Below are 219,016 nucleotides of genomic sequence, written 5' to 3' on the forward strand. Positions count from 1 at the left end.
TGCTGTTCGGCCTCGGTGGCGATCAGATCATTGCGCAGCTCTATCAAGGTGTTATGCCGCCCGGGTTGCAGCGCGTGCATGTCAATCGCATCGCCGGGAAGATGGCCTGCGTAGGGCTCGTTGTCACCGATGCAGAGGTCGGCCTCGGCCAGCAAACGGGCAACCAGTGGCTTGGAAAACCGCTCGTCCAGATGGCTATACAGAACACCCACATGCCAAGGCCGTGCGGGGCGACCTTTCAGGCAAGGCGTGAAGGAATGAATTGCGAGGATAACCGTATCAGGCTGGCGGGCCGCCAACCGCGCATAGGCTGCGTGGTAGGGACGGTAAAGCGTATTCAGCCGCCGCTCGGTTTCCACAGCATCGACGTGACGGTTGGCGGGGATGATGGTGCCGTCATAGAGCTTCATCACCAAGGTCGGGTCATCTTCGCCGCGGTTGGGATCAATCACCAGACGCGAGAAGTCGGAACAGATCACCGGGCTGTCCAGTGCCACGCCCAACGCTCGCGCCAAACCTGCCGCCCCCACATCATAAGCAATGTGGCGCGCCATATCCGCATCGCTAATCCCCAAACTGCCGCCCAAATCGTCAGGCACCCGGTTGGTTGCGTGATCGCACGTCACCAACCAGCGTCCCGGCCTGTTTTCGCCCGAAATCGAAAAAGCCATGCTGTTCCCGTCACAATTCCTCGACTTCTGCTGTTTATGCTACCGCTACCAAAACCGCCAGTTGCTCCGCGCGTCAGTTTGTTCCATAAGACGCGCGGCCCACCACGAAAAATAGATGCGACGAAAAGGAAAAAGGCATGAGACGCCTTCGGAACGTAAAGATCGTGGCCACTCTGGGCCCAGCCTCCAGCGACTATAAAATGATCCGTGCGCTGTTTGAGGCCGGGGCCGATGTGTTTCGCCTGAACATGAGCCACGGCACCCATGCCGAGCAGGCCGCGCGCCATGCCATCATCCGTCAGGTCGAAGCCGACACCGGGCGCCCGATCGCGATTTTGGCAGACCTTCAGGGACCAAAGCTGCGGGTTGGCGTGTTCGCCAATCCAGCGGGCGAAACCTTGGTTGAGGGCGTTGCCTTCCGCATGGATCTCAGCAGCACGCCGGGCGACGCAGCCCGGGTGCAACTGCCGCACCCCGAGATTTTTGCAGCTTTGGAGCCGGGTGCTTCGCTGCTGGTCAATGACGGTAAGATCCGTGTGCGGGTCAAGGACTGCGGCAAGGATTACGCGAATTGCGTGGTTGAAGTCGGTGGCGTGATTTCCAACCGCAAGGGCGTCAACGTGCCCGACGTGGTGCTGCCACTGGCAGCTTTGTCCGCCAAAGACCGCGAAGATCTGGAATTTGCCTGCGAGTTGGGCGTCGATTGGCTGGCGCTTTCCTTCGTGCAACGCCCCGAAGACGTGATTGAAGCGCGGGTTTTGGCGCGCGGTCGCGCCGCGATCCTGTCGAAGATCGAAAAGCCTGCTGCGGTGAAGGCCTATGACGCGATTCTGGCTGTCTCAGATGGCATCATGGTAGCGCGTGGCGATCTGGGCGTTGAATTGCCCGTCACTTCGGTGCCGCCAATCCAGAAACGCCTTGTGCGGGGTGCGCGAGCTGCGGCCAAGCCCGTGATCGTGGCGACGCAAATGCTCGAATCAATGATCGAAGCGCCTGTGCCGACCCGCGCTGAAGTCTCGGATGTGGCGACTGCGATCTATGAAGGTGCCGATGCGGTCATGCTGTCGGCCGAATCGGCTGCGGGTAAATATCCGATCGAAGCCGTCACCACGATGAACAACGTCGCGATGTCTGTCGAAAAAGACCCGACCTATCGTCAGGTGATTGAGGCCTCACGGCAAGTGCGGCGCGAGACCATCGCCGATGGCATTGTGGCGGCGGCGCGTGAAATCGCCGAAGCCACCAATATCAAGGCGATTGCCTGTTTCTCGCAGACCGGCACCACCGCTTCGTTGGTGGCGCGCGAACGCCCACAAGTGCCGATTCTGGCGCTGACGCCGCTGATGTCGACCGCACGTCGGATGTCACTGACCTGGGGTCTGCACTGCGCCATCACCCCGCCGCAAGATCGCTTCAAAGGCGCTGTGCTAGCGGCCGTGAAGGTCGCGCGTGAGGATGATTTCGCCTCGGTCGAGGATATGATCGTCGTCACCGCCGGCGTTCCGTTCAACGTCAAAGGCACAACCAACATTCTGCGCGTGGCACCCTGCGACGAAAGGTTGATTTCTTTCAGCGAGCCGGAGTAACCTTTGACGCAGCCACGCTTGGCCAGTTTGTCAAAGGTGTATCGGCATGAGCCACGATCAGATCCTTGTCATCGGCATTATCATCTGCGCTCTGGCTATCCCCTCGCTGCTGGCGGCTTTTTCTGAAAGCCGCCCGCCGCGCGCCGGGGCCATTATGGTTTTGATCGGCGGCGTGCTGCTGACCTATGCGCTGACGCAGAAAGCCGGCGGCTATCGGTTTGAGCAGATCCCACATATTTTCGTGCAGGTCATCGCGGATCTGATCAAGTAATCCACCGCGATTGCCCCTTGCACCTAACCCCGCGCCCGCCTATAGCACCCACTCGAATACCCCGCGAGACCGGCCTACGTGGCATGCCGAGTCCCGCCTGAAACCACGGAGATGGAAATGCCCAAGATGAAGACCAAGTCGGCGGCGAAGAAGCGTTTCAGCTTCACGGCCTCCGGTCGGGTGAAAGCTGGCGTCGCCGGCAAACGCCACGGCATGATCAAACGCACGACGAAATTCATTCGTGACGCGTCCGGCACTATGTTGCTGAGCCCGTCCGACGCGAAAATCGTCAAGAAATACATGCCCTACGACCGGTAAGGAGAGCACCCGATGTCCCGCGTTAAATCCGGCGTAGTTACGCACGCCCGCCACCGCAAGGTGATCAAGAAAGCGGCTGGCTATTACGCCGCCCGTTCCACGAACTTCCGCACCGCTACGCAGGCTGTTGACAAGGCTCAACAGTATGCGACGCGCGACCGTAAGACCCGCAAGCGCAACTTCCGCGCTTTGTGGATCCAGCGGATCAACGCCGCTGTGCGTTTGTTCGATATCGAGTTCACCTACTCGCGCTTCATCAACGGTCTGGCGAAAGCTGGCATCGAGGTGGACCGTAAGGTTCTGGCCGATCTCGCCGTGCACGAGCCCGAGGCGTTCAACGCCATTGCGGCACAAGCCAAGGCAGCTTTGGCGTAAGCCTTCGCTTTGATTTCTGGAAAAGCCCTGCCCCTTGTGGCGGGGCTTTTTCTCTTGGGGTTGGGCGCTGGATGAGAGTTGAAGCCTCCGGCGGGAGTATTTCTGCCAAGATGAAACCCCAAGCGCCGCTTGCAAATCCGGGGCTTGGCCGCTAGCACAAGGCCGCAGGAATACCGGAGATTGCTATGGACGGGTTAGACACGCTTAAGGCCAAATACCTGACCGCCGTTGCCAATGTGGGCGACGAGGCGGGCTTGGAAGATTTGCGCGTGGCCGCCCTTGGCAAGAAGGGCGAGATTTCGGCGCTGATGTCCGGTCTCGGTAAGATGGAACCCGATCAGCGCAAGGCCGCTGGTGCCATGCTGAACGTGCTGAAGGATGAGATTGACGCCGCCCTGCGCGCCAAAAAGGCCGCGTTGGGCGATGCGGCGCTGACTGAACGCCTGCGCTCGGAATGGCTGGATGTCACCCTGCCGGGTCGCCCGCGCCGTCAGGGCACCATTCATCCGGTGTCTCAGGTGATGGAAGAACTGACCGCGATCTTCGCCGATATGGGCTTTGCCGTCGCCGAAGGCCCGCAGGTCGAATCCGATTGGTATAACTTCGACGCGCTGAACATCCCGCCGGAACACCCGGCGCGGCAAGAGCATGACACGTTCTTTATGAACCGGGCAGCGGGTGACGACCGCCCGCCACATGTGCTGCGCACCCACACCAGCCCGGTGCAAATCCGCGCCATGGCCGCCCAAGGCGCGCCGATCCGGGTGATCGCGCCCGGTCGCGTCTACCGTATGGATATGGACCAGACCCACACCCCGATGTTCCATCAGGTTGAGGGTCTGGCCATCGACCGCAATATCTCCATGGCCAATTTGAAATGGGTGCTGGAAGAATTCTGCCGCGCCTTCTTCGAGGTGCCTTCGGTGGAACTGCGCTTCCGCGCCAGCCATTTCCCTTTCACCGAACCCTCAGCCGAGGTTGATATTCGTTGCTCGTGGGAGGGCGGTCAGTTGAAGATCGGCCAAGGCGACAAATGGATGGAAATCCTCGGCTCGGGCATGGTGCATCCCAACGTGCTGTCCGCCGCAGGGGTGAACCCCGACGAATGGCAGGGCTTCGCCTTTGGCATGGGCATCGATCGGATTGCGATGCTGAAATACGGCGTCCCGGACCTGCGCGCGTTCTTTGAGAGCGATCTGCGCTGGCTGCGCCACTACGGCTTTGCGGCTTTGGACATGCCCGATCTGGCGGGCGGGCTGAGCGCTTAAATCCTACTGCGCGGGCGCGATCAGAGCCCGCGTCAGTGCCGTGAATTCGTGCGCGATCGTCATATACAAAAGCGCAGTCAGCCCGAGCAGTAAGCAGAGCTTCCCAACGTTCAGCCGTTTGCGGTCCTTTGGGATTTCAAACATCGGGTCCATCATCAGGGCGGTATAGCTGATCATTGCCCACAGAATAAGGCAATCGCCCCATTGATCTGGCGACAAGCCGTTTCCACGGGGGAAACCTGCCCTGCCCGCTTCCCCTTTCCGCCTCAATGCGTTAATCCCGCAAGCGACAATTCCCGAAGGGCCGCGCCATGAAATTCACCCTGTCTTGGTTGAAAGATCACCTCGAAACCTCGTCCAGCTTGGACGATATCCTCTACGCCCTCACCGATCTGGGGCTTGAGGTTGAGGAGGTGGTCAACCCGCTGGCCAAACTCGCGCCCTTCACCATCGCAAAAGTGCTGCACGCCGAAAAGCATCCCGATGCCGACAAGCTGCAAGTCTGCCGTGTTATGACGGATGAGGGCGAAAAGCAGATTGTCTGCGGCGCGCCCAACGCCCGCGCCGGCATCACTGTGGTTTTGTGCAAACCCGGCGACTATGTGCCCGGCATCGACGTGACGCTGGGTATCGGCAAAATCCGTGGCGTCGAATCGCATGGCATGATGGCATCCGAGCGTGAGTTGGAGCTTTCTGATGAGCATAACGGCATTATTGAGCTGCCCTCGGGCGAGGTTGGCGAGAAATTCACCGATTGGCTGGCGATAAACCGCCCCAGTCTGGCAGATCCGATGATCCACGTCAAAGTCACCCCCAACCGCCCCGATGCTCTGGGCGTGCGCGGCATTGCCCGCGATCTCGCGGCGCGGGGTTTGGGCACGTTGAAGGCTCTGACAATTCCGGTGATCAAAGGAGGCTTTGCTTCCCCAGTGCAGGTGGAAATCTCCGCCGATCTCAAAGCCAAAGGCTGCCCACATTTCGCAGGTCGCACCATTCGCGGCGTCACCAACGGCCCTTCCCCGGATTGGCTGGCCAACCGCCTGAAAGCCATCGGCCTGCGCCCGATCTCGGCTTTGGTCGATATCACCAACTACTTCACCTTCGGGCTGAACCGCCCGCTGCATGTGTTTGACGCGGCCAAAGTCCACGGCAAGCTGCGCGTGCATGCCGCCCAAGGTGGTGAGCAATTCGCAGCGCTCGACGGTAAAACCTACACCTTGCGCGCAGGCCAGATGTCAATTTCCGACGATCAGGGCGTAGAGAGCCTCGCCGGGATCATGGGCGGTGAAGTCTCAGGCTGCACTCCGGAAACCCGTGATGTGTTCCTCGAATCCGCATGGTGGGATCCGATCACCGTCGCCGCCACCGGCCGCGCACTGAAGATCAACTCGGATGCCCGGTATCGGTTTGAGCGTGGCGTGGACCCGGCTTTCACCCTGCCGGGGCTGGATTTGGCCACCCAAATGATCCTCGATCTCTGCGGTGGCGAAGCCAGCGACATCGCCCTAGACGGTGCTCCGATCGACGCAGCCCGCGCCTATAAACTGAACCCCGCGCGGGTTATCAGCCTTGTCGGCATGGATATCCCTGAGGCTGAGCAGCGCAAGACCTTGGAATCGCTTGGCTTCACCCTGAAAGGTGATATGGCTACTCCGCCGTCTTGGCGCCCGGATGTGCTGGGGGAGGCTGATCTGATCGAGGAGGTCGCCCGCATCGCATCGCTGTCGAAACTGCAAGGCAAGCCGCTGCCCCGCGCGATTCCCGGCGTGCCGCGCCCGATCCTGACGCCGCTACAGGTCCGCGAGCGCACCGCGCGCCGCACCATCGCGGCCTTGGGCTACAACGAATGCGTCACCTACAGCTTCATCGACCAAGCCTCTGCTGCGCTGTTCGGTGGCGGCGCGGATGCCGTCCGCGTCGATAACCCGATCTCGTCGGAAATGTCGCATCTGCGCCCCGATCTGCTGCCGGGCCTGCTGCGCGCAGCCAGCCGCAACCAAGCCCGCGGCTTTGCCGATATGGCGCTGTTTGAGGTCGGCCCCGCCTTTCAAGGCGGCGAACCCGGCGAGCAGCATCTGCAAGCCACGGGTCTGCTGATCGGCCAATCCGGCCCGCGTGATCCCTACGGCAGCCGCCGTGCCGTTGATGTGTTCGACGCGAAAGCCGATGCCGAGGCGGCGCTGGCCGCCATCGGCGCCCCGGCGCGTGTGCAGATCAGCCGGAAGGTCGCGGCGTGGTGGCATCCCGGCCGCTCTGGCGTGATCGGTCTGGGGCCGAATGTGATGGCAAGTTTTGGCGAGGTTCACCCGAAGGTGCTGGCCGAGATGGGTGTCAAAGGCCCCGCCGTGGCCTTCACCATTCTGCTCGCCAATGTGCCAATGCCCAAGGTGAAAACGCCGACGAAACCGGCGCTGGCTCTGTCTGATCTACAAGCGGTAGATCGTGATTTCGCCTTCGTCGTCGATAAGAGGATTGAGGCCTTGACGGCCGTAAACGCCGCTATTGGGGCCGACAAAACTCTGATCGAGTCCGTGCGGGTGTTCGACCAGTTCACCGGCGAAAAAGCCGAGGCGCAAATGGGCGTTGGCAAAAAGTCCATCGCTTTTACGGTGCGCTTGCAGCCCAACGACAAAACCTTGACCGAAGTCGATATCGAAGCGGTTTCCGCCAAGATCATCGAAAAAGTCAGCAAGGCCACAGGCGGCAGCCTGCGCGGCTAAAGCGATGAGCGCGGGGCGTTATCCGCCACGCCTCAGCACCTAGGACTCATAGATAAAGCACCGATTCAATACGATGTTTTTCGTGTAATCGGTGCATTAACCTTGCACCTAGGGCTTCCTGCGCCAAGTACCAAACCAAGCGCCAATCCGGCCAAAGAACCCGCCTGCCCTTGCCTTGGCAGCCCCAGCTTGCGCCTCAACACCGTCCCAAGTCTCGCCGACTTCAGCCACCGCAGGCTCCACCATCCGCTCCCAAAACTGCAACCACATCCGGCGCAACATGAACACCCCGAACGCCAAAGCCAGCAGCACGATGATGTTCACATAGGGGATAATCCGCACGTCGGGCTCGGCGACTTCCTTCACCGCAACCGCATTCGGATAGATCGACAGCCACGCCAGCCGCCAGCCATAATGCGTCACCGATACCCATTTCGGCGCGGCCTCTGCCGATTTCAGGTTGCCTGCCTCGGCTTGGAGGTTGGAACTATCGTATTTGAAATAGGGCGGCCAGATCCAGCCGGTATCCTCGTTGCGGTAAACAATTACATGTCCATCTGGGAAAGCAGCCTCAACAAAGCGGATATCTCGCGTCACCGTGTTTTCGCCGGTGCCCACATCAGGCGAGGCATAGGCCCAAGAATTTTCCGAACCTACCGTGGTCAGACGATTGTAAGTATTTGTAATTCTGACAATATCATGCTGCGGCAGCGTGTAATGCAGAAAGCCGCCCACCACGAGCACAACCAGAATTCGGAAGCTCCACTTCACATAGGTCCACATTCTGGTCTCTCCTTACTGATAGTTAACGAAATACACGGTCGCGCTGACCACCACCGCAGGGATGATGTAAACCAACCACAACAGCCGATGCCGCAGACCCTTTTGATACGCCTGCATCCCTGCCTCGATATAGGCATCGCGGTCGCCCTCTATACCCCCGGCGTCGAATTTCTTTTCCAGTTTTTCGCGCCGAACCGAGCGGGAATAGATCGAAACCAGTATGTAAACCACGGATAACAGGACGAATCCCAGAATCGCCGCCCGCAAGATGCCGATCATGTCCGCCCCCCCAAACCTGCGCCCCTCGTAACAGCACCCCAAGGTCCAACCGCCGCGCCGAGATCGCGCGCAGGCTTCGGCTCGGGCCGATGCCGATTGTCCATCGACGGCTCGGGCCCAAACAACGCCTCGCGCGCACCCTGCGCATCGACCTTATACTCGCGTTCCAGAAAATCCGCGACATATTGGCGCTTGCGATCCGACCATGTGGCATATTGCGCGTAGAACAATTCCTTATGCACAATGAACATTTGGCGCACATCCATTGGCGCCAGTTCCGACAGCAGCATATTAACCAAGTCTCGCTCCACCCCAGCCGAAGCCCGCAGGGTGTAGAAGTAGGCTTTGTGTTCCGAAGTGATTCGCGGCCAATCCCCCGCGCCTTCCACCCAGCGCAGAAGCTGCGCCAAACCCAAGAATTCCTCGGGCAAAGCATCGCCCAAACGGTAGGCAATCTTGCGCAAATCCGTTCGCCGCGCGTCGCCAATTTCAAGATCCAACGCCTCGGCGGCATCGACCAAAACGAAGTCCATCTTCTGTCGCAGCACCGCCGCGGCATCCATGCCGCGCGCCTGCACGATGGGCTCCACCAGTCCGTTGCGCTCCAGCCACTCGGCAATCGCATTGCGCTGGGTCAGATCCATCAGTGGAGAAATCTGCATATTTCCAATGGTTTGGCGCGGCTCTGTACTGACCACTCCGGGGAATTTCACGTCGCGAAACACATAGAGCCCGCCGAAATGGCTGGTCCAGAAACTGGGCTGCTGGAAGGTCATCGCAGGCAGATTGATCGGCACCCGCGTCACATCACCGGTCTTTTTCGCCAGTTCAATCATCTCGGCCATCAGCAGATCATCGCGCCACCCGTCGGGTTCTTGGCGGAAACGGTCGATCAGTTTGGCGAGTTTGCTGGCATCGGCGACATGGCCGCCGATGGTGTCGGCCTCTACGGTGATCTGTCGAATTTCCAGCAGCTTCGCGGGGTTCGCGATTTCATAGACTGAGTTTTGCAACTCCCCAGCCACCGCATCCCGCGCGGTGAGGGCGAAAAGCTGTGACTCATTGGCGTCGATGAACTGCTGCAAAATCCCGCGCGCGGTCGAGAATTTCATGTTTAGCAGGGGTGCGGATTTTTGACTGGTGGTCAGCAGGATGAATTGGCGATTACAGCCGTTGGGATTCAGATAGAGATCATCCCCCAATTCATCACCGATTTCCGGCGAATAGCCCGAGATGTCGATATGGAAATCCTTTAGCATTGATTGTTTGCCGATCAGATGCTTGAGCGCGCGATTATAGCGCTCGACCAGTTGCGGCGAGGAAACCTCAATCAGATTGCCGAACATCAGGCCTTTTTCGATGAGGCGTCTCATTTACGCCTTCCCCTCCAGATATCGTCGCTTTGCTTCTTCCTGCCGTTTGAAATCGCGCACCATGCCCTCAATCGCAACTTCATCCGATTTATCAGCATAGCGGAATTCGCTATCAGCGTAGCGGTTGATTTCTTGGATCACCATCTCGACAGTAATCGGCGTAGTCAGCCCCTTAATCATCATCAGTTTTTCGTCATAGGATTTTAACAGGAACAGATCGGGGGTCTCCATCCATTCATTCGGCAATTCAAAATCCATCGCGCGCACTTTGACGGCATCGGTGATGTTCTTAATCGCGCGACCGGTAAAGCGGTCATCTGCTTGCTGAATTGCTTTTAGGTAGGTCCCGAGTTTTGTCAAAGTATCCAAAGAGCCTATATCACGCTGAACCTTATCCCAAACCTTTAGCAGACCGTCTTCATGCGGCTTGGAATAACCCTCAAAACTGGCAGTCACAGCGCGTTTAATCTCTTGGGCAGCGAACAGATCGTGGCTACCGACTGGAATCGCGTGGTTTTCACCCAATAGCAGCGAAAGGATGTCGATATAATCCTCACGACTTTGCGGGCCATCGACCAGAAAACGCGCGCCTGCGCGTTGCCGCAAGGCATCATCGACGTTCTCTGGGTAATTTGAAAACATCCCGAAAGTACAATTTCCGCGCACCACAGTATTGGCCCCAGCAAAAGCGCCCATGAATACTGCCGTTACTTCCTGCTGACCTGCCGAAGATTGGCGGTCGCCGCGCTTCCCAGCGACCTGATCAATGTCGTCGATGGTGCCAAAGGCTATCACGCCGGGGTCCAAGACGTTATCAATAAACGCTTTGGCGTTTTGGCCGGATTTCCCCTGATACGAGTCGATCTGGTCGATTGAGAAATTTTGATAGCGGAATGGATAGCCTGCGGTCTTGCAATAGTCATTCAGCAAACCAGCCATCATTTGGATCAGCGTGGTTTTCCCCGTGCCGGGTTTACCATCGCCCATGAAGGTAAAGATAAATCCGCCCAACTCGGCAAAGGGATTGAGTTTTCGTTCAAAGTCATAGGCCATCAACATTTTAGCCAACCGAAGGCTTTGATATTTAGCGATGTGATTGCCGACCACTTCCGAGGGCTTCTTGAATTGCATCGTCAAAGCGCTGCCTTTGGCCGCGCGCGCGGGCTTGAACCCCGCAATCGACAACGCATCCGCCTCAACGCGCCAAGCGCCGCTGGTAAACGCCTGCAAACGGGGTGCCGCTTCGGCGCGCAGGGCGACGCGTTGCATCAGTGCCTCACAAAACGCGCCAATCACTGCGATCAGACGGAGTTCATCACTGGCGAGAAGGGCTACGTCCTGATCCAACTCCCACAACGCGCCTTGCAGGGCCAAGAGGGCGTTGTCGGTCAAGATTTCCTCGACTGCGCCAACCTCCACTGTCGTCGAACCCATTGATGAAGCGAGCAAAAATGCCGTGGCGTTGGCAAAGGTGTACAGTGTCGCCAGCGCCTCAGCAGCCAGCAATTCGGTGAACTCGACGCGCTTGCCTTCAGGCAGACGGCCCTCAAGATTGGCCTTTTTCAACTCGGCCAGCCCGGATTGCGCCGAAAAAGTTTCCGCCATCGCCAGCGCAACACCAAGACCCCGCCGCAAGCCATGCAGGGCTGCAGCTTGCACCGGGGAGACCAGACCATCGCCCAAGCTTTCGACGCGTTCCAGCAGACGGACGCCACCGGGGCGGGCAGTGCTGCGCGTCACCATACCGGGGGTGGTGGAGCGGAACATGGGGCGCGTGCCGATGCCGGGCGAGCGTTCGGTTTTCGCCTCAGCCATCGCCTTGGCCAAACGCGGAGCATGATCGAATCCAGTCAACAGGGCCAGCGCCGCATCATATTGTGCACGGATGGTTTCTTCCCGCAGTTCCATCGTATCGCGCGCGCCGGTCATCCTATCTCCAATCTCTATTTATTCAAACACTTAAGCATGGCTTCATCGCGCAGGCATGATGCGGTCGCCCGCGCCCACCACAAATTTCCGCACCTCGCGAAAGCCCGGTGGGTTCAGATCGGCGAGAACCTGATACGGTCGCTCGGGCAAGATCACCATGCGTTCGATCCGCGTCGCCCCGCTGTCGCTGGCGATCCGGTCCAGCTTGTAAACCTGCCGCTCGGCGCTGGAGAACCAGCCGTCCTTGACCTCTTCCTCTCGGTCGGAAATCAGATCTTCCACCGTCCAGACCAGCGCCCAATCGTCACCATCCGGTGCGTTGGCGTCGGCCAGCACCTGCGCAATCGGGCCGGATTGCAGGGTGAAATCATGGCTGTGCATCGGGCCAAGCGTGATGCGGCGCAGGCGTTTGGGGTGCAAGCCCGCGAAATCCTTATCGAAGCCTTGCGCGATGGTAAGCAGCTTCAACCCCAGCGCCGATTGCGCCATCAAATGCGCCTGCGCCATCGGCCAGCGGCGATCATCATTCGGCAGGGGCTTTTTGCCGCTGTCTTCGACATCCATCAGGTAAACCACGGGCAGATTGGCTTGCGTGTCATAGACCGCCCAGTGCAGCAGGAAATGCTTACGCTCGGCGCCGTCGCGGTGAACGTCTTCGATCCATTGGCAATCGGGGTCGTTGCGCGGCCAGAAGATGCCGCCAGTGGCGAGGGATTCGTAGTAAAGCCGCTGGCTTAGCGCGAATTGCAACTGGATCGGCACGGTCAGGTCGCGCACAATCTGGCGCACCATGCGGTCTTTCAGCTCGGTTTCCGAGGCCATGCCGCCGAGGTGTTTTTGCACCTGAGCCGCGTCCAGCGCCATCATCATCAGTTCTTGCGCCACCGGAAAGCCGGATTCGTGGCGATCAAACGTCAGGCGAGCCGCACCTTCCGCCCGGCCCGTCATCAGGTATTTGTAGTTCAGCGCCTTGAACGTGCCGGTCAACGCCGCAAGGTAGCGGCCCAGAATGCGAGCTTCGGTGCGGGTCAGACGGCCTTCGGCCTCGACCTCTCCCGCGACGCGGACGAGGTGGCGGGTGATCCGCTCAAACTTGGCAAAATAGCGCCGCGCTGTGCGCGTGTCGTAGAGTTCTTGGTGGTCGTCAGTGAGTTGCTGTTTGACAGTCGGTTCAGCCATTTGCATCCCCTGCCGTTTGCACAGGGTAGGCTGCTAGCGCCTTTCTGTGCAGCCACCCGTAAGGCCCGTGGCGCCGCGCATTCATTAGGAATCGATCACTGGCAAGCGACCTTCCCATGCGACGACCCACAGATAATCCCGTCAGCAACTGAATCAACTCCAAATATTTCCAAAACAAGAATCCGGCCAATGCTCCAAAATACCAAATCGCCGCAAGGGCGACAGGCACTTGAAGCGGCCAAACAAAGGTGATCCCAGCGAGGTAAGAGACTTCGCCAAATGACATTTCTGGGTGCCGATGCAACGCAATGGCAGCGATCACGATTGCAATCGGCCCCATAAGCACAGCGTAGGCGAAACTCGTCCACGCAAGGTATCGACCGTTAATGGGTTTCACTCCCCATACGCGTTCTTGTCGTGCTTCTCGACGATCTTGGCAAACCGCCGCGCGAAACGTTCATCGGCCTTGGCTTTCTGCTCCAGCACCTCGCGCGCAAAGATCATGTGGCCTTCGTGAGCTTCCAGCATATTGGCCATTTTCTGATTGGTCGCGGCCCCAATCGCGGCCATCGCCACCTGCGCCTCTTGGTCGGTTTTCACGCCGATTTCGTTGATGCGGTGGGCCACATCCTGCTGCTGGGCGGTCTTCAAACTGGCGCTCAAAGCGTCATACAAAACCACCCGCTGCTTGGTGTCCGTTTGCAACTTGTTGATCAAAACCAACTGCGTGGCGGCCTGATTGGTCAAACTATCGACCCAAGTTTTACCTTTTTCGATATACCGCTCCAGCGTCTGGCTTTTCGCCAGTTGCACCTGTTCGTCCTGCACCAAGGCATTATAACGCCCGTTCAGGCCGGCGAGTTCGGTTTCCAGCTTTGTGCGCGCACCTGCGTCCTGCTCAACGGAGATCTTATTCTCAAGCTCGATGATCTTCGGATCCATCCCGCCGACCTCGACGCGCACGGCCTCCAAGGCCATCACCGTCGCTTCACGCTCGGTCAGGGTGGCGCCAAGGTTCGCCTCGACTGTCGCCTTCTGGCCATTCAGCATATCGAGCTGGCCCTGCAACAGCCGCACGATGATGTCGGATTTGCCAATCAAATCCTGCAATTTGCTATCAATCGAGGCCGTGCGCATCCGCTCTTGCCGCATCGATTCCGATTTGGCGTTGGAAAACACGCCGATAAAACTCTCCATCCCGGTCTTCGAGCGCATCTCGTCGAAGTCCTTGGAAAACCCCGCCGTCACATCATCAAGGCCCATGATCAACTCGGCGATATTGGCGTTCATCAGGTCGGTATGCTTGTGGACATCCTCCAGCGAGGCGTTTTCGATATCGACCGAGGTGCCTGCATCCAGCTTTGCCCGCGCCGCTTCGATCCGCCCGGTGATCGCGGAAATCTTCGCTTGTGCGGCGGCAACCTGAGTTTGGCTTTCCTTGATCTGCGTGTCGAAATCGGCCATCGAACCCTCCGTTATGAACGTCGTGCCATGATATAGGCATGTTAAGTCTAGTTACATCACTTCGGCCGGGAAAATTCGCATTGCTCCGTGCGCAGTGGCGCGGCACTCTGGCCCGATGACCGATCATGCCATCCTTGCCGCAGTCGCCGCCCGTCGCCAAGAGCTTATTGGCCTGACGCAGGATCTGATCCGTATTCCAACGCTTAATCCGCCGGGGCAGCATTATCGCTGGATCTGCGACTATCTCGCGGCGCGGTTAGAGGCCGCGGGGTTTACACTGCACTTCATCCGCGCTGTGGGCGCGCCGGGGGATAACGGCACCTTTCCGCGCTGGAACCTGATCGCGCGGATCGACTCTGGGCTGCCGGGTGATTGTGTGCATTTCAACAGCCATCACGATGTGGTCGAGGTCGGCCACGGCTGGACCCGCGATCCGTTTGGTGGGGAACTCGACGGCGATCGGATTTATGGCCGGGGCGCTTGCGATGTGAAGGGCGGCCTCGCGGCATCGGTGATCGCGATCGAGGCGTTTCTCGCCGGTGGCGCGGATTGGCGCGGCAGTATTGAGATTTCAGCGACGGCGGATGAGGAATCCGGTGGCTATGGCGGAGTAGTCTACCTCGCCCAACATGGCCATTTTGCGCATGTGGATCATGTGATCATCCCTGAGCCCTTGCACAAAGACCGTATCTGTCTGGGCCATCGTGGCGTGTGGTGGGCCGAGATTGAAACCCACGGCCGCATCGCGCATGGCTCGATGCCGTTTCTGGGTGACAGCGCCATTCGGCATATGAGCGCGGTGTTAGAGGAGATTGAGCAACGGCTTTACCCGCTACTGGCACGCAAAACAACCGCGATGCCGGTGGTGCCAGAGGGTGCGAAACAGTCCACACTGAACATCAATTCGATCCACGGGGGGGTGGCTGATCTGGCGCCCGGAGACAGCTCTTTGCCCACACCTTGCGTGGCCGATCACTGCCGGATCATCATCGACCGGCGTTATCTGATCGAGGAATATCTGGCCGATGTGAAGCAGGAAATCACCGATGTGCTGGCGCGCGTAAAAGCCCAGCGTCCGACGTTTTCCTATGAGATCAAGGATTTGTTCGAGGTGCAGTCCACGATGACAGACCTAGATGCGCCGATTGTCACCTCGACTGCCGCTGCGATTGAACGGGTGTTGGCGCAGGCGGCGGATTATGTCGTCTCCCCCGGCACCTATGACCAAAAGCACATCGACCGCATTGGGCGGCTGAAGAACTGCATCGCCTATGGGCCGGGGCTGCTGCATCTGGCGCATCAACCCGATGAATGGATCGGCGTGCAGGATATGGAGGACAGCGCAAAGGTGATGTCGTTGGTTCTGCTCGACTTGCTGGCGACTTAACTCGACATTACCCCGACCACCCCGGCGCTTGCCGCTAAACCGGAATGTTGTCGATCAGCCGCACCCCGTCCAGCCAAGCGGCAGCCAACATCCGGCGGGGCCGCTGCATGTCATCCGAGGGCATCAACGTCTCGGCATCGCGCAATTCGATATATTCCACCCGCTCAAACCCCGCATGCCGCAGCGTTTCTGCCGCCTCGCGGATCGCCATCCGGTCAGACTGCCCGGCGCGAATATCCTCTGCTGCCGCAGAGATTGCGGCATAAAGCACCCCCGCAATCGCGCGGCCCTCGGGCGTCAGGCGGCTGTTGCGGGAAGACATGGCAAGCCCGTCCGCCTCACGAATGGTCTCGCAGCCGACAATGGTGATCGGCACATTCAAATCGCGCACCAACTGCAGCACGACCTGCAATTGTTGCCAATCTTTTTGGCCAAAATAACCTCTGTCGGCCATGGTCATGCCGAAAAGTTTTGTGACCACGGTCGCCACGCCGTCAAAATGCCCCGGACGCATCCGGCCCTCCAAAGGTTCGGACACGCCGCCGACCGAAACGGTCGAGGTGAAGCCGTCAGGGTAAACCTCTGCCGGTTCCGGCGCAAAGATCACATCAACACCCACCGTTTGCAGCAAAGCCGCATCGGCTGCCTCTGTCCGAGGATATTTCTTCAGATCATCCGGGTTGTTGAATTGCTTGGGGTTGACGAAAATCGTCACGATCACCCGCTGACATTCCGCCTTCGCCGCGCGGGCCAAAGACAAATGCCCGTCATGCAAGGCCCCCATCGTCGGCACAACGCCCACGACCTCGCCCGCAGCTTTCCACCCGCGCACCAAGATGCGCATATCTGCGACAGTCCGAATGATCTGCATCAAGACTGCTTGCCTTTCGCTACATCGGCAAAGGAATGTTCCTCGGCCGGAAATGTCCGCGCCCGCACCTCTGCCGCATACTCTGCAATCGCGTCGGAGGCCAAACCGCCTAGATCCGCATAGCGCTTGACGAATTTTGGACGAAATTCGGTGAAAAAGCCAAGCATATCATCAACCACCAGTACCTGCCCATCGCAGGCTACCCCCGCCCCAATGCCAATCGTCGGGATGCTCAACCGCTGCGTGATCCGTGCCGCCAGCCCCACTGGGATCTTTTCTAACACCACCGAAAACGCGCCCGCAGCCTCAATCGCCAGCGCATCTTCCATCACACCGTCAGCTTCACCCTCACGGCCGACCACCTTGTAGCCGCCCAGAGTGTTCACCGATTGTGGCGTCAGGCCAATATGCGCCTGCACCGGAATCCCGCGCTTGGTCAGAAACGCGATGGTTTCCGCCATATGCACGCCGCCCTCCAGCTTGACACAAGGGGCACCCGTCTCGGCCATCAGACGCGCGGCATTGCGGTAAGCCTGTTGCGGGCTTTCCTCGTAACTGCCGAATGGCATATCGATCACGGCCATGGCTTTTTGCAGACCGCGCACGACGGAGCGGCCATGCAGGATCATCATTTCCATCGTCACGCCAATCGTGCTGGGCATCCCATGCAGCACCATGCCGACAGAATCGCCAACCAGCGCCATATCGCAATGCGCATCGACCAATCGCGCCACCGGAGTGGTATAGGCGGTCAGCACCACCAAGGGAGCCTGCCCCTTACGGGCACGAATATCGGGCGGCAGCACCGGACGAACGGGGGAGGTTGCACTCATCTGATCGGCTCCGCGATAACTTTGTGCCAATCATATGGGCACAAGCCAAAGCGGACAGCAAGATTATTACGCTGCATTGCAGCGGCAATCTGGCTTGACGCCGCCATGATCTGCGGGCGCTATGCGGGTTAAGCAAACCCAGAGGCGCTAATGTCGAACATTGAACGCGTGACCCGTGACAGTATCCAACCCGAAATCACCCGCCCGGACCCGTCGCGGATCGTGACGGGCGATCCTGTCCACACCACTTGGAACATCGAAGATCGCGATGGGCTTTATTGTGGGCTCTGGCAATCCACTCCCGGCACATGGCGGATCAGCTATGTTGAATGGGAATATGTCTATATTCATTCCGGCCATTCGGTGCTGACCGACGCGGGCGGCCCCACGACCGTGTTGAAAGCCGGGGACAGCTATATCATCCGCCCCGGATTTTCCGGCACTTGGGAAGTGATAGAGACCACCCTGAAAGACTATGTGATCAAAGCCTAAAGCAAAACGGCCCCGCAGTTTTGCGGGGCCGTTTGATACGCATGCTTGGCGATCAACCGTTGCTCGTCGTCCCGTCAGCCGACGCCAGTTCCGGCAACGGTGGGCAATCTGCCTCGTCAATGCCTTTGCGCTTACAAACAGACAGCCGCTTTTTCTCTGCCTTAGCCGCGTTCTTCGCATCAAGCTCGGCTTGCTTTGTGGCAGCGGCAGCCTTGGCGGCCTCTTGCTCAACCAACATCTGCTCATCTTGCGGCTTGCGCGCGATGTTCTCGGGCGTTTCCGGCACAGCACGGCCCCAAGCGTCATCCATATAAGGGCCCTCGATGGCGAGGCTTTCTTCCAGCGAGCGCACCTTCACCCGCGTGCCCAAGTCGATGCGGTCGTACAGATCCATCGCGTCTTGGTTGAACAGGCGAATACAGCCCGCCGAAGTGGCATGACCGATGGTCTCATTCTGGATGGTGCCGTGAATGCGGAACATCGAGTCGCGACCGCCGCGATAGAGATACATCGCCCGCGCGCCCAACGGGTTTTCGAGCCCGCCTGCGCGACCGCCGGCATATTCGGCGTAAAGGTCAGGCCGGGTGCGGATCATATTCGCGGTCGGCTGCCAAGACGGCCATTTCGCCTTGCGCCCGATCACGCCCGAACCACGGAACGACAGACCTTCACGCCCCACCGCAATAGCATAACGCAACGCCCGACCGTTTTCTTGCACAAGAAACAGCTTGCGCGCGAAAGTGTCGATCACAATCGTGCCCGGCGCATCATCGGCGGTATACTCCACCTCGGCACGGGCGCGATCTGCCGACAACAGCTCGGCATCGACGGGCTGAATATAGAAACCTTCGTCCTCAACCCCTTCATACCCGGGCACCACCATAGGCGTCACGGACTTCGGTGTCGGAGTGCCGCAAGCGGCAAGCAGGCTAAGCGACAATACGCCAATAAGGCGAAAAATGGGGCTGTTCACGGGGCAGAGACTCGGCTGTGAGGAAAATTATCTTTGCACCTAGAGCCTGCGGTTTGGCTTCCGTCAAGCCCCGTGAATTGATTGAAAATGCAAAAGGCGCGAAATCTGCCGATGCAGGGTGATTCTTTCTACCCCACGGCTGATACTTGGCCTTGGGTAGGTTATTTGGCCAGTGGAAATGCCGTAAATATTCGGGAACGCTTTTTCCTCCAATGCGTTACCTTGAAAGGATCGCTGCGCGTTGCGGCGCAAAATTGAGGGAAAGAAACCATGGGAATTGAAAGTCTTCTGATTGCTCTGCTGATCGGTGCGATTGCGGGTTGGCTTGCGGGGCAGATCGTCTCTGGCTTTGGTTATGGTCTGCTGGGCAACATCGTGATCGGCATCGTTGGTGCCTTCATCGCCGGTGCAATCCTGCCGCGCATAGGCTTTGGTCTGGGGGGCGGGATTCTGGCCGCGATCGTCCACGCGACCATCGGTGCGGTGATTTTGCTCTTCGTGATCAAACTGGTGAAACGCGCCTGAGCTAGGGCAGTTGAGCCAGCATTGAACAAAAAGGGCCGGGGAAATCCCGGCCCTTTTTGCTTTATCCCACCACGTTGAACGCAGGGCCATAAGGATATTTGGTAATATCCTCATTGCCATCTTCGGTGATGAATAAAATATCATGCTCGCGGTAGCCGCCAGCGCCGGGTTGGCCATCCGGGACCGTCAACATTGGCTCCATGCTGATCACCATACCCGGCTCCAGCACCGTGTCGATATCCTCACGCAGTTCCAGCCCAGCCTCACGGCCATAGTAATGGCTGAGCACGCCGAAGGAATGGCCGTAACCGAAGGTGCGGTATTGCAGCACCTGATGTTCCTCAAAGAAGGTGTTCAGCTTCGCCGTCACTTCCGCGCAGGACGCACCAGGTTTCAGCAGGCTGATGCCATATTCATGGGCAGCCACGTTGATCTCCCACATCCGCAGACTGGCGGGGCCGACCTCTTGCACGAACATCGTCCGTTCCAGCGCCGTGTAATATCCCGAGATCATCGGAAAGGTGTTCAGGCTGAGAATATCGCCGCGCTTCAACTTGCGGCTGGTCACCGGATTGTGTGCGCCATCGGTATTGATGCCAGACTGGAGCCACACCCAAGTGTCGCGATACTCTGCATCAGGAAAGCGCTTGGCGATCTCCAACTCCATGGCGTCTCGCCCCGCCATGGCGATGTCGAGTTCCCGCGCCCCCTCGCGCACAGCCTCGCGAATGGCAAACCCGCCAACATCGGCCACACCCGCGCCATGCCGGATCAAATCCAGCTCGGCCTGCGATTTCATCATCCGCTGTTCCATCGTGCCACGCGCAATATCAACACCGCGCTTGGGCTTGAGGAAATGGTTCAGCTTTTCCGATTGCAGCAGTGTCAGATGATCGGCCTCGCAGCCAATCACCCGGCCCTCGCCCGTCACCGACAGAATCGCGCGCCAGTAATTGTCGCGCTGCCAATCGGTATAGGTGATGTTATCGCCATGGCCGCGCCGCCACGGTTGGCCCGCATCAATGCCAGCAGAGATGGTGACGCTTTGACTCGCCGTCACCACCAAGGCGTAGGGCCGCCCAAACGAGCAATACAAAAACCCCGAATAATAGGCGATATTGTGCATCGAGGTGAACACGCAAGCCTCCACCCCATGCACCTCCATCAGATCGCGCAAGCCAGCCAGCCGCGCGTCATATTCTTCGGCGGCAAAGGGCAAAATCCGGTCGCCTTGGTGGAAACGATATTGTTCTGGACGTGTCGTCATTATCAGACCTTATGCTTGGGGTCTGGGCATGCGCCCCGAAACCCCGAAGGGTCCCGGCGTGCAGGACGAAAGCAGGTTGCTCTGCAAGCTTTTGGGAAGACCCCTGTGGCAACGCCATCGCCACGGCTCGATAGCAGGATAAGTCCCGCAAGTCCGCTTGGCAAGCCTGCGGAATTCACGCGAATTCCGGCACGATTTCCGATTCGGAAATCGCCTTCGCGTCAGACCGCCTTACCTGCGAAATCTTCCGGCCCATGCCGCTCTGGCACCTGCTCTGCCTCATCGCCCCAGTTTTTGTTGACGATCCGCCCCCGCTTCACCGCAGGCCGCGCTTCAATCACATCCGCCCAGCGCTTGAGGTTTTTGTAAATCCCAACATCCAGAAACTCCGCCGAATTGGCATAACTGCGCCCCAAAACCATGCTGCCATACCACGGCCAAATTGCCATATCGGCAATCGAGTAATCTTCACCCGCGATAAAGTTCACTTCGGCCAAGCGCCGATCCAACACATCCAACTGCCGCTTTGTTTCCATCGCGTATCGGTTGATCGGATATTCAAGCTTCTCCGGCGCATACGCGAAGAAATGGCCAAAACCGCCGCCGACAAAAGGTGCCGATCCCATCTGCCAGAACAGCCAGTTCATCACCTCGGTCCGCGCAGCGCCACTGGCAGGCAGGAAAGCGCCAAACTTATCGGCCAGATGCACCAGCATCGAGCCCGATTCAAACAACCGCAGCGGTTCGGGCCCGGTCAGATCCAGCAGCGCCGGGATTTTCGAATTCGGGTTCACCCCAACAAAGCCCGAGCCAAACTGATCGCCTCTGCCGATATTGATCAGCCAAGCGTCATATTCAGCGGCATGGCCAGCCGCCAAAAGCTCCTCGAACATGATCGAGACCTTTTGACCGTTCGGTGTTGCCAGCGAATAAAGCTGAAAGCCGTGCTTGCCGCGCGGCAGCTCTTTATCATGCGTCGCCCCGGCGATGGGGCGGTTGATATTGGCGAACTGGCCACCATTGGCGGCATCCCAAGTCCAAACTTTCGGCGGAACATATGGCGTGGTCGACATCGACAAATCCTTTTGGGGCGGCCTGCCCCGGACGCCAAGAGGTAAGCACAAATCCGCCCTGCGACAAGCGCGCGCGCTTGCACAAAAAACCACAGCCCCCATCTCAAAGACGCACAACACAGGAGAATGGCATGCAGTGCCCTGTCGACAATGAGACTTTGGTGATGGCCGATCGCAACGGTGTCGAGATTGATTATTGCCCGAAATGCCGGGGCGTCTGGCTGGATCGGGGCGAATTGGACAAGATCATCGAGCGTGCCGCCACCGCCCCTGCCGCCGCCCCGCGTGAGGCGGCCCCGGTCTATCAACCCGAGCCGGGCTATCGGACCGAAACCAGTCGCCAAGCGCCCCTGCGTGATGAACCGCGCCGCAGGCATGATGACGACGAAGATCGCTATCACGGCAAGAAAAAGCGCCGTGAAAGCTTCTTGGGCGATCTGTTTGATTTCTAACCGCAGGCCACCCGGCCGTACGTCGTCATTCTGCTGCCCTCTGGCTTGACCGGGGCAGCAGTTTACCTGTCGTCGATGCATCGCTAGCCCACCCGTTCTAGGGTGGCAGAGGCGCGGAATGACGAATAGGGCCAAGCTTCCGGCACATCGACCAAACCGTGCCGCACCGGGTCCATCTGGCAACTGCGCATATGCAGCGCCATATCGGCGGCATCGCCAATGCGGTGCTGCCAGAAACCGCGCTGCCAGACGCTTTGGTCGGTGCGGCTGGTGCGGGATTTGCGTGCCTCGTGCGGCAGGCTGGTCGAAAAGCGCGCTTTTATCAGACGCCAGCGACCCACCACATCATCCTCTCCAGCGGGCAAAGTCCAGATCGTGTGCAGGTGATCTGGCATCACCACCCAAGCCGCAATCCGAAACGGCCGCTTCGCCCGTGTCAGCCGCACCGCTTGGCGCAGGCGTTCAATTTCCAGCACCAAGAGATCATCGCCGGGTCGGTTCAAGGCGACAGTGAAGTAGTGGCTATGTGGGGCGGGTGGGCCGATGTGATATGTCATCCCAGCAGCCTGCCACGCCGCCGGTTAACATAGCGTTACCGCCAAACCGTCCAACCCGAGATTAAACCGCCCCCGCTAAACCGAGCGTGTGATCCCACCATCCACGCGCAAATTCTGCCCGGTGATATAGCCCGCCGCATCCGAAGCCAGAAAGCTGACGGTCCCGGCAATTTCCTCCACTCGACCATAGCGCCCCATCGGAATCCGCGCGCGGAATTCCTCTTTCTCGGGCAAGCTGTTGATGAACCCCGGCAAAACGTTGTTGATGCGAATGGCCTGCGGCGCATATTTATCGGCGTAAAGCTTTGTAAACGTCGCCAAACCCGCCCGCGCCACGCCGCTTGTCGGGAACGCCGGATCCGGCTCGAACGTCGCAAAAGTGGTGATGTTGATGATCGCCCCCCCTCTGCCTTGCGCCTCAAAGATCGGCGTCACCGCGCGAATCGGGCGCACCGCGGACAGGAAGTAGATATCAATACCCTGATGCCAACCCTCATCGGTGATATCCAACAAAGCCGCGCGCGGCCCGTGGCCTGCCGAGTTCACCAGCACGTCGATCCGGCCAAACTTCGCCATCGCCGCGTCCACTACGCGCTGCACATCGTCATTGCTCTGGTTCGACCCGGTGACCCCAACGCCGCCCAATTCCGCGCCCAAAGCCTCGCCCTTGCCGGACGAAGACAGGATCGCCACGGCAAAGCCATCCGCTGCCAACCGCCGTGCCGCAGCCGCCCCCATGCCCGAACCGCCCGCCGTGATCACCGCAACTTTTTGCATTTCTGCCTCCATCTGTGCTTTGCTGGAAGCTGACACGCACAACCGCCAAACACCACCCGGATTTCACATGCACGTTGGCCCAAAGAACCTGATCACTGATATTGCGGGCCTGCGGGTCGGGACGGCCCATGATGCCAAGCTGCGCTCTGGCTGCACGGTGCTGACGGCGGATCGCCCTTTCACCGCCGCTGTTCACATCATGGGCGGCGCGCCCGGCACGCGGGAGACTGATCTTCTGGCACCCGACAAACTGGTGCAACAGGTGGATGCGCTTGTGCTTTCCGGTGGTTCGGCCTTTGGCTTGGATGCCTGTTCAGGTGTCGCGGATGCGTTGCGCGCGCAGGGGTGTGGCTTCGCGGTGGGCGATCAGCGCGTGCCAATTGTGCCGGGGGCGATCCTATTTGATCTGCTGAATGGCGGTGACAAGACATGGGCGCGCAATCCCTACTACGATCTGGGTCAACAGGCCTATCTGACCGCAACCGAGGATTTCACTGTTGGCACGGCAGGCGCAGGGTTTGGTGCCGCGACCGGATACTGGAAGGGCGGGCTCGGCTCTGCCTCGCTAGTCTTGCCCTCAGGTCTGACCGTGGGCGCGCTGGTGGCGGTGAACGCTTTGGGCTCGGTGACGGTGAATGATGGCCCACATTTCTGGGCCGCTGCATGGGAGCGCAGCCGCGAGTTCGGCGGGCTTGGCCCCTACCCGCAGCTCGCGACCCCCGATGCCCCACTTCCGCGCAAACGGATGGGAGAGGCCACAACCATCGCCATCGTCGCGACCGACGCCAGCCTGACCCAAGCGCAGGCGCAACGCATGGCCACCGCCGCCCATGACGGCATGGCCCGCGCCATTGTGCCCTCACACACACCACTCGATGGCGATCTGATCTTTGCCGCCGCGACCGGAGAAAGACCGCTGGCAGACCCGCCGACCGACACTTTCCAACTCGGCCATGCGGCGGCAATCTGCCTTGCCCGTGCCATCGCCCGCGCGATTTATGAAGCGTCGCCGATGTCGGGGGATTTGCAACCCTGCTACCGCCCGCGCCACGGCGGCTAGACTACCACCGCTTCAGCGCCGCCTCATCCTCGTCCCGCGCGGCGACCCATTCGGCACCATCCGCAGACAGCTCTTTCTTCCAGAATGGCGCGCGGGATTTCAGGTAATCCATCAGAAACTCCGCCGCAGCAAAGGCATTCGCCCGATGCCGCGCGGCGGTGGCGACCATCATAATCGGCTCACCTCCCGCCAGTCGCCCATAGCGATGCACCACCAAAGCATCGACCAAAGACCAGCGCGCTTTGGCTTCATGCATCATGCCCGCAATCGCCTTTTCGGTCATGCCGGGATAATGCTCAATCTCCATCGCGGCCAACGCGCCGCCATTGTCGCGCACCAAACCGGTGAAGGTGACAACCGCCCCGGCCCCGGCCACCTTTGCTGCAAAGGCGTTGGACAACGCGCCCAGATCAAACGGTTCGGCCTGCACAGACACCTGCATCTCAGCCACCCGTCATGGGGGGGAAGAACGCGAGTTCGCGCACGCCGGATAGCGACGCTTCAAAGCCGGACAATTCCTGATCTACCGCCACCCGCAGGCTCGCCAGATCGCCAAACGCCCATTCATAGCGTTCTTCACGGGCTTTCAACTCGGTGATCAACTCCATCACCGTCGCCGCCTGCGTCTCGATCCGCTCACGCGGAACGCCGATCCGCTCCCGCACCCAAGCGAAATACAGCACGTCGATCATTTATCTTCTCGCAGAAATGGCAGCGCTTTGCGGAAGTAATCCAACCCCGTCATCGCCGTCAGCAGCGCCGCAATCCACATCAACACCAGCCCGGCATCGCCCGCCACGCTTGCGCAATCACGCTTGCCGCAAGCCCGGATCGGATCGGCCAGCCCCTGCATCACGGCATCGGTATATTGCTCGGGCGTCATGCCATGCATCGCGACACCGTTGAGATATTCCAACCCCGTGCCCAGAAATAGCACCGCAATCGCCACCATCTGCGCCGTGGTCTTCCACTTTGCCAACTTTGTCACTTTCAGCAGCCCCGCCTTGGCCCCCAGAAACTCGCGCAGACCCGAGACAAAAACTTCGCGGAACAAAATCGCCGTCGCAGGCAGGATCAGCCAAGGGTTCATCCCGGAATACCCGGTCAGCACCAGTATCGCGATGACCACCATCGCCTTGTCGGCAATCGGGTCCAACATGGTGCCGAACTTGCTTTCCTGCTTCCACAACCGCGCCAGATAGCCGTCAAACCAATCGGTGATCGCAGCGCCCACAAACAAAGTCAGCGCGAACCAATCCGCCCAAGGCCGTTGGAAATACAGAAACATCAGCGGCACGCCGGGGGCGGCCAACAGACGCAGCACAGTCAGAGTGTTTGGGATCGACCATTTCATGCGCCAAGTCGTAGCCAAATCGAGGGCCGGGGGGAAGCGGCATTTCCGGCAGGATATAGGCACAAAAGCGCCTATCCGCCGAAAAATATGACAAATATGTCAGTTGGGCATAGGTCAGGCGGGCACCGGAGCCCAGATCACATCATCAATCCGCGCTGCCCCCGTCGCCAACATTACCACCCGGTCAAACCCCATCGCGATACCGCTTGCGGCGGGCATGATCGCCAAAGCCGCCAGAAAATCCTCGTCCAGCGGATAACGCTCGCCATACACCCGCGCCTTCTCGTCCATCTCAAGACCAAAACGGCGGCGCTGCTCCTCGGGGTTGGTCAATTCGCCAAACCCATTGGCCAATTCCACCCCGCAAGCGTAAACCTCAAACCGCTCCGCCACCCGCGCATCGCTTGGATGCTTGCGCGCCAAAGCCGCCTCGGCACTTGGGTACTCGTCCAGAATGGTGATCCGCCCCATCCCCAGATGCGGCTCGACCAACTCCCCCAACACGCGACTTAGCATATCCGACCAAGTGTCATCCGCAGCCACCCGCAACCCGACGCGCGCCAATTCTGCCGCCAACACCGACGCCACAGGCTCGCCATCCGCCCCAATCGAGGCCAGCAAATCCACCCCGGCATAGCGCATAAACGCCTCGGACACCGACAGCCGCTCGGGTTCTACAAAAGGATCACAAACCCGGTCCCGAAACCGCAACACCCCGCCGCCGATATCTGCCGCCAGCCGACAAAAGGCCACAACATCCGCCATCAGCACCTCATACCCTTCATCCACCCGATACCATTCCAGCATGGTGAACTCGGGGGAATGCAAAGCCCCCCGCTCGCGGTTGCGATACACATGCGCGAAAGCCGCGATGCGCTGCTCACCCGCCGCCAACAATTTCTTCATCGCAAACTCAGGCGAGGTGTGCAGATACATCGCCTGCCCCACCCCATCATTGCCGATCGCTTGCGTCATAAACCCATGCAGATGCGCCTCATTTCCTGGCGAAAGGGCCAACGCCGAGGGATCCACCTCGACAAACTCCCGCTCCGCCAACCACAGTCGCAGCGCCGCCTGTATCCGGTTCCTCGCCAGCAAAATCCCGCGCCTGTCCGCATGCCTCATCGGATGCCACCACGCCATTTCGCTATTTTCGCCTGCCATCTGGAGATTTCCGATCAAACGCGCTAAAGCCACCGCAACGCTTTCGCCCTTTACCCGTTGGGCCACTTAACAACAAGGAACCACCCCGTGAAAGTCATCGCCTCCTCTTTGCGCAAAGGCAATGTCGTCGAGATGGACGGCAAACTTTACGCCGTGCTCAAAGCCGAAAACTTCCATCCCGGCAAAGGCACCCCCACCACCTCCGTCGACATGCGTCGCATCTCGGATGGCGTGAAAGTGGCTGAACGCTGGCGCACCACCGAGATGGTGGAAAAAGCCAACGTCGATGACCGCGAATATGACTTCCTGTATGAAGACAGCGAAGGCTTCCATTTCATGGAGCCGACCACCTACGAGCAATTCGCAGTCCACCCCGATGTGGTGGGCGACGACAAAGCCTTCCTGACAGACGGCCTGAAAGTGTATCTGAAAACCTACGACGGCGTTGCCATTGCACTGGAATTGCCGCAGCGCGTCAACGTTGAGATCGCCGAGACAGAGCCGGTGGTCAAAGGCCAAACCGCCTCGTCGTCGTATAAACCCGCCACCTGCACCAATGGCGTGCGCGTGATGGTGCCGCCACATATCGGACCGGGGGCGCGCATCGTGATCAACACCGAAGATTACTCCTACTACGGCCGCGTGCAGGACTAAGCCTCAAACCGCAGTAAAAGCCCGCCCGCACCCCGCGTGGCGGGCTTTCTCATGCCCAAACCCCCAACAATTAGACTAAAATTATCATCCTCTGTGCTCAAATATCCTGGGGGTCCGGGGGCTAGTCCCCGGCGCTAGTCCCCCAAAACCACCCCGTCAAACCCGGCGCAAATCATCCTCCATATACGCCTGCAATATCTGATCAAAACTGTCCTCCGCCCGAAATCCCAAGGCCTTCGCCCGCGTCGCAGCAAACCGTCTCGGCCACGTCTGCACAATCGCCCAAACTGCAGGGTCCGGCACATCGCGGATCATCCCCGCCACATCCGCCCCCGCCGCTCGTGTCAAAGCCTCAATCTGCTCCCCCACCGTCACAGCCACCCCCGGCAGCGTCAGATTCAGCCAGGGCCCCACCGCGCTCAAATCCAATTCCGCCGCATGCAGGAAAAACCCCACCGCCGCGCGCGGACTGGCCATGGTGTGCAGCCAATCCCGCGCCACCGGCAGATCGGCGGGTAAGCCGTTCAACGGCTCGCGGATAATACCCGAGAAGAAACTCGACGCCGCACGATTGGCCTTACCGGGCCGCACGCAGATCGTCGGCAGCCGCAGCCCGATGCCCTCAAAGAAACCCCGCCGCGAGTAATCCGACAGCAAAGCCTCGCCGATCAGCTTTTGCACGCCATAAGAAGAATGCGGCGTCGGTGCGAAATCATCCGGTATTTCCTCGGGGAACGGCCCGCCAAAAACCGCCGTTGTCGAGGCATAAACCAGCCGAGGCGCATAGTCCGCCGCTCGGATCGCCTCAAACAACGCTCGCGTGCCATCGACATTCACCCGATAGCCCAGATCGAAATTCGCCTCTGCCTCGCCAGACACCACCCCGGCCAGATGGAAAATCACCTCTGGCCTGTGCGAAATCAGCGCCTCAGCCACCCCAGCCGCCGACAAATCCCCCACCAGCGCGATATGCGGAGCCTCAGCCGCAGCCGCCACAATGTCATGCAAGATCAACTGGCTGATCGCCTTGCCCTGCACGGTCCCGCGCGCATGCAAAGCCGCCGTCAGCTTGCGGCCAATCATCCCCGCCGCCCCCGTGATCAAAACCCGCATCCAACCCTCCCGTTTGCGCACACCAAAGCATGACCTGCCCCGGCCTCAAAGCCCGATCGTAAAATGCCCCCCGTCAGCCCCGCAAGATCGCTTGCCCGATGCCGCAACCCGGCTATTCTGCCCCTATGTTGCAGATATTTCGATCAACCCTTTGCAAGATTGTGCAAGCTGGCCTGCTGGCCGCCCTGCCGCTCCCGGCCCACGCTGAATTGCGCGCGGTTTTGGTTGGGGTCAGCGATTATCTGACCTTAGATGCAGACCTGAAAGGCCCAGTTAACGATGTCCGCCTGATGGCCGAGGTGCTGATCGCGCGTGGCATCCCGGCACCCGAAATCGCGGTGCTCACCTCTGACCCCACCGACCTGCCCGCAGGCGTCACCACCGCGCCGACCACCAAAGCCGCCATCCTGACCGCCCTCGCCAATGTCTCAACCCGCGCCCAACCCGGCGATACCGTGGTGTTCTATTTCTCTGGCCACGGCGCACAGGCCCCCGACCAAAGCGGCGATGAGGGCGGCGGCTATGATGAGATTTTCCTGCCCGCCGATGCCGCCGGCTGGAAGGGCGATGTCGGCACAGTTGAAAACGCCCTAACAGATGACGAATTGCAGGCTTGGGCGCAGCCTTTGCTGTCGCGCGGCATCAAACTGATCGGCCTGATCGACGCCTGCCATTCCGACACCGGATTTCGCGGCCTGCCGAACAATGCAGCCGTGGCCCGTGGTCTTAGCCCCGCTGATCTCAATATCCCCGACAACGTCGCCTCCGCCCGCAGCGTCCCCGCGCCGCCCCTCAGTGGCGATTTCGCCTTCCTCTACTCCTCGCAATCCGACCAACGCTCGTTTGAATACCCCGTCGGAGACAGCGACCTCTGGCAAGGTGCCTTCACCCGCCAACTCGCCGAAGTCCTGCGCAGCAGCCCAAAAGCCCCGTGGGCGCAGATTCTGGCCGCGACAGCCGCCACAATGCAGCAAGGCACCACCGCGCAAATGCCCGATGGCGAAGGCCCGATGCTGACTGAAAACTTGTTCGGCACTCCAGCCCCACAGCGCTTTCTCGTCCGAAATGGCATCCTCAAAGCAGGCCTGCTGCAAGGCCTGAACCCCGGCGATGAACTCTCGCTCTATGCCACCCCCGAAGGCGGCACGGCACTGATGCAAGTGACCCTGACCAAAGTAGAGGCCCGCAGCAGCAGCCTGCCCCCAGACGCACCCGCCACAGCTTGGGCCGAACTGGACCAACCAGCAAGCCCGCCCGCCTTGCGCCTCGCCGCCGCCCAGCTTGCCAACCCGAACGATGCCTTTGACTACACCCCATGGATCGTCGCCCTAGCCCCCTACGCAACCCAAACCACCCCCGACCTGACCCCAATCCTGACCGATGGCCACATCGCCGTCGCAGGCCCCGACGGTCAGCTTGACCCCAAAGGCCCCGGCTCCACCCCCCACATCACCCTGCAAGATGGTGACACCCCCGCCCTCGCCGTTGCGCGCACCTTGGCGCAGGCCGCGCATAATGTCCGCCTGCGTCGCTTGCTCGCCTCAGTAGCAGGGCGCGGCCTCACAGCAGTGGCCCCGCTCAAACTGGACTGGCAGCGCAAGCCTGCGCCCGGTTGCGCCACGCCAGGCCCTGCCGAGCCCTTCGATCCGGCCAAAGCCGTGCAGCCCTGCGATCAGCTTTGGCTGGGCTTCCAGAACCAATTCGGTCGTGATCTCGATATCTCGATCCTCTATTTCAACACCGATTTCAGCATCACGCCGCTTTGGCCCGCCGAAGGCCTCTCCAACCGCCTTGCCGCCGGAGAAAGCGGCAAAGCGGGGTTCCAGATCGACGCAAACTCACCCCCTGTCGATGAAGACATCCTCGTGCTCGCAGTTCCCGTTGAACCGGGTGCTGCGCGGGTTGATCTGACCACCCTCGCCGACCCTGCAATGACGCGCGGCGGCGGGGATTGGCTCTCCAACCGCCTTAACCCCGACCCCACCGCCACCCGCAGCTTTTCCGCCAAACCCGCGCCATTGCTGATGATTCGCCAAGCGATGCGGATCCGCCCCGCGCCACAGGGAGATAAATGATGAAAACATCCATGCTGGCTTTGCTAGCCCTCACGACCCCCGCGCTGGCCGAGGTAAAACCGGATTTCAAACAATCGCCGCCCTCAGCGTTTGCTTGGGCGAAAAGCGGCGCCAAGGCGGCACATGAAGCAAAAGCCGCGACAGGGGGCAAGGTTCTGGGCGGCAAGGTCTCGGCAGACGGGGCGTGGCCGTGGCAGGTGGCGCTGCTGGTCGGTGGTGCGCCCGTCGGGCCGGACGCGCAGTTTTGCGGTGGCAGTTTGATCATGGAGGACTGGGTGCTGACCGCCGCGCATTGCGTCCATATGCAGGACGCGCAGGGCAACTGGGGGGATTTGGACCCCAAGGATATCTCGGTGATGCTGGGCAGCAATATCATCGCGGCGGGCAAGGGTGAGGTGATCGCGGTGAAAGGGGTGTTTCGGCATCCCGATTATGTCGGCACCGGGTTTGATTTTGACATCGCGCTCTTGAAGCTGGCCCGCGCGCCGCGGTTGCCGCATCAGGTCATTCAGGTGCCCGACGCCGCGTTTGGTGATGACTTGGATCAGCCGGGTGTGGTGACGGTCGTGACGGGCTGGGGGCTGGTAGAGGGTGGCGGGCATCCAGAGGCTTTGCATGAGACGGAGATACAGATACTCGACCGGGGGCTGTGCAATCAATCTTTGATGGCGGCGCGGACGGAGGCGGCGGCGGAGGGGTTTGGCTTTGCGGCGGGGATTCTCAGTTTGCGCGATGAGGATGCTTATCAGATCTGGGATGAACTGGTTGGAAAAGCCCCGCCGCCGATGAGTGAGAATATGCTGTGCTCGGGCACGTTCGAGGGCGGCAAGACGGCCTGTTCGGGCGACAGTGGCGGGCCTTTGGTGGTGCCGCTGGAGGATGGAACGTATATTCAGGCCGGGATTGTAAGTTGGGGGCTGACCGCGAAAACGGGCGAGGGCTGCGAGGAGAAGGCGCTGTTTTCGGCCTATACGAAGACTGCGAAATTTGTGCGTTGGCTGGATCAGGTGATCAGCGAAAATCCGTGAAAATGGGGCGGTCCCGAGTTGGGACCGTAAGAAAATCCATTTATTTTCCGATTGTTACGATGATCAGATAAGGAATTGTTAACGCTTTGCGCTGTCTAAAAACGGCGTTGCAGATCACACCGAAAGGTCATCCAGCGTGACGCCCAAGGCCTCTGCCAGTTTGCGCAGGGTGGCGATGGAGCCTTGTTTGCGCCCGGTTTCAATCTCGGCCACCGTCACGCGGTTGACGCCCGCACGCAGGGCAAGCCCGGCTTGGGTCAGGCCGCGCAGGTCGCGGTAGACCCGCAGAGGGCTGTCACCATTCAGCAGGCGGTTGGCGTAGGCGGCGGAGATCAATTCTTCTTCGCCAGATGCCAGAGCGGCCTTGGCGCGGTCATAGGCTTGCAGATCGGCCAAATCCTCGGCTGCCGCGCGCAGGCGGTCATATTCGGCGCGGGGGATGGATACCATTTCCGTGGTGCCGTCTGTTGACTTTGGCAACGTCACGGGCCGCGACGATTTCCAAAACTGCCAAGACATGGCTTAAACCTCTGTAATCACATCGAGTATGTCACCGTGGCTTTGAATTATCAGCCATTTGCGGCTTGTCGAGCCAGATGCAGCTAAAAGCTACATTAAATTTCTACCCCAATAGCTTCGGCCACAACAGTTCCACCGTCAGGCCTCTCTCTACCTCCGGCAGTGTCAGCTTCGCGCCGTGTCTTGCGGCAATCGCACGGACCAGTGCCAAACCGAGGCCATGGCCTTGGATGCCGCGATCTTTGTCGCGGGGCGCGCGGGTGAAGCGCTCGAAAGCAGCGTTGCGCAGATCGGGGGGCAGGCCGGGGCCAGAGTCGGATAGGGTCAGGCGATGGTGGTCAGGGTCTTGGGAGAGGGTGAGGGTGAGGCTGTCGCCGGGGGCGCAATATTTGATGGCGTTGTCGATCAGGTTGGCGAGCATCTGGGCGATGAGGTTGCGGTCGCCAAGGACGTGCAGATCGGCCTCGGTTTGCAGGGTGCAGCGCAGGCCTTTGTCTTCGGCGAGAGGTTCGTACAGATCCCAAACCTCGGCGGCAACGGCGGAGAGATCAACCCGCAGCAGGCCGCCGCCGCTGCCTTGGTCGGCCTCGGCGCGGGAGATGTCGAGCAGGGAATCGAAGATGCGGATGGCGTTGCGCATCTCGGCTTTGAGATCGGCGGCAAGAGCGGGTTGGCCTTCGATCTGGGCGAGTTTCTGCATCATGCGATTGAGCGGGGTGCGCAGTTCGTGGGCGATGGTATCAGACAGGCGGTGTGTGGCGCGGTTGAGGTTTTCGATGCGGTCGAGCATGGCATGGACATGGGTTTCCAGCAGGCCAAATTCATCCGGGCTTCGCGGGCCCGGAAGGCGGGCGGTGAGATCGCCGCTTGCCACCTGATCGGCAAGGGTGTTGAGGCGGGTGATGCGGGTCATCACCGATTTGGCCGCTAAGGTGCCGATCAGCGCGCCCGCGGCGATCAGGACCAGACTGAGGACGGCCATGCCTTTGCGCAGGCTGGCGTGGGTGGATTCGACAGGGGCAAGAGAGCGGGCGACCAGTAGGGGGAAGCCTCCGGGTAAAATACGCGCCACGCCGAGCCATTCAGTGCCTTGGTGGGCGAAGCGTTGTGCTTGCATGCTGGAAAAGTCGACATCAGCTGAGGGTGGGCCTTGCGGTTGGATTTCAGCGGGCCAGTCGGCCTCGGAGCCTGCGAGGCGGGTGTGATTGCGGTCTTGCAGCAGCAGCAGTTCACTGCCGGTGTTGGCGCGGTCGGTGATGGCTTGGCGCAGCGCGATGATGCGGCGTTGTTGGTAAAGTGCAGAATATCCGGCGAGATCGGCGCTCAAAGCCGCCTTTGTGGCCTCGGTCAGTCGGGTTTCTACAAGGCGATACTGCAGGACCATCGCCAGCAGTGACAGCAGGCTGATGGCGACGGCCATGGTTGCCGCGAGTTTCAGGGTGGAGCGGGCGATCATGGGGCGGGAAGTGGCGCGAAGATATAGCCTTCGCCGCGGACGGTTTGGATGGCTTGCGATCCGGCTTCCTCAAGCTTGCGGCGCAGGCGGCCGACATGGACATCGACGACATTGGTGCCGGGGTCGAAATGCAGGTGCCAGACGTTCTCCAGCAGTTGCATCCGGGTGACGATCTGGCCAGCATTCTGGGCGAAATAGGTGATCAGTTCAAATTCTTTAGGTGAAACAGCGACATGAGCGCGGTTGATGTGGACGGTGCGGGCTTTCATGCGGATTTCCAGCGCGCCGAACACCAGCAGATCATTGTCCTGTCCCTGCATGGTGGCGCGGCGTAGCAGGGCGCGCAGGCGGGCGCGGAGTTCTTCGGGCTCGAAGGGTTTAGGGAGATAATCGTCGGCACCCTTCTCTAGCCCCTCAACCCGGTTGGCGGCGCGCCCCAAAGCGGAAAGCACGAGGATCATGGCTCGCGCGCCGTGGCTGCGCATTTTGGCGATGGCTTCGACGCCGTCGCCACCGGGCAGCATCCGGTCCAGCACGATGACGCGGAAGTCTTGGGCGGAGAGAGCGATGCCTTCGGGCAGAGTGGGGACGATGGTGGCGGTGCAGCCGAGGGCGCGCACTTCGCAGGCGATGGCTGCGGCAGTCTCAGGGTCATCCTCGATGATCAGGATACTGTCAGTTTGAGCGGGCATTGCGGTTCCTTCGCTTTGGCAGATGTCAGAACACCACAACGTCGCGGTCAAGCACATTCGCTCCGCCGACCGGGTGAAGTGTCTTGCCCGTGGCCCAAGGGTCGATGAAGACGTGGCGGGTGCCGGTGGGGCTTTGGATGAGCAGGAGGACGGGATGGGTGAAGCTTTGGGCGCGTTGGGTGGCGGCGGGCTTGCCGTCGATTTGCAGAATGATTTCGGTGGGGGTTAGCCCTGCATTGAGGGCGGGGGAGTTCGGTGTGATGGCGGTGATTTGGGTGTCGCTGAGGGTGAGCCCAAGGTCTTGCAAGGTATATGCGGCGCGACGTTTGGGGGCTTTGAGCTCGCGCAGGGTGAGGGGCGAGGCTTCTGCGGTCAACTCGGCCATCAGGATCAGCACGGTTCCGGCGCGCAAGACGGTGAGGTCGAGGCGGTTTTGGCTTTGGGCGGATTCAACGGCGAAGGCGAGGTCGCCGGGGGTGGTGAGGGCGGCGGAGTTGACGGCGAGGATGACATCGCCGGGGACGAGGCCTGCTTGTTCGGCAAGGCTGGCGGGGGCTACGGCATCGACCAGCAAGCCCGTGGCAGCGATGTTCAGCGCCTCGGCCAGTTGGCGGCTGACCGGGCGGGCGGTGAGGCCGAGTTTTGGGATCGGCGGTAGGGACTCTGTGATCAGGCCTTGCACGATGCGGGTTAGGTCGGCGCTTGGGATGGCGTAGGCGATGCCGATGAACATCCGGCTGCCATCGGCGATCTGGGCGTTCATGCCGATCAGCGCGCCAGTGCTGTCGATCAGCGGGCCGCCGGAGGAGCCGGGGTTGAGGGCGGCGTCGTGCTGGATCATGCGGATCGGGGTGGCGGGATCGGTTTGACGATTGAGGGCCGAGATACGGCCTGCGGTAACGGTGAATTCCACGTCAAGCGGGGCGCCGAGGGCCCAGACTTCGGCACCAAGTTGCGGTGGGGTGGCTGAGGGGATCAGGCCGGCCTGCCGGGGTTTTACCGCAATCACCGCCACGTCGCGGCTGCGGTCAGTGGCGATGACATGGCCGATTTGTTCGTGACCTGCGACATCGGTGAGGCGGACTTCGCTGGCATTACCCACGACATGGGCGTTGCTGACGGCGACTGCGCCATCGCCCCATAGGAAGGCCGAGCCGAGGAAGCGGTCTTCGGCATCAGCGCTGTGGACGGTGAACACTTTGGCCATCGCGGTTACCAGCATGGGGGCGTCGGCGGCTTGGGTGGGGGTGGTCAGCACGACGACGGCGAAGATAATGCTGCGCAGGGTGGGGAGCGAAACGGGCATGGATATCCTCGGGTTAAGTCTTGGCGGTGAGCGTAGCGCTGGTGAGTTTGCGTTGCCCGTGACAAAGGCTGTCATTGGGCGACGGGCGATGTAAGGGGGCCAGCCCCCTCGCCTTTGCGGGCTCACCTCCGGGATACTTGAGCGCAGAAGGATGACCTTTGGTGCAGGAGCGAGGTGGCTGGGGACGCGCTGTCACACTTGCGGCGCAGCAAAGAAGCGATTGGCAGGGCCTTTTGGGCAGCCTGAAATGTCTCAAGACGGCTAGGTGCAAGAGGCTGTCAGCAATGCTGAGGGTGCGCGCCCGGAACCGGGTGAGGGCATCCCGCGAAGATGTGACGAAGGATGCGACATTTTCCGCAAAGCGCGTTGCTTGGTTCCGGGCTATGCTGTCGCAAATCAAGGAGTCTTGCCATGCTGATCCGTCCCACCCGCCGCCAATTTTTAGCCTCTGCCGCAGCCCTGCCCTTGGCGGGTCTGGCGCGGCCTGCACGGGCTGAGGTGGCGGAAATGAGCATCAGCACGCGGCAGATTGAGGTTTTGGAGCGAGCCGCGACGGTTTACGGCATCAACGGCTATGACGGCCAGTTGGGGTTTTATGGCCGCGCCGGGGATCGGTTTCAACTGGGCATCCAGAACGACACCGATAGTGGCATCGTCACCCATTGGCACGGGCAGGTGATGGCGGCGGAGGGGCAGGATCGCTCCTATACCGGCGGTGGAGAGCTCGCCCCCGGTGCGGTCGATCAGATGGATTTTGCGCTGACCCCCGGCACGCATTGGATGCATTCGCACCAGTTGAGTGAACAGCTGCTGATGGCCGCACCGATGATCTGCCGCGAGGCGGATGCTGAGGATATTCAAGAGCATGTCATCATGCTGCATGATTTCAGCTTTAAGACTCCCGAAGAGATTTTGGCGGCTTTGGGTGGCTCGGACATGCACGCGGGTGGGGCTTCGGGTGGCATGGATATGGCGGGGATGGATCATTCTGGCGGCGATATGGCGGGGATGGCGATGAGCGGCGGCATGATGGTCCATGCCAATGACGTGGCCTATGATGCTTATCTGGCGAATGATCGCACCTTGGCTGACCCCGAAGTGGTGCAGGTCGAGGCGGGCACGAAGCTGCGGTTGCGGATTATCAATGGCGGTACGGCGACGGCGTTTTGGATTGATCCAGGCGTGCTGGCCTCAACGGCGATTGCGGTGGATGGCAGTGCTTGTCAGCCGTTGCAGGCTGCGGCCTATCCGATGGCACAGGGGCAGCGGCTGGATCTTCTGGTGGAAATTCCGCCGCAGGGTGGGGCGTTTCCGATCTTTGCCCAGGTTGAAGCCGCGCGGATGCGCACCGGGATTGTGTTGGTGACGGCGGGAGCGAAGCTGGCGCGACAGAGCGATATGGCTGCGGCAGACAGCCCGCATCTGGACACCAGCTTTGATGCCGGTTTGCGGGCGGTGGATGCGCTGCCGGAACACGCGGGGCAGATGGCGCATCTGATATTGGGCGAGGAGCCGGGTTATCGCTTTACCATCAACGGCAAAGTTCACGGCGAGGATGTGCCGATTGCAGCCAAGGTCGGCGAACGGCTGGAGTTGATGTTCATGAACACCGGCATGATGATGCATCCGATGCATTTGCACGGGCATCATTTTCAGGTGGTCGATGTCGGGGCGGGGCGGTTTAGTGGGCCACGGCGCGATGTGGTGACGGTGCCGCCGGGCGGTATGGTGACGGTGGCCGTTGATCTAGATAAGCGGGGCAGTTGGTTCCTGCATTGCCATCACCTGTACCATATGGCGACCGGGATGATGACGGAAGTGCGGGTCAGCTAGGCCCTATCTTTAAGCGTGAGACTTTGAGCGCGTGACAAATGTCGTCACCGCGATTTGGCAACTTTACAGGACCAGCGCCGCGCCGCATCTTTGGCGCAAGATTTTAACCCGAGGCTTTAACATGCTGCGCCTGTCGCTTTTGCTCGCCCTGATGGCTTGGCCTGCAATGGCGGCTCCGTTATCGGGGGTGAAAACCGCTGAACTGTCGGCGCAACTTTATGCGGCGGGGGTGGCGGAAGGCGATCCTGTGTTGCTGATCGCAGCAGCAAAGCTGCGCAAATCGGTGGCGTTTCGCGGCCCAGGCGGCGAGGCTCCGTTGCGATGGGAGACGATGCTGGCTGCAGCCGAGGCTTTGGTGGCGGGCGATGCGGCGCTGCTGGGACTGATCGGCGATGTGCGGGCGGAGGGGATGAAGGGCGTCGTCTCGGGGCCGATGTATAGCATTGGCACGTTGGCCAGCGGTGGGGTGGATCGGTTCCCCAGCGTCGGCTTTGCAGCGGGCGATTATGCCGAGATTTATGTCGAGGCGCAGGGCGAGGCCGATCTGAACCTGCGGGTGTTTGATAGCACGGGCCAGTTGGTTTGCGCCGATACCGACCCCAGCCCGATCGCCTATTGCGGCTGGACGGCGGCGAGTGGCGGGGAATTTGTGATGCAGGTCGAAAATGTTGGACCTCTGGACACGGGCTATGCCCTGATGACGAATTAACACCATGACATTGCAAGAGAAACTGCGCGCGGGGATTATGGGGATCGGCTTGGCGCTGATGGCTGCGCCCAGCTTCGCGCGCGAGAATTACGCACTGCTAATCGGGGCGGCGGAGTATAAGAACCTTGATCCTAAATACTGGCTGAAGGGGCCCGCCAATGATGTGCGGCTGGTGCAGACCTATCTCACCATGCAAAGCCCGGTGAAATTCACGCCGCAGGATGTGATTGTGCTGGCCGATGGGGTGGAGGGCGCGCAGGCCCCGACACTGGCCGCGATCCGGGTGGCGGTGGCGGATCTGACGGCGCGGGTGCGGCCGGGGGATTTCGTCTATCTGCATTTCTCGGGCCATGGCTCGCAATCGCCGGCGCTGAACCCGGAAACCGAGTTGGATGGGCTGGATGAGACCTTCATGCCCTCGGACATCGGGCCTTGGGATGATGCGGTTGGGCGTGTGCAGAACGCGCTTGTTGATGATGAGATCGGCGCAATGATCGACGGGTTGCGCGCCAAGGGGGCGGATGTTTGGGCGGTGTTTGACAGCTGTCATTCCGGCACGGTGACGCGGGGGGTGGAGGAAGATGATGTTCGGTTGCGGGAATTGCCGCCTGAAGCGTTGGGGATTCCGGCGGAGTTGATGGAGGTTTCAACGCGGGCTTTGCCTGCGGCTGAAGCGCCGTTTGATGAGACATCAAAACCCGGTATGGGCAGCTTCGTGGCGTTTTTTGCGGCGCAAACCAACGAGGTGACGCCCGAGAAGAACCTGCCAAAAGGCAAACCGGGGCGGGTGCCACAAGGGGTGTTCACTTATACTCTGTTCGAGGTGTTGGCGCAGAATCCCGGTGCCAGCTATGGTCAGATTGGGCAAGAGGTGCTGCGATCTTATGCCACCAAGCGGTTGGCCACGACCACGCCGCTGTTTGAGGGCGATCTGGACCGGGTGGCGTTTTCGGGGGTGGCGCAGGCGCGGGTTTCGCAATGGACGGGGGCGGTTGAAGGGGCGGAGTTTTCCATTCCGGCGGGGTCTTTGCATGGGCTGGCCGTGGGCGCGGTTCTGGCGGTGATGGGATCGGCGACCGATGAAGATGTGGCGGCTTTGGGGTTTGTAACGCTGACTTCGGTCGAGACGTTTTCGGCCAAGGGCAAGGCTTTGGCGGGGAATAAGCCCTTGCCTGCGGAGCTGCCTAAAGGCTTTCTGCTGCGAAAAATCGGCAGCGATGTGGACTTTACCCTGACGGTGTCTTTACCACAAATCGAGCAATCTCCAGTGGTTACCGCGCTTGATGCGGCGATGGAAGCGTTGAAGGCGGCGTCGGGCCCTCGGTTGGTTTATGTCGCTGCCGGAGAGGAAGCCGATCTGCGGCTCGCGGTGATCAAGAACAGCCCGCGCCCGGATGCGATCTGGGTGCTGCCTGCCACCGGGTTGGTGGCGGATTTTGCGACCACGCCCTCGGTGTCGACCGCAAATAAGGATGCGGCAGAGTTGGGAGAGGTCTTGGCCGATACGCTGACCACAATGGCCCGCGCGATCAATCTGCAAAAGCTGGGCGCTGCGGTGGGGTCAGGCAGTCTGAATGTTGATGTCGAACTGCTGACCGGCAAGGATAAAAACAGCCTGAAGCCGGCAAAGGCAGCAGAGGTACCGCGCTTGGTGCCAAACGATCAGGTGCATATTCTGGCGCGCAACAATATGGATCAGCCTATTGATATTAATGTTCTTTATATCGCTGCGGACTACGCGATCAGCCATTGGTTTTCGGGTCGCTTACAGCCGGGCGATGTGCTGAAGAAAGGGCTGTTCAAGATCGGCGCGGATGTTTTGGGCGATGAGCGGATGATCGTGGTGATGACCCCTGCCCTGCCACAATCGCCCGTGGAGGACCTGAGTTTCCTCGCGCAAGACGCGCTGGATACCACCCGCAGTCTTGGCGGCTCGACTTTGTCGGCGGCATTGTCCGAGGCTGGGTTCGGGCAGACCACCCGGAGTGCGACGGCGTTGGAGGATGACACGGCAGGCCCCGCACCGGGGATGATCGAGTTGGAACTGCGCACCGGGTTGGCGGAGTAGGGTCTGCGCCTTGCTCTTTTTGAAATACTCCCGCCAGAGGCTCCTTGCTTGAGTGTCGGAAGCCTCCGGCGGGGATATTTAGGCCAAGATGAAATGCTAGGCGCGGCAGAGTTTCCCTGCCGCGCATATTCATAACATACTGATTTTACATAATTTCAGACATTTTCACCAAGCGGCCTTCGGCCACGGATTTCAGCGCGGCATCGGCCAAGGCTAAGGCGATCAGGCCATCTTCGCCCGAAGGCTCGGCTTTGCCCTTGCCACCCAAAGCCGCGATGAACTGGGCGATTTCGGCCGCATAGGCTTCTGTGTAGCGGGTCATGAAGAAATCGTGCAGCGGCGGGCGAGTGTAGCCTGCGGCGGTGGCAACCTCAATCGACACCGGGCGCTGGTTTTCCGCCGATACGGCACCCAAGGAGCCGTGGACTTCGATGCGCTGATCGTAGCCATAGGTGGCGCGGCGCGAGTTGGAGATCATTGCTTGGCGACCGGATTTGGTTTTCAGCATCACCTGAACGCTATCAAAATCGCCCGCTTTGCCGATGGCCGGATCGACCAGAATGGCGGCGGTGGCGACAACTTCGGTGATTTCCTCGCCCAACAAGAAGCGGGCCATGTCGAAATCGTGGATCGTCATATCGCGGAAGATGCCACCCGAGCGTTTGATGTAATCGACCGGGGGCGCACCCGGATCGCGCGAGGTGATCACCACCATCTCGGGCGTGCCGATGGTGCCCTTGTCTATCTCGGCGCGGACGGCTTTGAAATGCGGGTCAAAGCGGCGGTTGAAGCCGACCATCAGCGTGCCTTTGTTGGCGCGCACCACTTCAAGGCAGGCTTTGACGCGGGCGAGTGACAAATCAATCGGCTTTTCGCAAAACACCGCTTTGCCGGCTTTGACGAATTGCTCGATCAGGTCGGCGTGGGTGTCGGTCGGGGTACAGATGACGACGGCGTCGATGTCTTTCGCGGCCAGAATCGCATCAATCGAGCGGACTTCGCAGCCATATTGATCGGCAATCGCCTGCGCGGCGGCCGGGAAGGCATCGGCCACGGCAACAAGCTGCGCATTGGCGTCGCCTGTGACGGCTTTGGCATGGACTTTGCCGATGCGGCCCGCGCCCAAAAGCCCGAATTTTACTGTCATGTCGTCCTCCTAAAGCAGCAGCCCCGGCTGGGTTTGCGTTTGCGGAACTGATATTCTATTTGCAGCCAAGATCAATCTGATTTTGCCGAGAATACGGCATTTCACCGGGATTCTCGGCAAAAATCGGCAGGAATTGGCGCGTCAGAGGCGCGCAGTTTTGGAATATATATTCCACAACGCTACTCCTGCGACCGCAACACCTGCGCGGGGCGGCTGGCGAGCGGGCGCAGCACGAAGATCAGGCTGGCGAGCAACGTGGCCGCGATTCCCCCAATAACGATGGTCAGCGCCGAGGCGGGTTCGAACGCATAAGGGCTGTCCATCACAAAGCGCATCACCGCCCAGCCTGCGATGCCACCCGCGATGATGGCGACCATGCCAGCCGCGGCCCCCATCAGGGCGGCGCGCAAGGCGAAGCTAAGGAGGATGTGGGCGCGCGATGCGCCGAGCACTTTCAGCACGGCGGCCTCGTAGACCCGCGCCCGTTCGCCCGAGGCGGCAGCCCCGATCAGAACGACGAAGCCGGTCAGCAGGGTTGCCATGGCGGCGATGGTGGTGGCTTGAGCGATGGCAGTAAGGGCTTCGGTGACGCGCCCGATGGCGGCTTTCACAGAGATCGCGGTGATGTTGGGATAGGCGGTGGCAATCTCGCGCAGAATTTTCGCTTCGGCCCCCGGATCGGCGTAGACGGTGGCGATTTCGGTGTGTGGCGCGCCTGCGACAGCGGCGGGGTCGAGGGTCAGCACAAAGCCCATTCCGGCGTTGGAGAAATCGACGACGCGCAGGCTGGTGATGCTGGCCGTGATGTCGCGGCCAAGGATGTTGATGGTCAGTTTGTCGCCGAGTTTCAAGCCGAGTTCCTCGGCTTCTTCGGAGGCGAAAGAAATTTGCGGTGGGCCTTGGTAGTCTTGGGGCCACCAAGTGCCTGCGGTTAGCTTGGTGTTCGCGGGTTGCGCTGCAGCATAGGTCACACCCCGGTCGCCCGACAGCACCCAGTGTTCGCCTGCTACTTTGCGCGCGTCTTGGCCGTTGATCTGCGTGATGATGCCGCGCAGCATCGGGGCGGACTCCACTTTGGTCACGGCAGGATTGGCGGCGAGTTTGGCACGGAATCCGTCAACTTGGTCGGGCTGGATGTCGACGAAGAAGAACGAGGGCGCGCGGGTGGGCAGGTCGCGGGAAATCGCAGCGCGCAGGTTGGAGTCGATTTGGCCAACGGCGGCGAGGACCGTAAGGCCTAGGCCTAGGGCGAGGACGACTTGCGTGGTTTCGGCCCTTGGGGCGCCGATCGAGGCGAGGGCGAGGCGCATCGTGACCGATCTACTTCGGCGCGCGAGGCGGCGGGCAAGGCGGGTCAGGCCCCAAGCGGCGCAGGCGAGCACGATCAGCGCCCCGATCACGCCGCCCGCCGTGCCGAGGGCGAGGTTTGCGGTGCCAGACAGCCAAACCGCGCCGACGACGAGGAGCGCGGCGAGTGCCAGCATTGCAAGCGCATAGCGCGCCCGCGGCCAGCCGCCTGCGAGGCCGCCGCGATAGAGCGCTGCCGCACGGACCTGTTCGCTGCGGGCCAGTGGCCAGAGCGCGAATAGGAGGGCCGAGGTGATGCCGTAGAAGGCGGCCTCGATGATCGGGCGGGGGTAGAGGGCGATTTGGGCGGGGAATGGCAGGGCGGACTGGATCGGTTTGGCGAGGGCGAGAGGGGCGGCTACGCCAAGGATCAGGCCGAGCGTGACGCCGAAGGCGACGAGGACGGCGATCTGGATCAGATAGGTTTGGAAGATCAGGCCGCCGGTTGCGCCCAAGGTGCGCAGGGTGGCGATGGTGGCGATTTTCGCCTCTAGGTAGGATCGCACGGCGGCTGCGACACCGACTCCGCCGACGGCGAGGCCCGCGAGGCCGACGAGGATCAGGAAGGCACCGATACGGTCGACAAAGCGGGCGACACCGGGGGCGGCTTTGCGGCTATCGCTCCAGCGCAGGCCGGAATCGCGGAAATTGGCTTCGGCTTTGGTCTGTAGTGCGGTGAGGTCTGCGTTGGGGGGGAGCAGCAGGCGGTAGGAGGAATCGAACAATGTGCCGGGTTCCAGCAGGCCCGAAGCTGCCAAATCTTTGGTTTTTACGATAGTGCGGGGGGCGAGGGCGAAACCGCCTGTGGCAGAGTCAGGCTCACGCAGGATGCGGCCTTGCAGGGTGAAGTCTTGCGTTCCGAGTTTGAAATGGTCGCCTAAGCGCAGGCCGATCTGGTCGGCGAGAACACCGTCCATCACGGCACCGGACGTGCCGGTGGTTGACAGGGCGGTGGCCAGATCGCCGGATTCAAGCTGCACCGAGCCGAGCAGCGGATAGTTGTCATCCACCGCCTTCACTTGGGTTAGCACATGGGCGTCGCCCGCCACCACCATCGAGCGGAAGTCGACAATCTCCGAGGTTTTCGTCGCAATTTGGTCCAGAAACGCTCGTTCCTCGGCGGTGGCAAAGCGATAGGTGAATTCGACCTGCGCATCGCCGCCGAGCAGGACTGCGCCCTGATCCTGCAAACCCGCCCCGATGGCAGAGCGGACCATGCCAACGCCCGCGATTGCGGCCACGCCCAAGGCAAGGCAGGCGAGGAACACCCAAAAGCCGCGCAGACCGCCGCGCAGTTCAGCCCGTGCGATGCGCCACGCCAAACTCACGCGATCTCTCCCGCAGTGAGACTGCAGGATGCGTGTTGACACGCACCGCTGCTCACGCTGCTGCCCCATCTATGCGGCCATCAACCAAGCGCACGACGCGACTGCAGCGGGCGGCGAGTTCCGGGGCATGGGTGACGAGCACCAAGGTCGCGCCATGACGGTCGCGCAGGCCGAAGATCAACTCCATGATCGCGGCACCATTGACTGAGTCGAGATTGCCCGTCGGCTCATCCGCCAGCAAGATCGCCGGGCGTGGGGCGGCGGCGCGCGCCAAAGCCACGCGTTGCTGTTCGCCGCCGGAAAGCTGGGCGGGGTAGTGCTGCATCCGCGCGCCAAGTCCTACGGCGTCAAGTTCGTCTTTCGCGCGGGGGAAGGCGCCTTTGACGCCTGCAATCTCCATCGGCAAAGCGACGTTTTCCAAGGCGGTCATGGTGGGAATCAAATGGAAGGATTGAAACACTACGCCCATCCGGCCCCGGCGAAACTTGGCCAAACCGTCTTCATCAAGGCCGGTGATGTCCCGACCCAATGCTGCCACCCGGCCCTTGGACACACGCTCCAGTCCGCCCATCAGCATCAGTAACGAAGATTTGCCCGAACCGGACGGCCCAACCAATCCTAAGCTCTCGCCACGCGCTACACTCAGGGTTATGCCCTTGAGGATATCGACGCGGCCCGCATTGCCGGCCAAGGTCAGCCACGCATCTTGCAACGCCAGAACGGTTTCAGTCATGCTTCACTTCCTGCTGCCCCGTTTGACATATGCGCCGCTGCGGGCGTTTCGCAATGTCACAGCGGCGATTTTTCTGCTGATTTCACCTGCTTATGCGGAAACCACCGTGCTGGCGCTGGGGGATAGCCTGACGGCGGGCTTCGGTCTGCCCAGCGATCAGGGCTTTGTGCCACAATTGCAGGCATGGCTGGCGGCCAAAGGTTTTGATGTGAAGATCATCAACGCCGGGGTGTCGGGGGACACCACGGCGGGCGGGCTGTCGCGCACCGATTGGTCGCTGACGCCGGACATTGATGCGGTGATCGTCAATCTGGGTGGCAATGACATGCTGCGCGGGATTGATCCTGCGGAAAGTCGCGCCAATCTGGATGCGATTTTAGCCAAGGTAAAGGCGCGGGGGCTGCCGGTTTTGCTGGTGAGTTTACGCGCGCCGGGGAATTATGGGGCGGATTTCAAGGCCAGTTTTGACGCGATGTATCCCGAACTGGCGGCAAAATTTGGTGCGCTTCTGGCGGATAACTATTTCTTCCCGGTGATCAACCAGCAAACCCGACTGCTCGACCCGGAGTATATGCAGGCGGATGGCATTCATCCCAATGCCAAGGGGGTGGCGAAGATTTTGGATGCGTTGGGGCCGAAGGTGCAAGAGTTGCTGGCGCGGGTGGCAGGTTAACCGCTCCGCAAGCCTTACGGCTTTCTCCGCTGTGATTGGCGGAGATGCAAGCGCAGAAAGCGGGCACGCGTGATGAGCGCCCTTGCGCCCGCCTTCGCTTCGGGCACACTGCGCCGAAATTGTCGGAGCTTTGCATGACCCTTCTGACCGATCTTTCCACAGCGCTTGGGGCGGCCCATGTCATCACGGGTGTGGATCTGGAGCGCTATCGTTCCGATTGGACGACGCATTATACCTCTGATCCGGTGGCGGCGGTGCGCCCCGGATCGACCGCCGAAGTGGTGCAGGTGATGCAGATCGCGGCGCGTCATGGCGTGGCGGTGGTGCCGGTATCCGGGCGCACCGGGCTGGTCGGTGGGGCGATGACAGATGGCGGGCTGATGCTGTCGGTGGAAAGATTGAACCGTATCCGTGAAATCAAAGCCGGCGCACGGATTGCGGTGGTCGAGGCCGGGGTGGTGCTGGACCGTCTGCATGATGCCGCCGAGGCTGAGGGTTTGTATTTTCCGCTGTGGTTTGGCGCGCGCGGATCGGCGATGATCGGCGGCGTGCTTTCGACCAATGCGGGCGGCTCGAACGTGCTGCGCTATGGTTCGACGCGGGCGCTGTGCTTGGGGTTGGAGGTGGTGTTGCCGGATGGCCGGGTGCTGAACCTGATGAGCCAGTTGCACAAGGATAACTCCGGCTATGATCTGAAACACCTGTTCATCGGGGCGGAGGGCACGTTGGGCGTGATCACCGCTGCCGTGATGAAATTGGTGCCACGTCCGCGTGCCTATGCCACGGCGACGCTGTCGGCGCGGTCTTTGCCGGATGCTTTGGCGCTGCTGAACCGCTTGCAAGTGGTCTCGGGCGGCTTGGTGGAAGCCTTTGAATATATGCCGGAAACCTATATGTGCAGGCTGGCTGAGGCACGGCCAGATATTCGCCAGCCGTTCTCACCCCGGCAAGAGGTGAACATTCTGGTGGAACTCGGCAGCACCCGTCCCGCCGATGCTTTGGTCGGGCCGGATGGGGTTTTGCCGCTGGCGGCGATGCTGGAAACCACGCTTGCAGAAATGCTGGGTGAGGGGATGATTTTGGATGCCGAGATTGCAGCCTCTGAGGCGCAGCGACGCGCGATGTGGCAAAGGCGGGAGTTGGCGGCTGAGATCACTGTGGCAAGGCAGCCTGCGATTGACACCGATATCTGCCTGCCAGTCGATGCGGTGGCCGTGTTTTTTGAACGTATTCATGCGCGGTTACCCGCGCTTGATTCGGGGGCAGAGACGCTTTCGGTGGCGCATCTGGGCGATGGTAATATCCATTTCACGGTGTTCGGCAGCAACGACAGTGCGGCGCTGTATAATGCGGTGGTCGAGGCGGTGGAGGACGAGGTGCAGGCTTTGGGCGGCAGTTTCTCAGCCGAGCATGGGGTGGGGCTGTCGAAACTGGCCTCGATGCGGCGGCGGAAAGACCCTGTGGCGCTGGAGGTTATGCGCAGCGTGAAGGCGGCGTTGGACCCGGAGGGACGGATGAATCCGGGCAAGGTTATTCCTGCGGTTTGACCTGAAACAGAGGGCCACCTCGGGCCCCATCGAAGGGCCGCTCGGAGGCGCCGCCGGGGGATAGGTCTGAGGTGGGGCGCTGCGGAAAGGGTGGAGCCTTCGGCGAGAGTATTTCGGAAAGAGCAACGTGGTAGAGGTTGCGCATTTCGTGAGGTGGATGGTTTGGATTTCCCGCTGAGCAATCCGTGGCAACGCCGTCGCGTGGCCCCTCGATGGGGCCCAAGACGGCACCCGGGTTTGGTTTCGTGCCGCGTGATCTGGACTTCCCCGCTCTTCCCCATTAGCGGTAGCACGATGTGTTCGGAAAGCCTTCCTTGTCCGCCCCTGCCCTGATCTTTCGCCAACCCGCGCTGCGCCTGATATTTCTGGCGCTGCTGTTGTTGGGGGCGCATAACGCCTCGGTTTACCCCTACCAATCGCTGATCGCAATTGAACGGATTGGCCTGAGCAAGCCCGCGTTTGCGCTGGTTCTGGTGTTGGCCTCGATCACTGCCGTCACCGCTTCGGTGCTGTTTGGTATTCTGGGGGATCAGCGCGGCCATCGGCGGCGGATTGCTTTGGTCGCGACCGTGGCGAGTTTGCTCGGCCTTCTGCTGATGCTTTGCTTTCCGGGGAAGCTCAGCTTGATCCTGTGTCATGGCATTTTGCTGCCCATTGCCTCCAGCCTTTATGGCCAGCTATTTGCGCTCGCCCGCCTTGCCACCCCCGGCAGTCACAGCCGCGATACGGTGCAAGCGGCGTTGCGTTCGGCAATGTCGATCAGTTTTCTGGCGATGTTGGTGTTCTGGACCTTTGGCTTTGCCGCCCAGATCGATGTGATGGCAATTTACCTTAGCGCGGGCTTAGCGAGTTTTGGGCTGGTGGTGCTGGTCTATTTCAACTGGCCAAAGGATGGCACGACGGAATGGGCGGATCAGCGTTCGGGCCTGAACTTTGCACAGGCGTTTAAGGAAATCGCGCATCCGACAATACTTTTGCGCCTATTGCTGTTGGGGGCGATCAGTGCCACGGGCATCCTGTATATGGTGCTGATTTCGCTAGTGTTTGAGGCCTCACCCATCCGCGATGCTTCGGATGTGGCGCTGTATGTTGGACTTGTCGCTGGCTGGGAGGTGCCCTGCCTGTTGCTGTTGTCACGAGTCGCCGGGAGGCTCCGCCGCGCGACCTTGCTGGCGGTGGGAGGTGCGGTTTACACGCTGCATTTGCTGGCCTTGCCGATGCTGTGCGACTCTGCTTGGATCTGGGTTATGCCGCTGGTGGCTGGTATTGGCGGCACGGCGATCATCAGCCTGCCTATCAGCTATTATCAGGATTTGATGCGTAGCCGACCCGGCACGGCAGGCGCGATGCTGGCGCTGCAAAAGCTGGTGTCGGATGTGCTGGGGGCTGCGGCTTTTGCCATTGGCACCAGCCTTGGCGGCTATGAGACCGTCGCCGTCATTGGCAGTGCGATGGCACTGATCGGCGGCGCGGGGCTGCTTTGGGTCGATCGTCATCACAACCTGCCCGCGCGGCAGAGCTCACTGCCCCGCTCGACCCGTCTCTAACCATCATAGCGTGTCGCCCCCCGGCGATGCGCGTCAATCGGCTGGGTCAGGATCGCTGCATGATGCGCGCGTTGATCACAATGCGCGCGCGGGCAGATCCGGCAGTTGATGCCGATCTGGGTGATCGTTGCATGCGCCATGTTGAAGGTTTCGGCATAGGCAATCTCGGGCGCGTATTGCACCGCACAGCCCATTGCCACGGCGAGGCGGTTGTCTTGGCTGTGACGCTCCCATGTTGGGCGGTCTACCGTGCGCGAGAACACGAAGAACTGGCTGCGATCCGGCATTTCAACAAACTGCGGCATGATCCGCCCCGGCGTGCGAAAGCTGGTATGCACATCCAGTCGCGGGCAAGCGCCGCCATATTCAGCCAAATGAAAATCAGTGGCGTTAAAGCGTTTTGAGACGTTGCCGCCCTTGTCAATGCGCAGGAAAAAGAACGGCACCCCCATCGCGCCTTCGCGTTGCAGGGTGGTGGCGCGGTGGCAGGCTTGCTCAAAGCTGACACCGAAGCGGGTAGCGATATGGTCGAAATCGTATTTCGCCGCGCGGGCTTCTTGCAGGAAACTGGTGTAGGGCATCAGCACAGCGGCGGCGAAGTAATTCGCCAGCTCCACCCGCAGCCGGGCGGTGCCGCGCGGGTCGGTGATGCCGGATTTATGCACCAAAGTGTCGATCAACGGGCGCTGCTCCAGCAGGCCCAGCATATGCACCAGTTGGAAGATGCGGTTGGGGTGATCAAGGGCTTCGGAGAGCAGGATCTCTCGCCGCGTCTCGTCATATTGCCGGAGTGCGCCGGGCAGGTCTTCGACACGGACCAGCCGCACCGTCACCCGCAGCTTTTGGGCAAGGCGCTGTTTCAGGGCTGCGTAGACCTCGTCGCGCGGCACTGCGGCACTGCCCCAGAACGCTTCCGCCGCCGTTTCCAATGCAGCAAAGTGGTTGCGGTTGCGGCGAAACACGTCATGCACCGCCGCCTCGGGGGAGGCTGTGGTCTGCGCCGTGTCATTTTGTGACAGCGTCATCAACTGATCGCCGACCGATTGATAGGCGCGATAGAGTGTCAGGAACGCCTGAACCACTGCGGGGGCATGGACAATTGCCGCGCGGATTTGAGCGATTTCTGGTCGGATTTCTGTAAACAATGGATCGCCCGTCACCGCGCGCAGATCAGCCAACTGGCTGGTGCTGTCTTCTTCCGCGATATCGCGCCAGTCAACGCCATAGACATCGAACAGCCGAAGCAAGATCGCAACAGACACCGATCTTTCGTTATTTTCCAGCAGGTTGACATAGGACGCCGAGATGCCCAAAGCCCGCGCCATCGCGGCTTGGGTTTCCGACCGTTCCAGCCGTAAACGCCTTAAATGGGGGCCAATGAAGGTTTTCTGCATACAGTCGCACACAATCTATGATTTGTCAGCTTTACAATATTACAGAATTGTAAGTTTGTAAACTTTCGCATTCACAGCACAACCAATTTTCACTTTGCACAATTTTGCAGCGGTGCAATCACTGCTGTAACAACCGTGGAGGACACATGCGTACTGGCATCAATCACCTATTCATTCCCGGCCCGACCAACGTGCCGGAAGTCGTGCGGCAAGCCATGAACGTGGCGATGCAGGATCAGCGGGCACATGATTTTGGCGCCGGCAATCTGGGGCTGTTCCGCGATCTGAAAAAGGTCTTCCGCACCACCTCGGGTGAGGTGATGATGTTTTCGGGCTCTGGCACCGGGGCTTGGGAAGCGGCGATCACCAACACGCTTTCGCCGGGCGATAAGGTGCTGATGGCGCGGCACGGCCAGTTCTCGACCCTATGGGTGGACATGGCGCAGCGGTTGGGGCTGGATGTCGAGGTGATCGACCTGCCTTGGGGGGCTGGTGCGCCGATCAGCGAATTTGCCCGGCGTTTGGGGGCGGATAAGCGCGGTGAGATCAAGGCGGTTTTCCTGACCCACAATGAAACCGCCACGGGCGTCACATCTTCTGTCGCTGCCCTGCGGCGGGCTTTGGATGAGGCGATGCATGATGCGTTGCTGTTCGTTGATGGCGTGTCGTCGATTGGCTGTCTGGAGTTTCGGATGGACGATTGGGGCGTCGATCTGGCGGTCACCGGCAGCCAGAAGGGCTTTATGATGCCTGCCGGTTTGGGGATTTTGGGGGTCAGCCAGAAGGCTTTGATGGCTTCAAAAACCGCGACAGGACGGCGCTGCTATTTCGATTTTGCCGATCAGTTGAAGCACAATTCCGGGGGATATTTCCCCTACACCCCGCCGACGCAACTGCTGCATGGCTTGCGCAAATCCTTGGATCGTATGCTGGAGGAAGGCCTTGAAAACATCCATGCCCGCCATCACCGACTTGGCGCAGGTGTGCGCGCCGCAGTCAGCGCTTGGGGTCTGCAAACCTGCGCAGAGCATCCCTCGCTGGCCTCTGATACCGTCACCGCGATCCGCACCCCCGAGGGTGTCGATGCCCGCGAAGTGATCCGCATTGGCTACGACCGCTACAACGCCTCGTTCGGATCGGGCCTTGGGCCGCTGGCAGGCAAAGCGTTCCGCATTGGTCATATCGGCGATCTGAATGAGGGGTCGTGTCTGACCGCCATCGCGATTGCTGAGCTCGCTTTGGTCGAGGCGGGGGTCAGTTTGACCTTTGGCTCGGGCGTGGCAGCGGCGCAGGCGGTTTATGCCAAAGCCGCACAATCCCTTCATCTTGCAGCAGAATAACCCGGAGAAAACCCATGAGCCACACCCTTCACCCGCTTCGCAAACCCCGGCTGCAACGTTCGGAACTGGCGGTTCCGGCCTCGAACCCGACGATGATCGACAAGGCCGCCGAAGGCCCCGCTGATTACGTTTTCCTGGATCTGGAGGATGCGATTGCGCCTTCGGAAAAGGATCAGGCGCGCAAAAACGCCATTCAGGCGCTGAATGACATCGACTGGGCCGCCAAGGGCAAGACGGTTTCGGTGCGGATCAACGGTCTGGATACGCATTACATGTACCGCGATGTGGTGGATGTGATGGAGCAGGCCGGGAGCCGGGTGCATACCCTGCTGGTGCCGAAAGTTGGCGTCACCGGCGATCTCTATATGGTCGAGGCGATGGTCAATCAGATCGAGCAGGCCAAGGGGTTGACCAACCGTGTGGGGCTGGAGGCGCTGATTGAAACCGCCCTCGGGATGGCGAATGTCGAGGCCATCGCACAGTTTGGTGGGCGGCTGGAGGCGTTGCACTTTGGCGTTGCGGATTTCGCGGCCTCGATGCGGGCGCGCACCACCAATATCGGCGGGCTGAACCCGCATTATCCGGGCGATCAGTGGCACGCCTCGATCAGTCGGATGGTGGTGGCTTGCCGGGCTTACGGGTTGCGCGCGATTGACGGGCCGTTTGGCGATTTCAGCGATCCTGAAGGCTACAAGGATGGCGCACGCCGGGCGGCGGCTTTGGGCTGCGAGGGCAAATGGGCGATCCATCCGACGCAGGTGGCTTTGGCGAACGAGGTGTTCTCGCCCCCGGATACTGAAGTTACCCGCGCGCGCCGGATCATTGAGGAGCTGAAAAAGGCGGCCTCGATGGGCAAGGGGGCTGCGCAACTGGATGGCCGGATGATCGACGCAGCTTCGGAAAAAATGGCGATGAACGTGCTGGTGCTCGCCGACGCCATTGCTGCACGCTGAAAGGGGGAACAGATGGACATTCACGAATATCAGGCCAAGGAAATCCTTGCCCGCTTCGGCGTGCCAGTGCCGCGCGGCGGGCTGGCCTATAGCCCGGAACAGGCGGGCTATAGGGCGCGGGAACTCGGCGGCTCGGCTTGGGTGGTCAAGGCGCAGATCCATTCCGGTGGGCGCGGGGCTGCGGGCGGCGTCAAGCTGTGCCGCTCGGCGGATGAGGTGCAGGCTTTCGCCGGGACTTTGTTCGGCAAGCAGTTGGTGACGAAGCAAACCGATGCAAAGGGCAAGGGGGTTTACCGCGTCTGGGTCGAGGCGGCGTCAGAGATTGCGCAGGAGCTTTACCTCGGCTTCGTGCTGGATCGGCAATCCGAGCGCATCATGATCGTGGCCTCAGCGCATGGCGGCATTGAGATTGAGGATCTGGCGGAAAGCGATCCGAACAGCCTGCGGCGGATGACAATCGATCCGGCGGTGGGGCTTTCAGAGTTTCAGGCGCGGGAACTGGCGTTTCAACTTGGCCTAAAGGGCGGACAGATTGCGCAGATGGTTGCGACCCTGCGCGCCTGCTACCGCGCTTACCGCGATTTGGATGCGGTGATGGTAGAAATCAACCCGCTGGTGATCACCGGCACCGGCGATCTGGTGGCGCTGGATGCGAAAATGTCGTTTGACACCAATGCCTTGTTCCGCCGCCCCGAGATTGCCGAGTTGCGCGATCGTTCCCAAGAAGACCCGCGCGAAAGCACGGCGGGCGATCATGGGCTGTCTTATGTCGGCCTCGATGGCGATATCGGCTGCATCATCAACGGTGCAGGCCTCGCGATGGCGACGATGGATATGATCAAGCTGGCGGGCGGCGAGCCTGCCAACTTCCTCGACATCGGCGGCGGCGCCAGCCCCGAACGTGTGGTGCGGGCGTTCCGCACCGTGCTGGCGGACGGCAATGTCTCGGTGATCTTGGTGAACATTTTCGCGGGCATCAACCGCTGCGATTGGGTGGCCGAAGGCGTGGTGCAAGCCTACCGCGAGGTTGGACTGACTATCCCAGTCGTGGTGCGTCTTGCGGGCACCAATGTTGATGAAGGCCGCGCGATCATTGCAGCCTCGGGCCTGCCGCTGATCTCTGCCGACACGCTGGCCGAGGCTGCGGCCGCCGCCGTCGCTGCCTCGACTTCCCGCCCCCGTCAAGCTGCATAGGAGGACCCCATGGCCATTCTCATTACGGAAAAAACCCGCGTCATCGTGCAAGGCATGTCGGGCCGCATCGGCAGCTTTCACGCCGCCGACATGATCAAATACGGCACCAATGTTGTGGGTGGCGTTACCCCCGGCAGGGGTGGTGAAACTCACCTTGGTTTGCCGTTGTTCAACACCGTGCGTGAGGCGGTCGAGGCCACCGGGGCCGAAGCCTCGCTGGTGTTCGTACCGCCACCCTTCGCCGCCGATGCGATTATGGAGGCCGCCGACGCTGGTATCCGCACTGCGGTTTGCGTGACCGACGGCATCCCCAGCCAAGACATGATGAAGCTGAAGCGGTTTTTGCGCCGCTATCCGGCGGAGCGCAAACTGCGGCTGATCGGGCCGAATTGCGCGGGCGTGATCTCTCCCGGTCGTGGCTTTATGGGCATCATGCCACCGCATATCTATCTGCCGGGGCGTATTGGCATCATCGGGCGGTCTGGCACTTTGGGCTATGAGGCGGCAAGCCAGTTGAAAGACCTTGGGCTTGGCGTATCCACCAGCGTTGGCATTGGCGGCGATCCGATCAACGGATCGAGCTTCCGTGATATTCTGGCGCTGTTTGAAGCGGACCCAGAGACGGATGCGGTGATGATGATCGGGGAAATCGGGGGGCCGCAAGAGGCGGAAGCCGCGATCTATGCGCGCGATCATATGAAAAAGCCCGTGGTCGCCTATATCGCCGGGCTGTCAGCCCCCAAAGGCCGCAAGATGGGCCATGCGGGGGCCATCGTCAGCGCCTTTGGCGAAAGCGCACAGGAAAAGGTGGTCTTGCTGGAGGCCGCAGGCATCACGGTTGCGCCAAACCCGTCGAGCATGGGCGAAACCATGGCCCGATTGCTGGCCTCGCGCGCGATGGGGGCGGTGGCCTAAATCCACACGGCTAAATCCGCGCCGTCCACAGCCGATAACGGCCCTGCCCAGTGACTTCGCGGATCAGGTTGCGCTGGGTGAGACTCTGCAAGTTGCGCTGTACGGCGGCGCGACTTGCTGCGGTTTCCGCCTCGGCCATCGGGGCGGAGACCATCGGCCAGCGCGCCAGCAAAGCCACCAGTAAACTGGGCGTGCGGCCCGACAAATCGGCCACAGCCTGCGTGGCATGGCTTTGCCACGCCTGCACCCGTTCCAAATGCAAAAGCGCCGCCAGCACCGCTTGGTGCGCGCCGCTGATCCATCCGGTCAAGCGCCGTTCCGTCGACCCCGAGACACTCAGCGCGGTAAGGCCCACCAAGGCCAGCGGTAAAAACCCCGTCGTCGCCGAAAGCCGCGCACCCAGCACCGCCGCCTCAACATCGCGGGCGGGCCCGTCCGAGGCCGCGCGCCAGAGATGGAACAGCAAGGCACCTTGGGTGACACGGTGCAGGGTCTCCGCACCGTCCAGGCTTGCGGCCACCTCAAAAACCCGGTCTGGCGGAGCTTGCGTCAGCCCCAAATGTGCGGCGATGCGCCCGGCCCAATCGCCGCCTGCAACCGTTGAGGCCTCCAACCGCCGCACTGCCCAAGCTGCACGGGCCAGTGCCTGCGACTCATCTCCGATAGCACCTTGGCGCAGGCTGAGCCACAAGGCGAGCCGATCCGCACTGATCCGCGCGCCCAACCACCAGCCCAAACCCGCGACCTCTTGCAGCACCAGCCGATGCAAAGCACCCTTGCCCAAGCTGTGCAGTCTCTCCTGCAAGCGGCCAAAATCAAAGCATAAAGCCGCAAGGTCGCCGGAAAGATTGGCCTCGGCCTGCCGCCAATCTCGCACGTTGAACAGCGGGGCGCGATCTGCACGCGGGCCGGGTTGCGTGGCTTCATCCGTGGTGTCTTCGGGCAAAAACCACAGATCATCCTCGGTCGGCGGATCGGCATCGTAGGGGCCCGACCTGTCCGGCAACGGTGCGGGGTTCGCAGGGCGGGCCGGTGTCATTGCAAGATTTCCTCAAATGGGGGCATGGCACAAGTTTGCCCGCAGCCCCCCGCAAAGGCCATAGCGATTTCGAGCGTTCAGACCGGTGCCAGCGCGAGCCCGGTTTGATCGAACACATGCGCCTTGTCGCGGTCGATGTTTAGACCCACGGCGGCCCGGTTTCGACGCTTTCCAAACCGTCCGCCTCGACAATGACCAGCCCGAAGGCGGTCTCGATATAGGCGTAGGAGGTGTTGCCGAGGTATTCCACCAGCAAGGCTTTACCCGCAATGTCGCCCGCCCCAGCGGCCACCAGATGCAGATGTTCGGGGCGGATGCCAAGTTCAACCGGCTGTGCCGCTGCGACATGGGCGAGCAGGTCCAAGCGCGCCGCATCCCCCAGCGCCACCGTCGCCCCCAGTGCCGAGGGTTCGGCTTGTCCGCTCAGAAAGTTCATCCCCGGTGAGCCGATGAAGCTGGCGACAAAGCGGTTGGCGGGCTGGTTGTACAACTGCCACGGCGAGCCGTCCTGCTGGATTTTACCCTTTTCCAACACGACGATCTGATCGGCTAGCAACTGTATCTGTCAGGACGTCGGGGCTGCCCATTTCTGACGGCTCTTGCACAACGCATTAGCGATGGTGACTAGCTTTCTGGCGACGGCGGTGATGATGACCTTGTGCGGTTTTCCGGCCTTGCGGAGGCGATCTGCGAAGGATCTCAGGCTTGGGTTATGATGTGCCGCGACCAAGGCTGCTTGGAACATCACATGCCGCAGGGCGCGGCGACCACCGGCGATGGCCCGTTTCCCGCGAAGTGTTCCGCTGTCATGCGCGACCGGAGCCAATCCGGTGAGTGCGGCAGCTTCTTCGCCGGTGATGGTGCCGATCTCAGGCATTTCGGCGATCAGCATTGAGCTGGCAACCGGGCCTATCCCCGGGATGGAGCGGAGAACGGTGGCCATTTCCGACAGGTGATCATCGCTTACGATGGCCCGGGTGATCCTGTCTTCCAGTTCCTTGATCAGGATATCGAAACGTTGCTTCAACTCAGTGTCGATGTCCTCGAACATTGCGGCGGTGCCGAGTTTCTGAAGCGCGCGGAATTGGGCCAGCAGCCGTTTGCGCATCTCGACCAGCTGGGCTCGTTTTGACGTCAAAGCTCTAAGAAGGCGCAGCTTTTCGGCGGGACGACGGCGGCCTGCGCGTGCCCGAGGATGTCTCGGTGATCGGCTTTGACAATGACGATATCGCCGCCACCCTGCACCCGCCGCTGACCACGATGATCCTGCCACACGAGGAAATGGCCCGTTGGGCGGTGGCCGAACTGCTGGACCGCGCCGCTTTGGGCCGTCCGCCGTCGCCTGCCCGCATCAAAATTGACTGCGATCTGATCCTGCGCGGCTCGGTGGCTCAGCCAAAAGTTTGATCAAACCAAAAAAGCCGATACACATGGTCAATCCCGCGAAAGGCCACCTGTATGAGCCGCAATTTTCTGATCGTCGACCCGGTTGAGGGTATCGAAACCCTGAAGGCGCTGGCCTCTGCGGTGCGCGTCAGCATCCTGAAACTACTGCATGATGAGGGGCCGCAGAACGTCAATGCCATCGCCGCAGCGCTGTCGATGCCGCAATCCTCGGTCTCGGCCAATGTGCAGGTGCTGGAAGATGCGGGCCTGATCCGCACCGAAACCCTGCGTGCCAAGAAGGGCAATCAGAAGCTGTGTCACACGCTGTTTGACGAAGTTCTGGTGATGTTCAAGAAATATCCTGCCAGCGCTGGTGCCGATACGATTGAAGTCGCAATGCCACTGGGTCTGTACACCAGTTGCGAAGTGTCAGCGCCCTGTGGGTTGTGTTCCGGCGATGGTATCATCGGCCTCTTGGATGTGCCCAATACATTCCTTGATCCGGGCCGGATGAGTGCGGGGTTGATTTGGTTCACCCGTGGCTATGTCGAATATCAATTTCCAAACAATATCAAGCTGATGAACGGGCAGTTGGATGCGGTGGAATTCTCGATGGAGCTGTCCTCCGAGGTGCCCGGCACCGCCGCCGACTGGCCTAGCGATATCACCTTTTCGATCAATCAGACCGACATTGGCACTTGGACCTCGCCCGGCGATTTCGGCGATCAGCGCGGGGTTTACACGCCAAATTGGTGGAAGCTGAAAGGCAGCCAATACGGCAGGTTGAAATCGGTACGTGTCACGGCGGATGGCAGCTATATCGACGGGCGGAAGATGTCGCCGCTGTCACTGAAAGACCTCGATCTTGGCGCGCACCGCTCAATCCGGTTGCGCATCGCAGTGAAAGACGATGCGCGCCATCCCGGTGGGTTGAACATCTTCGGGCGCGGTTTTGGTAATTACGACCAAGACATCGTGATGCGGTTGATCATACATCGCTAGGCTTAAGGGTGCTTGAAGATAGACCTGACCTCCTGATGTATATCCATTACTTCGATATTAACGCCTCCCCTGCGAGGGCCCGTCGGGGAGGACGATTCTATGAAAGCCAGCGTTACCGCGCATAAAGACTTCACCTTCGCCCAGATCGACAATCGGATTTAGTCGGCCTTCCTCGAACATCTTGGCCGCACGATCTACACGGGTATCTACGAGCCCGTCCGCCGATGCCAATAGCATGCGCGGCGATGTGGCGGAGCCGATGCGCGATCTGAACATTCCCTTCGTGCGCAATCCCGGCGGCAATTTCGTTTCGGCCTATAACTGGGAAGATGGCATCGGCCCGAAGGATCTGCGCCCGGTGCGGCTGAATCTGGCTTGGCACACCTCGGACGCCAATCAGGTGGGCGTGCACGAAGTTCAGGATTGGTACGACACCGTCGGCACCCCGATGATGCTGGCGATCAACCTCGGCTCACGGGACCTCGATGATGCGCGCAACTTTGTCGAATATGTCAACGGTCCGACCGGCAGCCATTGGGGCGATCTGCGCGCCAAGAATGGCCGGGAGGAACCGTTCAACTGCCGTCTATGGTGCCTTGGCAATGAGATGGACGGCCCTTGGCAGATCGGCCACGAGACTGCCGATGAATATGGCCGTCTGGCCAATGAGGTCGCCAAAACCCTGCGTGCTTTCGACAAAGGGCTGGAGTTGATCGTTTGTGGGTCCTCCAACGCCGACATGAAGACTTATCCCGAATGGGAACGCATCGTGTGAGATGCACACCTACGAGTCGATTGATTACATCAGCCTGCATATGTATTTCGCCAATCGCGCCAAGAATGCCGGCAACTATCTGGCGTCGAACGAAAAAATCGACAGCTACATCAGCACGATTGAATCGACGATCAAGATGGTGAAGGCCAACAAGCGCTCCAACTATAATGTCTATATCAGCTTTGACGAATGGAACGTCTGGTATCATTCCAACGCGCAAAACAAGGCGACTTTGTAGGGTAATGCGGGTTGGCCGCACGCGCCGCGCTTGCTGGAGGACATCTATAATTTTGAGGATGTGCTGCAAGTCGGCTGCATCCTGAACACCTTCATCCGCAAAGCCAACGTGGTGAAGATCGCCTGCATTGCACAACTGGTGAACGTGATTGCGCCGATCATGACCGATCCGACGGGCAAGGCGTGGATGGGCAAGGCGTGGCGGCAAACCATCTACTATCCCTATTATTTCGCCTCAATCTTCGGGCGCGGCACGGCGCTGAACTTGGCGGTCAGCAGCCCAGGCTATGATGCTGACCGCCAAGAACGTGCCCTATCTCGACGTCTCGGGTGTGCATGATACTGAGACAGGCGTGCTGACCTTCTTCGCCGTCAACCGCCATCCGACCGAGGCGCTGGACATGGCGGTTTCACTGCACGGTTTCGCGGGTGTGGCGCAGGTGATCGACCATCAGGTGATGACCCATGCTGACATGGGCGCGGTCAACACCTCTGCCAATCCGATGGCGGTTGTGCCGCAAAAGGCCAGCGGTGCCAGAATTGACGGAGACACCCTGAGCGCCACACCGCCGCCGCTGTCCTATCAGATGCTGCGGGTCAAATTGCGCTGAAACTGCAAAAATCCTGCCCTTATGGCGGTCTCTTTGTCTGAATCTTATCTGAAAATGTCATCCTCCGCGCGAAAACATCCCACGAGGTTTGCCATTGGTTCAAGAGACCAATGGCATGGGGGGTGTGAAACCCCCACGCGCCGCCTCAGCCAAAGAACCCCTTGCCCGCCTGCGCCAGCAGGTCAGCCGCCAAACCTGTGCCCAAAGCCGCCGCATCGGCCTGTGGCCCACGCACCTCGCCCTTGATCACCCGACTGCCATCCGGGCGTAAAATCTCGCCGCGCAGCCAAAGCTGATCGCCGTCCAGCACCGCAAGTCCAGCAATCGGCGTCTCACAAGAACCATCCAGCCGCGCCAGAAACGCCCGTTCGGCGGCCAGTTGCACCCCTGTCGGGGCATGGTGGATCGCGGCCAGCATCGCCTCGGCGCGCGCATCATCGACCCGACGCTCCACCCCAATCGCGCCTTGCGCCACGGCCGGCAGCATATCCGCCACCTCAATCGGTCGCGCCACCTGCGCCATGCCCAACCGCACCAGCCCGGCCATCGCCAAAAACGTCGCCTGCGCCACGCCGTCCTCCAGCTTGCGCATCCGCGTCTGCACATTGCCGCGAAACTCGACCAGTTGCAGATCGGGCCGCCGATGCGCCAGTTGTGCCCGCCTGCGCAATGATGACGAGCCGACCACCGCCCCTTGGGCCAAATCCGCCACGCCCTGCGCCACATGCGATACAAAGCCATCCCGCACATCCGCGCGCGGCAGATAGCAATCCAGCAGCAAGCCTTCCGGCTGCAACACCGGCATGTCCTTCATCGAATGCACGGCAATGTCGATTTCACCCACATCCAGTGCTTCCTCGATCTCGCGGGTGAACAGCCCCTTGCCGCCGATCTCTTTCAGCGCGCGGTCCTGCACCAAGTCGCCGGTGACCTTGATCACCACCACCTCAAACGCCTCGATGGGCAGATCAAACGCCGCCATCAGCGATCGGCGCACCTCATGCGCCTGCCACAGGGCCAGTGGAGAGCCGCGGGTACCGATTTTGAAAGTGCGTGCGGGGGTGGGCATTGCATATGTCATGCGCCAGACTTACCCGCGACACTTGCGCCTTTCAACCGATTGCCGCATGGGCGCGCTTGACACGCCGTCGCAGGTAAGGGACGCAAGCGCGCAACTGGAGGCAACCCATGTCAAAACTGATCCTGCGCGCCCTGAGCGGCGAAACCCTGTCCACCCCGCCAATCTGGATGATGCGGCAAGCGGGCCGCTATCTGCCGGAATACCGCGCGACGCGGGCGCAGGCCGGGGATTTCCTGTCTTTGTGCTATAATTCGGACTTGGCCGCCGAAGTGACGCTGCAACCAATCCGCCGCTATGGCTTTGATGCCGCGATCCTGTTTGCCGACATTCTGCTGTTGCCGCAGGCCTTGGGGGCCGATCTGTGGTTCGAGACCGGCGAGGGCCCGCGCCTGTCAACCATCACCACGATGGCCGAGGTGCAGGCGCTGCGCTCAAAAGACAGCATCCACGAAACCCTTGCACCGATCTACGAAACCCTCCGTATTCTCGCGCATGAATTGCCGCAGCAGACCACCCTGATCGGCTTTGCAGGTGCGCCTTGGACGGTTGCGACCTATATGATCGCAGGTCGTGGCACCAAGGATCAAGGCCCAGCCCATGCCCTGAAAGCCACCGACCGCGCCGCCTTCGCCGCCCTGATCGACGTGATCACCGAAGCCACCATCGACTATCTCTCGATGCAGGTTCAGGCCGGTGCCGAAGTGGTCAAGTTGTTCGACAGCTGGGCCGGATCGCTGAAAGGCCAAGATTTCACCGATTTCGCCGTCAAACCCACCGCCCGCATCATCTCGGCATTGAAGGCCAAGCACCCCGGTCTGCCGATCATCGCCTTCCCGCGCGAAGCGAGCGCGGGCTATATCGGTTTCGCCAAAGCCACCGGAGCCGACTGTGTCGCCATCGACAATTCGGTCAGCCCGGAATGGGCGGCGGAGAACGTGCAATCGACGGGCTGCGTGCAAGGCAACCTCTCACCCACCCATATGGTGACCGGCGGGCAAGACTTGATCGACGCCACCCGGCGCGTCAAAGCCGCCTTCCAAGGCGGCCCGCATATCTTCAACCTCGGCCACGGCATCACGCCGGATGCCGATCCAGAGAATGTCGCGCTGATGGTGGAAACCGTGCGGCAGCGGTGAAAATTCGCCGCGTTTCCACCCGGCCCGCTTTTTGAGGGGCGCTTGTCGGCAAGTTGGGCTAAACAGCGCGACTTGAATCTTGGAGTCCCATATTACCCCTTCTGCCCGTCCTGCGCCTCGCCGCGCTCTGCGCATTTCTGCCCGCCGCCGCTTTTAGTGAGCTACCCCCCGAAAATCGGACAGTGACGGAAGCTACGATCTGAAGTCTGCTGGTCTCCAAGCACGAGGAGAACAGAGATGTCGAAACGCAGGAACCATGGCGCAGCCTTCAAGGCGCGTGTGGCGTTGGAGGCGTTGAAGGGTGAGCGCACGGTGTCGGAATTGGCGACCGCCTATGAGCTCCATCCGACGATGATCCATCAATGGAAAAAGGCACTTCTGGAAGGTGCCACGGGCATCTTTGAGCGCGGCAGCAAGGCGGTCGCCACCGCTGAGGTCGCCGAGGATACGGTCCGCGAGCTGCATGCCAAGATCGGAGAACTGGCGGTCGCCAACGATTTTTTGGCAAGAAAGCTCAAGCCCTGGACCGGGAAGTGAGGCGTGGCATGATCGAACGGACCCACCCCACGCTGTCGGTCGGGGCGCAGTGTCGACTGCTATCGATCTCGCGGTCGTCGTTCTACTACGCGCCGCAAGGAGAGACTGCGATGAACCTCGACTTGATGCTGCTGGCCGACAAGCAGTTTCTGGAGACGCCCTTCTATGGCGTCCGGCAAATGACATGGCACCTGCAGAATGAAGGTCATGCCGTGAACGAAAAGCGCATCCGGCGTCTGATGCGCCTTATGCGCTTGATGCCGATCTACCAAAAACCCAACACCAGCAGGCCTGCGAAGGGGCACAAGACTTACCCCTATCTGCTGGGTGGGCTGCGGATCGACCGGCCCAACCAAGTCTGGTGCGCCGACATCACTTACCTGCCCATGCGCAAAGGCTTCCTCTATCTGGTGGCCATCATGGACTGGTTCACCCGCAAGGTGCTGGCCTGGCGCATCTCCAACACGCTGGAGGCCGACTTCTGCCTGGAGGCTTTGAACGACGCCATCCACAAGTTCGGCCCGCCCGAAATCATGAATACTGACCAGGGCAGCCAGTTCACCTCCTTCGACTGGACCGACCGCTTGAAGCGGGCAAAGACCAAAATCTCGATGGACGGCAAAGCCCGCTACCTCGACAACATCTTCATTGAACGTCTCTGGCGTTCCCTGAAGTATGAATGCGTCTACCTGCACGCCTGGGAAACCGGGTCACAGGCCAAAGCCGGCGTCGGGCGCTGGATCACCTTCTACAACCACCTGCGGCCCCACGCCGCCCATGGCGGACAACCGCCCGCCGTGGTCTACTTCAACGCAATCGAAACCGATCAGCAGAGGCAGGCAGTAGCTTAACTCACCCGGAAATCTGTCCAAGAGTTGGAGAGTAGCTCACTACGCGTTCCACATGTATGAACCCTACGCCGCCACCAGCGCGCCCAACATGAAGCGCGATGTGCCGCTGCGCTATCCGGGTGTGACAACCGATTATGCCGGGGGCGAACAGGTCTGGAATCGGGCTGCCGTCGTCGCCCATATCGACTACGCCTTCGATTGGGCCGCAGCGCAAGGCCTGTCCCCACCCGCATCGTCGCCGCCGAACTCGGCTGTATGCGGCTGTGGCCGGATTGCGCGACCTATCTGACCGACGTGATAGATGCTGTCGAGGCGCGCGGCGGCCACTGGGCGTTCTATTCCTTCCGCGAGGATGAATGGGAGGGCATGGACTATGAATTGCCCAACTCCGTGACTCCTGGCCGCTTCTATTACCTGTCGGAAGAAGGCAAGGCCGACAAGCTGCCAAGGGACGGCGCGCTGATTGGGATATTGCGGCAGCGGATGGGCGGTTCAGAGTAGCAGTCAAATACCCGCCCCGCTGCCATGCGGCCCAACCGATCACATTTTAGGTCATAGATATTGACTTACCCTCCGCCCAGCGCAAATGTCGCCACCAAACCGTTTGGGAGGACTGTCGTGGAGTGGAATAGTGTTCTGGCGACGCGCAATGCGCGGATGAAAGCCTCGGAAATTCGTGAGCTTTTGAAGCTGCTGGATCAGCCCGACATCATTTCCTTCGCGGGCGGCATTCCCGACCCTGCCTTGTTCCCCACCGAAGCTTTTCGCGATGCCTTCTCGGCGGCTTTGACCGGCCCCAAGGCGGGGGCTGCCCTGCAATATTCGGTATCAGAGGGCTATAAGCCGCTGCGCGATTGGATCGTGGCCGAGATGGGCAAGATCGGTGTGCCCTGCACGGCGGATAACATTCTGATCACCTCAGGCTCACAGCAAGCGCTTGATTATCTGGCGAAACTGATGATCTCACCGAATGACACCGTGCTGGTCGGCTGGCCGACCTATCTGGGTGCTCTGGGCGCGTTCAACGCCTACGAGCCGACCTACGACCGCCTTGACCCCAACACCAACCGCCCCGCCGCCGATTTCACGGCAAAGGCCGAAGCCGCGGGGGGCCGGGTGAAATTCGCTTATCTTTCGGTCGATTTTGCCAATCCCACAGGTGAAACCATTGCCCGCTCTGCCCGTGAGGCGGTGATTGATCTGGCTGATGAAATGAACATCGCCGTGGTCGAGGACGCCGCCTATCAAACGCTGCGCTATGACGGCGAGGCGATTCCGCCGATTCTGGCGCTGGAAATCGCCCGCAAGGGTAGCATTGAAAACTGCCGCACGTTGTACTGCGGCAGCTTTTCCAAATCGCTCGCCCCCGGCCTGCGGGTGGGCTGGGTTTGCGGCGCATCCGAGGTGATCAGTCGCCTTGTGCTGATGAAACAAGCCGCCGATCTACATTCAGCCACAACAAACCAGATCGTCACCCACCATGTCGCCAGCACCCAATTCGACACCCATGTCGCCAAGCTGCGGCAAACCTACAAAGCCCGCCGCGATCGCCTGCTCAAGGCGCTGACCCGTGAGATGCCCGACGGCGTCAGCTGGACCAAACCCGAGGGCGGCATGTTCATCTGGCTGACCTTACCGGAAGGGATGGACGGCGCAGATCTGCTGGCGCAATCGTTGCAAACTGAGCGGGTGGCTTTCGTCCCCGGTCGCGCCTTCTTCGCCGATGGCAGCAATGGCAACACCCTGCGCCTGTCGTTTTCCTGCGCCGATGAGGCCGCGATTGACGAGGGCATGAAGCGTTTGGGCCGCCTGATCGCCAGCCAGCCATGAACGGTTTCGGGGCATGAGCAGCCTTTGGGTGCTGGCAGCGCTGCTTGGCTCCATCGGCCAAGTTGCGCGCAACGCCATGCAGTCGAGCCTCACCCGGCAGATCGGCACTGTTGGGGCGACGCAAGTGCGCTTCCTGTTCGGCCTGCCGTTTGCGGTGCTGTTTCTTGCGCTGGTCACGCTTGCGACAGGCGAAGCCATTCCGATCCCTAACCTGCCCAGCCTCGGCTTCACCGTCGCGGGCGCTTTGGCGCAGATCGCCGCCACTGGCCTGATGCTGGTGGTGATGAAGTCGCAAAGCTTCGCCGTCACCACCGCTTGGCTGAAAACCGAGCCTGTCATCGTGGCGCTTGCCGCAGCGCTGATCCTGCGCGATCCGATCAGCCTGCCGGTTCTGGCCGCCATCGTGATCGCCAGCGCCGGGGTAATGCTGATGTCGATCAAACCCGGCACCCATGTCTGGCAGTTGGGTCGGCCCGCCCTTACCGGTCTTCTGGCGGGCGGGTTGTTTGGCGCATCAGCCATCGGCTTTCGGGGTGGCATCACTCATCTCGACCAAGGCGGCTTTCTGATCCGCGCCACCTCGACCCTCGCGCTGAGCCTGCTGATCCAAACTGCCACCCTGCTGATCTGGATGGCGCTGTTCAACCGCGCCGCGTTGCGGGCCTCTTTCGCGGTCTGGAGGTCATCGCTGTTTGCAGGCTTCCTTGGCGCTTTCGCCTCGCAGTTCTGGTTCATTGGCTTCGCACTGACCTCCGCCGCCAATGTCCGCACCTTGGCGCTGGTCGAGGTGATCTTCGCTACCGCCGTCTCGCGCTATGCGTTCAATCAGCCCGTCACCCGCCGCCAGATCATCGGCATGACGGTGATTGTGCTGGGCGTCGGCCTGTTGCTGCGGCTGCAAGCCTAGGTCCACTTGGCAATCGGCGGCAGGCTCATCAGCACCGCATTGGCATCATGGCCGGATTCCAGACCGAATTTCGTGCCGCGATCATAGACCAGATTATACTCAGCATAGAGCCCGCGATGGATCAGTTGCGCCTCACGGTCAGCGTCCGACCAAGGGGTGGAAAGACGGCGTTCGGTGAGCGGGACAAAGGCAGGCAGGAAGGCACGGCCCACATCCTGCGTCAAAGCGAAATCCTCTGCCCAATCGCCGGTGTTCAGATCATCGTAGAAAATCCCGCCGACGCCGCGCGCGCGGCCCCGGTGCGGGATGAAGAAATACTCATCCGCCCAAGCCTTGAATTTCGCATAGTAATCAGGGTGATGCACATCACAAGCTGCCCGCATTGCGCTATGGAAATGCGCGGTATCCTCGGGGTATTCCAGACAGGGGTTCAAATCCGCGCCGCCGCCAAACCACCAAGCATGCGGCGTCCAGAACATCCGCGTGTTCATATGCACCGCCGGACAATGCGGGTTGACCATATGCGCCACCAGAGAAATCCCACTGGCCCAAAACCGGGGGTCTTTGTCCATGCCCGGCACCCCACGCGCCGCCATCGCCTTTTGCGCCCGCTCACCCAAAGCGCCATGCACTTCCGAGACGTTGACTCCCACCTTCTCAAACACCGCACCGCCGCGCAGCACCGACATGAGGCCGCCGCCGCCATCCGCGCGGGTGGTCGGTGTCACTTCAAAGCGGGCAGCCTTGCCGTAGCTCGCCTCAAGCCCTTCAAAAGCCAAAACAATCTGATTGCGCAAGGTGCGAAACCAAGCCGAGGCTTGCGCCTTTTCTATGCTGAAATCCTCGGCCATGCCTCGCCCTTTTCGCTTATAATCCGGGGCCAGCGCCCGTGTTATGGCATATCAAGCGCGTGGCCCTATAGTAAAGCCAGCATCCCATTTTGTGAGTCGCCCATGAAACGCATCGTCCTGCCTGCCCTGCTGATCCTCGCCGCCTGTGGCACTCCACAAGAAAACTGCATCAGCGGGGCCACCCGCGACATGCGTGTGGTGGATCGCCTGATTGCCGAGACCGAAGGCAATATTCAGCGCGGCTATGCCTATGAAACCGTTACCCTTTCGCGCACGGTTTGGCGGCAATGCGGATATCGCGGCAAACCCGGGAAACCGGATATGGGTCCGCAAATGTGCCTTGACGATGTAGATTACACCGAGCAACGCCCCAAAGCCATCGACCTGAACGCCGAATCCGCCAAACTCGCCAGCCTGAAAGCCAAACGCGCGGTGCAAGCCAAGGCCGCTAGCCCGTCGATCAAGGCATGTAAGGCGCAATACCCGGAGTAAATTGCTACAATTTGACTAGGGTTTGTTGACGTTTGAGGATTCCCAAATCAGTTTCTGAGTGATTCAAGGTTGCCAAATGGGAGGCAACCTTGATCCGCACCGCTTTGACCGACGCCCAATGGGAAACCATCGCCCCGCACTGTCTTGGCCGGGAATGTGATCCCGGTCGCACGGGGCCTGATCCGCGCCTTTTTGTCGAGGCCGTTCTCTGGATCGCGCGCACCGGCTGCCCTTGGCGCGACCTGCCCGAGGATTTCGGGAAGTGGAACTCAGTCTTCAAACGGTTCCGCAGATGGGTGAAGGCCGACGCATTCTATCGTATGTTCAGGATGTTGGCCGAAGATGCCGACTTCGAATACGCCATGATCGACGGCAGTATCGTCAAGGTCCACCGCCACGGTCAGGGCGCAAAAGGGGGACTCAGAGCCAGGCCATCGGACGTTCTCGCGGCGGCATAACCACCAAGATCATGGCCCTGACCGACGCACTCGGCAACATGATCAACTTCCGCTTGCTGCCCGGACAGGCGCACGACCTGCGTGGCACCGCAGCCCTGATCGAAGGGCTGTCCTGCGGCCAGTTCCTCGCGGATCGCGCCTTCGACGCCAACTGGCTGCGCGATGCGCTGACCGGCGCAGGGATCGAAGCAGTCATACCCCCTAAATGCAACCGCCGCTTCCCGGCGGAGTTCGACCGCCACACCGACACATGGCGGCACCTGATCGAGAATTTCTTCGGAAAACTAAAGGAATACAGAGGCATCGCCATACGCTGCTGCAAAACAGACGAAAGCTTCAGCGCGTTCATCTCCCTCGCGGCAACAGTGATGCGCACAAGATTAACATCAACAGACCCTAAAATTGTCATCCTCTGTGCTCAAATATCCCACGGGGTCTGGGGTGTGAAACCCCAGCGCGTAGCCCAAGAGCCTAACCAAGAAACTTACCGCGTGCGGATCGGATACGACGCCCGCGTTACCCGAAACGCCTTGTCGCCGCCGATTTCCTCGACCTGCTTGAACAAGGTGACCAGCAACTTGTCGTAAGGCAGATACCGATTGGCGACCATCCACAGGCTGCCTGAGGGGCTCAGGCCGCGCTGCGCGGCTTTGATAAACGCCATGCCCAGCCCCGCATCCGCCTCGCGCGCTGTGTGGAAGGGCGGGTTCATCACCACGCTGTCCCACAGCCGCACAGGCTTGAAGGTGGTCGCATCGGCCCAGTGAAACTTTGCGCGGGGGTCGGGGATGTTGACCCGAGCGCAGGCCAAGGCCTCGGCCTCGGCCTCGACCAGATCGAGTTCCTTGACACCTTCCCGCGCCAAGATCGCCCGTGACAGATAGCCCCAGCCCGCACCCAGATCGGCGACACGCGCGCCGACTTTGGCAGGCAGCGCGGCTGCCAACAGGGCTGAACCGCGATCCGGCCCATCAGACGAGAACACCGCAGGCAGGGTTTGGAAGCCGCCTTCAACCTGCATGGGGTTCGCCGCCCATTCAGCCAATGCCGGGCCGGGTTTCACCACCGCCAGCTTACCATGAGCTTTCGACAACGCCTCGCCGACCTCAAGGCCCAAGGCCTTGCAATCTTTCAGCAACGTTTCAACCCCGTCGGTCTTTTGGCCATCGACGACGATAATATCCGCACCCAAAGCCTCGGCCATCAAAGCCCGTGCTTCGGCTTTCGCGCGTGGCACGCAGACGATGGCAATGCTGCCCGAACCCTCGGTCCGGTAGCCTTGCGCTGCAAAATAATCGTGGTCGGGCTTAAACCCGCTTTTCACCACCACGCGGTCCTGCGGCAAAGCCGACAGATCATCCCCCGCGCGAGGCCGCAACACCACAATATCGCCCACAGCAGGCAACACCAAAGCGCCGCTTTGCAGCGCCAATTCCAACCGGGCCGAGCGCATGAAAGCCGCCTGTTCTTTGCTAAAAGTTTATTCTTTTTCCATCGTGCATTGCAACGGATGCTGGTGCCGGCGGGCGAAATCCATCACCTGCGCCACTTTGGTCTCCGCGATCTCATAGGAAAACACGCCGACCACCGCCAGACCCTTTTTGTGAACCGCCAGCATGATCTCAAAACTTTGCGCGTGGTTCAGGCCGAAAAACCGTTCCAGAATATGCACAACAAATTCCATCGGCGTGTAATCATCGTTCAAAAGCATAACCTTATACAGCGGAGGTCGCTGCGTCTTGGTCTTGGTTTTGGTCAGAATCGAGGTATCATTGCCGGGGCCATGCGGCGCGTCGGACATCGTGGGTTCAGTCAGGCCTGCAATGGGGTTCACGCGGATAGGCTCCGTTTGGCAGATTCGGAATTTCGGTTGCACTGTCGTAATATAGCGCATTTCTGCCTTGCGAAAAGACCCTCAGCTTGGATGATGGCGCGACAGGGGGACAATATGCTGACAACGATAGGTTTTGATGCCGATGACACGCTGTGGCAGAACGAAAGTTTCTTCCGCCTGACGCAAGATCGCTTCACGCAACTGCTGGCGGATTACTGCGACGCGGATCATTTGCACATGCAGCTTTTGGCAGCCGAGCGGCGCAATCTCGGGCATTATGGCTTTGGCGTCAAAGGCTTCACTCTGTCGATGATTGAAACTGCGATTGAAGTCACCGAAGGCCGGGTGCCATCCTTGGTGATTGCCGAGATCATGGCGGCGGGACGCGAGATGTTGGCGCATCCGATCGAACTTTTGCCCCATGCGCGGGCGGCGGTTAAAACCTTGGCGGCCAGCCACCGAGTCGTTTTGATCACCAAGGGCGATCTGCTGGATCAAGAGCGCAAGCTGGCGCAATCGGGCTTGGGCGATCTGTTTCACGGCGTCGAAATCGTCTCGGACAAGACCGCCAAATCCTATTCGGCGATTTTCGCCCGTCATGGCACCGGGGCGGATCAGGCAATGATGATCGGCAACTCGTTGAAATCAGACGTGCTTCCGGCATTGGCTGCGGGAGCCTACGGCGTGCATATCCCACATGGGCTGACCTGGGCGCTGGAACACGCCGATGCGCCGCAGGGGATGGACAGATTCTTCAGCCTGCCAAGCCTTGCCGAACTGCCCGATCTTGTGGCCAGCCTGCCAAATCACCACCATCCCTAGGGTGCAAGCGGCAATTTCGGCACATAAACCACAGTTTATATTCCCCAGAACCCCTTTTAGAATAAGGGGTTTTCCTGAATCACCTGCTGTGCTAGCTTTTTAGCAAGCAGAACAAAGCCCCCGTTTAATGAGGGGTAAATGAGGCAGACCAAATGGGCAAATCGGCACTATGCCAGCTTGGGCAGTATCTCCGTCGTTTTATGGTTTTGGCAACGCTCAGCGTTGTCGCGGCCTGCTCCGGCCCGCAAGAGTCCAAAGCCGCGCCCTATGCCGCTTATGTGATGGACGCGCGCACGGGTGAGACGCTGTATTCCGAAAATGCCGACACCCGACTGCATCCGGCCTCGCTGACCAAAATGATGACGCTCTACATCACGTTTTCCGAGATTGAGGCGGGCAATGTCTCGCTGGATACCATGATCACCGTGTCCAAAAACGCCGCCGCACAGCCGCCCTCGCGTTTGGGACTGAAGGCCGGGCAGAAGATCCAACTGCGCTACCTGATCCGCGCCGCAGCCGTGAAATCGGCCAATGACGCGGCTGCCGCAATTGGCGATTATTTTGAGGGCACGCCGGAAAAATGGGGTGCGCGGATGACCCGCACCGCGAAACAGCTGGGGATGAAGAACTCCACCTTCAAGAATGCCAATGGCTTGACGGCGAAGGGGCATCTGTCCACCGCGCATGACATGTCGATCATGGGGCGGCATCTGTTCTACGATTATCCACAATATTACAACATCTTCTCGCGCCGCAGCACCGATGCGGGCATGGCAACAGTGGCCAACACCAACCGCAAATTCCTTGATCAATACAAGGGCGCGGATGGCATCAAGACGGGTTACACCGGGCCCGCGGGCTTCAACCTGACCGCCTCGGCTGAACGGGATGGCGTGCGGATCATTGCCACCGTGTTCGGCGGCACCTCGACCCCAATGCGCAACGCCAAGATGACAGAATTGCTTGATCTGGGCTTCCGCAAGGCCCAAAAAGGCGGCGGTTCGCAACAGCCGATTGCGCCGACCTACAGCGCCGATCAGGAATTGGTGGCGCAGGCGGATACGGGTGCCGAGTCTGGAACCGAAATGGAAGAAGAAGGCGGCGGTGGTCCGGCCAAGACGATCAGGCTGGTGATGGCAGTGTCCAGCTCACCCCGCCCCAATGCGCGTCCGGTGCATGACCCTGTTGCTGTCGCCGCTGCCGAACAAGCAGGCAACGCGATGGCCGATGACATCGCGGGTGCCTTGGCCGAAGCCACCGCAGAACCTGCACCAGACTCGCTTGAAGCCCAAGCTGTCGAACTCGCCGCTGTTGAGGCCCCAGCAGAGCTGTCGATCAAAGCCACAGCCGCCAATCCACAATCGGTGCAACTGGTTTCGGCCCCGGCCAAACCGAAGCACAAAGCCCCGATTTATGATGAGGCCCTTGTGGTGGCCCAAGCCGAAGAACCTGCCGCAGAGGAGGTGGTGACCAATGTCTCCACCTCGGGCGGCAAGGGTTACGGCATCAATATTGGCCGTTTCAACAGCTATGGCGAGGCGGATCGCATTTTGATGAAAACCCTGCTGTCGGAAAACGCCACGCTGGGCGATGCCTTGCGCAAAGTGGTGCAGAAAAGCGGTGGCTTTGACGCCAACTTCCTCGGCCTCAGTCAGAAAGAGGCCGATCTGGCCTGTCGCCGTCTGCAAGCGCGTGGCGTGACCTGCTTCACGATGGGGTCCTAATTGGATTTCGTGCTGCCGCCCGCCGCCGTGCCTTCGGTGGCGGTGGCAGGCAGTTCCGCACGCTTTGCGGTGCGGCGGATATTCTGCGTCGGCCGCAACTATGCCGAACATGCCCGCGAGATGGGCCATGACCCCAGTGCCGAGCCGCCGTTTTTCTTCACCAAACCCGGTGATGCGGTGGTTGATTCGGGTGCCGCACTCCCCTACCCCACCGCCACCGCCGATCTGCATCATGAAGCGGAGCTGGTGGTCGCCTTGGGCGCAACTGGCAGCTTTGTGACCGAGGATCAGGCTTTGGCACTGATCTGGGGTTACGCTGCGGGCAACGATCTGACCCGCCGCGATCTGCAAGCCGAAGCGAAAGCTGCGCGCAGGCCATGGGATATGGCGAAGGGGTTTGACAACTCGGCGGTGGTCGGGGCTTTGCGGCCCGCGGATCAAGGCGCACCTGCGGGCCGCATCCGTTGTCTGGTCGATGGCCGTATCACCCAAGACGCCGATCTGGCCGAGATGATCTGGCCCGTGGCGGGTATCATCGCGCATCTGTCGCGGCTGGTGGCCCTACAACCCGGCGATCTGATCTTCACCGGCACCCCTGCCGGAGTAGGCCCCATCGTGCCCGGACAGACCTGCGATGTGCAGATTGACGGACTGGAGCCTGCAAGCGTCACCCTGCTATAACCCGCTAAAACTTATCTAAAATTGTCATCCTCTGTGCCTAAATATCCCACGGGGGTTCGGGGGTGTGAAACCCCCGGCGCGGCTGATGCAAGCAGACAACGCTCTATCACCCACGCGGGGCCGCAGCCCTGCGCAAACGATCATTGATCGCGCGACCAAGGCCATGTTCGGGAATCGGCGCAATCGCGATGGTTTGACCGGGTAGCGCCAGCCGATCTGCCTCGCGCAGCAGATGAAACAGGTTCGCCGCAGCCTCGATCAGATCACCGCTGACCGACAAGTTCAGATCCGCCTGCCCCGCGCCAAACCCCAACCGCACCTCGCCCGGCAAAGCGCTTTCCGCATTCAACCGCACCGCAGCCCCCGGCGCGTAATGCGAGGCCAACTGACCGGGCGCATTGGGTTTTTCGGCATTGCCGCCGCTGACCAGCGGCCCCAGCATCGCCTCCAAAGCCTCGGTCGCAATGCCACCGGGACGCAAAAGTGCTGGTTCTCCGACCAACCCGAGAATGGTCGATTCCACACCCACAGCACAGGTTCCGCCATCTAGCACTGCGTCAATCCGGCCCGAAAGACCGTCCATCACATGCACAGCACGGGTGGGGGAAACCCGGCCCGAAGGGTTCGCCGAGGGCGCCGCCAACGGCCCGCCAAACGCCCGCAGCAAGGCTTGCGCCACCGGATGCGCGGGCACCCGGATGGCGACGCTATCAAGCTCTGCCGTCACCAGCGGCGACAGGCCTGCGTCAGCCCGCAGCGGCAAAACCAGCGTCAAAGGCCCCGGCCAGAACGCGGCGGCCACCGCTTCAGCCCGTGCATCAAACACGGCGAACGCCCGCGCCGCCGCCAAATCCGGCACATGCACGATCAACGGATTGAACCTTGGCCGTCCCTTGGCGTCAAATATCCGCGCCACCGCCAGATCCGAGCGCGCATCACCGCCAAGCCCGTAGACCGTCTCGGTCGGGAAAGCGACAAGGCCCTCCCGGCTCAGGATCTGAGCGGCGCGGGTAAGGCTTTCGGGCGTGGCCGTAAGGGTTTCTGTTTCGTTCATCTTTTGTGACGTAGCGTAGGGCTTGATGCCCAGAGTGGCAGGAATAACCATAGCAAGAGGGCCACTTTACGCCCGATCCTTGCCTTTGCCAAGCCGCCTGCCCCAATACCGCCTGCCCCATACTACCTACTTCGGAGTTCGCCATGCCCTACCGCGCCCCGCTGTCTGAATTTGCCTTTCTGCTGGATGTGGTCGGATTTGCCGAGGTTTCCGCGACGGAGCGCTTTGCGGAGGCCAGCCCCGACACCGTCGCCGCGATCTTGGCCGAGGCGGGCAAGCTGTGCGAAACCACCCTCGCCCCTCTGAACCGTGCAGGCGACAAAACCCCGGCACGGCTGGAAAATGGCGTCGTGCGCACCTCGCCGGGCTTTGCCGAAGGGTATCGTGCGATTGCCACGGGCGGTTGGATCGGCATGGGGGCCAGCCCGGAATATGGTGGCATGGGGCTGCCGATCTCGGTTGCCACCTGCGTCAATGATATGATGGGCTCGGCTTGTCTTGCGTTGCAGTTGAACCCGCTGATGACCCAAGGCCAGATCGAAGCGCTGGAACATCACGCCTCGGATGCGTTGAAAACCCTCTATATCCCCAAGCTCGTGTCCGGGGAATGGTGCGGCACGATGAACCTGACCGAACCGCAGGCGGGTTCCGATGTGGGCGCGGTGCGGACGAAAGCGGAAGGCCGTGGCGATGGCACTTATGCGATCACCGGCCAGAAGGTTTACATCACTTGGGGCGACAATGATTTCTCCGGCAACGTCTGCCATCTGGTGCTGGCGCGGTTGCCGGATGGCCCGGAAGGCACCAAGGGCATCAGCCTGTTCATGGTGCCAAAGTTGATCCCGGATGCCGATGGCAACCCCGGCAAGCGTAACGATCTGAAGGTGGTCAGCCTAGAGCATAAGCTGGGCCTACACGGCTCGCCCACCGCTTTGATGCAGTATGATGCTGCGCAGGGCTGGCTGGTGGGAGAACCCCACAAAGGCATGGCCGCAATGTTCACCATGATGAACAACGCGCGGTTGGGCGTGGGAATGCAGGGGGTCGCCGTGGCCGAAGCGGCGTTTCAGCAGGCGTTGGCTTATGCAATGGAACGCAAGCAGGGCAAGACGCCGCTGGGGACCGGTGCGATCATCGACCATGCCGATGTGCGTCGGATGCTGGCGCAGATGAAGGCCGAGGTGTTCAGCGCCCGTGCGATTGGCCTCGCCTGTGCGGTGGCGATTGATATGGCACGCGCCACGGGCTCGGTTGAATGGCAGGCGCGGGCGGCTTTACTCACCCCCATCGCCAAAGCTTACGGCACCGACATTGGCTGCGAGGTGGCGCATCTCGGCGTGCAAGTGCATGGCGGCATGGGGTTCATTGAGGAAACCGGCGCGGCACAGTTCTCCCGCGATGTCCGGGTGACGGCGATTTACGAAGGCACCAACGGGATACAGGCGATGGATCTGGTGGGGCGCAAGATGATGGACAATGGCGAGGCCGCCTATCGGCTGTTTGACGAGGTGCAGGTGGTGGCGGAAAGCGCGCGTGTGGCGCATCCCGATCTGGCAGGCGCGGTTTGGACGGCCACCGAAGCCCTGCGTGAAGCAACCGAAGCGCTTAATCTGATGTCACCGAATGATCGCTTTGCGGGCGCGGTGCCCTATCTGCGCGCCTTTGCACGGGTGTTGGGCAGCCATTTCCACTTGAAAGGCGCGCTGGCCGATCCGGCACGGCTGAGCTTGGCGCAGTTTGCCATCAAACGGCTGCTGCCGGACTATGCACCGTTGTTGGCGCAGGTGCGGGAAGGTGCGGCGGGGCTATATGCGCTGACGCCAGAGGCTTTGAGCGCGTGAGCAACGCTATTCATCACCCGTGGGATGCTCCGCCAGCCGAGGGCGAAGCGGTTGAAATTGCTCCAGATATCCTATGGATGCGCCTGCCGCTACCGATGGCACTGGATCACGTCAATGTCTACGCTTTGGATGATGGTGACGGCTGGACCTTGGTGGATACCGGCATGTCCAGCCGCAAGACCAAGACGATTTGGGACAGGCTGATCACGGGGCCGCTGGCGGGCAAGCCGGTGCGGCGGCTGATTGTGACTCATCACCACCCCGACCATATCGGGCTTGCAGGGTGGTTTCAGGCGCAGGGGGTGGAATTGATCGCCACGCGCACGGCTTGGCTATATGCGCGGATGTTGGTGTTGGACGAACAACCAAAAGCCACACCCGAGGCGCTGCTGTTCTACCAGCGCGCCGGGCTCAATGCCGCTATGCGTGCGCAAAAGGCCGAGGAGCGCCCGTTCAACTTCGCCGATGTGGTCGAGGCGATGCCGCAAGGCTTCACCCGCATTGCCGAGGGCGACATTCTGACCGCAGGCGGGCGGCGCTGGCTGGTGCGTCTGGGTCAGGGCCATGCGCCCGACCACGCGACTTTGTGGAGCCTAGATGACCATCTGATCTTGGCCGGCGATCAGCTCCTGCCCGGTATCTCGGCCAATATCGGCGTCTACCCGACAGAACCCGACGCGGACCCGCTAGGCGAATGGCTCGACAGCACGCGCGGCTTTGCGCCCCATGCGCGGTTGGATCATCTTGTGCTGCCGGGGCACAAACTGCCCTTCACCGGCCTGCCGTTCCGGCTGATCCAGATGGCCGAAAACCACGAAAGCGCGCTCACCCGGTTGCTTTCCCACTTGGCCACCCCGCACACCGCCGCCCAGTGTTTCGTGCCACTGTTCAAGCGCGAGATCACCGGAAGCCAACACGGCCTCGCCCTTGTCGAGACGGTGGCGCATCTGAACTACCTCTTGAAGCGCGGCCATGTTTCGCGTTCTCTGGATGCTGAAGGGGCTTGGCATTGGCAGGCCCACTAAGGAGCCGGAATGCCGAAAGAACTTGATCCAGCCGCCGAAGCCGCTCTGAACGCCGCTGTAGCCAAAGCCGCAGGCCTGCCGCGCTGTCATGCAATCCACGCCGATCCCGCGGCGCCTTTGACCGCCGAGCAACTGCCCCTGCCCGCTGCCTTGCAACGCCGCCCCTTGGCCGAGAAAAGCCCCGCTGAATGGGCCTATGAGCGGATCATCCTGTATATCCGCAACTTTGAAAGCCATCTTGACGCTCAGCAAGAGATCGCCATGGGCTTCACCGGATCACAAGCCGGCGTGCTGAAGATCGAGGGGCTTGGATTCTTTGAGCCCGATCTGCTGACCTTCTATGGCCGCGATGAAGAGGGCATGAAAACCCAACTGATCCAGCATGTCAGCCAGCTTTCCGTCATGCTGCGCGCCGTGCCGAAATCGGCACCAGAATCCCCGCCGACCCGTATCGGCTTTCGCCTTGCCACGGGCTGGATGGGCGGCGAGTCTGGCGATGCCTCGGCCTAAAGCGCGACATTTTCTGTGCACCGCAAACCTCTACGCCCCGTGACAGCCGGAACTGAATCAGCTATTGGCAAGGCAACAACTCTGAAAGGACGCTCAAATGGCCGAACACAAACCGGGCAGCATGGATATTCGCGTGCAGGAAAAGACCTTTGACGGCTTTGTCCGCATGGCGACGTGGGGCGCGATCATCTCGGTCGGCATCCTGATCTTCATGGCACTCGCCAACGCCTGATCCTTTAACGCCGGAACTGTAATATGAATTTCAAGGCCTTTGCCGTTCTGGCGCTTTTTGCGCTGTCTGCCTGTGCGGGCGACAACAAATGGGCGACAGATGCCCAGATGTCAGCCCCCTCGGCGCATTATGTGGCAGAGCCACCGCGCACCATCACCCTGTTCACGGTGCAAAGCACCCGCAACGGCTCGGGCGCGCATTCTGGCCTGTTGATCAACGCCTCGGAGCAGGTGATGTTTGACCCCGCAGGCACCTGGTATCACCCCTACCTGCCCGAGCGTGGCGACGTGCATTACGGCGTCACGCCAAAGATGATCAGCTTCTACATTGATTATCACGCGCGTGAGACCTTCAACGTCATCGAGCAAACCGTGGTCGTCACCCCTGAAATCGCCGAACTGGTCAAGCAGCGCGCGGAGGCCTATGGCTCGGTGCCCAGCGCGCAATGTGCCCATTCGGTCTCGTCGATCCTGCACGGTGTTCCGGGATTTGAGGCGATCAGCGGCACTTGGTATCCGAACAAGCTGATGAAAGAATTCGGCCAACTGCCGGGGGCAACGCGCAAGGTGATCACCGATGATGATGCCGATAACAACCATGGTGTGCTGATGGTGCAGGCCGAACACGCCGTCACGCAGTAAGCTGCAAACCCACGAAGACTCAAAGCCGCGCTGACCTCAGCGCGGCTTTTGTCATTGCTGTTATAGCAGAAACGGCAGCCCCAGCAGGGTGACCACCCCGGCCAAGGCGGCGATGATCATCTGCCGCGTCGCCAGCCCCACCACCATCGTCACTACAGCGGCCAGCAGACGCGCCGCATCCGGCGCGCCCCCCGTAGCAGGCGGCCACAGCACAGCAGGGGCCACCAGCGCAGGCAGCACCGCCACCGCCGTATAGCGTAAACTGCGTTGCAACCAGCCCGGCAAGACGCGATTGCCGAGCAGTCCGAGGAATGAGAATCGGATGGCATAGGTCGCAAGCCCCAGCACCACCACGACAATCCAGAATTGGTCTCTGTCAATATTCGGATCAATCATGTTGCGGCCTTCTCGCGCCAGTATTCAAATCCCGCCCCCGCCGCCATGCCGATGGTGGACCCCACCAGCAACCCGGTGCCATAGGGCAAAAATGTCAAAACCAGCGTCAACACCACCGAAAGCCCCGCCGCCAGCGCATGCGGCCAAGAGCGGATCATCGGTGCTGTCATCGCCAGAAACGCAATCGGCACCGCGAAATCCAGCGCATATTCCGGCGGAATCGCTCGCCCCGCCAAAGCCCCGGCCACGGTTGATCCCATCCACAGCGGCAGAACCGGCGTCACCGCACCAAAAAAATACGCAGTCTTTTCCGGCAGTGTCATGCTGGGCCGCTTGTCATATTCCGCGACCGACAAAGCAAAACTCTGATCGACCAGCAGATAGGCCATCACCGCCCGCACCCCCAACGGGGCCGCCCCCACATGCGGCGCAAGCGTCACCGAATACATCAGCATCCGCAGATTGACCGCCAAGGATGTCGCCAAAATCACCAGCAGTGGCGCTTGATCCTGCAACAGATGCAGCGCTGCAAATTGCGACGCCCCGGCGAACACACTCACCGAAAATGCCACGATTTCATAGAGTTGCAACCCGGCCTCAGAGGCCAGCAGGCCAAACAGCATCGCAAACGGCACGATCACCACGGCAAAGGGCAGCGCTGCGCGCACACCGCGCAGATAGCTTTCACGAGAGGCAGACATAGAACCTCGGCAGCTTGGGGCGGCTTTACGCCGGATGCAGAACGGCTTAGGCCTTTGCACAAGCAATTTGAAGGGGCCAAGGTGCGGATTTTTGGATGCGTTCTGGCGGGCGGGATCGGCCGTCGCATGGGAGCCGACAAGGCATTGCTGCGCTTGGCGGGCCAAACCCTGCTGTCGCACGCCATCGCGCGGCTGGAACCGCAGGTGGAACGCTTGGCGATCTCTGCCAATGGCGATCCCGCCCGGCTGGCAGCTTATGGCCTGCCGATTCTGCCCGATGAAACCCCGCTGGGGCCTTTGTCTGGCGTGCTGGCCGCCCTGCGATGGGCCGCACCGTTGGGAGCAACAGCGGTGGTGACACTGGCCGTAGACACTCCCTTCGCCCCCGGCGATCTGGTGCCGCAGCTCTGCTTGGCCGCCGAAACCGCGCCCGAAGCCCTAGCCATAGCGTCCTGCGCCAAAGATCACCCCACCTGTGGGTTATGGCCTGTCAGCCTTGCCGACCCCCTCGCCGCCTTCCTCGCCTCAGGCGCAAAACCCCGTGTACTGGCCTTCACCGATGCCCACCACGCCGCCCGCGCACATTTCCCCGATGAAGCCGCCTTCCAAAACCTCAACACCCCCGAAGACCTCGCGGCAGCCGAGGCCCTGATCAAGGCTGCATCATGAGGGTCTATGGCGTCATAGGCTGGAAAAACTCCGGCAAAACCAGCCTGATGGAGCGCTTGGTGGCCGAAATCACCCGGCGCGGCTTCACGGTGTCCACCGTCAAGCACGTCCATCACGATGTCGATCTCGACCAACCCGGCAAAGACAGCCACCGCCACCGCGCAGCAGGTGCTTCTGAGGTGGTATTGGCCTCCGCCCACCGTTTCGCCCTGATGCGTGAACATCGTGGGCCGGAACCCGATCTGGCGGAAGTGCTGTCACGGATGGCCCCGGTCGATCTGATTTTGGTCGAAGGCTACAAGCGCGACGCCCATGCCAAGATCGAGGTGTTCCGGCAGGAAACAGGCCATGATCTGATCCAACCCAGCGATCCCTTGGTGCGGGCCGTTGCGACCGATATGGCGCTTGCCGCCCTGCCCGTACCGGTACTCGACCTGAACAACACCCTGCAAATCGCCGATTTCATTCTCGCCGAGGTCGGCCTTGCAACGCTTTGACCGGGTGATCGTGGCGGACTGGTCGGCATCCTCGACACTGTCCCCCGCCCGTCCTTCTGCCGACGCGATCTGGCTTGGCAGCATCGACGCCACAGGCGCGCAAAGCACCTACCACCGCAGCCGTGGCAGCGCCGAGGCAGCACTGTCGCAGGCTATCGAAAACGCACTCGTTAACGGCCAATCCCTGCTGATCGGCTGCGATTTCCCGATGGGCTACCCCAAAGGCTTCGCCGCCCGCCTGACCGGAACCGCCAGTGCCCGCGCCGTCTGGGCATGGCTGGCCGAGCATATCGAAGACGCGCCCGACAACGGCAACAACCGCTTCCAGATCGCTGCCCAGATCAACCGCCAGTTTGCAACTGCCACCTCAAAAGGCCCGTTCTGGGGCCGCCCCGCCAGCCTGAACCTCCCCGATCTCCCCCCCACAAAATCCATCAATTACAACGTCCTGACTCTCCCCGAGCGCCGCGAAGTCGAAACCCTGGTCCCCCGCGCCCAACCCGTCTGGAAACTCTACACCACCGGCGCCGCAGGCAGCCAAGGCCTGATCGGCCAACCGATGATCCACCGCCTCTCGCAGCGCCACGGCATCGCTGTCTGGCCCTTCGACAACCCCGCCCAGATCACCCTGGCCGAGGTTTACCCCTCACTCATCGCCGCCGCCGTCACCGCCGATCCTGCCTCAGTGAAAGATGAGGCCCAAGTCCGCCTGCTCGCCCAAGCCCTGTTCAGCCTCTCCCAGCAAAACCTCCTCGCTCCCCTGCTCGACACCCCGCCCTGCGCAGAAGAAGGCTGGATCCTCGGCGCGGGCCACACCGCTGCCCTGCTTGGTGCGCTGTCATGAAAATCACCTACCAACTCGGCCTGTCCGAAGCCCTGCGCGCCGAAGCTGTGGAGCTGTACTGGCAGGCCTTCGGCGGCAAACTCGGTCGTGTGATGGGCCCCACCCCGAAAGCCCACCGCTTCCTCACCCGCGTGCTGCGCGCCCATCATGCCATTGTGGCTTTGGATGACACCGGCCACCTGCTGGGCATGGCTGGCTTCAAGACCCCAGCCGGCAGCTTCGCGGGCGGCGAGGTCGCCGATATCCGCGCGATCTATGGCATCCTTGGCGCGGCTTGGCGGCTGCCGCTGCTGTGGATGCTCAGCGATGCGGCCGAGCAGGATCACTTTCTCCTCGACGGAATTTGTGTCGCCGCATCGGCTCGCAGTTTGGGCATCGGAAGCGCGCTGATGGCCGCGATCGAAGATCAGGCGCGGGCGCGCGGCTATGGATCTGTGCGACTGGAGGTGATCGACAGCAATGGGCGGGCGAGGGAGCTCTATCAGCGGCTGGGGTATCGCGTCGAGAAGACCCAGCAGCTGGGTTTGCTGCGCTATGCGTTCGGATTTCGCGCAGCGATCACGATGGTAAAATCGGTCTAAAGCCTTGATGTCCACGCGTGGACACGAGGTGGCCCTATATAAAATCAATGGCTTACAGATCCGCGTTCAGAATTTGTTAATCTTTCATCCGCACCGCACCGTTCTGCACCAGACCAACCAGGCCATTGCTCTTTTGGAAATACTCCCGCCGGAGGCATCCGAAATCTCAGCCAAACCCACACGTCCAATCATCCCCGGCAGCGCCGCCGAGCGGGGCCTCGATGGCCCCCGAGGCGGCCATGGGTTCTAGGTCAGTCAAACGTCCCCGTCACCCGACCAAACAGCATGAAGGCCCGCGCGGTGCGGGTGTCGGCGAGGTCGGACAGATCCTGATCGCTCGCCACTTTCTCGAATTCTGAAAACACCCGGTCAAAGGTGCGCAAAAAGTGGTGGGCGGCGTCGCGGAACACCGGGTCTTCGCGCATCCGGCCTGCGGTCAGCGCTAGGGACGAGCGGTCACGGATGCCACCAAGGGCTGCGATGCCACGGCCGCGCTCGCCATTGGCAAATTTGCGCCACAACTCGGGCCGCGCGCGTTCGGGTTTCAGGTCATCCATGAAGATGCCCTCCTGACTAAGCAGGGTCAGCACGTCTTGCGCGGCGCGGATCAGTTTGGCGACGTTGCGGTCTTCCAGCGCCAGACGCAAAGCCCGAAAGCCTTCTTTGTCGTCCGGGCTTTCGGGAAATTGCACGGCGCGGGTGAAATCTTGCACCGACAAAGGCGCACGCAGCGACTCTGACGGGGTTCCCAAAGCCAACCCCGGCTGTTCCGCCTCGGGCTGCGGTTGCGGGGCCACCAGTGCGGCTTTACGATCTGCCGAAGGCACGGTCAGCCCGCTGTCGCGGCGCGAGTTGAAGCTGGCGAGGGCGGTTTCGGTATGTTTGGCGGTGGCGGCAATCTCGTCCAGTTTGCGTTCAACAGAAGGCCGCATCCCGCCCTGCTGGCCCGACAGATAGGCCGCGCGCATCGCCTCAACCGTCGCCTGCAACCGCGCCGATTCAGCGCGCAAGGACCGCACCGAGCGCAAGGTCGTGACCGCAGCCCAGATCAGCGCCAGCGGCAAGAACACCGCCAGCAGGGTCAACACATAGCCGAGCACGCCGGATTCCACCGGGCCGGTCAGGAAATAGCCGCCGACCGCCAGCACCCACAGCAGGCTCATCACGGCGGCCACCCATTCGGTCGGGCTCACCGACGGATCGGCGATGCCGCGCGCGCGCGACCCCAAGCTGCGGGGCGTTTCTTCTGGTTCGGCCATGTGCTTTCCCCTGTGGCAGGGTCAGATATAACGGATGGAGAGGATTTCGTAGCCGCGCGTGCCGCCGGGGGTTTTCACCTCGACCGAGTCGCCTTCGTCCTTACCGATCAACGCGCGGGCCAAGGGCGAGCGGATGTTCAAGAGGTTGCGCTCGATGTCCGCCTCGGATTCGCCGACGATCTGATAGGTTTTTTCCTCGTTGGACTCTTCATCCACCAAGATCACCGTTGCGCCAAATTTGATTGCACCGGTCAGCTTGGCGACCTCAATCACCTCTGCCAATGAGATCAGCGCTTCGAGTTCCTTCACCCGGCCTTCGATGAAGCTCTGCTTCTCACGCGCGGCGTGATATTCGGCGTTCTCGGACAGATCGCCATGCTCGCGCGCCTCGGCAATGGCACGGATCACGGCGGGGCGTTCTACCGATTTCAACTGCTTCAATTCTTCGTCCAGAGCGGTGAATCCGCGCCGGGTCATTGGGATTTTTTCCATTGGTCTCTTCACGTAAATAACAAGGTCACAGCCCATATGAGCCATGACCTTGCGCCACTCTTGGCCATACCTGAACCGACAGAGGCTCTGATTGCAAGGGGGAAAGCCTGCAATCGGCGGGGGGCCGTCGCCGGGGGTGAAAAATCTGTCGCAGCGGGGAAAGAATGTTGCGCGGGTTCTGCGATTTAGGCTTGGGATGTTGCGTGATGGTTGACCCTGACCGTGGGTTCGGGCAATGACGCAGCAGCATTTTGCCAAGTCGGAGAAAGAGATGTCGCAAGGTATCGCGCGCGAGCAGATGGATTATGATGTGGTCATCGTGGGCGCGGGGCCTGCGGGGCTGTCAGCGGCGATCCGGCTGAAGCAGTTGGACAGCAATCTGACGGTTGTGGTGCTGGAAAAGGGCTCGGAAGTCGGCGCGCATATTCTTTCGGGCGCGGTGCTGGACCCGGTGGGTCTGAACAAGCTGATCCCGGATTGGAAGGCCAAGGGCGCGCCTTTGAACACGGCTGTGATCGAGGATAATTTCTATATTCTGGGGCCAGCCGGGCAGGTGCGGATTCCGAACTGGCCGATGCCGCCATTGATGAACAACCACGGCAATTACATCGTCTCGATGGCGAATGTTTGCCGTTGGATGGCTGAGCAGGCCGAGGGGCTGGGGGTCGAGATTTTCCCCGGCATGGCGTGTTCGGAGTTGGTTTACGGCGACAACGGCGAAGTGCGCGGCGTGGTGGCGGGCGAGTTCGGCAAGAATGCCGATGGCACGCCCGGCCCGTCGTATGAGCCGGGGATGGTGCTGGCTGGGAAATATGTGTTCCTGTCCGAAGGCGTGCGCGGGTCTTTGGCGAAGGAAGTCATTGCTAAGTATGATCTTTCGAAGGGTCATGAGCCGCAGAAGTTCGGCCTTGGCATGAAGGAAATCTGGCAGATTGATCCGGCCAAGCACAAGCTGGGCACGGTCACGCATACGATGGGTTGGCCGCTGGGCAGCAATGCGGGCGGCGGGTCGTTCATCTATCACCTTGAGAACAATCAGGTTTATGTCGGCTTTGTGGTGCATCTGAACTACAAGAACCCGCATCTCTATCCCTATATGGAATTCCAGCGCTTCAAGCATCATCCGATGGTCGCAGAGTTGCTCAAAGGCGGCAAACGTGTCGCTTACGGCGCGCGGGCGATTTCCGAGGGTGGCTGGCAGTCGATCCCGAAGATGGTGGCACCGGGTGTGGCGCTGCTGGGCTGCTCGGCGGGTCTGGTCAACGTGCCGCGGATCAAAGGCAACCACAATGCGATGCTGTCGGGGATTGACGCGGCAGAGGCGGCGTTTGTGGCGATCCATGCGGGCCGTTCGGGCGATGAGTTGACCGAATACGAGACGCTGGTGCGCGGGGGCCCGATTGCCGCCGATCTGAAAAAGGTGCGCAACGTCAAGCCGTTGTGGTCGAAATATGGCCTCGTCGCCTCGCTGTTCTTGGGCGGTGCGGATATGTGGGCGAATACCTTTGGGCTGACCATTCTGGGCACGCTGAAGCATGGTAAGAACGATGCGGAATCGACGGGGTTGGCGAAGGATTACGCGCCGATTGACTACCCCAAGCCCGATGGCGTGCTGTCGTTTGATCGTTTGACCAACGTGGCATTCTCGGCCACCAACCACGACGAAAACCAGCCCGCGCATTTGAAGCTGAAGGATGCCTCGATCCCGATTCTGGTCAACCTGCCGCTGTATAACGAACCCGCGCAGCGCTATTGCCCGGCGGGGGTGTATGAGGTGATCGCTGAGGCGGGCAAAGAGCCACGCTTTCAGATCAACTTCCAGAACTGTGTGCATTGCAAAACCTGCGACATCAAAGACCCGTCGCAGAACATCGTCTGGACCACGCCGATGGGTGGCGGCGGGCCGAACTATCCGAATATGTAACGGGCCGAATATGTAGTCCCTCAAACATGTGATCTGACATTCCCAATCAGATCAGCGAAGATGCGCGGGCTGGGGGTGATAAGCCTCCGGCCCGCATTGCTTCTCGGCCCGCGCGGCTCTAGCTTTGTGGCAACGCTTACAGGAGCCGCCCCGGATGCCTTTCCACAAGCCCAAACGCACGCAACTGCTGCTGGCCTCTGCTCTGACATTTCTGCCGTTTGCCGCACTGGCCGAAACCGCGAAGGTGAAGCCCGATGCGACGCAAACCACGGTCAGTGAAGGCCCGGTCAGCGAGGCTGGGGCTTACCTCGCCGCTGGGGTTGCGGCGTCGGAAGCCGATTATACGGCGGCGGTGGAGTGGTATGGCCGAGCTTTAACGGGCGATGCCAGCAATCCGGCGCTGCTGGAAGGCGCTGTGATGGCGCATGTCGGTGTGGGCGATATGGAGGGGGCCGCCAAACTCGCACGCGCTTTGCAGAAGGCCGGGGCGAAAAGCCAGACATCCACGGTGGTTTTGATCGCTGACGATGCCAAGCGGCAGGATTATGAAGCCATTCTGCAAGAGCAGGCTGCGGGTGGATCTGCGGGTGCTGTGCTGGATGATCTGGTGAAGGCTTGGGCCAAGCTCGGCTTGGGGCGGATGTCGGAAGCCAGCGAAGGCTTTGACAAGCTAGCGAAAACCAAAGGGCTTGAGGCATTTGGGCTTTACCATAAAGCGCTCGCGCTGGCTTCGGCGGGCGACTATGAGGGCGCGGAAAACATCCTGTCCGGCAAGGCTGCGGGAAGCTTTCCGCTGACCCGTCGTGGGCTGATTGCAACGGTGGAAATCCTCAGCCAACTGGAGCGGAACCCCGAAGCGGTGGCAATGATTGACCGCAATTTCCAACCCGGCAATGATCTTGAAATTGACGATCTGCGGCGGCGTCTGGCTGCGGGCGAGCCGTTGCCCTTCACCATCGCGCGCAATGCCAGCGAGGGCATCGGCGAAGTGTTCTACAGTATGGCCAATGCGGTGAAGGGCGAGGCGGATGCAAGCTTCACCCTGCTGCACGCCCGCGCCGCCGCCTATCTGCGCCCCGACAACACCGAGGCCGAACTGCTGGTGGCAGGCTTGTTGGACCAACAGGGTCAGCACACGCTGGCGACGGCAGCTTATGCTTTGGTGCCGCCCACCGATCTGAACTTTCATGCAGCCGAAATTGGCCGCGCCAATGCGACCTTTGCTGCGGGTCATCCCGAAGCGGCACTGGAAATCCTGCAAGGTTTGGCGCGGGCGCATGGTGATATTCTGGCGGTGCAGGTGGCTTTGGCCGATGGGATGCGGCGCGAGAAACGCTATGATGAGGCCTTTAAGGCCTATGATGCCGCGATCAAAATGGTGCCGAACCCGACGCCGGGTCATTGGGTATTGTTCTACAGCCGGGGCGTGGTTTCGGATGCCTTGCGCAACTATGACGCCGCCGAGGCCGATTTTCGCCGCGCAATGGCGCTCAGCCCCGATGAGCCCGAACTGCTGAACTACCTCGGCTATAGTCTTGTCGATCAGGGCCGCAAGCTGGATGAGGCTTTAGGCATGATCAAGAAGGCCGTGCTGATGCGGCCCGACAATGGCGCGATTCTCGACAGCCTCGGCTGGGCCTATTACCGCTTGGGGCGCTATCAGGATGCGCTGCTGCCGATGGAGCAGGCCTCGTTGCGGATGGCAGTGGATGCGACGGTGACAGACCATTTGGGCGATGTGTATTGGGCAGTGGGGCGCAAGCGCGAGGCGGAATATCAGTGGCATCGCGCGCTGTCGTATGGCCCGGATGACAAGCTGGCGGCGCGGTTGCGCTTGAAGCTGGAGAAAGGACTGGATGCGGTGCTGGCCGCCGAAGGGGCTGCGCCGTTGAAATCCGTCGAGGCCGCCGCTGCAACCCCGTGAGCTGGAATTGCGGGAATTTGCCGCCGCCAAGATCAATCTGGCGCTGCATGTCACCGGGCAGCGCGCGGATGGCTATCATCTGCTGGACAGCGTCGTGGTGTTTGCCGGGGTTGGCGATTGGGTCACGGTTGCGCCAGCGGATCGGTTAAGCCTGACGGTGACCGGGCCGCAGGGCGCGGGGCTGTCTGGCGACGATAATCTTGTGCTGCGGGCAGCGCGGTGTTTGGGCGTTGATGCGACATTGGTGTTAGAGAAACATCTGCCCGTGGCTTCGGGGATCGGTGGGGGCTCGGCAGATGCGGCGGCGACGTTGCGGGCTTTGTGTGCGGTGTCCGGCGTGGCCCTGCCGGATGCGGCGGCTGTGCTGGCTTTGGGAGCGGATGTGCCGGTGTGTCTGGCTGGCGTTCCAGTGCGGATGCAGGGGGTGGGTGAGGTGTTAACGCCCCTGCCCCCGCTTCCAAAATGTTATATCGTGCTCGTCAATCCCGGGGTGGCAGTGGCCACGCCTGAGGTATTCAAGGCTTTGTCGCGCAAGGATAATCCGGCGATGTCTGCGATGCCCGACTGCGACTCTGCCATGAAACTGGCCGCGTGGCTGCACGATCAACGCAATGATCTGGAGGCCCCAGCGATGGCTTTGGCACCGGCGATTGGAACCGTGAAAGCGGCGCTAGAGGCGCGACCCGGCTGTTTGCTGGCGCGGATGTCGGGATCTGGGGCGACGTGTTTCGGGCTGTTCACCAGCGAAGACTTGGCGAAGGCCGCCGCCGGGGCCTTGCGTGTTGACGCCCCGGCGTGGTGGGTGACGGCGGCGCCAATCTTATCTTAGCCAGAGCTTAGTTAATCCGCTCGACCACATAAGCAGCTAGGTCTGACAGCATGTCCCGCAGCGGGTGGTCTGGCAGAGCGGTGAGTGCTGTTTGAGCTTTCGCGGCCCATGCCAAAGCATCGTTGCGGGCGGCATCCATCGCGCCATGTTTCGCCATCAGGGACAGCGCGTGTTCCAGATCGCCGTCGCTCTGCTGGCCCTTCTCAATCACCCGCACCCAGAAGGCGCGTTCTTCGGCATTGGCGCGGGCGACCGCTTTGATTACTGGCAGGGTCAGCTTACGTTCGCGGAAATCATCGCCGGTGTTCTTGCCAATCGCCGCCGCCGAGCCGCCGTAATCCAAGAGATCATCGACGATCTGAAACGCGATGCCTAAAGCGTCGCCGTAGTCAAACAGAGCCTTGACCTGCGCCGGGGTGCCGCCAGCGATTTCTGCGCCGGATTCGGTGGCGGCAGAGAACAAAGCGGCGGTTTTGCCGCGCACGACTTGAAGGTAGATGTCTTCGGTGGTGGCAAGGTCTTGGGCGGCGGTCAGTTGCAGCACTTCGCCTTCGGCAATGGTGGCAGAGGCGTTGGCAAGAATATCCAGCACCCGCAGATTGCCGGGTTCCACCATCAACTGGAACGCGCGGGCGAACAGGTAATCGCCGACCAACACCGAAGATTTGTTATCCCACAGCAGGTTCGCGGTGGGCCGACCGCGACGGCGCGCGCTTTCATCGACCACATCATCATGTAGCAGGGTGGCGGTATGGATGAACTCCACCGTTGCCGCCAGATGCACATGAAACGGCCCCGCGTAACCCAGCAGCCGGGCTGCGGCCAAGACCAGCATCGGGCGCAGGCGTTTGCCACCCGCCTCGATCAGATGCGCCGTCACTTCCGGGATGCGCGGCGCGTGTTCGGACGCCATCCGCGCCCGGATCATCAGGTTCACCGCCGCCATATCCTCGGCCAAAGCATCGGCCAGCCGATCATGCGGTTTTTGTGCAGCCTCAGTCACGCTCATTCTTACCCCTTCAGGTATCGACACGAGGGTATCGACACGGGGGTATCTCCCCGCGTAAACCCAATCCCATGAAGCTTTTACTGCGCACAACCGACCCCACCGTGATCGCCTTTGCTCAAGTGCTCCTTGAGGGCGAGGGTATAGACAGCTTTGTGATGGACGTCCACATGAGCACGCTGGAAGGCGGCATCGGATTGTTTCCGCGCCGGATGATGGTGGCGGACCGGGATTTGTTTATCGCGCGGGCGATTTTGGCGGATAATGCCGTCCTGGACGGGCTGTAGATGGATGATCTGACGCAAGACGCCTTTCTCTGCGGCAAATTGCAGCTTTGGCAGCCAAGGCAGGGCTATCGCGCGGCGACCGATCCGGTATTGCTGGCGGCGGCCTGCCCTGCCCTGCCCGGTCAATCGGTGCTGGATCTGGGCTGCGGGGTGGGCGCTGCGACGCTGTGCCTCGCGCGGCGGGTGCCGGAGTTGCGGCTGGCGGGGCTGGAATTGCAGCCCGATTACGCCGCTTTGGCACGGCGCAATGCCGAGGAGAATGGTATCGCGTTGCAGGTCGAGGTCGGCGATCTGGCAGATATGCCGAAAGCCCTGCGGGTGGATTTTGACCATGTGATTGCCAACCCACCCTACTATCCGAAGGGCGGCACCCCTAGCCCGAACGCGGGACGTGCGACGGCGTTGCAGATCGACACGCCCTTGGGCGATTGGGTGCAGGCGGCCAGCCGCCGTTTGACTCCGGGCGGCTGGCTGACGCTGATTTGTGGGGCCGATGGCCTGCCAGAGGTTTTGGCGGCGATGGCGAGCAAACTGGGCTCAGCCTCGGTGCTGCCACTGACCCCGCGGGAGGGCAAGCCCGCGATGCGCATCCTGCTGCGGGCGCGCAAGACCGGACGGGCGGCGTTTCGGTTGTTGGCCCCCTTCGTCATTCATCAAGGGCACTCACATGATGGCGACCGCGAGAGCTACACGCCCCGCGCCAGCGCAATCTTGCGCGGCGGCGAATCTCTTTCGGATGAATTCCGCTAGTGCGACAATATTACCGCTTAGGTTGTGTGAAGATTTGGTGACACGACTCATATTCTGTGATGCAATCGAGAGGTTGAACCAGCATCAGGAGGACTTGCATGACCGTCGCTTCCCATATCGCTGAACTGAAAAAGAAGCACGAAACCCTTTCATCCAAAGTCGAACAGGCGCAGCGCGCGCCCGCCGTGGATGACCTGCACATCGCCGATCTGAAAAAGCAAAAGCTGAAACTGAAAGAGGAAATTGGTCGGCTGAGCGCTTAACCCTTTTTGGCGCTGGCCGCAGGGCCTTTTGTAGAACTCGCTTTTGCCGCCAGCGCCGCCCCTGCTGTGATCAAAACCGCCGCTAACAGAATAGCACTTGACGGTTGAGTGATCCCCGCAGCCACCAAAGCCAGCGTAGACAGCAATGGTGCTGCATAAGAGGCGACCCCCAGCAGTTGGATGTCGCCTTTTTTCATGCCGATGTCCCAAGTGAAGAATGCCGCCCCGACCGGGCCTATGCCAAGGGCTGCGACACTGGCCCAGCCCAGCGCGCCTTGCGGCCAAACTGTTGTTTCTAATGCCATATGCGCGAAGGTAGACAGCAAAGCGGTAGCGAGGCAGAACACGGTGACGGATTCGGTTGGCACGGTGCCCAAACGCCGCGACAGCACGGAATAAACCGCCCAAGTCACTGCACAGAGGAAGGCCAGTGTGAGTCCGAGCGCCGAGCCTTGCGCCTCGTCGCCGCGCGCCAGCACGATCAGTGCCGCCCCGGCGAAAGCGACCAACGCGCCAAGGATGTGCAGTGGCCCCAACTGCTCACCGGGCAGCAGACCGGACAGCAGCACGATGAACAGCGGCCAAAGGTAGGCGATCAGCCCAGTTTCGGCGGTGGGGGAAATGCGGAAGGCGGTAAAATACAGCAAGTGGTAGCCGAACAGCCCCAGCGTGCCAAAGGCATAGACCTTCCACGACACGGTTTTCAGCACGCCAAGCCCAGCGCCCGTTATGGTCCAGATCAAGCCAATCGCCCCACCAATGCCAAAGCACAACGCATTGAGCAGCAACGGCGGCACCGGAGCCGAGCCGATGGTGAACAGCGCCAGCAGCGCCCACATGGCGATGGCGGTGAGGCCGATCAGCGTGGCTTTGGTTTTGGTCATGCCTGCCCCTTTTGCTTGGGCATTACCTGCCGAATAAGCCAACTTCGAGCAAGCAAAAAGGCCCAACCATACGGCTGGGCCTTTCCGGTAGGGTGCGCTTCAGCACACCATTGATTAAACCACGAATTGCCCGCCGTTTGCCGAAATCGTCGAGCCGGTGATGAAACCTGCATCATCCGAGGCCAAAAACACCACGATCCGCGCGATTTCCTCGGGTTCACCCAAGCGGCCCACTGGAATTTGCGGAATGATCCGCTCTTTCAGCACCTTTTCATCAATCGCCTTCACCATATCGGTGCCGATATAGCCGGGGCAGATCGCGTTCACGGTAATGCCCGCGCGTGCGCCTTCCGCCGCCAAGGCCTTGGTAAAGCCGAGATCGCCGGATTTCGCCGCCGAGTAGTTCACCTGCCCCGCCTGCCCCTTTTGCCCGTTGATCGACGAAATGCTGATCACCCGGCCAAACTTACGATCCCGCATCCCGGTCCACAGCGGATGCGTCATGTTGAACAGCCCCGTCAGGTTGGTGTCGATGACTTCTTTCCACTGGCCGGGGGTCATCTTGTGGAACATCGCATCGCGGGTGATGCCCGCGTTGTTGACCAAGACGGAGACCGGACCCAGATCAGCCTCAACCTTCGCAATGCCTGCCACGCACGCATCATAATCGGCGACCGACCATTTATAGGTGGGGATCCCGGTTTCCTTGGTGAAAGTCGCTGCAGCTTCATCATTGCCCGCGTAGTTTGCCGCAACCGTATAGCCCGCCGCCTTCAGTGCTACCGAAATTGCGGCGCCTATGCCGCGAGAGCCACCTGTAACCAATGCTACCTTCGTCATCTGTTCCTCCTCCAAAGCCATGCCGTTGAAATCATGTTACTGATATGAAGAAGTGGACGCAACAATGTTGCGTCCACTTCTGAGATTTTATTTCAATATATCGCAGACTTAGGCACGCTCAATACACATCGCCACGCCCATGCCACCGCCGATGCACAGGGTTGCAAGGCCCTTTTTCGCGCCCGAGCGGCCCATCTCATGGATCAGCGTGTTCAAAATCCGCGCGCCCGAGGCCCCGATCGGGTGGCCAATCGCAATCGCGCCGCCGTTGACGTTGACCTTGCTGGTGTCCCAGCCCATGTCTTTGTTCACAGCACAAGCTTGGGCGGCGAACGCCTCATTCGCCTCAATCAGATCCAGATCGGCGGCCTTCCAACCAGCTTTCTCCAGCGCTTTGCGGCTGGCGAAAATCGGGCCGACGCCCATGATCGACGGGTCCAAACCAGCGGTCGCATAGGACGCAATCCGCGCGAGGGGTTTCAGCCCGCGCTTGTTGGCATCGGCTTCCGACATCAGCAGCACGGCTGCCGCACCATCATTCAGACCCGAGGCATTCGCCGCCGTCACCGAACCGTCCTTGGTGAAAGCCGGGCGCAGTTTTTGCATTGATTCGAGGGTCGCGCCGTGGCGGATATATTCGTCCTGATCGACCACCACATCGCCCTTGCGGGTCTTGATGGTGAAGGCGATGATCTCATCTTTGAACTTGCCAGCTTTCTGCGCGGCTTCGGCCTTGTTCTGCGACGCCAAAGCAAATTCGTCCTGCATTTCGCGGCTGATCTGCCACTGGTTGGCGACGTTTTCCGCAGTCATGCCCATGTGATAGCCGTTGAACGCATCCCACAGCCCGTCACGGATCATGCTGTCGATGAAATTCATATCGCCCATTTTTTGCCCGGCGCGCAGATGCGCCACATGCGGGCTCAGCGACATGCTTTCCTGACCACCGGCGACGATGATATTCGCATCGCCGAGTTGCACATGCATCGCACCCAAAGCCACCGCGCGCAGGCCCGAGCCGCAAACTTGGTTCAGCGACCAAGCCGAGGCTTCCTTCGCCAGACCGGCACGGATATGCGCTTGGCGTGCCGGGTTCTGGCCTTGGCCTGCGGTCAGCACCTGACCCAGAATGGTTTCGGCCACTTCGGCCTTGTCGATACCGGCGCGGGCCACAACGGCCTCAATCACCGCAGCGCCCAGCTCGTGTGCCGGGGTGGCCGCGAAGGCTCCGTTAAAGCTGCCAACGGCGGTGCGTGCCGCCGAAACGATTACCACATTGGTCATAACTTGCGCCCTCTCCCAGAAACTATCCGGCAAAGCCCTGCTTCGCCGACCTGAACAATGCCCTAGGTTGACAGGCGCTGAAAAGCAAGTTTTCTGCATAGCCAGATTGACGCAGGGTCAATCCAGCCGGTTTCAGGCCGTTTTCCGCGCGGCATTGCGATCAAATGCGGGTTTCAGCGTAGCGGCACCGAACAAATAGCCCTGCATACAATCCACCCCCATGCTTTGCAGCATCTGCGCCTCGGCCGTGGTTTCCACCGATTGCGCGACGGTAAACATCTGAAAATGCTTGCCAATCGACAAAAGCGCCGCCGTCAGCACTTGGTTGTCGGCGTCCTGATGGATGTTGCGGATGAACTGGCCATCCAGTTTCAAGATATCAAAGTAGAAATCCTTGAAATAGCGGATCGCCATATTGCCCGAACCGAAATTGTCCAACGCAAAGGCCACGCCAGCGCCTTTCAGATCATCCATGAACGCCACCACCAGTTCGGGCACCTGCATCGCCGAGCTTTCGGTGATTTCGAGAATCAGCCGCTCGCCAATCGTGGGGGCAACCGAAAGCCCCCGCCGCAGCAGCTGCATCCAGCGCGCATAGCCGATGGAGCGCGCCGACATGTTGATCGACAACCGCAGATCTGGCACCCGCGCCAGTGCCGCCAGACCGATTTCCAGCGCGGCGCAGTCGATTTCACGGCCGATTTCATGGCTTTCGACCGCGTCCATAAAGTCTTTCGCCGGAATCACCCGTCCGGTGGGGTCAAGTACCCGGATCAGGCCTTCCTGAAACGCCACGCGGGCCGCGTCGCGGGCCAGCACCACTGGTTGATAGGCCAAGCGCAAACGTTTGCTATCAATGGCTTGCCGCACCATCGACAGCGTTTCACTATCACCTGCCGAGATCGCCACGCCCAAGGGGCTTGCCACGCCCGCCTGTGCATCCAGCCGGAGCTTTGGTTTTGGCATGATCATCGCAATGCTCCCTCACAGCAGACCGTTGGCACAGCGGGCAGCAGGCCCCACCAATGGACAGAATGGCGACACAACGGTAAAAGCCGCCTTAAGTATTCGGATTTTAGGCCAATTTTAATGATTATGAGGGCGAGATGAGTGATGAGACCCAGCGCTGCGGCTGGTGTGGCAGCGATCCCCTATATGTCGCCTACCATGATGACGAATGGGGCCGCCCCGAGCGTGATCCGCGCGCGCTGTTTGAATGTCTGATCCTTGAGGGCTTTCAGGCGGGCCTGTCTTGGATCACCATTCTGCGGCGGCGTGAGACGTTTCGCGCGGCGTTTGCTGGGTTTGATCCTGCGGTGCTGGCGACTTGGGGTGAGGCGGACACCCTGCGTTTGTTGGCTGATCCGGGCATCATCCGGCATCGCGGCAAGATCGAGGCCACCTTTGCGGGTGCGCGCGCATATCTCGCGATTGAGGCGCGCGAGGGGTTTGCGAACTTCATATGGAAGCATGTCGGCGGCCATCCGGTGGATCGGCAACTTGGCAGTCTGACCCAAGCCGTCGCGCAAACGGCGGCTTCGGTGGCGCTGTCAAAAGCCCTGAAGACCGAGGGCTTCAAGTTTGTCGGCCCGACCATCAGCTATGCCTTCATGCAGGCGGTTGGCATGGTGAACGACCATCTGGTGACCTGCCCTTGGCACGGCAAAATGACGGCTTGAGGCCGATACACTGCCGTCACAGAATCGATTCAACCCTCAACCATAGTCAGCCTTGGGGCTATTTTCCCCGTCTGTCCCACCCTTAGGCTGGCATTTTGCAGCCAAGCCCTCGGACCAGTCCCCCGGTCCGAGGGCTTTTTTCATGGCGGAAACGGCGAAAGCCTGCGCATCGGCGCAATAACGCGGGCAGGCTTCCGCTTGGACAGACGCGCGCCCTTCCCGCAGGCTGTGCCACATGATTAAGCTTGCGGCAAAACAGCAGGAGATCAGCATGGCCTTTGGCAAATCCATCCGCACCTTTTGGGACGGGCGCTGGCATGACGGCGATATGGCGGTGATGAAGGCGGCGGATCATGGCATCTGGCAGGGCACCTCGGTGTTCGACGGCGCGCGCTATTTCGACGGCATGTGCCCGGATCTGGATCTACACTGCGCGCGGGTGAACAGGTCAGCCGAGGCCCTGATGATCACGCCGACCTGCGCGCCCGAGGATATGGCGGCGATCATCCGCGAAGGCTTGCAAAGCTTTGGGCCGGGGCAAGCGGTGTATATCCGGCCAATGTATTGGGCGCTGCATGGCTCGGAACTCGGGATCGTGCCGCTGGCGGGGGCGACGGGGTTTGCGATTTCCTTGGAAGAAGTGGCGATGCCGGACCGGGATTTTGCCACCACGCTGACACGAACAAGGTTCCGCCGTCCGGTGTTGGAGGATGCAGTCTGCAATGCCAAGGCGGGGTGTCTTTATCCGAATAACGCGCGGATGTTGGTCGAGGCGCAAACCAAGGGGTTCGGCAATGCTTTGGTCGCGGATGCTTTAGGCAATCTGGCCGAAAGTGCGACGGCGAATGTGTTTTTGGTGAAGGATGGCGTGGTGTTTACGCCTATTCCAAACGGCACGTTTCTGGCCGGGATCACCCGGGCGCGGCATATTTCTAATTTGCGGGCGGATGGGGTGGAGGTACGCGAAAGCGTGCTGACATTTGAGGATGCCCACGGCGCGGATGAGATTTTTCTGTCGGGCAATTTCGCCAAGGTCACGGCGGTGAAGGCGTTTGATGACACTGAATATAAAGACCGCCCGATGACGGCGCGGGCCCGCAAGCTGTATTGGGATTGGGCGGCAACCCAGCGCTAGGCCCCGCTTGCCTTCCCTTTGGCCCGGTTGCATGATCGCGGCGTTAGGGGAGACAAATATGCGGAAGTTTCTTGTCGTGCTGGATGACAGCCGGGAATGTCTGAACGCGATGCGATTTGCGGCGCTGCGGGCGGCGCATACGGGCGGGGGGGTGCAGGTTTTGTCGATCATCCCGCCCGAGGAGTTCCAGCATTGGATGGGGGTCGCTGACCTGATGCGGGCCGAGGCGCGCGAGCGGATCGAGGCGCATTTCGAGGTGTTCGCGCAATGGATGCGCGACAAGCAGGGGGTGAACCCTGAACTGATCATCCGCGAGGGCGATCCGGTGGCCGAGATTCTGGCGCAGGTCAAGGAAGACCCGGCGGTGGGGATTCTGGTGCTGGGGGCGGGGACGGAGAAGTCGGGGCCGGGGCCGCTGGTGACGGCGATGACTCGGTCTTCGGGGAGCTTGCCGATCCCGATCACGATCGTTCCGGGGGATATGAGCAAGGAACGGTTGGAAAGCATTACCTGAGGGTCCCAACTCGGGACCATTGATTTTATTGCGGTATTTTGAACGGTGTGGGGTATGGTTAACGGGATTTAACCTTGTTGGTCGTATCCGCGCCCAAGTTTGACCGTATATTCTGGCTATGTCTTATGCAGCGAGATCGCTTTTCCGAGGGCCAAGCCGTAGCGCTGCCGATGTAATTTGTTGACGATATGGGCTTTGGAACGGTCGTTGCGGCTGGCAAACTGGGTGCGCAGTTGGCTGCCAGGATTACTCACTTCGAGCCAGACTAGGGGCAAGTGCGGAACTAAAACTCTCCCGGAGCGCTTACAACACGGGAAAGGTTGGTATCCCAAATTGGAATACGGGCAATGAATCCGCAGCGTGGCAGTCGAAAAGGCATGGAACAATGACATCGAAAGACAGCCAAGATACGCCGGATCGCGGCAGCGCCCATGACGCGCTTTCGGTATTTTTGGGCGAATGGCGCGCAGAAGGCACTTCGTTTGGCGGCACCGACCAGTCTGGTGCGTATCCCAAAGCCAATGGCGTCCCATGGGTCAGCACACACGTGGCACACTGGCATACCGGCGGTTTCTTTCTGATACAGGATGAAAGGGCGATGATCACCGACGCCGTATTCGACACCCTCAGCATCATGGGTGTGGAGCCGGGCACCGATAGTCATTTCGCCCGAACATTCGAGAACCACGGATTCTATCGTCATTATGGCCTTTCGCAGGATGCCCGAACTTGGCTACTGAAAGGCAAGACCGAGCGTGCGCGCATCGTGTTTGCTGAGGACGGCGCGACGCAGACCATCACATGGGAATGGTTACGGGATGGTAAATGGTTGCCGCTTTGCGACCGTATAGCTCGGCGCGTCACGACGTCCGCGTAGGCAGACGAAGAGACGCAACTTAATGACCGCTGTGGGCTCAAAACGACGTTTCTGGATTACCGCGTGAGGGCAATTTCTACCGTTGGGGCGTCAGTTGCCATCCCGCCAACTCCGAGCGGGTGCACATTGGCCGGGGGATTGATTTGGGTGTGGGCATACCAGATCAGATCACGTCGGCGGCGGTGCCGATTTATTGCTATCAGTAGCGGCGGGCGGCTTGGGGGGTGAGGCCTTGTGTCTCAGGCCGCATGGTACGCAATGAGGCTATGGTGTTTGCAAAGTGAGGTTTCCCCCATGCAGCTTCCCCTCCATGCGCAACTGATCGCTCCTGCGGCGGCGTTGGTTTATCTGGATTGTCAGAGTGTCACCCTGCCCGCGCCGATCACCGCGTTGCAGGCTTGGCGGTTGGTGATGGCGAAGCCTCTGCCGGGGTTGGGCCTTGCGTTTTGGCTGCGGGATGCGATTTCGGCGCGGTTTGGGGTGGCGCGGATTGGTGGGTTTTCCGGGGCTGCGGTGGATGATCCGCAGGTGGGGGACCATCTCGATTTCTTTTTGATTGAGCATATCGACGATCAGGTGTTGTCGCTGACCGCGCGGGATCGGCATTTGGATGTGATGACTTGTGTGACGGTGGAGGGGACGCAGCTGGCGATCACTGCTTCGGTGGTCACGCATAACTGGTTTGGGCGGCTATATATGATTCCCGTCGCCCCTGCGCATCGGTTGATTGTTTGGGCGATGTTGCGGCGGTTGCGGCAAGCGTAACAGCTCTGCGCTGACTGCATTTCGCAGTTGCAGCATTGCGCCCTTTGCAGTCGCAGCATTTTGCCCTATATTCGATGCGGGAGGACAAAAGGAGCACGCTATGAGCCGCAATCCGTCTGTCACCGCTTTTGCATCCAGTTTGGTCACCCAGCCGATCGCCGCTATCCGCGCCGCACAGGAGGCTGATGCTTATTTCAAAGCCACTCCGCTGCCTCGTCCGACAGCCGCACCAAGCCTCAGCCCGCTTGAGGCAATGTATGCGTATTATTCAGATTGAGCCTGCTTATTCTGGATAGGCCTACGCGCGACACCCGGTCGCAGCACGGAGCCCGCCGGGTTTGATTCATGTCAACGTCCGGCTGGGCTTCGGGGCAGAAAGTGATGCCGCACCCTAATTTGCGGAAATGAACATGAAAATCACCCTTCTCGCCGTTCTTGCCACCGCTGCCTTGGCGGCCCCTGCTGCGGCGCAATCTGCGGGCGATATGACGCTTGGCCTTGGTGTCGCGCTTGTCTCGCCGAAAAGCGATAACGGCGCTCTGGCAGGTGCGGCGGCTACCGTGAACGACAGCACCCAGCCCTCGATCACCTTCGAGTATTTCCTGCGCGACAATCTGGGGCTTGAGGTTCTGGGTGCACTGCCCTTCAAGCACTCGATCTACCTGAACGGCGGTTTTGCGGGCGAGACCAAGCAACTGCCGCCGACGATCTCGCTGAACTACCACATCCCGACCGGCAGCAAGTTCACGCCGTTTGTCGGGCTTGGGGTGAATTACACCAAGTTCTTTGAGACCAGCTCGCCCTTGGGGGATCTGAAGATCGACGACAGCTTTGGCGTGGCGGCGCATCTGGGCGCGGATTATGCGCTGAGCGACAAGGCGGCGCTGCGGTTTGATCTGCGCTATGCCAAGATCGAAAGCGACGTGAGCTTGAATGGCACGGGGATCGGCAAGGTCAAGATTGATCCGCTGGTGACGGGGATTTCCTACATCATCAAGTTCTGATTGAGCCGTGGGGTGCAAAACGCCTGATTTGCGCCCCAATTCCAGCAAAGTTCGGTGGCCCTTTGCGACGGTAGTTGTGTCGGGGGTGATATGTCGAAGCTGGTAAGATGGACTGCGGCGGGCCTCGCCGTTTTGGCTCTTTGCTGGTGGGCCTATTATCCGCAGGCGAAAGCGGCCCCCTTGTTGGCATACGGCGGTGGCACGTCCATCCTGAATATCACCCCGCTGCCCGAGGATCTGAGGCCAAGCCAAGAGGCTGTCAGAGTCAGCTATCAATCTTTTCTCAACCAACGCTTTTTTGCCGCCTTCGCGATTGGCTCCGAAGGCCGCTATGGCTGGGTTGGCGGTCGTCACAGTCGCGAAACCGCGCAATTCGGTGCACTTGAGCGCTGTGGGACGGGGTGTGTGATCTTTCTGGAAAACCTACCCAATCACTACCAACCCGATCTGGCTGGACGCAGCGTTGCGCAAAAGGTGGTGGACAAGTTGGATTTGACGCCAGAAGCCGCTGTCCAAGCGCGATATTATGCCTTGGCCGCGAATGGCGCCTGGGCGATAGAAGGACAGCAGGACGAAGGCGGTTTAGCGGCGTGGAGTGTGGTGCAACGCTGTAATAATTTTGCGTATCGCGATCGGCTGATCCCTGTTCTGGTCAACGGTTGTGCTTTGTTTTATGGCTCGATTTCGGTCGCTCCTGAGAAAAGCAGCACGGACTGAACGGGATATCTAGAATCATTCCAATCCTTGACTTTCCCGGATGAAGCGCGCATATCCGAGTGGAATAGTCGGAGAAAAGATCATGTTCATCCAGACCGAATCCACCCCGAACCCGGCGACGCTGAAGTTCCTGCCGGGGCAAGCTGTGCTGGAGATGGGCACCGCTGATTTCCCGAGCCTTGAGGCTGGGCAAAAGTCGCCGCTGGCGAAGCGGATTTTTGCGACCGGGCAAGTCACCGGCGTGTTCTTTGGCACCGATTTCATCACCGTGACCAAAGCCGAAGCCGCCGATTGGCAGCATATCAAGCCCGCGATTTTGGGCGCGATCATGGAGCATTTCCAATCCGGTGCGGCAGTGATGGAAGGCGAAAGCCAAGCGGCACATGCCAGCCATGACGGGCCAGATGGCGATATCGTCAAGCAAATCAAAGAGTTGCTGGACACCCGCGTACGGCCCGCGGTGGCACAGGATGGCGGCGACATCACCTTCCACGGTTTTGATCGCGGCGTGGTCTATCTGCATATGAAGGGCGCTTGCGCGGGCTGCCCGTCTTCGACCCTGACGCTGAAGATGGGGATTGAGAACCTGCTGCGGCATTACATCCCGGAAGTGCTTGAGGTGCGTCCGGTTGCGGCCTGATCTGATTTTGGCATTCGACACATCGGCGGCGCATTGCGCCGCCGCTTTGTTATTGGGCAGCCAAAATGATGGGCGGGTCTGGTTGAAAACCGAGGCGATGGAGAAGGGGCAGGCTGAACGGCTGATGCCTTTGATCTCGGACTTACTGGCTGAGGCTGGGGTGGTTTTGGCCGATGTTACCGCGATTGGCGTTGGCACCGGGCCGGGGAACTTTACCGGCGTGCGGATTGCGGTGGCGGCGGCACGGGGGCTGGCTTTGGGCTTGGGCGTGCCTGCGATTGGGGTGACTCGGTTGGAGGCTTTGGCTTACGCCCTACCGCGCCCGGTGACGGTGGTCGAGGACGCGCGGCGTGGGGAGACCTATGTGCAGCGGTTTGAGGTGGACGGGCCGGGAGTGGCGCGGATTGTCGCGGCGGAGGCTTTGGGCGTGGTTGAAGGGGCTGTCGCGGGGCGCGATGGCTTGCACAGCCTGCCGATTGCCGAGGCGATTGCGCGGATTGCTTTGGGTCGGTTGGGGACAGTGCAGCCCCGGCCCGCCCCGTTCTATCTGCGCGGTGCAGATGCGGCACCGCCCTCTGATCCGCCTCCGGTTATTCTTGATCTGGCAGCATCGTGACGCCAGATCAGATGACCTTTGACGAGATGGCGGCAATCCATGCGGCGTGTTTCACCACGCCAAAGCCTTGGTCGGCGGCAGAGATTGCCCGCACTTTGGACAGTGCCTTCGTGTTTGTGCTGACGGAACCAAGCGGCTTTCTGATTGGCCGGGTGGTGGCGGGAGAGGCCGAATTGATCACGCTTGCGGTAGACCCCAGCGCGCGCAAGCGGGGCACGGGGGGGCGCTTGGTGGATGGGTTTTTGGCCGAGGCCAAGGTGCGCGGGGCCGAATCAGTTTTCCTTGAAGTCGCGGCCAATAACCTGCCCGCGCAGAGCCTTTACGCCCGCAAAGGCTTTGAGCCGAAAGGCAAACGTCGCGGTTATTACCAAACCCCTACGGGTGCGCGGCTGGATGCATTGGTGCTGGCGCGGGCGATTTAGCGACCCGTTGCCGCCAAATTACTGACCAAATGGTATATTTTTAACCATCGTCATGCGGTGGCGCTATCTGCTCACGCAAGCGTGCCACAGATTCCTGTTGACCCTCTCGCAAAGCGCTGTCCTAAATCCACCACGACCCGCCGGGACGATGGCCACACTGGCTGCGCCGAGATGGGAAAACAAAAACGCTAACAACACGTAAACCGGGAGAAAATTATGACCCTGATGAAACACCTGCTGGGTGCAGCAGCGACTTTGGCGCTGACGGGCGGTGCTGCGCTGGCTGAACCTGCGATCATCTTCGATCTGGGCGGCAAGTTTGACAAATCGTTCAACGAGGCAGCGTTCAACGGCGCTGAGAAATGGGCGAAAGAAACCGGCGGCACCTATAAAGAGCTGGAAATGCAGTCGGAAGCCCAGCGCGAGCAGGCTCTGCGGTCTTTGGCCGAAGATGGCGCGAACCCGATTATCATGACCGGCTTTGCCTTTGGTGATGTGCTGAACACCGTGGCCCCGGATTTCCCCGATACCAAGTTTGGCATCATCGACATGGTGGTGGACCAGCCGAACGTGAAATCGGTGGTGTTTACCGAGGATCAGGGTTCGTATCTGGTCGGCATGATGGCCGGTCTGGCGTCGAAAACCAACACCGTCGGCTTCATCGGCGGCATGGATATTCCGCTGATCCGCCGCTTTGGCTGCGGTTATGCGCAGGGCGTCAAGGCGGTGAAGCCGGATGCAACGGTTATTCTGAACATGACCGGGACGACTCCGGCGGCGTGGAATGACCCAGTGAAGGGCGCGGAGCTGGCGAAGGCGCAGATCTCGCAAAAGGCTGACGTGATCTATGCGGCGGCGGGCGGCACCGGAGTTGGGGTTCTGCAAACGGCGGCGGACGAGAAGATCTTGTCGATCGGCGTCGACAGCAACCAGAACTACATGCATCCGGGGCAAGTGCTGACCTCAATGATGAAGCGGGTCGATAACGCGGTCTATGAAGCGTTCAAAGAGGGCGAAAACCTGAAGCCCGGCATCAACGTGATGGACCTGAAAGCAGGCGGCGTTGATTACGCGATGGACGAGAACAACAAGGATCTGGTCACACCAGAGATGAAAGCGGCTGTCGATGCAGCGGCGGAAAAGATCAAATCGGGCGAGTTGGTGGTGCATGATTACATGTCCGACAACACCTGCCCGGCTGGGTCGTTCTGATGGGGGCTACGGCCAATGGGGGGCGGCAGGAAACTGCCGCCCCCTCCCCTTATGCCATTGAGTTGAAAGGCATATCCAAGGCCTTTGGCCCGGTGCAGGCGAACAAGGATATCAACATAGCGGTGCCGCGCGGCACCATTCACGGCATCATTGGTGAGAATGGCGCGGGTAAATCGACGCTGATGTCGATCCTGTATGGGTTTTACCGCGCCGATGCCGGTGAGATTTATATCAACGGCAAGCTGACCCCGATCCCCGACAGCCAGAGCGCCATTCGCGCCGGTATCGGCATGGTGTTCCAGCACTTCAAACTGGTGCAGAATTTTACGGTGCTGGAGAATGTGATCCTTGGGGCCGAGGATGGCCCGATGTTGAACACGTCTCTGGCGAAGGCGCGCAAGGTTCTTGGCGAGTTGTCGCGCGAATATGAGATGGACGTGGACCCGGATGCGCTGATCGAAGACCTGTCGGTTGGGCATCAGCAGCGGGTGGAGATTTTGAAGGCCTTGTATCGGCAGGCCGACATTCTGATCTTGGACGAGCCGACCGGGGTGTTGACCCCGGATGAGGCCGACCATTTGTTCCGGATTTTGAACGGGTTGAAGGAACAGGGCAAGACTATCATCCTGATCACCCACAAGCTGCGCGAGATCATGGAGGCGACGGATAACGTCTCGGTGATGCGGCGTGGGACGATGGTGGGGACGGTGAAGACTGCCGAGAGCAGCCCAGAGTCGCTGGCGGAGTTGATGGTGGGGCGGAAGGTTCTGCTGGAGGTCGAGAAGGTTAAGGCCACGCCGGGGGCGGTGGTGCTGGCTGTCGAAAACCTGCGGGTGAAGGATGATGACGGGGTCGAACGGCTGAAAGGCGTCAGCTTTGAGATCCGCGCGGGTGAGATTTTGGGTATCGCGGGGGTGGCGGGCAATGGCCAGTCGGAACTGCTGGAGGCCTTGGGTGGCATCGCGCGGGCAACCGGGCGGATCACGCTGAAAGGGGTAGATTTGCCGCTGGTGGGGTTGGCCGCCAATGGGCAGACACGGCGCGAGGCGGGGATAGCGCATGTGCCGGAGGATCGCCAGCATCTTGGGCTGATCATGGATTTCTCAGCATGGGAAAACGTGGCGTTTGGCTATCACAACGACCCGAAGTATCAGAAGAACGCGCTGTTCATGGATAATGATGCGTTGCGGGCGGATACCGAGGCGAAGATGGCGCGCTATGATGTGCGCCCGCCGATTGCGACCTTGGCTGCGAAGAATTTCTCGGGCGGCAATCAGCAAAAGATCGTGGTGGCGCGCGAGATGGAGCAGAACCCAGACCTTCTGCTGATCGGTCAACCCACGCGCGGGGTGGATATCGGCGCGATTGAGTTCATCCATAAGCAGATCATCGCATTGCGCGATGCGGGCAAGGCTATTCTGCTGGTCTCGGTGGAACTGGATGAAATCATGAGCCTTTCCGACCGGATCGCCGTGATGTTTGACGGTCATATCATGGGCACGGCGGACCCAGAGACCACGAATGAGCGGGCGTTGGGGTTGTTGATGGCGGGCGTCGCTGGAGACCCGAAATGAGACTGCGTTTGAGCCTTGTGGTTTTGGCCCTGTCAGCCGCCGCTCCGGTCAGTGCGGAGGTCATCTTATCCTGTACCTTCCCCACGATTCCTTCTGTTGTGATGCGTTTTCCCGAGGGCTTGGAGAGCGGAAAACAGATGATCGTCGGGGAACGTCCTGCAGTGCCGCTGACCGAGGGTCAAGGGGCGGGCCGTCTCATCTCGGCGGAGGTCGACGGATATAAATTCAGGTTTGCGCCACAGAATTCGGTGATGGATGTTGAGAAAGATGACGCCCTTCTGATTTCCGAGGCGGGAGTCTGCGTGACCATCGGCGGCCCAGTGAATGAAGCATCGTTGAAGATCGAGAAGCCCCCCACATCTGAGGCAGCAATAGCCTCCTCCGAACCCGTACAAGCCGCGGAAGATCGCGGCAACTGGCGTGTCAGCGAAGATAAATCCGCCTTTGATGATAGCCGGACGGTCGTGCTTTCGCTGAGTTCTGATCAGCCGATAGCGGGCCGCTTTGCTGCTGCCAGCCCTGCCGAGATTTATCTGCGCTGCCAAGAGAACAGCACATCACTTTATCTGGTGCTGAACGATCAATTTTTGTCGGATATTCAAGGCTTTGGATCGGTTGACTACCGGATCGACGAGCAAAAGGCGTCTGTCGCACGCATGACGGCTTCAACCGACAATCAAGCGCTTGGCCTTTGGGATGGGGGGAAGTCCATCCCGCTGATCAAGAAACTGATGATGGGCAAATCTGTGGTGTTTCGTGCGACACCCTTCAACGAAAGCCCGATAGAGTTTTCTTTCACGCTTGCAGGGCTGGAAAACGCAATAAGACCATTGAAAGAGGCCTGTGTATGGTAAGCGGCACACGGGTAGCAGTAAGGGTCGGGATTGATTGCAGCAGGGATGGCCCAAAATGAGAAAACTACCGCAATGGGCCGATGTGGTGTTGGTGCCGCTGATCTCGCTTTTGCTGGCGGCATTGGTCGCGGCGCTTGTGCTTTTGGCGATTGGGCAAAGCCCGACGGCTGCGCTGGGGATCATGGTGGAGGGCGCGTTTGGCTCGGCGAATGGCTGGGGCTATACGCTGTATTACACCACCAGCTTCATCTTTACCGGGCTGTCGGTGATCGTGGCGTTTCATGCCGGGCTGTTCAACATCGGCGGTGAGGGGCAGGCGCAGCTGGGCGGGCTGGGCGTGGCGCTGGTGTGTCTGGCACTGCCTTGGCCGCATTGGACCCTTGCGCTGCTAGCAGCGACCTTGGGGGCGGCGGTTTTTGGCGCGGCTTGGGCGGCGATCCCGGCGTATTTGCAGGCGAAACGTGGTTCTCATATCGTGATCACCACGATCATGTTCAATTATATCGCAAGCGCTTTGATCGTCTACATGCTGGTCGATGTGCTGCGGCCTGCGGGGCAGATGGACCCTGCCTCGGCGCGGTTCCCTGTGGGCGCGAAGCTGCCTGCGCTGAGCGACATGCCGTTTTTGCGCGAGTTTTTCGCGCGGCTGAACCCCGATGGCACGCCAAGGCTGACGAAGGCCGGGGTGGCGATGTATTCCAACGTGCCTGCGAATGTGACGCTGTTCATTGCGCTGGCGGCCTGCGTAGTGGTGTGGTTGCTGCTGTGGCGCACGCGGCTGGGCTATCAGATTAGGGCGTTTGGCAAATCGGAAGCAGCGTCGAAATATGCGGGGATCAATCCGGTCAAGATCACCATGATTGCCATGCTGATTTCGGGCGGTTTGGCCGGGATGATGGCGATCAACAACGTGATGGGGTCGGCGGAGCGGTTGTTGCAGAACTCGGCAGAGGGCGCGGGGTTTATCGGCATCGCGGTGGCACTGATGGGGCGCAATCATCCGTTGGGGGTGTTGCTGGCGGCGCTGTTGTTCGGGTTTCTGTATCAAGGCGGGGCGGCGTTGGGGCTGAATACCACGATCCCGATTGAGATGCGGATCGTCGTGCAGGGGCTGGTGATCCTGTTCACCGGGGCGCTGGATCAGATGGTGCGGATGCTGCTGGTTTGGCTGTTCAGCTTTGGGCGAAAGGCGGCCGTCTGATGGACTATGAAACGCTGTTGCAAATTTTAGGCTCCACGGTGCGGTTGGGCACGCCGTTGCTGTTGGCTTGTTTGGCGGGGTTGTTTTCCGAGCGCGCCGGAATTTTCGACATCGGGCTGGAAGGCAAGATGTTGGCGGCGGCGATGGCGGCGGGATCGGTGGCGGCGATGTCGGGCTCGGCTTGGGTGGGGCTGTTGGCCGGGATTGGGGCGTCGCTGATTTTCGCGATGCTGCATGGGGTGGCCTCGATTACGTTTCGCGGCAATCAGTTGATCTCGGGCGTGGCGCTGAATTTCCTGTCGTCGGGGATCACGGTGCTGGTGGCGCAGGCGTTGTTTGGTCAGGGTGGGCGGACGCCACCTTTGGCGGGCGATGCGCGGTTCAACCCGATCACTTTGCCCTTCGCGGAAAGCCTGAAGGATGTGCCGCTGATTGGGCCGCTGTATTATGAGGTGATCTCGGGCCATTCGATCCTGGTCTATGCGGCGATGGCTTTCGTGCCGCTTTCTTGGTGGGTGCTGTACCGGACGCGGTTTGGTCTGCGGCTGCGCGCGGTGGGCGAAAACCCGGCGGCGGTGGATACGGCGGGGGTTTCGGTGGTGGGTCTGCGCTATGCGGCGCTGGCGATCACCGGGGTTTTATGTGGCATTGCCGGGGCTTACATGGCCACCGCTCTGCAAGCGGGCTTTGGCCGGGAGATGACGGCGGGGCGCGGCTATATTGCGCTGGCGGCACTGATCTTCGCGAAATGGCGGCCTTGGCAGGCACTGGGCGCGACGATGCTGTTTGGGTTTTTCCAAGCTTTGGCGCTGCGGCCCGATGTGGTCGAACGGGTGGCGCAGTTCAAAGTCCCGGTCTCGATGCTGGATGCTTTGCCCTATATCCTGACCGTGCTGGTGCTGGCGGGCTTTGTCGGCAAAGCCATCCCGCCGCGTGCTGGCGGCGAGCCCTATGTGAAAGAGCGCTGAGGGGGTCCGGGGGATGTGAAATCTCCCGGCGTTTAGCAAAGAGGACAGCCGATGACCGATCAAACTGCGGCACTTGTCGCCCAAATCCAAGCCCATGCGGGCAGCGCCCCGGTCAAGCTGGGCCTGATCCTCGGCTCGGGTCTGGGGCATCTGGCGCAGGCGGTGCAGGGTGTGGCGATCCCTTACGGCGATCTGCCGGGGTTCCCGCATGTTGGGGTGTCGGGCCACAATCCCCATCTGGTGATCGGCGATCTCGAAGGCGTGCGCGTCGCGGTGTTTGGCGCGCGCGAGCATTATTATGAGAACGGCAATGCGGCGGCGATGCGGTTGCCGTTGACGGTGCTGAAAGCTTTGGGGGCTGAGGCACTGATCGCCACCAATGCGGCGGGGTCTTTGCGGCCAGATATTCGCCCCGGCGATCTGATGCTGCTGCAGGATCATATCAACTTCTCGGGACTGAACCCGCTGATCGGCGAGAAGACCGATGCGCGGTTTGTGCCGATGACCACGGCCCATGACCCCGATCTGCGCGCAGCCCTCAAAGCCAGCGCCAAGGCGGTCGGTGTGGCGCTGCCGGAGGGGGTTTATGCATGGTACTCCGGCCCCTCGTTTGAAACCCCTGCCGAAATTCGGGCGATCAAGATCCTTGGCGGCGATGCGGTGGGCATGTCCACCGTACCTGAAGTGATCCTTGCGCGCTTTCTTGGCCTGAAGGTGGCGGCGATTTCCAGCATCACCAATATGGCGGCAGGCATGTCGGATGAGCAGATCAGCCACGAACACACCAAGGCGATGGCGCCGTTGGGTGCGGCCAAACTGGAACAGGTGCTGCGTCATTTTCTGCGCACGCAACTGTGACGGCCACAAGGGTTTGACAACCCCGGCAAACCCGCGCAAGGCTTGAGGAAATTCTTCTCTTTCCGGGCCTCGGCCAATGCAAATCTACCTCCCCATCGCCGAGGTTTCGATCAACGCCTTCCTGTTGTTGGGATTGGGCGGCGTGGTCGGATTTTTGTCGGGGATGTTTGGCGTCGGCGGCGGCTTTCTGATCACGCCGCTGCTGCTGTTTGTCGGCGTGCCTCCGGGTGTGGCGGTGGCGACCGGGGCGAACCAAGTGGTGGCCTCGTCGATCTCGGGCGTGCTGGTGCAGATGAAGCGCAAGGGCGTCGATTTCCGCATGGGGCTGGTGCTGCTGGTGGGCGGCTTTGGCGGATCGTTCATCGGGGTGCAGGTGTTTGCCTGGATGACGGCTTTGGGCCAGATCGATCTGTTCGTGCAGCTGAGCTATGTGCTGTTTCTCGGCCTGATCGGCTCCATGATGTTTGCCGAAAGCACGCGGGCGCTGATCCGGGCACATCGCGCCGGGGCTGCCGCGCCGATCCGGCGGGCGCATGTCCACACTTGGGTGCATAAGCTGCCGTTGCAGATGAAATTCCGCGCCTCGGGGCTCTATATCTCGGTGCTGCCCCCTGCGGCGATCGGCGCTGCGGTGGGGTTTCTGTCGGCGATCATGGGGGTGGGCGGCGGCTTTATTCTGGTGCCGGCGATGATCTACCTGCTCGGGATGCCAACGCGGGTGGTGGTCGGCACCTCGCTGTTCCAGATCATTTTCGTCACCGGCTTCACCACGATCATGCATGCGATCAACAGCCAGACCGTCGATATGATGCTGGCGTTTTTGCTGATCTTGGGCGGGGTGATTGGCGCGCAGATCGGCGCGCGACTGTCGACCCGGCTGAAAGCGGAGCAGTTGCGCATCATGCTGGCGATTTTGGTGCTGACGGTCAGTTTCAAGATCGCGCTGGATCTGCTGCTGCAACCGGCCGAGTTGTTCTCGGTGACGCCGGGACTGCTGCCATGATCCGGGCGCTGATCCTGCTGCTGGCCCTCACCGGCCCAGCACTGGCGAATGAGGCTTTGGTCAGCGGCCTCAGCCAGAACCGGGTGCAGATCACCGCGAATTTCGATGGCTCTGAAATCTTGATCTATGGCGCGGTGAAGCGCGACGCCCCGGCCCCAAAAGGCCCGCCGCTGGAGGTGATCGTGACGGTCGAGGGCCCCAGCACCGGGCTGATCATCCGCCGCAAGGAACGCGTGGGCGGGATCTGGCTGAACCGCTCGGCGGTCAGGGTCGATGCAGCCCCCAGCTTCTATGCGGTGGCGACCACCGACAAGCTCGAAAAAATCCTGTCCGGCACCGAGGATCTGCGCCACCATATCACCATCCCACAGGTGATCCGCGCGGTCGGCATCAGCGATGAGGCCGAAAATGCCCCGGATTTCGTCGCGGCTTTAGAACGGATCAGACTGGATGAAAGCCGCTACCGCATCGCCGAACGCTCGGTGCAACTGGCGGATGAGACGTTGTTTCGCACCGATGTGGCGCTGCCCGCCAACCTGACCGAAGGCAATTACAAGGTGCGGTTGTTTATCCTGCGCGGCGGCGTGGTGCTGGATACCCAAGAACGCCTGATCGCGGTGCGCAAGGCCGGGCTCGAGCGCTTCCTCTACAACCTCGCGCATCAGCAACCGCTGCTCTATGGCGTGCTGTCGCTGGTGATGGCGGCGGTGGCGGGCTGGGGGGCCTCGGCCGCGTTCCGGTTCGTGCGCTGAGACCAAACCGTCCCACATTGCTCTTTTTGAAATACTCCCGCCGGAGGCATCCACGCTTCGACGCGCCCACCGCGTCAGACTATCCCCCGGCAGCGCCGCCGAGCGGTGCCTCGATGGCACCCGAGGCGGCACCCCGGTTTGGGCCCATCAGCGCAGCGCTGCAGGCAAAGCCCGCCACAAAGTCAGCGCCCGCAATAGGTTGAGCAGCATCAGCGCGGCCCAGAGCCCGTGATTGCCCGCCAAAGGAATCAGCACCACAAGCCCCAGCGCGTACAGCGCCACCGCGATCATCATCGCACGCAGCATCGCCCCGGTCAGCAGCGCGCCGATGAACACGCCGTCCAGAATCCAGCTTGCCACCCCCAACACCGGGGCAGCCACCAGCCATGGCAGATAGCGGAGCGCCTCGGCCTGCACATCCTGCGCCGTCGTCATCACCGCGATGATCTGGCCGCCAAACACCGCAAACAGCAACGCCATCAGTGCAGCCCCGGCAAAGCCCCATTGCATCGCAATCGTCTTGGCGCGCCGCGCCTGCCCCCAGGATTGCGCGCCGACCGCTTGGCCCACCAGCGCCTCGGCGGCGAAGGCGAAGCCGTCCAGCGCATAGGCGGTCAGTTCCAGAAACTGCATCAGCACATGATTGGCCGCCAGCGTCACATCACCAAAGCGCGCGCCCAGGAACACAAAGCTGGTGAACGACAGTTGCAGCAGCACCGAACGGCCCATGATATCGCGGCTGGCGTGGAACATCGTGCGCAGGGGGGCGGCGTGAAACACCCTGCCCCAAGCTTCGCGCAGCACCGCACCGAAACCATCCCGCGCCAGCCACAGCGCCAGTGCCAGACCCGCCCATTCCGCGATCAGCGTCGCGGTGGCGACACCAGACACCCCCCAATGCAGCCCCAGCACGAACCAAAGGTTCAGCACCACGTTCAGCAGCAGTTGCAGCACCAGCACCGCCCGCGTGCGTTCCAGCGCGATCAGCCAGCCGGACAGCGCGTAAAGCATGATCGTCGCAGGCGCGCCCCAGATGCGGATGCTAAGGTAGGTGCGGGCATAGCCTTCGACCGCCTGAGACGCCGGGGCGGCTTGGAACGCCGCCCAGAACAGCGGCGCTTGCAGAAGGATCAGCGCCAACCCCGCCGCCCCCCCAATCAGCAAAGCACGCAGCAGCACGGCGCTGCGTTCGGCCAGATCGCCCGCGCCCTGCGCTTGGGCCGCAAGGCCCGAGGTCGACATCCGCAGAAAGCCGAAAATCCAGTAGAGCGTGGTCAGGATCACCGCACCCAAACCCACCGCCCCCAACGGGGCCGCCTGCCCGATCTGGCCGATCACCGCCACATCGACCGCGCCCAGCAGTGGCACGGTGGCATTGGCGATCACGATGGGAAAGGCGATGCGCAGCAGGCGTTTGTGGCTGATCTCGGCGCTGGTTGCGATCACGCGCCGCCGTCCCGTGTGTCTTCCGGCATCAGGCAATGCACCGAGCCCAGCGCGAAGGGGCGGGCGTGGTTGTCTTGCCAAGCCTCAACCTGCACCGAGGCAAAGCGGCGGCCCGAGCGGTTGACTTTCGCCCGCGCATAGCAATCGCGCGGCAGGCCTGCGCGCAGGTAATCAACTGTGAAATCAATGGTCTTTGGCAAGGGCGGCAGTTGACCTGCCGCCACAAGCGCGGGGTCGATCCGCCCTGCCTCCAGATCATCCCACAGACTGCTCCATGCCAGACCGATCAGCGCGGTGACTTCCAGAAACGAGGCCGTCACCCCGCCATGCAGCGCGGGCAGGCTGGGATTGCCGATCAGCATCTCGGAATAGGGCAGCCAAGCGGTCAGCTCATCGCCGCGACGATCAAAGCGGATGCCGAGGAATTCGATATAGGGCACGGCCCCGACCAGCGCCGCCAAAGCCGTATCGCGGCGGGATTTGATCACCTGTACGGGTTCGGGCCGCTTCATGCTGCTGGCCCCTTCGGTCGCTCTAGGGTGAAAGCGCCTGTCCCCATCGCCACCGGGCGCGCGGTATCCTCATCGCAGGCGGTCACGCGGACGAAGGCGACGGAGCGGGTGACGTGGTGACATTCCGCCCGCGCGGTGATCGTCTGGCCGGGGGTGGCCGGGCGCATGTAGTCGATGCGCAGATCGAGCGTGGCGGTCGAGGTCGGTGCAGCGGGATGGCTCATCACCGACGCACCTGATGCGGTGTCCATCAGCGCCGAGATTGCGCCGCCGTGCAGCACCCCCGTGGCGGGATCGCCGACCAGCCGGGCATCCCACGGCATGGTGATGGTTGCGCTGCCAGGCCCGAGTTCGGTCAACTCCATCGCCAACGCGCGCGAAAACGGCAGGGCTTGGATGAATTGGCGGGCGATGCTGAGGATATCGGTCATAGCGCCATAATCCTCTGCCAGCGGCCAAGTGCAAGGGGCTGCTCACAATTCTTGCGCGCGGCACGGGCAGGGCCTAGTCTGGCGATGGGAGGCTGCCCATGTCCGAGACTCGCCTAAGCTTCAAAGAAATGTGCGCAAAGTTCGAGGTCACGCCGCGCACGTTGCGCTATTACGAATATATCGAGCTGCTCTCGCCGGAAAAGGATGGCCGCGCGCGGTTTTATGGTGCGCGTGAGGTGGCACGGCTGACGCTGATCCTGCGCGGGCGGCGGTTTGGCTTTTCGCTTGAGGAAATCCGGCAATGGCTGCTGATCTATAGGCAAAAGGGCACGCAGACTCAGTTGGAGCAATGGTTGGGGATGGCGGATCGGCAACTCGCCGATCTGACCCAGCAACAGGCCGAGTTGGAAACCAGCATCAGCGATCTGCGGACGTTGCGCGACACCGCTGCGGCGGAAATCCGTAAATTGACCGAAGGGTGACATCACGTCATGCCAATTTCTGACGTGACGTTACATTTACGTTAACGTCAAGCACTCTACTATGATGGGGGCAACATCCCCATCTACCCGGCAGTCTTTGCCGAGGAAGTGCCATGACCCTGAGTGAAACCGAAACCCTGTCGATCCGCCAGATGTGCGACGCCTATCAGGTGACCGCCCGCACCCTGCGGTTTTATGAGTCGAAAGAACTGCTGGCGCCGATCCGGGCGGGCAGTCGGCGGCTTTATACCAAACAGGATCGTGCCCGGTTGCAATTGATCCTGCGCGGCAAGCGCTTTGGCTTCAGCCTAGAAGATATCCGCCAGTTGCTTGATATGTATAACAGAAATGGCAGCAATCAGGCGCAGTTGGCGCGGACTTTTGATCTGGGCCAAGACCGTCTTGCGCAGATGAAGGCGCAACGCGACGAGTTGAGCATCGCCATCACCGAACTGGAAACCGAATTGCACAGTGCCGAGGTGGCGTTGGCCGCCTTCCGCTCTGCTGCCGAGTAAACGCCGCTGAGACCACCGCAGACAGCCGAATTGAGGAGTAAGGCCATGACCACCTACACAGCCCCGCTGAAAGACATGCAGTTTCTGTTGCATGATGTGCTCGGGGTCTCGGGCCGTGATATTCCCGGCTATGGCGATCTTGATACAGGTTTTACCGGGGCGGTGCTGGAGGAGGCGGGCAAGCTGGCCTCCGACGTGTTGGAGCCTCTGAACGCGGTGGGCGACCGGGAAGGCTGCGTGTTGGAAAACGGCGTGGTGCGCACGCCGACGGGGTTCAAAGCGGCGTTCGATGCGGTGAAGGCGGGCGGCTGGACGGCGCTGGACTGCGACCCGGATTATGGCGGACAGGGGTTGCCCTATGTGATGGCGACGGCGGTCGGTGAGATATTCGTCTCCGCCAATATGGCGTTCAACATGTATCAGGGCCTGACGCATGGCGCTTATTCGGCGATCCATGTGCACGGCACGGCAGAGCAGAAGGCGACCTATCTGCCGAAAATCGTCGCGTGCGACTGGACCGGCACGATGAACCTGACCGAGCCGCATTGCGGCACCGATCTGGGGCTGATGCGGACCAAGGCGGAACCGCAGGCGGATGGCAGCTATAAGATCAGCGGCACGAAGATTTTCATCTCGGCGGGCGAGCACGATCTGGCTGAGAATATCATTCATCTGGTGTTGGCGAAGGCTCCGGGTGGCGGCGAAGGCACCAAGGGCATTTCGCTGTTCATCGTGCCGAAGTTTCTGGTGAATGCGGACGGGTCTTTGGGCGCTCGTAATGGCGTGGCCGTCGGCAAGGTCGAAGAAAAGATGGGGATTCACGGCAATGCGACTTGCGTGATGAACTATGACGGCGCGGTGGGCTACCTGTTGGGCGATCTGCACAAGGGGATGCGCGCAATGTTCACCATGATGAACGAGGCGCGTCTTGGGGTTGGCCTGCAAGGTTATGCGGTGGCAGAGGCCGCCTATCAGAACGCTTTGGGCTATGCCAAGGACCGCTTGCAGGGCCGAGATGTGACCGGGGCGCAGAATCCGAAAGGCCCGGCTGATCCGCTGATCGTGCATCCCGATATTCGCCGCAGCCTGATGGACCAGAAAAGTTTTGTCGAAGGCGCGCGGGCGTTTACCTACTGGGCGGCCTCGATGATCGACCAGTCGGTGCGTTCGGGCGATGCGGATGCCGAGGGGCTGGTGTCGCTGCTGATCCCGGTGCTGAAAGGGTTCCAGACCGACCGTGGCTTCGAGATGGCGGTGCAGGCGCAACAGATTTGGGGCGGACATGGCTATATCGAGGACAATGGTGTGAGCCAGTTTGTTCGTGATGCGCGGATTGCGCAGATTTACGAAGGCGCCAATGGCGTGCAGGCGCTGGATCTGGTGGGGCGCAAACTGGCCACCGATGGCGGCAAGCATGTGATGGCGTTCTTTGCCTTGGTGAAGGGATTCATCAAGGCAAATGAAGCCGATGCCCGGATGGCGGTGTATCTTGATCCGCTGAAAGCGGCGTCAAAGGACGTGCAGGCGGCGGCGATGTTTTTCATGAACAACGCGATGAAAAACCCAAATGCGGCGCTGGCGGGGTCTTATGATTTCATGACGATGATGGGGCATACTTGTCTGGGGCTGATGTGGGCCAAGATGGCAAAAGCCGCCTTTGCCGGTCTGGATGCGGGCGGCGATGCCGATTTCCTGAACGCGAAACTGGCGACCGGGCGCTATTATATGGCGCGGCAACTGCCTGCGACTGCGCTGCATCTGGCGCGGATTGAATCCGGGGCTGATCCGGTGATGGCGCTGGCGGCTGAGGCGTTCTAAGCTTGCGCATAGGTCAACGGAGATAGCCCATGCCGAAACGCTTCCGCCTCACCCGCCGCTTTCCCGTTGCGATGACCGAGGACGGTTATCGCCGCCTGAAAGCTTTCGCCAAAGAGGCGGGGCTGGATGAGGGCGAGGCTTTGTCGTTTCTGTTTGAGAATTACTCATCGGTGATCAACCACGACAACCTGACGCACCGTCTGCGGCTGTTCAACTCCGAGGTCGACGCGCGCAAGACCTGATCGCTTTCACATTGGCTTAAATATCCCACGGGGGTGTGGGGGTGTGAAACCCCCACTCCGCCCTTTCCGGAGAGAGACCACGATGACCGCAAAACTTTACTGCTTTGGCGAATCCGGCAACGCCTACAAGGTAGCGCTCGCGTTGACCTTCGCCGATATGGAATGGGAGCCGGTGTTTGTTGATTTCTTCAACGGCGCCACCCGCACCCCGGAATTCCGCGCGATCAATGAGATGGGCGAAGTGCCGGTGCTGGTCGATGGCGAAACCACGCTGACGCAATCGGGGGTGATCCTCGACTATATCAGCTCGAAAACCGGCAAGCTGGGCGGCAAGTCTGCGGCTGAGCGGCGCGAGGTGTTGCGCTGGCTGTTTTGGGACAATCACAAGCTGTCGACGCAGATCGGCACCGCACGGTTTTTGGCGAATTTTGTGCCGGAAGAAAAGCGCCCTGCCGGGGTGATCCCGTTTCTGCACAGCCGTTTGAAGACATCTTACACCGTGCTGAACGGCCATCTTGAGGCGCGCAAATGGGTGGCGGGTGAGGCGATGACCATCGCTGACCTCTCACTCTGCGGCTATCTTTACTACCCCGAGCCCTTCGGCTTTGACCGTGCGGATTGGCCCCATATCGACGCTTGGCTGAACCGCGTTGCGGCGGTGCCGGGCTGGAAACATCCCTATGATCTGATGCCCGGCAAACCGTCTGACCGGGTATAAGGAGGCAACATGACCGACGCTTTTATCTATGACGCCGTGCGTTCCCCGCGGGGCAAGGGTCGCCCGGATGGGGCTTTGCACGAGCTGACCTCGGTGGCGCTTTCGGCGAAAATTCTGGATGCGCTCCGCGAGCGTAATGGGCTGGAAGGCCACGCGGTCGAGGATGTGATCTGGGGCAATGTCACCCAAGTTGGCGAACAGGGCGGCTGTTTGGCACGCTCGGCGGTGCTGGCCTCGGGGTTGGATCAGTCGATCCCCGGGTTGGCGATCAACCGGTTTTGCGCCTCTGGCATGGAGGCGGTGAATTTGGCCGCCAACCAAGTCAAGGCGGGCGCGGGGGCGGCCTATATCGCGGGCGGGGTCGAGATGATGGGCCGGGTTGCGATGGGCTCGGATGGGGCGGCGATTGCGGTGGACCCGTCTTTGGCGATGAAGACCTATTTCGTGCCGCAGGGGATTTCGGCGGATATTATCGCCACCGAATACGGCTTCACCCGTGAGATGGCCGATGCTTTGGCGGTGGAATCGCAGAACCGCGCGGCGATGGCTTGGGCGGACGGTCGGTTTGGGCGTTCGGTGGTCACGATCAAGGATCAGAACGGTTTGACCATTCTGAACCGCGACGAATACATGCGGCCCGGCACTGATATGCAGACCCTCGGCGCGTTGAAACCGGCGTTCAAGGATATGGGCGAGTCGATGCCCGGCTTTGATAAAATCGCGCTGATGAAATATCCGCATCTGGAGCGGATCAATCATATCCACCACGCAGGCAACTCCAGCGGGATCGTCGATGGGGCTGCGGCGCTGTTGATTGGTAATGCCGAGTTTGGTGCAGCACATGGGCTGAAGCCTCGGGCGCGGATCAGGGCGACAGCGAAGATCGGCACTGATCCCACGATCATGCTGACCGGGCCGGTGCCGGTGACCGAGAAGATCCTGCGCGATGCCGGGATGGCGATTGGCGACATTGATCTGTTTGAGGTTAACGAGGCTTTCGCGGCGGTGGTGCTGCGGTTCCAGCAGGCGTTTGATGTTGATCCGGCTTTGGTCAACGTCAATGGCGGCTCGATTGCTTTGGGGCATCCGCTGGGGGCCACGGGTGCGATCATCATTGGCACTTTGCTGGATGAGTTGGAGCGCAGCGGCAAGACCGTGGGTTTGGCCACGCTGTGCATCGCCTCGGGTATGGGGGCCGCGACCATTATCGAGCGGCTCTGATCATGCCGGGGCAGGTGTTTGCAGCTTTGGGGGAAACGCTGACGCAGGCTTTGGTTGGCGGCGATTTCGCGGCCTACGCCAGCGTGATGTCGTTGCCCCTGCGGGTCATTCCGCGGGGCGATCCTGCCTATGTGTTGCACACCGAAGCCGAGTTGCGCGCGGATTTTCAACTGTACCACGACAACCTCAAAGGCCGGGGGGTGACCGATATCTTCCGGCAGGTTGTCAACATCACCGTGGTAGATCAGACGCATCTGAGGGTGCGCTGCAAGACCCACATCATGGTGCGCGCCCAGCGCATCGTTGACCCGTTCGAGACCCGGTTTCTGTTGGCCGAACAGCCAGATGGCTGGTTGATTTCGGAAATTGAAAGCGCGCGCGGGCATATTCGCTTCAGCCTTGGGCTGTCGGAAATCAAAGGCGGAGCATTCACGTCACAACTGGATGATGCAGGGGGAGACGATGGCGAAACTTGATCTGAGCAAAGTGCCGGTGAAAACCGGCTCGATTTACCCATCGCCCTATGCCGAGATGATGGCAGGGCGCAGCAGCTTGCGCTTGGGCGATGCCGGGGGGCTGACGCAGTTTGGCGTCAATCTGGTGATCTTGCAGCCGGGGGCTTTGTCGTCTCTGCGGCATTGGCACATGGCCGAAGATGAGTTCGTGATGGTGACGCTGGGGGAATGCGTGTTGGTGCAGGATGCCGGTGAGACGCTTATGGTGGCGGGCGATTGCGTGGCGTTTCCGGCGAATGTGCCGGATGGGCATCACTTCATCAACCGCTCGGGTGCGGTGGCGCAGTTTCTGGTGGTGGGGTCCAAGGCCAAGCGAGAGGTCGCGACCTATTCCGACGTTGATCTGGTGCTGACGGTTGAGGGCGGGCAGGCGAGCTACACCTATAAAGATGGCAGCAAATGGGAGGGGCCGCGATGATCGTTGATCCGGCGCTGGCCCCTGTTGATGACCGCGAAGGTGTCAGCACGTTGCGGCTGTCAGTGGCGGGCGGGCTTACGCAATTTGGCGCTTATGTTGAGGTTTTGGCACCCGGGGCTTGGTCTTCGGATCGGCATTGGCACTCGAATGAAGATGAGTTTCTGTTTGTTCTAGAAGGGCTTGGCACCTTGCAGGATGATGCCGGGATGCAGGATTTGCACCCCGGTGATGCTTTATGCTGGCGGCATGGTGCGCCGAATGGGCACCGGATTGGCAACCGCTCGGACGCAGCCCTGCGCTATCTGATCGTGGGCAGCCGGGTGTTGGGCGATGTGTGTTCCTACCCAGATTCAGGGCGCAAGCAGGTGAATACGGCGACGCGGTGGCAGGTGTTGGACGCCGATGGCACCGAGCTGCGTGGTGGGGATTTGCCTGCAGAATTGCTGGGCCTGCCTGCGGTTTGGGGGCAGGAATATGACGGCAGCGCCCACCCGAACGTGCTGCGCGCGGCAGAACGGGCATGGGTGTTGGAGCATGGCTATCTCCATCCGATCTTGGGTGGCGATCTCGGCGATTACTGGCATTCTGTGCTGGGCGATGCGGGCGGGCTTTCACAGTTCGGCGTGCATCTGGAGCGGTTGCCGCCCGGTGCGCGCTCCAGCTTCCGGCATTGGCATGAGGCCGAGGATGAGTTGGTGCTGGTGCTGTCCGGCCAGCCCACGCTGATCGAAGACAGCGAAACCGCGCTGAGCCCCGGCGATATGGTGTGTTGGCCTGCGGGCCAGCCCATCGGGCATCAGTTGGAAAACCGCAGTGCGGGCGATGTGGTTTATCTGACCATTGGCACCCGGCTGCCCCGTGATACCGTTCACTATCCCGATCACGATCTGATCACCCATAAAGACGGCGCGGCCCGGCACTATGCTTATGCCGATGGCCGACCCCGCAGTGCAGGAGAGCGCAAATGACCGATTTCACCATGGCCGTTGATGCCGATGGCGTGGCCACGATCACTTGGGATGTGGCGGCAAAGTCGATGAACGTGATGTCGACGGCGGCTTTTGGGCTGCTGAGCGGGCTGGTCGATCAGGCTTTGGCCGATGCGGCGGTGAAGGGGATCATTATCACCAGCGGCAAGAAGGATTTCGCCGGCGGGATGGATCTTAACGTCATTGCCGAGATGCGGGCGGGTGGGGCGCAGGCGATCTTCGACGGCGTAATGACGATGCACAAGGTGCTGCGCAAGATCGAACTGGCCGGGATGGACCCGAAGACCAAGAAGGGCGGCAAGCCGATTGTGGCGGCCCTACCCGGGACGGCATTGGGGATTGGGTTGGAGCTGCCGCTGTCGTGCCACCGCATCATCGCGGCGGATAATCCGAAGGCGAAGATCGGGTTGCCAGAGATTATGGTGGGGATTTTTCCGGGCGCAGGCGGCACCACCCGGCTGGTGCGCAAGCTGGGCGCGATGATGGCGGCGCCGTTCCTGTTGGAGGGCAAGCTGTCTGATCCGAAAGCGGCGAAGGCGGCTGGACTGATTGATGAGGTGGTGGCACCTGAGGCGTTGCTGGCCCGCGCGAAGGAATGGGTTCTGGGCGCGAAAGACACCGATCTGATCAAGCCGTGGGACGACAAGGGTTACAAGATGCCCGGCGGCGCACCCTATCATCCGGCGGGGTTCATGACCTTCGTTGGGGCAAATGCGATGGTGCTGGGCAAGACCATGGGGGTTTATCCTGCGGCCAAGGCTTTGCTGAGTGCGGTCTATGAGGGCGCTTTGGTGCCGTTTGACGTGGCGTTGCGGATTGAGGCGCGCTGGTTCACTTCCGTGCTGCTCAACCCGTCGTCTTCGGCGATGATCCGCAGTCTGTTCATCAACAAAGAGGCGCTGGAGAAAGGCGCGAACCGGCCCTCGGTGGCCGATCAATCGGTGAAAAAGCTGGGCGTGATTGGCGCGGGGATGATGGGGGCGGGGATCGCCTATGTCGCGGCCTTGGCGGGGATTGAGGTGGTGCTGATTGATGCCGCACAAGACAGCGCGGATCGTGGCAAGGCCCATTCGGCGGACCTACTCGACAAGGGCATCCAGCGCCGCAAAGTAACGGCGGAGAAGAAGGCCGAAGTGCTGGGGCGGATTTTGGCGACGACAGATTATGCGGCGCTGGCTGGTGCCGATCTGGTGGTCGAGGCGGTGTTTGAAGACCCGAAGGTGAAGGCTGAGGTGACGGCCAAGGTTGAGGCTGCGGTGGGGGCCGATTGCATTTATGCCTCGAACACCTCGACCCTGCCGATTTCGATGCTGGCGAAGGCGAGCGTCCGCCCCGATCAGTTCATCGGCATCCATTTCTTCTCACCCGTCGACAAGATGAACTTGGTCGAGATCATCCGGGGAAAAGCAACCGGGAATCGCGCGGTCGCCAAGGCGCTGGATTTCGTCCGTGCCATTCGCAAGACGCCGATCGTGGTGAACGACGCGCGGTTCTTCTACGCCAACCGCTGCATCATTCCCTATATCAACGAAGGCATCCGCATGGTCGCCGAAGGGGTGGAGCCTGCGCTGATCGAGAATGCCGCGAAGCTGGTCGGGATGCCGCTCGGCCCGCTGCAACTGGTCGATGAAACCTCGATTGATCTGGGGGTGAAGATCGCCAAGGCCACGAAAGCGGCGATGGGCGATGCCTACCCGGATGGCGCGGTCGATGCAGTGCTGTTCTGGATGGCGGATCAGGGCCGGATGGGCAAGAAGGCCAACGCGGGGTTCTATGCTTATGATGCGGCGGGTAAGCGTGAAGGGCTGTGGGACGGATTGGCGGCTGAGTATCCGCATGTTGCCGACCCGGACCTCGCCACCGTGCAGCACCGCTTGCTGATGGCGCAGGTGCTGGAAGCGGTGCGCGCACTGCAGGAAGGCGTATTGACCGACATCCGCGAGGGCGATGTCGGCGCGATCCTTGGCTGGGGCTTTGCGCCGTGGTCGGGCGGGCCGTTCTCGTGGCTGGATATCATCGGGGCTGCGCGCGCGGTGGAGATTTGCGAGAAACTGGTGGCAGAGTTTGGGCCGCGGTTTGAAGCCCCTGCCCTGCTGCGCGAGATGGCGACCAAGGGCGACAGCTTTTACGGACGGTTTGGCGCACAAATGGCGGCCTAATCTGGGTCGAAACGGTAGCCAAAGCGGATGATATCCTCGGCGCTGATTTGCGAGATCAGATCGGCGTCGGCATCCGAATAAAACCCGCGCCAGTCGCGGACGCGATCCGAGGCATTGGCTTGCGGCAAGGGCAGCAGGCGGAAGCCTAAGTGCGCTTCGAAGGGCGCCAGATCGGTATCGAGATGTTCCAGCCGCGCGTAAAGGCTGGCGCGCTCAAAGCCCAAACGGTCGCGCATATAGGCAGTGTAGGGCCAGAGGCTGAAGGCAGTGCGGGTCTGGGCATGGTTCAGGAAACCACTGAAATCATGCGACTTTGCCAGACCCACGGCGGGGTGGGCAAAGTTCTGCCCGCGCAACCAGTGGTAATAGCTGACGGCGCGATCCCACGGGTTGCGCACCAAGGTCAGGGTGAAGAAATCGGCAATCTCATCATCCGTGGCGAGGCCCGCGATATCGGACAGCGTTGAGTGTTTCCAGAGCCGCCCAGCCGATTTCACCCCCTGCAGCCGCGCCTTGCGCGCCCGCGCCTTGGGGGTGTCGCCGATCAGGATATCATCCTTCATCGCGCGATCTTCCAAAGCAAGGCTCAGCGCGGTGCCGCCGGTTTTGGGGATATGCACGAAGATGAAGCGCCGCCCGCGGGAGATGATCATGGTGTGACCTGTACGAGGGGGCCGTTCTTGTGGGCAGCCATTCGACAGGAAAGCGCCGCCCCAGTGCGTGTTCTGATCTGTCTCAAACCGTGCGTCCGGCTTTGGCGCTTGGATTTGCTCTTTTGAAAAATACTCCCGCCGGAGGCTTCTGACCTTGGCCACAGAGCCTCCGGCAGGGATATTTGAGCGCAGAGGATGACCATGGCGCTAGACCTGGTTGGGCAGCGGTTGCCCGTCCAGATATGCGATCAGATTGGCGACGGCCATCATGCCCATCGCGGTGCGGGTTTCCAGAACGGCGGTGCCAAGATGGGGCAGCAGGGTGACGTTTTCCAAACCCAGCAGGGCGGGGGTGATCTGCGGTTCGTTTTCATAGACATCAAGGCCCGCTCCGGCGATTTGGCCCGTTTGCAGGGCGGTGGCGAGGGCGGCTTCATCGACCACATCGCCACGCGCGATGTTGATCAGGATGCCATGCGGGGCCATTTGCGCCAAGGCTTCGGCATTGATCAAATGGCGCGTGGCGGGACCGCCGGGGACGGCGATCACCACGAAATCGGCTTGCAGGACTTCGAGTATGGAGACCTGCTGCGCGGGGACGCCTGCATCTGTGGCAGAGCGGTTGTGGTAGATCACTCGCATGCCAAAGCCATAGTGGCAGCGCTGTGCAATGGCACGGCCAATGCGGCCCATGCCGATGATGCCGACGCATTTGCCTGAGACTGGTGCGCCGAGCATTTGTGTGGGGTGCCAGCCCTGCCATTGGCCTGCGCGCAGCATCCGCTCGCCCTCACCTGCGCGCCGGGCGGTCACTAGCAGCAGCGTCATCGCCACATCGGCGGTGGCATCGGTGACCGCGCCGGGAGTGTTGGTGACGGCGATGCCAAGTGCAGCGGCGGCCTTGGTGTCGATATGGTTGAAGCCAACGCCGAAATTGGCGAGCAATTTCGCCCTTGGGGTGGGCACCACGGCGAAGGCCTCGGCTTTGAACAGATCGCCCAAAGTTGGCAGCACCACGTCGTAATCGGTGAGGGCGGCGCGCAGTTCGGACGTGTCAAGCGGCAGGGTGCTGGCGCGCGCCGTCACCTCAAAACGGGCGCGGGCGGCTTGCATCACCGGATCGGGCAAGGGACGGGTGATCAGCAGTTTCATCAGAATAACCTTCCTCCCAAGGGCACATCGTGACCGGGGCCGATCAGCACGACCTCCCCCGCCGCATCGGGCAGGCCAAGCACCAGCACTTCCGAGATCACCTTGCCGATCTGGCGTGGTGGAAAATTGACCACCGCCAGCACCTGCCGCCCGATCAGTGCCTCTGGCGTGTAGTGTTTGGTGATCTGGGCCGAGGAGCGTTTCTCGCCAATCCCGGGACCAAAATCGAGCCACAATTTATAGGCGGGCTTGCGTGCCTCGGGGTAGGCTTCGGCGCGGGTAATGCGGCCGACGCGGATGTCGACCTTCTCGAAGTCGGGATAGGTGATCTGGCTAGAGGCGACGGTCATTTGCCCAGCTCCCTGCCCCGGTCAGTGGCGGCTTTGACGGCGCGCTGAAGCAAAGCAGGAAAGCCGGTTTCAGGGTCCATCAGCACCGCGAGGGCTGCGGCTGTCGTACCCCCCGGAGAGGTGACGTTGATGCGCAACTGGCTGGCGGGCTCAGTGGACTGATAGGCGAGTTCACCTGCGCCGCAAACGGTCGCACGCGCCAGTTTCATCGCGATTTCTGGCGACAAGCCCTCGGCCTCACCCGCCGCCGCCATCGCCTCGATCAGATGGAACACATAGGCCGGACCAGAGCCGGACACGCCGGTCACCGCGTCAATCTGATGCTCGCCGTCGAGTTCGACCACCTGCCCCACCGCCAGCATCAACTGATGCGCCAAAGCCAGCCCTGCAGCCCCCGCATAAGCGTTGGCGCAGATGCCGGTGATGCCGCGGCCGACCATCGCCGGGGTGTTCGGCATGGTGCGCACGATCGGGGTCCGCTCGCCCAAAGCCGCCTCGAACATCGCAATCGAGGTGCCTGCGGCAATCGACACGAACAGCGTCGTGCCATTGCCCAAGGCTTGCAGGGCGGGCAAGGCCGCGCCCATCATCTGCGGCTTGACGGCGAGCAAGGCGACGGCTGGGGCTGGCGGCATGCCTTGGTTGAGATGCACGCCGCTGGATTTCAGCCAATCGGTCGGATGCGGCTCGATCACCCATACGCTCGTTGTAGGCACCCCCGCCGCCAACCATCCGGTCAGCAGCGCCGTGCCCATCTTGCCACACCCCAGCAGAACCAGCCCATCGCGGGCCACCACATCCAGCACCATCGAAAACTCCCCTTTTGCGGAGAGGTTAGTGCGGTTTGCGAGGACATTGAATCGGAAATAGCACTGGGGATACAGAAACTGCGGACACCGCCATTGCAACCCAGATCAGGCTCGCCCGTAAGCCTCGGCAATCGCGACTTTCATGGCATCGGCGGGGGATTTATCGGCCCAGGACACCAGTTGGAAAGCTGGATAAAACCGCTCAGACGCGGTGATCGCGCCGGAAATCAGCCGATCAATCTGCTCGGGCGCCACCATTTGCCCGCCAGCAAGGCAGAGGCCATAGCGGAACACCATCAGCTTTTGTTCGGCCCAATAGGTGAACGCCCCAGTCCAAACCATATCGTTACAGCGGTTCAGCACATCATAAAGGGCTGCCATTTTATCGGTTGGCGGCTCCATTTCAAAGGTGCAGATCAGGCGGAGCGTTTCGTCCTGCGCCGACCACGCGAGGGTCAGCGCGTAGGTGCGCCACTGGCCCTCAACCGCCATCGCGATCTGGTCATCGGTGACGCGGTCAAACTCCCAATCATGGTGGGCAGCCAGATTTTCCACGATGTCGATCGGATGAAGATCGTCACTCAGCAGGTAATCTTCGGAAAATGACATGGGCTGGCCTCACTATAAAGCCCCAGTGACGATACCGTCCCCTATGGGCTGGGCGCCCGGCAACCAACAGCGTAACCCGGCATCGCCCTTACTAGATATAGTGTGGCTATGGGGGAAGCCTGTAAAGAGGATTCTGGAGAAATCTTCTGTGGACAAATTGTTTGTTTGTGGCGTGACAGCAAAAGCTGCAGAGTTTGACAGCATAACCTGCAGCAACGCGATTTTGGTCAGCGGTTCTTCTTAGCAAGTTTCTCGCCGTGGCCAAGAATGTATTCCGCGCCCTCTAGGCCCTTCCCGTGCGGCCCTGCCCAAAGTAAATAATACAGGGGCGCGTTCTTGGTGTTTCTGATCAAGCGGGGCGTCGCCACTTTGGGAAATATCTTCCTGAGCCTGCCCATGTAAAGCTGCAGCAGCAGCTCGGGCACACCGTCCGCTTTCGCTTCAAGCACGTCTCCGAACAAGTTGGTCGTCTTCGGGTAGACAAGTTCTCGCCAATCTGAAGTACCAAAACAGCGATCCACCATGGCCTCCCAATCGGGCCGCCGTTCTACATCCTTCATTAAAAGGCGATTTAACGCCATGTGAATGGGTAGGTTAATGATGACTTCAAACTTTTGGGTCGCAGCCAGATCAGCAACGGTCTCCCACTCGAGGTTTGGTCCATATGGGTCGAGGAAGGCTACGCCCCTCACCTCCCTCTTGCCACCAATCTGCTTTATCAACTTACGAATTCGCTCGTTTGCGTCACCAGTCTGAACGTAGACCCATTTGTGGGGCCATACCGGCTTCATGTCCTCGAGCTCTGACACCCTGCGGTCATCAAGATCAAAGAAGTAATGCCGCCCAAAGCCCGGCTCGATGTTCAGTGCCCGTATGGGTGAGCCAAGCACAAATTCTTCGATCGCGACAACGTCATCACTGCTCGGCTCACCCCAGAACTCGGTATTTTGTGTTTTTGGGGTGGATTGGCGCACCGTCGTGATGGGCGCTCCAGCGAACCCATCAATATAGACCAAAGTGAAATTTTGGTTCTTCAGGACCGAACAATAGAATTTGAGATATTTTTCAAGTGCGTCGAGTTTGATCTTTGCCCATGGGCCAACGGTATTTTCAACATGCGACTTTTTCAATGCACCCTCTGACTATAGCCGTCTATGTCGCCTGAAGAGCTGCAAGGATCGACGCAGGAACTATGTCAGTAGGGAACCCGTTCCACTCCTCTCCGTCAAGCGTGCGACCACCTGATTTCGGCCTCGCTCCACCCCATTGCTTGAAGAAGAAGGCGACGCCATCGCGTTGGCAAACGTCTTTGAGTTCCCGCACCCAAGCCTCATCCATTGGCCGCGCACCCGGTCCGCTTTCCCCACCGACAATTGCCCAGGCCACACCCTTAAGGTCGATCGCCCCAATCGGCCCCAAAAGCGGCTCAAACGAGATGAACAGGGCGTCCGAATTGATCTGCTTGAGATGATTGATCCGGCTTTTGTGGTCCGCATCCTCGACTGAAACCCCGAGCCAGATATGCGATGGCACCTTGCCGCCATCATAACGGCTACGGATGTAGTTCCGCATCAGCGAGCTGCGCTTGGTCAGCACCTGATAAACATGCCAATCAGCCGCCTCCATCGCATCAAAAACCTGATCGACGTATGCTCTCGGGATTTCCTTTTGAAACAAGTCGCTCATCGAGTTCACGAAGATCATGCGCGGCTTTTTCCACGCCTTCGGCTGCTTCAGGCGTGCAGGCCAAAGCCGCAGGTCAAAGCCAAATTCGTACGGATGGTTTGGCACACCGCGCCAGCGCTCCGCAAAGCGCTCGGCATAGCAGTTATCGCACCCGCGCCCGACTTTCACACAGCCCGCGACAGGGTTCCAAGTCGCGTCGGTCCATTCGATATCGGTCTTTTGTGCCATGATCGCTGCTCCTTTTTTTCACCCTAACATGAGCGGATTCGCGGAACAAAGCGATACCTTAGGGCAGCGCAAATGCGCGCTACATCTGAGCCATCAACGGGGCATTTAAGCCCCGTTTAAAGAGTGGTTTACACCGCCAGTTCCGCCTTCAGCATGCGCCACGCGCGCGTTGCAGCTAGCGCGACCACCTGCCTACGGGACGAGTGCTGCCGCCTCCGCGACCACTCGCGTTATATAATTCAGGCCAAGGCTTGCCACCTCCAACGGTGACGGATCTATCAGTGGCAATCCTAAATGATGGGTGGGCGGAACGAGAATTTTTCCGCCGTTTGTAGTGACAGCGACCAGCTTTACATACGGTGCCACTACATGGGTTATTAGAGGCAATCCGTCTAGGCTTTCCACGACCAACAAACCATCTGGGGCAAGGTCGACCGAGATTACATCGGAATAACCATCTTGGCCGCCCCCAACCGAGACAGAGCCTGGCACGAGCTTCGTGGGTTCCCCAAGGCCATGTTCGTCGTCGTTTCTGGCTTCATAAAGATACTTCAACAAGGGATCAGAGAGCTGCTCATCTTTTTTGACTTTGTGCCAATCAAGCGACGATTGACTAGCTTTAGCGGCTTGTTCTAGCTGAGTATATACGCCTTTCCATGCAGTAAGAAAACCAAACCAGCGTGTCTGAAACACATCATACCGCTGTTCCATGGCAAGGTCCTCTAACGCGAGCTTCGCCCCCAAAAGTCGAATTTGCGCTTTTCTGATTCGTTGTTCATCCATGGCGAAATCGAAGTCCCAACCTATTTCACACGTCATCGCCCGAACTATGAAAACCAAAGTTCGGGCTGTCGAGTTCATAATTCATAGTTCGAGATCAGCACCTCTGCCCGCTCCGGGGCCGCGCCTTTCGCCGAGATCGTATAGGTGGTTTTCACCTCGCGGAATCGGAAGGCTTTGAAGGTTTCGCGCACGCCTTCAACGTCGTTTAAAGACAGGATGAAACGCCCCTTTAAACCCGCCAAAACCGTTGCCAGTTCCTCGAATCGCTCGCGGCTGAAGAGCTGCTTTCCATAGTCGCCTTCGCAGCCCCAATAGGGCGGATCGAGGTAGAACAACGTCTCCGGCCGATCGACGCGGCGGATGAAATCGGCGAAGTCCAAACAGGTCACCGTCACCCCGGAGAGGCGGCTGTGCAGGGCTTCGAGATCAGGCTCCAGCGTGGTCAGGTTGAACCGGCTGGATCGCTCCACCGCCAGCCCGAAGTTCTTGCCCGAGACCTTGCCGCCAAAGGCCAGTTTCTGCAGATAAAGGAAGCGCGCTGCGCGCTGCAAATCGGTCAGGGTTTCAGGGTCCACATCGACCAGGCGGTTGAAGTTTGCCTGCGTGGTGATCTGGAATCGCAGCATGTCGAGGAACGCCACGTAGTGCTCCTGGAGCACCCGGAACAGGTTGTAGACGTCACGGCCGCGATCGTTGATAAACTCTGCCTGCGGACATCGTGTCCGCCGCAAAAAGATGCCGCCCATGCCGACAAAAGGCTCGGCATAGCTGCGGTGCTGTGTGTCGTTGTCGATCAGCGCGCAGATGCGTTTTGCAAGGTTGCGCTTGCCGCCGAGCCACGGTGCAACCGGGCGGACGGGCGTGATCGGCGAGAGGGTCTGTGGTTTCAAGTTTTGGCTCCGAGAGGGTCTGGCGCGGAGGAGCGCTCTGGGTTCGGGCTCGGGGGCCTCAAGTGATTGAACGCCCGACAGCGCGGGCATTTCACGGAAAGGGCACCAATCAGCGCCCCTGCCTGCATTTTAAATAGCAACCGCGCACAGCTGCTGCAACGAATCTCTTGATCCGGCATGTAGTTTAGACCCACGTTCGCCGCGCCTCTCGAGGGGTGGAGCGGCCATAAATCTTGACTGGTCGGCGGGGGATGTCTTAGCGGATTTGTCCCCGTGCTGGAGGGTGTTGACGCACCCCCCGGCCTCCTTAAAAGGAGGCCAGTTTGGTCAGACGGCCACGGCCATTGCCGCTTCAAACAGGGCGTCCATCTGCTCGGGCGTGAAGCCCAACAGCCATGCCATCTCATCAATGGTCTGCGAGCTGCGCCGCCATTCGCGGGCGTTCTGGATCGCTTCGCGCATCGCCCAAGGTGTTGCGGGATTGGCGGCGGTGGCATCGAGGGCGGCGCAGATTTGCGGGCCAGCCGTCAGGCGGCCTTGCAGCGGGCTGCAAACCATCATTTCACGCCGGGCTGAGAGTTCGGCGGCCTGCGCGACCTCGGCCGGGATCGCCTTGCTGAAATCAATGTTCATCGCTGGCCTCGATCTCATAGGGTGGCAGGTCAATCGCGCCGTTCACGTTTACCTGCAGCGGTGTTGGAAACAGGGTTTCATGCGGGGCATTGGCCCCATGCGGCAGAAATACCGGGATGATCAGTGCGCCATCCTGCCGGGTGATATCCCCGGCAAGCCAGTCGCTTTGCACGGCCGAGGCGGGCAGCACCGCGCCCTCTTGCAGCGGGCTAAAATCGAAGTTCTGGCCGTTGATCGTCAGGATGTCGCCGTTGCGGGCAAGGCTGAGCCGAGCATCGCGGCGTTGCGGAGAGAGAATGATCTGCATGGTTTGCTCCTTAGAACCAGCGCCCGACGGCGCTGAGCATGGTGGAATCAGCGCGCCGGGCATCGGTCTTGTCGCGCACCGAGAAGCTGCCACTGGTGGTACCGGGGGCAGCATCTGACATCACCGCCGCCGAGACCGTCGACACGGCTTGGCCCGACAACACCGGCGCTGCGATGAAGGCAGCGGGAAAAGTCCAGGTGGTGGCCGCAGCGCTGGAGGCCGTCATGGTGCGGGTGCAAATCAGGGTGCCATCCGCGAACTTGACGTATTCGCCATTGGCGTTGGTGCCGCGCTCAATCACTGCACCGGTCGGCACGCCCGCCGTCTGTGACACCGTGCCCAGAACGTTATCGGTATGAAACACTTTGACCCAAGCGGCCCAGGTGGAGGAGGCGCGCCGCCGCACATAGAACTGCAGCGGAGTTACAGAGACACGCGCAGCAATCTGAATCGCTGAGTTCGTTGCTTGATGCGGGATGTGCAGCACGCTCCACAGATTTGTTACGGCAATCGGTGAGCCTGTTGCTGTCGTGGCGTTTTTGTAAAAGCCCGCGACCGAGATCGCATCATAATCGGTGACGTCGACAGCGTTGGAGCCGCCCCACCCAAATGACCCCAAAGCCATCAAGCGCCCTGCCGTCGCATCAGAAATACTCTGCGTCACATCGCCGCCGCCGATGCCGTACCAAACGCTGCCGGTGCAAATGATCTGCATAGACTGACCGGGGCCAACCAACAGTGTCGCGGCACCGTTGATAAGCTCGGCCCCTGACGGATCTATAGTGACAGTGCCGGTGCCAGAATTGCGGATGGCGAAGGAAAATCCTGCCCCTGCTGTGGCGACGGCGGGAAGGCCAAGTGTCCATGTGTTGGTCGCATTGATCAGCTTGCCACGATCGCTCAAGACCACCGTATAGGCGGCGGTTTTATCGACCGCATTCGAGAGCAGCGCGCCCATCGTCGCCAGCGCCGTGGCGGTAGTGCCATCCGCGCCGAGCAAGCCAGACAGAAAGTCCCGCAGGTTGCTGAGCGCGGCTTTCATCTGGCCTTCGGTCGTGGTCGAGGCGGTAAAATCAGAGGTAGGGGGCAGTGCGGTCATAGGATGTGCTCCATCAGCTGCTCCACATCAGGTTGGCATCGGCCGTCCAGAAGGATGTGGCATCGGTGTTCCAGAAATTCGGGATCAGACTGCCCAAGGCGGCGTAAAGCCACGGGCCTGCCGTCAGCCCCACGGCACGTAGCCGGATCAGGGTTTGGGCGGCATAAAGCAGGGTGATGACCTGATTGGTGGCGCTGGTATCCACCACCCGCGTCCAGCTGACATCAGGGTCCAAGGGATTGATGCCCTGTGCCATCTCCAGCTGATAGATGTCTGCGCCCGCTGCCGCGCGCCATGCCAGCACCGCACGGGTGGCATCATCCGGCATCCGGCGAGCCAGCAGGCCTGAGACGACAGGCCGGGTGATCACGGTCGGCAACACGCTGGTGCGGATCGGGGCTGCGGTGACGCCGGTGTCCGCGCTGTGGACCGATGGGTCTTCGGTAACGGCTTCAATCACCACTTCATAAAGTCCGCGCGGCTTGGTGCTGGTGACCTTGGCCAGCGTCCGCCAGCTCTCTGCCTTTCCGAACACAACATGGGTGCGCTCGCGATCGGACCCGGTATAGGGCGTCACATCCGGGGTTTGGGCCAATACAACCACCTCGGCGCTTGGCCCCGGCGTGACCTGCCACGGCCCGCTCAACGCCCCTGCCGCCGTGCGCAAGCCGACATAATAGCTGCCCGCGCCAAAGCTGACCGGCTCGGACAGCGTCAAAGCCCTTGTGGCTGCGTCCCAAGCACGGGCCTCGGCTTGCACGCCCCAGCCCGGCATATCGTGTTGGATCGCAATCAGATCACCCAGCGAGGGAATGAAGCCCTCCATTTCGGTGGCAAACTGCACAACGCGGCGGCGGTATTTGTTCGCAGCCGCATGATACAGGCCATCGCGGTAGGCCTGCGCGCGCTGGGTGACGCCAAACATCTCCATCTTCACCGGCCGGGCGCGGGTGCTGCCCGCAAGCTGTGCCGACACCCGGCGCGGGGCCCATTTGGTTTCATCAAAATAGGCGACGTCGATTGCGTCGGCGGTGGCCTCCGAGGTCAGCAGATAGTCGATCGAGAACGAGCCGCGCTTGATGTTGCGCATCGAATAGAGCGCCACCGGCAGGCTGGCAGCACCGTCGCGGACAATGCGCAGCTTGCCACCCTGCATGAACAACCGCGCGCGGCCCGCTAGGGCGATCTTGGAGACCGCCTCCCACCAGGTGGCTGCATTCTCAAAGCGGCCGTCGAACTTATCGCCGCGCGCCGCCCAGACAGCATCCAGCGCCAGCAAGGCCGCCAGATCGATCCGCGCATCCGGCAGGCTTGCGCCGTAATCAGTGCTGCGCGCCGCATCCGCGATGGCCCAGGCGATCGAGCGGCTGGCGACCGGCGCGGACCAGCTCACACCGTTCCAGACCGGGATCTTGCGGGTGCACAGCACCGCAATGCGCCGACTGGCCTGCGCCGACAGGTTGTTGGTGGCCCGCATCCGCATCGCAAGCAGTGTCACCGGGCCATGGTCGCGGGTTTCGGCCAGATACGACCGCAGCCCGCCAAATGACACTTGATGGCCAACGTTGGCAGCCGTTGACTTGGTATCGGCACGCCATGCTTGAACGCGGTAGCGTCCGGCTGGCACCGAATATCGGAAGGAACGCCCCTGTGGTGTCACAGTACGATCGGTGATCGCCATTGACTCCAGCACGATCCATGCGGCGATCGGGAGACCATTGTCATCGACCTTGCGCGCGCGAACGGTCAAAGACACCGAGTTGTTGACCAGATCGCCACCGCCAGTTGTCGCATAAAGCCCAAGCGGAAAGATCAGGTCGATCCCGATACTGTAGGCAAGCGTGCCGGCATCCGATGCCACGAAACCTTCAAAGCCACCAACGACGGTTCTGATGTCAACGGAGCCTGAGGTCGTTAGAGCTGCCGCTGCAACCACGGTGTAGGTATTGGCCCCCGTCACAGAAGCAATTTGATAGACGTCACCTACGGCCGTGCCGGTGTTGATCACCAACCGGACCGCCTGACCCACGGCGCGAAGATGGGCAGTTTCGGTGACGGTGATCACCGTGCCAGACTGGCTGTAGGTGCCAGTCTTTGATCCGGTAAGCTCCTGCCCGGAGACCTCGACACTGGTGACGACATTGGTCGGCATCAAGCTGACCTGACCATGTGGCTGGATCACTTCATAGGTGATTTCCGGGAAGGCCGAAATCGGCGTATCTTCAATGCGGATCTGTTCGATATCGAACTCGCCAACGCCCAAGCACAGCAACTGATAGAGATATTGCTCGTTGCCGACATATTCGATGTAGGGCTGTGCTGCAAAATCTGGCCAGCACAAAAGACGCCCGTATTGCGCAGGGATAGCGGCCTCGATCCGTGCCGAGTTGCCCTGCGCGCCGATGGAATAGGTCGGCGACGGGGTCTGCTGTGCCGCCTGCTTTGGCATTGGCAGCAACGCGTTGATCACGGCTTGGCCCACCAGCGTGATGCCAAGAGCTGCGACCCGGCCGAGCATGGTCAGCCCACCCGCTGCGGTGACAAACGCCCCGCCGAGCAAACCTGCCGCATAGGGCGCAAACACCGTCAGCGCGATGCTGAGCAGCATCCGCAACGGATTACTGCCGCCCTGCCCGCCGCCGCCGCGCGGCAAGGTGCAAAACACCAGCTGATCGCCATGCCGCAGCCGCCGCCGCCATTCCGCCCGCAGGACCGGGCGACCATTCAGCATCGCAATCACCGGCGCGTTGCCGCAAGGTGCGAGCTGGCGCAACCGCTTGGGGCGGCGCACCTGTTCGATCATCCGGCTGCCCAGCGGATCAAACGGGTTCGAGACGGTCAGACAAAGCGCCCTCATGCGCCCACCCGCCGATAGACGCCCACAACGCGGTACCCGAGATCAGCCAGCCGCTCCACGGGGGTGAAAATCGCGCCTGCGCTCTCAACGCAGTGCAGCACGCCGCCCTCGGTCAACCAGATCCCGACATGGCAAGGCTCTGCCCCCTTGGCCATCAGCACGCCGTCGCCCTCACCCACCGCATCGACCTCGCGCCACGACAGCCGCGCGTCGCCACGCAAGGCTCTGCGCGTCGCACGCGGATCGGCGCCATCGATCTCCACCAGCGGCACCGTCCAGCCAAACCGCTCTTGCCAGACCCGCGCGCAGAAATGCCAGCAGGTGAAACTGCGGCTCCACGGCATGCCGATATACTGGGCTGCCCAATGCGCGTTCATGGTTGCAACCCCGGAAACGTCTCAAGGTCATAGTCGAGCTTCGGAAACCGCAGGTTCAAAAGATCAGGAAAACCCGCCGTCGCGCGCAGCCGATAGGGCGTTGCATTGACCGTGATCAGCGTCATTTCCAAGGGCGGGGTGTTTTCTGGGCCCACGGTCAGCGCATCTGACAGGTAGGTGCGATAAATCACCGTGATCGGCGTGGCGCTGACCGCCGCCAAATCAATCTGTGCTACGATCTCAGAGCCGACATTGTCGATCTCGATCACGCATTGCGGCAGGCCGGTCGCGGTCTGATCAGGCGGCACCACATCGAACGCATAGGCCACAAAGGTCACAATCGCGCCGGGATCGCGCGCAGCCCCAGCCTCGATGCGCGCATCTATCGCCACACGGTCACGCACAACCCGAATAGGCAGCGAGAATGCCGCGTGCCAAAGCTCCAGCGTATGATAGATCACCTGCCCGATCGGGGCCGAGGCATAGGCTTCCTGAATTGCGGCTGAGAGGGCGGGATCAGACATCAGCGCACCTCCATTGTCGCGGTAACTTGCCAGTTCAGGTTCGCGGTGGCCGAGGCTTTGAACGGACCCTTAAAGCGGGCTTCAACGACTTTGAAACCACCACCAACCGCGATCGGCACCTGCACCCAAGCCGTGCTGGCCGCAGCTCCCAACGCCTTGCCCGCCGCATCGGTGCGCAGGTGCAGATCATACCCGGTCGCCAAGCGTGCCCCGAGTTCGCAAAGATTGATCGCGGCCACACCTGCGCCTGCATAGTTTGCAGCTTGCGTGTCATCGAGCAGATTGATCCGCATCACCGCAGGGCTGACACCCACCCCGCTTGCTGCGGTAATCGTCGCGCGCCACCATCCCGCGCCACGGTCCTCGATCTGTCGGCTGATCAACCCGGATTGGCCACCAAACACACCGTTCAAAAGATCAATGTTGCTGTAGCACGGCGTTCCAGACAGATCGATAAAGCCCAGCCGGGCCCAGCGGCGGGCGCTGTATTGCAGGCTGGCGCGGCACAAAATGACATTGCCGGAAGTCACCGTCGCCCCCAAGCCGCGATCTGCGTAATGCTGGGCGGTGCTGCCGTCTTCGGTCAGCCGGTCTGCCAATTCTGTATCCGGCGTGGCCACCATATCGGCGGTAACACTGGCCCCCGAGGCCGTCCACGCGGCAAGGCTTTCGCTGTCACCGGCCAAGCTATAGGCCGCATCATCCCACCAGGCGCGGAAGGCCGCCATCTCGGTATCGGTGAACACCCACGCCATCTCGACCGTATCATTGCGCGCAAAGCTCAGACGGCGCACACGTGCGGTGCCGACCTCCATATCCGAGCGGATCGCAGGATCGACCGGCGATAGCCCGAAACCCGGCTGCGAGGGGGTGGGCAGGACATCAGGCCAGCGGCGCATGCTCAACTCCCCACACGGGTAAGGCCATAGTTGGACCCCATTACGTCGCTCATCGGCCCGACACCGCGTGACATATTGCCCGCAATCGCGCCCTCAACCTGTTCGATCAACACATCCACAATCCGCGTGCTGCCGTCGCTGTGTTCGCTCGACGAGGCCTTGGTGCCCGCAGGGGTGCTGATATTGACGACAACACTGCCGCCGCCGCTGCCCGAGGCATGCACCCCGAGTTTACCGTCAGCCCCTCGGCTGAGCGGCAAGATCGCCTCTTCCCCGGCTTCGCCCATCAGCCCGATGCCTTTGGCGAAGGGAAAGATCGTCGGGCGGTCTACCACGGTGCCCGAATAAGCCGAAATGCCCGCCCCGCTGTAAATACCGCCCACCGCGTTTGGCGTGACGGCAGGCGCAAACGACGGCACGATGGCCCCGATCAGCTGGTTCAGAAGCGGCGTGACGATGCTGTCACTGAACCGCTTGGCCGCGATTTCTGCAAGCTGCTGGATCACGAAGCTTTTGAAATCCGCCATCGCGGCCTTGCCGCCCTTGGTCCCGGCCAGAAAGCTGGCAAAGCCCTTCTCAAAATTCGACGAGAGCTTATCGGCCAAATCCGAACCCGCCTGGTCGAGATCGCCGATCAGCCCTTTGACCTCAGCCCGCCATTTGGCAACCGCATTGGCGGCTTTGGGGCCTGCGGCATCCGCGACTTTATCCAGTTTCGGGATCAGCTCGGCGATGCTGTTGGCGGCTTGATCCTTGGCCGAAGCAATAGCTTTGGTGCCCTCGGCCATGCTCATCAGCCCAAGGCTGACCTTCTCATGGATTGCCGCGATCTTGGCTTCCAGCGTTGCCAGCGTTTTTTCTGCGGCGTCGGTCAGCGCAGTGAAGCTGTCGGGGTCGATCGCCGCCGCGCCGCCACCGGCAGCAGCACCGCCAGCCCCGGCTGTCTTTTTGGGTCGGATGGGGCGGTGAAAAGTGCCACCGCTCGCTTGGATATCGCCGTTTGCAAGGGCATCGAGTCCACCCGGAATGTGCTTGACCGCAGCCCCAGCCGCCAGATCTGATGCGGCCGCAGCCTTTGCCGCCGCAGCGTCCCAGAGCGTTGCCGCCAATGTTGAGGCATCTCCGATCGCACCCGACAGCCAGCCTGATCCGGGAGCGGATGAAGCGAGTGCCATCATTGCCGAATATGCACCCTCAATCGCGGTACCAACCTGAGTTGCCGCATCAACGATTGAAAAGGTGCCAGCTTCCAACTCACGCGTTAATGCAACTTGATCAGCTACAAGCCCTAGGGCCGTTGATATTTGAGTAATCAGTTCCTGCTCGGCTTCAGAAACGCTGCCATCAGCCATCGCCAAAGCATTAACGGTTTCCAACATTTGGGTCAGCGTGGAAAGCTGTGTATCCAGATCGCCTTTTGAGTTTGCCAGCGCAGTCTGTTGATCGACAAATGCCGCTGTCAGCTCGCGCGCACTGGCCATTGCCTCCCTGCCAGCAGCAGTGAAGGCCATGAAGATATTCGCATCAAAAAATGCAGCTACGCCAGATCTTGCATCCCCACCTCCGCCCGAACCGAATAGCCCCGCAAGAGACGCGGCCAGACCGTCAATGCTGCGCTGTGCTTCGTCTGCTTTTAGGTTCGCAATGAGGTCAAAGGCGCGTTGAACCGCACCAGACGCTTGCCCGAACTTCTTCGTCAGATCATCTGTGCTAATATTGATATTTTCGACAGCAGTCCTGAATTCTTCAATCTTTCCGGCCGCGAAGTCGATAGCATCTCCGACGCTCAGCGTCTTGTCCCCGAGGTTGCCAAACGCCGACATCAGCAGCGGCAGAGCGATGCCTGCCAATAGGCCCGCCGCCATGCCCACAGTGCCGAACCCCAAGCCAATATCTGGCAACTGGATGGCCAGTGCCTGCACAAAGTTGCCCGTGGCCATGGTCTGCTGACCAACCTGTGACAGCTGCATGCCCATTTGACGCGCGCCGTTCCCGGCCAGAAACGACCCTTTGCCCACCTCAGTCAGCTCGCGCGTCAGTGATGCGACCTGCGGCGTGGCCTCACGCGCGCCAGCCTCAATCGCTGGCCCCAGCTTTGCGCCCTCGACCGAGGCTTCTGCCGCAGCCGTCCCCACCGCCTTCAAGTCGCCCTTCGTCGCCGCCAGTGCAGCCTTGGCCTGATCATTCTTGACCCGCAGTTCCATCGCAGCAATCAGGTCGGTCATCGGATCATTCCTTCAAAGGTAGCGAATATCCCCATCCAGCGGGGCATCGGTGGCGGCGGGTGGCGCGGTACCCCGCGCGGCGAAGATGCGCTTCAGATCATCGGCCCCCGCATTCACCGCGATGTGCACGGCCCAGATCAGGCGCTGTTCATCAGCTTGATCGACCTCGCGGTGTCCGCGCTGCAACGCCGCGATCTGGCCGAGCGTCAGCTCTCCGACACTGGTAAGGCTGTGGCCCCATCGGACAAGTCTTGCGACACCTGCTGACCAACCCAATGCTCCAGCAGCTTGTGCATCCGCGCGCCCATCGCCGCGCGCTGCGGCAACAGGCGTTGGGCGAAAAAATCAATGTTGACCTCAAACACCGCCGCCACCAGTTGCAGCGCCACATCGGCTTCCAGATCGGCCAGCCAATCCTGCTCGACACCCGTGACGATGGCGACGGAGGCCAGTACATCGGCGGTATGATTGGTCAGTGCGCCCAGATAATCCCCCGCGATGATCTGCGGCAGAAATGACTTCGTGGCCTCGGAATAGGGTCCAAGCTGGCGGACCTTGAGCGGATTGATCGCAATGCTGCGCCCATCGATGATCTCGATGCGCGGCGTTGGAAACAAGGCTGCAAGGTCTTCGGCTGGGGTTAGGTCGTGATCTTGCATTTGGTTCACTTCGCAATAATGGTCAGTTCAGGCGTGCCGGTCAGGCCGGGCAGCGCGCGCAGATCGGCTTGGATCATCACGTTGCCCGCATCATCGACAGCTTGCGGATTGGTCCGCTGCACACGAGACGCAAATACGCCAATCTTCCGACCCGCAACCGAGCCGTGGTTGAACCCCACCGAAGTCAGCGTGTTGGCGTTGATATCGGTGCGCCAGATGATCTCATCCGCCGACAACAAATCGACCGTCATCTGGCCCGACACGTTGCGATCGGTAATCTTGATCGACTCGCCGCCGAGCAGCTTGCGGTGCTCCAGCTTGTTGCCGACATCCCACGAAATGCCCTTCGATGCCAAGGCAGTACCGCCGGTGATATTGCCGACTGCCAAGGTCGCACCCAGCCGGATATCACCCGAGGCGGTGTCGGTGACAACTTCAGGTGTCAGGAACGCCGACAGATCTATCGCGGGAATCGCAACCTCGGTCGGGGTGGCATCAAACGCCCAGAATTCAAACTCGGCCGTAGGAATGTCATAGGCCATCAAGTTCAGCTTCACGGTGCCGCGCCCACCACGTGCGACATAGCGCACACCATCGCGGAAGAACCTGAACGTGCCACCTTCAAAGGCTGTGTTCACCGGGCTGTATTCAACCCGGTTGCCCACAGAAATCACCTCGGCAAAACCGCAGGCGCGCAACAGCTTGCCCCAGGCGGGCGGCGTGCCCGCCGCACCGGAGCCCACCAGTTCCACCTCAAAGTTCAACTTGGCGCGCTTGGTGGACGGCAACTGCTCGGAATTGCCCATCCATGGCAACACCAGACTGCGGTCCACATTGTCGGCCTCGATCATGAACTTCGGCGGCTTGGTCAGCAAGATTGCATCCGCCGAGGTGAAACCGGTCTCGGCGGTGCCATAGACAGCCTCATTGCGGAACATGACCGCTGTGCGGCGGGTGTAACGATCAGCCATCAGCGGGCCTCCTCAATCGGGGTTTCAACAGGTGCTTCAACGGCGGCTTCAAGGAGCGTTTGAGCGGGCAGCACCTGTGTCAGCGCGCCCGTCGCATCGTCCACAATCCAACTGCCACCGTGGGGCGCATGAACTTGCGGGGCTACGTCTTGCGGGATGGGTGCCTCGACGGCTTTCGGCGATTTCATGATGGGATGATCCTCAGCTGATCAGCGATGGAAAAAGTAAGCTCGTAGGCAAAGATGCCAGCGGCAGCGCGGGCAAGCGTGCAACGTTGGAACTGCATGACGCCGATGCGGTTGCCCAATTCCCAGCCCACCAAGGCCGCGATGATCTCGTCGATGAAGTCTGACACGCGGTCCAGGATGCGGCTGCCCGAGGCGTCAGCCGCGCGCAGGGTCAACACCACCGAAAACATCCGTTCGATGCCCTGAATATAGGCCCCGGTCTGGACGTTCTGTTTACCGCCACTGATCCCGCTGGGGATCACATGCACGGCGGGCGTTACCTGCGGTGCTACCCCGGTGGCGGTGAGGGCTGCGAATTCGGCAGCACCCGACACACGCCCGCCCAGATCAGACACGCGCGCCTTCAGCCGGTCGATGATCAAATCGACATCAGCCATCAGATGAACCCCGTCATGTTTTCGGCGGTGAAAGGACGCTCGCGGTCGGTCACCTGGACGCCGGATGCGCCCGAGGTTGCAGGCTCGATCCCAGCGGCCGGAATGCGGATGGTGCCGGTGGCAATGTCCTTCAGCATCTTCACCGCCTGCTCGTAATCGGTGCGGGTTTTTGGGTCGGGCTCGCTGATGTGCAGCTTCCAATAGGCGATGCTTTGCGCCAGATCGGCGATCAGCGGCGGGGCCGAGATCAGCGGCAGGCTGTAGCGCCCGGCCAGATAGCCGTCGATCACAGCATCGGCATCCGACAGCGCCCGCGCCACCACGGTCGCATCAATGGTGCCCGTGGCGACCGCCGCGCGATCGGTCAGATTGACCAGCTGCGCCGCACCGTAGCGATCCGTCATCTGCTGTTGGGTGGCGTAGGTCATCGGGGGCTCCGGGAAACGAAAAGGGGCTGGCGCGGGGCGATCTGAAATCGCCCCGGCCAAATCGTGTGGAAACTAGCCCGCGAGCATTTGCACCGCAGGGCGGCCCAGAAAGCCGGGAACGCGCACACCGCCGACTTTGCGGTCGTTCAAGGCGGTCGCGGCCATCTCGATACGGCGGGCGGGTTTCGCCTGCTTTGCGAGGCGCGGGATATAGTCGATGGCCCAGACCGTCACCTCACGCAGGAGCGTGTCGAAACGGGCAACCAGATCACAAACGAGCGCGGCGACCACTGCCCAAGCAGTAAAGGCCAGAGAAAACGCAAACATCGGTAGAGAGACGATACGGCGCATTGAGCATCCTTTGAGGTTGACGGTTAAGCGGTGGCCGTCTCTCCGGCCTGTCTCGGACTCCATGCTCCGTTCAGTTCAAGCCGCGATGAACACGCCTACTCGGATCGGCTAACGGCGAGTGCTCTGCGGCCTCTTTTGCCCATCAGTTTCGCGATTGATCCTTTCGCTTGGGATTTCAGTGCGGCAGGTCGATGATTGCGACCTGCAGCTCGGGATCGGCCTGTAACTCTGCACGCTCCTCGGCGCTCAGATCATCGAACGGGATATCCACTGGATCGGCGGTGAAATGACGCGGCGTGCCATAACCACCGCGCCAGCGCCCCTGCTGCGGACCAATCACGCGGACGAAGATTTGCGGAACAGGCGCTAGATCAGCTTGAACCTTGGCAGCGGCCTCCGCTTCGGCCTGCTGGGCTGCAGCGGCATCGGCGTCCGCTTGGGCCTTGGCAGCAGCATCTGCTTCGGCCTGCTGGGCTGCGGCGGCATCGGCGTCCGCTTGGGCTTTGGCAGCAGCCTCCGCCTCGGCCTGTTGGGCTGCGGCAGCATCGGTGTCCGCTTGAGCCTTGGCAGCAGCATCCGCCGCGTCAACTTTTTCCTTAGCCATCAAAACACTCCTTTCGGGTTATCGAAGGGGGCGGACGCGCCGCCCCCTCTGGAAAAGCCGAAAGCCCCTTAGGCGAGCCACGGCACAACGAGCAGCTCGGCCGTGCCTTTCCATTCGTTGGTGATGCCGCCGGTGCCGTATTCGGAATTCAGCAACTGGCGACCGGCGCTTTCCAGCGCAGGCGGCACAACCAGCAGGTCCGGCACCAAGCCCAGCGGGCGGGCGTAATCGCCCTTCATGCCTGCAATCGCAGCACGCCCGATGGCATAGTTGGCGTTGTTGAGGGTCTGCTTGGAGCCCCAAGCCATCTGCCAGAAACCGTAGCCGACGTTGTAGCGGGCATCGACGCCGTATTTGAACATCCGCTCGTCGAACACGTTGTCGTCGCTCACCTTGTCGCGTGAGACAAACTCGGGGGCTTTGCGCGACTGGAAAAGCAACGGTTTGACCGGCTGTTTGGTGCACATCAGGAACCACGGGGTGCCCGCGCCGCCATCGGTGTTGGCAACGTTGGTCACTGAGCCGTTGGCATCCAGCACCGGGTGAACGGTGTCAAAGAAGTTCTGACCGTCATAGCACTTCGAGGTGAAGCCTGCCTTCAGCGCCGCCCAGGTCAGGATTTCTTCGTTGGCCGATGTTGACATGCCCATCTGACTGAACAGCGGGGCATAGACGCCCAGATTGTCGTCCTCGATGTCGTAGCGATCAACCGAGATGGTCAATTCCCAAGCTTTGTTGAGCAAGGTGTAGGAGGCTTCAGAGATGTTCTGCGCCACCCGCGCGCCAATCCATTCGCGCATAGCGGGCACGTTGGCGAGCCAGCCATAGGTGTTTTGCGCGTTGCTCGACGGCACGATCGTTGCCACGCGGTCCTTCATCAAGGCAGCAAGGGTCAGGCCGGTTTTGAAATCGTTCTGAAAGGTGACGCGCAGGGCGTTCAGGGCGGCGGTGTTGATAATCATGTCAAATCCCTCAATAAGCGCGGTTCAGGGCTTCATCGAAGCGCACCCAGACGCCATTGGCATCCACGTCCTCGATGACGCCAGCAGGCGAGCGGGTGGCGGTGCCGTTGGTTTTGGCGACAGTCTGGTCATCAACGATCCAGCACTTCGCGCCGATATCGGTGACAAGGCACAGATCGCCGGGCTGGTTGGCCAGATAGGCGACACCGGGCCGCCAAGAGACTGACAGCGCACCGTTGGCACCTGCGGTGTTGTCGACGAGCGTCTGGGCCACACCGACCCCAAACGAGCCTACAGCTGTGGTCCCCTTGATCAGGTAACCCGCCGCGTTGCGCATGATAATCGCGCCCTTAAAGATTTTGGTCGCAGCCCCGACCTGACCGACGCGCAAGTCGCCGGATTTCAGGGGGGTGTTGCGGTCAGCGGTCAGCGCAACCATTATTTCGCCTCCTTGGCAGTGCGGTCAGCTGCCATCAGCGCCGCAAATTCGGTGGGAGATTTGCCGGTGGCCTTGGCGACGGCCAGTTCCTCGGCGTTCAGCGCGACTTGGATGCCATCCTTGTTGGGTGGCAGCAGGGTGGCGTGGGAGACCCCGGCCAGCGGCAGACCTTCGACCAGCGCCTTGCAGGTGTCGGGCTGCGACATGTGCAGAGCGATCATGCTCTCGCGATTGGTTGCACTCAGGCCCATGCGCTTTTGCGCGATCTGACCGTCGATATAGGTCTCGGACGCGCCGCGTTTATTGCCGTCGGTCAGCGCCGTGATCTGGGCCGCTTGCACCGAAACCTGCGCCTGCAGTGCGGTCAGGACCTCTTTGCCGCCAACCACCAGCCCGACACCGGCAAGGATAGCTTGGGTATCGCCGTTGGGCACGCCGACCAAGGTGCCGACCTTGGTCATTGCCGCTTGCAATGCGGTGACCTCAGCTTCGCCACCTTTGCCCCCGGTTTTCAATTCAGCGACAGCCGCGAGGACATCGTCCATCGTAGCCCCTTCGGCAAGGCCCAAGGCCTTTGCCAGTTTCGTAAGGTCCATCGGGTTCTCCGAGTTGAGCGCAGTCAGCCCGCGCAGGTTGGAATAATTGACCAGCCCGGCGCGCAGTATGCTGCGCACGGTGCCTGTGGTGTCGTAGGTGATGACAGGCGAGATGCCGCGATAGGCGCGATCAGCCATCAAAGCCTGACCAGCTGCCGTCCAGGCAACGCGCCCCCAAATCCCATCGCTGCGCGCTTCCATGGCGGTGATCCGTCCACGCGCGGGAGATGGCCCTCCTCTGGGAGCCGCAAGGTCCGAGGAATGGTTTTCGTCAATGATCAGACCGCCTTGGTCGCGCGGGTCGGAATGCAGGCTTGCCGCGATGATCGCGGCAGGATCGCTCACTTTATAGGGACCACGCCCATCATGGGTGCGCAGCTCGCCATCTGCGGCAGGCAGCAGATGCACCCATTCCGGCACTTCCCCGCCAGCGGGAAGGTCAACTGAGGCGCATGTGGCGCGCGAAAGGTTGGTTTTTTTGGTCATGCCGCACTATCGCGGCTGGGAAGGTTTCAGAAAATCCGCAACGGTTTGCGGGGGCTATGCGCGGAACCTGATCAAAGCCTAGGCGGGGCATTGGCCTTGCGTCAATCCCCCAAGGCGGTTGCAAAGGCATCAGAGATCAGTTCCAGAATCTCGACCTTGTCGTCGTCGGAAAGCCCAAGGAATGGACGCGCAGGAATATTACCCCAAGGTGAAAGCACGAAGTAATCTTGGCTTTTTGGGCGCTTCTGGGAAGGCTTCGTGCGACCGGCATGTGCGCCAAACTGACCTTGCTCGGCACCAAACTGCTGCACAGCGGCATAGATCATCGGCGAGCCGACTTGCACAAAGTCAGCGCCATGCTGAGCCGCAATCGTCGAGTTCAGCGCGCCGGAAGGTCCAAACAAAGGCCGGGGATCAACCCGGTCTCCGCGCGCCGCATAGGCGGCAAGCGTCACAGGTGACTTTGCGGCCCATTTAGCACCGTCCGGCGATACGCCCTCGCCAAAGCGGCGGATCGTTGAATTGACCAACACTTCGCCGATTTCGCCCATCAGAGGCGTCATATCGGCCAGCCGCGCCGACAGACGGTCCAGTGCGGCGGTGACGGGGGCATCGTTGATTTCAATCGTGATCATTGCTATATCTTTCCTCGACAGGCGCGACACGGTGATATTCTCGCGGCCGTAGCACGATCTTTGGGTCGGAGCGTCATGCAGGGTTTCCGGGAAACCGGGTGCGAGGCCCCGCCGCCTGTCATTCGATAGCTCTTTTCAGAAACTGCCGCAGCAGCCGGGCGCGGGTGCCAAGATCGCCACTAAGACGTCGAAAGCTGGTGACGAACAGCCCGCCGCCTGATTTGGTCGCCTTCAAAATAAGCAAGTGTCCCGTCGCATCGGAGTCCTCGAGGATGTAGATCAAGGTCTGCGGCGTGTCTTGAATGATCTGCGTTGCGCCCGAAATCACTCTCTGGGCTTCGGCATATTCCAAGACCGAGATTTCCGGGTGCTCCAATATTTGCTTTGCCATGCTTTGTGGAGACAGCACCGCGATGGTTTGAAGCGACCCGATCTTGTCAGCATCGCTTTGAGAAATTCTGGCCAATGGGAAATTTCCTACCGGATTCTCAGCCCAGTCGCTGAACACCTGCGAGCGCACCCAATTTTGGATGGTGCTGATCGACAGTTGGGGCGGCAGCGCTTCCAGTTTCGGCACCAAGGACGAAACGGTAGCGGCAACACTCGCGCCCGGCGCATAGGCCCAGCCCTTGCTGATCCCGATCGGTGCGCCGGTCTTAGGATCAAGCTTCGCCCAATCATCTGGAAGTTTCAGATCAGCCTTACCGCCGCGCCGCACAGCGCTCGCCAAGGATCGCGCGCCCGAAACCCGACAGGTGCAGCCCCAGCCGTTTGGTGGGAAATGATCCGCCCAGAACGGATGATCGGGCGGCAGGATCAATCCGTCCCATGCAAGGTGCTGCAGGCGCGGCTCAAGGCTGTTGCCGTGGAAGTAAATCCAGAATGCATAATTGCCTTCCGTCAGCTGGGCGAAACGACCGGCCGCGTAAGACGTCGCCATATTGGTGCGGTAGATCACACGGGTGCGCCATGCTTCACCCTTCTTGGTGCCCTCGCCCGTCCAACCGTGCCAACCGCGCTCTTCAACGATCTTGCGAAAATCGCGACGAAACTCCTCTAGCGTTGTGCCTTGAGAAATCGACTTGTCCACCGCCGCTGCCAGATCAGCCAGCAGGTCAGCCTTCAACGCGCCAGCCACCATGAAGGCGCGGTCATGTTCTGACTGCCAGACATCGTCCCACTTCACCGTGCCTTTCAGTTCAGCCAACCGCAAACGGAAGGCCGCGACCTGATAGGCGAAGGGTTTGCCAAAGGCGGCGCTGATCGTCACTGCGCGTCTTCCTCGACAGCAACGCGCCCGGCCAGATTTGCAGCAACCAGCCCCAGCGCCATCACCTGGGAAAGCTCTGTCGTATCCAGATCAGGAAAGCCCTCGACAAACATCGCGCGCAGCTCGTCCAGCGTCCCAGCCGCACCCATCATCACCTCAATCTTGGCGAGCAGTGCCGCCATCGGTGCCGCCGCCTCGACAACCAATCGGTCGGTCAAACCGCCCTCAGCCGAACCCCCCTGTTTTTTGGCCGTAGAAGGGCCTTGTGCTTGCAGGGCGTGCGTTGGCGCTGAAAGCCCGTCAACCCGTTTAACTTCGTCTAAAACCCGTTTAATTTTTGAATTTGGGTCGTTAGGGTCGGCTGCGGGTGCGCCCGCGCTCGACGGACGCATCAATTTGGCCCCGGCTTTGGGTTCTGGCAGCCCAAACCGCGACAGCAGGGTCGCCTGTTCCACTTCCAGCCCGCGATCAATCAGCGGGCCGATGGCGTCGGCCAGCGCCTTCAGGTCTTCCTGTTCCGGCTGCTCGATCTTCAAGCGCGGATAGACTTTCAACGGGCCGAATTCCAACTGCATCCACGGCTGGATCAGATCGCGGTTCAGGATCGCCGCCAGCGCCTTGGCATCTGCCGTTTCAATGTCCTTCTGAACCGCCCGATGCTCTTTGCCAGAGCCAAGGCCGCCGACGACCGCATCGGTGGTCGCCGTCTGGCCCAGCACCGCCTTGCTGATCTGCTGATCGATCCATTCGGCGCGTTCTTTATAGAGCTGGTGGGCAGCACCGACATTGCCGGATTCGATGAACTCAATCTGCATCGACTCCGGGATAATGGCCGCACAATCGCCCGCGATGTTGGCAACGGCGCGAAACAGCGTCTTCTTGTCATCTTCGGATGCGCCCGCCGCAAATTTGCCCAACCGCACCGGCTGACCATAGGTTTGGCTGAAAATCGCCCAGTCGCGCTGGGTAAACATCTTGAACATCCAGCCCCACGCCGCCACGCGCGTCAGCCCGGAGCGCAGCGTGATGCCCGATTTGGCCGCGATCTTGGCAAAGATGAACTTGCCAAAGTCCAATGGCTGCTCTTGCCCATCCAGCCCCAGCAGCATCGGGGTCTTCAGATCATGGCGCGCAAACCGGAACCAGCGCGGATCACGCTGTTCCAGCTGCATCGGCATCCATTGACCCGAGCTCGTGTCCCAAATGATCTCGGTGAAGGAATAGCCCTTGCCGATGCAGTCGAGGATATTGAAAATCTCGTCGGTCAGCTCGTCACGCTTCAGCCAGTCGCGCACCATTTGCGCACGGGCCTCATCCTCGGGGTCTTCCGAGCCTGCCTCGACCGTGATCGGGATCTGGCTGACAGATCTGCGCCGGGTGCCGAGAACCCCGATGTAATGCGGGTCGCGCTCTTCAATGGTCTCGAACAGCTCCAGCATCTGCACCGGATCACCGGCATCGGCACTGCGCAAGATGCTGGCCAGCCGCACTGGCGTCAGTCCATCGGCAGGATAACCAGAGATCGGGCTGCGCACGCCGCCAACCGTGGCTGCGGCAATCTCGCGGGTCAAAACTTCGCGATTGATCGGCTGGCCGGTGGGGCCGAGCAGGCGGGGTGTGGTCATTTCAAACTCCAATTCATTCTCGCAACCCGCCCCGCAAACCTGCCCCTAGCGGCGAGCGGTATTCGTCGCGGCGACCATCATCATTGCCGGGGAAATCCCAACCGCTGCCATTTGCAGGGCTGGCAGCACGATTTGCAGGTTCATAGCTGTATTCGACAAACCGCATCCGGCTCGCCCAATGCGCCAAGGCCACAGCAATGGCATGGTCACCGTGGCGCTTTTTGCCCGTGGTGCCTTCGCGCAGCGCTGGAACCCGAGCGATGCCCCGCACGATCTTGATGGCGCGAATGTCACCGAGGTGTTCAGCATCGGCGATCAGGGCGATCATGTCGTCTTCAAACGCCACCTTCAGCGGCGGCATGTGCAGGCGATACCATTCTTCAGAGAACTTGACGGCGATCACGATGCCCGCACCTTCGGGGTCTTCGCGCAAGCCAAACTCGCGGCCCATATCCTCTGCCACCGTCCACCCCATGCCGGTCGCGTCAAAGGCCGCACCAATCAGGCGAGAGCGGACGTGCTGAAGGATGGTCCGCACAATCAGCTTCTGCTCGACGCCCGGCACATTGCGGAGTTCAAATGCCAGAACCTCACGGCGTTTAAGGCGCTGTTCAATGGCCATTAAAGACCCGGCTGTAAGGTCAGCCACACGGGCAAAGTCGAAGCCAAAGGCGAACTGCGGTGTTAGGTCCAGCGCTTCGAGCTGTGCGCGCAGATCGTCCATGAACGGGGCCATGAGGGACGCCTGATCGAGCCGCGAAGCGAACATATAACCCGGCGGTAATTCCAGCCGCAGCACCGGCGTTTTGATCGTCATCCGCGCCTCAATCAGCGGCGCTGGCAACCATGCCCCCGATGAGAGCGAGGGCACGCAGTAAAGTTCTTCGTCGGCATTGTCGCGGTAGCGGTTAATCACCCCCTCGCGCCATTGGGCCTCTGCCTCGGCAGTCCACTCTTCGCCGGTCACTAATGCGATGCGGCGGTAAAGCCCCTGCTCCAGTGCCTGATCCAGCGTGATCGCCATATGGGCATAGTTTGACCGACCGCCGAGAATGTCTTGGATCTGGACGTTGAACTCGTTTTCCGCGCCCAGATGCGTCGAGCAAACCACGACTTGCCCGCCCCACATGGTGAACGCCATCGCGGATTTCAGGAGGGCTGGCAGATCGTCCACAAACGCCGCTTCGTCGATGATGACGCAACCCTGCTTGCCGCGCAGCCCGCGCGGTGCCGATGACAGCGCCATGATCTCGAAGCCGCTGGCAAACTTGATCCTGAAGGCGTTGATCGCCTTATCCTCGCTGTCCTGGTCAAACAGCACTTCCTCGACAGCACCGGCTGCGGAATTGAACGCCTTGGCCCACATTGAGCAGACGTCGATAAACTCGCGCGTCATCTCTCGGGAGTATGAGATATACATCACGTCCATGCCGCGTGCCGATTTCTGCCGGGCTGCGCGCAGAACGGCATAGGCCCCCAGCGCCCAAGTCAGCCCGATCCGGCGTGATTTCTCGACAAACAGCACCGGGCAAGCGCTGTCCAAGAGCGAAACCGTGCGGGCTTGGTAGGGCAGCAAGACAGAGGGCAAGCCATGCGCCTGCACCTCAGCCGGGATCGATGCCATAGCCGCAGCACGTGCCGCCGCCCACTGCTTTTCGGTCAGCATTTCACTCATGGCGCGGGCCTCTCGGTTGACCGTCGCCAGAATTCGACTAGCTCGCCGCCCTTGTCGGGGTCATGGCAGCGCCACATGGTGCGGAAATACGGATCGGGCTGCGTGTAATAGGTCGAGCACTGCCGGTGTTCGGCATTGCCCCAGCAGCTGGTGTGCGCGGAGGGCGGCGGGGTATAGAGCGATTCCGCGACCGCTTGGCATTTGCCAGAGGCCAGCAAGGCGCGCTGGTGCTGGTCTTGCATGATTGCATAGCCGATGCTGGCCGCGAACACTGTGGCACTGCATCCGCCGACCATCAGCGCTTTGAGGTTGTCGCGCTGCAAGATCATTTGTGATCTCGGCCGGTTTGCGCCCAAACCCGCGCCTGTCCGGGTTCAAGGCTTTCCAGCAATGCCTGCTCATCAGAAACTAGATTGTCGGCCGGGCATTCGACCAAGGCACCGCCAGTTGAAAAGCCGTCTTGCCTGCATTTAATGCAGCGTCCAATGAATGCCCCGCCAAACGGACTCGTGCGGGTCAAAGCATGCGGCATCACGGCATCCCCAGCGCGGCTTTATACATGTCGATGACAGCCTCTTCCTCGGCGATCTCGTCGGGCCTGCGCTTGCGTAGGGCGATGACCTTGCGCATGACTTGGGTGTCGTAGCCCCGGCCCTTGGCCTCGGCGAACAGTTCCTTTTCCTGCTCGGCAACAGCGACTTTCTCGGATGCCAGCTGCTCGGCGCGCTCGATGAACTGGCGGAGTTCATCAGCCGTGACAGCGTAGGCCTCGGTTACATCGGTCACTTGGTCACCCCCAGAATTTCGGCTTTGATCGCCTCGGCCGTTTCAGCCGTCAGACCCTTGGCCTTGGCGACGGTAGACACCGCTTCGCCCAGGCGTTCTTGCAGCGCGGCGGTCTCTTTGGCCTTGCGGGTGCTGGACATGTTTTGCGCGGCCTGCGCCGAACGGAAGGCATCGGCCAATTCCTTCAGCTCTTTCGGCGTGGTGCCATCAGCACCGTCACCAAGCATGTGCAGGACGGTGGACTTGATCATCTCTCCTGCAATCACCGTCAGATCGTCACTGGCCTTGGCATCGTGCTTATCGACCAGCACAGCGACGATTTCGCGGGTTTGATCCAGCCTGCGCGACAGCCGAGCTTGGCGCACGGAATAGCGGTTGAAGCTGCTGAAGGCAGGAATGGCGAACTCCAACTCGCCGCGATGTTCAGCCATCAGCGCTTGGCACTTGGCCATGAACTCGGCGTAAATATCGGTCTGGGTCTTTTCGCGATCCGACAGCGCGGACGCCGCCCATGCCACAATTCCATCCGCCTCTTTGGGTAGCAGATCAAAACTGGATAGCCGCCCGCGCCCGATTACCATCGTTCACTCCCCCGCGCGGCTTGGGCGGTCGATGCCCTCAATCACAAGAGCGCGGCGCAGATGACGCGCGCCCTTCTCGGTCAGGGTGGCGATAACGACGGAGTCGGCACGCAACAACGTGACAGCACCTATTTGCTCCAGCCAATCCAGTTCCCCGTGAATCCACTCGCGGGGCCGGTCGATGCCAAGGCGCAGCAACTCTTTGCCGATAAAGCCGGAATGCAGGCGTTCATCCACCTGCTTTGACAGCGCTTTCAGGATGATCAGCCGTGCATCAGGTCGCACCACATCGTTTTCGTAGGTCATAACATCAAGACTTTCGCAGGAGGTGTTCTTCGTGGCGGCTGACGGTAGCTTCCACCCGCTCCATGATTTCGCCGTGGGAACTGAGCTTGACGTTCATCACATCGAGGGCTCCCGAAAGCCGCATCATGGTCAGCTCAAACTCGTGCATGTCCTTCTTGGAAGGTCCCGCCTGTTGTTGCTGATCCATCATCTGCACGCGCTGGCCGATGGCGGTGACTTCCGCAGTCAGCGTCTCCAGTCGCGCCCCGTTCTTTTTCGATGGACCGCTGAAAATGTTCCAAACGACCGTGCCGAGGTTGATGAACGTGGAAAGGGCCAACGCCCAAAGGATAAGAACCTGCACTGTGGTTTCATCAGGCGTCACTTGGCCACCCACGTTTTGACAACGTCCTTGACCGTGTGACCGCCCATATAAAGGGCCATATAAAGGCCGCTTAGCTGGATCAGGTCGGTGAAGGGCATGGGCGGCAGCGCGGTCTTCCAGATCGCGTTGGCGACGTGCAACAGCACCGAATTCCACAGCCAGAGGAAGCCCAGCAGATACATGCCAGCCGGTCGCCAAGCGCGCATCCAAGTTGGCTCGTCCTGCTCGGCGGCAAGGGTCGCCAGTTGTAACTGGAGATCGCGATCGTAGGCCGCGAGCATGTCAGGCGTGCTGGCTTCGACCGCGCGCATCGCCTCGATGACGCGTCCGGGGGTGGTGTCGGCCACCGCCTCCAGTTCATCGGGGCGAAGACCTGCCCGCGCCGCAATGGCGGTGACCACTTGGCCCACCAACTGACCATCTCTGTCGCCCAGCTTCCTGCGCAGCAGCTTATCGACAAAAGGCAGCCCGGCCTTCAGCGCCATATCGGCGAGGATGAGGCTCATTTAGAAACTCCGCAAAAAGGCCGCAACGCGCGGCAAGACAGGGTTGGCCACCGCCGCAACGGTGTCGCGGTAGCGGTAGAGGTAGTTCAGGCCGTAGAGGGCAGCGGCGGCGATCAGCACCGCATTCGCGTGTGGCAGTGCTAACAAAGCATCCGCGAGATCGGAGGTGCCGGTGGGCAGAGAGACTGCCGCGACCGGGGCTGCAACAGCTGCGGCAGTGGTTTTGGCCTTTGCGCGCGCATCGAGTTGACGCTGCAATGTGGCCAGCGTGGCGCGGCCGATAATGCCGTCGACCGTCAGTGCATGATCCAGCTGAAACTTGCGGGCGGCGCTGTCCAGAATGGCATTGGTGTTGGTGCCGGGATCATAGCCCAGCACCCGGAAGCCTGCGCGGGCGGCGGCAATCTCTGCCCCCGAAAGCAGCAACCCCCAACGAGCAAAGCCCACAACCGGCGTCGGCAAAGCTTGGCCGCGATAGATGCCATCCATCAGCATGGCGAACTCGCGCTCGCGCCGCGCGGTCAGACCGGGCAGCACCTTGCCACCCGCTTTGTTCCACGCGAGCAGTCGCGCCCGGATATCAGCGCGGGACGCTTTGGCTTTCCAGCTCTTGACCCAAGTTGCCCGACCGATTGCGCCAAGGTTCCAATGAAACGAGAGGCCCGCATCGAATTCATTTTGCTTGGGGCGGCTGACGGTTGCGGCTTGGGTGACAGACATTGCCACTTCAACGGCTGGCTCATACTTCGCGCGCAAAGCCTGTTGCAGCAGGCTGGTTGCCTGTTCCTTGGTGATGACCATACCCGCCACCGGCTTCACAATACCGGAGGCGGCAGTCAAACCTGCACCGATTGTCCAGACACCCACGCTGTCACGGTAAGCGCGCAGCACGACGCCCTCTTCAAGCTCTAGGGCAGAGATGCCTTGGGCGCTGGTTTGCATGATGTGATCCCCGGAAAATGGCCGGGGCGGCCCCCAGATGATGGGGACATCATGCGATGCAAATGGGGGGCAAATCCGCCCGCAACGGTGTGCGGGGTCAGAGCAGTTTCAGCTGACGCACTTCTTTCAGATCGGGAAAGGGACGTTCATCCTTGCCCGAACGCCAGCGGCGCACCGAAACATCAGTGGCGTGCAGTTTGCGGGCGATTGCCGTGTTAGACAAGCCCTCGACCACGGCAAAATACTGCGCCAACCACGGCTTTGCATTCGGCACGCGGCGTTGAAGGCTTTTGCGCTGGGCGAGATGGCAAAGGGCCTGCGCCCCCTCCATCCCCAACACCATGACGAGTTCAGAATTGGCCGATGGCGTCTGTGGGATGGAAATCTCTGTTCCGCCAAAATGCAGCAAGAACTTTACCGCCAACTCGAAGCCGAGGGCGGTGATGTAGGGTTCCACATGTGCTGGCGGGCGCGGATGGTTCACGGATCACCGCCGAATTTATCGATCTGGTTGCCCCAGACATCATTGCCCGGCCAAGGCTCCCGTGCGAACAAATCACAGAAGTAATAGTGCCGCTTGAACAGCTTCTCGATCATCTCGCGCATCTGATCTGGCTTGCGCGAATGCTCGCGCCGGATCGCCTCGATGCTGTCGGCGATATCTTCTGGCTGCAGGATTGTCTCCGGGTCGATGATCACATTGCGGATGCTTTTCGAATCCGTCTCAGCCGGGCCAAAGCGCCCGACGAGATAAGGCTCGGTCGCAGAGCGCAGAACAAAGCCGGTGCCGAAGTTGACCTTCCAATGCACAGTGCGTTTCAGCCAAGAACCGCCCGTGACATATTGAAAGCCCCAAGCCTTCATCACCTCCATCGCCTGATCCAAATGCGGCCATGTGGACCACATGAACAGGTAGCAGTCCCGACCGGCCAGATCGGCAACCGGCAGCGCCTTGATGGCATCCAGTGACATCGTGCCGTAATGCGCCTCGGGGCTTTTGTCGTAGCCCTTGTCAGAGCGCATCGCATAAGCCCAAGGCGGATCGGCAAGGATCGCGCCATATTTCATCGGCGTCAGACCAGCAAAGGGCCAGTTGTTTTGTGGCCTTTGGATGGGAGTGGCATCGCTCAAAGCACGATCCCCGCGCGACCGCACATCGCCTTCAGCGCCTCGATCACGGTGGCGATCTGCTTCCAGTCGCGCAGCCCATCGATGTCGAAAGGCACAGCGCCCCATGCTTTCTCGAATCGTGCGCGGATGAAGGCGTTCAGGCCCGACGCTCCGGGCAGATCGACCGCTCCGGCCTTGTGCAGCTTGCCCCACAGCGCATGGCACAAGCGGATATCGCCGCGCGTGGCGGGGCGTCGATAGGCGCGGCTGTTCTTCCCGGCCGATGGCTTGAACCCGCGCACCTTCAGCGCCTCAAGCACCGCCAGATGCTCGGCAGGCGTCATAGCGGTCAGGCTGTCTTTGCCGGTCACCAGCAGCTGGAGATCGCGCCGGGTGTCATTGTCCATGCCCAGATCACGGCAGGCGACGTGGATGGTTTTCAGAACGGTGTTGGCGACCATTTTGATCACTCCCCGATGTTCGTTGCTGCATGGCGCATGGAGATGTGTAGGTTGACTGTGCCGACCAGATCGCGGCACCCAATTTTCGACTTCCGATCTCCTTGATCCCGCGCATCGCGCAGCTTGTCGCCAATCGCGTCCTCGGCCTCGTTCCCTTCATAACCGGGGGCATAGCCGTTGGTGAAGTTGGCGATTAGCAGGCCCAATTCGGATCGAGTCAGTTTGATCGACACGGTTCCCGGTCTGTCAGTCATTTCTCCCGCCCCACTTTGATCGTCTTGCCCAATAGCTGCTCGATCGCTTCACCGAACTGGTGGGCAAGCACGTTGATATCGACGACGAAACTGCCGCCCTGACGCCCCTCAACTTGGAGATGCACCTCTTCGTGGGTGACGCAGACGGTGAAGCGCGTCATGTCATCCATCGTCCCTTTGGCCTCGGCCAAGGGCGCGCCAATCGCCCCGCGATCTGCAGCATAGACAGGGACGGAAAAGTGGCAGGCTTCGCGGTCCATCACACTGCCCCCGGCTTTGGCAGGGCGAGCATCTTCGCCTTCTTAGGAGCCGCGCGTTTCAGCGCCGCTTCGCGCTTCTGCTGCTCTTGCAACCGTGCCAGCGATCCGAGGAAAAAGCCCAGATCATCAAGGTCGTCGGTTTCGACCTCAATTTTGATGATCCCCTTCGTACCCCGCGTGACGGAGCTTAAGGATTTCAGGCGCAGCGTGCCTTCGGGGTCCAAATAAAGTACCATTACTGCACCGTGCCGCCAGCGGACATCAGATCAGCAACCGCAGCATCGTTTCCGAGCTGCAAATTAGCCGTGACAAGCTGCATCGCCTGCTCGGACGACATCTTGCGCTGGTCCTGAAACGCCACGATCTGCCCGGTCAAAAAGGCGGCAACCGCAAGCATCGCATCGCCGCCAAGATGCTCGGTGTACTTGCCGAGCAACGAGGCGAGATCATTGTGAAACTGGGTCATTTCGGGAGTGGTGAGGACAGATGTTGCTTTCATGTCCTACTCCTCCGCCATAGCGCCGGCTGTGAGGCTGATCTGCTCAAACGCGCCCGTCTTCGGATTGCGGCGGTGATACCGCACATAGAGCGCGGTGCGATCAACGATCAGGGCGGCGTCAACCGCCTCCATTGCCCGCGCCCATTTGGGATCGGGTACACCGGCGCGATCTTTCATGGGCAGCTTCCGCAATCCCAGAACGCGCTGGGTGTCGATCCTGCCCTTTTTGCTCACCTGAAAAGCATGATCGACCAGAGCGCGCATACGCGGATCGGTCCGCCCGTCCTCGTCCCAGCTTGCAATGCACTCATCAATCAGCGCCTTGGCTGCAAGCAACTCCGGGCCGAAGCTGATGGTGTCAGAAACGGCCAGCTCGACTTTCACTTCACCGTCAAAGCTCTTCAGCTCAAATCCGCCCCGCGCGCCGCCGATCTTGACGCCAAAGTTCTCCATCATCAGAGCTTTGGCTGCCTGCATCTCGGCGAGCGACTTTTGCTGAAATGCGGCAAGCCCGCTCGAATGCACTTCGGCTTGGGCGACAAGGCTTTTCGCCAGATCGTTCTTCATCCGTTCAAGGTCGCTGATCTGATCGACGGGGATCAGATGGCCAGCGGCGTTGCGCCAGAACTTCTCTTGTTCATTCATTTTAGCGGTCCTTTAAATGGGTGATTAAGAGGGTTTCCGGGGCTTCTTCCCCCGGCACGGTCGCCACGAGGCCAAGCTCGACGAGCACGATGGCCATCGCTTCGATTTCATCGGCGGAGAGTGCAACAAGGGGGTGCTTCGTATCCATGCCATATATTAGCCATTGCGGGCCATATATGGCAAGCCCAAAATGGCTAATGTTGTCGGATTAGCCATTTTGGGCTAACAGGAGTTATGGACCCCGTACTTTCCGCCATAGATGACGCCCTAAAGCGCTCCGGTTTGTCCGATGCAGCGGCTTCAAAGTTGGCTGTTGGCAACCCCGCGCTTATCAAAAACATGAGAAGCGCACGCGGCGAAGATAAACGGTATAATTTTCAGTCCCTTACAGAATTAGCGCGGGTCCTCGGCTTGGACTGCTACTTCGGTCCAAAGCGTGTTTTTGGAGGGTTTGCCGAGCAAGCTGATGATTCAGATTTGCAACAAAATGCAGCAACGCGGGCGGGCCATCTCCCGATTCCTTGGCATCCGGCGATGCGAAGGACAGGCACCTCACCAGTTGCATTTTTGCATTCATGGCTCGCCTCAGAAGGGTTAGTGCCAGATCATCTTCAGGCGATTGCGCCAAAAGAAAGCCTTCTATCGTTCACGAATGCGAAAAACACTGTTGCCGTAATCCAGACCAATGCTGCGCAAAAAGGGTCGGGCGGAGTGTGGTGCTTTCAGGAAGGCAACACCATCGGCATCGCGCGAACGGTGTTCCTCGATGGCAAACCTATCCTGTTGCCGCGCACAGAAAGCGAAGAAGCCAGAACCCTGTCAAAAAGCGTGGAGCAGGCAGCTCGCCTGCTCGGTAAGGTTGTTTGGCTGGGACTGCTCACATAACCTCTCAGCAATGACATAATCGAAGGAAAGATAAATGCGCGCCTTGGTCTCTTGTTCGATTGTTGCCGTGCTTCTAGCCGGGTTTGTTCTTGGTGCCATTGAAGTGACGCAAAGGTCGCCTTCAGAGCAGGCACGGCTGACATTTGAACGGCAGTTTAAACATTGGGTTTCAGCGATGGATGTTGCAGATGATTGCAACACAGTGTCTTTTGATAACCGCAAAGTTTCTGAACTCAGCCGCCAAGCCGCAGCGACATTTTATCCCGGCCTGCGGAACATCCTGAAGCGAGATGAGTATGTCGCCACGCTCGCGAGCCTCGTCCCACACGCCAGATTGGCGCATGCGGGCGGATTTATCGTCGGCAATTGCGCATCCTCTGAGGCAGCAGCAACGTTCGCTAGATGGCCCGTTGACACCGCAATCAAACAAGCAGACCGCTATGACGGACGTTGAGCGCATAGAGCAACTCGAGACTCGGCTGGATCAGGTCCAGCATGTGAACGAACAGCTCTTCACGTTCATCTTGCAACTGCTCTATGATCCGCAGCTGCGCGCCGCGATAGAAACCCAGTCCGATGCAAGTGACATGATCCGCATGATGGCTGGCGCGCGTGAAGACCAGGGTGACCACATCGCCGCGCACCTGCTGGAGCGCGTCTCCGACCGCATAAAGGACTAATCTGCGGCAAAATCTCTTCCCAGTAGCCTATGCTTGCAAACAACATTGCTCCGCCAATTTCCTTAGCTTTATCAGGGTATTAGCGCAAACTGGGAAGACATTTCCTTTCTGGGAAGCCCCCTTCCCAGTTCCAACCGTCGAAAAGAACGTTACAGCGCGTTGAACCCGGCCTAAACACCCCATTAAACCCATATTTTACTGGCGTTTAAACGGTCACTTGCCCACCGTCCGCAATCGGCCCACAATGGCCCCGCAGACCCCGCAAAAGGCCATTTTCAGGCTCTCTGCCAACTCCACCGCGCGCAACCCTTCGCGTCACCCACTGGCCCTCAAGCCCCCGTAATCACGGCGCTTTTCGCCAGTTCCCACCAGTTCTCGGATATTCCCGCTTCTCTGCAGGTTATGGTGTCAACACACAGTGGCTGTAGCGTGACATCAAATTTTGCAGGGCGTGACACCAATTCTTGCAGCAGAACGGTTTTCGTCTGATAGGTTAGAATGGGGAGTTAAAGGGGGCGTTAAAGCCCCTTAGAAGATCGCGGTGATGATGACCAGCCCCGGCCCGCCCGCGCCACCACCACCGCCCGTCACACCAGCCCCACCGCCACCTCCGCCAGAGCCGATGGCACCATCGCCACCCCTGCCGCCTGTGCCAGTGTTGTTAGAGCCACCGCCGGTGCCGCCGGTCCACATGAAGCGATCTGCGTAGGCCCCTCCGGGGTTTCCAGCAACTCCCCCGCCATTTCCTCCAGATATCGGGGATACGATAGGGCCGGTGTTTTGTATCTGCCCACCATTGAAGTTTGTGGTTGTGCAACCGCCCCCACCGGTCCCTCCTGAGGTTAACCCACCTGTTGCGCCAAAGGTGAGAGCCGTGCCGTTGCCGCCCGCAACCGCGCCACCGGGAGAGCCTAGCTGCCCTGCGACCATCGCCGCTATGCCAAGCTGTGCGGCCGCCTGAACGGCGGGTGTGGCGATGACACCCGCAGCACCGGCGGCACCAACAGCCGCAGCTGCGCCGTTGCCGCCATTTGCCCCGGCCGAGGCTCTTGCCAAAGTCGCAGCCGAAGACACGTCGCCAGATGCGAGAGAGACATAGCTGACGTTTCCCCCAGAGCCTGCGCCGGGGAAAACATAGAGGGTTGATTGACCCAGCTTTGCGACCGAAACATCAACCGTCGTGATCCCGCCACCACCGCCACCACCGCCCGGATTGCCAGCCGCGCGCGAGAAGCCATTCCCACCGTTGCCGCCCGGCCCGAGGACGTTGATTTGCAGCGATTTAGCGCCCTCTGGTACGGCATAGGTCTGCCACGCGCCGGTGTAGTTGAAGATCGCGATTTCAGGGGCCTTTACAGCAGCTGCCCAGCCCGCCGCATAATCGCCCGCGCCAGACTTCATCAACGCCTGCCCGACTGTTCCACCTGAAGGCAGCAGGCGCGGCGTCATCAGGTTCAGCTTGTTGCGAACCGCAGCGACAAAGAGCGTGATCTGGCTGGCGAGGCTCATGGCGTTACAACAGCCCGGTGTTGAAGGTGGTGACGAAATCCGTGGTCGGATCGCCCATATCAGCAGCGGACGCCGCGCCAAGGTTGGCGAGGCCAAATGCCTTCTGTGGGGCTGTCAGGGATTGTGCGGCATCGATGCGCAGACGGTTGCTGAGGGCGGCGGTAACGGTGCCCGCAAAGTTAGCATCATCCCCCAGCGCCGCTGCAAGCTCATCGAGCGTATCCAATGCCCCCGGCGCGCCGGTGGTCAGCGCATTGAGGGCGGTTGTGATTGCCTCGGTGATCTTCGTCGATGACCACGTCGTTGTGGTCCCGGTCGCCCCGTCAGCAATCGCGGCCCCCGCGCTGCCAATGGCCGCTTTCAACTCGTTGATCGCGGCGACGAGGTTGGTTTTTGTGGTGGTGGTCAGGGCCGAAAGATCGGTGGTGTTGCCATTCACCAGCGTGCGGAGGGCTTTGCACTCGGTGGCGACACGGGTCGCGAGGTCGATTACTTTTTGAGCCAGCGACATGGCCTATCCTTTCAAAGAAGCAGATTGTCAAAAACGAGATCAGGCGACGGCAGATCGGGCCAATCAGCGGAGCCTCCGGGACCGGGAGGCCCCTGCACGCCAACAGCTGTGAACCTGATTTGAGAGCGTGACGGCGTCTGCAAAACCAGTGACGGCCCTGCGACCACTTGGATCGTCAGGACCGTCCGACGCGGGGTGATGGTGAGGCCGCTCATCGCGCGCGCACCTTGAGCTCGACGGCAGGCCAAGCGGTGGCCAGACCATCCGGTTGGATCAATCTGATCCGCAGCGGCATCAGAACATCGCGCGGGAAATCCGACGACCATTTGACCACGCATCGAAATGCCCCGGCCACGGCGTTTGTGACGGTCAGGGTGACATGCGGAGCCATCGCGCTATGCGGTTCGAACACCGAAAGGGTTGCGCCGGTGATGTCGATTGGCCCGCCCTCATCGGTCAGAACTCCGTCAAAAACGAAGTCTGACCCCGGCTCTATCGTTTGAAGATCGCTCATGTTCGGGACTTCCTAACGAGGTGATCGAAGAGTTCTGTGCGTCGCGCACAGGGGTGTTTTGCCATCATGCCGCGACATCATAGCGACCCGACAACCACCGCTTCACCTTGGCCAAGTCCGAGGCGAAGGCGGCATCGCCCAGCAGATCGCCTGCGAACAGCGCCAGTGCGTCCGCATCGCCCTGCGCCCGCTGCGTTGCCCCGCCCAGCCGGAACGATGCGGTCGCCAATGCGGTGTTAGCCGTGGCAACTGCGGAGGCTGACAGCCCTGTCGCCAAATTCAGGATGCGGGCGGTGGCGGTGGCCCCGCCGCTGGATGAGGCGATCAGAATGTTCCAGCCGTCCGTTGCATCGACGGATGCAATCGCATTGCCCGCACGGGCGCGCAGCGCCAGCTTGCCGTCCAGTTTGGTCACCAGCTGGATGCCGCCCCAAGTGGTGCCGACCGATTCCACGCCGCAGAGACACCCGGTTGGCACAACGCCGTCAGTATCGCGGTAAGCCACAACCATCGTCCACGCCGCGAGGGCGTTGAAACTGGGGCCAATGAGGTAGGGGTTTGCCGCCAGCGATCCCGCAGGGAATGACAGGACGTCGCGGCCCAACAAGGCATCGCGACGGGTCAACGGGCGCGCGGCAGCCGTGGCCTGCGCCAAGGCGGTATCTGCCACATCGACCGGGGCAACTGCGGACACAGCCCCGGTGACAAGCGTTGCGGCTGATGCCAGCCACACCCCTGCTGCACTGGCCAGCGCGCTGATATCCGTGACCAGCATACCGATATTGGCAAGGCCAGTAGTATTGCCCGCGCGAAAGTTAAGCCGTTGAATCGTAGTCATTTTGACCTCATACTGCGGTGATGGTTTTGTCGATCATCGACAAATAGAAATCGACATACTCGCCGGGGAAGAAAACCGAGGCGGGGCCTTGCTGGCAAAGGTTGCCCCAGCCCGCCGAATGACCTGTGGGCGCGGCACCAAGCACACGCTCGAACGCGTAGCGCACCGATACCGAGGCTCCCGGCGTGATAGCTGCGCCAAGCGTGATCGTGATTGTGGTGCCCGAGATGGCGACAGCCGAAATAGTCTGGCGGACACCGCCGACATTGACCACAAAGCCATCGTCAGTGGCGACCTCGATCAAATTGGTTTTGCGGACCAAAGCACCGGTGTTGGCTGGATTGTTGGTCGTGATGGTCACGGTGCTGCCAGAGGCTGTGACCGTCACGGCCTTGAGAGGCTCCCAGTTAACCCCTTTGTCCAGCACGAGATGCGAGACATACCCTTCCAGTTCGCCCAACTTGGCATAGCCGCGCGCATCGTGATGGATACCAACCCCGACACCCTCACCGATCTGGAACGAGCCGCGCGCTTTCTCTACCTTCAACGCACAGCTTTCGGCGGCAAAGTCTCGGGTCGAAACTTTGGGGTGTCTAAGGGACGGTCAGGACGGTTCAACCTTACGACGCTCGAGCCGATGCTCGAAGACTTGCACACCCGCCTTGCGGGCGTCGTGATCGAATGCTTGCATTGGGCCGATTTCATCGCACGCTACGATGATGCAGGCACGCTGTTCTATCTCGACCCGCCCTATTGGGGCTGCGAGACTGACTACGGCAAGGCCATGTTCGAGCAGGCCGATTTCCAGCGCATGGCCCACCAGCTCGGCAGCATCAAGGGGCGCTTCCTGCTATCGATCAATGATGTGCCTGGGATACGCACGATCTTCGCCGCCTTCCAGTTGACCAGCGTTTCGACCACCTATTCGGTCGGGAAAGCAGGAGATCGATCAGAGGCGCGGCCTGAGTTGCTCATCAGCAACTTCCCAATCGGCCTTCCATCCTGAACGCCTTTTTGCGGTACTTTGGCAGCAAATGACTTCCATGTTCGACCTGCGGTCAAGTCTGCCATCGCGTTTGCATCTGATTGATATCTAAGCAATAATCTGAACATGGAAGTGATCGGTGAACTTTTCGCCCAACTTCCATGTTCGGATTGGGGATTTAGGCCAAATCTTATGTGTATTGCGCGCCAGATCGCAGCAAAATCACGCATTTACAATATGTTAAACGGTGCCTGCACGAGCCACGCCAAACCACCCGCATTCAGCCTGCAACTGTCGATATCGGGCAAAATGGGACTTCCTGCATGACACCGCGCTATGCCCGTCAAATCGCAGCCACCATCCCATAAGCCCTTTATTTCATTGGGCCTTCCGAGTTCTTCCGGCTTCCCCCGGCCTCTTCCGGTTTCCTGCAGTATTAGGTGTCACTCAACAGTGGCGTGACAGCAAAAGCTGCAGAGTTTGACAGCATAACCTGCAGCAACGCGGTTTTCAGGTTTTAGGCACACGGTCGACAGAATACCAGCGCTACGAGTATTTCAAAAATCAGAAATGCATGGGTAATCCCCCCCGAAAGTAAGGGGCTGCATAAGTAGAATTTTCTCGCCAAGATGAACGAGGAGATTCTGAATGAAGACAAGCAGATACACTGAGGCGCAGATTCTTGCGATCCTGCGTCAGGCCGAAGGCGGTGTGCCGGTGGCAGAGCTGTGCCGCGAGCATGGCATGAGCAATGCGTCGTTCTACAAGTGGCGGGCGAAGTATGGCGGCATGGATGCGTCGCTGATCAGCCAGATGAAGGCCATCGAGGACGAGAACCGCCGGCTGAAGCGGATGTATGCGGACCTGAGCATGCAAGCCGACCTGCTGAAAGAGGCTCTCGGAAAAAAATGACGCGGCCATCTCAACGCCGCGAGATGGCCGAGAAAGCGGTGGCGCGACACAAGGTCAGCATTGCGCTGGCCTGCCGGGCCTTCGGGGTCAGCGAGACCTGCTATCGCTATGGCCCGAAGTTAAAAGCCGAGAACGAAGAGATCGCCGACCTTCTGGTGGGTCTGACCGACGCCCGCAAGACCTGGGGCTTTGGGCTGTGCTTTCTGCATCTGCGCAACGTGAAGGGCCATCCGTGGAACCACAAACGCGTCTATCGGATCTATTGCGCCTTGGAACTGAACCTGCGGATCAAGCCCCGCAAGCGGCTGAAGCGGGACAAACCTGATGTGCTTGCTGTGCCCGAGGCACCCAACATGACCTGGTCCATGGACTTCATGGCAGATCGCCTCGGTGATGGCCGTGCGTTTCGGCTGCTGAACGTGCTGGATGACTTCAACCGCGAGGGGCTGGGTATCGAGGTTGACTTCTCGCTACCCGCCGAAAGGGTCATCCGGAGCCTGGACCGGATCATCGAATGGCGCGGCAAACCCGGCACCATAAGGGTCGACAACGGCCCGGAATACATCAGTGGCAAGCTGCTGATCTGGGCTGAGAGACAGGGCATCACGATCCAGCACATCCAACCCGGCCAGCCGCAGCAGAACGCCTACATCGAGCGATACAACCGCACCGTCCGGCATGAATGGCTCGACCAATACATCATCGAAACCATCGAGGAGGCACAGGATCACGCCACACAATGGCTATGGACATACAACAACGACCGCCCGAACATGGGCATCGGCGGCATCACACCCGCCCAGAAACTGAAAATGGCCGCGTAAGTTCTACGGATGCACCCCGTTAAAAATGGGGGGATTACCCATGCCGCCTCGGCCCCAGCGCCAGTCTCATTTAACGGGGTGTTTAAGCTCGGTTAAAGGGTCAATACACTGGAACCGCCGCGCATGGCGCTCGTCGATACAGAATTTCTCAGCCGTGGCTTTCGCAAACGATCTAACGGGCATCATGTCCGTTAATCCTTAATAGTCCGCTGAGCATGTAAACGAGACTGCGCACCAAGACCTGCCATATGCTATTCTGGAACGGCACAGCCCGGCTACGGGGGTGGATAGCGCGTGCCATTGTTGGTGGACGTCGGCTGTTGGCACCTTGCCACCCGTTTTGGCCCCTGCGGCGGATCAAGAACCTTTATCAATATTTTGGGGTAAGTATAATGCCAGTTATTCCTGGATCTGACGGACCGGACACTCTCTACGGCGGTGCAGACAACGATACCCTCTACGGTTATGGCGACAGCGATTACCTTGGCGGCGATCTAGGCAACGATACGATCTACGGCGGCAATGGCAGCGATAGCCTCTACGGCGGCGGCGGCGACGATAGGGCCTATGGTGGTGCCGACAATGACACGCTTTTTGACGGCGCTGGCAATGATAGCCTCTACGGCGGTGCCGACAACGATACGGTCTATGGCGGTGCCGGCAGTGACACGCTGTCTGGCGGCAGCGCCAGCGATAGCCTCTACGGGGGCAACGGCAACGATACGATCTATGGCGGCGACGGCAGCGATAGGGCCTTCGCTGGCAACGGCGACGATACGGTCTACGGCGGCGTCGGCAATGACAGCCTTTGGGGGTGGGTCGGCAATGACAAGCTGTCTGGCGGGATCGGCAGCGATCGCCTCCGCGGCGGCGTCGGCAATGACACCCTGTCTGGTGATGCCGGTAATGATAGCCTCTTCGGCGGCGGCGGCAACGATACGGCCTACGGCGGCGTCGGCAAGGACACGCTGTCTGGCGATGCTGGCAGTGATAGCCTCTACGGCGGTGCCGATAACGATACGGTCTATGGCGGCACCGGCAATGACACGCTGTCTGGCGGCGTCGGCAATGATCGCCTCTACGGTGGGACCGACAACGATACGGTCTATGGCGGCGACGGCAACGATAGGGCCTTCGGTGGCTACGGCAACGATACGGTCTACGGCGGCGTCGGCAACGATTTCCTTGACGGCTGGGTCGGCAATGACACGCTGTCTGGCAGCGACGGCAACGATAGCCTCTTCGGCAGCGCCGGCAATGACACGCTGTCAGGCGGTGCCGACAACGATATCCTCTACGGTGGCACCGACAACGATAAGCTCTATGGCGACGACGGCAGCGATAGGGTCTCCGGCGGTGCCGGCAACGACACGCTGTTTGGCGGTGCCGGCAACGACGTGCTGAGGGGCGGTGCGGGGGAGGATGTGTTCGTGTTCAATGCGGCGGCCGGGGTGGCGAACAGCGACAAGATCATCGGCTATGTCTCGGCGGATGATCGGCTCCAACTGGAAGGCACGGTGTTTGCAGCGCTGGCACCGGGGGCACTGGCGGCGGAGAATTTTGCCGCCAACCTCAGCGGGCGTGCGGTGCGGGCCACCGACCACATCATCTACGAAAGCGACACCGGCAATCTCTTCTATGACGCCGATGGGGTCGGCGGTGTCGCCGGCGAGGTGTTTGCCAATGTCGGGGCCAATCTGGCCGGCTTTGGTATGGATGAGTTCCTGATCATTTGATCCAGATCGCGGCATCCCGCCGCGCTGTGGCCGACGCTGAAAATGGGGCGGGCCGTCGGGCTGGCCCCATTTTTTGGCCATGATTGACGTTCGCCTGACCATCGTATTGTTCACGTTTAACTGCGTTCTCGCAGGGGCGGTTTATCTATTCATGATGTAAGGTCTCTGCCGAGCTGGCGCTTGGCGAAAAGGCGTGCCGAACTCGAGGGTCCGGTCCGACACGCCTTACACTCCGCCACTCACGACAGATTTGGAGTGCGGATGCATAACTTCAGCAGCTGCGATCTGGTTCCTAATCTCAGGGCGACAACACCTAAATGCTGCTCAGCTCGTAGTTCGAGATCAACACCTCTGCCCGCTCGGGTGCCACCCCTTTGGCCGAGATCGTGTAGGTGGTTTTCACCTCGCGGAATCGGAAGGCTTTGAAGGTTTCGCGCACGCATTCAACGTCGTTTAAAGACAGGATGAAACGCCCCTTTAAGCCGTCCAGCACGGTAGCCAACTCTTCGAATCGCTCACGGGCAAACAGCGCCTTGCCATAATCGCCCTCGCATCCCCAATAGGGTGGATCGAGATAGAACAAAGTCTCCCGCCGATCCACGCGGCGGATGAATTCGGCGAAGTCCAGACAGGTCACGGTTACACCGGAAAGGCGGCTGTGCAACGCCTCAAGATCTGTCTCCAGCATGGTCAGATTGAACCGGCCAGGCCGCTCGACCGCGAGCCCAAAATTCTTGCCCGAGACCTTGCCGCCAAAGGCCAGTTTCTGAAGGTAAAGGAAGCGCGCTGCGCGCTGCAGATCGGTCAGGGTTTCGGGGTCCACATCGACCAGGCGGTTGAAATTAGCCTGCGTGGTGATCTGGAATCGCAGCATGTCGAGGAAGGCGACGTAATGCTCCTGCAGCACCCGAAACAGGTTATAGACGTCGCGGCCGCGATCATTGATGAACTCTGCCTGCGGACATCGTGTCCGCCGCAGAAAGATGCCACCCATGCCGACAAAAGGCTCGGCATAAGAACGGTGCTTGGTATCATTGTCGATCAGCGCGCAGATACGGCGGGCTAAGTTGCGCTTGCCGCCCAGCCACGGGGCGAACGGGCGTGATCGGCGTTAGCAAATTATTCATACGAATCGTGCCTCTTGGGCCTGCCCAGAAATGGGCGGTGCGGCCATAAGGCGAGAGCTGGTCGGTGGGGGCCTCATTCACAATTTGACCCCGCGTCGGGGGGTGTTGACGCACCCCCGGGCCTCCCCTGTTGGGGTGGCCGGTATTCTCAGACAGCCACGGTCATCGCCGCTTCAAACAAGCTGTCCATCTGCTCGGGCGTGAAGCCCAGAAGCCATGCCATCTCGTCGATGGTCTGCGAGGTGCGCCGCCATTCGCGAGCGTTGAGGATCGCCTCGCGCATCGCCCAGGGCGTCGCCGGATCGGCGGCGGTGGCATCGAGGGCAGCGCAGATCGTAGGGCCTGCGGTGAGGCAACCTTGCAGTGGGCTGCAGACCATCATCGCGCGCCGTGCTGTCAGATCGGCGGCATCCTTGATCTCGGCCGGGATCATCTGGCCAAAGTCGATGTTCATGGGGCGATCTCCGTCTCATAGGCGGGCAAGGAAATTGCGCCGTCCACGCTCACCAGAAGCGAGGCTGGAAACCGCGTGGCCTGCGGAGCATTGGCCCCATGCGGCAGGAACAGCGGGATATGTAACACGCCCGCGATGCGGGTGATGTCGCCTGCAATCCAGTCGCTTTGCACCGCCGCTGCGGGCAGGATCGCGCCTTCCGTGACCGGGCCGAAGTTAAACCCTTGGCCGTTGATTGTCAGCACATCGCCCTGACACGACAGGCTGAGGCGGCCATCGCGACGTTGCGGGGAGAGAATGATCTGCATGGGTTTCTCCTTAGAACCAGCGCCCAACGGCGGTGAGCATGGTGGAATCGGCGCGGCGGGCATCGGTTTTATCGCGCACTGAGAAGGTGCAGCTGGTGGTGCCGGGGGCGGCATCCGCCATCACCGCCGCCAGCACCGTCGCCACCGCCATGCCCGACAAAACCGGGGCTGCGATAAAGGCGGCCGGATAAGTCCAGGTCGTGGCCGCCCCGCTTGAAGCGGTCATGGTGCGGCTGCAGATCAGCCTGCCATCGGCGAATTTGAGGTATTCGCCATTGGCATTCGCACCGGGCTCGAACAGCGCACCGGTGGGCACGCCAGCGGCCTGCGAGACCGTGCCGAGCACATTGCCGGAGTTGTACATCCGCTGCCATGTTGACCAGGCGGTGCCGTTGTAAAACCGCACGAAGATCAGGTTGTTGAACGCCAGCGGCGACCATTCCTGATAGATGCCGGTGTTGTTATAGATCTCGACGCGCAGCCGTCCGGTTTTGGCCATGCCCGCCGGAAACGTGCCCACCGCCGTGCCGATGGTGCGGTAAAACCCGACGCGGGTGGTGGTGTCATCAAGATCGGCGACGTTGATGCCGCCCGAAACCCCCAAGCCAAATGCGCCCACCGTCAACAGCCGCCCGACACTGGCGTCGGTGTTGCTCTGCTGGGCATCATGGCCCGCCGACAGCCACGCGGTGCCGGTGCAGACCAAGACCACGCATTGCCCCGGCCAGATCGCGAAGGTTGCAGCGCCGTTGACGAGCTCGGCCCCGGATGGGTCGATGGTGATGATGCCCGCCCCGGAATTGCGCAAGGCCACCGTAAAGCCCGCAGCGGCGGTGGCGGCGGCTGGCAAGGCGAGCGTCCAGGTGCCGGTGCCATCCAACAACCGCCCGCGATCCGCCAGCACGACGGTGTAGGCGGCGGTTTTGGCGGCATAGCTGGACCCCAGCGCGCCAAGCGTGGCCAGCGCCGTGGCGGGCAACCCGTCAGTCCCGAGCAGCCCGGACAGAAAGTCCCGCAGCGCGGTAAAGGTGGCCTTCATCTGGATATTGGTGCGGATCGCATCGGTAAAATCAGTGGTTGGCGGTAGTGCGGTCATGATCAGCTTCTCCAGTAGATTGAGGCATCGGCACCCCAGAAGGCGTTTGCATCGGCCAGCCAGAAATCACCGACGAGAACGCCCAAGACGGCGGCTTGCCACGGCCCGGCTGTCAACCCGACGCCGCGCACCCGCACGAGGGTCTTTGAGGGGAAGAGCAGGTTCAGGGCGTAGTTTGAGGCGGTGGTATCGGCGATACGGGTCCAGCTGACCGTCGGGTCCAGCGGATCAAGCCCGGAGGCCATTTCGATCTGATAGCTTTCCGCCCCTGCAGCGGGTCGCCAAGACAGCACCGCGCGCCCCAAATCGGCGGGGATGCGGCGGGCCATCAAGCCCGCGACCACCGGAACTGTGATCGTGCGCGGCAGCGTGCTGGTGCGGATTGGCGCGGCCGTCACGCCCTGATCAGCGGTATGCACGGAAGGGTCTTCGGTCACGGCCTCGATCGCCACCTCATAAAGCCCGCGTGGCTTGACCCCGGTGACCTTGGCGAGCGTGCGCCATGTCTCGGCCAGCCCAAACACCACATGGGTGCGCTCGCGGTCAGAGCCCACATAGGGCGTCATGTCGGGCATATCAGCCAGCACCACGATCTCGGGCGACGGCCCGGCCGTCACCAGCCAAGGCCCGCTTACCCCGCCTGTAGCGGTGCGCATGCCGATGTAATAGCTGCCCGCATCGAAGATCATCGGCTCGGTCAGAGTCAGGCTGCGGGTGCCCGCATCCCAAGCCACCGCTTCGGCATGTGCGCCCCAGCCCGGCATGTCATGCTGAACCGCGATCAGATCGCCGATCGACGGAATGAAGCCTTCCATCTCGGTCGCAAAATGCACGATGCGACGGCGGTATTTGTTGGCGGCGGCGTGATAAAGGCCCTCACGATATACATGATCGCGCACCGTCGCGCCGAACAACTCCATCTTGACCGGCCGGGACAGAGTGCTGCCCGCAAGCGCTGCCGTCACCCGGCGCGGCGACCATTTGGTCTCGTCAAAGTAGGCCACTTCCAGAGCATCGGCGGTCTGCTCTGAGGTCAGCAGATAGTCGATCGAGAACGAGCCCTTCTTGATGTTGCGCATCGAGAACAGCGCCACAGGCAAGGTCTGCGGGCCATCGCGCACCACCCGCAGCCGCCCACCCTGCATGAAGATGCGGGCGCGGCCGACGAGGGCGATTTTGGATATCGCCTCCCACCAACTCGCGGCGGAATCGAAGCGACCGTTGAAGGTGTCACTGCGTGCCGTCCAGATCGCATCAAGGGCGAGCAGCGCTGCCAGATCAAGCCGCGCATCGGGTAGGTTGGCACCATAGTCGGCATTGCGCGCGGCGTCGGCGATGGCCCAGGCGATGGAGCGGCTGGCCACTGGCGCGGACCACGAGACGCCATTCCAGACCGGGATTTTGCGGGTGCAGACCACGCCGATGCGGCGGCTTGCTTGCGCCGAGAGGTTGTTCGTCGCCCGCATCCGCATGGCGATCAGCGTCACATTGCCGAAGTCCTGCGTCTCGGCGAGATAGCAGCGTAGGCCCGACCAGATCATCTGGTGGCCAGCACTGGCACTGGAAAGCTTGGGATCAATGCGGTAGGCGCGCAGGCGGTAGCGATACTGATCGTTGCCCGCATAATCCGCATAGGGCTGTGCTGCGAAATCCGGCCAAGCCAGCACACGGCCATATTGCACCGGGATCGCCTGCTCGATGCGCGCCACGTTGCCCTGCGCGCCGATAGAATAGGTCGGCGAGGCAGAGGGCAGCTGCTTCGGCGTCGGCATTGGCATCAGAGCGTTGATCGCAGCTTGCCCCACCAGCATCGCCGCCATGCCGACAGCATTGCCCCAAGTGAAGCTGCCGAAGATGACCAGATCGTGCGCGTGCCGGTCTCGGAGAGTTTCGCGACGTCAACAGCTGCCATATGCCGCCCCCGGCCTTGCAGTGCCTCAAGGGTCTCGACCTGCTGGATGATTTTCAACCGCGCGAGGGCCTTGTCCTTCACAAACTGCGGCAGGGCTTCATACCAAGCCCATGCCTCATCGCGCGATTGCCGTGCTGGGGTCACGCAGGCTGCGGTGTCCGGAAGCGCGTATGTCGGCAATGACGGGTGCTAGGTCAGCGGCGGGCTGGGCAGCGTTGCCGGCCACCGCCTTGTGCAGCCGCACCGCCCTTGCCCGCACGCTGCAGGGCAGCGGCGCCATTGGGGTTGCCCAGCTTCACGCCACGGGCGCGGCCAATTGCGAGCGCGTCCTTAGTGCGGCGTGAGATGGCTTCCCGTTCGGCTTGCGCCACCAGCGCCATGTGATGCCCACTGTCAGATCGCTGCGCAAAATCCACACCAAGCGCTATAACAAGCAGGTTCCTGGGCATCAAATCCAGATGGACGTCAAGTTCCTGACTTTCATAGACAAATCAGGCACCAAGACTCGGCGTTTTCAATACACGGCGATTGACGATGCGACACGGATCCGTGCCCTGAAGATCTACGAACGCCACAACCAGGCCAATGCCATAAATTTCGTCGATCACGTCATCGCAACCTTTCCCTTCCGCATTCAGGAAATTCGTACCGACAACGGCCATGAGTTCCAGGCGAAATTCCATTGGCATGTCGAGGATAAAGGCATCCGCCACGCCTACATTAAGCCCAGCTCGCCGCAACTTAACGGCAAGGTCGAACGATCCCACCGATCTGATGAGCAGGAGTTCTATCAGCTTCTCAGCTACACGGGTGATGTCGACCTGAACGCCAAACTGGCCGAGTGGGAGCAGTTCTACAACCTCGCCAGACCACATGGCGCTCACAATGGGAAAACGCCTTACGAGGCGCTCAGAGAAAAGCTATAAAGTCATGAAATGGTGTCTCGCTAGATCGCCCACATTACAATCCGCGACTTGCTCGGGCGTCAGCACCGCGGCATGGGTTACCGAGCTCGTCGCCGCCGAGAAGATCGATCGCTCCTACCAGAGCAGGGTTCTGCGCCTGAACAATCTCGCGCCCGACGGCATTGAGGCCATCGTAGAGGGGCGGCAAATCGGCGGGGTAACGCTGGCAATGTTGCTGGAAACGTTTCCAGCGGAGTGGGGCGGCAGCTCCACCAGTTTGCTTTGAATGTGTGACCTGCGGTTGTGAGCCTAATCTCTAAGGAAGGCACCCGTCCATTGGTTCCAGCAGGATCCATGACATCCCTTTGATCTGAAACTCTTTTTCACAGCGTCTTGCCGCAGGCAATCTGGGACTGAGTAGTTGCACAGATCAACGTATTGTCGACCCGGAAGGATCGTCTCTTGAAGTGGATTGCTCCAAGATTTGTGAACGCCGGTGGCAAACTTTGCGCGCTCTATCAAAGCACCTTCGCGGTTGAACTGCCACGACGCGAAACCGCTTTGTTCTAGTCAATCCAATTGAGCAGGCTTCACGTAGTGGGCATTGGTGGAGTCTATGTTGTCATTAAGCATTGAAAAAACACGCAGGCCGTGATGAAAATCCCGATAAAATATGCCTGTCTTCTGATGGGCCTCGCTGATGCGCAAGCGGATGGAATCTGCCTAAGGAAATCTTCGTCCAGACGGCTTCGATGCTCAGTCACACACACCTCGTGTTGATAGTCCATCGCTACTCCATTTTTTGCATTCCCAAGAAAGTTCGTGCTTGGGAAAGGCCGCGCGGGGTGACCTGCGCGGCCATACTCGTTAACTACGCTTTCAAAGCACTTCGACTCGTTATCTGCGATGGGTTAGTTGTGTAAGGCTAATGCAACATAAGAAAATATAATAGCGCGGATTTTCGAAACAGTTTGTTGATAAAAATTGCTGTTGGATTCGATCCTCCCTCTACTCGGATCATTGCGCGCCGGGAGACCGCGCCCGCCTCGTGTTGAATCGCTGTATGAGCTACCCCCCGAAAATCGGACAGTGACGGAAGCTACGATCTGAAGTCTGCTGGTCTCCAAGCACGAGGAGAACAGAGATGTCGAAACGCAGGAACCATGACGCAGCCTTCAAGGCGCGTGTGGCGTTGGAGGCGTTGAAGGGTGAGCGCACGGTGTCGGAATTGGCGACCGCCTATGAGGTCCATCCGACGATGATCCATCAATGGAAAAAGGCACTTCTGGAAGGTGCCACGGGCATCTTTGAGCGCGGTAGCAAGGCGGTCGCCACCGCTGAGGTCGCCGAGGATACGGTCCGCGAGCTGCATGCCAAGATCGGAGAACTGGCGGTCGCCAACGATTTTTTGGCAAGAAAGCTCAAGCCCTGGACCGGGAAGTGAGGCGTGGCATGATCGAACGGACCCACCCCACGCTGTCGGTCGGGGCGCAGTGTCGACTGCTATCGATCTCGCGGTCGTCGTTCTACTACGCGCCGCAAGGAGAGACTGCGATGAACCTCGACTTGATGCTGCTGGCCGACAAGCAGTTTCTGGAGACGCCCTTCTATGGCGTCCGGCAAATGACATGGCACCTGCAGAATGAAGGTCATGCCGTGAACGAAAAGCGCATCCGGCGTCTGATGCGCCTTATGCGCTTGATGCCGATCTACCAAAAACCCAACACCAGCAGGCCTGCGAAGGGGCACAAGACTTACCCCCTATCTGCTGGGTGGGCTGCGGATCGACCGGCCCAACCAAGTCTGGTGCGCCGACATCACTTACCTGCCCATGCGCAAAGGCTTCCTCTATCTGGTGGCCATCATGGACTGGTTCACTCGCAAGGTGCTGGCCTGGCGCATCTCCAACACGCTGGAGGCCGACTTCTGCCTGGAGGCTTTGAACGACGCCATCCACAAGTTCGGCCCGCCCGAAATCATGAATACTGACCAGGGCAGCCAGTTCACCTCCTTCGACTGGACCGACCGCTTGAAGCGGGCAAAGACCAAAATCTCGATGGACGGCAAAGCCCGCTACCTCGACAACATCTTCATTGAACGTCTCTGGCGTTCCCTGAAGTATGAATGCGTCTACCTGCACGCCTGGGAAACCGGGTCACAGGCCAAAGCCGGCGTCGGGCGCTGGATCACCTTCTACAACCACCTGCGGCCCCACGCCGCCCATGGCGGACAACCGCCCGCCGTGGTCTACTTCAACGCAATCGAAACCGATCAGCAGAGGCAGGCAGTAGCTTAACTCACCCGGAAATCTGTCCAAGAGTTGGGGAGTAGCTCACTGTGAAGGCAAATGGGTTTGCCGAATCTCTGGGGCTACCAGCTAAGATTCAGGCCTGGTCGGATGCGATAACGGCCTTTTTTTTTGCAGAACCTCTGCAGACCAGTATATCGTTAGGGTCCAGACTCATTGATCGTCAAAGCCAGAACAAGACGGTTGCGGCGAGAGCGACGGCGGAGAGGAAGACTTTTGGGCATCTGTCGTAACGTGTTGCCACCCGCCGCCAGTCTTTGAGACGGCCAAACATGATCTCAATCCGATTGCGGCGTTTGTATCGGCGTTTATCGTATTTGACAGGCTTCGCGCGTGACTTCCGGCCGGGGATGCAAGGCGTGATCCCCTTGTTTTTCAGGGCGTCTCGGAACCAGTCGGCGTCATAACCCCGGTCAGCCAGCAGCCACGTCGCTTTGGGTAAGCTGCCCAGTAAGGCCGCAGCGCCGGTGTAATCGCTGACCTGACCTGCGGTCATGAAGAAGCGGATCGGTCGGCCGTTTTCGTCAGTGACGGCATGCAGTTTGGTATTCATGCCACCTTTGGTCCGGCCAATCAGACGACCGCGCCCCCCTTTTTCACCCCAAGGCTTGAAGCCGTGCGGTGCGCCTTGAGATAGGTCGCGTCGATCATCACCGTCTTCGGGACCGCCGCCTCGGAGGCCAACCCTTCCATCATCCGGGCAAAGACGCCCATGTCGCCCCATCGCTTCCAACGGTTGTAAAGCGTCTTCGCCGGGCCGTATTCCTTCGGCGCGTCAGACCAACGCAAGCCATTGCGATTGATGAAGATAATGCCGCTCAAGACCCGACGATCATCGACACGCGGCACCCCGTGGCTCTTGGGAAAGAAGGGTTTAAGTCGAGCCATCTGCTCGTCCGTCAGCCAGTAAAGGTTGCTCATTGCTCAGTCTCCTTGCGGAGCCTGAATCACGGCTGCGTTGCAAAATCAATAGGTCCTGACCCTAGACGAGGGCATGCTGGGTAATCAGCGCGGGCAAATCGCAGCACACACCGCAGCAACAGCGCTCAGACCGCTCTGAATAAGATTTCAGAGTGAGGCTGCCCGTATGCAAGAATGATTCCGTCGAATGCCATCCGCGCGATGCCATCTGTCCCGTTCACGTCCTCGATTGCTAAGGCACCGCAGCTTGCGAGTTCATTGAGGGCCGCGCGAATGGAAGCCCGAGACTGAGTTTGGTTCCGTCCAACAGATGATAAGTTTGCGGCAGCCATGTGCCGGCACAAGTCAGCGAGGGCCGCCTCCCCTCCAAATTCCTCAATCAGCGTGCGCAAAACCAAAACATGAACGCCGACATCCCCTGTAACAGCCGACTCGCTGTGCCTCGCTCGCGCAATATAGGGGACGGCCGCGGTAAGCGGAGCGAATTGTACAGGGCGTGAGAATCTCCAAGCGTAGAGTTGCAACATGCGTGGGAACAAAATGCGATACTCCACTTTCCAAAGATCTTTTGCAGAACTTCGACACTACGCTGACGTTACTAGCGTTGATCAATGTGGCGCGATGATGGCTGTGAAGCGGTAAGCCTTGGGCATTTTAACCGAAGGGTCGGGTCAATGCGACCTGCCAAGCTGCTAACCATGGACTGCCAGGAGTGAGACTATACGATCAACCGTACGGTGCTCTTTTCCCCTTGGCTTGTGCCAAGCCAACAGGACCAAAAATTTGGGGTTTCACTCAAGCCTAAATGCATCAGGGATAAGATGCTTGGTTGCCTCTTCAAGCACGAGATCGCCAAGGCGCGTTAGGATTTCGCTTGATTGCATACTCGCCTGCCAATGCAACGACACCCGCACTGCCTTGCCGGGACTTAACTCCACCAGCTCGCCAAGCTCGACCAAGGGTATTGCAGAGATGCTGGGTACAAGTCCCCATGCCGTCCCGTTCCTGCAGCAAGCAATGTAGCCCTCATAAGATGGCACGAAATGGGTAGACAAAGGCACGGTTTGGCCGAAGCAAAGTGTCATCCATTGGTTTTGGATATTGTCCTTACGATTGTAGGCAAGACAGGTCGATCCACGCAGAGTATCGAGCGACACCCCCTTCGAAAACTCCGCGAGAAAGAATTCGGGCGATGCTACGGCGATGTAATCCATCGATCCGAGAGAAAGCCTGCGGCACCCGTGTATCGGCGTTTCGAGGGCCGTTATCACCGCAAGCGCGTCTCCTGACTTCAGGCTCGCTTCGGTATGGTCCTGATCATCAGGAAGGACGTCTAAGCGGATCACCAGTTCCCGTGACGCTCGCTTGATCACATTTGGGAACCATGTCGCCAAGCTGTCGTTGTTCACTCCAAGGCGGATCGTTGCCGCCCCGGCAATGTCGCCCCCCACCAGCGCGCGCATGCGTTCGTCGAGTTCTTGTTGAAGAAGTGTCACTTGTTCGACATGTCGACAATACTGTATCCCGGCCTCCGTCGGCAGGCATGGGCGTCCCCTGGCGACCAGAACGACGCCGGCTTTTTCTTCCAACTGCCTGATTCGTTGACTGACCGCAGACTGGGTCACTTTCAGCGATTTGGCGGCAGCTTCAAAGCTGCCTTCTCGAACTACGGCAGAGAGAATGATGAGAGAGTCGTAGTCGATGCGCGACATTTTTCACCTTTCTGCATAAGATTCACTAATGCATGGTGCAGACTTTTACTGGAAAAATTGCAACAAACAAGGGTGGATGGCTACACTTGCATTAGCGCTCCTCATGGAGGCGGAATTTTTGAGCATCCGTCTTCCGAATTTGTGCAAATGGTTCAATAATTTGGGTATCATGAACCCGTTGGGTCGGGGGACACATGTCAGGACAATCACTGCGCAGGAAGTACATCCTGCGGTTTTTCGGAATGAAACGGTATTCGCGCATGATCGCCTGGATGATCGTTTGTGCGTATTTTGCTTTGATAGTAGCGGCCATCTGGTTTGGAAATTACCTGCTGTCGCTCACTACTAGTGTCGGGTCCGTGCTCATGATGACGGCGACCGCGATTTTCATCGGAACGCGGTTCAGAGGGTTAAACAATATCGTCCATGAGTGCTGTCATTCGTCGTTTTCGGAGAATCGCCAAGACAACGTGCTGATCGGGCGGGTATGCGCATCACTGTTGATGAAAACGTTTCGAAAGTATCGGGATGACCATCTGTCGCATCACGCAAACAACGGAGACTACGACAATGATGCGGAGTTCGCGGTCATTCAGAAGTTCCGTTTACACGATGCGCTGAATTGGCGGACCATCATTAGGCACATTACGACGCCATTAATGGGACGGCACCTGCGCGCGTACACAGGCATCAGCCTGTCGGGCGATGACGGTCGCTTCTTCGTATTTTTTAAACTGGTGCTCCTCGCTCTTATCGTGGCGTTCACTGTATTCGCTCCGGCGGCGTCTTTTACCTTCGTCATCGTCCCCCTGTTCTACATTTATCCAACGTTGAATTTTTGGACGGATTGTTTGGATCATGCGGGACTCGTGGGTGCAAATGATGAACTTGAAAGCTCGCGGAACGTCCTTGCGCCTGCCTTGGTTCGCCTGCTCTTTTTTCCTCGGAACGATTCCTATCACCTTGTTCACCACCTGTTCCCGCAGATTCCGGCGCGCCACCTCGATTTCGCTCATACTGAGCTTTGCAAAGATCCGAGCTACAGAAGTCAGCCCACCGCAGTGCGTACGCGCCTTGCGGGATTTGCGAAGCTTCAATCAGTTTTTATATGGAAGCGTCAAGAAGGCGTCGAGAATCCGCACCCCTAAAATGCGACTTTTGAAACAGATTAAAGTTACACTCTTTGAGGAAAACACGGAGTATGGCGCGACGTAGTTCAGCACAAAAGGCGAACAGGCCGATAGACGGCCTTCTTGCCGAGCGGTTGCGCGACCCCAGCTGCATGTTGATCTCGCCGTCCACTTTGACACTAGCCAGCGCGACTTAACATTTATCCGACAAGCGCTTGCCAGCAAGGCGCCGACCTTGACCGATGTCGTGCGGAGCGGGCGGCAAAACCGTCTATGCTGAGCTGATAACGGGAGACCCGATCCGAATTGCGCAAGCCACTTGCAACTGATGGAACTTGCCAATTTAGCAGCGATTCGAGCGCTAGAGCACGTTTAGACACCAGCCAGGCCGCCATATGGTGGCCGATGGCACCATCGATAGCGGTGGCAAACAAGCCGGTCAGCACCATCAGACGAGCTGATAGCTTCATGTCTTCACCCTTCAGCACTGAGTAGGTCATCACGGCAACTCCTAGGGGTGTGACCTGCCACTGAGAATTCATCCAGCTGTGACCAGAGTCCTTTCTTCATTTGATCCGCTCCCCAACGTTGGACCGCCCGAAGGCAGGGTTTTCCGGCTCCGCTCCGGGTGACGGGCTGGTGGCGCCCCCCGATTTCGTCAGCATGATCGGAACCTTGTTCCCGATCGCGCCATGTGGCCGTTCCTCGTTGTAGTATCTACGCCAAGCCTCCAACTTTTCGGCCGCATCCGCAAGCGTCAGGAACCAATGTGCGTTCAGACATTCCGCTCGGAAGCGGCCATTAAACGCCTCGATATAAACGCCTCGATAAACGCATTGTCCGTGGGCTTGCCTGGCCGAGAGAAGTCCAGGGTGACGCCGCGCTGATAGGCCCAGAGGTCCATGTCGCGCGAGACGAACTCGCTGCCTTGATCGACGCGGATCGTCTTCGGGTAGCCAACATTCCGGCAGACCCGATCCAGTGTCGCGACCACGTCTTCCCCGCGGTAGCTGAACCTTACGTCGAGCGTCGGCACATAACGCGAGAACGTGTCCACGACCGTCAATACCCGCAGTTTCTTGCCTGTCGCCAGCTGGTCGTGAACAAAGTCCATTGCCCAGACATCATTCGGCCTGACAGCCTCAGTGCGGTCGTCGCGCAGCTTCGCCTTCACCCGGCGCTTGGGCGTCTTGTTGCTGAGCTGCATGCCCAACTCCCCGTAAATGCAGTAGACTTTCTTGATGTTCACGCCCCAGCCTTCGCGGGGCCAGAAGAACATGCACGCGTCGATAGCCATAGCGCACGCGCGTTTCGCAGATCTCCTTGACCCGTTTGGCAACAGCAGCCTGATCAGTGCGGCGGGATTTGTAGTGGAACGTCGAGCCGTCGAACTTCATGGCCCCACAAGCCGTTCAGATCGACACCGCCCAATCGCTGCACATCCCGCGAACCCGTTCGCGCATCCGGTCAGGCTTCAGAGCTTTCGCCGGATAACGTCCTGCAGCATCTCGCGGTCCAGCGTCAGGTCTGCCACGATCTTCTTCAACCGGCCGTTCTCGTCTTCGAGCTGCTTCAACCGCTTCATTTCGGTCGCCAGCAGCCCGGCATACTTCTTCTTCCAATTGAAATAGGTCGCCTGGCTGATCCCAGCCTTGCGGCAAATCTCGGCAACTGGCGTGCCTTCCTCGCCCTGCTTGATGATGAACGCCTTCTGCGCGTCCGTGAACTTCGAGGCCTTCATCCGATTCCGCTCCGCTCCCAGCCAGGAAAGCGTAGCGGAAAACTCCAGATTCAAACGGCCCAGAATCTGGGGATCAGATCACTGAAGTGGCGGTGCAATTTCATTGATCTGGATGAGCATTCTTCTCAGTTGATTTTCTGGTTGATGCCTCGGACCTCATGTAGATTTCCACAACGAGCATGGTCATCGTCGCCGTGAGCGGACCTAGGATAAAGCCCGGCGCGCCAAACAGTACCAGGCCGCCTACGATGGATATAAACGCAGGAATGGTATGCAAACGAAGACGGTTGCCGACGAACATCGGCCGCAGGACATTGTCGATGCCGCCAACCACAATCCCGCCCCATGCGGCAAGAATGAGCGCGCGTGCCCAACTTCCATCCAGAATGAGCAAGAACGCTGCAGGTATCCAGACTACGAAAGCGCCAAGGACTGGCACGATTGATAGAAGACCCATAACTAACCCCCAAAGAAGAGGCGTGGGAAGACCAAGCAGCCAGAACATCAGGCCGCCCAAGCTGCCCTGAACTGCCGCAACGGCAAGTGTGCCGTAAACCGTCGCGTGTACTGTTTCCGAAACCCGCTGCAACATGTGTTGGGTCTCAGAGGGTGTCAGAGGCAGCCATGCCTGGATCATTGTCTTGGCCACAAGCCTGTCTCGCAAGAAGTAGAACAGCAGGTAGAACGTGATGAGGACCTCAAGCGCCTGAAGCAGGGAGCCCTTTATGAAAGTCGCCCCGATATTGCTGAGCCAAGTTGCTATCGATGCCATCATCGACGGCAAATCGAACTGCCGGTCGATCCAGTTTCCCACGGGTGCAAGGGTAGGATATTCGTCGAGGAGGTTCTGGAGTACACCACTTTCGACACGAACCTGAAGCGATTGGATGCCCGACGCAGCTTCCGTGATAAGGCGCTCAACCACAAATACAGCTGGAACAACCACGACGACGATGACAATGGCGGTCGACAGCAGAGCCGCGATGTTTGGATGCTTTACGACCTTTTCAACCCGCACGTGAAGCGGTGAAAACAGGATCGCCAACGTCAGCGCCCAGGTGATGGCCCCCAAGAAAGGCCAGGCGATAAGCAAGCAGAGCAGGATGCCGGAGATTGCGGCGAGCGCCAGCGCCAATTGTTTGAGGCGGTTGTTGTTTGGTGATCCGGTTTCTTGTTTCATTTGGCTATCGCACAGCCAGATCCAGAAAAAGCAATCCGATGCTTGAGACCAGTCCTGCCACGGGCACCCACGCTGGACAGACAAACACATGCAAAGGTGCCGCTGCCTCGCGGGATTTGATGCGGATCAGGGTGGTATTGATGATCGCAAAAACCACGAGGGTAAAACGGGCGGTCAGGTCAGCAAGTCCAGACAATGGGACCGCAAGGGCCAGCACCAAAATGGCGACGATGCCGAGCGTGGTCGCGACCAACGGCGTGCCGGTTATAGGGTTCAGTTGCGCCAGAGCCTTGGGAAGATTGCCTTGGGCCGCCAGCCCGTAGAGAACCCGTGAAATCATGATGATATGGACAATCACGCCGTTCAGCGTGGCCACGACCGCGATCATGCTCATCGTCTTCAGCGGCATGCCGGTAAGCCGCTCGAACACCAACGCCAACGGGGCACTGGATCTGGCAAGTTCGTCCGGCGGCACCGCAACGACGGCCACCCAAACCACCAGCGCGTAAATCAGAGCGGTCAAGCCGAGTGTCAGAAAAAGTGCCCAAGGCAGGGTGTGCGATGGGTTCTTCATCTCCTCGGCGACATTGACCAGATGCTCAAACCCGATGAATGCAAACACCGCGATCAGGGTCGTTCCGGAAAGCCCGACCCATACCCCGATGTCGCCCGACGCGGGCCATATCTCCGGCAGGCGGGTCACCACACCACTCCCCGCTCCGACGCCCGCGATGATGATCAGCACAAGCCCACCAAGCTCGATCAAGGTCATGATGCCCGCCAGCGTCACGGATTGGCGGGTGGATAGACATGCCACCAGCCCCATCGACAGCACCACGAACGTGATGATCCAGCGCGCTGGCAGATCGACGAACACGCCAAGATAGCCCGCGCTGCCAAGGCTGATCGTGGCCGCCGAGATTGTCGCTGTCAGTACAACCAGCAACCCCATGATCAAGCTTAACCACGGCCGGTTGAACGCCTTTTCGACATAGGCGGCCTCGCTGGCACTGACTGGCATGCGCGTGCCGAGTTCCGCGAACGACGCGGCGCTGAACGACATCACAAGTGCGGCCAGAACGAAGGCAAGCGGTGCGTGCATGCCGCTTCGCCCCGCAGCGATCCCGACCAGCACATAGATACCCGCGCCGATCGTCACGCCAAGGCCATAGAGTACCGCAAGCCAGAGCGTCAGCGAACGCTTGAGTTGTTGAGGCGATGCGGAATCTGACACTCTTGTCTTCCTGTATAGTTTTGAGACGAGTTTAGCTCCGCAACGAATGGCTTGAGTTGATGCAGGTTACCGTTTTCACGCGCGGTCTGCCCTGATCGAACCGCCCCGATCCGGGCTGGCGAAGTATAAATGATCCACATCAATACAAATATATCTGCGAAGTGTAGATCATTGATCTTGGACAAAGGCCACGTCGAGTTTCATGGAAAATGCACTGATCCTCCACCCTTCCATGCTGAATCTCGTCAGCGCAGTCGCCATTGGCGCATTGATCGGCGCGGAAAGAGAGCGGCGCAAGGGCGAAGGCCCGGTGCGGTCTCCCGCAGGCATTCGAACGTTTACGATCACCTCGATTGCGGGTGCCGTTGCATTCAGCCTAGGTGGTGGTGTGTTGCTTGCCGTCCTGACTGCGTGCGTTGCCGCGATGGCTGCGGTTTCTTATTGGCGTAGTCAAGATCAGGATCCGGGACTGACCACGGAGATCGTTCTCATCCTGACGGCTCTGCTGGGCGGCATGTGCATGCAAACGCCGCAGACGGCCGCGGCAATTGCGGTAACGGTGACTGTGCTTCTGTACACGAAGGCCTGGCTGCACAACCTTGTCATCAGCGTGATCTCGAAAGACGAACTGGATGACGCGCTGATCTTTGCCGCAGCGACCCTTGTCGTTTTACCTTTGGTGCCGAACCGCCAGATGGGTCCTTATTTGGCACTCAATCCACACTCGATCTGGATTGTGATCGTGCTGATCATGGCCATCAGCGCAGCGGGCTACGTCGCGGTCCGCCTGTTCGGCGCCCGGTTCGGATTGCCGCTCGCAGGGGCCATTTCGGGCTTCATCTCCAGCACAGCCACGATCGGTGCGATGGGATCGCGGGCCAAGAAATCCAAAGACCTTTTGGCGTCCTGTGTCGCGGGTGCAGTGTTGTCGACCGTCGCCACAATTGCCCAGATGGCACTGGTCGTTGCGGCCACCAGCATGCCCACTCTTTTCAGAATGTCGGGGCCCTTGCTTTTGGCCGGGGGCACTGCTGCGGCCTATGGGGCGGCCTTTACGCTTTTGGCTGCCCGCAATGCGGGTAGTAACGCGGCGCAAACCAGCGGCGTCTTCAGCCTGAAGACGGCACTTGCCTTCGGTTCGATCCTTGCGCTGATCCTTGTCATCTCGGCGGGTCTGCAAGAGCGGTTCGGCGGCGCGGGCGTGCTGCTCGCGGCCGTGGTTGCTGGACTGGTCGATACCCATGCCGCAGCCATATCGGTCGCTACGCTTGTGGCGTCGGGAAAAATCACGGCCCAAGACGCCATCCTTCCAATACTCGCAGGCCTGACCTCGAACACGCTGACCAAGATCATCATGGCTGCGGCCAGCGGTGGATGGGCTTTCGCCTTTCGGGTCGTGCCCGGTCTGGTTCTTGTTGCGCTGGCGGCTTGGGTCGGCACGTTTTCAGCACTGCTCTGGAACTGACCCGAGATGCGGCTAGGTTATCTGCGCAAATACCGACCCCTATTTTGCGGCCGCCTTACGTTGGCTTCAGTATGCGCATCAGCAGACCGTCCTCGCGCCAGAACTGGTGATACAGCGAAGCCGCGACATGCAGCGCGATCAGGCCGATGAACACCGGCTTGGCAAAGGTGTGCCACTCGCCATAGGGATCACACCATAATAGTACCCGAGCAGACCCGTGACAGGCACCGCAACTAGCAATACGTAAAACAGCCAGTGGGAAACCCTGCCTGCCAGTTCGATGGCTCGACTTGTTTCTGTCGGAGGTGGCGGAGCGCCGTTCCTGAGCCGCAGGACCAGCCGAACCGCGACCAGCGCAAGAATGGCACCCTTCAGAATACCCGCCCCTCCGGCCGAGGCACCGAGGCCGCCAAGCGCCATCAATCCGACAAGGGTCGTGCCCGCGACAATCACCGATATTTGCGCTGCAGGTGCCACTGACGCCACGATCAGCGGGATGACGGCACCGGCCGCGAAGGTCATCACCGAGACTACCGCTGCCTGAATCGGTCGGGCGGTGACCGTCTCCGAGATGCCAAGTTCATCCCGCGCATGGGCACCGAGCGCGTCTTTCTCCGTAGGCTGGACTGCGACCTGTCGAGCCAATCCGTCATCCAGCCCTCGCCCGACATAAATGCGGGTCAGTTCTTCAAGCTCCGCTGCGGGCGTGTCTTTCAGTTCCTTGGTCTCACGCGCAAGATCTGCCTGTTCTGCATCGGTCTGCGAGCTGACCGAGACATACTCACCCGCCGCCATCGACATGGCACCGGCCCGGCCAGACCGGCGATCAGGATTTAGGTCCGCCCGGACCCTGCGGCGGCCAGCCGACAACCAGACTGGCTGTCGAGACAAGGCCATCATTCGCCCCCAGCCCCGCAGCACGCAGCCAGCCGATGCGATGAACCATGTGGATTTCGGAGTGGGTCAATCTGCTCATTTCAAGTGTCCTTCGGAGTTATAGCGCGGCTGTCTGGGCTTCAGGGCCAGTCACGGGCTGACCAAACTGGTCCTGCACGATCCTGAGCGCCCTGAGCGCGTTCAGGATGACCGCCACGTCAATGGCTTCTTGCACAAGCGCGCCCTGCACGGGGGTCAAATAGCCCAAAGCGGCGGCAACCATGCCAAGGATGGACAGGCCGATCCCTGCGGCGACGCTTTCAAGTGCGATCCGGCGCGACTTTTGTGCCACCTCGATCCCCGGCAACAGCCGGTCGAGGTGATCTACCAGCAACACCACATCCGCCGCCTCGGCTGAAGCCGCCGCGCCCCGCGCGCCCATCGCGACGCCAATGTCAGCGGCGGCAAGGGCGGGGGCATCGTTCACACCGTCGCCGACCATCATCACCGGGCCAGTCTTGCGTTCGGCCAGAACCAGCTGGACTTTCTGGTCAGGTGTCAGCTCGGCGCGGACGGCGTCGAGCCCGAGTCCCTCGGTGACCGCATCTGCCACGGCGCGGCGGTCGCCGGTGGCCAGTACGATGCGGGTGATACCGAGGTGCCGCAGTCCGGCAAGCAAATCCGCTGTCCCCGACCGCAATGCATCGGCCATGATGATATGGCCCATCAGCTTACCGTCCACCGCAAGCGACACCACGACCGAACCTGCAGCAACGATGGCTTTGTCAGGGTGCGTGGCGCCAACCGTTGCCGCGACGAAATCTGCACCGCCGACAACAACATGACGGCCGATGATGGTCCCGGCAACGCCCTCGCCCGGAGTTTCGACCACGCTTTCAGGGATCGGCAGAGCCGCGCCACCGGCATGGGCCGCCGCGACGATCGCCTGTGCGATCGGGTGTTTCGATGCCTGATCAAGGGCCGCGGCGAAATACAGGATATCGTCCTTAGAAAGTTCGCCATGCGCCTCGATGGACACAATCTGTGGTCGCCCGTCGGTCAACGTGCCGGTCTTGTCGAGGATCAGCGTTTTGACCCGCGCCAGCGCCTCAAGCGGTTTCGCCCCCTTGATCAACACTCCGAAATGCGCGGCCCGCGACAAACCGGCCACCAGTGCGACCGGCACCGCAAGGATAAGCGGGCACGGGGTTGCAACCACCAGCACCGCCACCGCACGGATTGGATCGCCAGTGAACCACCATGCAGCCGTCGCCAGCGCGACCGTGACAGCGAGGAATACTAGGGAATAACGGTCGGCCAGCCGCGCCATCGGCGCCTTGGAGGCTTGCGCCGCCTCGACGAGCCGGACAATGCCAGCATAGGTGCTGTCTGCCGCAGCCCTTGTGACCCGCAGATCGAAAGCCTCGCCCGCGTTGGTTGACCCGCTCATGACTTCTTGCCCCCGGTCCAGCCGGACTGGCATCGACTCCCCTGTCAGCGCCGACTGGTCCAGCATCGCTTGATCGCCTTGAACTGTGCCATCCACGGGTGCGACATCGCCTTGCCGGATCAGTAGAAGGTCATCGGGATTGATCTCTTCCAGCGGCACATCTTCAAGCCCGCCGTCTTGGTGGCGTGTGGCCTTCCGGGGCACGCGCGACAACAGGTCGCTCATTTCGCGCCGGGCGCGGCCCTCGGCAAAGCTTTCAAGGAAAGTGCCGCCCGAATACATCAGCGCGACTACAGCCGCGGCCAGCGTCTCGCCGAACAGCAGCGCCGCCGACATCGACAGCGCGGCCACGATGTCGAGTCCGACTTCGCCCTTCCAAAGGCTGCGAAGGATCTCGACGACAAGGGCGGCAAGGACTGGGAAGACGCCTGCCGCCCAAGCGATCAAGGCAAGGTCGGCTCGGTCGGTCAGCGTCAGCGCAAGACCGGCTAGCAGACAAAGCACGGCCACTACCAGCAGGGCGACGTTCAGGCGATCATGCAGCAACGGGTTCAATTCGCGCACCTGTCTGGCGAAACCAAGCGGCTAGGCTTTGTGTGTGACTCAAACAGCCGCCCCACCCTTGTTTCGCGAAGTTCATTGCCATCCCGGTCAATGAAAAGGGCATCCAGATCGTGTTTGCGCGCCAATTCCGCGCCCTCTTCGCTGCCGCTCACCGTCAGCGCCGTCGCCCAGGCATCGGCCATCATGCAGGTCGCGGCCACCACGGTGACCGAGGCGGGGGAAACGGCTAAGGGCCCGCCCCGCGCCGGGTCCATGGTGTGCGCCAACCGCCGGTCGCCGACGGCCACCCAGTGCCGGTAGTCGCCCGAAGTGGCGATGGCCGCGTCGTGTAGGCCTATGATCGCGTGCGGTGCGCGTGCCGCATGATCGGGGCGCTCAACCGCGACAGTCCAGGCCGTGCCGTCCGGTTGCAGACCGAAGGCGCGCAACTCGCCGTCGATGGCTGTCAGCGCAGACGGGATGCCGAACCCAAGTGCTACCTCTGCCAGACGATCCACACCGAAGCCTTTGGCGATGCCGGACAGGTCCAGCATCAGGGGCGCGTGTTTGCGCGCCCGTCCCAAGCCCAAGTCAAGCTCCAACACCTGATGTGCCGAGTCTCGTCTGCTGCTAAGCGCCCTGCGAATGGCCGCTTCGTTCGCGGCGGCCGGGCCAAAGCCCCAAGCACGAACCGCATCGCCCACCCCGATGTCGAAGGCCCCGCCAGAGGCGCGCCCGATGTTTAGGGCTGCCTCCAGCACGACCAGCAAGCGCGCGGGCACATCGACCCAAACCTCTGGTGCCGCAGCATTCAGGCGCATCAGATCGCTGTCGGGTTTCCAAGTGGACATCTGCATGTCAATCTCGGCCATCGCTGCCACCATCGCTGTCGCGACGGGTTTTTCGTCAAACTGTGCGGGCATATGAAACAGGGCGGACCAGCGTGTGCCCATGGTCGGCCCGTGCAGCGCGTGGCGCGAGAGATCAGTAAACGTCTTCGGCATAGCGTCCCTCTGCTTTCAGTCGTGCGGGCGTCAGACCCAGCGGGGCAAGGATATCGGCCAGTGCCTCGGACACACCCAGCGCCATGCCTCGACCGCCGCAGACGAAAATTTGCGCGCCACTGGCGACAAGTTGGGCCACACGTGCACCATCGCGGCGCAGAGCATCCTGCACATGGGAATGTGTGGCGGTGCGCGAGAAGGCAGTGGTCAGTGTTTCCAGACGACCAACCGCAGCCCAGCCCGCCAGATCGTCGCCATACAGCATGTCACTGTCGGGATGCCGCGCGCCGAACCACAGATGCATGGGCCTTTGTCTGCGGTTCGCCCGCAGAAATCCTGCGAGTGGGCCGATGCCAGTCCCGGCCCCGATGAGGATCACCGGACCACGACCGCGTGCGGGCCGGAAGGTTGGATTGCGACGGACAAAAGCACCAGCGGTCTGACCTTCACTCAAGTCGAAAAGCTGACCCGAACACAATCCATCCGGATGCTTGCGCACGCAGATCTCGACAAATCCGTCGCCCATCGCCGAGGCTAGCGAATAAAAGCGCGGCACCTGTGAACCTTTGGGCACGATCCCCAGCAAATCGCCCGCCGCAAACCGCATGACGCCAAGCCCGGTCAGGCGACGGCAGAACGGAGCGACAGGCAACGCAAACCGCAGGATCGCTGTCGGGGCCTGCACCTCTACCCCATAGTCACGACGCGAGATCAGCGTCAGCGCCGCGGTCCGCGGCGTGACAGGCTGGTGGTTCAGTTCCAGCGGAACCCCGATCCTCGCGCCAAAGGCCCGGCCCCAGCGGGCGAAATCCTGCGGCGACTGACGGTCCACGCCATGAAATGGCAAAAGGGTCACCCACCCCCGCGCCTTAGCCGCTACCGCGACATCCTGTGCAAAGCCACAATAGCCGGGAAAGCTGCGGTCGCCAAAGCCCAGAACCGTCAGCGGGACGGGCAATGCAGGCAAAGTGGCCAGCCGGTCCATAAAACCTTTGGCCGAGGCCGGGGCGGTGCCGTTGCCATAGGTTGCGGCAAACACCACAATCCGGGCAGCGCGATGGTAACGCCCCGGCGCGAAGGCTGACATCGGTGCAGTGTGGACACGCTCACCTGCCGCCGTCAGCGCGGCGTGCAGCGTTGCCGCAAAGCCCCAACTGCTGCCACCTTCGCTGCCGACCAGCAGGATAGTATCGGCCTGAGCCGCGCTGGCATTATTTCGCAGCCGCAGCCGCAGCCGCGGCCGTGACCGCCGACCCGCGACCCACATCAGCGTGCCGGTGCCCGCCATGACCGGCACGCCAAGCGCCATCAACCCAAGGATGAGGCCAAGAACCGCCGCCCCCCGGCCCGTGTGCAGCATGTAGATCGTTTCCGTCATCCGGTCCCACGCCGATAGGTTACTCCATGCAACAAGCTTACCCGTGCCCTGATCGACAAAGCCTTGACCTGAATCAGTCTTTAGCGTGAAGGCATCGGTCAGGTCGTCTGGATAGGGGAAAGTCAGGTCGCGCAGCGCCGTGACTGGCGTGCTCTGGAGAGCCTGCATCTATGCCAGATCGAAACCACCCTGCCCACTGACTTTTGGAAAGGGCGGCGGGCCAGCTCTGTCCGACAGCAAGCCAAAGGTCGAGGCGGTCATCCACAACGCCGTCAGCGACGACAGCGCAAGCCCCAGCACGGAAAAGCGCGCAATCTCGACATGCACGCGCCCGACCAGCGCCCCTTTCAGCGGCGACAGCACATGCCGCCAGCCACCCGTCCACCGCAAAACCAATGCAGCACCGGTCAGTGCCAGCAACAGCATGGCCGCCGCTCCGACCGCCGCCACGATCCGCCCGGTATCGTCAAGAAACAGCGACCGGTGCAGGGTTGTTACCCGGACAACGGCAGCACGATGTCGCTCCGCGCAAACAATAGGCGTTTTGCTCGGACATGCTCGGGTCAATTGCATAGCAACTTACACGTCCCGAGGCGTCTCGATGTTCTCGTAGGTTGTAGCAATGTTTCCCAACGGTTGTTGTGCGGGAACAACGAACTTGTCCGAGCGGAGGTTCAATATCCTGAAAACCGTAGGTTCGAACAAGGAGAGAATGATGTTCACCAGACGCGCAGCCCTGATGGGTGCCGCATTCGTTGCCGCTGCCCCCTTAGTGATCAAAACAGCCAGTGCGCAAGAGGTCGCGGCAAACGGTGGTGCCGCACCGGTGGATCTTTCCACGCTGACCCGGCGTAAGGTCAAACTGGTTGCACCGCCGTTTGTCCATGCGCATGAGCAGGTCGCGACGACCGAGCCACAGATCGTCGAATTTGAGATGAAGGTTATCGAGAAAGAGGTTCAGGTCGACGAAGATGCTTGGTTGCAGGCCTTCACTTACAACGGCTCGACACCTGGACCGATGATGGTGGTGCACGAGGGGGACTATGTTGAGCTGACGCTGTTCAACCCGCCCGAAAACATGTTGCAGCACAATATCGACTTTCACGCCGCGACAGGCGGGCTTGGCGGTGGCGCATTGACGCTGGTTAATCCCGGCGAAAAGACCGTGCTACGGTTCAAGGCTACGCGACCGGGGGTATTTGTCTATCACTGCGCCCCGGGTGGCCCGATGATCCCTTGGCATGTGGTTTCGGGCATGTCGGGCTGCATCATGGTGCTGCCGCGGGATGGGCTGAAGGATCACCTTGGCCAACCCGTCAGCTATGACCGGATGTATTATATTGGTGAGAACGACTTCTATATCCCGCGCGGCGAGGATGGCGCTTATAAACGCTATGCAGACGCTGGGGAAAGCTACTCTGACACGCTGGCAGTGATGGACGGCTTGATCCCGACGCATGTGGTGTTCAACGGCAAAGTCGGCGCGCTGACAGGCGACAACGCGCTGACCGCCGAGCAGGGCGAGAACGTGTTGTTCGTTCACAGCCAAGCCAATCGTGACAGCCGCCCGCATTTGATTGGTGGGCATGGCGATTTGGTCTGGGACACCGGAAAATTCAACAATCCGCCCGAGCGTGATCTGGAGACATGGTTCATCCGGGGCGGTTCTGCCGGGGCTGCGCTGTATAAGTTCTTGCAGCCCGGCGTTTATGCCTATGTCAACCACAACCTGATCGAAGCGGTGAACCTTGGTGCCACCGCACATGTGGTGGTAGGCGGCGACTGGAACAACGATCTGATGCAGCAAGTCGTGGCCCCGGTGGAATATGACGTGGCACACGAGGGCCGCACGGCCCTGCCGTAAAGCAAAATACCAACCGCAGAGCGGCAGCCCTTGCGGGGGCTGCCGTTGTCATGAATGGGGGTCGGAAATGGCACGACGGGTAGGTTATATTGCAGCCGGAACTGCGGCGGCCCTTCTTATCGCGGGGCTCGTCGGTGGTGCGGGTCTGTTCTGGCCACACCAACCGGATCGATTGGCTTTGCCCGAGGCGGTGCGGTTGCAGGCTGGAACCCAAGAATACCGCCCAGCTGGTGAGTTTCGGCTCGGCACGCGGATCGTCGATGCCCCACTTCAGACCATCGAGCCTACGGCCATCGAAGTGATGAAATACCATGTCAGCGAAGCCGATTACGCGCTGTGCGTCGCGGCTAACGCTTGCCAGGCCGCACCGTCCGCCAACCGTCAGGATATGCCGCAAACCAACGTGAACTACAGCGATGCCACGGCCTATGCCCGCTGGTATTCTACACAAACGGGGGCTGATTGGCGGTTGCCAACCGATGCCGAATGGCTGCGGCTGGCGGGCGAGCGGGCGTTCGATGACAGCTTTTCCGCCGAAGCCAACGGATCAGACCCCTCGCGCCGCTGGATCGCGTCTTATCGGCGCGAAGTCGAGCGACGTGGCGAGGCTGACCTGACGGTGCATCCGCTGGGATATTTCGGGGTGAACGCCGTGGGGGTGGCAGATATTGCGGGAAATGTCTGGGAATGGACCGATAGTTGTTTTCAGAATGGCACCGTTGCGGCCGATGGATCCGTGATCGAAACGCGGGCCGATTATTGCGGTGTGCGGGCGGTGCAAGGCAAGCATCGTGGCTTTATCATCGACTTTGTCCGCGATGCCCGTTCAGGCGGTTGTGCGGCCGGTGTTCCGCCGGATTACCTGGGCTTCAGGCTGGTGCGAACGCTTTCCTGATTGTTCCACTGCCTATGGAAAGGGGCGGCTAGATGATCTAGCCGCCCCTATTCTTATTGTATCGCGGCTTACTTGGCGACTTGTGCGAACAAGGGTTCAAACCGGGACTTCGCCTTGCCCTTCTGGACCACCGCCGCCGCCGCATCCAGATTGACTGGCGCACCGACCTGAATCAACCCAACCATGCCCATGGCATAGTGTGGCGTGCATTTGACGCCATACAGCCCTTCCGCGCTTAGGGTCAGCGTGAAGTCTTCGCTCATCTTGCTTTTGAACGGCTCAACGCCTTCCGGCAACATGCCTTCGATCGACTCAACATTGTGGCCTTTGTCGGGCGAGACAAAATTGATAGTGTCGCCTACGGCGGCTTTGACGAAGGCAGGCTCAAACACCATAGCGCCATCGGCACCTTTGTTCAGCATCTTGACTTCGAACGTTTCAGCAAAGGCAGAGGTCGCCAGCAGAAGCGCTGCAGCAGTGGCGATGGTCAGTTTCGAAAACATACGTTATCCTTTCGGGATTGATTGGGCCTGACCGTGTTATAGGCCGTTGATCCATGCGGCTCTTTGCGCTGCCACAACATCAAAGGCTGCAACGTGAAAAAACTGGATGAAAGTCTGCTGAGCAATCTGCCACCTTTTCGGAACCTCACGCGCCCCCAAATCCGCGAGATTTTGGATGCCGCACAGACCGCACGGGTTGAGGCAGGCCAAGCGATCTTTTCCGAAGGTATGCCGGTTGATCGATTTTTCCTCCTGCTGGATGGACATATTCGCGTGCAGCGCATCACGCCGCAAGGCGATCAGATCATCCTCTTGCACATCGCACCCGGTCAGTTGTTCGGCATCGGGGCGGCCTTGGGCCACAAGTCCTATCCCGCCACCGCAATGGCGGCGGGGGAATGTGTCGTGCTGGCGTGGCCCAACCGGGTTTGGCCCGAGTTCATCGCGAACTATGAAGGGTTTGCAACCGAGACCTATGCCGTTGTGGGCGAACGCATGGCTGACATGCACAGCGTCATCGTCGAAATGGCAACCAAACAAGTGGAACAGCGCATCGCGGCCGCGCTGCTGCGGCTGATCACCCAGATGGGGCGCAAGGTGGAACGGGGCATTGAGATCGACTTTCCGATCACCCGACAGAACATCTCGGACATGACAGGATCGACCCTGCACACCGTAAGCCGGCTTCTAAGCGCTTGGGAAAAAGATGGTATCGTGGCCAGCGAACGCAAGAAGATCACCGTCACAGCGCCGCATCAGTTGGTCTTGCTAAGTGGCGTTACAGGTTGACATCTGGTTTGGATGCAGGGCGCGGTTTGCGGCTGTAGGCCGCCGAAGATGTTTGCAAAATGGTGCCTTCGGCATTGAACAAAAGCCGCAGACGACAGTTCGGGGAATAGAACGTCACTCTGAAACGCCCCGCATCCTCTCCTTCGCCTTTCTCTGTGGTGCGGGTCACATGCCCCTCCCGCATCGCCTGACGCAAGGCGTCCGGGTGCATACCCAGACCCTTGGCGATGAGCGTCGCATCAATCTCGATCATCTGGTCGGTAAAGCTGATCTTGCTCATCTCAACGCTCCTTCAAGTTGGGCAGTTTGCGCCCGGCTTTGGCGCTTGCCAAGATCGGCGCATAATGCACCAGAAACGCGGCAAATCCCGCCGTCCACAGCGCCGCGGCCAGCCAAAGCCCTGTCGCATTTGTGGCCGAGACACGCACCAAAGCAGCCAGTGCCACGCAGGCAAAGGCCGCAGCCAGCATCGGACCAATCTCAAGCGCGCGTCCGGTATGGCCCAACGACGCCCGCATCATCACTGCCAGTGTCATACCGCCAATGCCACCAATGCCCAACAGATGCAGGCCCAGAGCCGCCGGAACGATGCCAAATCCAGCCAAGCCAAGGGCGAATAGCCCACAGGGCAGAAAGGCAAAGGCCAGATGCAGTATCAGCAGAAGCGGCGACGCCACCGTGCGCCATCCCAGCCATCGGCGGAGCCGGATCACCTGCACCAGCCCGGCCAGCATCATCCCGCTTGCCGAAATTGCAGCATTCGGCAGAGCGACCCACAGCATCAGTGCCACCAGTGTGACCGCAAGGCTTGCCGCGTCCAGTCGCCCAAAAGGCGCAGGCAATGGCCCCGGTCCTCGCTTGGCCAGCCAGTTGCGGGTGAAACTGGGGATGATCCGCCCACCAATCAGCAAGATCAGCATGACAACCATGGCAAATCCAAGCCGCCGACCGATGGCAGCCTGACCCTCCGCCATGACTTCCAGATGGAAGGTCACATTGGCCGCCAGATAGAACAGCACAGGTGCCACCACTTTCAAATTGCTCCAGTTGCGCCCTGCCACAATCTCGACCACCACCATCGCACCGATCAGCGCCATGAATGCGCAGTCCAGCACCATCACCTGAACAGGGCTCAGCCCCAAGCCTCCGGCAACGGCAATGCGCCCCAAGGTCCATAAGGCCGCAAGCACCATCAGCGGCAAGCCGCGCGTCGGCAAACGGCCCGTCCAGTTCGGAATAGCGGTGAACAAGAACCCCGCGATGACGGCCGAGGTATAGCCGAATAGCATCTCATGGATGTGCCAATCCATCGGCGAAAACGGGCCGCTCAGAGTGATATGGCCCGACCAGACCGCCATCCACAGCGGCACAACAAGCAACGCAAACAGCCCAGCCATCAGAAAGAATGGCCGGAACCCATAACTGAACAACGCAGGGCCGGAATAGCGGGGGCGTTTGATATTTTCCATGATGTTGTTTTAGGTCCTTAATTTATGGAGTTTCTTGCGCCACCTCGGCGGGCGATAAAAGATACCTGAGAAAGACATGATAAGTGCCATTCCTTGATCTGGATCATCCGGCTGTCCATGATCGTGCCCTACAGTGAACGAAGGCGTCGTTGCGCTGGCTCAACCTTTGGACGGTCCAATGAACTTGCTAGACGCAGCGCTGCTCTCGCGGACATCGCCGTTTTGTCGCCTTGGCGTCGACCAACTGCACGCTGTGCTTGGTCTTGCTCATACCAAGAGCGTGGTAGCTGGGGCGGTTGTTTTTGATGAAGGCCAACCCGCACGCAGTTTTCATATGATCCTTTCAGGCCATATTCGAATGGCAAGGATCAGCGAAGCTGGCGATATGACGATTGTGTTGCATATCCCGGCAGGTCAGGTGTTTGGCTTCGAAACAAACGGCCGCGAGGCAAGGTATCAGGCGTCAGCGATCGCAGCGAATACCTGTCGGGTGTTGTCATGGTCAAATGATCTATGGCCGATGTTTACCACAAAATATGAAGGATTCGCGGCCGAGATGTTCCGTTGCCTCATTGCGCGTGCTGATGAGATGAGCAACCGGATCGTCGAAATGCAGACAAAGATGGCAGAGCAGAGGATCGCTTGTGCACTTCTGCGGATGATTGGGCAGACCGGTCGCAAAGTTGCATCTGGCGTGGAGATCGACTTTCCGATCTCGCGGCAAAACATTGCGGATATGACAGGCACGACCTTGCATACAGTCAGCCGATTGTTGAGTGCTTGGGAAAAACAGGGCCTGATCGAAAGCACACGTTGCCACATCGTGGTCAAAAATCCGCATCGGATGGTAATGATCGCAGCCACCGCGCGGATCCCTGCGACGGCGCACCCGCGTCCTACCGAGTTGCAAACCGCTTATGCTGGCTTTGCCGATACTGCAGCCCCTAACTCGGCGCGAAAGCTGTCTTCATTTAACTGATACTCAACACAAGCATCGATAACAGTGTGAAACGGTGCGATTGGGCACCCAAAACACAGCATCCCGTGGCTTAGAAAAACCTTTGCTGCTGCGGGCCACCTGTCGAACAGCACCTGCAACGGCAGGTCCGGGTTGTTGATGTCTGGAACGGTCATGGGCCTCCTGCGGGGGTATCGTCGCGGGTCTGCCAAAGATGACGGCCATGTTGCGCTTCGTCGTTGTGCCAGAACAACGTCAGGCGCGGCAAAGGCAGCTAGGAAGGGAAAACTCATATCCCGCCGCAGGAGGCCCCATGTCAGAAATTCTTACAAAATCCAGGGCGAGAAACATCTTTTACGGCGGATCGCTGTTCTTCGTCGTGGTGTTTATCGGCCTGACCGTCAACTCGCATCTTTATGTGGTCAACGTCTCGACCGCAGGTATGCCACTGACCCCAGCGGTGGTTTTGGGCAAACAGGTTTGGGAGCGTAACAGCTGTATCAACTGCCACACCTTGCATGGCGAAGGTGCCTATTTCGCGCCCGAGCTTGGCAATGTGATGACGCGTTGGGGTGTGCTGGACGATCCACAAACCGCGTATGAAGTGCTGGATGGCTGGATGGCCGCCCAGCCGAGCGGCATCGAAGGCCGCCGCCAGATGCCGCATTTCACCATTACCGAAGAAGAAATGCGCGGGCTGGCCGAATTCCTGCGCTGGGCAGATCACACCGACACGCAAGGCTGGCCGCCTACGGACGCGGGTTAAGGGGGGAACAACGATGAAATATCAATCGCAAAAGGTGGCTTTGGCCTATTTTCTGGTGGCAATGGGGCTGTTTGGCATTCAGGTCTTGGGCGGCCTGCTGGCCGGCTGGATCTATGTCTCACCCAATACTCTGTCCACGGTGCTGCCGTTCAACATCATCCGCATGATCCACACCAACGCGCTGATCGTTTGGCTGTTGTTGGGTTTCTTCGGGGCCGCCTACTATCTTGTTCCCGAAGAATCCGAGCGGGAGATCTGGTCGGTCAAGCTGGCCTATCTGCAACTGGCGATTCTGGTGATCGGCACGCTTGGTGCGGTGGGCAGCTATCTGGTGGGCATCCATGGCGGGCGCGAGTTTCTGGAGCAGCCCCTCTGGGTTAAGTTCGGCATCCTCGTCGCGGCGGTGATCTTCTTGGTGAATATCTCGCTGACCGTGCTCGCCGGGCGCAAGACCGCCATCACCAACGTGCTGCTGACCGGGCTGTGGTTGCTGTCGCTGCTGTGGATCTTCTCGTTCATCAATCCCGATAACCTGAGCCTCGACAAGATGTACTGGTGGTTCATCGTGCACCTGTGGGTCGAGGGCACATGGGAACTGGTGATGGCCGCTATCCTCGCCTTCTTGATGCTGAAGCTGACCGGGGTGGACCGCGAGGTGATCGAAAAATGGCTGTATGTCATCGTCGCCACCGCGCTGTTTTCCGGCATTCTTGGCACTGGCCACCATTTCTACTGGATCGGCTTGCCATCTTACTGGCAGTGGACTGGCTCAATTTTCTCGGCCTTTGAGGTGGTGCCGTTCTTTGGGATGATGTCGTTTGCCTTCATCATGGTCTGGAAAGGCCGACGCAATCACCCCAACAAAGCAGCCCTGCTGTGGGCGTTGGGATCGGCGACGGTTGCTTTCTTTGGCGCGGGGGTTTGGGGCTTTCTGCACACGTTCCATGGCGTGAACTTTTACACCCACGGCACGCAAATCACCGCAGCTCATGGGCATCTGTCCTTCTACGGTGCCTATGTGGCGATGAACCTTGCGATCATCACCTATGCCATGCCGCAACTGCGCCAGCGGGCGCCTTATAATCAGGTGCTGAACATGATCTCATTCTGGCTGATGACCGGGGGGATGGCGTTCATGACCTTTGTGCTCACCTTTGCAGGCACGATCCAGACCCATATGCAGCGGGTGGTCGGCGAGGCTTACATGGATGTGCAGGATCAGTTGGGCCTGTTCTATCTGATGCGGTTCGGAGCCGGCATTGCGGTTGTTCTGGGCGCGTTGTTGTTCATCTACAGCCAGCTTGTGGTGCGGCGTGAACTGATAGCGCCTGCAAGCAGCGGCCCCTTGGCGGAGGATGCGGTATGAACGCGCTTGCACCGGAACGCACGGCTCCATTCTATCGCCCGGTCGGGCAGGAATGTGCGCTGTTCGAGGCGGCCCATGCCCGCGGTCTGCCGCTGCTGCTGAAGGGGCCGACGGGCTGCGGCAAAACCCGGTTTGTGGAACATATGGCGGCCCGGTTGGGCCGCCCACTCTACACCGTTGCTTGCCACGATGATCTGTCCGCCGCTGATCTGATCGGACGTTATCTGTTGCGCGGCGGGGCGACGGAATGGGTGGACGGCCCGCTGACCCGCGCCGTCCGCGAAGGGGCGATCTGCTATCTGGATGAGGTGATCGAGGCGCGCAAAGACGTGACCGTGGTTTTGCACCCGCTGACCGACAACCGCCGCACCCTGATGATCGACCGCACCGGCGAGGAATTGGCTGCCCCGCCGGGCTTCATGCTGGTGGCCAGCTATAACCCCGGCTATCAGAATATCCTGAAACGGCTGAAACCCTCAACCCGCCAGCGGTTTTTGTCGATCTGCTTCGGCTTTCCCGATCCGGTCACAGAAGTCGCTGTCGTCGCACGCGAAAGCGGATTGGATGCCGCGCGCGTCGCCCCGTTGGTGCGGTTGGCAGGCCATATCCGCGCCTTGTCGGGCATGGATCTGGAAGAGGGCGTCTCGACCCGCCTGTTGATCTATGCGGCCAGCCTTATGGCAGACGGGATGCCGCTGGAGCGTGCCCTGCAAGCAGCGGTGATCGAACCTTTGACGGATGAGCCAGAGGTTATTCAGGCCCTGCGCGATCTGATCAGCAGCGTCTACGGCTGACAGCATGGCACTGCACCCGCTTGATTTGATGGAGCCCGAGGAAACCGTGGGCAATCTGTGGCACGGGCTGACCCAACGGCTGACGCCGGTTGCAGGCCATAGTGCCAGTGCCGTCGCACTGGACGCGCTACGTCCCAGTATTGCCGTGATGTTTCGCGCCCTTGGCGGGGCGGCTGGCATCGAAATCGCCGCCAGCCCGGCCACGGCGTCGCACCATCGGCGCAGCCTTGGCGCACAACTGGGCGATGCCCGCGTGCTGGAACATGTCGCGCATTTCGACGGCACCACCCTGCGCCTGCCGCCGGTGATGGCGGCGTTTCCATCGCTGGATCTGAACCGCGCGGCCTATCTTTGGCTGGCGGCGCTTGCGGCTTGCGCGCAACCTATCCGCCTACCGGATGATCTGGTAGGCGCCGATCTCGCCTGGGTTCTGGCGATGCAGCAGGCGACGATCCGGGCACTTGCGCTCTGTCCCGGCCTACGCGCAGCCCATGCCGCCCTGTGTGCCCATCTGCTGTCACAAATGCCCAATCCGTCATTTCCCGCCGAGCGCGCTGTGAGTGAAGCCGCACGCTGCGTCCTCTCTGGCGCGCCGCTTGCCCTAACCACGCAGCTCACACCGCGCGGCTATTGCCCGCTTGCCCCGCCGCCGATTTGGCTGCGTCTGGACGTTACGGCCAACGGCGCTGCTGCTGCGCCGGATCAGGACGCGATCAGTGCCCCGCCGGGCATGGCCAATCCGACCCGCAAAAAGGCCAACCGCCAAGAAAACGACGCCGCCAATCGCAGCGACAGTTTTATCTTCCATCGCTTTGAATCGATCTTGTCTTGGGTCGAAAGCATGATGCTGAACCGCGCAACCGATGACGACGATCCCGAAGGCGCGCGCAAGGCGGCCGAGGATCACGACCATATCACCCTGTCGCCGCACCACAAACGTGCCGCTACCCGCCTGCGTCTACACCTGGACCTAGCCCCCCAGGACGCCGATCACGAACGCCTGTCGTCGCGTTTCACCTACCCGGAATGGAACCACCGCGCCGCCAGCTATATGCCCGATCACTGTGTGGTGCTTGAGGCGGACGCCATCCCATCTGACACGCCGTTTGCGCCTGATCGTCTGTTGATGGCCCGCGTGCGCCGCCAGTTCGAGGCGCTGCATCCGCGCCGAATCCTGCGCCCGCGTCAAATTGAGGGCCCCGAACTTGATCTGGACGCGCTGATCGAGGCGCAAGTGGCGATCCGTGCGACCGGGCAAGGCAGCGACCGCATCTTTCGGAGCCTGCGTAGCGTAGAGCGTGATCTTGCTGTGGCAATCCTGATGGATTGTTCGCGCTCGACCGAATCTGTGGTGGGCACCCGCAGTATCATCGACACCATGCGCGAGGCGCTCGCAGCCCTTGCGGGTGGCATTGATGCGGCGGGCGACCGGATGGCGATCTGGGGGTTTTCGTCGCTGCGGCGCGATCGGGTTTTTCTGTCGCGTTGCAAAGGCTTCGACACCGCGATGACGCCCGCCGTCACCGCCCGCATCGGCGGCTTGCGCCCCGGTCACTATACCCGTCTTGGCGCGGCTGTCCGCCATGTGTCGGCGCAGCTTGCCGAAGCCCCCGCAGCGCGCAAACTGCTTTTGGTGCTGACTGACGGCAAACCCAATGATTTGGACCATTACGAGGGCATCCATGGCATCGAAGACAGCCGCATGGCTGTGCGTGAGGCACGTGGCGCCGGACAGACCGTGCATGGTGTCATTGTCGATGCCGATGGTCAAGACTGGTTTGCCCGCATCTTCGGGCGCGCAGGTTTTACCTTGTTGCCCGATCCCGCCCGCCTTGGCCGTGCCCTTCCCGACATCTACCGCGCCCTGATACAGGAGACCTGACATGCGCCTATCTCTTTCCCTGATTGCCCTGATTTTCCCAACCGCGGCATTGGCCGAGGTATTCCAGCGCCCGATCCCGCAGCCCCAGACGTCGGAAGCAGAATTGTCTTATCTTATCGCGGCCGTGTTCTTGCTGCTCGCGTTGATCGGCGTGCAGTGGTTGGTCAGTCGCAGATGAGTCGGGCGCAGATGAGCAGGCCAAGGCTGACCCTGATCCTCTATCCGTTCGGTCTGGGGGCAATGGCGGTAAATCTGTTCTTCGCTGCGCTGATCGGATCTTGGCTCGGCTTGCCGGTCCTTACACCGTGGCAATCGGTACTGGGGGGAGCAATCCTCGGTGCGCCGGCAAGCTGGCTGTTTGCGGGCCATATCACCCGATTGATGGAGAGGGCCGATCTCGGGGAATGATCTGGTCAGCGCGTTTGTGTTGCTTTGGTGTCCACGTCCTTAAAGTTACAACTAAAGTACTCAAACTTCACCATGCTGACCTCCGCAGCAGGTTTTGCGCGTTTGACACAGACCACTGGCGCACCCAAGAAGCAGCGTCAGATTCAGAACACCAGCTGTGCTTGTTTTGCTAAGGTTATTATGTACTGCTAAAGATATGTCACAGAAGCTCAGGTTCGCTCAACAAGCGTCAGAAGATGGGATGGTTGCCGCCCTCCCCAGACGGCATCGCGATGTGCCAAGTTCGTGGTGTTCAACGCCACGCAAAGGAGAGGACGGCAAATGAAGGATACAATGATCGGTGTGGATCTGGCAAAGAGCGTCTTCCAGCTTCATGTGGCCAGCATGGCCGGGCACTTGAAGTTTCGCAAGAAGGTGACGCGGGTCCAATTTCGGCATTTCATGGCGAAGCACGAACCTGCCGTCGTGGTGCTGGAGGCCTGTGGCAGCGCGAGCTACTGGGCGCGAGAAATGGTCAAGCTTGGCCACGAGGTCCGGTTGATCGCGCCGCAATATGTCCGACCTTTCGTGAAGCGGCAGAAAAACGATGCTGCTGACGCCGAGGCGATCGTCGTGGCTGCACAGCGTCCCGAGATGCGTTTTGTCGAGCCGAAGTCGGAAGATCAGCAAGCCTGTGCGGTGCTTTTCCGCGCACGCGAACGGCTTCTTCATCAGCGCACCGAACTCGTGAACGCTCTGCGTTCGGTGCTATATGAATTTGGTCATGTCTTTCCGAAAGGTATCGCGCACCTCAGGCGGATCGAAGCTGTCCTCGCAGATCCTGCCAGCGACCTGCCCGCGCTGATGCGCGAGGAGTGCCATGATTTGCTTGAACAGATATCTGAGCAGACAGCGCGGATCGAAGCGAAAACGACAAAAGCCCGGTCTTTTGCCGGGGCAAATGATACAGCGCGTCGACTGCAGACGATGCCTGGCGTGGGGCCACAGACCGCGTTGGCCATCAGCAGCTTTGCTCCACCTATGGACAGCTTCAAGCGCGGGCGAGACTTTGCGGCCTGGCTCGGCCTCGTGCCGCGCCAATACTCCTCTGGCGGGAAGGAACGCTTGGGACGCATCTCGAAAGCCGGCCAGACTGACATCAGATATCTGCTGATCATCGGTGCCATGTCGCGTCTGACAGTGTTGGCCCGAAAGTCGATCCATCAGGACTCATGGCTGGCACGCCTACTCCATCGAAAGCCCCTCATGCTGGTCGCCATCGCGCTGGCCAACAAGATGGCACGGGCAATCTGGGCAATGATGACAAAGCACGAAGACTATCGAGATCCGGCGCGAGCGGTTTCTGCATGAGGGTTACAAACCCCATGTGAGCTAGTGTCGGTGAAGGAGGTGTGAGAAGTCGATGACCTGAATGGGCGCAATGATCGAAAAGATCTGGATCGGGAAAACCAGACGTCATTCTTGAGCCGAAAAGCTCTTGCAGAAGATATGGACCTGATCCGCAGATCACCATCCTGGCCAGCGGCTTCTTGAACGGCCGCAATCCAAAAGGCCTGAGAGAAGAACGCATTCGATCACCAACCACGACAGGTCAAAAGCGACTTGCACCAAGGGCGGCAACCAGAGAAGAATGACTACAATGACGCTGAGGCGGTGCTGCGACCTAACCTGCGGACCGTTTCGGAGAAAGATCAGGATCAGCTCGATCTTCAGACATTGCATCGGGTCCGGGCGCGGCTGGTTGCGCGGCGCACGGCGAGCATCAACCAGATCCGGACCTTTTTGATCGAACAGGGCATCACTGTGCGCCCGGGTCTGCGGGCGTTGAAGAATTCGTTTGAGGCGATCCTCGAACAGCGGCGGGGCGAGATCTCACCCCGGATGCGCGGCATTCTGATCGGGCTTTACGGCGCCTGGTTTTGGCTGGACAAACGGATTGAGGACGTCTCGGGCGAGATCGAGGAGATCAACCGCACGGAAGAGAACTGCGCCAACATCATGACCATTCCCGGGATCGGTCCGATGGTCTCGACGGCAATGGTCGCGGCAGTTGGCAAGGGGAGGCTTTCGACCGAGGCCGGAACTTTGCGGCGTGGATCGGTTTGGTGCCGACCCAATACAGCACGGGCGGGAGAACGATCCTCGGGCGGATTACCAAACGGGGCAGCCGCTATCTTCGCATGCTATTCGTCCAGGCGGCGAAGGTGATCATGATGCGTCAGAACAGGTGGTCTGCCTTCAGCTCCGGCCCCTGGCTGACCGAAGCGGTGAAGCGCATGCCGCGCAACAAGGCAGCCGTTGCGCTGGCCAACAAACGTGCCCGAACCGCGTGGCGCGTTCTGCGACACGGGACCCGGTTCGACGCCCCAAGAGATATGGCCATGGAAACCATCTGACTCTTTCCACGGTCAAAAGGAGTTCGCGACAGAGAGGGCAGCATGGAACGGAGAAAATACGCCCCCAGAGTCTGACGGCGCTTATGGTCAGCAAAGACCTTGCCGCTAATGAAACCACGGCGCGTGCATAACCCCATCAAGGCCACGGCCCGCGAGCCGGTCAACAGGCCGGATACATATCAGCGATTCCCGAAGGCGTGCCAAATTCTCAATTGCGAACAGCAGCCGGCACATACATATGGGCCGGTCACCTAGTCAAGATCGACGCGAAGGGCGGGAAGCGGACCGATGCAGTTGCGGCAGCGCTGTTGCAGCATGAGGCCCAAGCAGTCGTTGGGGCAGGGCGAAGAGTCGTTGGCCCGGGATCGACGCGAGGTGCGGCAATCGGACATTCATCATCATGGCTAGGACAATACTCTCGGGCGAGGTCTTGAAGCAACGAAACGGAAAGCGCGGAGTCATCACTGAAAGCTAACGCGTGGAAACCAACGGCTCAAGCGATGTACTTCTGACACTGCCTTCGATTCGGCTTTAGCTGGCCTCGACGCCGTCCGCAGGCGGACCGGATTTGCCTGAAACCCGAAATAGAGGCGGAATTGGTTTGAACCGACGACCAACGCGGGGATGCCAGCTCAGTGCACTCAGGCAAGTATTGCGGATAATGCGAGGAGCGTGCAGGATTGTCTTACGGCACCTTCTGCGACGGGAAATCTGCCCAATGGGTCAATTTGGCGGCGAACCAGTTCGTGATCCTGAGAGGCTCGGCTTCGACAAGGCGCGGCTTGCACAACTGAATCCATGGATGCAGCGCTATTCCGATACCGGGCGCTGGCCCGGAGGCGCGGTGCTCATCGCGCGCCATGGAGAACTCGCCTATTTTGGCTGTGTCGGGCATGCCGACGTCGAGGCCAAGCGGCCTTGGCAGCGCGATATGATCGCCCGCATCTACTCCATGACCAAGCCCGTCACGGCCGTAGCACTGATGATGCTGTACGAGGACGCGCATGTGCACCTCGACGATCCGGTCGTGGCATACCTTCCGGAATTCAAGACCCAGCAACTCCTGATACCGAGTGCCACATCGCTCGACCAAACGGTGCCCATCAAAACGAAAATGACGATCCGCCATCTGCTGACCCACACGTCTGGTCTCAGTTATTTGTCAAACGCCCGGCTGCTCGGCGAAGCTTACGCAAAGGAAGAGCTCGGCCTCAACTTTGCCTATGGCGGGCTCGATAAGATGGTGCGGAGGATTGCCGAGCTGCCTTTGGAATGGGAACCCGGCACTAAATGGCAATATAGCGCTGCGCTCGATGTCATTGGCCGCATCGTCGAAGTCGTTTCCGGCATGACGCTCGACAAGTACTTCGCCACTCAGATCTTCGAGCCCCTCGGCATGACGGATACTGGGCTTTCAATACCTGATTCCGGGATGAGCCGTTTTCCCGCGCTTTATCTGGCGGCCCCGGACGGCATGAGATTGCGCGAAGCGCCGGACGCCTCAGTTTGGCGCCGAAGCAAGGTTGATACGTTCTGCGGTGGCGGCGGGCTGGTCGGAACCATAGACGACTATTGGCGGTTCGCCGAAATGCTGCGGGGTGGAGGTGAACTCGGCGGCCAACGCATCCTCAGTCCTCGAACATTGAAACTTATGACGTGCAATCATCTGCCGGGCGATATTGCTTCGATGGGGCCAGCGACTTGGTCCGAAACGTCATTCGAGGGCGTCGGCTTTAGTTTGCTGGGTTCCGTAATCCTTGATCCGGCCAAGGCACAGACCTCGGCGCAGGTCGGCGACTACGGCTGGGGCGGAGCGGCAGGCACCTTCTTTTGGGTGAGCCCGGTCGATGACATGGTTGTCACTCTCTTTACGCAACTGCTGCCTTCGAGCGCCATTCCGGTGCGCAAAGAGCTGCGCGCACTTGTTCATGCAGCCCTGACGGGAGCCTGAGCCGCATTTACGGAAACCGCGCAGGGCAAAATTCGCTTGATGGGTTTGGACAGAAGACAACTTTTCAGCTACGGTTTCGCCTTCGACCTATACAGCGGAAGCGCAGGCATATTTGCGAAACTTGATCCCGACGATTAGGCTGGCGCCGTCAGCCTCGCGTCAGTTGGCCTGTGTAGAAGTAGTGTGGGGCGTTCTCTCCCTGCATGACGTCGAAGAACCGCATGACGCCCACCAGACCGTCACCGGTGAAATAATCGATGCAGCGACCGGTGATTTCCTTTTCTGCACTGGGTGCCGGGCAACGGCCAGAGGGAAAGAGTCCGGTGAAGGTATAGCAACCCGAATGAGGCAATGGCCTATAGACGCGCCGACAAAAGCGCTGTGGCGCTCATACGGGCGATCGTAGTCAATGCGGATGAGTTTGCGGCGGGGCCGGCCGAGGTGCTGGCGGATATTCGGGCAATGGGTGCAATAGCCCTGCTCGCGATGGCGGTCACATTGAACGCGCGGGGCATCAGGACCAGAAGGGGCGTGCAGTGGCAGGTGTCGAATGTCAGTAACTTGTTGGCAAGGTTGGGTTAAGAACAGCATAAACAAACACGAATGCCGGATTTCAACTGGTGTGAACGCAACCGAACTCGGCAAAAAGAGCGAACCTGGGCGCAGCTTCGCTTCGCAAAAAAACGTTAGGCTTGCCCTGTCTCTCCGACTAGGATCGCGCCTATTGGCCTTGGGAGCAAACTATCTTGCCACATGGATCAGAACCGAACCCCGACGGCAGTCCGACCCAAGAGCTTGAACGGGCGCGCGACCGCGAGGTGGCAACGCGCGAAATCCTCAATCTCATCAGCCGATCGCGCGAGGACGAGGGACCAGTGTTTGACGCGATCCTGCGGCGAGCGGCGGACCTGTGCGATGCACAGGCGGCGCGTCTGTTCTTGGGGATGACGGGCGACGCGCATCAGAGACTGGTGGCTGGTTTTGGAGATGACCCGGCAAGTGTAGTGCTTTATGCCCGCGGCGCAGTGCCAATGGACCCCAGCATATCCTTTGCGGCGCGAGCGATCGTGACGGGCAAGGTCGTGCCAGTTGCTGATCTGATGGATACCGACCAATATCGCCGTGGCGTTGAAATCACCGTTTCCACTGTTCGAGATTCTGGGGTCCGCACCGCCTTGTTCGTCCCCCTGATGACGGCTGCGGGCGCTATCGGTGCCTTTGCAATGCACCGCAAGGAGGTGCGCCCCTTCACCGCCGACGAAATCGCCATCGTCGAAACCTTTGCCGCTCAGGCCGTCATCGCCATCGAGAACGCTCGCCAGTTCCGCGAGGTGCAGGAGCGGTTGGCGCGCGAGGCGGCCACGCGCGAAATCCTGCAGGTCATCAGCCGGAGCCGCGACGACGACGCGCCGGTGTTCGACATGATCGCGCAGACAGCGGCTCGCCTTTGCCGTGCCGCTGTCTGCACGTTCTGGCGCATCGAAGATGGTTTGATTCATTACTGCGCAAGTCATGGCCTGGACAGCGCAGCCTTCGCGGAAATGCATTTGATCACGGCCATACCGATTCTGGACAACACAGTGATAGGTCAGGTGGTGAAGACGCGCGCAGTCGTCCGGATAGAAGACGCCACGGCGGAAAGCTACTATGATCACGAGTGGGTAAGGGCGCGGGGGTTGAAGCAACTCATCGGTGTTCCGATCATCGTGGGCAATCAGATCTGGGGCACCATAAGCCTCATGTGGCCAGCAGATAGGGCAATTCGCGACGCAGATGTCCAACTGGTCGAAAGCTTTGCCGCCCAGGCCAGCATCGCCATCGAGAACGTCCGCCAGTTCAAGGCGCTGGAGGCGCTCAATGCCGAACTGGGTGACCGAGTTCAGGAACAGGTGGGCGAAATCGAGCGAATGGGACGGCTGAAACGCTTCCTGCCTCCGGCGGTGGCCGATGCGGTGGTATCGTCGGGGTCAGAACGAATGCTTTCGAGTCACCGCGTCCTTCTGGGCGTTCTCTTCTGCGACATCCGCGGGTTCACCGCCTTTTGCGAGACGGCGGAGCCCGAGGAAACCATCGAGGTCTTGCAGAACTATCATGAAGAGATGGGCAAACTGATCGACACGCACGGCGCGGGGGTCGATCGCCGGATGGGTGATGGCATCATGGTGCTGTTCAACGACCCGCTGCCCTGCGACGATCCGGCAGGTAGCGCCGTACGGCTCGCTATCGCGATGCGGGCGCGCATGGCGGAGTTGTGCCAGCAATGGAAACGCCTTGGTCACAGGCTTGGCTTCGGGGTTGGCGTTGCGTTTGGCTATGCGACTGTCGGCATGGTCGGCTTCGAAGGGCGGTTTGACTATACGCCTTCAGGCACGGCCATCAACCTAGCCTCGCGCCTGTGCGACGAAGCCCTGGATGGCGAGATCCTGCTCAGTCCGCGCGCCCGCATCGCCGTGGAGGATACCTTCCAAGTCGAGTCGAGAGGGGAACTCACTTTGAAGGGCATTCGCGAGCCAGTGGAAGTGTTCAGACTGATGGGCGTCACCGCAGCTTAGCCAAAGGGCGTGTAGGCGCGATACCAGACAATAGGGAGCTTGATCGCTGGCGCCAAAGTGAAAAGGGCTGAGCTTGGTCATTCGGCCAGAGTAGTCCGCTGCCGAAATAGCACCAGAGAAGTCCTTCGAAATTTTCTGGGTACCTATTCTGGCAGCTTGGCCAGTCGCAGGCTTTCTGCCATGTGCGCGGCATCGGCAAGGTTCCTGTAGGGTTCCTTTGAAATGAAGTGCCGGACCGAGAAATCCGGTCGGGCTGCAAGGCATTCGGCGGAGAGCGCTTCCGCTTTGGTCATGTCGCCAAGCCGGGCATGACAGGCAGCCATCCAGGCGGCTTCGAAATACTTTCGTGCTGACAATTTCCCGAACGACGCCAGGGCCTCCGGATAGCCGAAAACGCACGCCCTGGTTTGAGCGGGCCGGGACCCAGTACCACGTTGTACACACGCACCGGCTTCTCGATGTTCTCCAAGACCTGCTCGCCGGTATCCTCAAACCTCAGGTCGAGCTTGTTGCCAACGTGATCCCTGACCGATCCTGACACGGTCACGCCCCCGGGCTCTGTGATACCTTCGAGACGTGCGGCGATGTTCACGCCGTCGCCGAATATGTCGTCTCCTTCGACAATCACGTCGCCAAGATTGATGCCGATGCGGAATTCGATCCGCCGGTCTTCCGGCACCTCTGCATTGCGCAGACGCATCTCGCGCTGAATGCCAGTGGCGCAAGCGACCGCGCTCACCACACTTGGAAACTCGACCAGCATGCCGTCACCGGTCAGCTTCAGGATGCGCCCGGCGTGCTCGGTGTGAACCGCCCCGGGTTTGCCGGAGACCAATTAGTCCGTATTACGCGACCATATCGAGTGTGTTCAGATTTGCATAGAAGGCCTCCTCTGCCTCAGCCGGTGGTATATTTCCGATGGGTTCAAGCAGGCGGCGGTTGTTGAACCAATCGACCCATTTGAGGGTTTCCAGTTCGACCTCGTCCATGGTTTTCCATGAACTACGCCGCCGGATGACCTCGGTTTTGTAGAGGCCGTTTATGGTTTCGGCCAAAGCATTGTCATAGGCGTCGCCGACGCTGCCAACGGATGGTTCGATGCCCGCTTTTCCCAAACGCTCGGTGTATCGGATCGAGACGTATTGGCTTCCCCTGTCGCTGTGGTGGATCAGCCCGCCCCGATGAGCCGGACGGCGGGCATAAAGTGCTTGCTCAAGTGCATCAAGAACGAAGTCGGTCTTGGCAGACCGCGACGCCTTCCAGCCAACAATGCGGTTGGCGAAGGTGTCGATCACGAAGGCGACGTAAACAAATCCCTGCCATGTCGAGACATAGGTGAAGTCGCTGACCCATAGCATATTTGGTGCTAGCGCTCGGAACACGCGGTTCACCTTGTCACGCGGGCATGGAACTGACGTGTCTGGGATCGTTGTTTTCATAGCCTTTCCGCGAACAACGCCCCGCAATCCCATGCTGGTCATAAGGCGTGCCACGGTGCAACGCGCGGCACCTTCACCTTCACGGCACAACTGTCGCCAGGTTTTGCGAACCCCATAGACCTGCCAGTTATCATTCCAGACTTTCGTTATTTTGGGTCGCAAGACCAAATCCCTCTGCTTTCGTGCGGAAGCTTTGGCCGGATCGGCACGCACAGCGAGACAGGCATAGTAAGTAGATGGGGCAATCGGCAGCACCCTGCAGATCGACTCGACCCCATGCACCACGCGATGATCATCAATAAAGCCGATCATGGCTTGAACGGGCGGTCGAGTTCCGCCTGAGCAAAATAAGCAGACGCCTTGCGCAGGATCTCGTTTGCCTGCCGAAGCTGGCGCACCTCACGTTCAAGTTCCTTGATCCGGTCACGCTCAGCACTGGTGGCACCATCGCGTGCCCCACTGTCACGTTCTGCCTGCCGAACCCAGACCCTCAAGGTCTCCGGGATACAGCCGATTTTGGGCGCAATCGCAGACACTGCCGCAGATTGCGTTTCATAGGAGCCTTGATGCTCCAGCACCATGCGAACGGCCCGTGCCCGCATCTCAGGTGAATAGCGATTTGATGTCTTACTCTTTTCCATAGCCCTCATCCTTAGTCAGGTTGAAGGTCTCCGGCAAACCCGGGGCGGTTCACAAGGATATTCCACCATGTTCAGTCTGCCGACCATCGTGCTTTGGCTGTTCGTCCTCGATCTTGGCATCGCAATGGGGGCCGGCCTCTACGAATCCCGCGTGCTGATGCCCAGCTGGGCCAATCTAGCGCGCGAGACTTGGCCGAATACCGGATTGATGTTCTGGGCCTATGTGACAACGGTGCCCCTGACACTGCTGACGATTGCAAGCTTGTTCCTTGCTTGGCATAGCATTGGCCCCGGACGCATCTGGTGGCTCGCGGCCGTCTTGGTCATTGTGGTGGAACGGGCGGCAACCTTTGGCTACTTCATTCCCGGCATGATCGCGATGCAGGGTGGCGTCGGCGTGCCTGACGCACAGGGCAAAGCGGCGCTGTCGCAATGGCTCTGGCTCAACGCCGGTCGGCATGCGCTTACCCTGATCGGCTGGATTCTGGCGCTTCGTGCCTTGGTGCTGCGCGGCTAGCGGGTCAGCAGCGGCCGCATCGAGTCTCATCTTCGGTGAAACCGAAAACATCTAACCACCCACCTTGCAGGCCGCCTCGCTTGCGGACATCCCGCCATGCTCGATATCAAGGTCTGACGGTCTCGCGGAATTCATGTCCGACCCTTCCAACCATCTTGGCCTGCCTGATCTATTGGCCGCCCAGGCCCGGGCCGGTTGCGCTGGATTCCGCCACTTACTTGCATCGCTGATCTGGATCAGGAACGCTTGGTCCTCGATGGGGTTGAGTATTCGTAATTGCACGGTGCCGAGCCGTGTAGGCGACGGTAGCTTTCTCAATGAAAGTAACCGGAACTCGGCGGCATGCCAAAGGGCAATACCGTCAGGATCACCTGATTTCCGTGAAAGGAACAGATATCATGTCGCTTGATCTCGCCTTGGTCCCGGCCGCCGAACTGGCCCGAAACAACGGCGTCCGCTTTCTTGGCGAAAGCGCCGAGTACCGCGAGGCCCGCTATGCGCTGCTGGCTGAAGAGATTGAACTGCGTCGCCATATCGAGCGCGTGGCGGAACAGCGGCGGGCGCTGCCGCAAGGGGGTGTGGTGCCCAAGAACTATGCGTTCGTGGGCGAGGCCGGCCCCACCAATCTTGCCGACCTGTTCGGCAACAAGCAGACGCTGGCGGTCTACAGCTGGATGTTCGGGCCACTGCGCGCGCGTCCCTGCCCGATGTGTTCGTCGTTGCTTGCCTCTTGGGACGGCGAAGCGCTTGATGTGGACCAGCGTATTAGTCTGGTGGTGACTGCGCGATCGCCGATCGAGCGCTTGGTTGCGTTCAAGCAGGAACGCGGCTGGCAGCACCTGCGACTCTTCTCCGACCTCGACGGAGATTTCACCCGTGACTACGTGAGCGCGGACGACGCAGACGTGCCTGCATTCAACGTTTTCACGCGTCGCGACGGCACCATCCGGCATTTTTGGAGCGGCGAGATGAGCGGGTCCACAGCCGACCCGGGGCAAGACCCGCGGGGAGCGCCCGATTTGATGCCACTGTGGAACATCTTCGACTCAACGCCGGAAGGGCGCGGGGCCGACTGGTATCCGACCCTGGAATATCAAAATTCACGCTGAAGCAAGCTACCCGGCTCTGTTGATGGCGTGGATGCCCCCTCCTGACGGCATCGCAATGTGCCAATGTGATGATTGTTGAAGCCATCACAGGAAGAGAGGACATCCATGTCGGAAGTTACCATCATCGGCATTGACCTTGCAAAGCGCGTTTTCCAGTTGCATGGCGCGCGCGCCGACGGGTCGGTTGTGTTTCGCAAGAAGCTTTCTCGGGGGCAGTTGCTGGCGTTCTTTGCCCAGCAACCCAGGTGCGTTGTCGCCATGGAGGCTTGCGCCACGGCCCATGGCTGGGGCCGCGAGTTTGAGAAGCTGGGACACGATGTGCGCTTGATCCCGCCGATCTATGTGAAGCCGTTCGTAAAGCGCCAGAAAAACGACGCGGCGGATGCGGAGGCCATTGTCGAGGCGGCGTTGCGCCCCACCATGCGCCCGGTCGCGGTAAAGACGGAAGCACAGCAGGCCCGCGCCATGCTGTTTCGCACGCGGCAGATGTTCGTCGGCCAGCGCACCCAGATGATCAACGCCTTGCGCGGCCACCTCGCTGAGCATGGACTGGTCGCGGCGACGGGGACAGCGCAACTCAAGCGGCTCGCGGATGCGATTGAAGATAGCGATATAGCTTTGCCCGAGGGCGTCCGGAACCTGGGCCAGATGTATCTGGTGCAAATTGCAGGGCTGAATGCTCGGGTTTCCGAGCTTGACCAGAAGATGAGGAGCGCGGCCAAAGAAGCCGATCTGGCGAGGCGGTTCCAAACCATGCCGGGCGTGGGTCCGATCACGGCGCTTGCGATCGAGACATTTGCACCTGATCTGGCGACCTTCCGGCGCGGGCGCGACTTTGCCGCGTGGCTCGGGCTCGTGCCAAAACAGCACTCGACGGGCGGCAAAGCCCGGCTGGGCAAGACGTCGAAGATGGGGCAGCGAGATATCCGCACACTCCTGGTCTCCGGCGCGATGGCTGTTCTTCAAGCGGTCGAACGGTTTGGCACTCCGAACAATGGTTGGCTGTCGCGCCTGCGGGCTCGAAAGCCTCGCATGGTTGCCGCGATTGCACTTGCCAACAAGATGGCCCGTGGCCTCTGGGCCATGATGACGAAACAAGAAGATTACCGGAACCCCGTGGCGACGATGGCATAGGCACACTGCGCCTTCCATTCCGCCCCGGCGCGTCGGGAGTGTGAGGAGGTCAATGAACTGTAAGGGCAAAGGATCGGCAAGATCCGGGTCAGAGAAGGCAGTATTTGTGCTGGAGCCAATGAGCTCGGTTTGTTGATCTGCTTCTGATCCGCGCATCGCCATACCGGCCCGCGGCTGTGTCAATCGCCGCAACGAGAGGCCTGATACATGACCGCACCCGATCACACGCTCAAGCCGTTCAAAAACCACTTGCACCAACGGGGGCATCCATACATGCACAAATCGCGAGGGATTCCCTGTGTGACTCCATGGTGTTAGTGGCAGGGCCATGAGCGAACCTACACCTCCGACCTACCGCACGACAAACTGGCGCTCTTACAACGCCGCCCTGAAGCAGCAAGGCTCGCTGCTGATCTGGTTTGACTCAGAGACGGTCTGGCAGAGCGGCCCAGCGGAAAGCGGGGCCGCTCTGCCACCTTCACCGACGCTGCTATCCAAGCGTGCCTGACATTGAAGGCGCGGTTCGGGTTGCCATTGCGGCAGACGACGGGGCTGGTGGCAAGCCTGCTTGAACTGGCCGGCCTGGATTGGCCAGTGCCGGATTTCGGCACGCTGCCCCGTCGCCGGTAGGGTCTGGATGTCGCCATTCCCTACCGGCCTAGCACAGGTGCGCTGCACCTCTTGATTGACCGCACCGGGATCAAGGCCGAAGGCGAAGGCGCGTGGTTCGCCAAGAAACATGGGCTCTCCAAGCCACGCCAATGGCGCAAGGTTCACCTAGGGATTGACGCAGATACGCTGGAGATCCGCGCCATCGAGGTGACCGGTAGCTGGGTTGGGGATGCGCCAATGCTGCCCGAACTGCTGAACCAGATCCCCACTGATCAGCCCATCGGCAAGGTGAGCGCCGATGGTGCTTATGACACCCGGGCGTGCCACGCCGCCATCGCGGCGCGCAGCGCCTGTGCCGACATTGCCGCGCGCAAGAATGCACGGCCATGGCTGGAGAACACACCGGGCGCGCAGGCCAGGAATGAAACTGTCCGTGCCACCCGTCGCCTTGGCCGCACGATCTGCAGGCGGTGGAGCGGCTGCCACCGACGAAGCCTGATCGAAACAAAGTGCGGTGCTTCAAGCTGCTCGGAGAACGCGTGATGGCGCGCGACTTCGACAGGCAGGTGGCCGAGATACAGATCAGGGCCGCAATCCTGAACCGCTTCACGGCCCTCGGAACCCCCGCAAACTCAACGCGTGGGATGAGGCTGTTCAACGGAAGGAAAAACTCGGCCTCGGTCTGATTTGCACAACAGAGCCCGTTGCACGTCAAAAATTCAGGCAATTCAGCCCTTTCACACGACCAATACCGAGATGTTCCACTCCATCGCGATAATAATGGCTCGGCCGAGGCCCAGCGGCTCCTGTTAGTCGAACTTGTTCACAGGCAGAAGGTGGATACAAGACCACTTAACTTTACTAACTTCATCGACATGCAGCCAGTGGCTCCTGCCGTGGTAGCCCGGTGGTAGCCGAAAAAGAAAAAGGGCTCAGGTAACTCTACCCAAGCCCTTGAATTCTTTGGTGGACCCAGAGCGATTCGAACGCCCGACCCTCAGATTCGTAGTCTGATGCTCTATCCAGCTGAGCTATGGATCCACTCTTGCGGCTGCATTTAGCCCCCCCTGCCGGGCATTGCAAGAGCGAATACGCAGCGAAATGCAACTTGATGCGCAATCCGCGCGTAACCTTGGGCAAATCGTGATCAGGTCGCAGAGTCGATTGTTTTCGGCAAATGCACCAGAAACTCGGTGCCATCCGCGTCACTGCGCGCCAGTTCCAGCCGCCCGCCATGGCCGCGGATCAGCTCGGCGGCAATCGCCAGACCCAAGCCGATGCCGCCTTTGCGCGCGCCGCCCTGAAACGCCTCAAACAGATGCTCACGGGCCTTTTCTGGCAGGCCGGGGCCGGTGTCGCCGACCCTGACCCACCATTCTGACGCGCTCTCTCCGGCTGAGATTTCGATGCTGCCCTCGACCCCCGTTGCCTCGATCGCTTGGCGCGCGTTGCGCACAAGGTTGGACAGCACCCGGAACAACTGATCGTAATCGGCATGGATCACAAGCGTCTCGGGCACTTCGATCAGGCAGGTCACCGGGCCTTCGCCCGCAAGGCCCTCGCCTTCAGCGACATCCTCGGCCAAGGTCGCCAATGCCACCTCGCGCAACTGCGGCGCGGGTTCTTCGGCCTTGCCAAACGCCAATGTTGATTCGCACAGAGCCACCGCGCGGGCGATGGAGCCGACCAGTTTCGGGGCAGCACGCGCCACCATCGGATCGGTGCTGCCCTCGATCCGGTCGGCAAACAGCTGCGCCGTGGTCAGGATGTTGCGCAGATCGTGGCTGATCTTAGCGACCGCCCCGCCCAGCTGTGCGAGGCGTTCCTTTTGCCGCAAAGAGCCGGTCAGCTGGGTCTGCATCGCGTGCATGGCTTCCTCGGCATCGCGCAGCTCCACCACCGAGGCGGTTGGCTCGATCACCCGGCGGGCATCCTCGGGCGCTTCGGCATAGGCGGTCATGTGGTTGACCACCCGGCGGATCGGCAACACGATCAGGCGCTGCACGGCGAGGAACAGAAAGAACGCGGTGACGCCAGAGATCAACGCCGACAGCAGCAGAATCCGCCCGCCGTAATCCAGCATAGCATTGCGCATCGGCGCGGAATCCATCGTGATTTCAATCAGAAGCCCTGCGGACTGCACCGGATAGCCGATCACCCGGATGATCTGATCATCGGGGTCCAGCAGGCAGGCAAATGCATCGCGGATCAGCGCCCAAGGCCCCGCCTCACGCAGATCGAAAGTGTCCGAGATCGGCGTTGGCAGCGGCGAGGACAGCACCAGCTGGCGCACCTCATCCCGGCGCAACACAACGTTGTAAACCTCGGCATTGGCCAGCAGTTCTTTTTCCAGTGCAGGTGTCACCATGTCTTCGGCAGCCAGCTGGGCCAGCGAAGCGATTTGCGCCTTCTCCAACCGCAGGGTCAGAAAATCGGCGCGAAATCGGGCAATCGAAGGCACGAAGATCAGCACTTCGGCCAGCATGACAAAGGCCACGGTCAAGGCCAAAAACCGCCCCGACAGGGTGTTCAGAAATCCGCCCCGCCTTGCTGCCACGCTTCTGGTCATCCTCTGTGTACAAATATCCTCAGGCGGCTTGGGGGATGAAAGCCCCCAGCCCGCCCGCAAACGCAACTTATGGCAAAAGCCGCTGCACCAGCCGCACCACCCGCTTCACGGCCATGTTATCAAAGAGTTTCGGAGAGAAATAGGCCCCCGCTGCACGCTTCGAAATCTCGCCACGCGTGGGATATGGCGCGATCATCGCGGCCAGCGCGCCGATCTTCAGGCCGGAGGCCAGCGCCAAAGCCCAAAGCCCGATCAACTCCCCTGCCCCCGCGCCAACAAGAGTGACGCTCACCGGGCGGCCTTTCAGCAGCATCAGCTTGAGAAAGCCTGCGGTTTGACCATCGGTCACCGCGCGGTCGTTGTGCAGAAACTCTTGCCGGATAACCAGCACGCCGGGATATTTGGCGCGCGCCTCGGCCTCGGTCAGCCCGATCTGCGCCAGTTCGGGGTCGGTATAGGTGACCATTGGCACCACACTGGCCTGCTTGGCGGGCAGGCCGAACAGCATTTGTTTGATCACCACGCTGGCATGGGCCCCCGCGACATGGGTGAATTGCAGGCCCCCCGCCACATCGCCCACCGCATAAATCCGGCGGTTGCTGCTGCGCAGATTGGCCCCCACCGTCACACCTTTATCGCTGTAAGCCACGCCTGCGGCTGGCAAATCCAGCTTTGCAATGGCAGGCGTGCGCCCGGTGGCAACCAGCAGATGCGATCCGGTCAGCGTGGTGCCATCATTCAGCACCGCTTCCAACCCCAGCGGCGTGGGCCGCAGCCGGGCGATGTCGCGGCCCTCCAGCATCTCGATTCCCTCGGCGCGCAGGGCGCCGAGGACGACGGCAGCCGCCTCGGGGTCAACGCGGCTGAGCACACGGCTGCGGGCGATCACCGTCACCGCACAACCCAAGCGCCGATGCGCCTGCGCCATTTCCATCGCAATCGGGCCGCCGCCGAGGATCAACAGATGATCCGGCCGCGCGGTCTGCGCGAAAATCGTTTCATTGGTCAGATAGGGGATCGCCTCCAACCCCGGCAGCTCTGGGATCGTGGGATGCGACCCTGTCGCGATCACAAAGCGCCGGGCGCGAATGATCTTTCCGCCCGCCTCCACCTCGCGCGGGCTTATAAAGCGGGCATAAGCGCGGATCACTTGCACGCCAAAGCCCTCAAAGCGCTCCTGACTGTCCACCGGAGCAATCTGCGCGATCACCGCCGCGACCTGCGCTTTGACGGCAGCAAAATCAATCTGCGGCTCGGCCCCCTGCACACCCGGCGCGCCCATACGGATCACCTGCGCCGCGCGGCCCGCGGCCAACAGCGCCTTTGATGGCACGCAGCCATAGTTCAAACAATCGCCGCCCATCGCAGCGCCCTCAATCAGCACCACGCGCGCACCCATCTGCGCCGCCCCCGCCGCAACAGAAAGCCCCCCCGAACCTGCACCAATGATGCAGATATCTGTCGAAATCCGCTCCATTCAGCCGCCCTTCTTGCGTTTTTTCAACAGGATCGGCACCGCGGACAAAGCCGCAAGCCCTAACAAGGGTAGCAGCACAGGGGCCGAGAAAATCACCCCCAAATCGGGCCGCTCACCGCGTGCAAACACTTTTCCTAATCCCGCGCCGACCGAAGTAAACACCAACGCCGCAGGAATAATGCCGAAAAATGTCGTCACCGCAAACGGCAAAAGCCGCACCCCCACCATCGCAGGCAGCAGATTGGCCAGCACAAACGGCAGCGCAGGCACCAGCCGCATGATCAACAAGGCCGACCATTGGTTCTCGCGCAACGCGGTTTGCAGACGCGAGGCTGATCCGCCTTGCAGACGCTCGGCCAAGCTCGCGCCAAACCCCGCGCGCGCCGCCAGAAAGATGCAGACAGCGCCAATGCTGGCAGCAAGTACGTTATAGAATGTGCCGGGGAACATGCCGAACAGGAAGCCGCCCGTCAGCGTGGCGATGGTGGCTCCGGGCAGGCTGAGGCCGACAATCACGATATAGACCGCGATAAACCCAAGACTCGCCCAGAGGAAATGCGCGTCGCGGTAGGCCAGCAGCGCCTCACGGTTCTCGGCCAAAGCCTCAAACGACAACCGCTCACGCAGAAACACCGCACCAGCAACAGCGGCGCAGAGAATCAGCACAATCGGGATCAGGCGCGCACATCGGGTCATGGTCTTCCTTTAGCCCAAGATGGTCGGATTGGCCTGCCCACGCCAGCCGTCTCACGCCAGCTTGATCTGGTTTGCGAAATCGGCGATCTAAAGCCGCGGATTTGTAACAGTTTGCCCCACCCCAGACGCGATGATCGGCAAATGTTGCAGAAATCTCGCAGGACGCGCGTTGACTTACCGATGATCCGCCCCTAAAGACCGGGCTTCAAGTTTACGCCGTCGAATCTTTAAGGTTCGCCGTGCCCGTCTGATGGAGACCGCGATGAAGCGCACTTTTCAACCGTCGAACCTGGTTCGCGCCCGCCGTCACGGCTTCCGCGCCCGCATGGCTACCAAAGGCGGCCGCCTTGTGCTGGCAGCTCGCCGCGCTAAGGGCCGCAAGAAGCTGTCGGCTTAATTTCTGACTGACCCTGCGGGGTCGGATGCAGGAGCAGACATGACACCGCCGAAGGTATCGGACATTGGCCCCACCGCCGAAGCGTCCGAAACGCCTCCGGCGGTTTCCGTTTGTGTTCAGACCATGAAGAACCGCCCGGATTATCTGCGCACTGCACAAGGGCGCAGGCAGGGCACGGGCAGCTTTCTGTTGCAGGGCCGTGCGCGGGGCGATGATCAGGCCACGGTGCGGATCGGCTTCACGGCCTCGAAGAAAATCGGCAACGCGGTGGCGCGCAACCGGGCCAAACGGCGGATGCGGGCCTTGGCGCGAGAGGTGCTGCCGCGGCTGGCGCGGCCCGGCTGGGATTATGTGCTGGTCGCCAAGCCAGAGGCCACAATAGCGCGCGATTACAAAGATATGCTGGCCGATCTGGCCACCGCTTTGGCCTCGGTGCACAAGGCGCGGCCATGACTCCGCTGGCGCGTATCGTGGCCCTGCCCGTGCGCGCCTATCGGTTGGTGCTGTCGCCTTGGATTGGCCATGGCTGCCGCTTTCAACCCACCTGCTCGGCCTATGCAATGGAAGCGTTAGAGCGGCATGGCGCGGCCAAAGGCGGTTATCTGATGGTGCATCGGATTTGCCGCTGCCATCCATGGGGTGGGCAAGGCTATGATCCGGTGCCCGGTGCCGACCCCGAGTTTGACGCCAAACGTTAAGGCGGAACGCGGGCCGCTTTGGCGCCGGATGATTAACAAACCGTGGAACAAATAGCGAAAATCCTCTGCAACTTTGAGGTGAGGATTAACCTTCCGATCAGGGTGTTTGCCTAGTCTTGCCGCATCGGGGTGGCGTTGCCCCGCAGCAGATAGGGCCGGACCGATGGTTTCACGCTTTTTCACCGCAGTCTCCACCGGGTTCGCCCACATTGGCGTGCTGATGCGCAGGCCAGAGGCTTTTGTGTTCCTCCCCGCCCTGACCCTCGCCGCGTTCTGGCTGGGCGGCGAGCGGGATTTGATCCTGACAGCACTTGGTGCGCCGCTGTTGTTTGCGATTTCAGGCGCAGTGCGGCCACAGGAAACCCCGCCCGATCAATCGCAAGTGCTGGAAGGTCTGTCGCTGCGCGCCCAAATCGTTGGCACTCTGGACGCGGTTTTGCGCGAATCGCATCTGAGCGGGCGCACCACCGCCTGTTTGGTGCTGCAATTCGATCTGGCAGAGCGGATGATCGAACAACATGGCCGCGCCGCACAGACCGAGGTGCTCGCACGCTCGGCCGAACGGATTTGCGCCTCTTTGCGCGCGGGCGATGTGGTGGCGCGGCTGGAAGGCGGCGGCTTTGCGGTGGCGCTGGCCCCGGTGCGGCGGCTGGATATCGAGACGGTGGTGCAGGTCGCGGCGCGCCTGCAATCGGCGCTGTCCGCCCCGATCAGCCTGAACGCAACCCGGATCTACATCACCTGCTCGATTGGCTTTTGTCTGGGCAGTCGCGCACCAGAGGCAAGCGGTGCCAGCCTGCTGAACGCCGCGCAGATTGCCGCCGACGACGCCTTACGCCACGGCCCGAGCGCCATTCGCAGCTTTTCCGAGGACATGGCCGCCAATCGCGCCGACCGGGACGCTTTGCGCGATGAGTTGGAGCACGCGCTCGACGAGGGCCAGATTCGCCCACATTTCCAGCCGCAAATCTCTACCCATACCGGGGCGATCACCGGGTTTGAGGCGCTGGCGCGCTGGTATCACCCCGATAAGGGCCTGATTCCCCCCGCCGAATTTCT

At 60.6% G+C, this 219,016-nt stretch carries 243 protein-coding genes, 1 tRNA gene, 7 pseudogenes and 1 other annotated feature (2 of these 252 running past the window's edge); of the genes and pseudogenes, 119 read left to right on the forward strand and 132 right to left on the reverse strand.

Features of this window, described 5'->3' with window-relative positions; all coding sequences use genetic code 11:
* Positions 1–671, reverse strand: partial view of an N-formylglutamate amidohydrolase gene (locus ACS5RD_RS21440; protein WP_489929051.1) — the 5' portion only. 61 nt of this gene lie to the left of the window's left edge; only the first 671 of its 732 coding nucleotides appear in the window; its start codon is at positions 669–671; its stop codon lies off the left edge, out of view.
* A 137-nt stretch (positions 672–808) separates the two neighbouring features.
* Between ACS5RD_RS21440 and pyk the strand changes: the two genes are divergently transcribed.
* The 5 genes from pyk (at position 809) to pheS (ending at position 4,489) form a co-directional block, all read left to right on the forward strand.
* Positions 809–2,257 carry a pyruvate kinase gene (pyk, locus tag ACS5RD_RS21445; RefSeq protein ID WP_489929052.1) on the forward strand — a complete coding sequence of 483 codons (1,449 nt, stop codon included), beginning with the start codon at positions 809–811 and terminating at the stop codon, positions 2,255–2,257.
* A 46-nt stretch (positions 2,258–2,303) separates the two neighbouring features.
* Positions 2,304–2,528 (forward strand): hypothetical protein, encoded by a 225-nt coding sequence (locus tag ACS5RD_RS21450; protein WP_489929053.1) that lies wholly within the window; start codon positions 2,304–2,306, stop codon positions 2,526–2,528.
* Positions 2,529–2,645: 117 nt separating this feature from the next.
* Entirely contained in the window at positions 2,646–2,846 is a 201-nt protein-coding gene (gene rpmI, locus ACS5RD_RS21455) for a 50S ribosomal protein L35 (protein WP_054009035.1), read from the forward strand.
* 12 nt (positions 2,847–2,858) lie between these two features.
* Entirely contained in the window at positions 2,859–3,221 is a 363-nt protein-coding gene (rplT, locus tag ACS5RD_RS21460; RefSeq protein WP_284325643.1) for a 50S ribosomal protein L20, read from the forward strand.
* 185 nt (positions 3,222–3,406) lie between these two features.
* Complete coding sequence (gene pheS, locus ACS5RD_RS21465; protein ID WP_489929054.1) at positions 3,407–4,489, forward strand: phenylalanine--tRNA ligase subunit alpha; 1,083 nt, start codon at positions 3,407–3,409, stop codon at positions 4,487–4,489.
* 3 nt (positions 4,490–4,492) lie between these two features.
* On the opposite strand, the gene ACS5RD_RS21470 is transcribed toward pheS, so the two are convergent.
* Positions 4,493–4,708: a hypothetical protein gene (locus tag ACS5RD_RS21470; RefSeq protein ID WP_489929055.1), complete on the reverse strand. Its 216-nt coding sequence runs from the start codon at positions 4,706–4,708 to the stop codon at positions 4,493–4,495.
* A 92-nt stretch (positions 4,709–4,800) separates the two neighbouring features.
* Here ACS5RD_RS21470 and pheT point away from each other — a divergent pair, with 92 nt between their 5' ends.
* Positions 4,801–7,209 (forward strand): phenylalanine--tRNA ligase subunit beta, encoded by a 2,409-nt coding sequence (gene pheT / locus ACS5RD_RS21475; protein ID WP_489929056.1) that lies wholly within the window; start codon positions 4,801–4,803, stop codon positions 7,207–7,209.
* 108 nt (positions 7,210–7,317) lie between these two features.
* On the opposite strand, the gene ACS5RD_RS21480 is transcribed toward pheT, so the two are convergent.
* The 6 genes from ACS5RD_RS21480 to ACS5RD_RS21505 all read right to left on the reverse strand — a co-directional run bounded on the left by ACS5RD_RS21480 (position 7,318) and on the right by ACS5RD_RS21505 (position 14,216).
* Positions 7,318–7,992, reverse strand: coding sequence for a DUF1523 family protein (locus ACS5RD_RS21480; RefSeq protein ID WP_489929057.1), 675 nt, complete (start codon positions 7,990–7,992; stop codon positions 7,318–7,320).
* Between the two features lie 12 nt (positions 7,993–8,004).
* Positions 8,005–8,271 (reverse strand): hypothetical protein, encoded by a 267-nt coding sequence (locus tag ACS5RD_RS21485; protein WP_489929058.1) that lies wholly within the window; start codon positions 8,269–8,271, stop codon positions 8,005–8,007.
* Positions 8,268–9,644 (reverse strand): DUF6638 family protein, encoded by a 1,377-nt coding sequence (locus tag ACS5RD_RS21490; protein ID WP_489929059.1) that lies wholly within the window; start codon positions 9,642–9,644, stop codon positions 8,268–8,270. Before ACS5RD_RS21490 ends, ACS5RD_RS21485 begins: the two co-directional genes overlap by 4 nt.
* Positions 9,645–11,573: an AAA family ATPase gene (locus tag ACS5RD_RS21495; protein ID WP_489929060.1), complete on the reverse strand. Its 1,929-nt coding sequence runs from the start codon at positions 11,571–11,573 to the stop codon at positions 9,645–9,647.
* A 42-nt stretch (positions 11,574–11,615) separates the two neighbouring features.
* Positions 11,616–12,752, reverse strand: a complete 1,137-nt coding sequence (locus ACS5RD_RS21500) for a hypothetical protein (protein WP_489929061.1) — start codon at positions 12,750–12,752, stop codon at positions 11,616–11,618.
* Positions 12,753–13,145: 393 nt separating this feature from the next.
* Positions 13,146–14,216: a hypothetical protein gene (locus ACS5RD_RS21505; RefSeq protein ID WP_489929062.1), complete on the reverse strand. Its 1,071-nt coding sequence runs from the start codon at positions 14,214–14,216 to the stop codon at positions 13,146–13,148.
* Positions 14,217–14,331: 115 nt separating this feature from the next.
* On the opposite strand from ACS5RD_RS21505, the gene ACS5RD_RS21510 reads away from it, so the two are divergent.
* Entirely contained in the window at positions 14,332–15,603 is a 1,272-nt protein-coding gene (locus ACS5RD_RS21510) for an acetylornithine deacetylase/succinyl-diaminopimelate desuccinylase family protein (RefSeq protein ID WP_489929063.1), read from the forward strand.
* 34 nt (positions 15,604–15,637) lie between these two features.
* On the opposite strand, the gene panC is transcribed toward ACS5RD_RS21510, so the two are convergent.
* A complete protein-coding gene (panC, locus tag ACS5RD_RS21515) occupies positions 15,638–16,477 on the reverse strand; it encodes a pantoate--beta-alanine ligase (protein ID WP_489929064.1) in 840 nt (279 codons plus the stop codon).
* Positions 16,474–17,307 (reverse strand): 3-methyl-2-oxobutanoate hydroxymethyltransferase, encoded by an 834-nt coding sequence (gene panB, locus ACS5RD_RS21520; protein WP_489929065.1) that lies wholly within the window; start codon positions 17,305–17,307, stop codon positions 16,474–16,476. Before panB ends, panC begins: the two co-directional genes overlap by 4 nt.
* Before the next feature lie 150 nt (positions 17,308–17,457).
* Between panB and ACS5RD_RS21525 the strand changes: the two genes are divergently transcribed.
* The gene (locus tag ACS5RD_RS21525) at positions 17,458–17,799 is read left to right on the forward strand and encodes a cupin domain-containing protein (RefSeq protein ID WP_489929066.1); all 342 of its coding nucleotides are present in this window, start codon (positions 17,458–17,460) and stop codon (positions 17,797–17,799) included.
* Positions 17,800–17,851: 52 nt separating this feature from the next.
* Here the strand turns inward: ACS5RD_RS21525 and ACS5RD_RS21530 are convergent, their stop codons facing one another.
* Complete coding sequence (locus ACS5RD_RS21530) at positions 17,852–18,682, reverse strand: L,D-transpeptidase (protein ID WP_489929067.1); 831 nt, start codon at positions 18,680–18,682, stop codon at positions 17,852–17,854.
* A gap of 360 nt (positions 18,683–19,042) precedes the next feature.
* Between ACS5RD_RS21530 and ACS5RD_RS21535 the strand changes: the two genes are divergently transcribed.
* Complete coding sequence (locus ACS5RD_RS21535; RefSeq protein WP_054008929.1) at positions 19,043–19,297, forward strand: GlsB/YeaQ/YmgE family stress response membrane protein; 255 nt, start codon at positions 19,043–19,045, stop codon at positions 19,295–19,297.
* Between the two features lie 61 nt (positions 19,298–19,358).
* Here the strand turns inward: ACS5RD_RS21535 and ACS5RD_RS21540 are convergent, their stop codons facing one another.
* Positions 19,359–20,564, reverse strand: a complete 1,206-nt coding sequence (locus ACS5RD_RS21540) for a M24 family metallopeptidase (RefSeq protein ID WP_489929068.1) — start codon at positions 20,562–20,564, stop codon at positions 19,359–19,361.
* A gap of 221 nt (positions 20,565–20,785) precedes the next feature.
* Entirely contained in the window at positions 20,786–21,637 is an 852-nt protein-coding gene (gene yghU / locus ACS5RD_RS21545; protein ID WP_489929069.1) for a glutathione-dependent disulfide-bond oxidoreductase, read from the reverse strand.
* 131 nt (positions 21,638–21,768) lie between these two features.
* Here yghU and ACS5RD_RS21550 point away from each other — a divergent pair, with 131 nt between their 5' ends.
* Positions 21,769–22,089 (forward strand): TFIIB-type zinc ribbon-containing protein, encoded by a 321-nt coding sequence (locus ACS5RD_RS21550; RefSeq protein ID WP_489929070.1) that lies wholly within the window; start codon positions 21,769–21,771, stop codon positions 22,087–22,089.
* Between the two features lie 83 nt (positions 22,090–22,172).
* Here ACS5RD_RS21550 and ACS5RD_RS21555 read toward each other — a convergent pair whose 3' ends face one another.
* Both ACS5RD_RS21555 and ACS5RD_RS21560 read right to left on the reverse strand, forming a co-directional pair.
* Positions 22,173–22,646 carry an REP-associated tyrosine transposase gene (locus tag ACS5RD_RS21555; protein WP_489929071.1) on the reverse strand — a complete coding sequence of 158 codons (474 nt, stop codon included), beginning with the start codon at positions 22,644–22,646 and terminating at the stop codon, positions 22,173–22,175.
* 75 nt (positions 22,647–22,721) lie between these two features.
* Positions 22,722–23,423: an SDR family oxidoreductase gene (locus ACS5RD_RS21560; RefSeq protein WP_202905684.1), complete on the reverse strand. Its 702-nt coding sequence runs from the start codon at positions 23,421–23,423 to the stop codon at positions 22,722–22,724.
* 67 nt (positions 23,424–23,490) lie between these two features.
* Between ACS5RD_RS21560 and ACS5RD_RS21565 the strand changes: the two genes are divergently transcribed.
* Positions 23,491–24,483: a P1 family peptidase gene (locus ACS5RD_RS21565; protein WP_489929072.1), complete on the forward strand. Its 993-nt coding sequence runs from the start codon at positions 23,491–23,493 to the stop codon at positions 24,481–24,483.
* Position 24,484: 1 nt separating this feature from the next.
* Here ACS5RD_RS21565 and ACS5RD_RS21570 read toward each other — a convergent pair whose 3' ends face one another.
* The 4 genes from ACS5RD_RS21570 to epmA form a co-directional block, all read right to left on the reverse strand.
* Positions 24,485–24,925, reverse strand: a complete 441-nt coding sequence (locus ACS5RD_RS21570) for a molybdenum cofactor biosynthesis protein MoaE (protein WP_054008935.1) — start codon at positions 24,923–24,925, stop codon at positions 24,485–24,487.
* A 1-nt stretch (position 24,926) separates the two neighbouring features.
* Positions 24,927–25,175, reverse strand: a complete 249-nt coding sequence (moaD, locus tag ACS5RD_RS21575; protein WP_054008936.1) for a molybdopterin converting factor subunit 1 — start codon at positions 25,173–25,175, stop codon at positions 24,927–24,929.
* Positions 25,172–25,837 (reverse strand): CDP-diacylglycerol--glycerol-3-phosphate 3-phosphatidyltransferase, encoded by a 666-nt coding sequence (gene pgsA / locus ACS5RD_RS21580; RefSeq protein WP_054008937.1) that lies wholly within the window; start codon positions 25,835–25,837, stop codon positions 25,172–25,174. The genes moaD and pgsA overlap by 4 nt, the downstream gene beginning before the upstream one ends.
* A gap of 114 nt (positions 25,838–25,951) precedes the next feature.
* Entirely contained in the window at positions 25,952–27,001 is a 1,050-nt protein-coding gene (gene epmA, locus ACS5RD_RS21585) for an EF-P lysine aminoacylase EpmA (protein WP_489929073.1), read from the reverse strand.
* An 87-nt stretch (positions 27,002–27,088) separates the two neighbouring features.
* On the opposite strand from epmA, the gene efp reads away from it, so the two are divergent.
* On the forward strand, positions 27,089–27,655 hold the full coding sequence (gene efp, locus ACS5RD_RS21590; protein ID WP_054008939.1) for an elongation factor P: 567 nt from the start codon (positions 27,089–27,091) through the stop codon (positions 27,653–27,655).
* A gap of 156 nt (positions 27,656–27,811) precedes the next feature.
* Here efp and denD read toward each other — a convergent pair whose 3' ends face one another.
* Positions 27,812–28,768: a D-erythronate dehydrogenase gene (gene denD, locus ACS5RD_RS21595; RefSeq protein WP_489929074.1), complete on the reverse strand. Its 957-nt coding sequence runs from the start codon at positions 28,766–28,768 to the stop codon at positions 27,812–27,814.
* Positions 28,769–28,866: 98 nt separating this feature from the next.
* Here denD and ACS5RD_RS21600 point away from each other — a divergent pair, with 98 nt between their 5' ends.
* Together ACS5RD_RS21600 and ACS5RD_RS21605 are read left to right on the forward strand one after the other, a co-directional pair.
* Positions 28,867–30,843, forward strand: a complete 1,977-nt coding sequence (locus ACS5RD_RS21600; RefSeq protein ID WP_489929075.1) for a caspase family protein — start codon at positions 28,867–28,869, stop codon at positions 30,841–30,843.
* Positions 30,840–31,871 (forward strand): S1 family serine peptidase, encoded by a 1,032-nt coding sequence (locus tag ACS5RD_RS21605; RefSeq protein ID WP_489929076.1) that lies wholly within the window; start codon positions 30,840–30,842, stop codon positions 31,869–31,871. The genes ACS5RD_RS21600 and ACS5RD_RS21605 overlap by 4 nt, the downstream gene beginning before the upstream one ends.
* Positions 31,872–31,985: 114 nt before the next feature.
* On the opposite strand, the gene ACS5RD_RS21610 is transcribed toward ACS5RD_RS21605, so the two are convergent.
* The 4 genes from ACS5RD_RS21610 to ACS5RD_RS21625 form a co-directional block, all read right to left on the reverse strand.
* Positions 31,986–32,390, reverse strand: a complete 405-nt coding sequence (locus ACS5RD_RS21610; protein ID WP_489929077.1) for a helix-turn-helix transcriptional regulator — start codon at positions 32,388–32,390, stop codon at positions 31,986–31,988.
* 103 nt (positions 32,391–32,493) lie between these two features.
* Positions 32,494–33,846, reverse strand: a complete 1,353-nt coding sequence (locus ACS5RD_RS21615) for a sensor histidine kinase (RefSeq protein WP_489929078.1) — start codon at positions 33,844–33,846, stop codon at positions 32,494–32,496.
* Positions 33,843–34,538, reverse strand: coding sequence for a response regulator transcription factor (locus ACS5RD_RS21620; protein WP_489929079.1), 696 nt, complete (start codon positions 34,536–34,538; stop codon positions 33,843–33,845). The genes ACS5RD_RS21615 and ACS5RD_RS21620 overlap by 4 nt, the downstream gene beginning before the upstream one ends.
* A gap of 25 nt (positions 34,539–34,563) precedes the next feature.
* Positions 34,564–35,844: a S1C family serine protease gene (locus ACS5RD_RS21625; RefSeq protein ID WP_489929080.1), complete on the reverse strand. Its 1,281-nt coding sequence runs from the start codon at positions 35,842–35,844 to the stop codon at positions 34,564–34,566.
* A gap of 411 nt (positions 35,845–36,255) precedes the next feature.
* Here ACS5RD_RS21625 and ACS5RD_RS21630 point away from each other — a divergent pair, with 411 nt between their 5' ends.
* From ACS5RD_RS21630 to ACS5RD_RS21640, 3 genes are all read left to right on the forward strand, one after another.
* Complete coding sequence (locus ACS5RD_RS21630) at positions 36,256–37,677, forward strand: multicopper oxidase family protein (RefSeq protein WP_489929081.1); 1,422 nt, start codon at positions 36,256–36,258, stop codon at positions 37,675–37,677.
* 121 nt (positions 37,678–37,798) lie between these two features.
* On the forward strand, positions 37,799–38,386 hold the full coding sequence (locus ACS5RD_RS21635; protein WP_489929082.1) for a hypothetical protein: 588 nt from the start codon (positions 37,799–37,801) through the stop codon (positions 38,384–38,386).
* Positions 38,387–38,390: 4 nt separating this feature from the next.
* Positions 38,391–40,454, forward strand: coding sequence for a caspase family protein (locus ACS5RD_RS21640; protein WP_489929083.1), 2,064 nt, complete (start codon positions 38,391–38,393; stop codon positions 40,452–40,454).
* A 145-nt stretch (positions 40,455–40,599) separates the two neighbouring features.
* Here the strand turns inward: ACS5RD_RS21640 and iolG are convergent, their stop codons facing one another.
* The 3 genes from iolG to ACS5RD_RS21655 all read right to left on the reverse strand — a co-directional run bounded on the left by iolG (position 40,600) and on the right by ACS5RD_RS21655 (position 45,009).
* The gene (gene iolG / locus ACS5RD_RS21645; protein WP_489929084.1) at positions 40,600–41,601 is read right to left on the reverse strand and encodes an inositol 2-dehydrogenase; all 1,002 of its coding nucleotides are present in this window, start codon (positions 41,599–41,601) and stop codon (positions 40,600–40,602) included.
* 179 nt (positions 41,602–41,780) lie between these two features.
* Complete coding sequence (locus ACS5RD_RS21650) at positions 41,781–44,276, reverse strand: ABC transporter permease (RefSeq protein ID WP_489929085.1); 2,496 nt, start codon at positions 44,274–44,276, stop codon at positions 41,781–41,783.
* 52 nt (positions 44,277–44,328) lie between these two features.
* Complete coding sequence (locus ACS5RD_RS21655) at positions 44,329–45,009, reverse strand: ABC transporter ATP-binding protein (RefSeq protein ID WP_489929086.1); 681 nt, start codon at positions 45,007–45,009, stop codon at positions 44,329–44,331.
* Here ACS5RD_RS21655 and ACS5RD_RS21660 point away from each other — a divergent pair.
* The 3 genes from ACS5RD_RS21660 (at position 45,008) to ACS5RD_RS21670 (ending at position 48,776) form a co-directional block, all read left to right on the forward strand.
* Entirely contained in the window at positions 45,008–45,682 is a 675-nt protein-coding gene (locus ACS5RD_RS21660) for an arylesterase (protein ID WP_489929087.1), read from the forward strand. The two genes, ACS5RD_RS21655 and ACS5RD_RS21660, sit on opposite strands and share 2 nt — an antisense overlap.
* 134 nt (positions 45,683–45,816) lie before the next feature.
* Complete coding sequence (locus tag ACS5RD_RS21665; RefSeq protein WP_489929088.1) at positions 45,817–47,229, forward strand: FAD-binding oxidoreductase; 1,413 nt, start codon at positions 45,817–45,819, stop codon at positions 47,227–47,229.
* 314 nt (positions 47,230–47,543) lie between these two features.
* Positions 47,544–48,776, forward strand: a complete 1,233-nt coding sequence (locus ACS5RD_RS21670) for an MFS transporter (protein ID WP_489929089.1) — start codon at positions 47,544–47,546, stop codon at positions 48,774–48,776.
* Here the strand turns inward: ACS5RD_RS21670 and ACS5RD_RS21675 are convergent.
* Positions 48,773–50,170, reverse strand: coding sequence for a helix-turn-helix domain-containing protein (locus ACS5RD_RS21675; protein WP_054008953.1), 1,398 nt, complete (start codon positions 50,168–50,170; stop codon positions 48,773–48,775). The two genes, ACS5RD_RS21670 and ACS5RD_RS21675, sit on opposite strands and share 4 nt — an antisense overlap.
* Positions 50,171–50,316: 146 nt before the next feature.
* Between ACS5RD_RS21675 and ACS5RD_RS21680 the strand changes: the two genes are divergently transcribed.
* Genes ACS5RD_RS21680 through sucD form a run of 4 tightly spaced genes read left to right on the forward strand, consistent with a single transcriptional unit; the run spans position 50,317 to position 54,572 of the window.
* Positions 50,317–51,510, forward strand: a complete 1,194-nt coding sequence (locus ACS5RD_RS21680; protein WP_489929090.1) for an aminotransferase class V-fold PLP-dependent enzyme — start codon at positions 50,317–50,319, stop codon at positions 51,508–51,510.
* 14 nt (positions 51,511–51,524) lie between these two features.
* Positions 51,525–52,463: an HpcH/HpaI aldolase/citrate lyase family protein gene (locus ACS5RD_RS21685; RefSeq protein WP_054008955.1), complete on the forward strand. Its 939-nt coding sequence runs from the start codon at positions 51,525–51,527 to the stop codon at positions 52,461–52,463.
* A gap of 12 nt (positions 52,464–52,475) precedes the next feature.
* Positions 52,476–53,657, forward strand: a complete 1,182-nt coding sequence (locus ACS5RD_RS21690) for a malate--CoA ligase subunit beta (protein WP_054008956.1) — start codon at positions 52,476–52,478, stop codon at positions 53,655–53,657.
* Positions 53,658–53,666: 9 nt separating this feature from the next.
* Positions 53,667–54,572: a succinate--CoA ligase subunit alpha gene (sucD, locus tag ACS5RD_RS21695; protein WP_489929091.1), complete on the forward strand. Its 906-nt coding sequence runs from the start codon at positions 53,667–53,669 to the stop codon at positions 54,570–54,572.
* A gap of 10 nt (positions 54,573–54,582) precedes the next feature.
* Here the strand turns inward: sucD and ACS5RD_RS21700 are convergent, their stop codons facing one another.
* From ACS5RD_RS21700 to ACS5RD_RS21710, 3 genes are all read right to left on the reverse strand, one after another.
* Positions 54,583–55,611, reverse strand: a complete 1,029-nt coding sequence (locus tag ACS5RD_RS21700) for a helix-turn-helix domain-containing protein (protein ID WP_489929092.1) — start codon at positions 55,609–55,611, stop codon at positions 54,583–54,585.
* A gap of 139 nt (positions 55,612–55,750) precedes the next feature.
* Positions 55,751–56,167, reverse strand: a complete 417-nt coding sequence (locus ACS5RD_RS21705) for a TOBE domain-containing protein (protein ID WP_489929093.1) — start codon at positions 56,165–56,167, stop codon at positions 55,751–55,753.
* Positions 56,168–56,176: 9 nt separating this feature from the next.
* On the reverse strand, positions 56,177–56,719 hold the full coding sequence (locus tag ACS5RD_RS21710; RefSeq protein ID WP_489929094.1) for a transposase: 543 nt from the start codon (positions 56,717–56,719) through the stop codon (positions 56,177–56,179).
* A 77-nt stretch (positions 56,720–56,796) separates the two neighbouring features.
* Here ACS5RD_RS21710 and ACS5RD_RS21715 point away from each other — a divergent pair, with 77 nt between their 5' ends.
* The 6 genes from ACS5RD_RS21715 (at position 56,797) to ACS5RD_RS21740 (ending at position 59,622) form a co-directional block, all read left to right on the forward strand.
* Entirely contained in the window at positions 56,797–57,018 is a 222-nt protein-coding gene (locus ACS5RD_RS21715) for a substrate-binding domain-containing protein (RefSeq protein ID WP_489929095.1), read from the forward strand.
* A 51-nt stretch (positions 57,019–57,069) separates the two neighbouring features.
* Positions 57,070–57,999 carry an ArsR/SmtB family transcription factor gene (locus ACS5RD_RS21720; protein WP_489929096.1) on the forward strand — a complete coding sequence of 310 codons (930 nt, stop codon included), beginning with the start codon at positions 57,070–57,072 and terminating at the stop codon, positions 57,997–57,999.
* Between the two features lie 235 nt (positions 58,000–58,234).
* On the forward strand, positions 58,235–58,774 hold the full coding sequence (locus ACS5RD_RS21725) for a hypothetical protein (protein WP_489929097.1): 540 nt from the start codon (positions 58,235–58,237) through the stop codon (positions 58,772–58,774).
* Between the two features lies 1 nt (position 58,775).
* Positions 58,776–59,012, forward strand: a complete 237-nt coding sequence (locus ACS5RD_RS21730) for a hypothetical protein (protein ID WP_489929098.1) — start codon at positions 58,776–58,778, stop codon at positions 59,010–59,012.
* A gap of 30 nt (positions 59,013–59,042) precedes the next feature.
* The gene (locus ACS5RD_RS21735; RefSeq protein ID WP_489929099.1) at positions 59,043–59,351 is read left to right on the forward strand and encodes an alpha-L-arabinofuranosidase C-terminal domain-containing protein; all 309 of its coding nucleotides are present in this window, start codon (positions 59,043–59,045) and stop codon (positions 59,349–59,351) included.
* Positions 59,299–59,622 (forward strand): alpha-L-arabinofuranosidase C-terminal domain-containing protein, encoded by a 324-nt coding sequence (locus ACS5RD_RS21740; protein ID WP_489929100.1) that lies wholly within the window; start codon positions 59,299–59,301, stop codon positions 59,620–59,622. The genes ACS5RD_RS21735 and ACS5RD_RS21740 overlap by 53 nt, the downstream gene beginning before the upstream one ends.
* A gap of 145 nt (positions 59,623–59,767) precedes the next feature.
* On the opposite strand, the gene hemC is transcribed toward ACS5RD_RS21740, so the two are convergent.
* Positions 59,768–60,703 (reverse strand): hydroxymethylbilane synthase, encoded by a 936-nt coding sequence (gene hemC, locus ACS5RD_RS21745; RefSeq protein WP_054008965.1) that lies wholly within the window; start codon positions 60,701–60,703, stop codon positions 59,768–59,770.
* A 107-nt stretch (positions 60,704–60,810) separates the two neighbouring features.
* Between hemC and hemE the strand changes: the two genes are divergently transcribed.
* The 6 genes from hemE to ACS5RD_RS21775 all read left to right on the forward strand — a co-directional run bounded on the left by hemE (position 60,811) and on the right by ACS5RD_RS21775 (position 65,964).
* Positions 60,811–61,839, forward strand: coding sequence for a uroporphyrinogen decarboxylase (gene hemE, locus ACS5RD_RS21750; RefSeq protein ID WP_489929101.1), 1,029 nt, complete (start codon positions 60,811–60,813; stop codon positions 61,837–61,839).
* A gap of 237 nt (positions 61,840–62,076) precedes the next feature.
* Positions 62,077–63,227 (forward strand): IS3 family transposase gene (locus ACS5RD_RS21755; RefSeq protein ID WP_489929102.1). Its coding sequence is split into 2 segments (ribosomal slippage): positions 62,077–62,335 and positions 62,335–63,227, totalling 1,152 coding nucleotides; the frame shifts between segments, so codons are not numbered across the junction.
* A gap of 52 nt (positions 63,228–63,279) precedes the next feature.
* On the forward strand, positions 63,280–63,516 hold the full coding sequence (locus ACS5RD_RS21760) for a hypothetical protein (RefSeq protein ID WP_489929103.1): 237 nt from the start codon (positions 63,280–63,282) through the stop codon (positions 63,514–63,516).
* On the forward strand, positions 63,483–63,728 hold the full coding sequence (locus ACS5RD_RS21765) for a hypothetical protein (RefSeq protein WP_489929104.1): 246 nt from the start codon (positions 63,483–63,485) through the stop codon (positions 63,726–63,728). Before ACS5RD_RS21760 ends, ACS5RD_RS21765 begins: the two co-directional genes overlap by 34 nt.
* A 117-nt stretch (positions 63,729–63,845) precedes the next feature.
* The gene (locus ACS5RD_RS21770; protein ID WP_489929105.1) at positions 63,846–65,057 is read left to right on the forward strand and encodes an aminotransferase-like domain-containing protein; all 1,212 of its coding nucleotides are present in this window, start codon (positions 63,846–63,848) and stop codon (positions 65,055–65,057) included.
* 13 nt (positions 65,058–65,070) lie between these two features.
* Positions 65,071–65,964, forward strand: coding sequence for an EamA family transporter (locus tag ACS5RD_RS21775; RefSeq protein WP_489929106.1), 894 nt, complete (start codon positions 65,071–65,073; stop codon positions 65,962–65,964).
* Here ACS5RD_RS21775 and hemF read toward each other — a convergent pair.
* A complete protein-coding gene (hemF, locus tag ACS5RD_RS21780; protein ID WP_489929107.1) occupies positions 65,961–66,815 on the reverse strand; it encodes an oxygen-dependent coproporphyrinogen oxidase in 855 nt (284 codons plus the stop codon). The two genes, ACS5RD_RS21775 and hemF, sit on opposite strands and share 4 nt — an antisense overlap.
* Positions 66,816–66,917: 102 nt before the next feature.
* On the opposite strand from hemF, the gene ACS5RD_RS21785 reads away from it, so the two are divergent.
* Complete coding sequence (locus ACS5RD_RS21785) at positions 66,918–67,307, forward strand: hypothetical protein (RefSeq protein WP_054008970.1); 390 nt, start codon at positions 66,918–66,920, stop codon at positions 67,305–67,307.
* Positions 67,308–67,411: 104 nt separating this feature from the next.
* Positions 67,412–68,352 (forward strand): annotated as a pseudogene (locus tag ACS5RD_RS21790) (IS5 family transposase).
* On the opposite strand, the gene ACS5RD_RS21795 reads toward ACS5RD_RS21790, so the two are convergent.
* Positions 68,250–69,218 carry a class I SAM-dependent methyltransferase gene (locus ACS5RD_RS21795; protein ID WP_489929108.1) on the reverse strand — a complete coding sequence of 323 codons (969 nt, stop codon included), beginning with the start codon at positions 69,216–69,218 and terminating at the stop codon, positions 68,250–68,252. The pseudogene ACS5RD_RS21790 and the gene ACS5RD_RS21795 overlap by 103 nt on opposite strands.
* 27 nt (positions 69,219–69,245) lie before the next feature.
* Positions 69,246–69,566 carry an ATP-dependent Clp protease adapter ClpS gene (gene clpS / locus ACS5RD_RS21800; protein ID WP_054009042.1) on the reverse strand — a complete coding sequence of 107 codons (321 nt, stop codon included), beginning with the start codon at positions 69,564–69,566 and terminating at the stop codon, positions 69,246–69,248.
* Positions 69,567–69,713: 147 nt separating this feature from the next.
* Between clpS and ACS5RD_RS21805 the strand changes: the two genes are divergently transcribed.
* The 3 genes from ACS5RD_RS21805 to ACS5RD_RS21815 all read left to right on the forward strand — a co-directional run bounded on the left by ACS5RD_RS21805 (position 69,714) and on the right by ACS5RD_RS21815 (position 72,826).
* Positions 69,714–70,421: an HAD family hydrolase gene (locus ACS5RD_RS21805; protein WP_235815759.1), complete on the forward strand. Its 708-nt coding sequence runs from the start codon at positions 69,714–69,716 to the stop codon at positions 70,419–70,421.
* Between the two features lie 152 nt (positions 70,422–70,573).
* Positions 70,574–72,145 carry a D-alanyl-D-alanine carboxypeptidase family protein gene (locus ACS5RD_RS21810; RefSeq protein WP_489929109.1) on the forward strand — a complete coding sequence of 524 codons (1,572 nt, stop codon included), beginning with the start codon at positions 70,574–70,576 and terminating at the stop codon, positions 72,143–72,145.
* On the forward strand, positions 72,146–72,826 hold the full coding sequence (locus tag ACS5RD_RS21815) for a fumarylacetoacetate hydrolase family protein (RefSeq protein ID WP_054008973.1): 681 nt from the start codon (positions 72,146–72,148) through the stop codon (positions 72,824–72,826).
* 106 nt (positions 72,827–72,932) lie between these two features.
* Here the strand turns inward: ACS5RD_RS21815 and ACS5RD_RS21820 are convergent, their stop codons facing one another.
* Positions 72,933–73,880 carry an L-threonylcarbamoyladenylate synthase gene (locus tag ACS5RD_RS21820; protein WP_489929110.1) on the reverse strand — a complete coding sequence of 316 codons (948 nt, stop codon included), beginning with the start codon at positions 73,878–73,880 and terminating at the stop codon, positions 72,933–72,935.
* 143 nt (positions 73,881–74,023) lie between these two features.
* On the opposite strand from ACS5RD_RS21820, the gene ACS5RD_RS21825 reads away from it, so the two are divergent.
* From ACS5RD_RS21825 to ACS5RD_RS21845, 5 genes are all read left to right on the forward strand, one after another.
* On the forward strand, positions 74,024–75,721 hold the full coding sequence (locus tag ACS5RD_RS21825; RefSeq protein ID WP_489929111.1) for an acyl-CoA dehydrogenase: 1,698 nt from the start codon (positions 74,024–74,026) through the stop codon (positions 75,719–75,721).
* Positions 75,718–76,746, forward strand: a complete 1,029-nt coding sequence (locus ACS5RD_RS21830; protein WP_054008976.1) for an MBL fold metallo-hydrolase — start codon at positions 75,718–75,720, stop codon at positions 76,744–76,746. The genes ACS5RD_RS21825 and ACS5RD_RS21830 overlap by 4 nt, the downstream gene beginning before the upstream one ends.
* Positions 76,747–76,755: 9 nt before the next feature.
* Positions 76,756–77,256 (forward strand): DUF6173 family protein, encoded by a 501-nt coding sequence (locus tag ACS5RD_RS21835; RefSeq protein WP_054008977.1) that lies wholly within the window; start codon positions 76,756–76,758, stop codon positions 77,254–77,256.
* A gap of 97 nt (positions 77,257–77,353) precedes the next feature.
* Positions 77,354–77,488, forward strand: coding sequence for an aa3-type cytochrome c oxidase subunit IV (locus tag ACS5RD_RS21840; protein WP_054008978.1), 135 nt, complete (start codon positions 77,354–77,356; stop codon positions 77,486–77,488).
* A gap of 23 nt (positions 77,489–77,511) precedes the next feature.
* Positions 77,512–78,129: a hypothetical protein gene (locus ACS5RD_RS21845; RefSeq protein WP_489929112.1), complete on the forward strand. Its 618-nt coding sequence runs from the start codon at positions 77,512–77,514 to the stop codon at positions 78,127–78,129.
* Positions 78,130–78,189: 60 nt separating this feature from the next.
* On the opposite strand, the gene ACS5RD_RS21850 is transcribed toward ACS5RD_RS21845, so the two are convergent.
* Together ACS5RD_RS21850 and ACS5RD_RS21855 are read right to left on the reverse strand one after the other, a co-directional pair.
* The gene (locus tag ACS5RD_RS21850; RefSeq protein WP_489929113.1) at positions 78,190–78,525 is read right to left on the reverse strand and encodes an AzlD domain-containing protein; all 336 of its coding nucleotides are present in this window, start codon (positions 78,523–78,525) and stop codon (positions 78,190–78,192) included.
* Complete coding sequence (locus ACS5RD_RS21855) at positions 78,522–79,226, reverse strand: AzlC family ABC transporter permease (protein ID WP_054008981.1); 705 nt, start codon at positions 79,224–79,226, stop codon at positions 78,522–78,524. Before ACS5RD_RS21855 ends, ACS5RD_RS21850 begins: the two co-directional genes overlap by 4 nt.
* Positions 79,227–79,307: 81 nt before the next feature.
* Between ACS5RD_RS21855 and mobA the strand changes: the two genes are divergently transcribed.
* Genes mobA through ACS5RD_RS21875 form a run of 4 tightly spaced genes read left to right on the forward strand, consistent with a single transcriptional unit; the run spans position 79,308 to position 81,817 of the window.
* Positions 79,308–79,895 carry a molybdenum cofactor guanylyltransferase MobA gene (mobA, locus tag ACS5RD_RS21860; protein ID WP_489929114.1) on the forward strand — a complete coding sequence of 196 codons (588 nt, stop codon included), beginning with the start codon at positions 79,308–79,310 and terminating at the stop codon, positions 79,893–79,895.
* Positions 79,892–80,392 (forward strand): molybdopterin-guanine dinucleotide biosynthesis protein B, encoded by a 501-nt coding sequence (mobB, locus tag ACS5RD_RS21865; RefSeq protein WP_489929115.1) that lies wholly within the window; start codon positions 79,892–79,894, stop codon positions 80,390–80,392. The genes mobA and mobB overlap by 4 nt, the downstream gene beginning before the upstream one ends.
* The gene (locus ACS5RD_RS21870) at positions 80,379–81,236 is read left to right on the forward strand and encodes a molybdopterin guanine dinucleotide synthesis (protein WP_489929116.1); all 858 of its coding nucleotides are present in this window, start codon (positions 80,379–80,381) and stop codon (positions 81,234–81,236) included. The genes mobB and ACS5RD_RS21870 overlap by 14 nt, the downstream gene beginning before the upstream one ends.
* Positions 81,233–81,817, forward strand: coding sequence for a GNAT family N-acetyltransferase (locus tag ACS5RD_RS21875; RefSeq protein WP_489929117.1), 585 nt, complete (start codon positions 81,233–81,235; stop codon positions 81,815–81,817). The genes ACS5RD_RS21870 and ACS5RD_RS21875 overlap by 4 nt, the downstream gene beginning before the upstream one ends.
* Positions 81,818–82,068: 251 nt before the next feature.
* Here the strand turns inward: ACS5RD_RS21875 and ACS5RD_RS21880 are convergent, their stop codons facing one another.
* Together ACS5RD_RS21880 and greA are read right to left on the reverse strand one after the other, a co-directional pair.
* On the reverse strand, positions 82,069–83,076 hold the full coding sequence (locus ACS5RD_RS21880; protein ID WP_054008986.1) for a hypothetical protein: 1,008 nt from the start codon (positions 83,074–83,076) through the stop codon (positions 82,069–82,071).
* Positions 83,077–83,097: 21 nt separating this feature from the next.
* A complete protein-coding gene (greA, locus tag ACS5RD_RS21885) occupies positions 83,098–83,568 on the reverse strand; it encodes a transcription elongation factor GreA (RefSeq protein WP_489929118.1) in 471 nt (156 codons plus the stop codon).
* A gap of 271 nt (positions 83,569–83,839) precedes the next feature.
* On the opposite strand from greA, the gene ACS5RD_RS21890 reads away from it, so the two are divergent.
* From ACS5RD_RS21890 to ACS5RD_RS21900, 3 genes are all read left to right on the forward strand, one after another.
* Positions 83,840–85,492: an electron transfer flavoprotein-ubiquinone oxidoreductase gene (locus ACS5RD_RS21890; protein WP_489929119.1), complete on the forward strand. Its 1,653-nt coding sequence runs from the start codon at positions 83,840–83,842 to the stop codon at positions 85,490–85,492.
* A 154-nt stretch (positions 85,493–85,646) separates the two neighbouring features.
* A complete protein-coding gene (locus tag ACS5RD_RS21895) occupies positions 85,647–87,416 on the forward strand; it encodes a tetratricopeptide repeat protein (RefSeq protein WP_489929120.1) in 1,770 nt (589 codons plus the stop codon).
* A 1-nt stretch (position 87,417) separates the two neighbouring features.
* Entirely contained in the window at positions 87,418–88,245 is an 828-nt protein-coding gene (locus tag ACS5RD_RS21900; RefSeq protein WP_489931419.1) for a 4-(cytidine 5'-diphospho)-2-C-methyl-D-erythritol kinase, read from the forward strand.
* Between the two features lie 7 nt (positions 88,246–88,252).
* On the opposite strand, the gene ACS5RD_RS21905 is transcribed toward ACS5RD_RS21900, so the two are convergent.
* Positions 88,253–89,254: a polyprenyl synthetase family protein gene (locus tag ACS5RD_RS21905; protein ID WP_489929121.1), complete on the reverse strand. Its 1,002-nt coding sequence runs from the start codon at positions 89,252–89,254 to the stop codon at positions 88,253–88,255.
* Between the two features lie 68 nt (positions 89,255–89,322).
* Here ACS5RD_RS21905 and ACS5RD_RS21910 point away from each other — a divergent pair, with 68 nt between their 5' ends.
* From ACS5RD_RS21910 to ACS5RD_RS21920, 3 genes are all read left to right on the forward strand, one after another.
* On the forward strand, positions 89,323–89,538 hold the full coding sequence (locus ACS5RD_RS21910; RefSeq protein ID WP_489929122.1) for a putative signal transducing protein: 216 nt from the start codon (positions 89,323–89,325) through the stop codon (positions 89,536–89,538).
* Positions 89,539–90,288: a tRNA1(Val) (adenine(37)-N6)-methyltransferase gene (locus tag ACS5RD_RS21915; RefSeq protein WP_489929123.1), complete on the forward strand. Its 750-nt coding sequence runs from the start codon at positions 89,539–89,541 to the stop codon at positions 90,286–90,288.
* A gap of 98 nt (positions 90,289–90,386) precedes the next feature.
* Positions 90,387–90,551: a YdcH family protein gene (locus ACS5RD_RS21920; protein WP_082351838.1), complete on the forward strand. Its 165-nt coding sequence runs from the start codon at positions 90,387–90,389 to the stop codon at positions 90,549–90,551.
* Here the strand turns inward: ACS5RD_RS21920 and yddG are convergent.
* The 4 genes from yddG to ACS5RD_RS21940 form a co-directional block, all read right to left on the reverse strand.
* Positions 90,548–91,435, reverse strand: a complete 888-nt coding sequence (gene yddG / locus ACS5RD_RS21925) for an aromatic amino acid exporter YddG (RefSeq protein WP_489929124.1) — start codon at positions 91,433–91,435, stop codon at positions 90,548–90,550. The two genes, ACS5RD_RS21920 and yddG, sit on opposite strands and share 4 nt — an antisense overlap.
* Positions 91,436–91,549: 114 nt before the next feature.
* Positions 91,550–92,275 (reverse strand): acetoacetyl-CoA reductase, encoded by a 726-nt coding sequence (gene phbB, locus ACS5RD_RS21930; RefSeq protein ID WP_489929125.1) that lies wholly within the window; start codon positions 92,273–92,275, stop codon positions 91,550–91,552.
* 108 nt (positions 92,276–92,383) lie between these two features.
* Positions 92,384–93,559, reverse strand: coding sequence for an acetyl-CoA C-acetyltransferase (locus tag ACS5RD_RS21935; RefSeq protein ID WP_054008993.1), 1,176 nt, complete (start codon positions 93,557–93,559; stop codon positions 92,384–92,386).
* A gap of 132 nt (positions 93,560–93,691) precedes the next feature.
* A complete protein-coding gene (locus tag ACS5RD_RS21940) occupies positions 93,692–94,531 on the reverse strand; it encodes an EAL domain-containing protein (RefSeq protein ID WP_489929126.1) in 840 nt (279 codons plus the stop codon).
* Between the two features lie 134 nt (positions 94,532–94,665).
* Between ACS5RD_RS21940 and ACS5RD_RS21945 the strand changes: the two genes are divergently transcribed.
* The 19 genes from ACS5RD_RS21945 (at position 94,666) to ACS5RD_RS22035 (ending at position 110,350) form a co-directional block, all read left to right on the forward strand.
* Entirely contained in the window at positions 94,666–95,238 is a 573-nt protein-coding gene (locus tag ACS5RD_RS21945) for a DNA-3-methyladenine glycosylase I (protein ID WP_489929127.1), read from the forward strand.
* Positions 95,239–95,509: 271 nt separating this feature from the next.
* Positions 95,510–96,373, forward strand: a complete 864-nt coding sequence (locus ACS5RD_RS21950; protein ID WP_489929128.1) for a branched-chain amino acid aminotransferase — start codon at positions 95,510–95,512, stop codon at positions 96,371–96,373.
* Between the two features lie 58 nt (positions 96,374–96,431).
* Positions 96,432–96,887, forward strand: coding sequence for a universal stress protein (locus ACS5RD_RS21955; RefSeq protein WP_054008997.1), 456 nt, complete (start codon positions 96,432–96,434; stop codon positions 96,885–96,887).
* Positions 96,888–97,272: 385 nt separating this feature from the next.
* Positions 97,273–97,764 carry a hypothetical protein gene (locus ACS5RD_RS21960; protein WP_489929129.1) on the forward strand — a complete coding sequence of 164 codons (492 nt, stop codon included), beginning with the start codon at positions 97,273–97,275 and terminating at the stop codon, positions 97,762–97,764.
* Positions 97,765–98,058: 294 nt separating this feature from the next.
* On the forward strand, positions 98,059–98,529 hold the full coding sequence (locus ACS5RD_RS21965; protein ID WP_489929130.1) for a DUF2867 domain-containing protein: 471 nt from the start codon (positions 98,059–98,061) through the stop codon (positions 98,527–98,529).
* Between the two features lie 100 nt (positions 98,530–98,629).
* Entirely contained in the window at positions 98,630–98,806 is a 177-nt protein-coding gene (locus ACS5RD_RS21970) for a hypothetical protein (RefSeq protein ID WP_489929131.1), read from the forward strand.
* A gap of 127 nt (positions 98,807–98,933) precedes the next feature.
* Entirely contained in the window at positions 98,934–99,533 is a 600-nt protein-coding gene (locus tag ACS5RD_RS21975; RefSeq protein ID WP_489929132.1) for an OmpW/AlkL family protein, read from the forward strand.
* A 90-nt stretch (positions 99,534–99,623) separates the two neighbouring features.
* Positions 99,624–100,250: a hypothetical protein gene (locus tag ACS5RD_RS21980; protein WP_489929133.1), complete on the forward strand. Its 627-nt coding sequence runs from the start codon at positions 99,624–99,626 to the stop codon at positions 100,248–100,250.
* A gap of 82 nt (positions 100,251–100,332) precedes the next feature.
* Positions 100,333–100,890, forward strand: coding sequence for a NifU family protein (locus ACS5RD_RS21985; RefSeq protein WP_054009002.1), 558 nt, complete (start codon positions 100,333–100,335; stop codon positions 100,888–100,890).
* Positions 100,880–101,506 carry a tRNA (adenosine(37)-N6)-threonylcarbamoyltransferase complex dimerization subunit type 1 TsaB gene (gene tsaB, locus ACS5RD_RS21990; protein ID WP_489929134.1) on the forward strand — a complete coding sequence of 209 codons (627 nt, stop codon included), beginning with the start codon at positions 100,880–100,882 and terminating at the stop codon, positions 101,504–101,506. The genes ACS5RD_RS21985 and tsaB overlap by 11 nt, the downstream gene beginning before the upstream one ends.
* On the forward strand, positions 101,503–101,928 hold the full coding sequence (locus ACS5RD_RS21995) for a GNAT family N-acetyltransferase (protein ID WP_328287170.1): 426 nt from the start codon (positions 101,503–101,505) through the stop codon (positions 101,926–101,928). Before tsaB ends, ACS5RD_RS21995 begins: the two co-directional genes overlap by 4 nt.
* Before the next feature lie 216 nt (positions 101,929–102,144).
* Entirely contained in the window at positions 102,145–103,140 is a 996-nt protein-coding gene (locus ACS5RD_RS22000) for a BMP family lipoprotein (RefSeq protein WP_054009004.1), read from the forward strand.
* Entirely contained in the window at positions 103,140–104,714 is a 1,575-nt protein-coding gene (locus ACS5RD_RS22005) for an ABC transporter ATP-binding protein (RefSeq protein WP_489929135.1), read from the forward strand. Before ACS5RD_RS22000 ends, ACS5RD_RS22005 begins: the two co-directional genes overlap by 1 nt.
* Positions 104,711–105,568: a type VI secretion system-associated protein TagO gene (locus tag ACS5RD_RS22010; RefSeq protein ID WP_489929136.1), complete on the forward strand. Its 858-nt coding sequence runs from the start codon at positions 104,711–104,713 to the stop codon at positions 105,566–105,568. The genes ACS5RD_RS22005 and ACS5RD_RS22010 overlap by 4 nt, the downstream gene beginning before the upstream one ends.
* A 55-nt stretch (positions 105,569–105,623) precedes the next feature.
* Positions 105,624–106,769 (forward strand): ABC transporter permease, encoded by a 1,146-nt coding sequence (locus ACS5RD_RS22015; protein WP_489929137.1) that lies wholly within the window; start codon positions 105,624–105,626, stop codon positions 106,767–106,769.
* The gene (locus ACS5RD_RS22020) at positions 106,769–107,737 is read left to right on the forward strand and encodes an ABC transporter permease (protein WP_489929138.1); all 969 of its coding nucleotides are present in this window, start codon (positions 106,769–106,771) and stop codon (positions 107,735–107,737) included. Before ACS5RD_RS22015 ends, ACS5RD_RS22020 begins: the two co-directional genes overlap by 1 nt.
* A 51-nt stretch (positions 107,738–107,788) precedes the next feature.
* Complete coding sequence (locus tag ACS5RD_RS22025; RefSeq protein ID WP_489929139.1) at positions 107,789–108,595, forward strand: purine-nucleoside phosphorylase; 807 nt, start codon at positions 107,789–107,791, stop codon at positions 108,593–108,595.
* A gap of 76 nt (positions 108,596–108,671) precedes the next feature.
* Positions 108,672–109,598 (forward strand): sulfite exporter TauE/SafE family protein, encoded by a 927-nt coding sequence (locus ACS5RD_RS22030; RefSeq protein ID WP_489929140.1) that lies wholly within the window; start codon positions 108,672–108,674, stop codon positions 109,596–109,598.
* Entirely contained in the window at positions 109,595–110,350 is a 756-nt protein-coding gene (locus ACS5RD_RS22035; protein ID WP_489929141.1) for a TIGR02186 family protein, read from the forward strand. Before ACS5RD_RS22030 ends, ACS5RD_RS22035 begins: the two co-directional genes overlap by 4 nt.
* Before the next feature lie 147 nt (positions 110,351–110,497).
* On the opposite strand, the gene ACS5RD_RS22040 is transcribed toward ACS5RD_RS22035, so the two are convergent.
* The 3 genes from ACS5RD_RS22040 to ACS5RD_RS22050 are packed head-to-tail and all read right to left on the reverse strand — an operon-like array spanning position 110,498 to position 112,739.
* Complete coding sequence (locus ACS5RD_RS22040; RefSeq protein WP_489929142.1) at positions 110,498–111,796, reverse strand: MATE family efflux transporter; 1,299 nt, start codon at positions 111,794–111,796, stop codon at positions 110,498–110,500.
* Positions 111,793–112,308, reverse strand: a complete 516-nt coding sequence (locus ACS5RD_RS22045) for a PaaI family thioesterase (protein ID WP_489929143.1) — start codon at positions 112,306–112,308, stop codon at positions 111,793–111,795. Before ACS5RD_RS22045 ends, ACS5RD_RS22040 begins: the two co-directional genes overlap by 4 nt.
* On the reverse strand, positions 112,305–112,739 hold the full coding sequence (locus tag ACS5RD_RS22050) for a PaaI family thioesterase (RefSeq protein WP_489929144.1): 435 nt from the start codon (positions 112,737–112,739) through the stop codon (positions 112,305–112,307). Before ACS5RD_RS22050 ends, ACS5RD_RS22045 begins: the two co-directional genes overlap by 4 nt.
* 98 nt (positions 112,740–112,837) lie before the next feature.
* Here ACS5RD_RS22050 and ACS5RD_RS22055 point away from each other — a divergent pair, with 98 nt between their 5' ends.
* The 10 genes from ACS5RD_RS22055 to ACS5RD_RS22100 all read left to right on the forward strand — a co-directional run bounded on the left by ACS5RD_RS22055 (position 112,838) and on the right by ACS5RD_RS22100 (position 121,816).
* Positions 112,838–113,221 (forward strand): MerR family transcriptional regulator, encoded by a 384-nt coding sequence (locus ACS5RD_RS22055; RefSeq protein WP_489929145.1) that lies wholly within the window; start codon positions 112,838–112,840, stop codon positions 113,219–113,221.
* Between the two features lie 113 nt (positions 113,222–113,334).
* On the forward strand, positions 113,335–113,736 hold the full coding sequence (locus ACS5RD_RS22060) for a MerR family transcriptional regulator (RefSeq protein WP_489929146.1): 402 nt from the start codon (positions 113,335–113,337) through the stop codon (positions 113,734–113,736).
* Between the two features lie 45 nt (positions 113,737–113,781).
* Entirely contained in the window at positions 113,782–115,554 is a 1,773-nt protein-coding gene (locus ACS5RD_RS22065) for an acyl-CoA dehydrogenase C-terminal domain-containing protein (RefSeq protein WP_489929147.1), read from the forward strand.
* 29 nt (positions 115,555–115,583) lie between these two features.
* Positions 115,584–115,796, forward strand: coding sequence for a hypothetical protein (locus ACS5RD_RS22070; RefSeq protein ID WP_054009017.1), 213 nt, complete (start codon positions 115,584–115,586; stop codon positions 115,794–115,796).
* Positions 115,797–115,878: 82 nt separating this feature from the next.
* Positions 115,879–116,514: a glutathione S-transferase family protein gene (locus ACS5RD_RS22075; protein ID WP_054009018.1), complete on the forward strand. Its 636-nt coding sequence runs from the start codon at positions 115,879–115,881 to the stop codon at positions 116,512–116,514.
* A gap of 9 nt (positions 116,515–116,523) precedes the next feature.
* The gene (locus ACS5RD_RS22080; RefSeq protein ID WP_489929148.1) at positions 116,524–117,735 is read left to right on the forward strand and encodes an acetyl-CoA C-acetyltransferase; all 1,212 of its coding nucleotides are present in this window, start codon (positions 116,524–116,526) and stop codon (positions 117,733–117,735) included.
* Positions 117,736–117,737: 2 nt separating this feature from the next.
* Entirely contained in the window at positions 117,738–118,211 is a 474-nt protein-coding gene (locus ACS5RD_RS22085; protein WP_489929149.1) for a DUF6841 family protein, read from the forward strand.
* A complete protein-coding gene (locus ACS5RD_RS22090; protein ID WP_489929150.1) occupies positions 118,198–118,668 on the forward strand; it encodes a cupin domain-containing protein in 471 nt (156 codons plus the stop codon). The genes ACS5RD_RS22085 and ACS5RD_RS22090 overlap by 14 nt, the downstream gene beginning before the upstream one ends.
* Complete coding sequence (locus tag ACS5RD_RS22095; protein ID WP_489929151.1) at positions 118,665–119,636, forward strand: cupin domain-containing protein; 972 nt, start codon at positions 118,665–118,667, stop codon at positions 119,634–119,636. The genes ACS5RD_RS22090 and ACS5RD_RS22095 overlap by 4 nt, the downstream gene beginning before the upstream one ends.
* The gene (locus ACS5RD_RS22100; protein WP_489929152.1) at positions 119,633–121,816 is read left to right on the forward strand and encodes a 3-hydroxyacyl-CoA dehydrogenase NAD-binding domain-containing protein; all 2,184 of its coding nucleotides are present in this window, start codon (positions 119,633–119,635) and stop codon (positions 121,814–121,816) included. The genes ACS5RD_RS22095 and ACS5RD_RS22100 overlap by 4 nt, the downstream gene beginning before the upstream one ends.
* On the opposite strand, the gene ACS5RD_RS22105 is transcribed toward ACS5RD_RS22100, so the two are convergent.
* From ACS5RD_RS22105 to ACS5RD_RS22345, 49 genes are all read right to left on the reverse strand, one after another.
* A complete protein-coding gene (locus ACS5RD_RS22105; protein ID WP_489929153.1) occupies positions 121,813–122,469 on the reverse strand; it encodes a sulfotransferase family 2 domain-containing protein in 657 nt (218 codons plus the stop codon). The genes ACS5RD_RS22100 and ACS5RD_RS22105 overlap by 4 nt on opposite strands.
* A 207-nt stretch (positions 122,470–122,676) precedes the next feature.
* A complete protein-coding gene (locus tag ACS5RD_RS22110; protein WP_489929154.1) occupies positions 122,677–123,621 on the reverse strand; it encodes a 2-hydroxyacid dehydrogenase in 945 nt (314 codons plus the stop codon).
* A complete protein-coding gene (locus ACS5RD_RS22115) occupies positions 123,621–123,971 on the reverse strand; it encodes a tRNA-binding protein (RefSeq protein ID WP_489929155.1) in 351 nt (116 codons plus the stop codon). Before ACS5RD_RS22115 ends, ACS5RD_RS22110 begins: the two co-directional genes overlap by 1 nt.
* Complete coding sequence (gene proC, locus ACS5RD_RS22120; RefSeq protein ID WP_489929156.1) at positions 123,968–124,780, reverse strand: pyrroline-5-carboxylate reductase; 813 nt, start codon at positions 124,778–124,780, stop codon at positions 123,968–123,970. The genes ACS5RD_RS22115 and proC overlap by 4 nt, the downstream gene beginning before the upstream one ends.
* Before the next feature lie 105 nt (positions 124,781–124,885).
* Positions 124,886–125,389 (reverse strand): type III secretion system chaperone family protein, encoded by a 504-nt coding sequence (locus ACS5RD_RS22125; protein ID WP_054009027.1) that lies wholly within the window; start codon positions 125,387–125,389, stop codon positions 124,886–124,888.
* Between the two features lie 227 nt (positions 125,390–125,616).
* On the reverse strand, positions 125,617–126,519 hold the full coding sequence (locus ACS5RD_RS22130; RefSeq protein ID WP_489929157.1) for a three-Cys-motif partner protein TcmP: 903 nt from the start codon (positions 126,517–126,519) through the stop codon (positions 125,617–125,619).
* Between the two features lie 22 nt (positions 126,520–126,541).
* Entirely contained in the window at positions 126,542–127,303 is a 762-nt protein-coding gene (locus tag ACS5RD_RS22135) for a DUF5131 family protein (RefSeq protein WP_489929158.1), read from the reverse strand.
* Between the two features lie 192 nt (positions 127,304–127,495).
* Positions 127,496–128,086, reverse strand: coding sequence for a hypothetical protein (locus ACS5RD_RS22140; protein WP_489929159.1), 591 nt, complete (start codon positions 128,084–128,086; stop codon positions 127,496–127,498).
* A gap of 74 nt (positions 128,087–128,160) precedes the next feature.
* Complete coding sequence (locus ACS5RD_RS22145) at positions 128,161–128,976, reverse strand: DNA adenine methylase (protein WP_489929160.1); 816 nt, start codon at positions 128,974–128,976, stop codon at positions 128,161–128,163.
* Positions 128,973–129,383: a Com family DNA-binding transcriptional regulator gene (locus ACS5RD_RS22150; RefSeq protein ID WP_489929161.1), complete on the reverse strand. Its 411-nt coding sequence runs from the start codon at positions 129,381–129,383 to the stop codon at positions 128,973–128,975. Before ACS5RD_RS22150 ends, ACS5RD_RS22145 begins: the two co-directional genes overlap by 4 nt.
* Positions 129,304–129,609: a hypothetical protein gene (locus tag ACS5RD_RS22155; RefSeq protein ID WP_489929162.1), complete on the reverse strand. Its 306-nt coding sequence runs from the start codon at positions 129,607–129,609 to the stop codon at positions 129,304–129,306. Before ACS5RD_RS22155 ends, ACS5RD_RS22150 begins: the two co-directional genes overlap by 80 nt.
* The gene (locus ACS5RD_RS22160; protein ID WP_489929163.1) at positions 129,599–129,916 is read right to left on the reverse strand and encodes a hypothetical protein; all 318 of its coding nucleotides are present in this window, start codon (positions 129,914–129,916) and stop codon (positions 129,599–129,601) included. The genes ACS5RD_RS22155 and ACS5RD_RS22160 overlap by 11 nt, the downstream gene beginning before the upstream one ends.
* Before the next feature lie 10 nt (positions 129,917–129,926).
* Positions 129,927–131,015 carry a pyocin knob domain-containing protein gene (locus tag ACS5RD_RS22165; RefSeq protein ID WP_489929164.1) on the reverse strand — a complete coding sequence of 363 codons (1,089 nt, stop codon included), beginning with the start codon at positions 131,013–131,015 and terminating at the stop codon, positions 129,927–129,929.
* 13 nt (positions 131,016–131,028) lie between these two features.
* On the reverse strand, positions 131,029–133,872 hold the full coding sequence (locus tag ACS5RD_RS22170; protein ID WP_489929165.1) for a host specificity factor TipJ family phage tail protein: 2,844 nt from the start codon (positions 133,870–133,872) through the stop codon (positions 131,029–131,031).
* Positions 133,869–134,249: a hypothetical protein gene (locus ACS5RD_RS22175; protein WP_489929166.1), complete on the reverse strand. Its 381-nt coding sequence runs from the start codon at positions 134,247–134,249 to the stop codon at positions 133,869–133,871. Before ACS5RD_RS22175 ends, ACS5RD_RS22170 begins: the two co-directional genes overlap by 4 nt.
* Positions 134,246–134,773: a DUF1833 family protein gene (locus ACS5RD_RS22180; RefSeq protein WP_489929167.1), complete on the reverse strand. Its 528-nt coding sequence runs from the start codon at positions 134,771–134,773 to the stop codon at positions 134,246–134,248. Before ACS5RD_RS22180 ends, ACS5RD_RS22175 begins: the two co-directional genes overlap by 4 nt.
* Entirely contained in the window at positions 134,773–135,672 is a 900-nt protein-coding gene (locus ACS5RD_RS22185; RefSeq protein ID WP_489929168.1) for a phage head spike fiber domain-containing protein, read from the reverse strand. The genes ACS5RD_RS22180 and ACS5RD_RS22185 overlap by 1 nt, the downstream gene beginning before the upstream one ends.
* 2 nt (positions 135,673–135,674) lie before the next feature.
* Positions 135,675–137,897 (reverse strand): phage tail tape measure protein, encoded by a 2,223-nt coding sequence (locus tag ACS5RD_RS22190; protein WP_489929169.1) that lies wholly within the window; start codon positions 137,895–137,897, stop codon positions 135,675–135,677.
* A 12-nt stretch (positions 137,898–137,909) separates the two neighbouring features.
* Entirely contained in the window at positions 137,910–138,083 is a 174-nt protein-coding gene (locus ACS5RD_RS22195; RefSeq protein ID WP_489929170.1) for a hypothetical protein, read from the reverse strand.
* 20 nt (positions 138,084–138,103) lie between these two features.
* Positions 138,104–138,556: a DUF6631 family protein gene (locus ACS5RD_RS22200; protein ID WP_489929171.1), complete on the reverse strand. Its 453-nt coding sequence runs from the start codon at positions 138,554–138,556 to the stop codon at positions 138,104–138,106.
* Positions 138,557–138,561: 5 nt separating this feature from the next.
* The gene (locus tag ACS5RD_RS22205; protein ID WP_489929172.1) at positions 138,562–139,527 is read right to left on the reverse strand and encodes a hypothetical protein; all 966 of its coding nucleotides are present in this window, start codon (positions 139,525–139,527) and stop codon (positions 138,562–138,564) included.
* A complete protein-coding gene (locus tag ACS5RD_RS22210; protein WP_489929173.1) occupies positions 139,527–139,715 on the reverse strand; it encodes a hypothetical protein in 189 nt (62 codons plus the stop codon). Before ACS5RD_RS22210 ends, ACS5RD_RS22205 begins: the two co-directional genes overlap by 1 nt.
* Positions 139,712–140,152 carry a phage tail terminator protein gene (locus ACS5RD_RS22215; RefSeq protein WP_489929174.1) on the reverse strand — a complete coding sequence of 147 codons (441 nt, stop codon included), beginning with the start codon at positions 140,150–140,152 and terminating at the stop codon, positions 139,712–139,714. Before ACS5RD_RS22215 ends, ACS5RD_RS22210 begins: the two co-directional genes overlap by 4 nt.
* Complete coding sequence (locus tag ACS5RD_RS22220; RefSeq protein ID WP_489929175.1) at positions 140,152–140,580, reverse strand: gp436 family protein; 429 nt, start codon at positions 140,578–140,580, stop codon at positions 140,152–140,154. Before ACS5RD_RS22220 ends, ACS5RD_RS22215 begins: the two co-directional genes overlap by 1 nt.
* A gap of 72 nt (positions 140,581–140,652) precedes the next feature.
* A complete protein-coding gene (locus ACS5RD_RS22225; RefSeq protein ID WP_489929176.1) occupies positions 140,653–140,931 on the reverse strand; it encodes a hypothetical protein in 279 nt (92 codons plus the stop codon).
* A 175-nt stretch (positions 140,932–141,106) separates the two neighbouring features.
* Positions 141,107–141,535 (reverse strand): hypothetical protein, encoded by a 429-nt coding sequence (locus ACS5RD_RS22230; protein ID WP_489929177.1) that lies wholly within the window; start codon positions 141,533–141,535, stop codon positions 141,107–141,109.
* 68 nt (positions 141,536–141,603) lie between these two features.
* Positions 141,604–142,497 (reverse strand): Mu-like prophage major head subunit gpT family protein, encoded by an 894-nt coding sequence (locus ACS5RD_RS22235; RefSeq protein ID WP_489929178.1) that lies wholly within the window; start codon positions 142,495–142,497, stop codon positions 141,604–141,606.
* 10 nt (positions 142,498–142,507) lie between these two features.
* Complete coding sequence (locus ACS5RD_RS22240) at positions 142,508–142,936, reverse strand: hypothetical protein (RefSeq protein ID WP_489929179.1); 429 nt, start codon at positions 142,934–142,936, stop codon at positions 142,508–142,510.
* Positions 142,936–144,018 (reverse strand): phage protease, encoded by a 1,083-nt coding sequence (locus ACS5RD_RS22245; RefSeq protein ID WP_489929180.1) that lies wholly within the window; start codon positions 144,016–144,018, stop codon positions 142,936–142,938. The genes ACS5RD_RS22240 and ACS5RD_RS22245 overlap by 1 nt, the downstream gene beginning before the upstream one ends.
* 101 nt (positions 144,019–144,119) lie before the next feature.
* Positions 144,120–144,653 (reverse strand): phage virion morphogenesis protein, encoded by a 534-nt coding sequence (locus ACS5RD_RS22250; protein WP_489929181.1) that lies wholly within the window; start codon positions 144,651–144,653, stop codon positions 144,120–144,122.
* A 118-nt stretch (positions 144,654–144,771) separates the two neighbouring features.
* A complete protein-coding gene (locus ACS5RD_RS22255; RefSeq protein WP_489929182.1) occupies positions 144,772–145,923 on the reverse strand; it encodes a phage head morphogenesis protein in 1,152 nt (383 codons plus the stop codon).
* Entirely contained in the window at positions 145,920–147,548 is a 1,629-nt protein-coding gene (locus ACS5RD_RS22260) for a DUF935 domain-containing protein (RefSeq protein WP_489929183.1), read from the reverse strand. The genes ACS5RD_RS22255 and ACS5RD_RS22260 overlap by 4 nt, the downstream gene beginning before the upstream one ends.
* A gap of 13 nt (positions 147,549–147,561) precedes the next feature.
* Positions 147,562–149,223: a hypothetical protein gene (locus ACS5RD_RS22265; RefSeq protein ID WP_489929184.1), complete on the reverse strand. Its 1,662-nt coding sequence runs from the start codon at positions 149,221–149,223 to the stop codon at positions 147,562–147,564.
* Positions 149,220–149,552 (reverse strand): hypothetical protein, encoded by a 333-nt coding sequence (locus ACS5RD_RS22270; RefSeq protein ID WP_489929185.1) that lies wholly within the window; start codon positions 149,550–149,552, stop codon positions 149,220–149,222. The genes ACS5RD_RS22265 and ACS5RD_RS22270 overlap by 4 nt, the downstream gene beginning before the upstream one ends.
* A gap of 202 nt (positions 149,553–149,754) precedes the next feature.
* Positions 149,755–150,009, reverse strand: a complete 255-nt coding sequence (locus ACS5RD_RS22275) for a DUF2312 domain-containing protein (RefSeq protein WP_489929186.1) — start codon at positions 150,007–150,009, stop codon at positions 149,755–149,757.
* Positions 150,006–150,590 (reverse strand): phage protein Gp27 family protein, encoded by a 585-nt coding sequence (locus ACS5RD_RS22280; protein ID WP_489929187.1) that lies wholly within the window; start codon positions 150,588–150,590, stop codon positions 150,006–150,008. The genes ACS5RD_RS22275 and ACS5RD_RS22280 overlap by 4 nt, the downstream gene beginning before the upstream one ends.
* A 3-nt stretch (positions 150,591–150,593) precedes the next feature.
* Positions 150,594–150,896, reverse strand: coding sequence for a VpaChn25_0724 family phage protein (locus tag ACS5RD_RS22285; protein ID WP_489929188.1), 303 nt, complete (start codon positions 150,894–150,896; stop codon positions 150,594–150,596).
* Between the two features lie 4 nt (positions 150,897–150,900).
* Positions 150,901–151,260, reverse strand: coding sequence for a DUF2730 family protein (locus ACS5RD_RS22290; protein WP_489929189.1), 360 nt, complete (start codon positions 151,258–151,260; stop codon positions 150,901–150,903).
* Positions 151,257–151,766 (reverse strand): hypothetical protein, encoded by a 510-nt coding sequence (locus ACS5RD_RS22295; RefSeq protein ID WP_489929190.1) that lies wholly within the window; start codon positions 151,764–151,766, stop codon positions 151,257–151,259. The genes ACS5RD_RS22290 and ACS5RD_RS22295 overlap by 4 nt, the downstream gene beginning before the upstream one ends.
* Positions 151,767–152,708 carry a glycoside hydrolase family protein gene (locus ACS5RD_RS22300; RefSeq protein WP_489929191.1) on the reverse strand — a complete coding sequence of 314 codons (942 nt, stop codon included), beginning with the start codon at positions 152,706–152,708 and terminating at the stop codon, positions 151,767–151,769.
* Between the two features lie 97 nt (positions 152,709–152,805).
* Positions 152,806–153,192, reverse strand: coding sequence for a helix-turn-helix domain-containing protein (locus ACS5RD_RS22305; protein WP_489929192.1), 387 nt, complete (start codon positions 153,190–153,192; stop codon positions 152,806–152,808).
* Positions 153,189–153,839 (reverse strand): MT-A70 family methyltransferase, encoded by a 651-nt coding sequence (locus ACS5RD_RS22310; protein ID WP_489929193.1) that lies wholly within the window; start codon positions 153,837–153,839, stop codon positions 153,189–153,191. Before ACS5RD_RS22310 ends, ACS5RD_RS22305 begins: the two co-directional genes overlap by 4 nt.
* A complete protein-coding gene (locus tag ACS5RD_RS22315; RefSeq protein ID WP_489929194.1) occupies positions 153,836–154,279 on the reverse strand; it encodes a phage protein GemA/Gp16 family protein in 444 nt (147 codons plus the stop codon). The genes ACS5RD_RS22310 and ACS5RD_RS22315 overlap by 4 nt, the downstream gene beginning before the upstream one ends.
* A 5-nt stretch (positions 154,280–154,284) precedes the next feature.
* A complete protein-coding gene (locus ACS5RD_RS22320) occupies positions 154,285–154,533 on the reverse strand; it encodes a hypothetical protein (protein ID WP_489929195.1) in 249 nt (82 codons plus the stop codon).
* Positions 154,530–154,793 (reverse strand): hypothetical protein, encoded by a 264-nt coding sequence (locus tag ACS5RD_RS22325; RefSeq protein WP_489929196.1) that lies wholly within the window; start codon positions 154,791–154,793, stop codon positions 154,530–154,532. Before ACS5RD_RS22325 ends, ACS5RD_RS22320 begins: the two co-directional genes overlap by 4 nt.
* Positions 154,793–155,029: a hypothetical protein gene (locus ACS5RD_RS22330; protein ID WP_489929197.1), complete on the reverse strand. Its 237-nt coding sequence runs from the start codon at positions 155,027–155,029 to the stop codon at positions 154,793–154,795. The genes ACS5RD_RS22325 and ACS5RD_RS22330 overlap by 1 nt, the downstream gene beginning before the upstream one ends.
* Positions 155,029–155,292, reverse strand: coding sequence for a hypothetical protein (locus tag ACS5RD_RS22335; RefSeq protein ID WP_489929198.1), 264 nt, complete (start codon positions 155,290–155,292; stop codon positions 155,029–155,031). Before ACS5RD_RS22335 ends, ACS5RD_RS22330 begins: the two co-directional genes overlap by 1 nt.
* A gap of 3 nt (positions 155,293–155,295) precedes the next feature.
* The gene (locus ACS5RD_RS22340; RefSeq protein WP_489929199.1) at positions 155,296–155,937 is read right to left on the reverse strand and encodes a DUF3164 family protein; all 642 of its coding nucleotides are present in this window, start codon (positions 155,935–155,937) and stop codon (positions 155,296–155,298) included.
* A gap of 1 nt (position 155,938) precedes the next feature.
* The gene (locus tag ACS5RD_RS22345) at positions 155,939–156,085 is read right to left on the reverse strand and encodes a hypothetical protein (protein WP_489929200.1); all 147 of its coding nucleotides are present in this window, start codon (positions 156,083–156,085) and stop codon (positions 155,939–155,941) included.
* Positions 156,086–156,171: 86 nt separating this feature from the next.
* Here ACS5RD_RS22345 and ACS5RD_RS22350 point away from each other — a divergent pair, with 86 nt between their 5' ends.
* From ACS5RD_RS22350 to ACS5RD_RS22360, 3 genes are read left to right on the forward strand one after another with little or no spacing between them, the layout of a single operon-like run.
* Positions 156,172–156,822: a hypothetical protein gene (locus tag ACS5RD_RS22350; protein ID WP_489929201.1), complete on the forward strand. Its 651-nt coding sequence runs from the start codon at positions 156,172–156,174 to the stop codon at positions 156,820–156,822.
* 34 nt (positions 156,823–156,856) lie between these two features.
* A complete protein-coding gene (locus ACS5RD_RS22355; protein WP_489929202.1) occupies positions 156,857–157,276 on the forward strand; it encodes a hypothetical protein in 420 nt (139 codons plus the stop codon).
* On the forward strand, positions 157,263–157,502 hold the full coding sequence (locus ACS5RD_RS22360) for a hypothetical protein (protein ID WP_489929203.1): 240 nt from the start codon (positions 157,263–157,265) through the stop codon (positions 157,500–157,502). Before ACS5RD_RS22355 ends, ACS5RD_RS22360 begins: the two co-directional genes overlap by 14 nt.
* A gap of 528 nt (positions 157,503–158,030) precedes the next feature.
* Here the strand turns inward: ACS5RD_RS22360 and ACS5RD_RS22365 are convergent.
* The 5 genes from ACS5RD_RS22365 to ACS5RD_RS22385 form a co-directional block, all read right to left on the reverse strand.
* Positions 158,031–159,011 carry a hypothetical protein gene (locus ACS5RD_RS22365; RefSeq protein ID WP_489929204.1) on the reverse strand — a complete coding sequence of 327 codons (981 nt, stop codon included), beginning with the start codon at positions 159,009–159,011 and terminating at the stop codon, positions 158,031–158,033.
* Between the two features lie 4 nt (positions 159,012–159,015).
* The gene (locus ACS5RD_RS22370; RefSeq protein WP_489929205.1) at positions 159,016–159,522 is read right to left on the reverse strand and encodes a hypothetical protein; all 507 of its coding nucleotides are present in this window, start codon (positions 159,520–159,522) and stop codon (positions 159,016–159,018) included.
* A gap of 211 nt (positions 159,523–159,733) precedes the next feature.
* On the reverse strand, positions 159,734–160,036 hold the full coding sequence (locus tag ACS5RD_RS22375) for a hypothetical protein (protein ID WP_489929206.1): 303 nt from the start codon (positions 160,034–160,036) through the stop codon (positions 159,734–159,736).
* 64 nt (positions 160,037–160,100) lie between these two features.
* Positions 160,101–160,874: a hypothetical protein gene (locus ACS5RD_RS22380; protein ID WP_489929207.1), complete on the reverse strand. Its 774-nt coding sequence runs from the start codon at positions 160,872–160,874 to the stop codon at positions 160,101–160,103.
* 7 nt (positions 160,875–160,881) lie between these two features.
* Positions 160,882–161,301 carry a SwmB domain-containing protein gene (locus tag ACS5RD_RS22385; RefSeq protein WP_489931420.1) on the reverse strand — a complete coding sequence of 140 codons (420 nt, stop codon included), beginning with the start codon at positions 161,299–161,301 and terminating at the stop codon, positions 160,882–160,884.
* Between the two features lie 63 nt (positions 161,302–161,364).
* Here ACS5RD_RS22385 and ACS5RD_RS22390 point away from each other — a divergent pair.
* The 3 genes and pseudogenes from ACS5RD_RS22390 to ACS5RD_RS22400 all read left to right on the forward strand — a co-directional run.
* A pseudogene (locus ACS5RD_RS22390) lies at positions 161,365–161,880 on the forward strand (DNA adenine methylase); the annotation flags it as partial.
* Between the two features lie 627 nt (positions 161,881–162,507).
* A protein-coding gene (locus tag ACS5RD_RS22395; protein ID WP_489928006.1) for an IS3 family transposase occupies positions 162,508–163,595 on the forward strand; the annotation gives its coding sequence in 2 pieces (ribosomal slippage) (positions 162,508–162,763 and positions 162,763–163,595; 1,089 coding nt in all).
* A gap of 392 nt (positions 163,596–163,987) precedes the next feature.
* Complete coding sequence (locus ACS5RD_RS22400; RefSeq protein ID WP_489929208.1) at positions 163,988–165,331, forward strand: calcium-binding protein; 1,344 nt, start codon at positions 163,988–163,990, stop codon at positions 165,329–165,331.
* A gap of 313 nt (positions 165,332–165,644) precedes the next feature.
* Here ACS5RD_RS22400 and ACS5RD_RS22405 read toward each other — a convergent pair whose 3' ends face one another.
* From ACS5RD_RS22405 to ACS5RD_RS22435, 7 genes are all read right to left on the reverse strand, one after another.
* A complete protein-coding gene (locus tag ACS5RD_RS22405; RefSeq protein WP_489931421.1) occupies positions 165,645–166,415 on the reverse strand; it encodes a DNA adenine methylase in 771 nt (256 codons plus the stop codon).
* A gap of 191 nt (positions 166,416–166,606) precedes the next feature.
* Positions 166,607–166,912, reverse strand: a complete 306-nt coding sequence (locus ACS5RD_RS22410; RefSeq protein WP_489929209.1) for a hypothetical protein — start codon at positions 166,910–166,912, stop codon at positions 166,607–166,609.
* A complete protein-coding gene (locus tag ACS5RD_RS22415) occupies positions 166,909–167,220 on the reverse strand; it encodes a hypothetical protein (protein ID WP_489929210.1) in 312 nt (103 codons plus the stop codon). The genes ACS5RD_RS22410 and ACS5RD_RS22415 overlap by 4 nt, the downstream gene beginning before the upstream one ends.
* Positions 167,221–167,230: 10 nt before the next feature.
* Entirely contained in the window at positions 167,231–168,316 is a 1,086-nt protein-coding gene (locus tag ACS5RD_RS22420) for a pyocin knob domain-containing protein (protein ID WP_489929211.1), read from the reverse strand.
* Positions 168,317–168,318: 2 nt separating this feature from the next.
* A complete protein-coding gene (locus ACS5RD_RS22425) occupies positions 168,319–170,136 on the reverse strand; it encodes a host specificity factor TipJ family phage tail protein (RefSeq protein WP_489929212.1) in 1,818 nt (605 codons plus the stop codon).
* Positions 170,094–170,372 (reverse strand): hypothetical protein, encoded by a 279-nt coding sequence (locus ACS5RD_RS22430; RefSeq protein ID WP_489929213.1) that lies wholly within the window; start codon positions 170,370–170,372, stop codon positions 170,094–170,096. The genes ACS5RD_RS22425 and ACS5RD_RS22430 overlap by 43 nt, the downstream gene beginning before the upstream one ends.
* Positions 170,373–170,422: 50 nt before the next feature.
* Positions 170,423–170,677: a hypothetical protein gene (locus ACS5RD_RS22435; protein WP_489931443.1), complete on the reverse strand. Its 255-nt coding sequence runs from the start codon at positions 170,675–170,677 to the stop codon at positions 170,423–170,425.
* Between ACS5RD_RS22435 and ACS5RD_RS22440 the strand changes: the two are divergent.
* The 3 genes and pseudogenes from ACS5RD_RS22440 to ACS5RD_RS22450 all read left to right on the forward strand — a co-directional run.
* Positions 170,633–171,154 (forward strand): annotated as a pseudogene (locus ACS5RD_RS22440) (integrase core domain-containing protein); the annotation flags it as partial. The gene ACS5RD_RS22435 and the pseudogene ACS5RD_RS22440 overlap by 45 nt on opposite strands.
* A gap of 4 nt (positions 171,155–171,158) precedes the next feature.
* Positions 171,159–171,419, forward strand: a complete 261-nt coding sequence (locus ACS5RD_RS22445) for a hypothetical protein (protein ID WP_489929214.1) — start codon at positions 171,159–171,161, stop codon at positions 171,417–171,419.
* Between the two features lie 858 nt (positions 171,420–172,277).
* Positions 172,278–173,429, forward strand: a pseudogene (locus ACS5RD_RS22450) (IS3 family transposase).
* A 175-nt stretch (positions 173,430–173,604) separates the two neighbouring features.
* Here the strand turns inward: ACS5RD_RS22450 and ACS5RD_RS22455 are convergent.
* Positions 173,605–174,362 (reverse strand): IS5 family transposase gene (locus ACS5RD_RS22455; protein ID WP_489927796.1). Its coding sequence is split into 2 segments (ribosomal slippage): positions 173,605–174,044 and positions 174,044–174,362, totalling 759 coding nucleotides; the frame shifts between segments, so codons are not numbered across the junction.
* Positions 174,363–175,153: 791 nt separating this feature from the next.
* Positions 175,154–176,074 (reverse strand): LysR family transcriptional regulator ArgP, encoded by a 921-nt coding sequence (locus ACS5RD_RS22460; RefSeq protein ID WP_489929215.1) that lies wholly within the window; start codon positions 176,072–176,074, stop codon positions 175,154–175,156.
* Between the two features lie 194 nt (positions 176,075–176,268).
* Between ACS5RD_RS22460 and ACS5RD_RS22465 the strand changes: the two genes are divergently transcribed.
* Positions 176,269–177,222 (forward strand): fatty acid desaturase family protein, encoded by a 954-nt coding sequence (locus ACS5RD_RS22465; protein WP_489929216.1) that lies wholly within the window; start codon positions 176,269–176,271, stop codon positions 177,220–177,222.
* 182 nt (positions 177,223–177,404) lie between these two features.
* Here the strand turns inward: ACS5RD_RS22465 and ACS5RD_RS22470 are convergent, their stop codons facing one another.
* From ACS5RD_RS22470 to ACS5RD_RS22485, 4 genes and pseudogenes are all read right to left on the reverse strand, one after another.
* Positions 177,405–177,704 carry a hypothetical protein gene (locus ACS5RD_RS22470; RefSeq protein WP_489929217.1) on the reverse strand — a complete coding sequence of 100 codons (300 nt, stop codon included), beginning with the start codon at positions 177,702–177,704 and terminating at the stop codon, positions 177,405–177,407.
* Between the two features lie 129 nt (positions 177,705–177,833).
* Positions 177,834–178,945 (reverse strand): annotated as a pseudogene (locus ACS5RD_RS22475) (IS3 family transposase); the annotation flags it as partial.
* Between the two features lie 100 nt (positions 178,946–179,045).
* On the reverse strand, positions 179,046–180,125 hold the full coding sequence (locus ACS5RD_RS22480; RefSeq protein WP_489929218.1) for an AI-2E family transporter: 1,080 nt from the start codon (positions 180,123–180,125) through the stop codon (positions 179,046–179,048).
* A 4-nt stretch (positions 180,126–180,129) separates the two neighbouring features.
* Positions 180,130–181,359 (reverse strand): APC family permease, encoded by a 1,230-nt coding sequence (locus ACS5RD_RS22485; RefSeq protein ID WP_489929219.1) that lies wholly within the window; start codon positions 181,357–181,359, stop codon positions 180,130–180,132.
* Positions 181,360–181,561: 202 nt separating this feature from the next.
* Here ACS5RD_RS22485 and ACS5RD_RS22490 point away from each other — a divergent pair, with 202 nt between their 5' ends.
* Positions 181,562–182,824 carry an MgtC/SapB family protein gene (locus ACS5RD_RS22490; RefSeq protein WP_489929220.1) on the forward strand — a complete coding sequence of 421 codons (1,263 nt, stop codon included), beginning with the start codon at positions 181,562–181,564 and terminating at the stop codon, positions 182,822–182,824.
* Positions 182,825–182,962: 138 nt separating this feature from the next.
* Here ACS5RD_RS22490 and ACS5RD_RS22495 read toward each other — a convergent pair whose 3' ends face one another.
* From ACS5RD_RS22495 to ACS5RD_RS22520, 6 genes are read right to left on the reverse strand one after another with little or no spacing between them, the layout of a single operon-like run.
* Positions 182,963–183,619 (reverse strand): VIT1/CCC1 transporter family protein, encoded by a 657-nt coding sequence (locus tag ACS5RD_RS22495; protein ID WP_489929221.1) that lies wholly within the window; start codon positions 183,617–183,619, stop codon positions 182,963–182,965.
* Between the two features lie 31 nt (positions 183,620–183,650).
* Complete coding sequence (locus ACS5RD_RS22500) at positions 183,651–183,800, reverse strand: hypothetical protein (protein ID WP_489929222.1); 150 nt, start codon at positions 183,798–183,800, stop codon at positions 183,651–183,653.
* Positions 183,801–183,818: 18 nt separating this feature from the next.
* On the reverse strand, positions 183,819–185,705 hold the full coding sequence (locus ACS5RD_RS22505) for a heavy metal translocating P-type ATPase (RefSeq protein WP_489929223.1): 1,887 nt from the start codon (positions 185,703–185,705) through the stop codon (positions 183,819–183,821).
* Positions 185,702–186,697 carry an FAD:protein FMN transferase gene (locus ACS5RD_RS22510; RefSeq protein WP_489929224.1) on the reverse strand — a complete coding sequence of 332 codons (996 nt, stop codon included), beginning with the start codon at positions 186,695–186,697 and terminating at the stop codon, positions 185,702–185,704. The genes ACS5RD_RS22505 and ACS5RD_RS22510 overlap by 4 nt, the downstream gene beginning before the upstream one ends.
* Positions 186,678–188,243 (reverse strand): flavodoxin domain-containing protein, encoded by a 1,566-nt coding sequence (locus ACS5RD_RS22515; protein WP_489929225.1) that lies wholly within the window; start codon positions 188,241–188,243, stop codon positions 186,678–186,680. Before ACS5RD_RS22515 ends, ACS5RD_RS22510 begins: the two co-directional genes overlap by 20 nt.
* On the reverse strand, positions 188,244–188,648 hold the full coding sequence (locus ACS5RD_RS22520; protein WP_489929226.1) for a PepSY domain-containing protein: 405 nt from the start codon (positions 188,646–188,648) through the stop codon (positions 188,244–188,246).
* 142 nt (positions 188,649–188,790) lie between these two features.
* On the opposite strand from ACS5RD_RS22520, the gene nirK reads away from it, so the two are divergent.
* Both nirK and ACS5RD_RS22530 read left to right on the forward strand, forming a co-directional pair.
* A complete protein-coding gene (gene nirK / locus ACS5RD_RS22525; protein WP_489929227.1) occupies positions 188,791–189,939 on the forward strand; it encodes a copper-containing nitrite reductase in 1,149 nt (382 codons plus the stop codon).
* Between the two features lie 67 nt (positions 189,940–190,006).
* Positions 190,007–190,834, forward strand: a complete 828-nt coding sequence (locus tag ACS5RD_RS22530; protein WP_489929228.1) for an SUMF1/EgtB/PvdO family nonheme iron enzyme — start codon at positions 190,007–190,009, stop codon at positions 190,832–190,834.
* Positions 190,835–190,902: 68 nt separating this feature from the next.
* Here ACS5RD_RS22530 and ACS5RD_RS22535 read toward each other — a convergent pair whose 3' ends face one another.
* The gene (locus ACS5RD_RS22535; protein ID WP_489929229.1) at positions 190,903–191,337 is read right to left on the reverse strand and encodes a pseudoazurin; all 435 of its coding nucleotides are present in this window, start codon (positions 191,335–191,337) and stop codon (positions 190,903–190,905) included.
* Positions 191,338–191,430: 93 nt separating this feature from the next.
* On the opposite strand from ACS5RD_RS22535, the gene ACS5RD_RS22540 reads away from it, so the two are divergent.
* On the forward strand, positions 191,431–192,126 hold the full coding sequence (locus tag ACS5RD_RS22540; RefSeq protein WP_489929230.1) for a Crp/Fnr family transcriptional regulator: 696 nt from the start codon (positions 191,431–191,433) through the stop codon (positions 192,124–192,126).
* On the opposite strand, the gene ACS5RD_RS22545 is transcribed toward ACS5RD_RS22540, so the two are convergent.
* Both ACS5RD_RS22545 and ACS5RD_RS22550 read right to left on the reverse strand, forming a co-directional pair.
* Entirely contained in the window at positions 192,116–192,406 is a 291-nt protein-coding gene (locus tag ACS5RD_RS22545) for a DUF6522 family protein (protein WP_489929231.1), read from the reverse strand. The genes ACS5RD_RS22540 and ACS5RD_RS22545 overlap by 11 nt on opposite strands.
* A 1-nt stretch (position 192,407) precedes the next feature.
* Entirely contained in the window at positions 192,408–193,595 is a 1,188-nt protein-coding gene (locus ACS5RD_RS22550) for an NnrS family protein (RefSeq protein WP_489929232.1), read from the reverse strand.
* A 178-nt stretch (positions 193,596–193,773) separates the two neighbouring features.
* On the opposite strand from ACS5RD_RS22550, the gene ACS5RD_RS22555 reads away from it, so the two are divergent.
* A complete protein-coding gene (locus ACS5RD_RS22555) occupies positions 193,774–194,574 on the forward strand; it encodes a Crp/Fnr family transcriptional regulator (protein ID WP_489929233.1) in 801 nt (266 codons plus the stop codon).
* Here the strand turns inward: ACS5RD_RS22555 and ACS5RD_RS22560 are convergent.
* A complete protein-coding gene (locus tag ACS5RD_RS22560) occupies positions 194,511–194,729 on the reverse strand; it encodes a DUF1858 domain-containing protein (protein ID WP_489929234.1) in 219 nt (72 codons plus the stop codon). The two genes, ACS5RD_RS22555 and ACS5RD_RS22560, sit on opposite strands and share 64 nt — an antisense overlap.
* 137 nt (positions 194,730–194,866) lie before the next feature.
* Here ACS5RD_RS22560 and ACS5RD_RS22565 point away from each other — a divergent pair, with 137 nt between their 5' ends.
* The 11 genes and pseudogenes from ACS5RD_RS22565 (at position 194,867) to ACS5RD_RS22615 (ending at position 206,668) form a co-directional block, all read left to right on the forward strand.
* Positions 194,867–195,319: a c-type cytochrome gene (locus ACS5RD_RS22565; protein WP_489929235.1), complete on the forward strand. Its 453-nt coding sequence runs from the start codon at positions 194,867–194,869 to the stop codon at positions 195,317–195,319.
* Positions 195,320–195,332: 13 nt separating this feature from the next.
* On the forward strand, positions 195,333–196,685 hold the full coding sequence (locus ACS5RD_RS22570; protein ID WP_489929236.1) for a cbb3-type cytochrome c oxidase subunit I: 1,353 nt from the start codon (positions 195,333–195,335) through the stop codon (positions 196,683–196,685).
* Positions 196,682–197,479 (forward strand): CbbQ/NirQ/NorQ/GpvN family protein, encoded by a 798-nt coding sequence (locus tag ACS5RD_RS22575; protein ID WP_489929237.1) that lies wholly within the window; start codon positions 196,682–196,684, stop codon positions 197,477–197,479. Before ACS5RD_RS22570 ends, ACS5RD_RS22575 begins: the two co-directional genes overlap by 4 nt.
* Positions 197,480–197,483: 4 nt before the next feature.
* Positions 197,484–199,361, forward strand: coding sequence for a nitric oxide reductase activation protein NorD (locus ACS5RD_RS22580; RefSeq protein WP_489929238.1), 1,878 nt, complete (start codon positions 197,484–197,486; stop codon positions 199,359–199,361).
* Position 199,362: 1 nt separating this feature from the next.
* A complete protein-coding gene (locus ACS5RD_RS22585; protein ID WP_489929239.1) occupies positions 199,363–199,539 on the forward strand; it encodes a hypothetical protein in 177 nt (58 codons plus the stop codon).
* An 11-nt stretch (positions 199,540–199,550) separates the two neighbouring features.
* Positions 199,551–199,769: an NnrT protein gene (locus ACS5RD_RS22590; protein WP_489929240.1), complete on the forward strand. Its 219-nt coding sequence runs from the start codon at positions 199,551–199,553 to the stop codon at positions 199,767–199,769.
* Between the two features lie 321 nt (positions 199,770–200,090).
* A complete protein-coding gene (locus tag ACS5RD_RS22595) occupies positions 200,091–201,119 on the forward strand; it encodes an IS110 family RNA-guided transposase (protein ID WP_489929241.1) in 1,029 nt (342 codons plus the stop codon).
* A 273-nt stretch (positions 201,120–201,392) separates the two neighbouring features.
* A pseudogene (locus ACS5RD_RS22600) lies at positions 201,393–202,165 on the forward strand (IS110 family RNA-guided transposase); the annotation flags it as partial.
* A 718-nt stretch (positions 202,166–202,883) separates the two neighbouring features.
* Complete coding sequence (locus ACS5RD_RS22605; RefSeq protein ID WP_489929242.1) at positions 202,884–204,116, forward strand: serine hydrolase domain-containing protein; 1,233 nt, start codon at positions 202,884–202,886, stop codon at positions 204,114–204,116.
* Between the two features lie 351 nt (positions 204,117–204,467).
* Entirely contained in the window at positions 204,468–204,698 is a 231-nt protein-coding gene (locus ACS5RD_RS22610) for a hypothetical protein (RefSeq protein ID WP_489929243.1), read from the forward strand.
* A gap of 293 nt (positions 204,699–204,991) precedes the next feature.
* Positions 204,992–206,668 (forward strand): GAF domain-containing protein, encoded by a 1,677-nt coding sequence (locus ACS5RD_RS22615; protein ID WP_489929244.1) that lies wholly within the window; start codon positions 204,992–204,994, stop codon positions 206,666–206,668.
* A 143-nt stretch (positions 206,669–206,811) separates the two neighbouring features.
* On the opposite strand, the gene ACS5RD_RS22620 is transcribed toward ACS5RD_RS22615, so the two are convergent.
* The 3 genes from ACS5RD_RS22620 to ACS5RD_RS22630 all read right to left on the reverse strand — a co-directional run bounded on the left by ACS5RD_RS22620 (position 206,812) and on the right by ACS5RD_RS22630 (position 208,748).
* The gene (locus tag ACS5RD_RS22620) at positions 206,812–206,961 is read right to left on the reverse strand and encodes a hypothetical protein (RefSeq protein ID WP_489929245.1); all 150 of its coding nucleotides are present in this window, start codon (positions 206,959–206,961) and stop codon (positions 206,812–206,814) included.
* Positions 206,958–207,503, reverse strand: a complete 546-nt coding sequence (locus tag ACS5RD_RS22625) for an adenylate/guanylate cyclase domain-containing protein (protein WP_489929246.1) — start codon at positions 207,501–207,503, stop codon at positions 206,958–206,960. The genes ACS5RD_RS22620 and ACS5RD_RS22625 overlap by 4 nt, the downstream gene beginning before the upstream one ends.
* A 10-nt stretch (positions 207,504–207,513) precedes the next feature.
* Positions 207,514–208,748 (reverse strand): IS3 family transposase gene (locus ACS5RD_RS22630; protein ID WP_489928112.1). Its coding sequence is split into 2 segments (ribosomal slippage): positions 207,514–208,454 and positions 208,454–208,748, totalling 1,236 coding nucleotides; the frame shifts between segments, so codons are not numbered across the junction.
* Positions 208,345–208,461 (reverse strand) — a sequence feature (AL1L pseudoknot). Its footprint overlaps the gene before it by 117 nt.
* A 67-nt stretch (positions 208,749–208,815) precedes the next feature.
* On the opposite strand from ACS5RD_RS22630, the gene ACS5RD_RS22635 reads away from it, so the two are divergent.
* From ACS5RD_RS22635 to ACS5RD_RS22650, 4 genes and pseudogenes are all read left to right on the forward strand, one after another.
* Positions 208,816–209,265, forward strand: coding sequence for a hypothetical protein (locus ACS5RD_RS22635; RefSeq protein ID WP_489929247.1), 450 nt, complete (start codon positions 208,816–208,818; stop codon positions 209,263–209,265).
* A 398-nt stretch (positions 209,266–209,663) separates the two neighbouring features.
* Positions 209,664–210,374: a DUF899 family protein gene (locus ACS5RD_RS22640; protein ID WP_489929248.1), complete on the forward strand. Its 711-nt coding sequence runs from the start codon at positions 209,664–209,666 to the stop codon at positions 210,372–210,374.
* 105 nt (positions 210,375–210,479) lie between these two features.
* Positions 210,480–211,508 carry an IS110 family RNA-guided transposase gene (locus ACS5RD_RS22645; protein ID WP_489927797.1) on the forward strand — a complete coding sequence of 343 codons (1,029 nt, stop codon included), beginning with the start codon at positions 210,480–210,482 and terminating at the stop codon, positions 211,506–211,508.
* Positions 211,509–211,836: 328 nt separating this feature from the next.
* A pseudogene (locus ACS5RD_RS22650) lies at positions 211,837–212,806 on the forward strand (IS5 family transposase).
* 278 nt (positions 212,807–213,084) lie between these two features.
* Here ACS5RD_RS22650 and ACS5RD_RS22655 read toward each other — a convergent pair.
* From ACS5RD_RS22655 to ACS5RD_RS22670, 4 genes are all read right to left on the reverse strand, one after another.
* A tRNA-Arg gene (locus ACS5RD_RS22655) sits at positions 213,085–213,161 on the reverse strand.
* A gap of 106 nt (positions 213,162–213,267) precedes the next feature.
* Positions 213,268–214,689, reverse strand: coding sequence for a sensor histidine kinase (locus ACS5RD_RS22660; RefSeq protein WP_489929249.1), 1,422 nt, complete (start codon positions 214,687–214,689; stop codon positions 213,268–213,270).
* Positions 214,690–214,756: 67 nt separating this feature from the next.
* Positions 214,757–216,166 (reverse strand): dihydrolipoyl dehydrogenase family protein, encoded by a 1,410-nt coding sequence (locus ACS5RD_RS22665; RefSeq protein WP_489929250.1) that lies wholly within the window; start codon positions 216,164–216,166, stop codon positions 214,757–214,759.
* Positions 216,167–216,862, reverse strand: a complete 696-nt coding sequence (locus tag ACS5RD_RS22670) for a TVP38/TMEM64 family protein (protein ID WP_489929251.1) — start codon at positions 216,860–216,862, stop codon at positions 216,167–216,169.
* 262 nt (positions 216,863–217,124) lie between these two features.
* On the opposite strand from ACS5RD_RS22670, the gene rpmH reads away from it, so the two are divergent.
* The 4 genes from rpmH to ACS5RD_RS22690 all read left to right on the forward strand — a co-directional run.
* Positions 217,125–217,259, forward strand: coding sequence for a 50S ribosomal protein L34 (gene rpmH / locus ACS5RD_RS22675; protein WP_008032609.1), 135 nt, complete (start codon positions 217,125–217,127; stop codon positions 217,257–217,259).
* A gap of 39 nt (positions 217,260–217,298) precedes the next feature.
* Entirely contained in the window at positions 217,299–217,712 is a 414-nt protein-coding gene (gene rnpA, locus ACS5RD_RS22680; RefSeq protein WP_489929252.1) for a ribonuclease P protein component, read from the forward strand.
* The gene (yidD, locus tag ACS5RD_RS22685; RefSeq protein WP_054006360.1) at positions 217,709–217,957 is read left to right on the forward strand and encodes a membrane protein insertion efficiency factor YidD; all 249 of its coding nucleotides are present in this window, start codon (positions 217,709–217,711) and stop codon (positions 217,955–217,957) included. Before rnpA ends, yidD begins: the two co-directional genes overlap by 4 nt.
* A gap of 163 nt (positions 217,958–218,120) precedes the next feature.
* Positions 218,121–219,016 carry the 5' portion of a putative bifunctional diguanylate cyclase/phosphodiesterase gene (locus ACS5RD_RS22690; protein WP_489929253.1) on the forward strand. Its footprint extends 649 nt past the window's final position, so only the first 896 of its 1,545 coding nucleotides appear in the window; the start codon lies at positions 218,121–218,123; its stop codon lies beyond the right edge, outside the window.

Source organism: Cypionkella sp. PAMC25878, from assembly GCF_058135695.1.

What these genes read in the sequence shown, in the direction of transcription:
- pyk (WP_489929052.1), top strand. Translation starts at nt 809, where the DNA reads ATGAGACGCCTTCGGAACGTAAAGATCGTGGCCACTCTGGGCCCAGCC.
- ACS5RD_RS21450 (WP_489929053.1), top strand. Translation starts at nt 2,304, where the DNA reads ATGAGCCACGATCAGATCCTTGTCATCGGCATTATCATCTGCGCTCTG.
- rpmI (WP_054009035.1), top strand. Translation starts at nt 2,646, where the DNA reads ATGCCCAAGATGAAGACCAAGTCGGCGGCGAAGAAGCGTTTCAGCTTC.
- rplT (WP_284325643.1), top strand. Translation starts at nt 2,859, where the DNA reads ATGTCCCGCGTTAAATCCGGCGTAGTTACGCACGCCCGCCACCGCAAG.
- pheS (WP_489929054.1), top strand. Translation starts at nt 3,407, where the DNA reads ATGGACGGGTTAGACACGCTTAAGGCCAAATACCTGACCGCCGTTGCC.
- pheT (WP_489929056.1), top strand. Translation starts at nt 4,801, where the DNA reads ATGAAATTCACCCTGTCTTGGTTGAAAGATCACCTCGAAACCTCGTCC.
- ACS5RD_RS21480 (WP_489929057.1), bottom strand. Translation starts at nt 7,992, where the DNA reads ATGTGGACCTATGTGAAGTGGAGCTTCCGAATTCTGGTTGTGCTCGTG.
- ACS5RD_RS21485 (WP_489929058.1), bottom strand. Translation starts at nt 8,271, where the DNA reads ATGATCGGCATCTTGCGGGCGGCGATTCTGGGATTCGTCCTGTTATCC.
- ACS5RD_RS21490 (WP_489929059.1), bottom strand. Translation starts at nt 9,644, where the DNA reads ATGAGACGCCTCATCGAAAAAGGCCTGATGTTCGGCAATCTGATTGAG.
- ACS5RD_RS21495 (WP_489929060.1), bottom strand. Translation starts at nt 11,573, where the DNA reads ATGACCGGCGCGCGCGATACGATGGAACTGCGGGAAGAAACCATCCGT.
- ACS5RD_RS21500 (WP_489929061.1), bottom strand. Translation starts at nt 12,752, where the DNA reads ATGGCTGAACCGACTGTCAAACAGCAACTCACTGACGACCACCAAGAA.
- ACS5RD_RS21505 (WP_489929062.1), bottom strand. Translation starts at nt 14,216, where the DNA reads ATGGCCGATTTCGACACGCAGATCAAGGAAAGCCAAACTCAGGTTGCC.
- ACS5RD_RS21510 (WP_489929063.1), top strand. Translation starts at nt 14,332, where the DNA reads ATGACCGATCATGCCATCCTTGCCGCAGTCGCCGCCCGTCGCCAAGAG.
- panB (WP_489929065.1), bottom strand. Translation starts at nt 17,307, where the DNA reads ATGAGTGCAACCTCCCCCGTTCGTCCGGTGCTGCCGCCCGATATTCGT.
- ACS5RD_RS21525 (WP_489929066.1), top strand. Translation starts at nt 17,458, where the DNA reads ATGTCGAACATTGAACGCGTGACCCGTGACAGTATCCAACCCGAAATC.
- ACS5RD_RS21530 (WP_489929067.1), bottom strand. Translation starts at nt 18,682, where the DNA reads ATGGTGGTGCCCGGGTATGAAGGGGTTGAGGACGAAGGTTTCTATATT.
- ACS5RD_RS21535 (WP_054008929.1), top strand. Translation starts at nt 19,043, where the DNA reads ATGGGAATTGAAAGTCTTCTGATTGCTCTGCTGATCGGTGCGATTGCG.
- ACS5RD_RS21540 (WP_489929068.1), bottom strand. Translation starts at nt 20,564, where the DNA reads ATGACGACACGTCCAGAACAATATCGTTTCCACCAAGGCGACCGGATT.
- yghU (WP_489929069.1), bottom strand. Translation starts at nt 21,637, where the DNA reads ATGTCGACCACGCCATATGTTCCGCCGAAAGTTTGGACTTGGGATGCC.
- ACS5RD_RS21550 (WP_489929070.1), top strand. Translation starts at nt 21,769, where the DNA reads ATGCAGTGCCCTGTCGACAATGAGACTTTGGTGATGGCCGATCGCAAC.
- ACS5RD_RS21555 (WP_489929071.1), bottom strand. Translation starts at nt 22,646, where the DNA reads ATGACATATCACATCGGCCCACCCGCCCCACATAGCCACTACTTCACT.
- ACS5RD_RS21560 (WP_202905684.1), bottom strand. Translation starts at nt 23,423, where the DNA reads ATGCAAAAAGTTGCGGTGATCACGGCGGGCGGTTCGGGCATGGGGGCG.
- ACS5RD_RS21565 (WP_489929072.1), top strand. Translation starts at nt 23,491, where the DNA reads ATGCACGTTGGCCCAAAGAACCTGATCACTGATATTGCGGGCCTGCGG.
- ACS5RD_RS21570 (WP_054008935.1), bottom strand. Translation starts at nt 24,925, where the DNA reads ATGCAGGTGTCTGTGCAGGCCGAACCGTTTGATCTGGGCGCGTTGTCC.
- moaD (WP_054008936.1), bottom strand. Translation starts at nt 25,175, where the DNA reads ATGATCGACGTGCTGTATTTCGCTTGGGTGCGGGAGCGGATCGGCGTT.
- pgsA (WP_054008937.1), bottom strand. Translation starts at nt 25,837, where the DNA reads ATGAAATGGTCGATCCCAAACACTCTGACTGTGCTGCGTCTGTTGGCC.
- epmA (WP_489929073.1), bottom strand. Translation starts at nt 27,001, where the DNA reads ATGGCAGGCGAAAATAGCGAAATGGCGTGGTGGCATCCGATGAGGCAT.
- denD (WP_489929074.1), bottom strand. Translation starts at nt 28,768, where the DNA reads ATGCGGGTTTTGATCACGGGGGCGGCGGGGATGATTGGCCGCAAGCTG.
- ACS5RD_RS21600 (WP_489929075.1), top strand. Translation starts at nt 28,867, where the DNA reads ATGCCGCAACCCGGCTATTCTGCCCCTATGTTGCAGATATTTCGATCA.
- ACS5RD_RS21605 (WP_489929076.1), top strand. Translation starts at nt 30,840, where the DNA reads ATGATGAAAACATCCATGCTGGCTTTGCTAGCCCTCACGACCCCCGCG.
- ACS5RD_RS21610 (WP_489929077.1), bottom strand. Translation starts at nt 32,390, where the DNA reads ATGTCTTGGCAGTTTTGGAAATCGTCGCGGCCCGTGACGTTGCCAAAG.
- ACS5RD_RS21615 (WP_489929078.1), bottom strand. Translation starts at nt 33,846, where the DNA reads ATGATCGCCCGCTCCACCCTGAAACTCGCGGCAACCATGGCCGTCGCC.
- ACS5RD_RS21620 (WP_489929079.1), bottom strand. Translation starts at nt 34,538, where the DNA reads ATGCCCGCTCAAACTGACAGTATCCTGATCATCGAGGATGACCCTGAG.
- ACS5RD_RS21625 (WP_489929080.1), bottom strand. Translation starts at nt 35,844, where the DNA reads ATGCCCGTTTCGCTCCCCACCCTGCGCAGCATTATCTTCGCCGTCGTC.
- ACS5RD_RS21630 (WP_489929081.1), top strand. Translation starts at nt 36,256, where the DNA reads ATGCTGATCCGTCCCACCCGCCGCCAATTTTTAGCCTCTGCCGCAGCC.
- ACS5RD_RS21635 (WP_489929082.1), top strand. Translation starts at nt 37,799, where the DNA reads ATGCTGCGCCTGTCGCTTTTGCTCGCCCTGATGGCTTGGCCTGCAATG.
- ACS5RD_RS21640 (WP_489929083.1), top strand. Translation starts at nt 38,391, where the DNA reads ATGACATTGCAAGAGAAACTGCGCGCGGGGATTATGGGGATCGGCTTG.
- iolG (WP_489929084.1), bottom strand. Translation starts at nt 41,601, where the DNA reads ATGACAGTAAAATTCGGGCTTTTGGGCGCGGGCCGCATCGGCAAAGTC.
- ACS5RD_RS21660 (WP_489929087.1), top strand. Translation starts at nt 45,008, where the DNA reads ATGCTTCACTTCCTGCTGCCCCGTTTGACATATGCGCCGCTGCGGGCG.
- ACS5RD_RS21655 (WP_489929086.1), bottom strand. Translation starts at nt 45,009, where the DNA reads ATGACTGAAACCGTTCTGGCGTTGCAAGATGCGTGGCTGACCTTGGCC.
- ACS5RD_RS21665 (WP_489929088.1), top strand. Translation starts at nt 45,817, where the DNA reads ATGACCCTTCTGACCGATCTTTCCACAGCGCTTGGGGCGGCCCATGTC.
- ACS5RD_RS21675 (WP_054008953.1), bottom strand. Translation starts at nt 50,170, where the DNA reads ATGCAGAAAACCTTCATTGGCCCCCATTTAAGGCGTTTACGGCTGGAA.
- ACS5RD_RS21680 (WP_489929090.1), top strand. Translation starts at nt 50,317, where the DNA reads ATGCGTACTGGCATCAATCACCTATTCATTCCCGGCCCGACCAACGTG.
- ACS5RD_RS21685 (WP_054008955.1), top strand. Translation starts at nt 51,525, where the DNA reads ATGAGCCACACCCTTCACCCGCTTCGCAAACCCCGGCTGCAACGTTCG.
- ACS5RD_RS21690 (WP_054008956.1), top strand. Translation starts at nt 52,476, where the DNA reads ATGGACATTCACGAATATCAGGCCAAGGAAATCCTTGCCCGCTTCGGC.
- sucD (WP_489929091.1), top strand. Translation starts at nt 53,667, where the DNA reads ATGGCCATTCTCATTACGGAAAAAACCCGCGTCATCGTGCAAGGCATG.
- ACS5RD_RS21700 (WP_489929092.1), bottom strand. Translation starts at nt 55,611, where the DNA reads ATGACACCGGCCCGCCCTGCGAACCCCGCACCGTTGCCGGACAGGTCG.
- ACS5RD_RS21710 (WP_489929094.1), bottom strand. Translation starts at nt 56,719, where the DNA reads ATGCGCAAACGGCTGCTGGCCCAATTCCGCGCGCTTCAGAAACTCGGC.
- ACS5RD_RS21720 (WP_489929096.1), top strand. Translation starts at nt 57,070, where the DNA reads ATGAGCCGCAATTTTCTGATCGTCGACCCGGTTGAGGGTATCGAAACC.
- ACS5RD_RS21725 (WP_489929097.1), top strand. Translation starts at nt 58,235, where the DNA reads ATGCGCGGCGATGTGGCGGAGCCGATGCGCGATCTGAACATTCCCTTC.
- ACS5RD_RS21730 (WP_489929098.1), top strand. Translation starts at nt 58,776, where the DNA reads ATGCACACCTACGAGTCGATTGATTACATCAGCCTGCATATGTATTTC.
- ACS5RD_RS21740 (WP_489929100.1), top strand. Translation starts at nt 59,299, where the DNA reads ATGATGCTGACCGCCAAGAACGTGCCCTATCTCGACGTCTCGGGTGTG.
- hemC (WP_054008965.1), bottom strand. Translation starts at nt 60,703, where the DNA reads ATGACATATGCAATGCCCACCCCCGCACGCACTTTCAAAATCGGTACC.
- hemE (WP_489929101.1), top strand. Translation starts at nt 60,811, where the DNA reads ATGTCAAAACTGATCCTGCGCGCCCTGAGCGGCGAAACCCTGTCCACC.
- ACS5RD_RS21760 (WP_489929103.1), top strand. Translation starts at nt 63,280, where the DNA reads ATGTATGAACCCTACGCCGCCACCAGCGCGCCCAACATGAAGCGCGAT.
- ACS5RD_RS21765 (WP_489929104.1), top strand. Translation starts at nt 63,483, where the DNA reads ATGCGGCTGTGGCCGGATTGCGCGACCTATCTGACCGACGTGATAGAT.
- ACS5RD_RS21775 (WP_489929106.1), top strand. Translation starts at nt 65,071, where the DNA reads ATGAGCAGCCTTTGGGTGCTGGCAGCGCTGCTTGGCTCCATCGGCCAA.
- hemF (WP_489929107.1), bottom strand. Translation starts at nt 66,815, where the DNA reads ATGGCCGAGGATTTCAGCATAGAAAAGGCGCAAGCCTCGGCTTGGTTT.
- ACS5RD_RS21785 (WP_054008970.1), top strand. Translation starts at nt 66,918, where the DNA reads ATGAAACGCATCGTCCTGCCTGCCCTGCTGATCCTCGCCGCCTGTGGC.
- ACS5RD_RS21795 (WP_489929108.1), bottom strand. Translation starts at nt 69,218, where the DNA reads ATGCGCTCGGCCCGGTTGGAATTGGCGCTGCAAAGCGGCGCTTTGGTG.
- clpS (WP_054009042.1), bottom strand. Translation starts at nt 69,566, where the DNA reads ATGTCCGACGCGCCGCATGGCCCCGGCAATGATACCTCGATTCTGACC.
- ACS5RD_RS21805 (WP_235815759.1), top strand. Translation starts at nt 69,714, where the DNA reads ATGCTGACAACGATAGGTTTTGATGCCGATGACACGCTGTGGCAGAAC.
- ACS5RD_RS21810 (WP_489929109.1), top strand. Translation starts at nt 70,574, where the DNA reads ATGGGCAAATCGGCACTATGCCAGCTTGGGCAGTATCTCCGTCGTTTT.
- ACS5RD_RS21820 (WP_489929110.1), bottom strand. Translation starts at nt 73,880, where the DNA reads ATGAACGAAACAGAAACCCTTACGGCCACGCCCGAAAGCCTTACCCGC.
- ACS5RD_RS21825 (WP_489929111.1), top strand. Translation starts at nt 74,024, where the DNA reads ATGCCCTACCGCGCCCCGCTGTCTGAATTTGCCTTTCTGCTGGATGTG.
- ACS5RD_RS21835 (WP_054008977.1), top strand. Translation starts at nt 76,756, where the DNA reads ATGCCGAAAGAACTTGATCCAGCCGCCGAAGCCGCTCTGAACGCCGCT.
- ACS5RD_RS21840 (WP_054008978.1), top strand. Translation starts at nt 77,354, where the DNA reads ATGGCCGAACACAAACCGGGCAGCATGGATATTCGCGTGCAGGAAAAG.
- ACS5RD_RS21845 (WP_489929112.1), top strand. Translation starts at nt 77,512, where the DNA reads ATGAATTTCAAGGCCTTTGCCGTTCTGGCGCTTTTTGCGCTGTCTGCC.
- ACS5RD_RS21850 (WP_489929113.1), bottom strand. Translation starts at nt 78,525, where the DNA reads ATGATTGATCCGAATATTGACAGAGACCAATTCTGGATTGTCGTGGTG.
- ACS5RD_RS21855 (WP_054008981.1), bottom strand. Translation starts at nt 79,226, where the DNA reads ATGTCTGCCTCTCGTGAAAGCTATCTGCGCGGTGTGCGCGCAGCGCTG.
- mobB (WP_489929115.1), top strand. Translation starts at nt 79,892, where the DNA reads ATGAGGGTCTATGGCGTCATAGGCTGGAAAAACTCCGGCAAAACCAGC.
- ACS5RD_RS21875 (WP_489929117.1), top strand. Translation starts at nt 81,233, where the DNA reads ATGAAAATCACCTACCAACTCGGCCTGTCCGAAGCCCTGCGCGCCGAA.
- ACS5RD_RS21880 (WP_054008986.1), bottom strand. Translation starts at nt 83,076, where the DNA reads ATGGCCGAACCAGAAGAAACGCCCCGCAGCTTGGGGTCGCGCGCGCGC.
- greA (WP_489929118.1), bottom strand. Translation starts at nt 83,568, where the DNA reads ATGGAAAAAATCCCAATGACCCGGCGCGGATTCACCGCTCTGGACGAA.
- ACS5RD_RS21890 (WP_489929119.1), top strand. Translation starts at nt 83,840, where the DNA reads ATGTCGCAAGGTATCGCGCGCGAGCAGATGGATTATGATGTGGTCATC.
- ACS5RD_RS21895 (WP_489929120.1), top strand. Translation starts at nt 85,647, where the DNA reads ATGCCTTTCCACAAGCCCAAACGCACGCAACTGCTGCTGGCCTCTGCT.
- ACS5RD_RS21905 (WP_489929121.1), bottom strand. Translation starts at nt 89,254, where the DNA reads ATGAGCGTGACTGAGGCTGCACAAAAACCGCATGATCGGCTGGCCGAT.
- ACS5RD_RS21910 (WP_489929122.1), top strand. Translation starts at nt 89,323, where the DNA reads ATGAAGCTTTTACTGCGCACAACCGACCCCACCGTGATCGCCTTTGCT.
- ACS5RD_RS21915 (WP_489929123.1), top strand. Translation starts at nt 89,539, where the DNA reads ATGGATGATCTGACGCAAGACGCCTTTCTCTGCGGCAAATTGCAGCTT.
- ACS5RD_RS21920 (WP_082351838.1), top strand. Translation starts at nt 90,387, where the DNA reads ATGACCGTCGCTTCCCATATCGCTGAACTGAAAAAGAAGCACGAAACC.
- yddG (WP_489929124.1), bottom strand. Translation starts at nt 91,435, where the DNA reads ATGACCAAAACCAAAGCCACGCTGATCGGCCTCACCGCCATCGCCATG.
- phbB (WP_489929125.1), bottom strand. Translation starts at nt 92,275, where the DNA reads ATGACGAAGGTAGCATTGGTTACAGGTGGCTCTCGCGGCATAGGCGCC.
- ACS5RD_RS21935 (WP_054008993.1), bottom strand. Translation starts at nt 93,559, where the DNA reads ATGACCAATGTGGTAATCGTTTCGGCGGCACGCACCGCCGTTGGCAGC.
- ACS5RD_RS21940 (WP_489929126.1), bottom strand. Translation starts at nt 94,531, where the DNA reads ATGATCATGCCAAAACCAAAGCTCCGGCTGGATGCACAGGCGGGCGTG.
- ACS5RD_RS21945 (WP_489929127.1), top strand. Translation starts at nt 94,666, where the DNA reads ATGAGTGATGAGACCCAGCGCTGCGGCTGGTGTGGCAGCGATCCCCTA.
- ACS5RD_RS21950 (WP_489929128.1), top strand. Translation starts at nt 95,510, where the DNA reads ATGGCCTTTGGCAAATCCATCCGCACCTTTTGGGACGGGCGCTGGCAT.
- ACS5RD_RS21955 (WP_054008997.1), top strand. Translation starts at nt 96,432, where the DNA reads ATGCGGAAGTTTCTTGTCGTGCTGGATGACAGCCGGGAATGTCTGAAC.
- ACS5RD_RS21960 (WP_489929129.1), top strand. Translation starts at nt 97,273, where the DNA reads ATGACATCGAAAGACAGCCAAGATACGCCGGATCGCGGCAGCGCCCAT.
- ACS5RD_RS21965 (WP_489929130.1), top strand. Translation starts at nt 98,059, where the DNA reads ATGCAGCTTCCCCTCCATGCGCAACTGATCGCTCCTGCGGCGGCGTTG.
- ACS5RD_RS21970 (WP_489929131.1), top strand. Translation starts at nt 98,630, where the DNA reads ATGAGCCGCAATCCGTCTGTCACCGCTTTTGCATCCAGTTTGGTCACC.
- ACS5RD_RS21975 (WP_489929132.1), top strand. Translation starts at nt 98,934, where the DNA reads ATGAACATGAAAATCACCCTTCTCGCCGTTCTTGCCACCGCTGCCTTG.
- ACS5RD_RS21980 (WP_489929133.1), top strand. Translation starts at nt 99,624, where the DNA reads ATGTCGAAGCTGGTAAGATGGACTGCGGCGGGCCTCGCCGTTTTGGCT.
- ACS5RD_RS21985 (WP_054009002.1), top strand. Translation starts at nt 100,333, where the DNA reads ATGTTCATCCAGACCGAATCCACCCCGAACCCGGCGACGCTGAAGTTC.
- ACS5RD_RS22000 (WP_054009004.1), top strand. Translation starts at nt 102,145, where the DNA reads ATGACCCTGATGAAACACCTGCTGGGTGCAGCAGCGACTTTGGCGCTG.
- ACS5RD_RS22005 (WP_489929135.1), top strand. Translation starts at nt 103,140, where the DNA reads ATGGGGGCTACGGCCAATGGGGGGCGGCAGGAAACTGCCGCCCCCTCC.
- ACS5RD_RS22010 (WP_489929136.1), top strand. Translation starts at nt 104,711, where the DNA reads ATGAGACTGCGTTTGAGCCTTGTGGTTTTGGCCCTGTCAGCCGCCGCT.
- ACS5RD_RS22015 (WP_489929137.1), top strand. Translation starts at nt 105,624, where the DNA reads ATGAGAAAACTACCGCAATGGGCCGATGTGGTGTTGGTGCCGCTGATC.
- ACS5RD_RS22020 (WP_489929138.1), top strand. Translation starts at nt 106,769, where the DNA reads ATGGACTATGAAACGCTGTTGCAAATTTTAGGCTCCACGGTGCGGTTG.
- ACS5RD_RS22025 (WP_489929139.1), top strand. Translation starts at nt 107,789, where the DNA reads ATGACCGATCAAACTGCGGCACTTGTCGCCCAAATCCAAGCCCATGCG.
- ACS5RD_RS22030 (WP_489929140.1), top strand. Translation starts at nt 108,672, where the DNA reads ATGCAAATCTACCTCCCCATCGCCGAGGTTTCGATCAACGCCTTCCTG.
- ACS5RD_RS22035 (WP_489929141.1), top strand. Translation starts at nt 109,595, where the DNA reads ATGATCCGGGCGCTGATCCTGCTGCTGGCCCTCACCGGCCCAGCACTG.
- ACS5RD_RS22045 (WP_489929143.1), bottom strand. Translation starts at nt 112,308, where the DNA reads ATGAAGCGGCCCGAACCCGTACAGGTGATCAAATCCCGCCGCGATACG.
- ACS5RD_RS22050 (WP_489929144.1), bottom strand. Translation starts at nt 112,739, where the DNA reads ATGACCGATATCCTCAGCATCGCCCGCCAATTCATCCAAGCCCTGCCG.
- ACS5RD_RS22055 (WP_489929145.1), top strand. Translation starts at nt 112,838, where the DNA reads ATGTCCGAGACTCGCCTAAGCTTCAAAGAAATGTGCGCAAAGTTCGAG.
- ACS5RD_RS22060 (WP_489929146.1), top strand. Translation starts at nt 113,335, where the DNA reads ATGACCCTGAGTGAAACCGAAACCCTGTCGATCCGCCAGATGTGCGAC.
- ACS5RD_RS22065 (WP_489929147.1), top strand. Translation starts at nt 113,782, where the DNA reads ATGACCACCTACACAGCCCCGCTGAAAGACATGCAGTTTCTGTTGCAT.
- ACS5RD_RS22070 (WP_054009017.1), top strand. Translation starts at nt 115,584, where the DNA reads ATGCCGAAACGCTTCCGCCTCACCCGCCGCTTTCCCGTTGCGATGACC.
- ACS5RD_RS22075 (WP_054009018.1), top strand. Translation starts at nt 115,879, where the DNA reads ATGACCGCAAAACTTTACTGCTTTGGCGAATCCGGCAACGCCTACAAG.
- ACS5RD_RS22080 (WP_489929148.1), top strand. Translation starts at nt 116,524, where the DNA reads ATGACCGACGCTTTTATCTATGACGCCGTGCGTTCCCCGCGGGGCAAG.
- ACS5RD_RS22085 (WP_489929149.1), top strand. Translation starts at nt 117,738, where the DNA reads ATGCCGGGGCAGGTGTTTGCAGCTTTGGGGGAAACGCTGACGCAGGCT.
- ACS5RD_RS22090 (WP_489929150.1), top strand. Translation starts at nt 118,198, where the DNA reads ATGGCGAAACTTGATCTGAGCAAAGTGCCGGTGAAAACCGGCTCGATT.
- ACS5RD_RS22095 (WP_489929151.1), top strand. Translation starts at nt 118,665, where the DNA reads ATGATCGTTGATCCGGCGCTGGCCCCTGTTGATGACCGCGAAGGTGTC.
- ACS5RD_RS22100 (WP_489929152.1), top strand. Translation starts at nt 119,633, where the DNA reads ATGACCGATTTCACCATGGCCGTTGATGCCGATGGCGTGGCCACGATC.
- ACS5RD_RS22105 (WP_489929153.1), bottom strand. Translation starts at nt 122,469, where the DNA reads ATGATCATCTCCCGCGGGCGGCGCTTCATCTTCGTGCATATCCCCAAA.
- ACS5RD_RS22110 (WP_489929154.1), bottom strand. Translation starts at nt 123,621, where the DNA reads ATGAAACTGCTGATCACCCGTCCCTTGCCCGATCCGGTGATGCAAGCC.
- ACS5RD_RS22115 (WP_489929155.1), bottom strand. Translation starts at nt 123,971, where the DNA reads ATGACCGTCGCCTCTAGCCAGATCACCTATCCCGACTTCGAGAAGGTC.
- proC (WP_489929156.1), bottom strand. Translation starts at nt 124,780, where the DNA reads ATGGTGCTGGATGTGGTGGCCCGCGATGGGCTGGTTCTGCTGGGGTGT.
- ACS5RD_RS22125 (WP_054009027.1), bottom strand. Translation starts at nt 125,389, where the DNA reads ATGTCATTTTCCGAAGATTACCTGCTGAGTGACGATCTTCATCCGATC.
- ACS5RD_RS22135 (WP_489929158.1), bottom strand. Translation starts at nt 127,303, where the DNA reads ATGGCACAAAAGACCGATATCGAATGGACCGACGCGACTTGGAACCCT.
- ACS5RD_RS22140 (WP_489929159.1), bottom strand. Translation starts at nt 128,086, where the DNA reads ATGGATGAACAACGAATCAGAAAAGCGCAAATTCGACTTTTGGGGGCG.
- ACS5RD_RS22150 (WP_489929161.1), bottom strand. Translation starts at nt 129,383, where the DNA reads ATGAGATGGCATGGCTGTTGGGCTTCACGCCCGAGCAGATGGACGCCC.
- ACS5RD_RS22155 (WP_489929162.1), bottom strand. Translation starts at nt 129,609, where the DNA reads ATGAACATTGATTTCAGCAAGGCGATCCCGGCCGAGGTCGCGCAGGCC.
- ACS5RD_RS22160 (WP_489929163.1), bottom strand. Translation starts at nt 129,916, where the DNA reads ATGCAGATCATTCTCTCTCCGCAACGCCGCGATGCTCGGCTCAGCCTT.
- ACS5RD_RS22165 (WP_489929164.1), bottom strand. Translation starts at nt 131,015, where the DNA reads ATGACCGCACTGCCCCCTACCTCTGATTTTACCGCCTCGACCACGACC.
- ACS5RD_RS22170 (WP_489929165.1), bottom strand. Translation starts at nt 133,872, where the DNA reads ATGAGGGCGCTTTGTCTGACCGTCTCGAACCCGTTTGATCCGCTGGGC.
- ACS5RD_RS22175 (WP_489929166.1), bottom strand. Translation starts at nt 134,249, where the DNA reads ATGAACGCGCATTGGGCAGCCCAGTATATCGGCATGCCGTGGAGCCGC.
- ACS5RD_RS22180 (WP_489929167.1), bottom strand. Translation starts at nt 134,773, where the DNA reads ATGTCTGATCCCGCCCTCTCAGCCGCAATTCAGGAAGCCTATGCCTCG.
- ACS5RD_RS22185 (WP_489929168.1), bottom strand. Translation starts at nt 135,672, where the DNA reads ATGCGCCGCTGGCCTGATGTCCTGCCCACCCCCTCGCAGCCGGGTTTC.
- ACS5RD_RS22190 (WP_489929169.1), bottom strand. Translation starts at nt 137,897, where the DNA reads ATGACCGACCTGATTGCTGCGATGGAACTGCGGGTCAAGAATGATCAG.
- ACS5RD_RS22200 (WP_489929171.1), bottom strand. Translation starts at nt 138,556, where the DNA reads ATGCAAGATCACGACCTAACCCCAGCCGAAGACCTTGCAGCCTTGTTT.
- ACS5RD_RS22205 (WP_489929172.1), bottom strand. Translation starts at nt 139,527, where the DNA reads ATGGCTGATCGTTACACCCGCCGCACAGCGGTCATGTTCCGCAATGAG.
- ACS5RD_RS22210 (WP_489929173.1), bottom strand. Translation starts at nt 139,715, where the DNA reads ATGAAATCGCCGAAAGCCGTCGAGGCACCCATCCCGCAAGACGTAGCC.
- ACS5RD_RS22215 (WP_489929174.1), bottom strand. Translation starts at nt 140,152, where the DNA reads ATGGCTGATGTCGATTTGATCATCGACCGGCTGAAGGCGCGCGTGTCT.
- ACS5RD_RS22220 (WP_489929175.1), bottom strand. Translation starts at nt 140,580, where the DNA reads ATGACCTACGCCACCCAACAGCAGATGACGGATCGCTACGGTGCGGCG.
- ACS5RD_RS22225 (WP_489929176.1), bottom strand. Translation starts at nt 140,931, where the DNA reads ATGCGCCGTATCGTCTCTCTACCGATGTTTGCGTTTTCTCTGGCCTTT.
- ACS5RD_RS22230 (WP_489929177.1), bottom strand. Translation starts at nt 141,535, where the DNA reads ATGGCTAAGGAAAAAGTTGACGCGGCGGATGCTGCTGCCAAGGCTCAA.
- ACS5RD_RS22235 (WP_489929178.1), bottom strand. Translation starts at nt 142,497, where the DNA reads ATGATTATCAACACCGCCGCCCTGAACGCCCTGCGCGTCACCTTTCAG.
- ACS5RD_RS22240 (WP_489929179.1), bottom strand. Translation starts at nt 142,936, where the DNA reads ATGGTTGCGCTGACCGCTGACCGCAACACCCCCCTGAAATCCGGCGAC.
- ACS5RD_RS22245 (WP_489929180.1), bottom strand. Translation starts at nt 144,018, where the DNA reads ATGACCAAAAAAACCAACCTTTCGCGCGCCACATGCGCCTCAGTTGAC.
- ACS5RD_RS22250 (WP_489929181.1), bottom strand. Translation starts at nt 144,653, where the DNA reads ATGATCACGATTGAAATCAACGATGCCCCCGTCACCGCCGCACTGGAC.
- ACS5RD_RS22260 (WP_489929183.1), bottom strand. Translation starts at nt 147,548, where the DNA reads ATGACCACACCCCGCCTGCTCGGCCCCACCGGCCAGCCGATCAATCGC.
- ACS5RD_RS22265 (WP_489929184.1), bottom strand. Translation starts at nt 149,223, where the DNA reads ATGAGTGAAATGCTGACCGAAAAGCAGTGGGCGGCGGCACGTGCTGCG.
- ACS5RD_RS22270 (WP_489929185.1), bottom strand. Translation starts at nt 149,552, where the DNA reads ATGATCTTGCAGCGCGACAACCTCAAAGCGCTGATGGTCGGCGGATGC.
- ACS5RD_RS22280 (WP_489929187.1), bottom strand. Translation starts at nt 150,590, where the DNA reads ATGGTAATCGGGCGCGGGCGGCTATCCAGTTTTGATCTGCTACCCAAA.
- ACS5RD_RS22285 (WP_489929188.1), bottom strand. Translation starts at nt 150,896, where the DNA reads ATGACCTACGAAAACGATGTGGTGCGACCTGATGCACGGCTGATCATC.
- ACS5RD_RS22295 (WP_489929190.1), bottom strand. Translation starts at nt 151,766, where the DNA reads ATGAGCCTCATCCTCGCCGATATGGCGCTGAAGGCCGGGCTGCCTTTT.
- ACS5RD_RS22300 (WP_489929191.1), bottom strand. Translation starts at nt 152,708, where the DNA reads ATGCAAACCAGCGCCCAAGGCATCTCTGCCCTAGAGCTTGAAGAGGGC.
- ACS5RD_RS22315 (WP_489929194.1), bottom strand. Translation starts at nt 154,279, where the DNA reads ATGGTCGCCAACACCGTTCTGAAAACCATCCACGTCGCCTGCCGTGAT.
- ACS5RD_RS22320 (WP_489929195.1), bottom strand. Translation starts at nt 154,533, where the DNA reads ATGACTGACAGACCGGGAACCGTGTCGATCAAACTGACTCGATCCGAA.
- ACS5RD_RS22325 (WP_489929196.1), bottom strand. Translation starts at nt 154,793, where the DNA reads ATGGACCGCGAAGCCTGCCACTTTTCCGTCCCTGTCTATGCTGCAGAT.
- ACS5RD_RS22330 (WP_489929197.1), bottom strand. Translation starts at nt 155,029, where the DNA reads ATGGTACTTTATTTGGACCCCGAAGGCACGCTGCGCCTGAAATCCTTA.
- ACS5RD_RS22335 (WP_489929198.1), bottom strand. Translation starts at nt 155,292, where the DNA reads ATGAAAGCAACATCTGTCCTCACCACTCCCGAAATGACCCAGTTTCAC.
- ACS5RD_RS22340 (WP_489929199.1), bottom strand. Translation starts at nt 155,937, where the DNA reads ATGAATGAACAAGAGAAGTTCTGGCGCAACGCCGCTGGCCATCTGATC.
- ACS5RD_RS22345 (WP_489929200.1), bottom strand. Translation starts at nt 156,085, where the DNA reads ATGGATACGAAGCACCCCCTTGTTGCACTCTCCGCCGATGAAATCGAA.
- ACS5RD_RS22350 (WP_489929201.1), top strand. Translation starts at nt 156,172, where the DNA reads ATGGACCCCGTACTTTCCGCCATAGATGACGCCCTAAAGCGCTCCGGT.
- ACS5RD_RS22355 (WP_489929202.1), top strand. Translation starts at nt 156,857, where the DNA reads ATGCGCGCCTTGGTCTCTTGTTCGATTGTTGCCGTGCTTCTAGCCGGG.
- ACS5RD_RS22360 (WP_489929203.1), top strand. Translation starts at nt 157,263, where the DNA reads ATGACGGACGTTGAGCGCATAGAGCAACTCGAGACTCGGCTGGATCAG.
- ACS5RD_RS22365 (WP_489929204.1), bottom strand. Translation starts at nt 159,011, where the DNA reads ATGAGCCTCGCCAGCCAGATCACGCTCTTTGTCGCTGCGGTTCGCAAC.
- ACS5RD_RS22370 (WP_489929205.1), bottom strand. Translation starts at nt 159,522, where the DNA reads ATGTCGCTGGCTCAAAAAGTAATCGACCTCGCGACCCGTGTCGCCACC.
- ACS5RD_RS22375 (WP_489929206.1), bottom strand. Translation starts at nt 160,036, where the DNA reads ATGAGCGATCTTCAAACGATAGAGCCGGGGTCAGACTTCGTTTTTGAC.
- ACS5RD_RS22380 (WP_489929207.1), bottom strand. Translation starts at nt 160,874, where the DNA reads ATGACTACGATTCAACGGCTTAACTTTCGCGCGGGCAATACTACTGGC.
- ACS5RD_RS22400 (WP_489929208.1), top strand. Translation starts at nt 163,988, where the DNA reads ATGCCAGTTATTCCTGGATCTGACGGACCGGACACTCTCTACGGCGGT.
- ACS5RD_RS22410 (WP_489929209.1), bottom strand. Translation starts at nt 166,912, where the DNA reads ATGAACATCGACTTTGGCCAGATGATCCCGGCCGAGATCAAGGATGCC.
- ACS5RD_RS22415 (WP_489929210.1), bottom strand. Translation starts at nt 167,220, where the DNA reads ATGCAGATCATTCTCTCCCCGCAACGTCGCGATGGCCGCCTCAGCCTG.
- ACS5RD_RS22420 (WP_489929211.1), bottom strand. Translation starts at nt 168,316, where the DNA reads ATGACCGCACTACCGCCAACCACTGATTTTACCGATGCGATCCGCACC.
- ACS5RD_RS22425 (WP_489929212.1), bottom strand. Translation starts at nt 170,136, where the DNA reads ATGGCGGCGATGCTGGTGGGGCAAGCTGCGATCAACGCTCTGATGCCA.
- ACS5RD_RS22435 (WP_489931443.1), bottom strand. Translation starts at nt 170,677, where the DNA reads ATGCCCAGGAACCTGCTTGTTATAGCGCTTGGTGTGGATTTTGCGCAG.
- ACS5RD_RS22445 (WP_489929214.1), top strand. Translation starts at nt 171,159, where the DNA reads ATGAAATGGTGTCTCGCTAGATCGCCCACATTACAATCCGCGACTTGC.
- ACS5RD_RS22460 (WP_489929215.1), bottom strand. Translation starts at nt 176,074, where the DNA reads ATGTCGCGCATCGACTACGACTCTCTCATCATTCTCTCTGCCGTAGTT.
- ACS5RD_RS22465 (WP_489929216.1), top strand. Translation starts at nt 176,269, where the DNA reads ATGTCAGGACAATCACTGCGCAGGAAGTACATCCTGCGGTTTTTCGGA.
- ACS5RD_RS22470 (WP_489929217.1), bottom strand. Translation starts at nt 177,704, where the DNA reads ATGACCTACTCAGTGCTGAAGGGTGAAGACATGAAGCTATCAGCTCGT.
- ACS5RD_RS22480 (WP_489929218.1), bottom strand. Translation starts at nt 180,125, where the DNA reads ATGAAACAAGAAACCGGATCACCAAACAACAACCGCCTCAAACAATTG.
- ACS5RD_RS22490 (WP_489929220.1), top strand. Translation starts at nt 181,562, where the DNA reads ATGGAAAATGCACTGATCCTCCACCCTTCCATGCTGAATCTCGTCAGC.
- ACS5RD_RS22495 (WP_489929221.1), bottom strand. Translation starts at nt 183,619, where the DNA reads ATGGCGGCGGGTGAGTATGTCTCGGTCAGCTCGCAGACCGATGCAGAA.
- ACS5RD_RS22500 (WP_489929222.1), bottom strand. Translation starts at nt 183,800, where the DNA reads ATGAGCAGATTGACCCACTCCGAAATCCACATGGTTCATCGCATCGGC.
- ACS5RD_RS22510 (WP_489929224.1), bottom strand. Translation starts at nt 186,697, where the DNA reads ATGCCGAAGACGTTTACTGATCTCTCGCGCCACGCGCTGCACGGGCCG.
- ACS5RD_RS22515 (WP_489929225.1), bottom strand. Translation starts at nt 188,243, where the DNA reads ATGCAGGCTCTCCAGAGCACGCCAGTCACGGCGCTGCGCGACCTGACT.
- ACS5RD_RS22520 (WP_489929226.1), bottom strand. Translation starts at nt 188,648, where the DNA reads ATGCAATTGACCCGAGCATGTCCGAGCAAAACGCCTATTGTTTGCGCG.
- nirK (WP_489929227.1), top strand. Translation starts at nt 188,791, where the DNA reads ATGTTCACCAGACGCGCAGCCCTGATGGGTGCCGCATTCGTTGCCGCT.
- ACS5RD_RS22530 (WP_489929228.1), top strand. Translation starts at nt 190,007, where the DNA reads ATGGCACGACGGGTAGGTTATATTGCAGCCGGAACTGCGGCGGCCCTT.
- ACS5RD_RS22535 (WP_489929229.1), bottom strand. Translation starts at nt 191,337, where the DNA reads ATGTTTTCGAAACTGACCATCGCCACTGCTGCAGCGCTTCTGCTGGCG.
- ACS5RD_RS22545 (WP_489929231.1), bottom strand. Translation starts at nt 192,406, where the DNA reads ATGAGCAAGATCAGCTTTACCGACCAGATGATCGAGATTGATGCGACG.
- ACS5RD_RS22550 (WP_489929232.1), bottom strand. Translation starts at nt 193,595, where the DNA reads ATGGAAAATATCAAACGCCCCCGCTATTCCGGCCCTGCGTTGTTCAGT.
- ACS5RD_RS22555 (WP_489929233.1), top strand. Translation starts at nt 193,774, where the DNA reads ATGAACTTGCTAGACGCAGCGCTGCTCTCGCGGACATCGCCGTTTTGT.
- ACS5RD_RS22560 (WP_489929234.1), bottom strand. Translation starts at nt 194,729, where the DNA reads ATGACCGTTCCAGACATCAACAACCCGGACCTGCCGTTGCAGGTGCTG.
- ACS5RD_RS22565 (WP_489929235.1), top strand. Translation starts at nt 194,867, where the DNA reads ATGTCAGAAATTCTTACAAAATCCAGGGCGAGAAACATCTTTTACGGC.
- ACS5RD_RS22570 (WP_489929236.1), top strand. Translation starts at nt 195,333, where the DNA reads ATGAAATATCAATCGCAAAAGGTGGCTTTGGCCTATTTTCTGGTGGCA.
- ACS5RD_RS22575 (WP_489929237.1), top strand. Translation starts at nt 196,682, where the DNA reads ATGAACGCGCTTGCACCGGAACGCACGGCTCCATTCTATCGCCCGGTC.
- ACS5RD_RS22580 (WP_489929238.1), top strand. Translation starts at nt 197,484, where the DNA reads ATGGCACTGCACCCGCTTGATTTGATGGAGCCCGAGGAAACCGTGGGC.
- ACS5RD_RS22585 (WP_489929239.1), top strand. Translation starts at nt 199,363, where the DNA reads ATGCGCCTATCTCTTTCCCTGATTGCCCTGATTTTCCCAACCGCGGCA.
- ACS5RD_RS22590 (WP_489929240.1), top strand. Translation starts at nt 199,551, where the DNA reads ATGAGCAGGCCAAGGCTGACCCTGATCCTCTATCCGTTCGGTCTGGGG.
- ACS5RD_RS22595 (WP_489929241.1), top strand. Translation starts at nt 200,091, where the DNA reads ATGAAGGATACAATGATCGGTGTGGATCTGGCAAAGAGCGTCTTCCAG.
- ACS5RD_RS22605 (WP_489929242.1), top strand. Translation starts at nt 202,884, where the DNA reads ATGGGTCAATTTGGCGGCGAACCAGTTCGTGATCCTGAGAGGCTCGGC.
- ACS5RD_RS22610 (WP_489929243.1), top strand. Translation starts at nt 204,468, where the DNA reads ATGGCCTATAGACGCGCCGACAAAAGCGCTGTGGCGCTCATACGGGCG.
- ACS5RD_RS22620 (WP_489929245.1), bottom strand. Translation starts at nt 206,961, where the DNA reads ATGACCAAAGCGGAAGCGCTCTCCGCCGAATGCCTTGCAGCCCGACCG.
- ACS5RD_RS22635 (WP_489929247.1), top strand. Translation starts at nt 208,816, where the DNA reads ATGTTCAGTCTGCCGACCATCGTGCTTTGGCTGTTCGTCCTCGATCTT.
- ACS5RD_RS22640 (WP_489929248.1), top strand. Translation starts at nt 209,664, where the DNA reads ATGTCGCTTGATCTCGCCTTGGTCCCGGCCGCCGAACTGGCCCGAAAC.
- ACS5RD_RS22645 (WP_489927797.1), top strand. Translation starts at nt 210,480, where the DNA reads ATGTCGGAAGTTACCATCATCGGCATTGACCTTGCAAAGCGCGTTTTC.
- ACS5RD_RS22660 (WP_489929249.1), bottom strand. Translation starts at nt 214,689, where the DNA reads ATGACCAGAAGCGTGGCAGCAAGGCGGGGCGGATTTCTGAACACCCTG.
- ACS5RD_RS22665 (WP_489929250.1), bottom strand. Translation starts at nt 216,166, where the DNA reads ATGGAGCGGATTTCGACAGATATCTGCATCATTGGTGCAGGTTCGGGG.
- ACS5RD_RS22670 (WP_489929251.1), bottom strand. Translation starts at nt 216,862, where the DNA reads ATGACCCGATGTGCGCGCCTGATCCCGATTGTGCTGATTCTCTGCGCC.
- rpmH (WP_008032609.1), top strand. Translation starts at nt 217,125, where the DNA reads ATGAAGCGCACTTTTCAACCGTCGAACCTGGTTCGCGCCCGCCGTCAC.
- rnpA (WP_489929252.1), top strand. Translation starts at nt 217,299, where the DNA reads ATGACACCGCCGAAGGTATCGGACATTGGCCCCACCGCCGAAGCGTCC.
- yidD (WP_054006360.1), top strand. Translation starts at nt 217,709, where the DNA reads ATGACTCCGCTGGCGCGTATCGTGGCCCTGCCCGTGCGCGCCTATCGG.